This window comes from Sphingomonas yabuuchiae, from assembly GCF_014199595.1.
Lineage (GTDB): Bacteria > Pseudomonadota > Alphaproteobacteria > Sphingomonadales > Sphingomonadaceae > Sphingomonas > Sphingomonas yabuuchiae.
This window is the reverse complement of sequence record NZ_JACHNX010000002.1, coordinates 226,121-455,306: the sequence shown is the minus strand read 5'-3', so window position 1 is coordinate 455,306 and position 229,186 is coordinate 226,121. Positions and strand designations below refer to the sequence as shown.

The following is a 229,186-nucleotide window of genomic DNA, read 5'->3' as shown; positions in this document are numbered from 1 at the left end:
TGCGATCGGTCGCGGCGCTGGGTGCGACGCTCAACATGCCGGTGCTGGCCGAGGGGGTGGAGGAACCCGCCCAGCTGGCCATCGTGACCCGGGAGGGTTGCGCCGCTGTCCAAGGCTATCTGATCGGCAGGCCGTCGCGCATGCTGGCCGATCCCGACCATGTGCGACGGGTAGCGAGCCTGCGGCCCCGGATCGTGGAGGCCGAAGCCGTCGCGTGATTATCCAACGCCTGCCAGACGGGAGCCATGGCCTGCTCGCGATTAACAGATGCCGTTAGGTTCAGTGTAATGTTTGACGTCGCTAGCGTCAGCGAGCCAGAAATGAACCAATTGTGACATGCATTTCATCGTCTAAAGACAATATAATTATCGTATATCGGGTGTGCCCTTATCCATTGTTGCATAGGAGCTGGTCGACTGTGTTCTTGCGGTTACATTCGGCCAAATAGATCAAGATGACACTTCCGTAAATTTACAGCGTTTCTCTGTGTCGATTTTATGACGCCACGCTTCCGGGCCTCGTGATGGGGCAGGGGGCGGCAATTTTGGCTGGAGGATCGGATGGCCCGGATCCTCGGCAGAATGAGGACGCGTCATGATCAAGAATTCCACGCTTGCCCGTCGCCGGTTGCAGATCGGGACCGCCCTTCAGAGCCTGACGCTGGTTGGCCTGGGTCTCGGCATGGCGAGTTTTGCGACGGAGGCGTCGGCTCAGGCCGTGCAGGGTGCGGCGACGGACACCACTACAGCGACCACCACCCCGGCGCCGACCGGCGATATCGTCGTCACCGGATCGCGCATCCAGCGACCCGACCTCCAGAGCAGCAGCCCCGTCGCCACGATCAGCGCGGGCGAGCTGAAGGCGACCAACACGGTCACCGCCGAGTCCTATCTCTCATCCTCGCCGCAGTTCGTGCCCGCCGCGAGCAGCACGACGAACAACGGCAATGGCGGCACTGCGACGGTCGATCTGCGCGGCCTGGGATCGCAGCGGACGCTGGTGCTCGTGAACGGCCGCCGCATGGTGCCGTCGGACATTGGCGGCGCGGTCGACATCAACGCGATCCCGACCGTCCTGATCAAGCGCGTCGACGTGCTGACCGGCGGCGCCTCGGCGGTCTACGGCGCCGATGCCATTTCGGGCGTGGTCAACTTCGTGCTCGACGACAAGCTGGAGGGCGTGCGCGCCGATGCCAGCTCGCAGGTCACCGGGCATGGTGACGCCGCCCAGTATAATGCGGGCCTGGCGGCGGGCATAAAGTTCGGCAACGACGATGCCGGGCATATCGTCATCGCGGGTCAGTACACGAAGCGGGACGGCGTCTATCAGTCGGCGCGGGCCTATTCGGCGCAGAATCTCGACGCCAATCTGAAGCCCAGCGGGTCGAGCAACGCGACGCCGACGGTCATCGACATCAACTCCGGCCGATACCAGATCAACGACGGCAGCCAAGCGGGCGGCACGGACAATTTCGTGCCTTATTACAAGCCGTACAACTTCAATCCCGCCAATTATCTGCAAGTGCCGCTGGAGCGGTACAATGCGACGGCGCTGGCCAGCTACAAATTCTCTGACGCGGCCGAACTCTATGCACGCGGCAGCTATACGCGCAGCGACGTGACCGCGATTCTGGCACCGACGGCGACCGCCGGATTCAACTTCACCATCTCGCCCAACAACCCGTTCCTCAACGCGGCCAATTCCGCATTGATCTTTGGCGATCCGAAGAACCTGAATGCCGACGGCACCGCCAATGTCGGCATCCGTCGCCGCGTGACCGAGACGGGCGGCCGCATCCAGGAATTCACCAACGATACCTATTTCGGCATTGTGGGCCTGCGTGGCGATTTCGCCGACAGCTTCCATTACGATGTGTTCGCGCAATATGGCCTGGCCAAGCGGCATCAGGCGCTGCTGAACGACCTCGACTATAACAAGACCGCTCAGGCCATCAATGCGACGGTCGGCGCGAACGGCACCCCCGTCTGCGCCAATTCCGCCAATGGCTGCGTCCCCGTTAACCTGTTCACGTCTCAGCCGATTTCGGCGGCGGCGCTGTCGTTCATCACCGCCAACGGCGCGCAGGACAATCGCTATACCCAGTTCGTCACCGGCGGCAGCCTGTCGGGCGACCTGAACTTCTTGCAAAGCCCGCTGGCCGACAAGCCCGCGGCGGTTGCGCTGGGCGCGGAGTATCGCCGGGAGACGGGCAGCCAGTCGGTCGACGCCAATTACGGCTCGGGCAATTTGATCTATTACGGCCAGGGCACGGCGGTTCCGAATGCGTCCTTCGACGTCAAGGAAATTTACGGCGAGTTGCAGATGCCGCTGGTCACCGACCGGCCCTTCGTCCGCGCGCTGAACTTCGAAGGGGGCGTCCGCTATTCCTCCTACACCAACAACACGGTGGCGGGTCGCAATAAGCTGGACGCCGTGACCTACAAGCTGGGCGGCGACTGGAGTCCGGTCGAGGGCGTGCGCTTCCGGGCGATCTTCAACCGGGCGACCCGCGATCCCAACATTGCCGAGTTGAACAGCCCGATCACCCAGGCGGGCACCGATGTCCTGGCCACCGACCCCTGCGCCAATGGTCTTCCTCAGGGCAATGCGACGCTGGCCGCCAAATGTATCGCCCAGGGGGCTCCCGCCACGCTGGTCAACTCGGGCGTCATTCAGGACGTGACCGCGAACCAGACCAACATCAACGCGGGCGGCAACCCCGCGCTGCGCCCGGAAACCGCCAACACGCTGACGGCGGGCGCGGTGTTCTCGCCGCGCTTCCTGCCCGGCCTGAACGTCACCGTCGACTATTACCGGATGAAGGTGAACAACTATATCGCGTCCGATGGTTCGCAGGACATCGTGAACCAGTGTTTCAACAACAATATCTCGGCCTATTGCTCGCTGATCGTACGGAACAATATCTCCGGCCAGCTGTCGGGCTCGCCCAATGCGAATGGCCAGTTCCCGGGCGTGACGGAGCAGTTGATCAACGTCGCCACGCTCAAGACCAGCGGCATTGACGTCTCGGCGGATTATCGCTTCACCCTGCCGGGTGACGGCAACAGCCTGACGCTGAACATGGCGGGCACCTATGTCGACAGCTACACCTTCAATCTGGGCGCGCAGGCGACCCCGATCAACTGCGCGGGCAAGTTCGGCAACAGCTGCGCGGCGGTCTCGATCAACCCGATCCCGCGCTGGAAGCATCAGGCCTCGGCCGTACTCGACCTGAACGGGATCGCGATCCAGGGGCGGTGGCGTTATGTCGGGCCGGTCAGCGCGGATGCGGGCACGCCGATCCTGGCCAGCCGCATTCCGTCCTATTCCTATATCGACACGAACATCAGTTTCGACGTGAACAAGCAGTACACGTTCCGCGTCGGTGTCAGCAACCTGTTCAACATCAATCCGCCGATCGTCGGCGGCTCGGCGGGCAGCAGCGGGGCCAATTCGGGCAATACCTTCCCGAACGTCTATGACGCACTCGGCCGGACCTTCTTCGCGGGTATCAGCCTGAAGCTTTGATAGCCGAACCGGGAAGGGGTGGATTTCGACAGGCCGAAATCCACCCCTTTCCATCTTAGAACTTGGCGCGCAGGCCGATCCGGTAGGAGCGACCCAGCGTGTCGTACAGCGCCGGATTGACGTCCAGGCCGGTATTGGTCTGCGGCGACGGCTCGGGATCGCGGTTCAGAAGATTGTCGACTTTGAAGAACATGCTGACCGCTGGCGTGACGTTCAGCGAACCGCCGATATCGACATAGAAGGCACCCTTCATGAAGTTGCGGTCGATCGTCGGGTTGTTGCCGGTCGAAACCGGGCAGCTGGTCGAGCAGACGACATATTGGTTGCCGAACACGCCATCGCTGAACCAGCGTTCCTGAACCAGCAGGCTGAATCTGTCGGTGTCGTAGCTCTGGATCGCCAGCCACTTCCAGCTCGGGGTCGCACCCGAATTGGCCCCTGCGCTGTCGATCGGGATCGTGCCGGGCAGGCCGGGGTCGGTCACGAACTTGATGACATGGGTGGCGAGCGCGCGCAGCGTCAGATTGCCGTTCAGCCCCATCGGGTTGCGCCATTGATAGCTGCCCTCGATATCGAAGCCGCTGGTCTTGATCGAGGCGAGGTTGAACGCCTGGACGTTGACGAAATTCGGCCCGGCCGTGTTCTGAAGGTTGAAGGCGCCGCACGTCTCGGTATTGCCCTGGAAGCACAGGTTGACGATCTGCGCGGCCGACAGGCTGGAGACGACGTCGTTCACCTTGATCGTGTAATAGTCGAAGGACAGGCTGAGCCCCGGTGCCCAGCTCGGCCGCGATAGGACCACCCCCGCCTCGGTGCTGCGCGCGATTTCGGGGCGCAGGTTGGGATTGCCCAGCGAGTTCTGGATGATCAGCACCTGGGTATTGCGGAACGGATCGGTGAAGTTGGGCACCGTCGTCGTCGTGGGGGCGGCGAATAGCTCGGACAGGTTGGGTGCCCGCACGTCGCGTGAGGTGACGGCGCGAAGGCGGAAGCCGTCGAGCGGCGTGTCCCATGTGCCGCCCAGCTTCCAGGCATAGACCGCGCCGGAGGTCGAATAATGGGTGGCACGACCCGCCGCGCTCAGATTGGCACGGCCCAGGCTCTCCGAATTGATCAGCGGCAGGTTGAGCTCCAGGAAGCTCTCATACACGTCATATTTGCCCGAGCCGTTCTTGTAATTGCCCGCATACCAATTGCTGCCGGTCGCCGAATTCAGGAACGGGTCGGCGGGATAGGCCGCCGAATTGGGGCTGATCGCCGAGACGCCCGCGCCATAAGGATCCGCGTTCACCCGATACGCCTCTCGCCGATACTCGACGCCGGTCGCGATCGACAGCGGCCCGGCCCACAGGTCGATCAAATTGCCCGAGATGCTGCCCGCCGCGGCATCCTGGGTCTGGCGGGTATGCTGGAACGGACCGTTGACGGGCACGATATAGGCCAATGCGGCGGCCGAGGGCGTCGCGCCGCCGAAGATGTTGATCGGCTGGCACCCGCTGGCCCGTGCGGCGGCATCGGCGCAGACGATCTGGCCGTTCAGCGTCGTCGCGTTGATCGCCTGGTTATAGCGTCCGGTCAGGCTGATATTGTCGACATCGATGTCGGTGACGTTGATGCCATGCTCGTAATAGACGTCATAGGTCCAGCTGCCGCCGAACACCTCCGCCTTGCCCTTCAGGCCGCCGACGAAGCGATACTGGCGGCGGTCGGTGTTGACCTTGATGTTCGGCAGGATCGCGTTGCTCAGGCCATAGCTGAACTGGGTGATGCCGTTGGCGGCGCATTGCTGCTGAATGGATTGCGGCAGATAGGGGTTGGAACACTGGATGGTCAGCCCCGTCTTGGAGGCACCGGGATTGGGCTGGTTGCTGGTCTTCACCTGCGCGATATTGGCGGTGACATACAGTTCCATGTCGGGTGCGAGGTCATAGCCGATGCGGGTATAGCCGTTGATCCGCTCCAGCGCGGATTGCAGCGAGGTGCCCGAGCCGACATGGCCCGACTGGTCGCCGCCGACGCAGAAACCGACATAGCATCCGATGACGTTGCCCGCGGCGTTCTTGGCGGGAATGCCGTTCGATCCATATTGAAAGGGGAAGGGATTGCCGTTGGCGTCGAACGCCGTGCCCTGGAGTGGTCCGGCGCTGATCAGGCCGTATTTGGTGTATTGATAGGCCTGGCCATGGTCGCGGTAGAGGAATTGCGGCGTGCTGCCGTTGCGGATGCCGGTATCGACCAGCGTCGACGCGCGGTACCAGTCGCGGCTGCCAGCCAGATCCTCGCCGAAATTGCCCGGCCCGACGCCCTGATCCTTGGCATATTCGCCGCTGACGATCAGGTGAAGTCGGTCACCCGCCAGCGCCTTGCCGAACGCCGCCTGGGCCAGCACCTGGCCGTTATCGCCATAGGTGGTGACCCCGGTCTGGAGATTGCCCTTGAACCCGGTGAAGCGCGTATCGGTGATGAAGTTGATGACACCGCCGACCGCGTCCGATCCCCAGGAGGCCGAGGCACCGCCGGTCACGACATCGACCCGCTTGATCAGCAATTGCGGGAACTGGCTGATATCGGGAACGCCGGTGACGTTCGCGCCGACCACCCGCTGCCCGTCGAGCAGCGTCAGGGTGCGGATGGTACCGAGGCCGCGCAGCGAAAAGGAGCTGAGGCCCTGCTGCCCGCTTGACGTGCTGAAGGTGCCCGTCGTCGCGCCGGTTGATCCCTGCAAGGACGGCAACTGGGCCACGGTGTTGAAGATATTCGGCTGGGCGTTGGCCTGGATCTGTTCCTCGCCGATGACCGTGGTCGGCGTGGGGGCGTTATAGCCATTGGCGGTGATGCGGGTGCCGGTGACGACGATATCGCGCTCGCTGGCCGCTTGTTCCTGAGCGCCCGTCGCAACGTCGGGAGCTTGGGTTTGCTGTGCCGGTGCAGCCATTGCGGGGCTGGCGATCAGCGCCAATGCCAGGGCCCCAACGCTGGTAGCGTTACCGGATTTCCACGAGGCGCGGCTGCGCCGGTTGCCGATGCTCATCACTCCATCCCCTCACTCGAATCGCAGAGCGTGGCCGGTGATCTTTGGCCCCTCCGTCTCCCGCCCGCTTTACCGCAGGGACGAAGGGGCGGCATCTACGACCATAGTCGGTATCGTGGCGGCTCAGGGCTCTGCCGCGTACAATCCATGATGGGTCAGGATGAACAGCGTCCGTCCGTCGGTGCCGCCGAACACCAGCTGCAAGGGACGCTCGGGCACGTCGATCCGGCCGAGTTCGGTCCCTGCTGCGTCATAGACGAAGACCTGTCCGTTCGCGACATAGACCCGCCCGTCCGTGCCCGTGACGACGCTCTCGCCGCCGCGATGGGCGAAGGGTTTCAGCTCGGTCACGGCGCCGCCCGCACCGACCAGCCCGGTATAGGTCCGGTCCTCCGACCCGTTGGCGATGGCGATCCGGGTGCCGGGGCGCGCCGCCATCAGGCCATAGGTGTCGAGCGTGTCCGAAAAGCGCCAGCCGCGATGATCGGTTGGCCCCTGCTGCCACACGCGGAAGGCGGGCAGGGCGATGCTGCCATCGGGTGCGACATAGGATAGCGGCTTGGGCTGGCCGATGTCGCGAGCGAACATCTCGGCCAGGGTGGTGAACCGGTCGGTGGCGGGGTCGTACTGATCGCGAAACTCGCCATTGACCCAGAGGCTGCCGGGCAGGGCGATCCGGGCGCCCGGCGGTGTCGCGGCGCTCGGCGTCAGGAGCGTCACGGCGGCGGGGGTCTTGGGATCGATGCTATAGACCGTCGCGGCAGGCCCCGCGGACGACAGGACCAGCAGCTTGCCCGAGCCATCCACCGCCAGGTTCACCGGGTCGAGCGGCGCGTCGGACACGACCGACAGGCCTTCCGCCTCGCTCCAGCCATGGATGCGCTGGAAATAGCGATCGACGAAATAGAGCTTGCCGCTGGCATCGGCCGCCCCGCCGCCGAGCGAATAGAAACCGTCCGCCAGCCGCCGGACGGGCGTCAGGCTGGGCGAGGGCGCGGGCAGGGTGGCGGGGGTGACGTCCAGCGTCGCGAACTCGCGCTCGCGCACCTCCGCCCCGCGCGTCATGTCGCGGATCGCATTTTCGTAAGGATATTTGCTGGCCCGCAAATAGGTGCCGCAGCCATCCGCCTGACAGGTTGCAAAGCCGCTTTCGGCATTCACATGGACGTTGCGGAAGCGGATGTCGTTCCGGCCGTACAGCGCGATCGCCGCCTTGGCGGGCTGAAGCGAACGGGTGACGCGGTAAGCGTGGAGATTGGCGAACAGCACATCGCGCACGTTGCGTAGCTCAAAGGCGACGGCATCGCGGCTTTCGCCCGCTTCCTCCTCGGTCTGGGGCGCAAGGAACTCCCAATGCGCCACCCGGTCGAGCACGATCTCGGCGCGGCGATGATGCTCGGCGGACATCTGATAGACATGGCCAGGCGTCTCGGTGTTCGACACCAGCATTCCGGCAGAGGCATAGGTGTCGGGAGTCCATAGCCCGTTAAACGTACCGCCACCGCCGTCCATCACCCAAAGGCTGGGATAATGGCCGTCCCAGCGCTGCTTCGGGTCGGGATCGCCGGTGTGGTCGGCATTATAGGGATCGAAGCGGCTGCCATCGGCGCGGAAGGTGCCGTGCCCGCCCTGGAACTTGACGTCATCGACCAGAGAACCTTCGCCCGCGCGCCAGAGCAACGCCGCGGCCCGCGGATTACGCCCGCCCGCCGCGAGACCAAGGCCGGAGATGATGGCGTCGCCCCCCTGGGCGCTCTCGATCAGTCCCTTCGCGCTGCCGACGCCCCGAAAGGCCGGGCTGTCATCGGTCAGGACGATCTGGGTCAGGCTGGGGTGGAGGCCGATCAGCACGCTGTCGGTGCGCAGGCGTAGCGTGTCGCTGACCCGGTAGAAACCGGCGGGGAAATAGAGGATGCGGTGCGTGTCGATCGCCCGTTGCAGCGCGGCGGTGTCGTCGGTCGTGTCGTCACCCTTGGCGCCGAGGTCGCGGACATTGGTCCAGCGTTCGACCGGCGGAAGGGCGCGGATCGCGGGAGCCTCGCGGGATACCGACGCGGACAGCGGCACCGCATCCGCCTTGGTCGCATAGCGCCCCGTCTGGCCAAGCGACGGCACCGCCAGACCATACGAAAAGTCGCGCATCCGGTAGCGTCGGGCGGGGCCGGTAATCGTCCGCCCACTGTCGCGGAACTGCGCGAAGACCGGCATGTCGCTCGCGGTCGCGTCCTGGAAGCCGATTTGCGTATAGGCATTGTCCTCGTTGCTGATGACGATGCCTGCGCGCGCCACCCGCTCGAACCGGACCTTCTTGCCCCAGAACCAATCGCCATAGCCCCGGTCGATCTCGATCCCGACGGGCACGTTGCGGATCACCGTGTTGACCAGGGTCAGCCCCGCCTCATGCTCGCGGATCGCCGCGTCGCGCTGTCCGTCGAAGCTGGAGTCGATCAGCGTGTAGGACCAGGCGGGAGACGGCTTCTCGGTCAGGATGCCGTAGCGCCCGCCATGGAAGTGCAAATCCTGTCCCAGATTGCCGACCTGATAGATGCCAGCCAGCGCATCGCCCAACCGAAAGTCGATATGCGCCAGATAGCTGTGCTGCGCCGTGTGGAAACGGACGGCGGTCGCGGCGGGGTTGCCCGCCCCGATCTCGAAATCGACATTGGCCATGGCCGAATAGAAGGTGCCCGAATTGGCGTCGGCGATGCTCTTGTCGAAGGGGACGCTGGTCGGCGGCGGCACGGGGACCGGCGCTGCGTCCTTGCCCGTTTCGGGGGGCAGCGTGCCGGTGAAGAAGACCATGGTCCCGATGCCCTGCTGGAACCCGGGGGTGGCGGGGGCTAGGACGAAGACGGGGCGCGTCTTGCCCACGCCGAACAGGCGCACGCCTGGCCGCATGTAGAGCGTACGGGTCAGCCGATACCGGCCGGAGGGCAGGAAGACGATCCCGCCGCCGCCCTGACCCGCCACTTGGTCGATCGCCTGCTGGATCGCCGCGCCATCGTCGCTCCGACCGTTACCGCTCGCCTGCACCGTCACCGCGCGGGGATCGGCGGGCGCGCGGGTGAAGACGGAGGCAGGGCGACCGGCCCAGACCGGCGACGCAGCGGTTCCGGCGAGCAGCGCCAGAACGGCAAGGGAAAGCGGGCGCGGCATGGCGGTCATCCTTATCGGGCGGAACGGATCGGGGGCAGGGCAATTGGGATAGGCAAGGCGACGCTGCGGCACGACTGCGACAAAGGTCGTAATGGCCTTTGTCGTCCAAGGCGCGATAGCGAGGGTCGAACGGGCATGGCCGACAGTGCCGATGCTAACGACAAGGGGTGCGGGTGAAGGCGAAAGACGGCAACGGCACAGGCGCACGCGCCCATGGTATCGTGGTGATGGGCGTCAGCGGCACGGGCAAGACCACCCTGTCCGAGCGGCTGGGCGCGCAGCTCGATTGCCCGGTGCTGGAAGGCGATGCGTTTCACTCGGCCGAGAATGTCGCGAAGATGCGCACCGGCCATGCCCTGACCGACGCGGATCGTTGGCCCTGGCTGGATCGTCTCGGCGCGGCGATCGGTAAGACTGCGAGGAACGGCGGGACGGCCATAGCCGCCTGTTCCGCGCTCCGCCGGGTGTATCGCGAGCGTCTGCGGGCAGCGGCGGGCGTGCCGCTGTACTTCGTCTTTCTCGACACGGATGCCCAGGAGATCGCCAGGCGGATGAACGGGCGCAAGGACCATTATATGCCGCCCAGCCTGCTCGACAGCCAGCTGGCGACGCTGGAGCGGCCGACGGCGGACGAATGCGCGTTGACGCTGGATGCCGGACTGCCGCCCGAAACGCTGGCCGCCCAGGCGCTCGGGTGGGTGAAGGGCGCCTGAGACGCTCACGGCATCAGCCGCTTGCGCCCCTGCGACAGATGCCAGCGCATCGCCAGGGCCGCACCGTCGGGATCGCGGCCCCGGATGGCCTCGACGATGGCGTCATGCTCATCCATCATCGCGCCGATCACCTCGGGCGGGCGCGAGCGTGAGATGTCGACCCCGGCGCGCAGGATGTGCATCACCTCGTCCTTAAGATGGTCGAAGACGGGGATGAAGGCCGAATTGCCCGTCGCCTCGACGATGGTGCGGTGTAGCACCCAGTCCTCGTCATGCGCGGGCGCCTCGGACAGGAGCGCGGCGCGTAGCGCGGCCAGCGCCTGCTCGATCGCCTCCATCTGTTCGCTCGACCGGCGCAGTGCCGCCAGCCGTGCGGTCTCCGCCTCCAGAACGAACCGCACCTCATAGGTGCCCAGCGTCTTGGCCAGCTCGTCCATCGGCATATGGGTGCCCAGCCGCTCGGACGGGCGGCGCTTGACATAGGAGCCCGCGCCGCGCCGCGCCTCGGTGATCCCGTCCGATGCCAGTCGGGCCAGCGCCTCGCGCACGATGGTGCGCGACATGCCGAACGTCTCGGCCAGCCTCGCCTCGGAGGGCAGGCGGTCGCCGATGGCCAGCCCCTCGTCATTGATGATGCGGACGATCGCCGTATAGGCCCGGTCCGCCAGCCGCCCTTCGTTCATCGTCGCCCTCGCTTCAGACGATATGGCTCAAGATCATCACCAGCGCGAGGCCGACGACGGAGATGACCGTCTCCAGCATCGACCAGGTCCTGAACGTGTCGGCGGTGCTGGTGCCGACATAGCTTTTGACCAGCCAGAAGCCCGGATCGTTGACATGGCTGAAGAACACCGAGCCTGCGCCGATCGCGAGGACCACGAGTTCGGGGGAGACGCCCGACCCGGCGACCACGCCCGGCATGATGCCGACCGCCGTGATGGTCGCAACCGTCGCCGACCCCGCCGCCAGCCGGATACCGACCGCGACCAGCCAGCCGAGCAACAGCGGCGAGATGGCGTACATGGTGACCAGCCGGGCCAGCAGATCCGACAGGCCTGCGCTGACCAGCACCTGCTTCAGCGCGCCGCCCGCGCCGATCGCCAGCAGGATCGCCCCCGCCGCGCCCATCGTCTCATGCCACACCGCGTCCTGGATCGTCGCCTCGCGCAGCCGCCGTCCGAACAACAGGGGCAGGGCGAGCAGATTGGTGACGAGCAGCGCGATCACCGGATTGCTCGCCGCGACCAGCCAGGCGGCGCCCTTCAAGCCTGTGGCAAGCTGTCCCAACTCGCCCGTTGCGATCAGCAGCACGGGCAGCAGCACGATGAACAACGCGGCCCCGCGCCCTGGTACCGCGATGTCCAGCCGGTGGTCGCCCAGGACGGGCGGCGCCAGGCGGACGCCCGGCGTGACGATCCGCGCCAGTACCGGCCCCGCGATGATTGCGGTCGGAATGGCGACTAGAATGCCGTAGAGCATCGTCCGCCCCAAATTGGCCCCCAGTGCCTCGACTGCCAGCAGCGGGCCGGGATGCGGGGGCACCAGCGCATGGACGACGCCCAGTCCGGCGAGCGCGGGCATGATGAGGCGCAGCTTGGCGGCATCGCGCGCCTCGCTATCGGGCGTGTTCATCGCCTCCGCCGCCGCCACGACGATCGGGAGCAACAGGACAAGGCCCGTCTCGAAGAACAGTGGCAGGCCGATCAGGATCGCGATGCCCAAAGTGGCCCAGGGCGCCGCCTTAGCGCCCGTCAGCCGCAATGCGCTCTGCGCCAGAGCCGCTGCCGCGCCCGACAGGTGCAGCATCGCCCCCAGCGACAGGCCGAGCGCCACGACCAGGCCGGTCCCGCCGACGATGTCGCCCACACCCTTCTGCACCGCCTTGGCGATATCGGCGAGCGGAAGCCCGGCGAGCAGTCCGACCGCGAACGCGCCGCACAGCAGGCCGATGAACGGATGCAGCCGCCCCTTCACGATCATCAGGACGGCGAGCAGGATGCCCGCCAGCGCGGACGCGATCAGGCGGATATCCTCGCCGGTCACGGGCGGGCTCCGCACGTCATCTGGTTCAAGCGCGTGATGTGGTTCAAGCTCTGCGGATCGCGCATCGACACCCCTCCTTGGTCCATGGCGGCGTCTTCGCCTGCCGGACTTTACCACTAATCTGTAGGACAGGTTTTTGGGTCCGGGCAATAGAAAAGGGCTTGATCCGGGGCAATTGGCGGGAGCATGATGAAAACCTGTCCAACCGAATCCACATAGATTGGGTCGCAACGGACGCGGGATCATGTCGGCGCACACGACCGACAGCCTTTGGCCCAGCCGGGCCGCATAGTGGAGGATGACGATGGAAGGGACACGTCCGACGGCCTGCCAACCCCTGAGCACGAGCGCCGAAGCGCCCTCGCTCGCACGGCTGACCCCAACCCAGATGAAGGTGCTGCGCGGCGTCCATTCGGGGATGCTCAACAAGCAGATCGCGTTCGATCTGGGCATCGCCGAGGCGACGGTGAAGGCGCACATGACCGCGCTGATGCGCAAGCTGAACGTGCGCAACCGGACGCAGGTGGCGATCGCGGCGCAGGCGCTCAGCCTCCACGCCTGATCCAGGTTGGCGACGCCGGTCGCCGTGCCGCTACGCTGAGGCCCACCGATACAAGGAGAGGGCAATGAAGACGAACTGGCTGCTGAGCGCGGCGGTGGTGATGGCCGCTGCACCCCTGATGGCGGTCCCTGCTGCCGCCCGGTCCTCGACCTCCATCTATCGCACCGCCCCCGCCGATCCGCGCGCGATCACCATTCGCGGCGTCGGCGACGGGCGCGCCGATGACAGCGCCGCGATCCAGCAGGGCATCGACGAAGCGGCCAAGGGCGGCCATGGCGGCATCGTCTTCCTGCCCTCGGGCCGCTATCGGATCAGCCGCACGATCGTCGTGCGCTCGGGCGTTCGCCTGTTCGGGGTCGGTCCGACCCGGCCCGAGATCCTGTTGGCCGATGCGACGCCGGGCTTCGGCTCGGGCATCGCCGCGATGATGACCTTTGCAGGCGACGACCAGTATCGATCGGGCAAGCCGCCGGTGCCTGTCCCGACGACGGTGCCGTTCGATCCGACGCTGTACGACGCCACCTCCTCGACCTTCTATTCCGCGCTCGCCAATGTCGATTTCCGCATCGGAGAGGGCAATGCGGGGGCGGTCGGGGTGCGGTTTCGCGTCGCCCAGCATGGCTATATCCGTCATGTCGACTTCCATATCGGATCGGGCTTTGCCGGTGTCTATCAGGCAGGCAATGCCGCACAGAATCTGCGCTTTTTCGGCGGCCGATATGGTATCGTTACCGAGAAGACCTCGCCCGCCTGGCAGTTCACGCTGATCGACAGCGACTTCACCGGCCAGCGCGAGGCGGCGATCCGGGAGCATGAGGTCGACCTGACGCTGGTCAACGTCGCCATCCGCGACACGCCGGTCGGGATCGAGATCGACCGGGGCTATTCGGACTCGCTTTGGGGCAAGCAGGTGCGGTTCGAGAATGTCCGCGATGCGGGCGTCGTCATCTCCTCGGAAAAGAGCGTCTTTACCCAGATCGGTTTCGACGATGCGATCGGCATCGCCACGCCCGTCTTCGCGAAGTTTCGCGACAGCGGGCGGGTGGTGGCGGGCGCGGGGCCGCGCTACCGCGTCGCCGATTTCGGCTATGGGCTGAAAGTGCCCGAGCTTGGGCAGATGGGCGAATTCGCGACCGATGTGAAGATCAGCCCGCTGGGCCGGACGCCGGCGAGAGCCAAGCCCGCCATCCCCGCGCTGCCGCCGGTCGCGGCCTGGGCGAATGTCCGCGATCTGGGGGTAAAGGGCGACGACACCACCGACGACACCGCTGCCCTGCAACGCGCGATCGACACGCACCGCGTCCTCTATCTGCCGATGGGCCGCTACCGGGTCAGCGACACGCTGCGGCTGCGCCCCGACACGGTGCTTATCGCGCTGCACCCCAGCCTGACCCATATCTATCTGGCGGACGATGCCCCGGGCTATCGCGGGGTCGGATCGGCCAAGGCGCTGATCGAAAGTGCGAAGGGCGGCGTAGGGATCGTCTCGGGCATGGGACTGTGGACCGGCGGGGTCAATCCGCGCGCCACCGCCTTGCTGTGGAAGGCGGGCGAGGCATCGCTGGTCGATGACGTGAAGATCCAGGGCGGCGGCGGTACGGTGCTGACGCCAGGCAGCCCGATCGGCTTTGGCGACCAGCGGGCGCGGTTCGACGGGCAACATCCCAGCATCTGGGTGACGGACGGCGGCGGCGGCACGTTCAATGCGCTCTGGTCGCCCAATACGCTGGCCTCGGCGGGGTTCTACGTCTCGAACACAACGACGCCGGGGCATGTCTATCAACTGTCGGCCGAGCATCATTACCGGGCCGAGATCGTGCTCGATCATGTCGCCAATTGGGAATTCCTGGCCCCGCAGACCGAGCAGGAGGTGCGTGACGGCGTCAACGCCGTGTCGACCGAATTCCGGCACAGCCGCAACATCCTGTTCGCCAACTACCACGGCTATCGCGTCACCCGCACCGCCAAGCCGATGGATGCGGCCTTCAAGCTGTACGACTCAGGCGATATCCGTTTCCGCAACGTCCATGTGAATGCCGAGAGCGGCTTTGCCAGCTGCGACGCCAAGGGCTGCGGCACCTTTCTCCGCGCGAGCAAATATCCGTTCGAGAATGCGATCAAGGATATGACGCGCCAAACGGAGGTGCGCGAGCGGGAGTTTGCCCGCCTCGACGTGCCGCCCGCTCCCGCCAGCGCGGCGACGGCATCGGCGGTCCCGGTGTCGCCGGGTGTCAGCAAGCTGGCGGACGGTTTCTATTCGATCGCCGGGGCGGCGGTCGATGCGACGGGGACGCTGTACTTCATCGATCGCTTCTTCCAGCGTATCCATAGCTGGTCGGAGGCGAAGGGGCTGAATATCGTCGCCGACGCTCCGCTGGATGCGGTCAATCTGGCGGTCGATCGGTCCGGCCATCTGCTGGTCCAGTCCTCGGCCGGACGCGACGGCAGTGTGTACAGCATCGACCCGTCTGCTCCGGCGGCGGTGACCGTGATCCCGTCGACCCCCGTCCGGGCGCATTCGGGCGCACAGACGCTGCTGCCGGTCAATGTCTGGGAAAATGGCGAATTTGCCGACCGGATCGATCCCAAAAGCTACAGCTATCCGACCATGGCCGAGATGTTCGCCGCCAAGATGGGCGCGGCCAAGGTGCAGGAATATGTCTCGCCCGACGGATCGCTGGTGCTGCCCGCCTTTCGTGTGTGGAACCAGGGGCCGGACGATCATCAGGGCTGGCGCTGGTCCGACACGCTCGACGCCTATGGCTTCGCGCCCGCGCCGGTCGGGGGCGAGGTGGTGCTGACCAACGGCTCGGAGAACCGGACCTATGCCGGAAGGGTCGGCGAGGGCGGGCGCGTCACCGATTTGCGGGTGCTGGCCGAGCGTGGGGGTGAGAGTGCGGTCCGAGATGCGGCGGGCAGGCTCTATGTCGCGAACGGGCAGGTCTTCGTCTACAATCCTGACGGCTCGCTGCTAAGGCGGATCGACGTGCCCGAAAGGCCGCTGCAACTGGTGCTGGGCAAGGAAGAGGTGGAAGGAAAGCCGGGGCGGCTGTTCATCCTGACGCATCACGCGCTCTATTCCGCCACGCTATAGGGAGGCATGGTCGATCCGTCCGTCGCGGAGCCGGAGGCGTTGCACCACGTTATCGTGCCATGACGAAGCCCAAGCCAGATCCCGTCGGCCCCGGTCAGGAAAGCGTCTGGACCTATCCGCGCCCCGCCATCGCCGAGCCGAGCGCGCGCCATGTCCGGATCGCGCATCGCGGTATCGTGATCGCCGATACCCGCGCGGCCGTCCGGACGCTGGAGACCAGCCACCCGCCTAGCTGGTATCTGCCGCCCGCCGATATCGACCAGCGCGTGCTGCGTCGATCGGATCGGCGGTCCTTCTGCGAATGGAAGGGCGAGGCGATCTACTGGCATGTCGATCTGGGCGGCACGCTGCTCCGCGACGTCGCGTGGAGCTATCCGAACCCGACGCCGGGCTTTGCGATCCTGCGCGATCATCTCGCCTTCTACGCCGCGCCGTTCGACCATTGCACGATTGACGGCGAGCAGGTCCGGCCGCAGCCGGGCGGCTTCTATGGCGGCTGGATCACGGCCGATCTGGCGGGGCCGTTCAAGGGCGGACCGGGCAGCATGGGCTGGTAGGCCTCAAAGCGCCCGGAGCGCCGCCGACGGCCTTGCCCGCAGCACCGGCAGGGTTCCGGCCACGCCGATGGCCACCGTTACTACCGCGCCGGTCGTCAGTGTGGCGAGGATGACGCTCCAGTCGGGCAGCCACTCGAACTCGAAGATGCGGGTGACGACGAACCACCCGCCGCCCGCGCCCAGCACCAGCGCCACCAGCCCGACAATGGCCGCGAGCAGCGCATATTCGATCGCCTGCATCGCCAGCACCTGTGCCCGTGTCGCGCCCAGTACCTTCAGCATGACCGCATCATAGGTCCTCGCCGCCCGCGCCGCCGCGATCGCGCCGAGCAGCACGGCGATCCCCGCCAGCACCGCGATCCCGGCCGCGACGGTGATGGCGGTCGCCATCTGCCCGACGACGTCCTGGATCTGCTTCAGCACTCCGCCGACCTCGACGACCGAGGTGGACGGAAAACGGGGCAGCAAGGCACGCGTGACGGCCGAGCCCTGCGTGGCGGGCATGTCGATCGTCGCCGCCAGATTGTGCGGCACGTCCTGTAGCGCGCCGGGCGAAAAGACCATCACGAAGTTGAAGCCCAGCGTGTCCCAGGCGATCCGCCGGAACGATGCGATCCGCGCCGTGCGCTCCAGACCCAGTACCGAAACGGTCAATGGGTCACCGATCCGCAGGTTCAGCGCTTTGGCCAGCCGTTCGTCGATCGACACCAGGCTTTGGCGTTGCTCCACTCCGTCCCACCACCGCCCGGCGGTCAGCGTGCTGCCGGGGGGCAGGGTCGCGGCGAAGGTCAGCCCACGCTCGCCCCGCAGCGCCCATGCGCCGTCGGGGATCGACTTGAGGTCGGCGACCCGCGTCGTGCCATAGGCGGTGATCGTGCCGCGCATCAATGGGACGGTGGCGATGCGGGCCGTGGGGGCAACCGACCTGACCGTGTTGCGGAATGCGGCCTCACGCTCGGGCGGCACGTCGAGCGCGAACAAGGCGGGTGCCCGGGCCGGGACCGAACGGCGGATATTGCCATCGATGCTGGTGCGGATGCTGGCGAGCAGCACGAACAGGGTCAGGCCGAGGCCGAGGGCGACGACCAGCGATACGGTCCGCGAACCGGGGCGATAGAGCGCGGTGAGCGCCAGCCGCGGCAAGGGGCGGCGCGGGCGGGGGAGCCGACGCGCGACGGCGCGAACCGCCACGCCGATCGCAACCAGCACGGCCAGCGTCCCGGCGGTCGCGCCCAGAAAGGCGGCGGCAAAGCCCGGACGTTCGGTGGTCGACAGGGCGAGTGCCACAACGGGAAGGCCCGCTGCCATACCCCAGAGGCTACCCCGCCATCCCCCACCGGACCGCGAGTCCAGAACGCCGCGCAACAGGGCAGCGGCCGGAACCTTGCCCGCTGCGACCAGCGGCCGCGCGCAAAAGGCCAGCGCGATCAGCAGGCCATAGGCGGCGGCCAGCGCCAGCGGCCTCGGCGCGATGGTCAGCCCCGGCGCCACCGGCAACACGGCTCCGACGGCGATCCCGACCAACGGCACCGCGACGATCCCCGCCATCAGGCCGAGCAGGATGCCGACCCCGGCGACAGCCAGCAGTTGCAGCAGATAGACTTTCGCCACCAACCCCGATGTCGCGCCAAGCACCTTCAGCATCGCAATCGTCGAGCGTCGCGCCTCCAGGTACGAACTGACGCCATTGCCGACCCCGATCCCCGCGATAACCAGCGCGGCCAGCCCGACCAAAGTCAGGAACTCGGCCATTCGCGCGACGAAGCGGCTGGCGCCCGGCGAGGCCCGGTCGCGGGTCCGCGTTTCCCATCCGGCCGTCGCAAAGCGCCGCTCGAACGCCTTGGCGGTCCGCGAGGAATCATGGGTCGTGGCAAGCCGATATTTGCTCTCGTACAGGCTGCCGGGCTGGATCAGCCCGGTGCGGTCCAGCCCGCCGCGCGACACGATGGCCACCGGCCCCAGCGTAAAGCCCTCACCGAGCCGATCGGGCTCGTCCGCGATGATCCCGCCGACGCGGAACGGGGCCGTCCCGAAGCGAAGCACGTCGCCCTTCTTGATCGCCAGACGCTCTGCCAGTCCGCGACCGATCCACACGGTTTTGGCGTTCGGTGCTCGTACAACCTGCCCATCGGTCAGGGTCAATTGGCCGTAGAGGGGGTAGGCCGCGTCGACCGCCTTCAACTGGACGGGCGCGGTCGTCCCCTTCGCCGTGACCGCCATCGACTGCATTCGCTGGGTTTCCGAGACGCGCCCGGCTGCCTGCATCGCCGCCAGCTCGGGCGGATCGGCCCGGCGTTGCGACACCGCAAATTCCAGATCTCCGCCCAGCAGCACTCGCCCGCGCGCCGCCAGTTCGCCGCCGATCGCATCGCCCAGGCTGCCGATCGCGGCCAGCGCGCCGACGCCCAGGAACAGGCAAAGCAACAACAGCCGCAGTCCCCGGAAGCGAACCGACAGCTCGCGCCGGGCGAGCTTCCAGGCCAGCGCCCAACCGCTCACGCGACGATCCGACCATCGGCGAGTTCGACCACCCGGTCGCAGCGTCGCGCGAGCGCAGGGTCATGGGTGATGACGACCAGGGTCGCGCCGGTCGCGGCGCGGCGATCGAACAACAGGTCCATCACGCGCACGCCCGTGGCGCCGTCAAGATTGCCGGTCGGTTCGTCGGCGAAGACGATCCGGGGACGCGGGCCAAGCGCACGGGCGATGGCGACCCTCTGCTGCTCGCCGCCCGATAGCTGGGCGGGATAATGGTCGAGCCGATGCGCCAGCCCGACCGCCGCCAGTTCGTCTTCTGCACGGGCGAAGGCGTCGGTTTCCCCGGCCAACTCCATCGGCACCGCGACATTCTCGCGCGCGGTCATCGTAGGCAGAAGGTGGAAGGCCTGAAGGACGATGCCGATCCGGCCGCGCCGTGCGATGGCCAGACCGTCCTCGTCCAGCGCCCCGAAATCGGTGCCCGCGACTTCGACACGTCCCGAGGTCGCGCGCTCCAGCCCGGACAGCACCGCCATCAGCGAGGATTTGCCCGATCCCGAGGCGCCCAGCAGCGCCAGGCTTTCGCCATCCGCCACCTCCAGGTCGATGCCCTTCAGGATTTCAACCGGCGCGGCCCCGCCCAGCGTCAGCCTTACATCCGTGGCCCGGATGACCATATTGCCTGCGACCATAGTTGCGGGGATTCCACGCCAGAGATGATGAAGATGCCATATGTGGCCGGGGCCGCGCTTCTCCAAGCCGCCGCACTCCTGTCGGCCTGCAACAGCCGGAGCGATGAGCCATTGTCCGCGACCAATACGGCCACGCCCGCGCCCTCTACCGCGACGTCGCCCAGCGTGCCGGTGTCGGGGCCGAAGCGCGTCGTGCTCGCTTTCGGTGACAGCCTTTATGCGGGTTACGGTCTCCAGCGCGGGCAAAGCCTGCCGGATGCGATCCAGGCGCGGCTGCGCGGCCAGGGTATCGATGCGACGGTGGTGAATGCCGGTGTGTCGGGCGATACCAGTGCCGACGGACGACGGCGGCTGGCCTATACGCTCGACAGGATGAAGACCAAGCCCGACCTGGTGATGCTGGGTCTTGGCGGCAATGACGTGCTGCGGCAGGTCGATCCGGCCGAGACGCGCGCGAACATGGCGGCGATGCTGGACGAGCTCGACCGTCGCGGCATCCCGGTGATCCTGACCGGCATGATGGCGCCGCCCAATCTGGGGCCGGATTTCGTCAACAGGTTCAACGCGATATGGCCCGATCTTGCAAGGCAGCATAAGGCCGCGCTCGACCCCTTCATCCTTCAGGGTGTGCTGGGGCAGCGGCAGTTGATGCTGGGCGACGGGGTCCATCCCAATGCGACCGGTGTCTCGCATATCGCCGATCGCGTGGCGCCGCTGGTGGCGAAGCAGCTTGCCGATTAATCCGTCCCCTTGGCGGCCAGCGCGTCCATCAGGATGCGACTATAGATACGGTGGGTCGCGTTCAGCCGATGAACCCCGGCGGCTGAGGGGGCGATGCCCAGCGAGGCGGCGGGGGTGAAGGTCAGTTCGCCGAAATAGATGCCGTCGTCGCCGTCGTACAGGTCGACGCGGACGAACGGGAAGGGCGCCGACAGCGCCTCGGCCATGGCGATCATCCTGTCGAGCCGCTCGCGATCGGCAGGGAAAAAACTGGCCGGAGCATTCAGGCCATCGCGCTCGTCCATCGGTGCAAAGTCGGGTACGTGGAAAAGGCGGCTCCATGACGCCCCGAAGCGGCCATGGTCGATTTGACAGAGCAGCGGCTGGCCGTGGACACAGTGGAATTTGTAATCGTCGGGCGGCCCCGGCACATGGGTCGGGATCATCGCCTCGACGATGATCTTCCGGTCCAGCCCGGCATATTGCATCTCCCGCAACAGCGTCGAATAGTCGCGCAGGGACAGGTCGTAGAGGGCGTTCAGGTCCGTGGGCTGTCTCAGGTCACGCAGGAACGTCACGGCGCCGCTGGCGTGGGTTGGCTTCGCGACGGCATCAGTCCCTATAAAGGGCTCGAGCAGGTGAAACAGATGCTCGACCGACTCCACCGCCGAGATGGGGATGACCAGAAGCGTTTCCGGGGCGGCGATGCCGGGGCAAAGGCGCCTGGCCTCGATCTTGGCCGTTTCCTTGTCGATAAAGGCGCGGTGCAGCGGCGACCAGTCCGGGTCGATCATGCGAGCGAAGATGACGTCGTTGATAAGAGCGTCCGGCGCATCTGCCGGTAGCGGCCAGCGACCGAAACGCCGGGCAAAATGCTCGCCCGCGATCAGGTGGTTGAAGGCGCGCGTCATCGGCAAAGCCATGTCGCGGAAGAAACCAGGATTTTCGTTTCTGAACAGTGGTATAGGACGTAGCTGTGACAAGGGTTCAGAGACCCTCGGCGTGACGGGTGATCGCCTCGCACAGTCGATGCGTCGCCAGGATCGCATCGGCGTCAGTCGGGCGGCGCTCCCTGACGGCGGACAGAAATTCGGCGCACATCGCCTCGAACCCGCGCTGCTTGCCGACCGTGGTCCAGTCGCCCCGGCGCCGATGCCATTCGCCGCCGTCCATGCGCCGTTCCTCGGCCATGTTGAGGACGGAATGGCGAAGGCCGTCGCCGATGACGTCGAGCCGCTCTTCGTTCAGCCCGCTATTGCGGTGCATGGTCCCGATCGCGGTAAAGCCGTCGCCTGACAGCATCAGCGTGACCGAAATCAGCTCGCCCTGCTCGACATGCGTCTCGATCGTCCGGCGCAGGACCAGGCCGGGCGCCAAGAACAGCAGCGTGTCGACGACATGGATGAAGTCGTCGAAGATCACCCGCCGCGGCGCATCGGGCTGTCGATGGCGATGCTTTTCCATGACGATCAGGTCGCCCTGCAAGGCCTTCAACGCGACATGGCCGGGGGCAAAACGGCGGTTGAAGCCGATGGTCAGCAGCGTCTCCTGCCGCTGCGCCAGTGCCACCAGCCGCTCGACCTCGTCCAGTGTGTCGGCGAGCGGCTTGTCGACCAGGGTCGGAATGCGCCGGTCGAGCAGGGGCTGCACCAACGCCGGATGCGCATCGGTCGCGGCGTGAACGAAGGCGGCATCGAAGCTCTCGGTTCGAAGCGCTTCATCCAGGCTGGAATGAAGTCCGGCAACGCGAAAGCTGCGCCCGGCGTGCTGAAGCACCTGCGCGTTGCGGGTGGCAAGGTGCAACTGGAGGTCGGGCATGGCCGACAGGACCGGCAGATAGGCCTTGTGCGCAATGTCGCCCAATCCTGTGACCAATATTCGCATGTCGCCTCCAAGTCCCTCAAACTACGCCTATCGCATGTCGGTGCGCTTGTCCTCCCTCGGCGGAGCGGTGGATGCGCGGATGGCGAGTTGGGCGGGGGTGATGACCGGCACGCTCGGTACGTCCTGACCGGCCTGCTCGGCGATGATGAGTTCGACCGCGCGGGCGGTGACGGCGGCAATCGGCTGGACCACGGCGGTCAGCGGGGGATGGACGAAGCGGACGATCGGGGTGTCGTCGAAACTGACCAGCGACAGGTCGCGCGGTACGCTAAACCCCCGTTCGCGTGCCAGTTCCAGCGTGGCCAGCGCCATCTGGTCGTTGCTGGCGATGATCGCCGTTGGGGCAACATCGCCGTCAAAAAGTGCCGAGGCAGCGGCGCGCGCCGAGGCGAAGCTGAAATCGCCCTGCGCCAACAGACTCTCGCAAGCCAGCTCCGCCGCCGCCATGCTGGCACGCCAGCCCGCAACCCGCCAACCGCTGAGTTCATACTCGTCAGGCCCGGCGATGAAGCCGATCCGCCGATGGCCCAGCGCGATCAGATGATCGGTCGCCTGTCGCGCCGCGCCCTCATCGTCCAGCGACAGGGCAAAGCCGGGGCCGGGCTTGAGCGAACCGATCCGCGCAAAGCTGATCCCCTGCGCCTCCAGCAAGCCGTTGATCAACGGGTTCTCGGAATGCGGCGGGGTCAGGATCACGCCATCGGGTTGCAGTGCGGCGATCGCGGCCAGCAACTCGCGCTCGATATGGTCGCTATGCGTATCGACCAGCTCGACGATCAGGCGATAGCCATGCTCGGCGCAGGTCAGCATACCCCCCAGCATCATCTGGTCGACCCAGTCGGTGCCCTGCCGGTTGCGCCAGTCGGCGATGGTGCGTTCCCGGTCGTTGAGCGCGACGATCAGATAGGAACGCGATCCCCCCATGCGCTGCGCCGCGATCGAGGGGACATAGCCCAGCCTGGCGATCGACGCCTGGACCCGCTCCATCATCTCGGGGCGGACATTGGGTTCCTTGTTGATGACCCGGCTGACGGTCTGGAGCGAGACGCCCGCATCGGCGGCGACATGACGGATGGTGACGGACTGGCGGCGGCGCGGCGGCATAGGCGCGGTCAGGCCGCCGTGCCGCAGTGGTGCGCGACATAGTCCGCATGGGGCGGCAGGCTGCGCACCGTCGTCGCGATATTCTGGCGCAGCGTGGTCAGCAGCCGGTCCAACTCCTCGTCGGACAGCCGCGCGGTGATCGGATGATGGCTCTCCGGCTTGATGCCCTGGCCCATCATCACCTGCACCCAGCTGTTCTCGGCGAACAGCTCGTCATTGCGGCGGAAGACGCGGCCCGTCTCGCGGAACAGCGCTATCCTGTGCGCCAGGCTGTCGGGTACCTCCATGTCGGCGCATTGCCGCCAGAAGGCGGAGTCGCGCCGTTCATGGATCTTGTAGTGCAGGATCAGGAAGTCGCGGATCTGCAGCATGTCGGTCATCTGCTGATCGTTGAACTCGGCGACATCATGTGGGCTGATCGGGCCGCCGGGGAGCAGGCGGATCAGCCGCAGGATCGCGCGTTGGATCAGGTGGATGCTCGTCGACTCCAGTGGCTCCAGGAACCCGCCCGACAGGCCGACCGCGATGCAGTTGCGATGCCATTGCTTGCGCCTTGCGCCGGTCTGGAACCGCAGCATGTTGGGCTCGGTCAGCACCTGGCCCTCGACGGTGGATAACAGCCTTTCGCGTGCCGCGTCGTGATCCATGTAGCGGCTGCAATAGACGATGCCGTTGCCCGCCCGGTGTTGCAGTGGGATGCGCCATTGCCACCCGGCCTCATGCGCGATGGCGCGGGTATAGGGGACGGGCGGGCGCACGCTTTCGGTCTGCACCGCGACGGCGGCGTCGCAGGGCAGGTAATGGCTCCAGTCGTCGAACCCGACATGCAACGCGCGGTCGATCAGCAGCGCGCGAAAACCGGTGCAGTCGAGGAACAGGTCGCCCTCGATCCGCCGCCCGTCGTCCAGCACCAGCGCGGCGATGTCGCCGCTATCGGGGTTCAGCGCGACCTCGGCAATCCGCCCCTCGATCCGCGTCACGCCGTCGCCCTCCGCCATGCGGCGCAGGAAGCGCCCGTAGAGCGTCGAGTCGAGCTGATAGGCATAGTTCATCCGCTCGTCGGGGAGATGCGCGAACCGGCCCTCGCGCGCGGCGATCAGTTCCAGGCAGTAATCGTCATAGGGCGCGTCATGCCCTCGACGGAGGCCGTCCAGCCAGAAATGCTGGAACCCCGCTGCCCAGTGATCCTTGCCGGTCAGGCCGAAGGAATGGAAATAGCGGTCCTCCGGCCCTTTCCACCCGTCGAACTGGATGCCCAGCTTGAAGGTCGCCTGGGTCGCGGCCATGAACTCGGCCTCGTTGATCCCGAGCAGTCGGTTGAAGGTGATGATCGGCGGAATGGTCGACTCGCCGACGCCGATCGTGCCGATCGCGTCCGACTCCACCAGCGTGACGGTGACCGCACGGCCCAGCGTCCGAGCCATGGCGGCGGCGGCCATCCAACCGGCGGTGCCGCCCCCGGCGATCACGATCCGGCGCGGCGTGCTCATCGGCTGAGCGCCCGCAGCAGGAAGGCACGGATGCGACCCGCCAGGTCGGGCGTCATCGGATCCAATATGCCGCGCCCGCCCTTGGGGATATGGGCGACCACGCTATCGTCATTGGCGAAGACATAATGGTCGAACATGGCGCGCCAATGCGCCTTTTGGTCGGCGGGCAGGTCGCGGATCGTCATCATCGCGTGGTTCAGCGCCTCTTGCGGCTGGCCCAGCCAGCGGGGCGCGTCGCGCCACCAGTAATTGACCAGCACGTTGAAATCCTCGGTCCCCTCGACATGGTGCCACCAGAGGGCGGGGATGAACACCGCGTCGCCCGCCGCCAGGTCGGCGACCTGCGCAGTTTCCAGCGCGTCGGCGAAGCGGGGATGGCGCTCGAAATCGGGGGCGTGGAAATCGACCATGCTGACCGCGCGGCCCGCTGGTGTATTGTCGACGGGGCCGAGATAGAGGTTGCAGAACTGCTCGCGCGGAAAGAGCGTAAAGCGGCGGCGGCCGACCGCGCAGACGGCCAGATTGTGCGGCACGTCATTATGCGCGGCGATCCGGGTGCGGGTGCCGATCCAGATGCTGGCCAGCAGCTCGCGCTCGCCCAGATCGATATGGTTGGCCTCGTGCAGTCCGTCGAAAAACTGGTGCATGTCGATCGAGGCGAGATAGATGGAGGGAGCGTCGGGCCGGCCCGCAAATTCCGCGATGCGGGCGAAGATCTCGGGCAGGCGCGCCTCCATCATGCGGAAGTTCATCGCCATGGCGTCGTCGTAGAACAGCCGCCCGCCGCTGCCCGGCACGCCGACCGAGACGGTGAAGGGCCGGTCGCGATGACGGTCGAGCAGATACGCCCGCGCCGCCTCCGCCGAACGCCGCCCGGCCTGGACCAGCGGCCAGTCGGTGGCGAGCCCACGCACGACGAAGGGGCGGTCGGCGGCGCACAGCACCCGGTCGAGTTCGGCCGCATCGGCGACCGTCACCTCGGGCACCGGGGGAAGGGCGGTCAGCCGCCCCGGATCGGCGTCAGCCACGCGCAGCCCGCCGGTTGCGCCGCGCGATCAGGGCGCTGAACTGGCTGAGCGAAGCCATCGCCATATAGATAGGCTCCAGATGGCCCGCCGCCTGAAGCTCGGCCAAGGCCGTACCGCTCAGCGAGTTTAGTCGTGCCTCGTCGATGATGTGATAGCCGACCAGCCGGTTGTCCGACCGATCCTCCAGCGTCACCTCCAGGGTGAAGGGCTCGAGCAGCTCGTGACGCTGGAGCGCGGCGAAGAAATCGCCTGACTCGCGAAAGCCATGGTCGAGTTCGCCGATTTGTTCGATCACCCGTTCCAGATAGGGCGTGGGGCGGCCATGCTTGTCGAAAACGCGCACGCCTTCGTCGCCGGTCGCGATGCGGGGGGAGTCGACATCGACATGGATCTGCTTGGGGCCATCCTCATCGGGACGGCCGCCGATCAGGAACGGCTGGATATCGATCGCCAGGGGGCGGTAGCGCGCGTCCCAGCGGCCATCCGCCAGATAGAGATTCTCGCCATTCTCGAACCCGAACATGGCCAGCGCGCTGAACCGGTCGCGGGTTTCGTTCAGGCGGAACAGGATGGGGTATTCGGCCTGGAGCGCGCGGAACTCGGCGGGCACGACAATGCAGACCATGCGGGCATCACCCAGCGCAGCGTCGCGGCGCTCCTGGATGCGCAGGTCGCGGTGGTCGTCGGGGTTGAGGGCTTCGTGGCGGGACATCAGGCGCGTTTCTCGGAAAGGGGGGCCTGTTCGGCGCGCAGGGCGTCGAGATAGGCGCGGTTGGTCGGCAGGCTCGCCGCCAGCGCACGGCCGCGCTGGTCGATCTGGCGAAGCTGGCTTGGCAGGTCGGGCCGATGCGGGCGCGGCACGGGTGAGGGCAGGGGGGCGGGAAAACCCATACCGCGAAGGATGTAGCGATAGCTGGCCGCCGGAAACAGTTCATCCTGCATAGGCAGGTCGAGCGCGGACGGGCTGCGATAGCGCCACAGTGCCAGCATCTCGGCCAGTCGGTCGGGTATCGTGGCGGGATCGCGATGCGCCCGCCAATAGGGCTCATCGCGTCGGCTGAGGACATAGTGCAGCTTCAGGAAGTCGACGATCCTTTCCCAGCGATAGGTCGCCAGCGCATTGAAACGCCGCGCCTGGATCGTCATCAGACCGGTGTCGACGGCAAAATCGTCCAGCAGTGCATCCAGCGCCAACTCGATCATCACGATGGCCGAAGCTTCCAGCGGCTCCATGAACCCCGCCGACTGGCCGATGGCGAGGCAATTGGCCGTCCAGGGCCTGGACCGATAGGCAGAGCGGAAGGTCAGCCGACGCGGGGCGGGGCTATCGCCCGAAATCCGGCGGCAATATTCGGCCAACACGCCTTCCGCCTCGTCGTCGCTCATGAAAGCGGAGGCATAGACACAGCCGATCCCGCGTCGGGTCGGCAGGCCGATGTCCCAGATCCAGCCCGCGCCATGGGCGGTCGCCACGGTCTGCGACGCGACGGGGCTGCCCGGCGCGACGGGCAGTTGCACCGCGAGCGCCTGGTCGTTGAACAGGATGGAGGAGGCATCGACCGTCTCCACCCCCAGCGCATCGCCGATCAGCAGCGCGGCATGGCCGGTGCAGTCGAGGAACAGGTCGCCCGCGACGCTCCCCGATCCGCGGATATGGACCGCCGCGATGCCGCCGTCCCCGCCGCGTTCGACCCCGGTGACGTGATCGCGGATATGCCGCACGCCCAGACGGATGGTCGCGTGCCGGGTCAGCAGCGCGGCGAGCTTCGTCGCATCCAGATGATAGGCATAGTTCAGCGCGCCTGCATAATCGGGCATCCCACGCTGGCGCGGGGCAAGGTCCTCGGCACAGACCAGCGGCTGGGCGCAGGTGGCGAGGGCATAGGGGATATCGCCGGGCAGATCGGCGGGGTCGGCATCGATCGGTGGCACGAAGGGATGGTAGTAGCGATCATCGCTCGCGCCGGTCGCCCATCGGTCGAAGCGAGTCCCCTGTTTGAACGACCCGTCGCAGGCGAGCAGCAGCTCGGTCTCGGTGATGCCGATCCGCTCCAGCGTACCGCGAATGGTCGGCCAGGTGCCTTCGCCAACCCCGAGCGTCGGCACGTCGGGGGATTCGATCAGCGTGACCGTCACCGATCCGGCGGTGGCGGCGGCGATGCGGGCGGCGGCCAGCCATCCGGCGGTGCCGCCGCCGACGATCACGATCCGGGTGATAGCCTTGTCCACCGCAGTCCCGATCCCCGGCCCGTCTTCCAAGCCCGCAAATTGCCCATATGGTCCGCGAAAAGCCAGCCATTCCTCGGCGGAAAAGCTGGCTTCCCATCGTCAGAAGGTGAAGCGCACGCCCGCCGAGTAGCGCGCATCCTGCTTCGTCACGAAGTTGACGTTACGATCCGAGCGGAGGTGGCCGCTGCGGTTCTCGCCTAGCAGGTTGATGCCCTCGGCAAAGATCGCGACGCTCTTGGTCAGCGCATAGCTGGCGCTGGCATCCAACTGGCCATAGGTGTTGACATAGACCGGGTTGATGCCCGCCCCGGCCAGATAGCCCCGGCGCCAGTTATAGGCCGCGCGTGCCTGGATACCGAACTTGTCGTAGAACAGGACCGCGTTGGCGCTGTCCGACAGGCCGGTGATCGCGAATTGCGACACGCTGGCGGGTTGCCGGTTGTCATAGTTCCGGTTCCCGTTGACGATCGTATAGTTCAGGATCGTGCCGAAGCCGGTGTCCCAGAAGCTGTGCTGGATCGCGAACTCGAAGCCGTCGACCTTGGCGGTCTGATCGCTGTTGAACGGCGTCGTGACGACGAAATTGACCAGCGGATCATTGGGCTGCGCGACGATCGTACCGTTGACCACGCCGCCGGGAAAGTTGGCACCAATATAGTCGCGGATCTGCGCGAAGGTGGCATTGGCCCCCAGCGCGTTGATCGCCGCCTGATAGCGCGGGCCATTCTGGGTCACACCGTTGAAGCTCGTGGTGGGCGAGGTCAGGCCGGGCACCGTCAGGTTGACCTGCGTATTGCCGATATAGTTCGACACGACCTTGTGGAAGAAGCCGACCGAGATGTAGCTGTCCGGCTTGTAATACCACTCCGCCGACAGATCGATATTCTTCGACTTGTACGGGATCAGGTTGGGGTTGCCGACCCGACCCGTGCCGCCGCCGATGCGGAACAACTGATCCAGGTTGCGACCGCCCTGCAGGCTGCCATAATCGGCGCGGGTGATGGTGTGGCTGTACGATGCGCGCAGCTTGACGTTTTCCAGCGGCTGGAAGTCGAAGTCGACCGAAGGTAGCCAGTTCTGGTAGCGGCCCTTGAACGTCGTGAAGCCACTGCCCGAGAACAGGATGTTGAACTCGTTCTGCGAGTTCTGCCGCGCACCCACCGGGGTCGGCACCAGCGCGGAGGCCGAGACGTCGGTATTCTCGAACCGCAAGCCTGCGATCAGGTGCGCGGGGCGCGCAAACAGGTCCATCTTGCCATTGAACTGGAAGTATGGCGCGACGGTCTTCTCCCGGATGCGCGAGTCCGTCGTGTACGGGATCAGGCACTGGCCGTTGCCCCCGCAAATGCCATAGGCCTTGTCGAGCAGCGACACCATCGACGGCAGGTTAAAGCCATAGAAGGACTTCACGATCGCCGCATTGTTCGCGCCGCCGATGCCGGAAAATTTGTCGGGCACGCTGATCTGCTGGAACAGATCGTCGGGGATCAGGGCGGCGGCCGCCGCACGCTGAGCCGCGCTGTCGCCGCCGGTGCCGCCCCAGGTGTCGTTCTGAAGCACGCTATAGGCCGAGCGCACCTTGTTGTCGGTATAGTCGAAACCCCAGTCCAGGCTGTCGAGGAAGCCCTGTTCATGGTCGTAATGGCCACGGAACTGGACCTGATTGATCTCGTCGCGGAAATAGGAATTGCGGAAGGCACTGCCCGTGGGGACGATGTTCGCGGCGTTCAGCGGGTCGATGCCCGGCTGCATCGCGAAGGAGATGACCGGCAGCTTGTTGTCGAAATTGATCGTCTGGCTCTGCACGCCGAAGATCGCGGTGCCGACCGAGTTGCTGTTGCCGTAAGGGTTGTCCGGCTTGGACTCGGCGGTCGAGTGATGCGCGTCGATCGACAGGGTGACGCCGCCCGGCGTCTTCCAGGTCAGGTTGCCGCCCAGCGACTTGTTGATGCTGCGGCTCGAGGTCTGCGTCGCCGAATAGGCCAGGTCCTTGGCCTCGGCGGCGGTGAAGCGCTCGGTATAGAAGACCGGCTCGGCGATCGGGCCGTTGGTCCAGGCGCTCGACGTGTCGTTATGGTTGTACCAGATGCCGACATTGTTGTCCCGAATGTCGAAGGTGTTCTGCGAATAGGTATAGTCGACCGTTGCGGTCAGATCGTCGATCGGGCGGAATTGCAGGACGGCCTGGCCGTTGATGCGCTCGCGGCGGCCGTTGACGATGTTGTAGCTGGCGTTCTGCGGCACTTGATACACGTCATTGGCGCCGGGCCGGTTGGTGATGTTGGCGTAGCGCGGATCGCCTTGCTGCGCCAGCGAACCCCAATTGTTCTCCGAGCCGAGATAGCCGTCGCGCCAGCCGACATTGGCCTGGTTCTGGCTGAAATTGCGCCGCTGATAGGCGCCCGTGACCAGCACGCCGATCCGGTCGTCGGCAAAGGTGTCGGAGAAGATGCCCGACACTTCGGGCGTTATATCCTTGCCGCCGTTCTGCGAGGTGTCGATCACCCCGCGCGCCGAGATCGAGCCGCGCAGGCCCGACTTGTCGAGCGGACGGGGCGTGCGGATGTTGATGGCCGACCCAATGCCGCCCGACGCCACCGTCGCGCGGCCGGACTTGTAGACCTCCAGCGCGGCGACGCCTTCGGAGGCGAGGTTGGCGAAGTCGAACGAGCGCGAGCCGGGCGCGCTGTTGCCGTCGCCGATGGTCGAAGTCGGCATCTGCCGCCCGTTGAGCGTGACGAGATTATATTCGGCGCCGAAGCCGCGCACCGTCACGAACTGGCCTTCGCCGTTCGAGCGGTCGATCGACACGCCGGTGATACGCTGGAGCGACTCGGCCAGGTTGGTGTCGGGGAACTTGCCCATCTCCTCGGCGCTGATCGCGTCGACCACGCCCTGCGCATTGCGCTTGATGTCGATCGACTGGCGCAAGCTGGCGCGGATGCCGGTGACGACGATATCGCCGTCGCCCTGTGCGGGGTCGGTCGGGCCGCTGGTCGGCGCCTTGGGATCGGTCTGGGCCGGGCCGGGATTGCCCATCGTCGCGGCGGCATCCTGCGCCAGTGCGGCGGCCGGAAGGGTCAGGGCGACGGTGGAAACACCGATGGCGAAATTGGATAGCAGGCGAGCACGAACGCTACGCATGGAAAACCTCCCCTCGTGAACGGGCGCGGTTATCCGCGCTCTATGAGAACGTTCACTCTGCCAATGCCGGATGACTGTCAAGAGCGTCAGCCATTGATTTTACATGATTGTGAACGTTCTCTGGACAGGCGTGCAGCAATGCAACACAAGGCGGCAAACCGGATGATCGGGGGAGGATGATTGTGACGAAGGGCAAGATGGCAGGCGGTCTGGCGATGATCGCGCTGATCGCGGCGGGCACCGGGGCGTCGGCGCAGACGCAGATGCGGTCGCCGCAAAAGGCGGCGCGGACCTCCATCGCCGCCGCACGCGCGCGCGCTGACCGGATCGTCGCGAAGATGACGCGCGAGGAAAAGATCCTGCTCGTCCACGGCCTGTTCCCGACCATGGCGGCGGGCAAGTCGAAGGAGGAACTGATCCCCTCGGCCGGGCACATCGACGGCATTCCCCGGCTGGGCGTGCCCCTGGTCCGCGAGAGCGATGCCTCGCTGGGCGTGGCCAATCAGGTCGAGCAGCGGGTCGGCGACGTCGCCACCGCGTTGCCCTCCGGCTTGGCGACGGCGGCCAGCTTCGATCCCGCTATCGCCCGCGCGGGCGGCGCGATGATCGGCGCGGAGGCACGCGACAAGCGGTTCAACGTGCTGCTGGCGGGCGGCGTCAACCTGACCCGCGATCCGTGGAACGGTCGCAATTTCGAATATCTGGGCGAGGACCCGCTGCTGGCCGGAACGCTGGGCGGCGCGCATATCGCGGGCGTTCAGTCGAACCGCATCGTCTCGACGATCAAGCATTATGTGCTGAATGCCCAGGAAACCGGCCGCAACATCCTGGACGCCCGGATCGGTGAGGCGGCGCTACGGATGAGCGACCTGCTCGCGTTCCAGATCGCGATCGAGCAGGGGCGGCCCGGCTCGGTCATGTGCGCCTATAACAAGATCAACGGCGACTGGGCCTGCGAGAACCGTTATTTGCTGACCGACGTGCTGAAGCGCGACTGGGGCTATCATGGCTGGGTTATGAGCGACTGGGGCGCGGTGCATTCGACCGTGAAGGCCGCCAATGCCGGGCTGGACCAGGAGTCCGGGCAGGAACTGGACAAGGCCATTTATTTCGCCGAGCCGCTCGCCGAGGCCGTGGCCAAGGGGGAGGTGCCCGAGGCGCGGCTGAACGACATGGTCGCCCGCTATCTGACCGGGCTGATCGAAACCGGCGCCTATGATGCGCCGATGCCCACCCAGGCGGTGACGCCCGACTATGCCGCCCATGCCGAGGTGGCGCAGCGGGCAGCAGAGGCCGGGATCGTCCTTCTGAAGAACGACGGCAATCTCCTGCCCATCGCGCGCACCGCCAAGCGGATCGTGGTGATCGGCGGCAATGCCGATGTCGGCGTGCTGTCGGGCGGCGGATCGTCGCAGGTCCGCTCGGTCGGTGGTGCGCCGGTTGAAATCCCGCTGGCTTATGGCGGCTCGTCCTCGTTCGCGCGGATCACCTATCACGCCTCGTCGCCGCTCGCCGCGCTGCGCAAGGCACTGCCCGGCGTCGAGATCGAGTGGCAGGACGGGCGCAACCTGAACGCGACGGTCGCGGCGGCGAAGAAGGCGGACATGGCCATCTTCTTTGCCACCCAGTGGACGACCGAGGCGGACGACGTACCCGACCTGCGGCTGCCGAACCAGCAGGACGCCCTGATCGCCGCGATCGCCGCCGCACAGCCGCATACCGTGGCGGTGATGGAAACGGGCGGCCCGGTGCTGATGCCCTGGATCGCGAAGGTCCCCGCTGTCGTCCAGGCCTGGTATCCCGGACAGCGCGGCGGCGAGGCGCTGGCGGCGATCCTGACCGGCCAGGTCGATCCCTCGGGCCGCCTGCCGATCACCTTCCCCGCCGATGCGTCGCAACCGCCGCGCCCACGCCCGGTCGGGCTCGACAAGCTGAGCGAGGTCGAAGCGGCGGCCGCCGCCAATCCGGCGGCGACACCGGCCCCGACGCTTCAGAGCTTCCCGGTCGACTATGTCGAGGGCGCCGATGTCGGCTATCGGTGGTATGAGAAAAAGGGGCTGAAGCCGCTTTTCCCCTTCGGCCACGGGCTCAGCTATACGAGCTTCGCCTATCGCAATCCGATCGTCACCGGCGGCAAGACGGTCCGCGTGACCGTCGATATCGTCAACACCGGCCAGCGCGCCGGGTCGGACGTGCCGCAAATCTATGTGGCGCGCGACGGCAGTGGCGATCCGATGCGGTTGGCGGCGTTCCAGCGCGTGACGCTGAAGCCCGGCGAGACGCGTCGCATCACCCTGATCGCCGAGCCGCGTCTGCTGGCGGATTACGACACCGCGCTCCCTGGCTGGCGAATTCAGGGCGGGGCCTATCGCGTCGCGGTGGCGCATGACGCGACCGACCGGGCGATGGTCAGCACCACCCGGATCGATGCGCAGACGATGAAGCCTTAAGGGAAGCCGTAACGCCCGTTGCCCTTGGCGTGCGATCGGGGGCAAGGGTGGGCGATGGTCCCGCCCTCCGATCGCACACATCCGCGCCAGCGCCCGCCCCTGGGGCTTTACGCGCTGGCCAATATCGGTGGCGTGGCGGCCTATCTGCCGCTGCTGACCCTACTGGTGCCGATGAAGGTCGAGGCGGTCAGCCCGGATGGCCGGATCGCCTTGCTCTCGCTGGTCGCGGTCCTGGGCGCGGCGACGGCGAGCCTGGCGAACATCCTGTTCGGCTGGCTGAGCGATCGGTCGCAGCGGGCGGGGCGTGGTCGGCGGGGCTGGATGGCGATCGGCCTGGCGGGGGTGGCGGCCAGCTATGCCGCGATCGGCATGGCCGCGACTCCCGTGATGCTGGTCGTGGCAATCCTGTTCTTCCAGTTCACGGTCAACGCGCTGCTCGCCCCGCTGATGGCGATCATGGCGGAGGAGATACCCGATGCGAAGCGCGGGCTGACGGGCGGCCTGATCGCGCTCGGCAACCCGGCGGCCTCCGCCCTGTCGACCTGGCTGGTGGGCGAGGCCGTGCTGGGGGAGCAGGGGCGGCTGGCGGTCGTGGTGATAGCGGTCATGCTCTGCGTTCTGCCGTTGCTGCTGGTCGGGGCGGGGGGCGCCATGCCGGACGAGCGCGTCGCGCCCGCGCCGTCTCGCCCGCCCAGGCAGGACTTTTTGATCGCGGGCATGGCGCGGCTGTGCATCCAGGTTGCGGCGGTCGTGACCCAGGTCTATCTGCTCTATTATTTCGAAACGATCGTACCGGCCGCCGACTATGCCGACCTGCCCCACTGGGTCGGGCAGGTCTTCACCTTGGCCTTCGTCCTGCCCTTGCCGGTCGCCTTGGTGCTGGGGCGGCTGGCGGATCGTATGGAGCGCCGCCGGTATATTCTAGCAATGGCGGCGCTGGTCGCGGCGTTGGGTTTGCTGGCCATGGCCGCGGCGGACAGCCGTCAGGCTGCGGCGGCGGCGTTCATCCTCTACACCGCCGGGTCTTCCGTCTTCGTCGCGCTGCATGCCGGGCTGACCTTCCAGCTTTTGCCCGATCCCCGGCATCGGGGGCGCGACCTGGGTCTGTTCAACCTGACCAATACCCTGCCGACCATCATCGGCGCGGGCCTGACCTGGACCTTCGCCACGCCGCACGACTTCGACGCGGTGCTAGTCGTGCTCGCCCTGGTCACCATGGCGGGCGGCCTGGCGATCCTGGGCGTCAAGGCGTGGCGATAGGATTATTGTCAGAGCAATACCCGCTCAGAGCCGGCGGAGCGGCCCATTGGCGACCGGCTCGCCGAAATCGGGCGAGCCGTCGGGGCGGTAACGGAAGTACTGCATCCGCGTATCCCGATTGGGATCGAACAGCGGATCGCCCTTGATCTCCAGATAATCGCGCGCGTGATAGACCAGCACGTCGCGCCCGCGCTCGTCCACCGTGAAGCTGTTATGCCCGGGTCCGAAGACCTTGTGCGTGGTGGAGGTCTTGAAGACCGGCACCGGCGACTTGGACCAATTGGCCGCATTCATCAGGTCGGCATCGACATTGCAGGTCAGCATCCCCATGCAATAGCGTGCATCGGTGGCGCTGGCCGAATAGGTCATGAACAGCTTGCCGTTGCGGGTGAGCAGGGCGGGCGCCTCATTGACCTTGAAGCCCTGGATCTCCCAGTCCAGCGTCGGCACCGACAGCCGCACCGGCTTGGAGGCCAGGGTCAGCGCGGTCTTGAGTGGGGCGAGATAGAGGTTGGAGTTGGTCGCGATGCCCGGCTCGCTCTGCGCCCATGCCAGATAACGCTGGCCCTTGTGGACGAAGCTGGTCGAGTCGAGGGTGAAGCTGTCCCATTCGGTCTGCAACTGGCCCAGCACCGACCAGTTGCCGGTCATCGGATCGGGGCCGTCGCACACGACCGCGAAGGTGCGGATGCGGAACACATCCTCGCCGCCGCCGCTCGGCCCCGCAGCGAAATACATGGTCCAGTGGCCATCGATCAGATGCATCTCGGGTGCCCAGATGAAGCCCGACATCGGCCCGCTCGGCAGATGCCGCCACAGTATCTTTTCGGTCGCGGTGGTTAGACCCGCGAGCGTCTTCGAACGGCGCAGGACCAGCCGGTCATATTCGGGCACCGACCCGGTCATGTAATACCAGCCATCGGTGTGGCGGAAGACCTGCGCATCGGCGCGCTGACGGACCACCGGGTTGACGATGGTCGGTGCGCTCGCCGCCCGGACGATCGAGGGCAGGGCCATGGCGGTGGTCGCACCAGCCATGAAGGAACGTCGGGTCAGCATGGTCCATCCTCCGCCTGTCGGCCGCGCCGTCCCGGACGGGATCGTAGCGGTCCTTGTTGTTCGAATCGCCACGAGGCTCATCGAAGTCATTGCCCTAGCCCAAAACTCCGACATTACAAATGCGCGGATAGGGAAGGGCCGGGCATCCATTGGCGCGGGGCGACGTTGACGTGCCATGTCTTCATCCGATCCGGGTCGCTATCCCTTTCGCCCTATCATCGACCGCCCCGCCTATGATTGGCCCGAGGGGCGCAGGGTCGCCATCTATCTGGGCGTCAATCATGAGGTCTTCGACTTTGGCGGCGGCCTGGGAGCCGAGCTGGCGCCGTCGCAGAACCAGCCGGACGTGATGAACTATGCCTGGCGCGACTATGGCAATCGGGTGGGCGCGTGGCGGCTGTTCGAGTTGTTCGACCGGCTGGAGCTGAAGACCACGGCGTTGTTGAACGCGGATGTTCTGGATCGCTGTCCGGGATTGGCCGAGGCCTGTCGCGACCGTGGCGACGAGATCGCCGCGCATGGTGGCAGCAATGCGAAGGCGCAGGGCAAGCTGGGGCAGGAGGAGGAACGCCGCCTGATCGCCGATGTGACCGACAGACTGGCCGCGCTCGGCACGCGCCCCACCGGCTGGCTCGGCCCCTGGATTTCGGAGAGCGAGGTGACGCCCGACCTGCTGAAGGCGTCAGGCTATCGCTACGTGCTCGACTGGGCGCATGACGATCAGCCAACCCGGATGGCGACCGAACATGGCGAGCTTCTGTCGATACCCTATTCCCAGGAGATCAACGACTTGCCCGCCGTGATCCAGCGCAAGCAGGAGGCGGATGTTTTTGCAGGCATGATCCGGGATGCCGTCGCGCAATTGCTGTCCGAGGCCGATCGCCGTCCCTCGGTCCTCGGGATCGCGCTGCACCCCTATATCATGGGGCAGGCGCACCGCGTCCCGCCGCTTGCCCGCGTGTTGACGGCGCTGCGCGAGGCCGACGATCCCCGGATATGGTGGACGACCGCCGGAGCGATCGCCGACCATGTCGAGGCGAACGGGCTCGCCGCCTAGCGTCCCGACGCCAGGAAGCGATCCGCCGTACGCAGCGACAGCGCCATGATCGTCAGCGCAGGGTTCGCGGCCAGTGCACTTGGGAAGACCGAGTTGTCGCAAATCCACAGATTGGCGATGTCGAAGCTACGCCCGTCCGCATCGACCACGGCCTCGTCGCCATTGTCGCCCATGCGGCAGGTGCCGATGGTATGTGCCGAGCGATCGACGGCGAAGATGTCTTGCGCGCCTGCCGCTTCCCAGATGGCGGTCATGACGCGGCGGGAATGCTGGTCGATGGCGCGTTCATTGGCATGATAGCTGAAGTCGATCCGCGCCTTGCGATGGCCGAACGCGTCGGTTTCGTCCGACAGGGTCAGGCGGTTGTCGGGATGCGGCAGGCAATCGCCATTGATGCCGATCCCCGCCATGCGGTTGTAATTTCGCAGGATCGACTGAAGCCGCGTGCCCCACATGCCCGCCCCGCGCGCCAGTCCGGTGGCGAGGTTGACCGGCAGCACGCCCAGGCTCTGCATCAGATAGCCCCCGACGCAATCGGCATCGGCGGGGCGCATCATGTCTTCGCTGATCAGCGAGGAGGGATAGCCCCGGTTCATCCGCATCTCGTCATCGAAGCGTCCCCAGACCTGGGTCGCGACATGCGCCATGAAATTGCGGCCGACCTGTCCGCTGGAATTGGCGAGGCCCAGGTTCAGCAGGAGGCGCGGGCTCTCGACCCCGCCTGCGCACAGGAAGACGGCGCGGCAGCGCTGACGATGCTCCTGACCGCCCTGATGATAGACGACCCCGTCGATCCGCCCATGCTGGTCGAACTCGAAGGACATCACGCGCGCCTGGGAGCGTATCTCGGCCCCATGCGCGGCGGCCATGGGGAGATAGCTGGTGTCCATGCTGGTCTTGGCGGCGTTGCGGCAGCCTTGGTGACAGGTGCCGCAATTGACGCAGGCCTGGCGCTGTCCCCAATGCGGCTGTTCGCGGTCGCGCGAGACGAGCGCAGCCGGAGCGTCCGCCACCGTGATGCCCAGCGCCTCGCACCCCCGTGCCATCGCCTCGGCGGAGGCATTGCGGGGGACCGGCGGATAGGCATAGCGGCGGCTGTCGTCCCAAGGGTAACGGGCCGGGCCGGAGACGCCGGTAAATGCCTCCACTTCTTTCACATAGGCGATCAGCTCGGCATGGGGGACGGGCCAGTCCGCGCCTTGCCCGGTCATGGTCTTCAGTTGCAGGTCGCGGGGATCGGGGCGTGGGCAGAAGGCGCCCCAGTGGAGTGTCGAGCCGCCGACCCCCATGCCCGAATTGTTGGAGCCGAAGGCGGTCGGGTCGTTGCCGCCGCTCAGTCGCTCTTCCATCCAGTAGATATCGGCGGCGAGTTCGTCAGCGACATGTTCGTTTGGTTTGAAGGACCGTCCCGCCTCCAGTGCGACGACCGACAGCCCGGCCTCGGCCAATCGCGCGGTCAGCGGCGCACCACCTGCGCCGGTCCCGATGACGACGGCATCGACCATCTCGGTCGTGGCATAGGGGGCACGGCTCATGCGATCTTCTCCCGTACCGTCTGCCAGGCTTCGACATCGTTCGCGCCGGTTCGGCGATAGCCTTGCTTGCGGGGGCCATCGCCGCCGACCGCAAAGCCGTCATAGCCAATCGCCGCCATCGTCGACGGCAGGGCGGCCCATTGGCGAACGACTTCCGCGCGGACGTCCTGAAACCAGAGGGCCATCTGCTCGGGCGAGAACGGACCCGCATTGGCGGTGGCCTCGTCATTCCCAGCGGCGATCCGGTCCAGCCAGTCGGCCTGCGTGCCATGGTCCAGCGCGGCAAAGCGGCCGGTGAGCGCGTCCAGGGTCAGCAACCCTTGCCGCCAGGCCTCCGGATCGGGCGGCAGATCGGCGAAGCGCCAGCCGTCCCCCGACCCCTGCGTGATGGCCACCTCGACCCGCTGTGCAAGATCAGGCGCGGAGACGTCTTCCGGCAGAATGTGGGCAATCAGGTCCTGGACGGTTGCCCGCTCAGCGTCTGACCATGGAAGTCCGGCGTCGGACACCGGACGGGTCCGCTCCAGCATGGCGGCACGGGTGCGGCGGCTGACCCGGTCGGAGCTTAGAACGTGGACGAACCCGCTCGGCAGGATCGAAGGGGCCAGCGATGCGGCATAGTTTTCGAGAGCCCGAGTGAGCGCTTCGGGCTGTTCATAGGGGATCATGTGGGCGGCGCCGTCGACGACGCGAATATCGGCATGACGGTAATGCGGCGCATTGAGCCTGCGCTGCGCATCCTCGTTCAGGTCACCGTCCTCCGATCCTGCAACGATCAGTGCCGGGATCGAGATCTGGCCGACCTGACCGCTCCAATCCTCCAGGCTCCCCCGTTCTAGCCAGCCGAGCCACGCCTCGCGGCTCGAACGCCGCACGTCCGCCACCGCCCGATCATGCAGTTCAGGCGGCAGAGGCGACGCGGTATTGGCCTCGACGAAGGTCTCCGCATCGTCCTGCCCAATCGATCCGCCCGCGACCCAGCCGATCATCTGCGCGCGCCGCTCCTCGTCCATCGGTTCGGGCGAGGGGGGCGAGGCGGCGACGAGCGCAACGCCCAGAACCCCGGCCAACCCGATCTCACCCGCCGCCGCGCGAGCTGCGACGATGGTGGCGATCTTGCCGCCCATGCTGTGCCCGACCAGGATACAGGCCGTCAGCCCGTTGCGGCGGATCGTATCGGCCAGATCGTCGGCCATCGCGGTGACATCGGCATAGCCTTCATCAACCCGGTCGCCAAAACCCGGCAGGTCGAGTGCCATGCAAGGCGCGCTGCCGAGATGCCGGCACACCAGCTCCCATTCCCGTTTGCTGGAACCCAGGGCGTGGAGAAAGACGAAGGTCGGTTGGATCATGCGGCCGGGTTCCTTGAAAGCCCATGCTGGACGCCGCACGGGACGGTCCGTTCCTGACAAATGCCTCCCAATAAAAATTAATTTGGATCATAGGCGATAATCCTCGCCAGTCGGACGATGCCGGAAAATTCATGGAACCGTGCGCGGGGGCAAGCGCTTGGCCACGGTCCCTATCCATGATCGGAGTAAAGTCGTGGCCGATACCGACCAGGCGCAGCCGCAGTACAAGATCGAATATCGCGAGATCCAGCCCTTCGGCACGTTGAAGGACTTGCCGCTGGGTCTGTCCGACAATGCCCGCAAGCAAAGCGTGTCGATCCTGAACCAAGTGCTGGCCGACACCATGATGCTGCGTGACCTCTACAAGAAGCATCATTGGCAGATGTCGGGTGCGACCTTCTATCAACTGCATCTGCTGCTCGACACCCATTATGAAAAACAGGCCGAACTGGTCGACATGGTGGCTGAGCGTATCCAGGCGCTGGGCGGCATCAGCATCGCGACGCCGCATGACGTGGCCGAGATGACCCGTATCCCGCGTCCGCCGCGCGGTCGCGAGGATGTGCCGACGATGCTTGCCCGCCTGCTGGAGGCGCATCGTATCGTACTGGAACAGGCACATGAGGGCGCCAAGACTGCCGACGAGTCGGGCGATGACGGCACCAACGACCTGCTGGTCAGCGACATCATTCGCTCCAACGAGCCGCAGGTCTGGTTCGTCGGCGAGCATCTCGCCGCGACGGCGCTTCAGCGCGCCGACTGACCCCCCGATAAAGCAGGAAAGGCAAGAGGCGATGGCGGATCGTGATCTGGCGAAGGGCATCGCCTCTAGCGAAGTGCAGGAAGGGCATATCGTCGCCGGTGTGCTGGACGGGCAGGATGTCGTGCTCGTCCGGCACAAGGGGCGGGTCTGCGCGCTGGCGGGCCAATGCACGCATCTGAAGGCACCCTTGTCCGAGGGGATCGTCGCGGACGGCACGCTTCGCTGCCCCTGGCATCATGCCCGTTTCGATATCGAGACAGGCGAGGCCGTGGGCGCACCCGCCTTCGCGCCGCTGGAGCGGTTTGAGGTGGTCGAGGACGACGGCCAGTTGCGGATCACGGTTCCCGCCGAACCGGGTCCTGCACCCGAGGCCGCCGAGGCCGCGGAGTTGGAACGCATCGTCATCATCGGCGCTGGCGCCGCGGGTCATGCCTGTGCCGAAATGCTGGCCCGTCACGGTGCGGGCGCGTCGGTGATCGTGATCGATGAAGAGAGCGATGCGCCCTATGATCGCACCTTCTGCTCGAAACAGTATCTGGCGGGTAAGGCGAAACGAGGCGAGACCGCCTTGCCCGGACTTGAGGGCGTGGACGTTCGGTCCGGCATCGCTGTGTCTCGGATCGACCGCGAGGCCAAGACCATCGTCCTAAAGAACGACGATACCATATCCTATGACCGGCTGGTGCTTGCAACCGGCGCGGCGGTGGTATCGCCCGATTTTTACGGTTCGGATCGAAAGGACGTGTTCGCCTTGCGGACGCTGACCGATGCCGACCAACTGATCGCTGCGGCGGGGCAGGCGAAGCGCGCCATCGTGGTCGGGTCGAGCTATATCGGCCTTGAGGTCGCCGCCTCGCTGATCGCACGGGGGCTGGAAGTCGCGGTCATATCCGACGACGAATGGCCGTTGGAGAAGACGGCCGGGCTCGAGGTCGGCGCGATGATCCGCAACCTGCACGAGTCCAAGGGCGTCACCTTCCACTTGAATCGCCGTATCGCACGCTGGGACGGCCATGTCGCCATGCTCGATGACGGTTCCGAAGTGAAGGGCGACTTCGTCGTCGCCGGGATCGGCGTACGGCCACGGGTGGAACTGGCGGAAGCGGCCGGCCTCGATCTTTCCGACAAGTCCAATGGGGGCGGCGTGAAGGTCGATCCTCAATTGCGAACGTCCGATCCCGCCATCCACGCGATCGGCGATATCGCCAATGCACCGGACCCTCGCCTCGGTCATCCCATTCGGGTCGAGCATTGGGTCGTGGCGCAGCGCATGGGGCAATGGCTTGCCCGGCATTTCATGGGACAGGTGAGCGGCGATTATCGTGAAGTGCCGTTCTTCTGGTCGGGCCATTACGACCTGAGCCTGCGCTATGTGGGCCATGTCGCCTCGCCCGAGCATCGGACGATCTATGGCGATGTCCCGGCCAAGGACTTCGTGGTGTCGTTTGCCGAAGAGGGCCGCGAACAGGCTGTTCTGACGGCGGGGCGCGACGAACTGGCGCTGCAAAAGGAATATGAGTGGGAGCAGGAAGGCCGTTCACAGGCTGGAGACAAGATGCCGTCGGGGTGAATAATCGGTCATCCAAGGCTTCCGATCTTGATCTGAGGGCGGGCTCGACGATCTTTCGGGGCGTAAGATTGGAGTGCCCCGATGAACGCCGAAGAACGCACGTTGCTTACCCGCTTTCTCGATGAATTGTCCGCCGCGCGTACGGGTGGGAAGGACCCCGAGGCCGATGCGATGATCGCCCGCGCTTTGTCCTCCAATCCGGACGCGGCCTATCTGTTGGTCCAGCACGCCATCGTTGCCGACCAGTCGCTGCATGCGGCACAGCAGCGCATCGCTGAGCTGGAGCGCCAGCAACAGGCGCCCCCGGCACCGGCAAGCAGCGGCTTCCTGCCGCAGGGCGCTGGCGGCCCCTGGGGTGCGCGCCCGCAGGACAGCTATTCGCCACCCCCGCCCGAGGCCCGGCCGGGCGTCTTCTCCGGCGGCGGCGGACTGGGCAGCTTCCTGCGCAGCGCGGGCACCACGGCGGCGGGCGTCGTCGGCGGCGAGATGCTGTTTTCGGGCCTGTCCGACATGTTCGGCCATCGCGGCGGCGGTGGTGGTGGCCTGTTCGGTGGCGGCAGTCAGGGCTTCATGGGCCAACCGGAGAATGTCACCATCAACAACTTCGACGATGACGATGGCGGCCGTTTCGACGACGGCAATTCCGACTTCGACAATTCCGACGATTATTAAGCAATGATCGGCTGGGCGGCATCCCCTTCTTCGGGGGCCGCCCGGCTTCCCGCGGTTGATGCCCCGATGGCGGCCAGACTCGCCGCCAGTTCCTCGCTGCGGAATGGCTTGGTCAGTCGCGCGACCTCGACATCCAGCCCCTCCGCCTCGGCATAGCCCGATACGATGAGGGAGCGAAGTCCGGCCAGCCTGTCCTGCAACTCGCGGGCGAGCTGCGCGCCGCTCATACCCGGCATGAGGTGATCGGTGACGAGCAGGTCGGGGCGCAACCCCGCCTGCACCAGTTCCAGCGCCTGTTCGCCGGACGATGCCTCGACCACGCCGTACCCCAGATCGGCCAGCATGTCGGCGGTGCTCATCCGCACCAGATCCTCGTCATCCACCAGCAGGACCGTGCCGATGCCATCGGCCCTTGCCGGGGCAGGGACCACGGGTGCTGCCGTCGCCGTCCCGACATCGCTGAGAGGCAGCCAGAGCGTGATCGCCGTTCCGTGCCCCAGTGCACTCGAAATCGTCAGGCCGCCGCCAAGCTGTGCGGCCAGACCATGCACCATGGACAGGCCCAGGCCCGTCCCCTTGCCGACGCCCTTGGTCGAGAAGAAGGGCTCGATCGCGCGCAGGCGGGTTTCCTCGTCCATGCCCATGCCGGTATCGCCGACGCTCAGGCAGATATAATCACCTGCCGGAACGTCGGTCGTCTGCTGGCCGTCGACCTCGCAGCGGTGGACTTTGACCGACAGCGTGCCTCCGCTCGGCATCGCATCACGTGCGTTGACCGCCAGATTGAGCAGCGCCATTTCAAGCTGGTTGGCATCGGCCCGGGCGGGGGGAAGGGTGTCGGCGACCTCCACCTCCAGCGTGATGGTCGGGCCGACTGTGGATTCGATCAGGTCGGCCATGCTGTCGACCAGCTGGCCCAGATCGACGGCGGTCGGCTGGAGCGGCTGGCGGCGGGCGAAGGCGAGCAGGCGCTGGACGAGGGTCTTGGCCCGTTCGGCCGATTGCAGCGCCCCGTCGATCAGCCGCTGTTCGCGCGCCGTGCCGGAGCCCCTGCGCATCAGCATGTCGAGCGAGCCGATGATCGGCGTCAGCAGGTTGTTGAAATCGTGCGCGACGCCGCCGGTCAGGCTGCCCATGGCTTCGACCTTCTGGCTTTGTCGCAGGGCCTCCTGCGCCGCCTCCAGTTCGGCAGCTGCCTTCAGGCGTTCGGAAATGTCGGTGGCCTGGTGAAAGGCCGCGATCACCCGACCCGCGCCGTCGCGAAGCGGGGTATAGGTGATTTCCCAGATCGGCTTGGCGAGATCCGGGCTGCCAAAGGCTTCGGTGACGGTGAAATGCTCCCCGGTCAGCGCCCGGGTCATCAGCGCCCGGATGGCATCGCGCTGGTCCGGCACGAACTGATCGGGAAACACGTCGCCGATCTTGGTGTCGAAACCGAAGACCCGCCGGAATTCCTGGTTATGCGCCTTGTTGAAGGCGATCAGGCGATAGTCGGTATCGAAGGCGCAGATGGGCGAAGCGATCGCCTCGACGATTTCGTGATAGCGGCGGATCTCGGCGGTGCGCTCGACGACCTGCTGTTCCAGCGTGTTCTTCAACTTGCGCAGGGCCATCTCGGCGCGCGCCCGCTCGACCGCGACCTTGACCCGTTCGCCGACATTCTGGATCAGCGCTTCTTCCTCAGGGCTCCAGATGCGCGGCGTGGCGCTTTGGACCGCGAGCAGGCCGACCCATTCGGTTTCCTCGAACAGAACGACATCGACGAATGCGCCGACCTCACGTGCCTGAAGACCGGAACGCGCGCCGTCGCTCAGACGGTCATCGGCATCCACATTGGTGACGACCACCGGCGCGCCGCCGCGATAGGCGGCCAGCAGATCCGGCCCGAAACTGACCAGCGAGTGGCGGCCGACGATCGAAGATACGCCGCGCGCATAGTCGCGCTCGACGGTCATCCAGCCCTTGCTCGTGATCTCGGCATAGAAGACGCGGCTGGCCGACAGTTCCTCACCCAACCGTTCCGCCGCCAGCGCCATGATTGCGGTGGGCGTCTCCAGCGCCCGCATATGATCGGCCAGGGTCAGCAGGAACGCCGCGCGACGCTCCGCCAGCACCCGCTGCGTCGTATCGGCCAGCAGGCACAGGACGCCGACCGGCTTGCCCTGCCCATCGACGATGGGCGACGTATCGAAATTGGCCCAGGCCTGCGTCTCCTGCCCATTACGGTAGAGGGTCGCGGGCAGGTCCGGGAAGTGCAGCGTTTTGCCACCGAAACCGGCGGTCATGATGACGTCGTTGAAGGCGGCATATTGAGGCCAGCCGTCATGGACCGTCTTGCCCAGCAATCCCGGATGGCCGTCCCCGACAAAATTGGCATAGGCGTCGTTGTACAGCATCACCCCGTCCTCGCCCCAGAACAGCAGGTACGGCACGGCCGAGCGCAGCACCAGGGCGAGCGTCGTCGTCAACGAGATCGGCCAGCTTCCGACCGGGCCGAGCGCCGTGGCGGACCAGTCCAGGCGAGCGATCCGATCGGCACAATCGCCACCGCCGATGAGAAAGGGTGGCATTTCCAAGCCGGTATTGATGGCGGCGACGCCCTCGCCATGCGGCGTACTGACTGATGGGGAGGGGACGGTCACTGGTGCACGATACTCGATAAAGCCGAAAGCGCGAAACAATCATTGATCGACGTTAGAGCCGGTTGGTCGTCCGCCGATGACGCCAGCACCACTCGCAAAAAAAGGCCCCGGTTTTCACCGGGGCCTCTGTCCGATCGCGAGGGGTAAACGATCGAAAGGTTAGAAGGTGCCGCGCAAGCCGATCAGGAACTGACGACCCGGCTTGTACTGGGTGAACGTCGCGTTCTCGAACTGGAAGTAGGAGCGCAGGGTCGCGTTGGTGAAGTTGGCGACGTTGACGGTCAGCTGCGGTGCACCGGCGATCCCGAAGATCTTGTCGAGGTCGAACGCCGACGAGAAGTCGTACGTCGTGAAGTCGGTGCCGAACAGCGCCGCGTTGGGGATACCGTTCTGCGCCGCGCCGCTATTCTGCGCGCCCTGACGCGAGGTCGTGGCGACACGCAGCATCACGCCGTTTTTCTCGTAATAGCCGGTGATGTTGTAGGTGAAGGGCGCCACGCCGAACGCAACGGCCGGGCCGTCGCTGCGCTGGTCGACGATGGTCGCGTTGGCGTTGAAGCCGAAGCCGGTGATGCCGATCGCGCGGGTCAGGAAGTCGAGCGGCTGAACCCACTGGAATTCCAGGCCGTTGATGGTCAGCTTGTTGGGCACGTTGACCTGCGACGTGACCTGCACCTGCGCCTGGCTGGGTCCGCCGCGCGCGTTGATCGCGATCTGCTGCGTCGGGTTCAGCGTGTCATAGGTAATGCCATACTGCGCCAGGTTCGAGAAGGGCACCGTGCTGATCGCGGTGGTGGTGAACCCTTCCAGCGACTTGCGGAACGCGTTGAAGCTGATCACGCCCTCACGGCCGGTATAATATTCGAAGCCCAGGTCGAGATTGGTCGACAGATAGGGGGCCAGCGCCGGGTTGCCGATCGAGGCCTGATCGGCCGAGGGCGCGCCGAAGTTGATGCCCGGCAGCTGCGCCGACGGGTCCGGACGGGTCATGGTGCGCGAACCCGCGACACGGACCACCGCATGGTCGCCAATGTCATAGGCGAAGGTCGCCGCGGGCAGCCATTCCGAATAGACGTTCCGAGTGTCGGCGATGTTCACGATGCTGGGATAGCGGCTGCCATCGGGCAGCGACGCGCCGGTCGCGGTCGTATTGCGGGGATCGGGGACCGAGACGCGGCCCGAGATCGTCTGGATCGTGTTGACATAGCGCAAGCCGACATTGAAGCGCAGCGTGTTGCCGCCCAGTTCCTGTGCACCGTTGACGGTCGCGAAGGCCGACTTCACGACCTCGCGGATGAAGCCCGCACTGGCGCCGGTGTTCGCACCGCCATTCTCGGGCGCATTGTCGTGGAAGAACTGGTAGTTGCTGGCCTTGGCGAAGGCGGGCCAGTTGACCGTCACGAAACCGGCCGGGCCGGGCGACAGATAGCTGGACGCCGCGCTGTTGGGGATCAGTGAACCGCCATAGCTGACCGGGCCGCTCATGCCCGAGCTGAAGCCGGTGCCATAACCCGGATAGGTCGGATAGCCCGCAGGCGCGGCGCCCGGCGCGTTCAGACCCTCGCAGGGCGGCTGCGAGTTGGGCGAGGGGACCGCGACGTTCGGATTGTTGCCGCAGACCGCGTTCTGCCAGAACTGGCTGTTGTCGAAGCCCCGGATGCGGCGCGACGTATCGTCATAGGCGCCGCCGACCTTCAGGTTCAGCGCGGTATCGCCCCAGGTCAGGTCGCCGCGCAGCCCCTTGTTGATGTTCAGGCGACGTTCGTCCTGCAGGTTGACGCGGCTGCCCGCATACCAGCCGAAATTCTTCGGGTCGTTCAGGTCGAGCGCGCTCTTGATCGTCGGAATGCCGCCGGTGTTCGAGAAGGTGACGGTGTTGCCGACGCCCAGCGGCGTCGTCATGCCGACGGTCGGGCTCTCGCGATGGAAGGTCGAGCGGGCGTAATTGCCCTGGAAGTTCAGCTTCAGCTTGTCGTTGATCTGCCACTCGGCACCCGGATTGACGCTCCAGAGGCGCGTCGTCTCGGTATAGGGGCGGAATTCGTTGAAGAACTGGGCGTTGGCGAAGGTGCCGCCGGTGACGGTACAGCCCGCGCTGCAATCGGACTTGTCGAAGGTCAGATTGGTCGGGATGATCGCGCCGTTGCGGACGATCCAGGCCATGTTCTCACGGATCAGCTCGTTCTTCTTGAAGCCGTACAGACCGTCGACATAGAAATGCAGCTCGTCGGTCGGGCGATATTCCGCACTCAGGATCGCGTTGATGCGGTCGCGCGGGCCGCGAATGCTGGTGACGCGGCCCAGGCGGGGCAGCAGGCCGTTGTCGATCTGCTGGATGGTCGCGCCGGGATTGTTGGCGAGCAGGAAGTTGCGGTCGATCACCGTGCCGGGGACGAGGCCCGCACCGGCACCGACCGGCACCGTCGCCGGGATCGTCCAGTTGCCGCCGCCGGTGCTGTTGCAGCCGCTGGTCGCGCCGCACTGCGCTGCGGTGAGCGCCGGGTTGGTATAGCCGATGGTCTCGAAACCGCGCGTATCGGTGAACAGGCGCTGCGCCGAAACGCCTGCCAGGACGCCGAACGTGTCGTTACGCCAGCTGCCGATCAGCGAGCCGCGCGCACCGATCCGGTCCTCGGGCGTCTGCTTCGATCCCTGGATATTATAGGCGAGGAAGGGGCCGCTGCGGTCGAACGGACGGGCCGAGCGCAGGTCGATATTGCCCGCCGCGCCACCTTCCAGCAGGTCGGCGGTATAGCTCTTGTTCACGGTCAGCTTGGTGAACAGGTCGGTCGGGAAGAAGCTGAGGTCGACCGAGCGGTCAGTGCCCTGCGCGTCGGTGGAACCCGATGAGGCGACCGCGATCGGCGCGCCGTTCAAGGTCACGTTGGTGAAATTGGATCCCAAGCCGCGAATGGCGACGTTGGTGCCTTCGCCGGTCACGTCACGGGTGATGGTGACGCCCGGAATGCGGTTGAAGGACTCGGCGATGTTGGTGTCGGGGAACTTGCCGATATCCTCGGCGAAGATCGAGTCGGTGAAGCCGGTCGACGCGCGCTTTGCGTTGGTCGACTTGGCCAGGCTTGAGCGATAGCCGGTGACGACGATGTCCTCGGACGGGGTGCCCTGGGTCTGATCGGTCTGCGGCGCGGGCGGCACGGAGGGGCCGTCATCCTGTCCGTCATTGAGGATCTGCCCTTGCGGGGCGGGAACCGCCTGCGCCCAGGCGGTCGATGCGCTCATCGCGCCGACGGCCGTGGCGCATAGCAGGGCGATGCGGCTGAGGCGGATGGTGGGCACGGATTTCATGTCAGGTCCTCTCTTGCGGCCCGCTGTCGTTCGTTGCGACATGCGGAATCATTTTGGGTGTATCGGTGGATTAGGGGCGATGGATCAGGCTGCCGATGGAGCGTGATGGTGGCCGGGGCGCAGCTCCACGCGGTCTGCCAATGCTTCGGCCATGATGATGCCGTTAACCATGCTATCCCCTCCGACCGTCTGATGCGGCGTGTGCTGATAGCGCTATCGTTCTGCGCTATTGGTCCACAAGTCAATGCAAATTGGTTAGGCCGCAGCGTGTTCGTGACGAACTATGGCTGTTCTGCCACAGCATAGCCGTTTCATGTTGAGACAGTTGGTTTTCTTCAGGCGAAGACTGATAGCGGATGGGCTAAACTGCAATCGATTTATAGTTGTGCAAGTATAGCCATATCGGACCGACCAAATTGCTGTACTCTGGTTTTGCCGATGTGGAGGGTAGGGGGTCGCGGCCCTGACGGACCGCGACCGTAGCTCCTCTTACAGGGTATGGCCGGGGGCATAGGGAAAGCGCTGCGCCTTGTACCAGGCCAGATCATGTTCCGGCGCGCGTACCCCGGCGGGCAGAGGGCGGTGATTGACCGACATCCAATAGGCCAGGCTCGCATCGCGCCACCAGCGGGCCTCGCGTTCCTGAACGGCCAGATAGGTCGCCGTTTTCTGCCACCGCTCGGCATCGATCTTCGGGCGCAGGCCGTCCCACTGCCCTTGCATCTGCGCGACATAGGCGACACCGCGATCATAATGGGCGACCAGATCCTCCCAGAGCGTACGACCGCTCGCCATCCGCCGGTCCCAGGGCAGATGATGGAACCAGAGCAGCATCGACTCCGGCGTCGTCTCCGGCTTGGCAAAGGCCTTGGCGACCGGCCCCGCATATTGGCCGACCGCGTTGCTGCCCGGGGCGGTGCGATCGAAGCCGATGCCGTTCGCATCGGCGCGATGATAATAGGTCGGGTTCCATTCGGGGCGCGCCAGTTCGGACACCCATGGCCCCGGGCCATAATGATGACCCGTCGCCATCAGGTGCGCGAGGCCCAGCGCGCCGGTATAGTCGACCACGGCCTCCCGGCTTCCCATCATCATGGCAGTGACGGTATCGACGACCTGCCGGTCGGTGCCGAAGGTCTGCGCGGCCCAGGCGCGCGCGATATCCTCCGCCGAGAGATCGGGGTCCCAGGCCAGACGGCCAAAGGCGTACCAGTTCGCCTGGTTGAAGGTCGATCCGCTCCAGTCGCGATCGCGCCCGATATTGGCGACGCCCGCCATGCCGGAGAGTTTGTGATGCTCGGCTTGGCCGTCGACCACATCCGCTACCGCCTCGCCCGGCTTCTGTCCGGTCTTGGCGTCCAGCACCTCGGTGAACAGCGGACCAAGATAGGCGAGGTGGGTCGCAAACCCCAGATATTCCTTGGTGATCTGGAACTCGATCATCAGGGGCGTGCGCGGCATAGCGCCGAACAGCGGGTGAAAGGGTTCGCGCGGCTGGAAGTCGATCGCGCCGTTCTTCACCTGCACCAACACATTGTCGGCGAACTTGCCGTCGAGTGGCTTGAACTCGGTATAGGCCTGTTTCGCGCGATCCTCGGGATCGGTTTCGGCATAAACAAAGGCGCGCCACATCACGATGCCGCCATGGGGTTTCACCGCCGCGGCCAGCATGTTGGCGCCATCGGCATGGGATGCGCCATAGTCGCGCGGGCCGGGCTGGCCCTCGCTATTGGCCTTGACCAGGAAGCCGCCGAAATCGGGGATGGTGCGATAGATTTCGTCGGCCTTCGCCTTCCACCACGCCGCCACCGCCGGATCGCGCGGATCGGCGGTCTTCAGCCCGCCCAGCTCGATCGGTGCGGAGAAGCGGACCGACAGATAGACCTTGATGCCCCAGGGCCGGAGCACATCCGCCAGCGCCGCCGCCTTGGCGATATAGGGCGCGGTCAGGCTGTCGGCCTTGGCATTGACGTTGTTCAGGACGGTGCCGTTGATCCCGATCGAGGCGTTGGCGCGGGCATAATCGGTATAGCGGGGATCGCGGAAGTCGGGCAGCGTCCACCAGTCCCAGAGCGACTGGCCCGCATAGCCGCGCTCGACCGACTCATCGAGATTGTCCCAATGGTTGAGCACGCGCAGCTTGACCTTGGGCGCCGAGCGGAGCGCGACGCCATCCGCCGTACCGCCGGTCGCGAGATGGCGGATCAGCGCGAAAGCACCATAGAGCGCACCGCGATCGCTGTTACCTGCAACCAGAACAACCTTCTGGCCACCCAGCGTGACCGCGCGGACCAGATACCCTTCCTCGCCCAGTCCCTCGAACGGCAGGCGCAATGGGCGAAGGGCGGGGTCCGATGCGGTCGCCACCAACACGGGCGGCGTACCAGCGGGCAGCGCGCGGCGCAGTTCTGCGCCTGCCAGATCCAGCGTCGGCGACGCCCCTGACACCCTGACATTCACCTGTCCGACCGATGGTGCGACACTGCGCAGCCACAACGCATAGCCATCCTCCGCTGCCGCCGGAAATGGCAATGCGGCCAAAGACAGGGACAGCGCGGTGGTCCATGCGCGAATCCGTTTCATCCATACTCTCCCAATGTGTCGGCGATTGACAAGCCGACGCTTGGCCCGCACGTTACCGCTATCAGACCAATTGGCAAGTCGGGTTGGACCGGCTGCCTGACAGGAGGGGCCTGAATGACCCGGTGGCAACCCATGACCCGCCCCATGACCGGCCATGCCGCTTCGTGCGGCCGTCCCTTCGTCGCGCTCCTGTTCGCCTGAAGGACGTACCCATGCCCAAGATCGTTTCCGCCCGCCTGATCGTCACGTCGCCGGGGCGCAATTTCGTCACGCTGAAGATCCAGTGCGACGACGGCACCACCGGCCTGGGCGATGCGACGCTCAACGGGCGCGAGATGGCGGTCGCCAGCTATTTGCAGGACCATGTCATCCCCTGCCTGATCGGGCGGGAGGCGCACCGGATCGAGGATATCTGGCAGTATCTCTACAAGGGCGCCTATTGGCGGCGTGGGCCGGTGACGATGACCGCGATCGCGGCGGTCGACATGGCATTGTGGGATATCAAGGGCAAGGTCGCTGGGCTGCCCGTCTATCAGCTGCTGGGCGGCGCGGCGCGTGAAGGCTGCATGGTCTATTGCCACGCCAACGGTACGTCGATTGAGGACACCATCGCCACGGCCATCCGCCACCGCGACGAGGGGTATCGTGCGATCCGCCTGCAATGTGGTGTGCCGGGCCTCGCCTCCACTTACGGCGTCGCCAAGGCGGGGCAGCGCTATGAGCCTGCCGATGCGGACCTGCCTAGCGAAAGCGTCTGGTCGACCGAGAAATATTTACGCGTGGTGCCCGAACTCTTCGCCGCCGCGCGCGAGGCGTTGGGCTGGGACGTGCACCTGCTCCATGACGTTCACCACCGGCTGACCCCGATCGAGGCGGCGCGGCTGGGCAAGGATCTGGAGCCCTATCGCCCCTTCTGGATCGAGGATGCGACCCCCGCCGAGGATCAGGAGGCGTTCCGCCTGATCCGCCAGCATACGACGACGCCGTTGGCGGTGGGCGAGATCTTCAACTCGATCTGGGATGCCAAGCATCTGATCGAGAACCGGCTGATCGACTATATCCGCGCCACCGTCGTCCATGCGGGCGGCCTGACTCATTTGCGGCAGATCGCCTCGCTGGCGGACCTCTATCAGGTGCGAACCGGCTGTCACGGCGCGACTGACCTGTCGCCTGTCACCATGGCCGCGGCGCTGCATTTCGGGCTGTCGATCCCCAATTTCGGCATTCAGGAACATATGCCGCATACCGACGAGACGGACGCCGTCTTCCCGCATCATTATCGCTTCGAGGACGGCATGATGCACCCCGGCGACGCACCCGGCCTGGGTGTCGAGATCGACGAGGCGCTGGCGGAAACCTATCCGTACAAGCGGGCCTATCTGCCGGTGAACCGTCTGGAGGACGGGACCTTGTGGAGCTGGTGAGATGAGCGACTTGACCCAGGCCGCCGTCGCCGCGCCTGATACCGTCGCCCAGACCGTACCGCCGCCGCGCGGGCGCGTGCGCTGGGTCATTTGCGGCCTGCTCTTCGCCGCCGTCGTGCTGAGTTATATCGACCGGCTGGTGCTGGGCGTGCTCAAGCCGCAGCTGACCGCGCTTTATGGCTGGACCAATAGCGGTTACGGCGACATCACCGGCTATTTCCAGGTGGCTTATGGCCTGGGTTTCCTGCTCTTCGGTTGGCTGATCGACCGGATCGGGCCCCGCACAGGCTATCTGCTGGCGATGGGCGCATGGACGGTCGGCCATTTTGCGCAGACGCTCGTCACTTCGACCACCGGCTTCGCGCTCGCCCGCATTCCGCTGGCGCTGGGGGAGGCGGGGACTTTCCCCTCGGCACTGGCGGCCGCCTCGCAATGGTTCCCCAAGAAGGAACGGGCGATGGCGATCGGCATCTTCAATGCCGGGGCCAATGTCGGTGCGGTGGTGACGCCGTTGCTGGTCGGCTTCCTGATCGCCGATCTGGTGCTCGACTGGCGCTGGGCGTTCGTCATCACCGGACTGTTCAACCTCGTCTGGCTGACCGCCTGGTGGCGGCTCTATCACCCGCCGCACAGCCATCCGCGTATCACGCCCGAGGAACGCGCCTGGATCGAGGCCGAGCCGGTCGAGACGACAGGCCGTGCGGGCTTCCTGACCGTGCTGCGCCACCGCGAGTCCTGGTCCTATATGACCGGGCGCTTCCTGATCGATCCGGTCTGGTGGACCTTCCTGTTCTGGCTGCCGGACTTCTTCCACAGCCGCTATGGTTATGACCTGAAGAATTTTGGGCCGCCGCTGGTCGCCATCTATATCATGGCCGATGTCGGGGCGATCGTCGGCGGCTGGTATTCATCACGGCTTCTCAAGCGCGGCGTCGAGACGGGCCGGGCGCGCAAACAGGCGATGTTCGCCTGTGCGCTGTTCGCGCTGCCCGTGATGTTTGCCGCGCAGGCGAGCAGCATCTGGATCGCGGTGGCGATGATCGGCCTCGCCTGTGCCGCGCATCAGGGCTTTTCGACCAACCTCTTCGCGCTGCCCGGCGACCAGTTCCCGCGTTATGCGCAAGGAACGCTGATCGGTCTGGGCGGCTTTGCCGGGGCGACCGGCGGGTTCATCGCGTCCAAGGCGCTGGGCGCGTTGCTCGACCGGGTGGGGAGCTATCAACCCTTCTTCCTCGCATGCGGCGTCGCCTATCTGGTCGCGCTGCTGATCTTCCATATCCTCAATCCGCGCTATCGGGACGTAAGGATCTGCTCCATGTAACATTTCATGTCCTGATCGCAGCGCCGGATATATGGCCGGATCGGGTGGTTTCTCGCTCACACAGCCGGGAGCCAATATGAACAGGATCGCCTTCGCCCATCTTCTTCTCGCTTCGACGATGGTCGCAGGCGGGGCCTCTGCCCAGTCGGCGTCGCAAGTTGTCGGACTGCCGCCCCAGCCCGAGCCCTATGCAACGGAGTCGGTGGTCAACCATCCCAAGACCATTGGCTGGCCGGAAGGGCGCAAGCCCGTCGCACCACGTGGCTATGAGGTGGTGAAGTTCGCAGGCGGGCTCGATTACCCACGTCAGGCACTGTTGCTGCCCAATGGCGATGTGATCGTCGCGGAGGCGCGGACCAAGCCCAAGCTCGACGCCGATCCCGAGGTTCAGCGCGGGCAGGCGCTGTCCAAGACCACCGGCTTCAGCGCCAATCGCCTGACGCTGCTCCGCGATGCAGACCGGGACGGCGTGGCGGAGCAACGCTTCGTGTTGCGCGAAGGGCTGAACCAGCCGTTCGGAATGCAATATGTCGGCGGGCGGCTTTATGTCGCGAACACCGACGGCGTGGTGAGCTTCCCCTACCAGCCCGGCCAGACGACGATCACCGCCGCACCCAAGCCGCTGATTGCACTGCCCGCCGGGGGTTATAACAACCACTGGACGCGCAACCTGCTGCTCAGCCCGGATGGTCGGACGCTCTATGTCTCGGTCGGTTCGGCTTCGAATGTCGGCGAGTTCGGCATGGACGAGGAAAAGCGCCGCGCCGCCATCCTCGCGGTCGATCTGGCAAGCGGGCGCGAGCGTCTTTACGCCTCGGGCTTGCGCAACCCTGTCGGCATGGCCTGGGCACCCGGCGGGGTGTTGTGGACGGCAGTCAATGAACGGGATGAGATCGGCGACGATATCTCGCCCGATTATCTGGTCGGCGTGAAGGAAGGCGGCTTTTATGGCTGGCCGTATAGCTATTACGGAAAGCAGGATCCCCGCCATGCCAATGAACGTCGTGATCTGCTCGCGACGACGCTGATGCCCGACGTTGCAGTCGGCGCCCATGCCGCCGCGCTCGGCGTGGCGTTCGACAAAGGGAATGCGGGGCAAACCGCCTATGTCGCACGGCACGGTTCGTGGAACCGGTCCAGCTTCAGCGGCTATGACGTGCTGGCCGTGCCCTTTGCGAGCGGACGCCCGACCGCCGCGCCGCAGCCCTTCCTGACCGGCTTCGTGGCCGATGCCAAGAAGGGTGAGGTCTATGGCCGTCCGGTCAGCATCCAGACCCGCGAGGACGGTGCGATCTTCGTGCTGGATGATGCGGGCGATACGGTCTGGCTGGTCCGTCGGAGTTCGTGAAACGCGGACGTGGTGCGGCGATGGCGGCTATCTTGTTCGCCATCGTCGCTGTCGCAGGCCCTGCCCGGGGACAATCCATCCCGTTCGCCGATACCGAGGATGCCACGCTTTCCGAAATCGATGTGAAGGACGAGGGCAGGAATTGGCATCCGGTCGTGACGCTCGACATTCGCAACGGGGATTATGCCCGGGGTGCACTGGATGACGACGATGCCGCGCTCGACCGGGTGCCGGTGCATGTCGCCTTCGGCGGTGCCTTGGTGCTTCGGCGCGGACGGGACGGAAGCGGCGACCTGTTCGTCATCGGGCAAAGCTCGAACGGCCTTCACGCGCCGCGAGCGGACGAGCGCGCCGCTCCGCGCGCCTGGTATGAGAGCAACAATCTGCTCGGACTGACCTGGCGTCCGGCGGACGGGCTGACGACCGCCGCGACCTATACGATCAAGACCAGCCCCAATGGGGTCGCCTCGACCACGCATGAAGCGAGCCTGAGCATCCTCTATACGGCGGATCGAGGCCTCGGCCGATTGAAGCCGCGCGCGGCGATCACCCGCCGGACGCAGGGGGAGGGCGGTCTCTATACGATCGCCGGGATCAGTCCGTCCTTTACGCTTTCGGGGCGCGAGGAAGGGCCGTCGCTCAGCGTGCCGGTACTGGTCGGCGTCGGCTGGAACGGCTTCTATGCGGAGGGTAGCGGCACGCGCGTTTACGGCAGTGGGGGGCTGTCCATCGCCTATCCTATCAAGCTCGGCGGCAGTGCCGCGACCTTGCAGGCCGATATCCTCGCCCTGGTCCGGGATGACCGGCTGCGCCGACTTGACGCGCCGGGCGGTACGACGGCGGCGGTGGTCCCGCACGCCACCATCTCGCTGATGCTGGCGTGGTAAGCCATTCCAAACGAAGCGGGAGCCGACTTCATTTCGGTGCGTTTACGATCCATAACGAGGGAGCGACGAACGGATATGCGGACGGGATCGGTATTGGCGCTGGGACTGCTGCTGTCGGCATGCGGCGGTCAGGTCGCGACGGATCAGAATGCAACGTCTCCGACGAACGAGCAGGCCAGTCCCGCCCAATGGAGCGACCGCACACGTGGACAGCTGCGTCAGGCGATCGATGGACGGGCGACGCATGGCCTGGACCATATGACGTTCGACGTGTCGGGCAGCGATGAGGCAACGACCACCGAACAGGCTCTCCGCTTCGCCACGGCCCTGGCGCGGGGTGCGACCGATCCCATCAAGCTCTACGACGTCTATACCGTGCCGCGCCCGTCGCCCGACCTGAAGGCCGGACTGGCGGCGGCGCTGCGCAGCGGCGACCTGACCAAATGGCTCAACAGCCTCGCGCCGCAGGACGGCAACTACAAGCGACTGTCCGACGCCTATCTGAAGCTGCGCCAGCAGCCCCAGGACGCCGACGTCAAGATCGCGGGCACCGGCGAGCCGATCAAGCCGGGGGCGACCGACCCGCGCCTGCCGGTGATCATGCACGAGCTGGTCGTCCTCGACTATCTCGCGCCCGATGCTGCGCAGGGGACCAGCTATGGCCCGACCGCCGTCGATGCGGTGCGACGGATGCAGGCCGATTACGGCATGAAGCCCGACGGCATCATCGGCAGCGAGGCGCTGGCGATCCTTAACATGTCCAACGCCGACCGGGCGCGGGCCATCGCGGTGGCGATGGAACGGCTGCGCTGGCTGGAGCGGACGCCACCCGCCACGCGGATCGACGTGAACATCGCCGCCGCGCGCCTGACCTATTGGCGGGACGGCAAGATCGTCGACAGCCGCAAGGTCGTGGTCGGCGAGCCGGATACCGAGACGCCACAGCTGGGGTCGCCCATCTATCGCCTCGTCGCCAACCCGACCTGGACCGTGCCGCGCTCGATCCAGCAGAAGGAACTTGCGAAGAAAGGCTCCGGTTATCTGAAGGCCAACAACATGGTCTGGAAAGACGGCTGGATCGTCCAGCAGCCGGGGCCGAAAAATTCGCTCGGGCTGGTCAAGTTCGACATGCTGAACGACCATGCCATCTATCTGCACGATACGCCTGCCAAGGCGCTGTTCGGCATGGTCCAGCGCCAGCGGAGCCATGGTTGCGTCCGCGTGGACGACGCGCTGGGCTTCGCCGAGATGCTCGCCAGGGACGAGGGCGTGCTGGACGAGTGGCACAAGGCACGCGAGACGGGCGAGGAGAACTTCGTCAAGCTGCCGCGCCAGATCCCCGTCCGGCTGCTCTACCAGACGGTGCTGTTCGACGATGGTGGCGAGCCGATCGTGCGCAACGATCCCTATGGCTGGGATGACCGGGTCGGTGCGGCCCTGGGATTCAAGGCGGGCAAGGCACTCCGGGTGGTGACGGGCGCGGCGGATGTCGGGCCCTAACGGCCCGGCGGCCTAGCCTCTCAGCTTCCTGAGTTGGGAGAGGAAATTGGCGATTTCGCGACGGCGCAACCGTTCCTCCGCAAACTCTCCATCCACCCCCAGCCGCCAGCGAAGCGCCCGGTCGTCGGGCGCTTCGTGAAGGGCGTCGAGATCGCTGCTCCACGCTTCGACATCGCCTTCGGTATTCGCCAGCCCCGCCTCGACAAGGTCGCCGGCCTGTGCGGCGATGGCCAAGGCAATCTCGCGCAGCGCCAGTTCGGGGTGATATTGCACACCCCAGAAGACGCCCCCGTCGAAACGAATTTCCGCCGCCTGCACCCGTGTCACGGCATTGCTGGCGAGCAACGTCGCGCCGGGCGGTAGCTCCTCCACTTCGTCACCATGGATGGCGGGTGCATCCCAGCTCAGCGGTCGACCCGCGAGCAGCGGATGGTCGCGCCCCGCCTCGGTCGGGGTGATGCGGCGGGCAATGCCTGCCTCCATCCGTTCGGGCATCTTGCGCACCCGTCCGCCCGCCGCCGCGACCGCGATCTGCAAACCGGCGCAGGAGCCGAAGGATGGCAGGCCCGCCGCGAACACGCAGCGCATAAAGTCGAGCTGACGCCGGACTTCGGGGCTGTCGTCATAGACGTGCATCGGCGAGCCCGTCAGGAACACCGCGTCGAACGCGGCCAAGCGGTCGGTGGAAAAGCCGGAGGCCGCGTCGTCGGCCGGGGAGACGATCGTCGTGGCGATGCCCGGCTGCATCTGTTCCAGCGTCGCGGCATAGGTCTCGCCCGAGCTTTTGCCGGCACGGCGGCGGCGGGCTTCGCGTTCCTCGGGCAATTCGCTTTGCGCGATCAGATAATGCGGCACAGAAAACTTTCGATCATGAGCCGCACCAACGCGTGCCCGCCCTGGATGGTCCGTCTCTAAGCCGCGAATAATTGGCTGGAAATGCTCCTGGCTGGTGCGGGAAAGAGGGGCCTGTGTGGGGCGACGAACAGGGTTGCCGCCATCCAGCTAATGCGACCGATTTGCAATCCAGTATTCTTTTGCCTAAGAGCCGCCCACCACAAAGGGGGTGGCGAATATGAATATCGGTTGGCGGCTTCTGGCGATGACCTCGGTCGCACTCTATCCGGCGATCGGTTACGCGCAGGATATGGCGCAAGTGGAGGAAGCGGGCGATGCGCCGACGCAGGATATCGTCGTTAGCGCGGCGCGCTCGATCCTGCCGCCCAACGCCTTGCCGCTGACCATCGATATCATCGACAAGCAGGCGCTGGATCAGCAGATCGCCATCTCCGGATCGGTGGTCGATGCGGTGGCGACGCTGACCCCGTCCTTCTCACCGACGCGCCAGAAGCTGTCGGGCGCGGGCGAGACCCTGCGCGGACGCTCGCCGCTTTATGCGATCAACGGCATTCCGCAGACGACGCCGCTGCGCGACGGCAGCCGGGACGGCTATACGATCGACGGCTTCTTCATCGACCGGGTCGAGCTGATCTACGGATCGAACGCGCTGCAGGGCGTCGGTGGAACCGGCGGTATCGTCAACCAGGTCACGGTCGGTGCGCCGCGTCGCGAGGGTCTGAGCGGCCGCGCACTGGTTCAGGGCACCGCCGATACCGATTTTCACGGCGAAGGACTGGGCGGCAAGGTCGGCGGGCTGCTTCAATACAAGTCGGGCCGCTTCGATATCAGTGCGGGCGCGGTCTATGAAAAGCGCGGTGTCTTCTATGACGGTGAGGGGCGCAGGGTCGGCCTGAACCTGACCCAGGGCGAGACGCAGGATTCGCGGACGACCTCTCTGTTCGCGCGAGCGGGCTATGCGGTAACCGACACGATGCGGCTCGACCTGATCGCCAGCCGGTTCGAGCTGAAGGGCGATGGTGATTATGTCGCGGTGGCGGGCAACCGCCTGACGGGCCTGCCGACCAGCGCCCGGCGCGGCAATCCGCCGGGTCGCAGTGCCGCCAGCCGGACGGAGAGCGTTGCGTTGTCACTCACCGATCCCGACCTGGCCCAGGGCAACCTCGTCACCCAGATCTTCTGGAACCGCACCCGCGACACCTTCGGGGCGGAGATCAACCCGATCGCGACCTTCCAGGATCCGCTGATCGCGCCGGTGGGCACGCTGATCGACCAGTCGCAGAACCGCAGCCGCAAGATCGGCGGCAAGATCAGCTATGAGCGCGCGATCCCCGGTTTCGAGGCGCTGACCGCGATCGTCGGTTTCGACGCCCTGTGGGACAGGACCGAGCAGCGGCTGATCCTGACGAACCGCGTCTGGGTGCCGCCCAGCGACTTCCGCAGCCTGGCGCCGTTCGGCCAGCTGAACCTCGCGCTGTTCGACAAGGCCGTGCGGCTGGCGGGTGGCGTGCGGTGGGAGAATGTCCGCATCCGCATCGACGACTATACCACCCTTGCCACCTCCAACCGCGTCGCGGTGAAGGGCGGCACGCCGACCTTCCAGGACGCCCTGTTCAACGGTGGCGTCATCGTCGAGCCGATCCGCGGCATCCGCGCCTATGCCAGCTATGCCGAGGGTTTCACGGTGCCTGATATCGGCCGCATCACCCGCGCCGTGAACCGGCCGGGCGTTTCGATCGACGCCTTCCTCGACATCGCGCCTATCGTCTCGAACAATCGTGAGATCGGCGTCGAGGTGAAACGCGGGCCGTTTGATGCCAGCACCGCCTATTTCTGGTCGTCCAGCGACAAGGGGCAATTGCTGATCGCCAATCCGGGCGGCATCTTCGACGTGCAGCGGCTGCGGACCGAGATACAGGGGCTGGAGATCAATCTGGGCATGCGCCTGCCCCTGCCGGGGACGCGCCTGTCGGTCGGCTATGCGCATCTGTCGGGCCGCTATGACAGCAAAACGCCGCCCGACGGGATCGTCGATACCGATCTGGACGGCGCCAATATCTCGCCCGACCGGCTCAACCTGGCGGCCAGCTATGATCGCGGGCCGTGGTCGGCGCGGCTGCAAAGCCAGTTCTTCCTGTCCCGCACCTTCAAGGGCCGCCTGCGTGACCCGCGCAACGACTTTGGCGGCTATACCGTCGTCGACGGGACCATCGCCTATAATATGGGCAAGGGGACCATCTACCTCGCGGCGCAGAACCTGCTCGATCGCTTCTATATCGACTATTCCAGCGACACCCGGTTGCCGACCGACAATTTCAGCTATTTCGCCGGGCGCGGCCGCACCGTTACGCTGGGATGGGATGTAAGGTTCTGACGATGAAGTGGCTGGATCTGCTCCATCGCTGGACCGGCGGCGTCATTGGTCTGGTGCTGGGGCTGCTGGGGCTGACCGGATGCCTGCTCGTCTGGAAGACCGCGTTGATCATGGTGCCGGGCAAGGCGATGCCGCTGATCCATGATCCGGCCTCCGTCGCGGCGGCGGTCCAGCGCCTGCTCCCCCAGCCCAAGGGCGGCGAGAGCGTGGTGTTCGCCGATAACGGCTTTGCTCTGCACCAGCTTCGCCTTGCCCATGGCGCAGGGGCCTATGCCGATCAGGGTGGGCGGATCGTCGATCGCTGGAGCAGCCAGTGGGAACGGCCCGAGCTGTGGCTGTTCGATTTCCACCACCATCTGTTCGCCAGCGATATCGGCGAGACGGTGATCGGCATTGCCGGGCTGTGTGGACTGTTCTTCGTGGTGTCGGGCGCGATCCTGTGGTGGAGGACCCGCCGGACGTTCAAATGGCGACTGTTGCCAAAGCGGATGAGCCGTCCGGCGATCCTCATGCATCACCGCGATCTGGGGATCATCGTTGCGCCGCTGCTGCTGCTGTCGAGCATTACCGGCGCGGCGATGGTGTTTCGGCCGGTGGCGATGATCGTCGTCGCACCCTTCGGCTCTCCCGCCAAGGCGCTGGCGGCGCTGCGGCCGGGCAAGGTGCATGGCGGACCGCTGGCGGCCAGCCCGCCCTGGCAAGCGATGCTGACGACGGCGAGCCGGCGTTTCCCCGATGCGGTTCCCCGTATCCTGACCATGCCGCGTAAGCCGGGGGACCCGATCACGCTGCGGATGCGCCGGGCGGACGAATGGTTGCCCAATGGGCGAACCACTTTGGTCTTCGACGCCGCCACCGGCCGTCTGTTGTCGAGCAACGACGCGATGGCGATGCCGCGAGCCGCCCGCGTCTATAACATGCTCTATCCGCTTCATGCCGGGCGTGTCGGCGGACTGGCCTGGAAGCTGCTGATGACCGTCAGCGGCCTGGCGCTGACCCTGCTGGGGTCGTTGGCAGTATGGACCTTCTGGTTCCGGCGACCACGCCGCCGCCTATAGCAGGTTACTCGGGCTTTCGCAGGGCAGAGGCGAGGGCGATACCGGCCGCCAGTTGCAACAGGCCATAGGCTCGGCGGCGCTGGGGATGGTCGGCGAAGGGGCGGACGAGCAGATCGACCGCCGGAACGTCCGACTGCCAGAGTTCGACATGCCGTTTCGGCTGCAGCAGGCCGAGCAGTCCATCGCCGATCATGAAGACGGCGGCCATTTCGCCGCTGCGACGCAGGCCGATCTGAAGGTTGGTCCTGTCGCTCATCGCCGCTCTCCCAAAACACCCCAACGCGAAAGCGGGGTTATGGTCGCATGGCGGCGGGGCCGCGACGCGGCTCAGGCGGCGGCGCGTTCTTCTTCGATGATGGCCCGTGCCAGGACCGCGCACTGGCCGCATTTGGGCTGGCGACCGAGCGCCTGATACATTTGACAGGGGGTCATGGAACCGGCGCGAGCGGCGTCGCGGACCTGGGACTCCCGGATGGCATTGCAGACGCAGACGACCAAGGCGCTCTCCATCGATTACCCCTCCCGTCTAGCGCTAATGAGAGTGGATCGCAAGCATATTGCGAGGCGTTTGCAGAAAATTATCCCGCTCTGCCAACCGCTCCCCGACTTGCCAGTCGCCATAGGCGCTCGAGCGGTCCATGCCCGAAACGGGCGAGCCATGGCTGCGACCAAAGCATCATCAACCCCCACATCAGGGGTGCCAGGATATAGAGTTCGGCCCGGTTCCATCGGGCGAACTGCCCCAAGCCATGACCGTAGAAGACCGCCGTCATCAGGAGGCTGGTTGCGATATAGTTGGTGAAGGCCATCCGCCCCGCCGCTGCGATCCGGACCGTCCACCAGCCGCCCGGCCGCATCAGCAGCAGGATCAGCGCGGCATAGCCGATCGTCCCGATCAAGCGGAAAGGCACGTTCAGGAGCAGCTCGACCAGAGTGACCGCGCGAACGTCGTATCCGCTGGCCATGATACCCAAAGCCATTGCGGCATAGACGGGGATGGTCAGTCCAAGGCCCATTGCCGCCCAGCGGCGATAGGCGGCGCGCGGCCAGTCGCCTGTCAGGAAGCCCGACTTGAACGCGGCTATGCCCAGCAGCATGGCACTGAGCGTGTCGGGACCGATCTGGATGAGGTCGATCAGCGGATTGCCGTTATTCTCCAGCCGAAAGGCGGTCGCCATGGCCCAGGGCCCGCGCATCGCGGCGATTTCCGGGGCGAGGCTGGCGGCCGGAGGGGTGCCGAAGGCCAGTTGATAGCTATCCCACAGGCTCGCCATTTGCGGGGTGTTGCGCGCGGCGGCGACGAACAGCCCCAGACAATCCAGCGCACCGAATGCCATGGACAGTGCGGCAAAGCCCATGGCGGTCCAGCACAAGGCCCGTGGCGTCAGGCCGACAAAGGCGAGGGCGACGATCCCAACCAGCGCATAATGGGCCAGGATATCGCCGGTCCAGATGAAGGTCAGGTGGACCAGACCCAAGACAAACAGCACCGCCATCCGCCGCAGATGGAAGGACGCTCCGTTCCACCCCGCCGCATCCGCCCGCTGGATGACCAGCAGCGTCGATGCCCCGAACAGCAGCGAGAATAGTCCCCGCATCCGCCCGTTGACGAAGCTTTCCGTCAGGAACCACATGGCGATGTCAATCGGCCGCCGCCCGCCCCAGGCGATCGGGTTGGAATAGGCCGGGTCGGGCAAGGCGAAACCGGGCAGGTTGGCGAGCAGGATCGCCATCACCGCCACCCCGCGCAGCACGTCCAGCGACAACAGCCGCTCACCGGGGGCGGCCGACGTCAGGGTGGGGGCAGGGGCAGGGGCAGGACCATCGGCCAAGGAATAGCTCCGTCTAACTTGCCGGGGCTTAGCCTCCGTTGCCGGGGATGCAACTACCGTGCTGGCGAGGCATTGGAATCCCATGGGATTATCGCCTCGCCTGACCGGCCGCGCCACCGCGCGTGCGCATCACTCGCCCGCCGCGTCGGCGTTCCTGCATAAGATAGAGCCGCTTTTCGCAGGACGGGAGGTCACGGGCGGGCCGTTGCTGCTCGCGACGATCCTGGCGCTGGCGATGACAAACAGCCCCTGGGCGGGCGGCTTCGAGCGCTTCTGGGATACGCCCGTCACCATCGGGTTCGGAACGGGCAAGGTATCGCACCGGCTGGCCGAGTGGATCGACCACGCGCTTCTCCCGCTGTTCTTCGTGATCGTGGGGGCGGACGTGAAGCGGGAAATGGCGATAGGGCCATTGGCGCACTGGCGCAGCGCGGCGTTTCCCCTGTCGGGCGCGTTGGGCGGGATGCTGGTGCCGGTGGGGCTCTATCTGGCGGTCGCCGGGGGCACGCCTGCGCAACCCGGCTGGGGGGCGGTCATCACCACCGATACGGCTTTCGGTCTCGCGTTGATCGCGGTGTTTGCGAACCGGCTGCCTGCGGGCTTGCGCGCGACGATGCTGGCCTTTGCGGCGGTCGACGATGTCGGCGGACTGCTGGTCATCGCCTTCGCCTATAGCGGCGCGATCGATCCATGGGGGCTGGTTGTCGCGGCGGCTGGGCTGGCGGGCATCATGGGACTACGCCGGATCGGCTGGGTGTCGTCGGTGCCCTATGTGCTGCTCGCATTGCTCGTGTGGGGCGGCGTTCTGGAGTCCGGCATCCATGCGACGATCGCCGGCGTCCTGATCGGCCTGACCGTCCCGGTCGAGCCCCGGCTGCAACAGCATGCCTTTGCGCAGCGGGTCCAGCGGCGGGTCGACGAATTCCGCGACGCGCATGATGCGGCCGAGGATGCCCATGACGACGAGGAAGAGCATCGGCATCGCGAGCGGGCTGAGGAACGGCTGGGCTATCTGCACGAAATGGCGTCCGCGACCCGTGAGGCGAGCAGCCGGTTGATCGAGGTGCTGACCCCCTGGGTCAATTACGTCGTGCTGCCGCTGTTTGCGCTGTCGAACGTGCGCATCCACATTTCGGGGGATTTGCTGTCGATGATCGGCGGGCCGCTGGTGATGGGCGTCGTGTTGGGCCTCGTGATCGGCAAGCCGCTGGGCTTCCTGACCTTCACATGGGCGGCGAGCGCGCTGGGTCTGGCGCGGCGGCCCGATCAGGTGACATGGCCGATGGTGGCGGGCGTCGGCGCTTTGGCCGGGATCGGCTTTACGATCTCGCTGTTCATCGCAGGGCTGGCCTTCGGCGACGGCGAAATGCGCGAGGCGGCGTCGCTGGGCGTGCTGTTGGCCTCGGTGCTGGCGGCGGCGATCGGCTATGCGATCCTTCGCCACTGTGCGGAGCCCCGGCACACTGCCGAGGCTCCGCCAAAGGGTTAGGGGCAGAGGGTTAGGCGAGGGCGGCGTCCGCGCCCATCAGCGCGGGGAAGAAGCCTTCATGCGCGCGACGCAGATCGTCCAGCGCCACGACGAAATCGCCGTCCTCGCGCTCGAAGATCAGGCGCGTGCCCGCCGTGCGGCCGATCCGCTCGACCTCGACGCCCGCCTGATGCGCGTTCGCCAGGAAGTCCATCAACGCGGTGTCCTCGACCGTGGCGAGGTACAGGCCCTGATCCTCGGCGAAGAGCTGGCGGCAGGCCTCGCCCTGTTCCGGGAACTGGATCAGCGCGCCGATATTGCCCGCCAGCGCCATCTCGGCGACCGTCACCGCGATGCCGCCGTCCGAGACGTCGTGCACGGCGGTCAGGTGGCCAGCGGTGATCGCCTCGCGGACCAGATCGCCGGTACGACGTTCCGCATCCAGGTCGATCGACGGGGGCGGGCCGGCCTCGCGGCCTTCGATCCCGTGCACTTCGCGCAGCCAAAGCGACTGGCCGATTTCGCCCTTGGGGGTGCCGATCAGGACGATGACGTCGCCCGTGCCCTTGAAGGCCACCGTTGCCGACTTGGACCAGTCGGCCATCAGGCCGACGCCGCCGATCGCCGGGGTCGGCAGGATCGCCGAGCCCCCGCCGGTCGCCTTCGACTCGTTGTAGAGCGAGACGTTGCCCGACACGATCGGATAGTCGAGCGCACGGCACGCCTGGCTCATGCCCTCAAGGCAACCGACGATCTGGCCCATGATCTCGGGGCGCTGCGGGTTGGCGAAGTTGAGGCAGTTGGTGATGGCGAGTGGCTTGGCGCCAACCGCCGTGATGTTCCGCCACGTCTCGACCACGGCCTGCATGCCGCCGGTCACCGGATCGGCGTAGCAATAGCGCGGCGTGCAATCGGTGCTCATCGCGAGCCCCTTTTGCGTGCCATGGACGCGGACCACGGCGGCATCGCCACCGGGACGCTGCACCGTATCGCCGCCGACCATATGGTCATACTGCTCCCAGATCCACCGGCGCGAGGCGATGTCGGGCGAGCCCATCAGCTTCAGCAGATCGGCGGCCGGGTCCTGGCAACCGGGCGACGTGATCGCGGCGGGCACCTCGGTCGGCACATGCGGACGATCATAAAGCGGGGCGTCGTCGGCCAGCGGGGCGAGCGGGATGTCGCACACCACCTCGCCCTTGTGGCGCAGGACCATGCGGCCGGTCTCGGTAACATGGCCGATGACCGCGAAGTCCAGTTCCCATTTGCGGAAGATCGCCTCGGCGAAATCCTCGCGGCCGGGCTTCAGCACCATGAGCATGCGCTCCTGGCTCTCCGACAGCATCATCTCATAGGCCGTCATGCCCTCTTCGCGCTGGGGCACGTCGTCCATGATCAGCTCGATTCCGACGCCGCCCTTGGACGCCATCTCGACCGACGAGGAGGTCAAACCCGCCGCGCCCATGTCCTGGATCGCGACGATCGCGTCCGACGCCATGAGTTCGAGGCAAGCCTCGATCAGCAGCTTCTCGGTAAAGGGGTCGCCGACCTGCACGGTCGGGCGCTTGGCCTCCGCATCCTCGCCGAAATCGGCCGACGCCATGGTTGCGCCGTGGATACCGTCGCGGCCGGTCTTGGAGCCGACATAGACGATCGGATTGCCGACGCCGCTGGCGGCCGAATAGAAGATCTTGTCCTGATCCGCGACGCCGACGGTCATCGCGTTGACCAGGATGTTGCCGTCATAGGCCGGGTGGAAGTTTACCTCGCCACCCACGGTCGGCACGCCGACGCAGTTGCCGTAACCGCCGATGCCATGGACGACGCCGGAGATCAGGTGGCGCATCTTGGGGTGATCGGGACGGCCGAAGCGCAGCGCGTTCAGGTTCGCGACCGGACGCGCGCCCATGGTGAATACGTCGCGCAGGATGCCGCCGACGCCCGTCGCCGCACCCTGATAGGGCTCGATGTACGAGGGATGGTTGTGGCTCTCCATCTTGAAGATGGCGGCCTGGCCGTCGCCGATGTCGATGACGCCCGCATTTTCACCGGGACCGCAAATGACCTGGGGCCCCTCGGTGGGCAGCTTCTTCAGGTGGATGCGGCTCGACTTGTAGCTGCAATGCTCAGACCACATGACCGAGAAGATGCCAAGCTCCACGAGGTTCGGCTCGCGGCCCAGCGCGGTCAGGACGCGCTGATATTCTTCTTCGGACAGGCCGTGGTCGGCGACGATCTGGGGCGTGATCTCGGTCATGGCCCGCGCCTTTAACGTGGTGTCGCGGGTTCGTCACTATCGGTCTTGCGCAGGACGCGTCATGATCTCCATCGGGCAACAGGCGAGGGGGTGGCGCGATGATCCTGGCGTTGATGATGGGTGCAGCTCTGGTGGGGGGTGAACTGCCGCCCGAGCGGGAGCGGGCGATGCTGGCAGAGGTACAGCATATCTATCAGGGTGCTGGAAACCGTCTTTGGCCGGACTTTGACAAAGTGCCCCTGGACTTGGTGCTGATCGGACCGGCGCGCGAGACCCTGTTTTGTCACCGGGCGATCAAGGGCTTTACGTCAGCTGGGCGTGATACGTTGACAAAATGTTCGTTGCAGACCCGACCTCGTGAACTGGATATCGACCTTTCCGCCGCTGCCGATTTCTTTGCGGGCGGCGAGACAATCGCGATCGGTTATCCCGAGGCCTTGCAAATGAGCGCCGCCTATTGGAAGGCCTCGGTGCTCCACGAGGCATTCCATCTCTATCAGTCGCATATGCCCAACTATGCCCGAACAGTGGAAGCATTGGGCTTAAGTACTGGATCGAGCGATGGCAGTTGGATGCTCAATTATCCATTCCCCTATGCCGACCCTGAAGTAGGGGCGGCCTTTTTGACTATGGGGAATGCGGCCTTGGCCTTTCTGGACGCCAAGTCACCACAGGAGCGTCGTTCTGCGACCAATGCCTATGTGACGGCGCGTGAGGCGGCGCTGGCGAAGGTCAGTCCAGTGGATCAGCGCTATTATGAATTTCAGGTCGGTCAGGAGGGCGTTGCGCGCTGGACCGAACTGACCCTGGCCCGGCAAGGCGATGCCGCCATGCGCAACGACTCGGCGGGACGCTGGAGCGGACTTGCAACGAGCTTACGCGCGGTTCGCGACCAAGGCTTGAAGGTCTGGAAACGAAACGCATTATACGTCTATGGCGCGATCGAAGCAGAGATGCTGGAGCAAGCCGGCGTGAATTGGCGCGAGGAGTATCGCCGCCATCCCTTCGGTCTTGGTGATCAATTGAAGCGGCTGAACTAACCCAGCCGCATCGCCACCGCGATGGCGACGCCGGAAAAGGCCAGTGCGGCCGCGATCCAGCCTGCGCCGGTGCGGATCGCCGCTTCGATGTCATTGGTGGAAAGGCCCGACTGCTCGCTCTCCAGCTTGCGAGTGGTCGCGCGGATCAGGCGGGGGAGGTCGTCGCCCAGCCGGTCGAGCTCCAGCACCAGCGCTGCGGCCCGCCTGGTCCAGCGTTCGGGGGCGAGACGCGCCTCGACGATTCGTGCGCTGGCCCGGCGCAGCGCGGCCGACAGGTCGAAGTCGGGCTGGATGCCGCTCAGCACGCCATCGATGGTGATGAGCGCCTTGAACAGCAGCAGCATGTCGGGCTGCAGGACGATGCGTTCTTCGCGCAGTACCGGGAATATGTCGCCGAGGATCGCCGCCAGACGCAACGCGCCGCCACCATGCCGGGCCACCAGCCGGTCGGCGACCGCCTGAAAGCGTTCGGGTACAATATCATCGGTTTGCGACCATTGCTTCAGCGTCTCTGCCAGCAAGGCCGGGTCGCTGTTCGCGATCGATTGGGTAAAGGCGATTACCTCTTCGCGCCGACGCGGGGAAACATGGCCGATCAGGCCTAGGTCGAGCATGGCGATCCGGTTGCCGGGCAGACAGAGCAGGTTGCCCGGATGCGGGTCGCCATGGAAGCGCCCGTTGATGAGCGTCATGTCGAGCACGATGTCCGCCCCCGCCGAGGCGATGGCCGACGGATCGATCCCGGCCTGTTGCAGGATCGCGGCGTTGCGCGGCGGCACGCCTTCGATGAAGTCCATCACCAGCAGCGTTTCGGACGTCTGCGCCCAGTGGATCGTCGGGACGACCACCCGCGTGTCGCCTGCGAAATCCTCACGCATGCGGTCGGCGTTACGGCCTTCGTTGGTGAAGTCGAGTTCTTCCAGGATGTCGCGGCCGAGCTCGCGCACCATTCGTACCGCGCCATAGCGCCGGGCTTCGGCATTGGTTGCCTCGACCATCACGGCGAATTGGGTCAGCAGGCGCAGGTCGGCTTCCATCACGGGGCGGATGCCGGGGCGGCGGATCTTGAGAACGACCTCCGTGCCATCCGCCAGCGCGGCACGATGGACTTGCGCGATCGAAGCGGCGGCCAGCGGCTCGGGATCGAACCGGGCAAAGGCGGTCTCGGGCGGCTCGCCCAGCGCGGCTTCCACCTGTTCGCGCAAATCGGCGAAGGGCAGGCGCGGAGCGGCGCTATGGAGTTGTTCGAGCTCGGCAATCCATTCGGGCGGCAGCAGGTCGGCGCGGGTGGCCAGGATTTGGCCGAGCTTGACCCAGACCGGGCCGAGGGCTTCCATCGCCTGTCGGGTGCGGGCGGGAAGGTCGAAGGGCAGGGCGTCCGGATCCCGCCGCGCCGGATCGAGCCCGAGCCGCGCCAACAGCACGTCCAACCCGAAGCGCGAGGTGGTGGCGATCACCTCGGCCAGTCGGGTGCGGTCGCGTGCCGCAACCCGGATCGCACCCAGCATCATGGCCTTAGATATAAGGCGGCTGGCTATAGCCCGCCGGGCTGAGCGTAAAGATTTCGCAGCCCTCTTCGGTGATGCCGATCGAATGCTCGAATTGTGCCGACAGCGAGCGGTCGCGTGTTACCGCCGTCCAGCCGTCATCGAGCAGCTTCACGTCGGGGCGGCCGATATTGATCATCGGTTCGATGGTGAAGATCATGCCGGGCTTCAGCTCGGGGCCGGTGCCGGGGCGGCCGACATGGACGACTTCGGGCGCGTCGTGGAACAACAGGCCCAGACCATGGCCGCAAAAATCGCGGACCACGCCGTAACGATGCTTCTCGGCATGCTGCTGAATGGCATGGGCGACATCGCCCATATGATTGCCGGGCCTGGCCTGCTCGATGCCGAGCATCAGGCACTCATAGGTCACCTCGACCAGCTTGCGCGCCTTGAGCGGCACGTCGCCGATCAGGTACATGCGGCTCGTATCGCCATGCCAGCCATCGACGATCGGGGTGACGTCGACATTGACAATATCGCCCGACTTCAACGTCTTTTCGGACGGAATGCCGTGGCAGACGACATGGTTGATCGAGATGCAGGTCGAATGGGTGTAACCGCGATAGCCCAGGGTCGCGGGCACGCCGCCGCGCTCGAGGATGAACTGGTGGATCAGGCGGTTGATCTCGGCGGTGCTGACCCCCGGCACCATGTGCGGGACCAGCATGTCCAGCGTCTCGGCGGCCAGACGGCCCGCCTTGTGCATCCCGTCGAACGCCTCGCGGCCCCAGAGCTTGATCGCGCCGGTCCGCCCCTGGGGCGCGTCGGCGGAAACGGTCACATAATCGGTCATGACGGCGATATAGCGTGGCGCGACCGTTTTTGCGAGGCTATGTCGGGCGCATGGAAACCGCGACCCCATCCGAGCGTATCTGGACCGCCGCGCTGATCGTCATCGGCGACGAAATCCTCTCGGGCCGGACGCAGGATCGCAACATCGCGCAGCTCGCCGCTTGGTTGAACGTGCAGGGTATAAGGCTGGCCGAGGTGCGGGTCGTCGCCGACCGGCCGGACGCGATCGGCGAAGCGGTCAACACGCTGCGTGTGCGCAACGACTATCTGTTCACCACCGGCGGCATCGGGCCGACGCACGACGACATTACGGTGGACGCGATCGCGGCGGCGCTGGGCGTGCCGGTCATCGAGCATCCCGAAGCCCGCGCGATCCTGGAGGATTATTATACGACACGCGGCGGGGTGACTGTCGCCCGCGCCCGGATGGCGCGGACGCCGGAAGGCGCCTCGCTGATCCCCAATCGCGTGTCGGGCGCGCCGGGCATCCGCATCGGCAACATCTTCATCATGGCCGGCGTGCCACACATCACCGCTGGCATGCTCGACGCGTTGACCGGCACGCTGGAGGGCGGCCGCCCGGTCGTGTCGGGAACCATCGGCTGCTGGGTCGGCGAGAGCGAGGTCGCTGAGCTGCTCCGTCAGACCGAAAAGACGCATGAGGGCGTGGCGATCGGCAGCTATCCTTTTTTCCGCGAGGGCCGGACGGGGGCGAATTTCGTCGTGCGAAGCCCCGATGCGGCGCAGGTCGATGCCTGTCTGCGGGATCTGACCCTCGCGCTGGAAGCCGATGGTCGCGACGTCATCGCGGGCGGCATCTGAGCCGACGATCCTTTTGAATTGTTCGTACTTTTTCAAGACTGGCGCCCTAAAGGCGGGTCATGGGGCAGCGTGTGCCTGTCCCGAATGGTCGATGATATGGAGTGGTTCCGGATGCGGATTGCGGTGACTGGAACAGGGCGGATCGTTCGCCCCGATGCGGTTCTGGGACTCTAGACGAATGTCCGCCCCCATCCTCGTCACTGGTGTAGCGGGCTTTATCGGTCATGCCACCGCCCATCGCCTGCTCGCACGCGGTGAAACGGTCATCGGGATCGATAATCTCAACGACTATTACGAACCGGCATTGAAGCAGGCGCGGCTTGCCAGTTTGCTGGGCGTTCCCGGATTTTCCTTCCATGCGATGGATGTGGCGGATGCCGAAGCCGTCGCCGCGCTGTTGCGAGAGTATGGCGCCGACCGCGTCGTCCATCTCGCGGCGCAGGCGGGCGTGCGCCACAGCATCGACCATCCCTTCGCCTATGAACGCTCCAATATCGGCGGGCAACTCGCGGTGCTGGAGGCCTGTCGCCACCAGCCGGGCTTCGTTCACCTCGTCTATGCCTCGTCCAGTTCGGTCTATGGCGACAAGCCGATGGGCGGGCAGGGGTTCAGCGAGGACGAGCCGTCCGTCGCGCCCGTATCGCTCTATGCCGCCACCAAGCGGGCGTGCGAATTGATGAGCCAGTCCTACGCGACGCTCTATGGCTTTCCGCAGACGGGGCTGCGCTTCTTCACCGTCTATGGCCCATGGGGTCGGCCGGACATGGCCTATTTCTCGTTCACCCGGAAAATCCTGAACGGCGAGCCGATCGAGATTTTCGGCGAGGGCCGGATGGCGCGCGACTTCACCTATATCGCAGACATTGTCGACGGCATCGTGGGTGCGCTGGACCACCCGCCCGAGCGCGGTAGTCACCGCATCCTGAACATCGGCGACAGCCAGCCGGTCGGATTAATGGACATGATCTCCACGCTCGAGCGGACGCTGGGTCGCGACGCGATCAAGATCATGAAGCCGATGCAGCCGGGCGACGTGACCGCCACCTATGCCGATGTGTCGAAGCTCAACGCGCTGACCGGCTATGCGCCCAAGGTCGCGCTGGCCGAAGGGTTGGAGCATTTTGTCGCCTGGTATCGGGATTATTACCGGGTCTAGGATGACCCGGCCGCCATCGAAGCGATGGAGCGGGTGAAGGGAATCGACAACAAACCGCCATGGTTGAAGGCGAGGAATTGAGCATCATAAACAATGGCTTATCAACTTCAGGCCCGACTCGGTCAGTCGGCAGATTGGCGTTGATGCCTTCAGGTCGCTCGATTGCGCGCGCCAAGCCATAGACTATGGTGCTGGAATGGCCAACGAAGAGATGCTCACCGACATCGGGGCTGGGATGCTCGCCGAGGCCTTTCCTATAGAGCATTGTCCCGCTGCGTTGAAGGCCGCCAAAATCGTGGCTCGGGGGCTTGCTGATCGGCAATGGACCGAGCGCTTTTCCGTCTGCACGATGGGACAAACCGTATCGATCCCGGCGCGTCTGTATTTCATGTCTGGAAAACTGCCGGTCAGCCATGACGACGATGCATGGCCGTTCGTGCGCGCTTTGCAGACCCGCAGCAACGATGGGTATGAGCGACAACGCGCTGCTCGCGACCTGCTGGCCGATCTACAACCATGGGGCGCACCGTTCATCGTCGCGCTCTTGGGGGAGTACATCGTCGAGATATTGGACGACGTATCCGAGGCACTCACGCCAGAAGTCCAGCAAATTCTGGCGGCGTTCATCATCGACAATCAAGCATTCTGGGCCACGACCAAGCGTCGGGTGACAAGCTATTGGAATGCGTATTATCGATCACGTTATGCCAGCGAATTGCGACGAGCCTATCGCCGCGACGAATATGTCGGCTTCCATTTAACGAACCGACTGGAAGCTGCCGCTTTCGGCGCATCTATGGCACCTTGCGGCCCTCGCCCTTGCCGCTAACCATGGTCTCATGCGTGAGCCGGATTTCGAAATCGACGGATGGTGCCTTGAAGATGGCGAAGCAAGACATGCGGAAGCGCCCGGCACGTTCTGGATTCCAGATCGACATAGGCGGGAAAGCCTGGAGGTCGGCGACCTCGCCAAGCTGATCTTTTGCATCAGTGTGGACGACCCGGACGAGGATGTCTCGGTCGAGCGCATGTGGGTCCTGGTTCGAGAACGGACACCGGATGGATATCTCGGAATCCTCGATAACGAACCCTACGCTATCACCGAGAATGACGAGTTCTGGCTTGGCACCGAGCTTCCTTTTTCCGCCAAGCACGTGATTGGTATCGACGAGCGGAATGCCGACACGATCGCAACGGCTCGCAAGGAGCCACGCAGACGCTGGACGGGCTAACGGCCGTGCAGGCGGAAGCTACACCGCCGGCAGAAAGCCCTTACCCAATCTCCGTCATCGCCGCCTGCACTACCGCTTCCATCGCGCGGACCTCGTCGTCGGTCAGTTCTGCGAACTGACCCCGCTTCGCCGCCGACAGTTGTCCCCCATTCTGGAGCATCAGGCGGATCAGCAACGCCGCGCGCCGGTCGGGCATGTCGACGATCGTCCGCACCCCTTCCATCGCCTGATCGAACACGGTCAGGAAGCCGAGTTGTTCGTGCAGGTCTGTGCGGACGGTGTCGACCACCCGGTCGTAGAGATATTCGACGAACGGCGTCGCGTCGAAATAGCGGTAGAGCGATGCGGTGTCGTTGCGGACGCTGATCTCCCGCTCGTTGGTCCACGCCCAGTCGATTGCGGCGAATAGCGGTTGCGAGAAGCGCTCCAGCACCGCGTCATAGCTGCGCTGGTCGCGCACGATCGCGGCCGAGACCGGGAAGATCAGATCATCCGGGCTGAAGCCCGTCCGGCTCAGCACATGGTGAACGATGAAGCGGTGGATGCGGCCGTTGCCGTCCTCGAACGGGTGGATGAAGACGAAGGCGAAGGCGGCGACCGCCGCCGCGACGACGGGCTCGACTGCGTCTTCCAGCATTCGCGCGGTCAGTGCCATCCATCCCGCCATCAGCGACGGCACGTCCTCTGGCCGGGGGCAGATGAAGTGCACCTCCTCACGGAAATCGACCGTCGTCTCGCCGACGAAATTCTGGAACGTTCGCCAGCCAGTGGCCGCATAGCGCGGATCGACGATCATGTTCTGCAGGCGAACGATGGCCGCCTCGTCCCCGACGTCGAAGCGCGAGGCCGATCGCAGCGCGGCGACGAACCGTTCGGTGCGGTCCGGGGTCGGCGTTTCGCCCTCGATCGCGAAGGACGAACGGGTTTCCTTGGTGAACAGGTAGCGGACCGCCCGCGCCAGCACCGCCGGATCGTACCGCTCGATGATCGCCCGCGCCTCGGCATCGATATGGACATCGATCTGTGCCGCAAGGCGCGGCGTCCGGCGGACGGTAGGGCACAGCCCAGGTACGCCGAGCAGATTGTCGATCACGCGGTGGCGCGCAGAATTGCGACGGGCGGCGGTGATGTGCTTGGCGGGGTCAAGCACCTCGACATAATTGCCCGCCGTGGCATCGGGCACAGCAAGGACGTCGCCTGTTAGATACTCGTACAGAAACCACGCCCGTCGCGCATAGCTCCCGCTTGGTTCCCGGCGAACCCAGTCCGCTATGGTATCGGCAGAAATGGCCGCGAACGCGGCGGACAGCGTGCCCAGATCCAGCGGCTCATATCGCAACGCGAACCGTAGATTGGCGACGACGTCATCGCCGGTGGCATAGGCGCGCGGATAAAGCTCGACCATGTTCGACCCGTTGGTTTCGGTCCGGCGTGCCCCAGCGATGACATAGCTTTCCACATGGGGCGCGGGGGCGCGGAGCCCGAAATGGGCCCGCAGCCACATGTGGCCGAGCGGTGCTGGACCGTCATGTGCGCCAACCTTCATGTCAAAGCTCTTAATCGCATGGCAAAACGATTGCCAGAACGGGCTACTGTCTCAAATCGCTTATAGCTACCTATAGCACCTGCAATTCTAGCTACTAAGCTCTGGATCAGTTCGCTGGCATCGTGCCTGCGGATGCCGCGATGACCGAGGCACCAGATCTATCTTTGTGTGGAGCGTAAGCGTGTAGTGGAAGCTGATCCGCAGCGTTATGCCGACCACCATTTTCACAAGCTGGGCATGCTGCTCGGCACCCCGCACGCCAGCAACTACTCGATGTTTAGCGGCACTGGCCGGCGATTTATGCGTCCGCTACGAGGTCATTGACAGCCAGCGACCCTCGTCGCCTGCGGTCAAGCCCGAGACCCTGCCCCCCACCATTTTGACAGGGTAAGCCGCGCGTCACCCTCCGCCGCCAAGACCCTGTCAAAACAGTCCCCCGAACCCTCACAATCGCCATTTAGGGGCATGTCAAAACAGGCTTTTTGACATGGCAAAAAAGTTGGGCGCAATACCGTAAACGTGGGGGACCCACGTTTACTGCGAAAATTAGGGGCAGCGAAGTCCCGGTCGCCTGATTCTGCCTTGGTCCGGACCATCGTCATCGCTATGCCGATTGTTCCCTTGTCATGTCGCGGCAGTCTCGCTCTTGCATGACCAGCTACTGTGTAGGCCCGGCGGTGCGGGCGGTGTGGCGCGGTGCCGCGCCAGGTCCTCCACCGCCCTGAGCGGCTCCGGAAGGCGCAGCGGCAAGCGCCGCTGATAGAGCAACAAGAGCGGAAACGACCGCAGCCAGCGAAGCTGTCGGCCGTGATGAAAGGACGGGCAGCCTGATCCGACCCGACCGGGCGGTGATCCTGCTTCCGCGAGTATTAGAATGAATTTGCCTCCCGGCCAAACTGGGTCGGATCCATCGGTTTGGGCGTTGGCCGACCTTGCCGGACGGATCATGCTGACCCATCGTCTGGTGCCCGAACATCTGATGGCGGTGATCGACCTGACCCACGAGCAGGCGGTCGCCCTTATCGCCGAGGGGCGGCTGTCGGTGCAACTCGATTGCGAACAGCAGCAACGGTTGCGGCTGTTCGTCAACATCCTGCACCGTCTCGAATGGCGGCTCAATCATGACAGCGACGCCATCCGCCACGCCCTCGATCTGCCGCTCGCCGTACTGGACAACAAAGCGCCCGCACAGCTGTTTTGCGGATCGATCGACGATCTGCGAGCCGTTCGCCTGTCGATCGACAGCGTCGAAGCACCGAAAGTGAAATGGTACCGCACCGGGCATTGATCGTGGTGCCATCATCCGCCCGATGGCTTCAGGCGTACATGTCGAACGCATGCACCCCCGGATAGGTTGGTGAAGACGACCGGGCCGGCCGGGGATAGGTTTGGAAGGTGCCTGCGGCTGTGCCGTAGAGGCGAAATGATGGTGCGGGGCCGGCGAGCAGCCCGCCGCTCCCGCGCAAAATCAAGGTCTTACATGTACATCGTAAATCGCGAGCGCGAGCTCGCACAGGCGCGCGCCCAGTCTGGCGCGCTGGCCATCGCTGAGCGCGCCGGTTGGCGGATCGACCGATCGGTGCCTATCCTGCCCATGCCTTTCCGCAATTTTCTTCACATCGCCGCCGCCGAGTTGCTGCTGGTGCCGTCGATCGAGCCGTCACGCGGGGATCTCGACACCGTCGAGCGCGGCACCCGCATCGCCCGGTGCGATGCGCTGGTGGTGAAAGCGTCGAGCGCCGAACATCGAACCGTTTATTGTGCGGTCGGCGAGTGGCAGCGCCACGGTACCGTCTGGCATCATGCCCGCCGGCTGTGGCTTTCACGCAGCAACGAGGCGTGGCTGGTGCCCGATCCTGCAGAACCGGACGAGAGCGACGCGGTTTTCCGCCTTTCCCCTGGTCGTCTGCGGCCGATGAGGCCGGCCCGGCTGTCCGCCGCTGACGGAGGCTGCGATCTGAAACCCGGGCTGGAACGTGCCGATGCCTTCCTTGCCGCCGTCTGGGGGGATCGCTGATGAGCAAGCCGCTGCCCTGGATCAGCCCGTCGGATGCCGACGACATGGTGTACGACGATCCGCTCGGCTCGACGCCGGATTTCAGCTACGCCCTGCTGCGCAAGAGTGCGAAGGGAAAGCAGAACAGCGTCGCCGATCTGGCTCGCGCCAAGCTGCAACCTAGCAAGCCTGCTGACCGTGACTGGCTAGCGGATGGACTGTGGCCGATCACCTGCGCATCACACCGCATCTTCACGGCGCCCGGTGTCGCGGTCGAACCCGGCGTGTTGGAAGGCATCTTCCACGACTACGACGCCAAAGCCAAAGCGCATCAGAAATTGCTGGCGGTCGTGCTGACGTACCGCTTCCCGCACAGCTGGCAACCCGCCGACATACTGTCGCTGGTTGGCATGTACGTGGTGGAACACTTGGCACTGAAGCGCCGACTGACCAGCATGACCGTGGTGCATATGCCTGGCGACGAGCTGTCAGCTCGTCGTCCGCACGCCCATGTCGTGTGTCTGTCGCGCGTCCATCGCTCTTCTGGCTGGGGCGAGGTGCATCCTGATCTTGTCGCCAAAACCGCGCAGGCGCGATTCCAGCAGGAATGGGAGACTTTTTACGACGTTTGGTTGCCGCACTTCCGCGACGGCTAAGCATGACGGGCGGGATCCGCAGCGGTCCCGCCCGCCTGCCGGGGGCAAGAGACGAAGGGAGAAGGATGGTCCCCGATCCGGGGATGAAAATGGAGAAGACGACAATGACGACCGACAAGACCGCGATCATCCGCCGCCACGCCGAGGCAGTCGCCCAGATGCTGGTCGGCAGCCGCGCGATGAAGCCCGGCGCGGCGATCCTCGCCGGCGAAATGGGCGGAGCCGAAGGGCGACTGCGTATCGGCGCCATCGCGCACAGCAGCGGCAACGATCTGGTTTACCTGGATTTTGCCGATGGCGAGGCCGGGTATCAGCTGACCGGCATCACGCTTTGCGCGGTACGTGACGGCATCTGCCACCTGCAGACCGATTGCCGCCTGTATCTGAGCCGCAATGGATCACGGGCGATCATTCTGCCGCAGTCCGGCATCCGTAAGGCGTACCGGCTGGCGCCTGGCGAGCTGATCCAGCTGGTCCACCAGCCGGCCGACCGTAACGAGGGCATCGCCCGCGCCGAGGCTCGAATCGCCAAGCTGGTCGCTCGCGGCGCTACCTTTGCCGATGGTGCCGCCGTCCGGACCCGGCCGCTGGCGGCCTAATTCGAACGGGCCCACCATCTATTTTAGCGACTGCGGGATATCTCTTCCCTGATGGATAATCCCGCAGTTTAATTGCTGACAGCCAGGAGGGTTAGGTTGGTGGCAGGCTGCCCGACGTCTTTCGGGGCGGATGGTTCGGTAACCGGCCCGCCGTTCACAAGCGCAAAAGTCGGTTCGCGACCAACTTAAGACCTCAAGCTCATTACGTAAGCGTCAGCTTTTGTCGGAACCTGCCGTTCAGGTTTCGTAAACCGACCGGTCGCTCAATTCTCGGCTGTTAGGCTTATCGAGAGTTCATCCCAGAAGCTGTCGTTCGGTTATGCGGCTTGCAGGCGAGCCATAAATCAAGAGCACGGCCTATTGGCTTGCGGGCAGCGCGCGGCGAAAAGCGGTCGTCTATTCCGCCGCGCGCTCGGCCACTATGCCGTCCCGACGAAAGCAGACCGGCGCAGAATAATCGAAACTTCGCGTTCGATCATTCGCAAGTACCTCCGTTTGTCCGATCACCGACACGGACGAAGAACCACGTCGCGTCTTCCTTCCAGCTACGGGCAAGACCACGATGAACCAAACGATTCGCGGCGCGATTAACGTCCCACACGATTTCATCGATCGCGTCTGCTATGGCTGCAGCGGTGAGAGGCGTAGATACGTCCATTGCCGATAGAATTGATTCTTCGATCGAGGGATCATATCGCGGTTCGCTGTTCCCGACGGTGAAGCGGTCGCACCAGATCAGGAAACCGCGCCACACGATGAAGTGACTTTCGCACCCGCCGTCACGCCAGACGGACGGATACAAGGTTAGGCCTTCGCCACGGGTGTCGATGCGCCATGCTTTGCCAGCGCGGGGATCGATGTTGACCACGAGGGTCTCGCCGCAGCCGTCGGGGCAGGCCATGACCACCGAGCGTGTGCGTCCTCGGACCACCAATACGGCATCGCCAGGCTTGGCCAGTTGAGCTTCCGCCTCGTCACGGTATTCGGCCTCGCCGACAAGGTTTAGCCATCTTGCGGGCGCTCTCATGTCTCGTCTCCTTTCGCAGACGCCTTACGAACGGGCAGTGGCCACGCGGCCCCCTTCGCGCTTGCTCCGGAATCCGAACAGACGATGCATTCAGGGTGGCTAGCCGCAGCCATTTCGCTCACCCGCCCGCGCAGCCCATCATACGTGAGGTGGCGCGGACGTGTCGGCACGGGCGTGACGGCTCCCAGCAGCATGGTGAGCGCCAGCGAGGTGACGGTCGAGTTGATCGAGATGACGGCGGGCTGGGGTTCGCGGACACCCTGCACGTACGGATCGGCGGCGCGCTGCTCTGGCGTCTGGAGCTCGCGAAGGATGGCCTTGCCGTCTAGCGCGCCGGTGCAGGTGAGGCAGGGCAGGCCCGGCGCAATCATCTGAACGCGTCCGGTGACGTGCGTGATGACACTGTCGGCGGCCGTGATGCTGACCCCCATGTCGATCACCGGCACCAGATACTGGTGCGCGGCCTGGTTCACGACGGCCCTGCTGGCGTGCGAATCCGTGCAGAGAAGCACGAAGTCGAAGGTGGGAAGGAGGTCGGCGACATGCGCGTCGACGATGTCTGCTTGGAGCGCACTGACGCGGGCCTCGGGGTTGACGGCCCGGATCATCCTGGCCGCGACATTGACCTTGGGCGTGCCGACATCGCCGGGGCTCGAACCCACCAATCGGTTGAGGTTGGTGATCTCAACGTCGTCCGGGTCGATGACGGTGACGTCCATCGCGCCGAGGTGGGCGAGCTGCTGGCAGGCCAGCGAACCCGTGCCCCCGGCACCGATGACGCCATAGCGAAGGCTTTTCAGACGTCGCTGGCCGGGTTCGCCGAACGCGCGCACCTGTCGGTCCTCGCGCTGAAGTTCTGCGCCGTCCGTCCCGGGAGAATGGAGGGCGAGGCGTTGGCCGACCTCCCACACCTTGATCTCGTCATTCGATCCGAGGCGGCGGGCGCGGCAGCCATTTGCTCCGATGACGAGCGCGACGTGGGGAACGGGGGCGCCCCGTCGTACTAGGTAGGGGGCGAGCTGGGCCTCGCCGTCGTCGTCGGTCGCTGAGAATGTGGGATGCGTTGAGCAGTCGGGGTGGGTGTGGATGAATATCACCGCCATACCGGTGACCCGGCTGCGATTGGCGACTTCGAGGAGATACTCGGCCTTCAGCACCGCGGAGATGCGGTCGCGGCGATCATAGGCGTTGTCCGGCACAGGCGAGGCGTCGGCGACGATCCACGCGTCTGCACCGGGGACGTAGTGGGCATAGGCGATGGCGCAGCTTTCGACGCCGTGGGCGTCTAGAAGCGTTGCGGTGAGCTGGCCGTAGATCGGCGACGGGAATCGAATGCCGCTCATCGTACTTCCTTCATGCGGTTGATCACCACGTTCATCCACGTGGTGAGGGTGTCGCGGTTAGGGTTCCAGGGCGCGGTCAGGTGCCAGGAGAACCAGAGCAACGGCTCGGTGACGCCGGGGATCGGGTTCAGCCCGGTGTTCTGGGGCTGGCCGCCGCCCTGCAGGGTGAGGTCGGCATCGGTCCAGAAGCAGTCGAGAAGCGCGTAGGGATACCCCGACGGAATGATGAAGCGGATGGCGGTCGAGGGTTTCGACCACCCCTCCGGCAGTCGGACGTTCGGCACGGTGACGAGCATCACGTCGCTCGTCACCCGCCGGACGTCCGCACCGCCGAACCGCTCCCGCAGCTGCTCCAGCTGCATGGTGACGGGCCCGGACATCAGCCGAAGTTCGCCTTGGGCACTGACGAGAAGCGGCGCACGCCGTGCTTTGGATCGAGGCTGATGCTCTCGTCGTCGCCGATCGTGCGGTCGGGTTCGTCACCGTGCCCTTCCAGCGCGAGGTCGTGGGTCTCGTCCCAGCCGGGCACCATCGCCTTGATCTGCGCACCGGTGAGCTTCTTCTTCTCGGTTTCGTAGCGCTGGCCGTTGACGAAGAAGAAGTACGAGGTCTTGGCCTTGGCCGTGATGAACCTTTCCACGCCCTCCGCGGTGAGATCGACCTGGGTGCCCACCTCGATCAGCTTGTCGGTGCCGCCGCGGACTTCGAGGAAGACCGCCTTGTCGTCGCCGATTCGGGCGAGCGAGCGCAGGACGGTCTCGGGGATGCTTGGCTGGCCCCAGACGATGCGGCTGTCATCGAGCTTGAGGCGGTAGAGCGGGTCCGTGCTGAACGCGATGAACCGGTGAGCGAGGCGATCGCGCAGATCGACCTCCTCATCGGCGCGGACGTCCTCGAAGTCGCTTTCTTGGGTGATGACGAACAGCGAGTGCCCATCGATATCCTTGATCCCTGCAGCCTTCAGGATTTGGCGGCCGAGAGGGACGGGATCGTCGAGGATGATGGGGCTGTAGTCGACCCGGTCGAGGGCGAAGGAGACGCGGTAGCGGCCGGGGCGCAGCGGGCGATCCTGCTGCACGGCGAGTTCGACATCGTCGATGTCGTGGCTCTCGGTGATGGACATTGTGTATTGTGTTCCCGTGGACCGAGGCGTGATTGCGTCGGTCTCACAGGGTCAATCCCGGCAGCGCGGCCTGACCGGTAATTCCGGTCAGGTATTTTTTTGCAGGCTGCCGTCCACGATCGGGCCGCAGGTGAAGAAGGCCGGGCAGAAGGGGCATGTGCGGTCGGAGCGGTCGGCCTCGAACCGGCCTTCGCCGATGGCGGTGAAGGCCTTCGAGAGCTTTTCCGTCTGCTTGCCCAATCCCTTGTGATCGAACGTGACCCGGGTGGTGGGATCGTCGTCACCGAGATGGATGATCTCGGCGGTGCAGCCCGGAAGGGATGCGGCGGCTGCGATCTGGAAGGCGGCGTCCGCCACATCCTCCCCGGTCTTCGAGGACCGATGCCCGGTTCTCACCATCCTGGCGATGCACTGACCGGAGGAGTTGGTTATGAGATCGTCGGGGATCGCGATGAGGGTGTCGTCCCCGATGCGCGTCTCCAGTGTTACGGGGGCCGCCAAGGTGCCTCCGGCGCGCAGGTCGACGAAACGCTGAACGAGCAAGCCAGCGATCTCGCGGTGGATGGCGTATTCGTGGCCAGAGAGCGGCCCTTCCGACCAAAGCCGATCCAGCAGGGTGACGGCTTCGGATGCGGATTCGGCGGTGGGCTGCCGTCCGGCCATGTCCTCGATCACGGAGCGCACGATGTCGTGCATGCTGGTGATGGTCGTGGATGTCCGCTTTCCTCCCACGCCCAGAACATGGGTGTAGAGGTAGCGCCGCCGACAGCGTGAATAGAGGTGGAGCTGGGAGGTAGTGATCCGGATCGGCGGGCCGATGCGGACGGGCAGCGGCTTGTCTTCGGGATCGGCGGTTCGTTCGGTGCGGGGCGTCGCGGCACGCGTGGCGCTCACGCCGAGACGTGCGATGAAGGGCGACGGGTCGCGTCTGCGGGGCGACCCCGTCCCGGATGACGCGGTGCGTGTCGCCGAATAGAGGAGCAAGCTGTCCCTCGCCCGTGAGGCGGCGACGTAGAACAGGCATTCCTGCTCCAGGTCGTGGTCGATCGCGGCGAGCGTCATGGTGCTGCTCTCGTTCCCTTCGCCCCCGGTGATCATGCCGTCTGGAACGGGACAGGTAGGTCGGCGGGTGGCGGACGATGTGGGCAGGCTGTTCTTGTTGAGCCCCATGACGTGCACCACGGGGAACTCAAGTCCCTTGCTGCCGTGGATGGTCATCAGGCGGACGGCGTCGATGCCCTGTGCCGCCTGGGGCAACTGCCTAAGGTCGCGCTCGTCGGCGAGCTGCACGAGAAGGCGGATGCCATCGAGCATGCGCTGGACCGGCAGGCCGGGACCTGCGCGTTCCGCGCGGAGGAAGCCCATGAACTGCCAGATCGCCACCCCCATCGCTCGGCTGGCGACATCGTCCGCGGTGGCGATCGAGGCGGCAGTGCGCGTGCGGTCGAGGAGAATGCGCGCCAGAACAGGCCACGGACGCGACGAGATCCCGAAGCCATCGAGCATGGCGATCATAGCCCGAAACGATGTGGCATCCGTGGGCGATAGCTCGGGCGGCGCCCACGTCCTCTGGGTCCAGGCGAGCGGTTCCGCATCGGTCTTGCCAAGGTGCTGGACGACAGCCGTGGCGCCGGAGAGGGTCATCCCGGTCGCCAGCCCGGGGAGCGTCGGCTTGCGGACCAGCCCCATCGCGCGGCGGTCGACCAGCAGCGAAAGCAGGGAGAGCAGGTCTTTTATCTCGGGCCGCTCGAACAGGTTGCCGAGGTAGAGCACCGGGATGCCGCGCCGTTCGAGCTCGCGTCCCATGCGGGTCAGCCGGTCGTTGCCCGAGCAGAGTACGGCATGGTCCCGGAACGCGGTGTTCGCCGACCGGCGCTCGATCTCGTCCGCCAGCGCGTCCGCCTCGTCGTCGTTGTCGCCGAACGTCACGTGCTCTGGGCTGTGTCCGCCTGCGGGACGGTCGGCGCCGAGAGATGCATCGTTCGATCCGGCGCGCATGCCCTGCCCGAAGGCCGAGAAGGCATCGACGATTTCCGGCGTCGACCGGTAGTTAAGCCGGAGCCTGCCGCCGGTGGCGCCCGGGAAGTCGTCGGTCGCGAACAGCGACATGTTGTAGGACGACGCGCCGCGGAACCTGTAGATCGCCTGCCGGGCGTCACCGACGGTCCAGAGGTTCCTGCCCCCGTCGGTCAGTCGCTGAAGGAGCCTGACGCTGCTGCGGTTCACGTCCTGGTATTCGTCGACGAGGACATGGGTGTACTTGCCGCGAAGCACCGCCACGGCCTCGGGATCGGTGTCGAGCAGCTTGACGGGGAGCGACACCAGGTCGCCGAAGTCGACCGCGCCGGCCGCCTGCTTCAGCTCCTCGTACCGGCGGTACACTAGGCCGACCTCGATGCACCGCTGCGCCGCCGTGCGCGCGTCGGGATCCACGGCGCGGTCGAGCATCGCTTGGGCGAGTTCGGTAAAGCGCTCGTGCTCGGCGACCTCGTCCTTGGCCCGCGAGATCGCGCCGAGCATCTCCCTCAGGGGCTTGGCCGGATTCATGATCTCGCGATGGTGCGTCAGTGAGAGTGCGAGGTATTCCCTCTCCATGATCGCGATCGCCTCGCTGCGATCCATCATGCGGGGTTCGGCGGCGAAGCCCAGCTGCTTGTGGTAGCGGCGGACGATGTCGAGGCCGAAGGCGTGAAAGGTGCCTATCCACATCGCCGACGCCGCCTCAGGATGGATGGCGGCGATCCGCTCGGAAAGCTCGCCCGCGGCCTTGTTCGAGAAGGTGAGCACCAGGATGCCCGTTGGATCTACGCCTTCCTCGACAAGCCCGGCGACCCGGCCGACCAGCGTCTGGGTCTTGCCGGTGCCGGGGCCGGCTTCGAGGAGATAGGGCGCGCCGCGATGCCGCGCCGCATCGGCCTGCTCCGGATTCAGGGGCTTCGGCGGCTTCTTGGCCGAGTCCGGAGCGGGAGGCTGGATCTCGGGCAGCAGCAAGGCGTCGAGCAACTGCATGGCGACGACCTCGAACGGCGCGCCTAGCCTATCGGCGATCTCCGTCGCGGTCATCCCGTCGAGGTGGCAGGATTTGGCGCGGACGCGCGGGAGGATGAGCTCGCGTCCGAAGAGGTCCATTTGGATCTCGCGTCGCTGCCGGCGGCTGTAGTCGACGACACGATCCTCGCCGACGGGCGCGGCCTCGGACGACCGCGTCGGATCCACGTCCTTTGCGACGTGCTCGATGCGGTCATCGCCCTGGGTTGCGTGTCCAAGTTCGTGTCCTATGAGGAACGCCTTGTCGAAGTCCGAGCCTGCGTCCTCGTAGCGGATCGCCCGGCCCTTCGGATCGAACTGCGCCCGCCCGCCAGCCAGGATCTCGCTGCCCGGCTCGACGGCCTCGTTGTCGAGGCCGCACATCGAGGCGACCGCATTGACGATTGCCATCGGCGACCATGGGTCGGCACCCTCGGACACGGCTCGGGCATGGAGCGCGGCGGCCTGCTGACGTGCGAGTTCGACCGCGTCCACCGATTCAGTCCCGGTCTTCCAGGAGCTCGCGACGCTTGTCGTCCTTCACCCGGCACTGGACGAGCAGCGCCTCGAAGGTGATCTTGGCGGCGGCTGCAGCGGGGGCTTCATCCGACTTGTAGCTCAGACCTGTCGCCAGTCGGGGCTCGGCGGTCATGAACGCCCGCAGATCGCCGACGCTGGTCCTGACGCCTCTCGCGACGGCATCGACGATCCACGCCGGCACCGTCGCGATGTCCACCAACCTCGTGCTGAACCCTTGGATGACGCCACTGGGCACGCCCAGTGTCCGACGAAGCGCGACGAGATCCTCGCTCGATGCAGTCTCGAAAGGATCGACGACGGCTGCACCGGCATTGGTGGACATTGTTGCCTGGAACGCCGCCCAGGATTCCTCGACCCAGACCTCGTCGACGGGTGTGCTGGCGCCTTCGCCCGCCCGCCGGAGCCGCATGTCGAGCGACAGGTCGATCAGATCGTCGGCCAGATGCGGATGGGATTTCAGGTAACGTTCGAGGGTCGCGCGGTCGTGCTCCGGCTCCACCGCGAACGCCAGCAGGACGTCTTCGTCGTCCAAATGGTTGCGTTCACTCATCGCCTGTTCCGATCCCGAGCGCTTTGCGTATCGAGGCGTATGCGGCATCACGCCGGTTACGGACGGTCTTCTCGGAGGAAACCCCGATCACCTTGCGGATGGTCATCAAACTCTCGTCTGAAGAGTCGATCGGCATTTCCTGGAGGGTCATCTCAATCACTCTGCGTTGCTTGTCTGGTAAGGTCTGTATCGCCGCGATCACGCGGGACCGGTAAATCGGATCGTCGGAAAGCAGTTCCTGCTTCAGGTCTAGACTTCCCACGGCCCGCTCCACGGCGAGCGACGGCTCGCTGCTGTCGTCGTCCGCCTCGATGCGTTCGCTCCGGGCCGCCGAGCGCGTGGCGCGCCTCATGGCTGTCTTCCGGAGCGCGGCTATGGCATCGGCGAACATGACCTCGAAGTAGTCGAGACCGGCACCCGCCTCCGCACGATCAACGCTCAACTTCTCGTTGAAGAGGTCGCGGACGCGATCCCGGGCGTCGGCGGCGTGCACGTTCTCGGCGGTGTCCGCGCGCTCCCCTTCGACCCGCGGCAGCACGGCCGTGATCCTTCGCATCAGTTCGCGATAGAGCTCGCCGAAGTAATATTGGTTGTTGTCGGTTCGGGTAGCGCGCATCAGATGCACAATGCACTCCGATTGCACATAGAGCGCGGACCGTGCATCGCGGATTTTCAGGGCGGCGATGACATCGGATCGCCGCAGCCCCACGAGCCGCTCGAGCGCATCTTCGACATCGTCCCGGCGCGTGTAAGTCGTCCCATCCGGCTTCTGCTTCGTCAATGGCGGTACAGTGATTCCCAATGCGGATTCCTCAAGCGGCATGCCGTTGCGGTAATGCTAAAGCGCTCATCTTTGTCCGTCGATAGAAAGTATAGTCCGATCGCAAATTGTTCGTGCTTTACTCCTTTGCGGTTTTAGGATGATGCGCTCAGTTGACCAAGCGCCCACGTCGCCTGCAGAATGAAGGGGCCTGCCCGACCTTCGGTTGGTCGAGCCCGCAAGTCGGAATCCGAAAGCTTGCGCCGTGGCGAAGTGGGCTGGCGGAAATCACGTTGGCGCTTTGCGCCGCCGTGATGGCATTGCCTTTGGCGTCGGCCGGACTGAGATAGTCGATGGAGTAGGAATGGCGATGCCTGACGTGATTGATTTCGAGGAGGCCCTGAACCGCACGGACGGCGAAGATCGGGCGCTGCTCATCGGCAACGGCTTTTCTGCCGAGTACTTCAGCTACAGCAACCTGCTGGACAAGTCGGGGCTCGTCGCCGGTTCGCCGATCCGTACCCTGTTCGACGCACTGCGCACGGTCGACTTCGAAGCGGTCGTTCGAGCCCTCGAAGGCGCCGTCCTGGTGGAGCGCGCATACGGACACGCTGCCCACGCCGATGAGATCGAGGCGGATGCGCAGAAGGTGCGGGAGGCGCTCGTTCAGGCCGTGAACTCGACGCATCCCGCGCATCGCGAGGATCTTGGCCTCAAATACGCCAGCAGCTCCGCCTTCCTGTCGAACTTCCAGACGGTCTTCTCGCTAAACTACGATCTGCTTCTCTATTGGGTAAACTTGGAGAAATCGGTTTTGAAGGACGGCTTCGGCTTGGGGAAAACTAATGGCGCGTTCCACGGGCCGTTCCGGGAGGACGGCACTGTCACATCTACAATCTGCACGGCGGGCTGCACTTGTTCGAGGACTCCATCGGCGAAATCCACAAGGCGGTCCATGGCGGATCAGGAGTTATAGCGACGATCACTGGCGCCATCGCCACCGGACGACGCTTCCCGGTCTATGTAACGGAAGGTTCAAGCATGCAGAAGATGCGTAAGATCAACTCCGTGCCGTATCTGCGTTACTGCTACGACATGCTCATCGACAACCCGGCTACCATGTTCGTGTATGGACATAGTGCCGATGAGAATGACGCGCATATCTATCGTGCCATTTTCAGTTCTTCGGTCGAGCACCTCTACTTTGGGATCTACAAGCCTGATGACGCGAAGCTGAAGGCGATGGACGGACTCCTTGCCAAGCATCAGCGGACGGTGGGTTCGGAAGCGAAATACACGTTCTTTGACAGCGAGAGCGCCAAGGTTTGGGCTTAGATGCAGATCACCTAAGTTACCGTGTGCGGAGTAGTGGGTTCACAAACGTTGGGTCGTATCCTCAAGGCTGTGGAAGTCAGCCGAATCGACTTGCGCAGCCGGCCCAACCCTCGGTCGCTTTGTGGTCCCGTTCGGGTAGAAGCCCAATGTCCGCTCCTGACAAGGCCTGCCGTGCCACGAACCGCGGGGAATGGCAGGAATGTCCCAGTCCCGGTCGTTCACGAAGGCTCGCTGAGCTCATCGGAGCATTCGATCCACCAGACATGAATTAGTAGCAAGTTTCAAGCCGTCATAGGGCGGCGCCAAGAGACCGGGATGGGGTCATAAGTGGTGCTGCCGATATCTACCCGTCAATCATTCCTTCCAAATTGATGGCGGATTTACGCGATACCGCCATCAATGCGTTGGCAACTGCGCTACTGAGCGACCACACCCTTCGGGTCATCAAAGGGTAAGGCCATCTGGCCATCAATGCCGACAGCACCTTCAATTGGCAGCGTTCCGCCATCACCTCCGCGAACGACGCTGGTGTCGTCAGAGCCATGCGGAGCCGGTTTGCCTCGCCGCGGTTGCATGTCGCTGCTGAGGACCGCGGGCACCTTCTCGGAGAGTTGCAGGGTTCCTTCTGCAACGCCCGGGTGCGCCCTATCGTCAGGCGAGGCTGACGCTGGGACGCCAACATCGCGAGCCACGACCTCGCGCATCCCATTGCCGGTTGGCACGGTTTCGACGCGACAGAGATCCGCCTTCAGGGGACCGACCAGAGGTGGCAGGCCAAGGAGGAACGGTTCGGCAACCTCCCGCCCGGCGTCGGGTGTGGCCGACTGAAGAGAAAGGCAGTCCGGATCCCGCAAGACCGGACCGGTGACGGCGTTTTCCGCGCCGTTGCCAAGCGAAGCTTCAATCCGACGGCGGCGAGCAACAGCGATCGGACCGTTGGAAGATAGGTAACGCTTGACCGTAGAAAGGCTGATGCCGAAGTGTTTCGCAGTATCCAGCAGGCTAGCGTCGTTTTCCTTGCGCCACGCGCGTACCTCGTCGGGGTCGCGTGCCGGTGGACGCCCGAGGCTTTTGGCTCCGTTCTGCGTCATTCCGTCGGTATCCAGCAGTTTGCGTGCCAGTTCGCGCCCTGCCGTGGTTCGCTCCCGAATGACGGCACGTTCCATTCCGGCGATCTGCGCAAGGACGGCGACGATCAGATCGCCGACGTTTCCTGAGATGACGCCCAAACCTCTGACGTCGAGCGCCACTCCCTTCTCGCGCAACAGGCGCACCGTCTGCTGGATGTCGATGGCGTCGCGACCGAGGCGGTCAATGGCGTAGACATACAGCGTGTCCGCCTCCCGGACATACGCCATCATTTCGGCGAAGCCGTTCCGATCCCGGGCGAGCACGTGACCGCCAACTCCCTCGTCTTTGAATTCCTTGTCGAACGGACCGGCCATCGCGCTGCGCTGAGCTTCGATCGACTGCGTGCTTGTCGAAACACGGTAATATGCAATTCTCGCCACTCTTTTCCTCCAGGGTCAAATCCTACCCTGATCGTTTCGAGCTTGGCTCAAATCCTCTTTCCCTAACTTCCGGACCTTGCTCAAGCGTCCTGGAAAAACTGTCCAAAAGGTGGACCTTTTGGACGGTGCGTTTCAGATTGCCGTGCTTCAGCGGCCGCCAATTGTAACCATTGGCTCGTTCCCAATTCTCGCGCGGCGCTCCGCCTCGTGCTTTCTCATCATGGTTTCGAACTCGAATGTTCCGACGCGTTCGGCCGAGATGCCGAATGCGCGTGCGGTCCGGGCGCGGCTGGCCTTGTTATCATCGATCCAACGGCAGACGGCCTCTCGGAGCGCGTCGTTGACGTACTGGCGGGCCTGACGAAGATCGGCATCGACCTGCTTTGCATTCAGTCTCATTTTTCCTCCAAAGGTTAGTTCCTCTTTGGAAGATTCGAGCTTTCCCACACGCATCGCGCCTTCTGCGCTTTCCGTCGTCGAAGCAGTGCTGCCGGATTGAGATGCTTGCCTGCGCGGACTTCGCCGCACTCAGCATCCTGGATGCTGCCGTCCAGTGCGAGAATTCCGGGATGGCGGGCATAAGGCCAATGTCCGCATGATCGAGACCGCCGCAGACGGAACATGTTCGCGAAGGGTTTTTGCCCAGTACGGTCGGTGGGGGTGGCGTCGTTGTGCAGTCCGAACTGCTCACCGCCTCCACCCTCACCTCCCTTTACATGGGAATGAAAACTTAAGAATTCGTTAACGTGCGGACCGATTTGCGACGAGCTGTTAAAGGGGCGCTGGCTGGTGAAGGACGCGTCATCCGCTTTTTAACCGAAGGAGAATAGTCCCGCCTGGGAAAGCGGGAGAATGAGAATATGACCGATGAGAGCTGGACGATCCGTGCGCGGGAGGGGCATTATCGCGCCGTTGACGCCGCTTCGTATGACCATTCGATGGACTATGCCATCAACGGCCTGATGCCGGCCACCGGAGCAACCATTTGGTTCGGTGCCGGATCGACCGGTAAGACCCAGCTACTTCTCTGGATGGCCGCGCATATGGCCGCTGTCGGCAATGCTGTCCCAGACCAATGGCTGGGGGCAGACATATGCGTTCGCGGAAACATCCTCGTGCTGACGGCCGAGGACCTCCGCGAGCACCTCCTTCAGCGGATCAGCGCGATTTCCCGGCAAATGGTGAAGGAACTGGGCGGCACCCACGCGGACGCGGCGGCTATCTGCGGCCGCATCCACGTGATGGCGTTCCTCAGCATGACGGACATCGAGTTCCCCGAACCGAACGCCTGTCTGTTCGAGCGCGGTCCAGGCGGTCGCTGGCAACCCAGTCCGGTCCTCAAGGGGGTCGAAGGCTTTCTCGAGGACTGGAACGCTCGCGTCGAGGAGGAAGGCCGACCGCATGACCGGATCGTCGGCGTCATCCTCGATTCTGCCGTATCCATGGCGGGCTTCGAACTGGCGAATTCGGAAGCGACGACGAACTTCCTCTTCTATCTGAACCGCCTGTCTCGGCGGCAGAAAATGTTCTGGGCGGTGATCGGTCACACGCCCAAGGACGCCGCGAAGCGGGCAGATGACGCCGCGATCGAGCGACTACGCGGATCCGCCATGTGGTCAACCACACCGAGGACGGTCGTTGAAGTCCGCCTCGCCGGTGACGCAGAGGACATGAGCAGTGTCCGCGCCGCGATCCCCGATCTTGGGGACCGGGACATCGTCATCGTGCAGGTCGCGAAAGCCAATTCCGAGGGTGCGGACCTTACGCCTCGTGCTTTGCTGCGTCGCAAAGACGGGGCCTACGACAACATCACGTCGACCTATCCCGAGATGTTCGGCAAGTCGCCGACCCGCCGCGGCGCGAAGGCTCATACGCCGGAGCTTCGGAAGGCGATGGTAGCCCTGCTGGAAGGGCTTACGGCCGGTACACCCGGTAAGCCGCTGTCCCGAGACGACGTAAGGACGGCGTTTATGGCAGCGCAGGCCGATAATCCCATCCTCGGCACGATCGGCGATGTCGCTGACTCCCAGTCCGCGAAGTCGGCAGGCACGCTCCCCTACGAACTGTCCGCAATGAAGAAGGACGGGCTGATCGATATCAGCGCAGGCAAGATCAAGATGATCCGGGGAGTGATACCTCTGACATAGGTAGCTGCCTGATCATCCGATGCCGGCCAGGCCGTAAAGCCTGTGTACGGCGGGAACCGCCGTCGGTTGTCGTCGGAGGGCAAAATCGTCTGCTCGCCTTCCGGATGAAGTTTCAGCCTTCGCCAGCTTGTGCATGCGCAAGCTGGCTATTTTTTTGCTCGGTACAGGAATGACGGTCGAGCGTCGTCATGCCCGTACCGAGTAAGATGCACAGATTGGAAGGTCAGGATTGCCGTGGGTGCAATTTCACCCCGGAGGAAAATTTGGAATATCACGATCTTTCCGATCGTATCGAAGTGGCGACCTTTCAACGACAGTCCATGAGCGCGGCGTTGAGTGCTGTCGCAGTCGAAGAACAGGATGCATCGCGATCCGCTACAACAGGGCCAGAACCCGAACTCGAGACCTTCGTCCGAGCTTGGGCACGCCTGGCCGCCGTACGCGACCTGCGGGCGATCGGCCGGAGCCGGTCGGAATGAGGACGGTCATCTACGCCCGCTTCTCCAGCCATTTGCAGAACAGCCGGTCGATAGAAGACCAGATCGCCATCTGCCGGGAGCGTGCCGATCACGAAGGCTGGAGCGTCGTCGAGGTCTTCACCGACTATGCGATCAGCGGCGCGGCAGGGATCACCGAGGAGCAGCGACCGGGCGTCGCCGCCATGCTGGCACGGGTAAGGCTAGGCGACATCGACCAAGTGCTCACCGAATCCACCGACCGACTCGCGCGACACCAGGGTGACAGCCACCACATCCGAGAGCAGCTCGAATATCACAACACCCGCCTGTTCACCCTGACGGACGGGGTCATCACCGAAATCAACGGCGCCATCAAGGGCCTGATGGACTCGCAGTTCCGCAAGGAACTCGGTGCCAAGATCAAGCGCGGCCAGCGTGGTACCGTGTCCAGCGGTCGCTCGCCGGCCGGCCTCGCCTATGGCTACCGGACAGCCAACCAGATGGATGCCCGCGGCCGTCCGATCCGGGGCCTGCGCGAGATCGACGAGGAGCAGGCGGAGGTCGTCCGCCGCATCTTCCGCGAGTTCGCCCGCGGTCTAGCCGCACGGACGATCGCCGCCGGGCTCAATGCGGACGGCATCAAGGGGCCTCGTGGATCGCACTGGCGAGCTTCAACGATCAACGGTGACGGTCGACGTGGCAACGGTATCCTGCGCAACGAACTCTATGTCGGCCGGCTGGTCCACAACCGTACCAGCAAGGTGCCCGAGCCGGTTTCCCGGACGGTCCGCATCCGCGTCAACGTCGTTGAGGACCGGGTCGTCCATTCAGTCCCCCACCTCCGCATCATCGATGACGAGACCTGGGAGGCGGTTCAGGCGCGGCGACGGTCCTATCACGGCGTCAAGCTGCACCGGACCGTCCGTCCGCGTCGGATGCTGTCGGGTCTCGGCGTCTGCGGTCTGTGCGGCGAGGGCTGGATCGTCATCGGGACCGAGCGGTGGGGCTGCACCAAGCACAAGTCGGACGGCAGTTGCACCAACAACCGGCAAATCACGACCGAACATTACGAGCGTCGGGTGCTGGCTGCCTTACGCCAGCGGATGCTCGACCCGGCGTTGGTCGAGGTCTTCGTGCGCGAGTACCACGCTGAATATGCACGCCGCGCCGCCGACAGCCGCCGGGACGAAGCGCGTCTCCGGAAGCGCCTGACGGCCGCACAGGGGCAGGTGAAGCGCTTGGTCGCCGCCATCGCCGCCGGCGGTCAGGAGTTCGCCGACATTCGCGAAGCGCTCGCCGAAGCTCGGGCCGAGCAGGACGCCGCGGAACGTGCCCTCGCCGAGCTCGAGGCGATGCCCGTCGTCGCGCTGCATCCTACGGTCGCCGCCGACTATCGCGCGCAGGTCGAACGGCTGAACGAAGCGCTCGCCGATCCCGAGGCCCGGCTGGAGGCAATCCCGGCGCTGCGCGAACTGATCGACCGCATCGTCCTCACGCCCAATCCGGACGGGCGCGGTGTGCGGATGGAGGTCGAGGGACGGTTAGCCGCGATCATCGATCTTGCCAGCGGCAAGTCGGCTCTGGAGGAACGACTGTTTGTTATGGAGCGGGTGAAGGGAATCGAACCCTCGTATTCAGCTTGGGAAGCTGCTGCTCTACCATTGAGCTACACCCGCGTCGTGGTGCTGCCTATTCAAGCCATGGGAATTTGGCAAGCGGGTGGGGCCAAATTTCTTCAAGGTTGTCAGCCCAGGATCGACTGGCCCAGCGCCATGGTCTTTCCGTTGGTTACGATCACCCGGTCGCCCAGTTTCGCCGCAGCGAACAGCTTTTTGGCAAAGCCGGTGGGTACGCCGATACAGCCATGGGTGGCGTTGCCGTAGCGCACATCGCTGGCGTGGATGGCGACGCCGTCATTGGTCAGCCGCAGCATATAAGGCATGGGCGCGTCGTACAGATTGGAGACGTGGTCCGCGTCCTTTTGCAGGATGGGAAACACGCCGAGCGGCGTCGGCATATTGTCCGCGCCATAGATGATCGCAGCCGTCCCGATCTCATAGCCGTCGCGGAAAATCGAGACGACCTGCGCGGCCAGATCCACCGTGATGACGATGGGGCCGCCGGGTGCGTCGCTTTCGTCCCATACAAAGTCGCCGTGCTTCAGTGGCCCCTTCAGGTCCAGGATACGGCGGACGACGAAGGGCGCGGACGTCGGAGTAGGCGAGGGGGCCGCGATCGGTGGCCTGGAAAGGATGCGGGGCGCTGTCGTCTTGGCGGGCCGGGGCGCGTCATCGCGAGCGGCATGGCGGGCCAGCATCACGCCGCCACCCGCTACGCCCAGAAGTATGGCTCCAGCCAGAATTTGCAGCGCTCTCATCCTGCGCCTTCTACCACCCCTTCTTCAATAAGGGGTTAGCGGATTTCGACCGTGACATGGCCTAGTGCGGCCATCCCCTCCAGCCGCCGATGGATCGTCGCGCTGGTCAGCGCCGTGTCGATGCCCTCGACCGAGAGGACCACGGCATGGGCGGTGGGTCCGATCCGCCAGATGTGGAAGTCGTGGATGCGCAGGTCGCCGGGTGCCTCCACCCGGTCGCGGACCTGGCCGGCGAGCTGGGGATCGGCCGCGTCGAGCAATACGGTCGAGGCCTGGCGCATCAGTCCGACCGACCAGTTGGCGATGACCGCCGCCCCGAGCAGCCCGACCGCCGGATCGAGCCAGACCCAGCCCAGATAGCGCCCCGCCACCAAAGCCAGGATGGCCATGACCGAGGTCAGCGCATCCGCCAGGACATGGATATAGGCCGCGCGCATGTTGGTGTCGCCGCCATAGCGGTCATGCGAATGCCCCTGATCATGGTCATGATCGTGATGATCGTGCGAATGACCATGGCCATGGGAGTGGCCGTGGCTATGCCCGTGGCCATGGCCGAGCAGCCAGGCGCTGGCGATGTTGACCAGCAGGCCCAGTACCGCGACGAAGATCGCATCCCCGAACGCAACCGCATGCGGATCGGCCAACCGCATGACCGACTCATAGGCGATGCCCAGCGACACCAGCCCCAGCACCATCGCCGATCCGAAGCCCGCCAGTTCGCCGACCTTGCCGGTGCCCCAGCTATAGCGCGGATTGGCGACATGGCGCTTGGCATAGGAATAGGCGATCGCCGCGATCCCCAGCGCCCCGACATGGGTCGCCATGTGGAAGCCGTCGGCGAGCAGCGCCATCGATCCGGTCAGATAGCCCGCGACGATCTCGCCGACCATCATCCCCGTCGAGAGCCATACCACCAGGCGGGTGCGGCGCGCATTCTCGTCATGGGCATGGCCCAGATAGTCATGGCTATGCGTATTCATGGGGGCGTTCACGGGGCTGTTCACGGCAAGACGATCCTCGATCGGCAATCAGCGGAAATGACGGCGGAGCAACTTGGCCAGCTCGGTGGCGGCGGCCTTGCGTTCCTCGTCGGACAGGTCGGGGGCTGCGACATGGGCGTGGAGGTGGTCCTCGACCAGTTCGTCCATCAATCCCGCCACCGCGCCGCGAACGGCCGCGACGAGATGCAGCGTCTCGGCGCAATCGGCATCGGCCGTCACCGACCGCTCGATCGCCGCAACCTGTCCCGCGATCCGCCGGACGCGCGCGATGATCTTTTCCTTGCTGGTAGTGACATGCGCCATAATGGATAGGGGTATAGGGTATATGGCAGTTTCGATCAACTGGCGGGTTGCATATCCGCTGCGGCATCCGTCAGAAGGGCTGCCATGAAGAGCAAAGGTACGGGCATGATGGGAAAAATTCGGCGTGGGGGTTTGATAGCGGTGGCATTGACCGCATCCGCCCCAGCGGCGGCGGAGTCGATCCTGTTCGTCGGCAACAGCTTCACCTTCGGCGCGCATTCGCCGGTCATGCGCTATCGCCCCGATCTGGTCCGCGACTTGAACCGGGAAGGCATTGGCGGCGTGCCCGCGCTGTTCAAAACCTTCGCGAAGGAAGCGGGCCAAGACTGGCAGGTCAGCCTGGAAACCGCCCCCGGTCGCGACCTCGCCTATCATTACGAGCAGAAGCGCAAGGAGATCGACCGGCGCTGGGATGTCGTCGTGCTACAGGGCTATAGCACCCTCGATGCGCAGCGGCCGGGCGATCCGACGCGTCATGCCGAGGCCGCGGGGCTGCTGACCGCCATGCTGCGCCGGGCCAATCCACGCGTTCGGGTGGAACTGGTATCCACGTGGAGCCGCGCGGACCTGACTTATCGTACCGCCAGTCCCTGGCGTGGCAAGCCGATCACGGCGATGGCGGACGATCTGGCGGTCGGAAATGCCTTTGCCGTGCGACGCTATCCTGAAATCTCGGGCACGATCCCGGTGGGACAGGCATGGAACAGGGCCTGGGCGGAGCGGGTCGCCGATCCGAACCCTTATGACGGCATCGCCTTCGGACAGGTCGATCTGTGGAGTTGGGACCAGTATCACGCCAGTGCGGCGGGCTATTATCTGGAGGCGCTGGTCGTCTTCGGAAAGATCACCGGGTTCGACGTCCGGCGGCTGGGCGAACAGGAGCGGGCGGGCATCGATCTCGGGCTGGAGCCGCGTCTCATCGGCCGGTTGCAAGCGATCGCCCATGCCGAGGTCACGGCCGTCACGCTGTAACGATTGCTCCATTGCGCACCGTGACCGGCCAGGGCGTCAGACGCTGTCCCGCGCAGGGGCCGCCCAGACATTGGCCGTCCGCCATATCAAAGATCGCACCGTGCCAGGAACAGACGATCCGCTCCCCATTCGGGGTCAGATAGGCGTCCAGTTCCTGCGCCAGCGGCAGGCCCATATGCGGGCAGCGGTCGACATAGCCTTGGACCGCTTCGCCGCGCCGCACGACGAAGCCGTGAAAACGGCCCGCCCGCATCTGGAGCACGAAATTGCGCGCCGCCCCGTCGGCGATGGTATCAAGCGCGCCGAGCGTGATCCCGGCGGGCGTGGCGGTCAGGCGTTCGTCGCTCATGCCGCGTCGCCCTGAACCTCGGGTGATGCCTCGGGCACCCGTTCGCGCAGGCGCTGGGCCGCCGCGACGAGCAGGGGAAAGGGCGACAGGTCGACCGCGAACCGCTGGGCATTATAGACTTGCGGGAGGATATGGCAGTCGGCCAGCGTCGGCATATCGCCATAGGCATAGCCCGCGCCGTGCCGCTCGATCTGCGTCTCCAGTGCGGCGAAACCCTCCGTCACCCAATGGCCGATCCAGCGGGTTGTGGCGGCTTCGTCGGCACCCATATCCTGCCGCAGCATCGTCAGGACGCGCAGGTTGTTGATCGGGTGGATATCGCATGCCACGATCGCCGCCATCGCCCGCACCACCGCCCGCCCGGCACTGTCGCCGGGAAGGAGTGGCGGATCGGGATAGCGTTCCTCCACCCATTCTAGAATGGCGGGGCTCTGAATCAACGGGCCGTCTGGCCCCTCCAGCACCGGCACCAGGCCCTGCGGCTGGAGCGCGCGATAATCGGCGGCACGCTGCGCCCCCGTACGCAGATCATGCGCGACGCTGGTATGGGACAAGCCTTTCAGTGCCAGTGCCAGCCGTACCCGATAGGCGGCACTCGACCGCCAATAGCCGTGGAGCGTCAGGCTCATAGGGGCAGCTTGGCCTTGGGAAAGTCCTTCCATACCGCGTCGTAATCGAGTTGCGCATGCGACAGCGCATGGGTCGTCGGGCGATAGGGCCAACAGCTTTCGACCATGAAGGCCATGGTGCCCTCGATCCGATGCGGCTTCAGCTCCGCGTTGCTCGCTCCCTGCCAGCTGGCGAGGTCGGGACCATGACCCGCCATCAGATTGTGCAGCGACAGGCCGCCAGGTTGGAAACCCTCCGCCTTGGCGTCATAGGCGCCGGTGATCAGGCCCATCGCCTCCGACATGACGTTGCGATGGAACCAGGGCGGACGGAACGTGTCCTCCGCGACCATCCAGCGCGGCGGGAACAGGACCAAATCGGCATTGGCGCGGCCGGGCACGTCGCTGGGTGAGGTCAGCAGGGTGAAGATCGACGGATCGGGATGGTCGAAGCTGACCGTGTTGATCGTGTTGAAATGCGACAGGTCGTAGCGCCAGGGCGCGAGATTGCCGTGCCACGCCACCACGTCGAGCGGGCTGTGGTCGAGCGTCATCGTCCAGAGCGAGCCGAGGAATTTCTGGACCACCTGGGTCGGCTCGTCGCGATCCTCGAACCAGGCGACCGGTGTCTCGAAATCGCGCGGATTGCCCAGCCCGTTCGCGCCAATGGGGCCCAGATCGGGCAGGCGGAACAGGCTGCCATGGTTTTCCGCGACATAGCCCGCCGCCTCGCCATCGGGCAGTTCGACACGGAAGCGGACGCCGCGCGGGACCAGCGCGATCTGGCCGGGAGCGATGTCGATCCGGCCCAGCTCGGTCAGGATGGCCAAGCGGCCCAATTGCGGCAGGAAGACGAGCTCGCCGTCTGCATCGACGAAGACGCGATCCATGCTGCGGTTGCAGGCATAGACATGGACGGCGACGCCCTCCAGGTCAGCCGGATCGCGGTTGGCGAGCATCGTCGTCATCCCGTCGATCCAGTCGGTGCCCGGCGGCGTCATCGGTGCCGGATCCCAGCGCAGGCGATTGGGGGGCAGGGGGCTGTCGCTGGTGCCGGGCGCGAAACCCGGCGCGCCGTCATAGGGCTCGTAGGGTGGATGCTCGGCGGTCGGGCGAAGGCGATAGAGCCAGGAGCGACGATTTTCGTGACGCGGCGCGGTGAAGGCGGTGCCGGACAGTTGCTCGGCATAGAGGCCGTAAGCCGGGCGCTGCGGCGAATTGCGACCGATGGGGAGGGCGCCGGGAACCGCCTCGGTCGCGACGTGGTTGCCAAAGCCGGGGATGTAGGATGTCGTCATCTCTTTTCCTCTCCACAACACGCCAGCGCGTCAGACGCGGCCGAGCCGCGCCTTATGCGCTGGCTCGGCCGCGCTCGCGCACCTTCGTGCGCGCATCGGCGGATGCTTATGCATCCACCGTGATGACGCCGCGCCGGATCTGGTCCAACTCGATGCTTTCGAACAAGGCCTGGAAATTGCCGTTGCCGAAGCCTTCATTGCCCTTGCGCTGGATGATCTCGAAGAAGATCGGCCCGACCATGTTCTCGGTGAAGATCTGGAGCAGGATGCCCTCTTCACCGACATTGCCGTCGATCAGGATACGGTTCTTGCGTAGCCTCTCCAGGTCCTCGCCATGGTTGGGCACGCGCTTGTCGACCAGTTCGTAATAGGTCTCGATCGTGTCCTGCAACCGGACGCCGCGCGCCCGCAGCTTTTCCACGGTTTCGTAGATATTGTCGGTCGTCAGCGCGAGGTGCTGGATGCCTTCGCCATTATATTCGCGGATGAACTCCTCGATCTGGCTCTTCTCGTCCTGGCTCTCGTTCAGCGGGATGCGGATCGCCTTGTCGGGGGCAATCATCGCTTGGCTGAACAGGCCGGTCGCCTTGCCCTTGATGTCGAAATACTTCTGTTCCTCAAAGCCGAACAGCTTGGAGTAAAAACCCGACCAGGTGCGCATCTCGCCGCGCCGGACATTGTGGGTCAGGTGGTCGAGCAGGTCGAGCCCGACATTGTTCTCCGCCTCAGCCTGCTGCCAGCCTTCGATCTCGGTCCAGTCAGCGAACAGGTCGCTGCCTGCCTTGACCAGGTAAAGATAGCTGCCGCCGATCCCTTCGATCGCCTTGGCATCCGGGGTCAGGCACCCGCGCGTCGCGTCGACCGGGGTGGCGCCGCCCTTGACCGCATGGTCGAACGTCTCGGCCGGATCGGCGACATAGAAGCCCATGCCACTGGCCGAGGGGCCGTGCTCAGCGCGGAAGTCTGCCGCTTGGCCCTGCTCCTCAGCGTTGAGCAACAGGGTGATGCGGCCCTGCTTGTACCGGGTAATGGCCTTTTGGGGATGACGGTGCGTCGGCACGAAGCCCATCGCGTCGAACTGGCGCGCCAGCGTATCGGGCTCGGGCGTCGTGAATTCGCAGAATGCGAAGCCGTCCAGGCCCAGCGGATTGTTCGGGGTGGTTGCCATGACGTCCAACTCCTGATCCAGTATCTTCCGTTACCAGATCGCAGAATGGGGAATTGGTGTCAAATGTTACGATCTCGCGAATTGCGGCTGGATGGCTTCCTTCCCTATCGCCTGTCGATCACGTCCAATCTGGTCAGCGACCATATCGCCAGCGCCTATCAGCAGCTGTTCGGGCTCACGATTCCCGAATGGCGGCTGATCGCGATCGTCGCGGAGGAGGGCGCGGTCGCCCAGTCGGCGGTGTGCGAGCGCAGCCGGATGGACAAGGTGACGGTCTCGCGCGCGGCCATCGCCATGGTCGGGCGCGGTCTTCTGGCCCGCAACGCGCATGACGGCGACCGCCGGTCGCACCTGCTGGTCCTGACCGAAGCGGGGCGAGAGCTTTACGCCGATGTCGCGCCCAAGGCGCTGGAGCTGGAGGCGCAGCTATTTGCCGGGTTTACGCCGGACGAACTGGAGGCGTTCGTGACCATGCTCCACCGGATCGATGCCGTCGCGTTGGCGCAGCGCGCTCAGCCCAGGATCGAGCGGTAAAGCTGAAGATAGCGATCGGCCATGCGGTCGACCGAGAAGCGGTCGGCCGCCACCTTTCGGCAGGTCGCCCGGTCGATCTCGCCGATCCGGCCGACCGCTTCAATCGCCTGTTCGACGTTCTCAACGAGGAAGCCGTTCACCCCGTCCTCGATCAGTTCCGGCATCGATCCGCGCCGGATCGCGATGATCGGCGTGCCGCAGGCCATCGCCTCGACGACGGACAGGCCGAACGGCTCGTCGAAGTTGATGAGGTGGAGCAGTGCCTTGGCGCGTCCGAGGGTGGCAGTGCGATCCGCGCCACCGACCGGACCGCGATAGACGATGCGGTCGTCATCGACATGGGGGCGGACTTCGCGCTCCCAATAGCCCTCATCCTGCACGATGCCCGCCATAATCAGGCGGCGGCCGGTGGCCTGGGCGACGGCAATCGCTTCGGCGACCCCCTTGTCCGGGTGGATGCGACCGAAGAAGAGAAGGTCGTCACTACCTATTGAATTGAATTGAAAATCCTCCATTGGAATGCCGTGATGGATGGTGTCGGCATAGTGCAGGCGGGGGTGGCGATCCGCGTCCGAGATCGCGACATAGTGCACGCGTTCCTGATACGGCTCGTACATCGGCATGATGCGCTCCGACGAGAAGCCATGGATGGTCGTCACCATCGGGGTGTCGACCAGTCCGGCAAAGGCATGCGCCGGAAAATCGGCCTGATTGTGGACCAGGTCGAATTCGCCCGCTCGCTCGAACACGGCGGCGAGATGGCGCATCTCCCACACCTTGGCATCGACGCTCGGGTCTTCGGAATAGGGGGCGGGGACGGGGCCAGCCAGCGTGGCGGCGGTGATGCTGTCTTGCGTCGCAAACAGCGTGACGTCGACGCCGCGCGCGACCAGTGCTTCGGTCAGCAGGCTCGTCACCAGTTCCCAGGGGCCATAGGCGCGCGGCGGGGTGCGCCACGCGATCGGGGCAATCATCGCGATCTTCATGCGGGCGTGTCGACTTTCAGGATCAGGCCCTCATCGGGGCGCAAATGGGAAGGCGTATCGCTCGGCAGATTGCCGAGCGTCGAGAGAATGGGGCGGCCGGTCAGGCTTAGACGCGCCGGCTCCGTACCGAGGTTGAGCGCGACGACGAAGCGTTCACCATCCTGTTCGCGCTCATAGGCGAGCACAGAACCCTCCGCCTCGATCAACCGGATCGCTCCGATGGCCAGCGCCGGGCTGCTCCGCCGGAGCGCCAGCAAGGCGCGGTGAAGGGCCAGCATAGAGTCGGAACCGGCCAGTTCGTTGGCGACGTTGCGCGCTTGCCAACCGGCTCCCAATGGAAGCCATGGCTCACCGGCCGTGAAGCCGCCCTGCGGGCTGTCATCCCATGGCATGGGCGTGCGGACGGGATCGCGACCGAGTCCCAGGCCCGGCTCGCGCAACTCGCGCGGATCGCGGACACGGTCGGGCGGAATGACGCCATTCTCCATGCCCAACTCGTCGCCATAATATAGCGTCGGCGTTCCGCGCAGCGTCAGCAGCAGCATCGCCGCCACCCGCGCCTGGGCCGCCCCGCGCTTTGTCGCGCTGCGCGGGCGGTCATGGTTGCCGAGCACCCAATTGGGCCAGCCTCCGGGGGGGAGGGCGGCTTCATATTCCGCGATCATCCGCGCCAGATGGCGGGCATCCCAGGGTGCGTCGATCAACTGGAAGTTGAAGGGTAGGTGCACGCCCTCGCCATGTTGTCCATAATAGCGCATCAGCCGCTCGACCGGCAGATAGATTTCACCGATCAGCACGCGCTCGTCACCTTCGCGGCCGAATGCATCGGCGATAGCACGCATGTCGGCGGCGATGTCGTGGACCTCGGGCTGGTCGGTCGAATGGAGCTGGAACACCCGGTGCATCTCGCCCGTCGCCGGGTCCCAGTCCGGATTGAGTGGATTGTCCGGGAAGCCCGCATGTTTGACGATGTGCCACAACACGTCGATCCGAAACCCGTCGACCCCGCGCGCGAACCAGAAGCGCAGCACGTCGAGCATCGCCGCGCGAACCTCCGGGTTGCGCCAGTTGAGGTCGGGCTGTTCCTTCAGAAAGGCGTGGTAATAATATTGACCGGTCGCCTCGTCCCAGGTCCAGGCGGGGCCGCCGAAGTCGCTGATCCAGTTGTTGGGCGGGCCGCCGTCCGGGACTGCCTCGCGCCAGATATACCAGTCGCGCTTGGGATTTTCGCGGCTCGACCGGCTTTCAAGAAACCAGGGATGCTGGTCCGAGCTGTGATTGGGCACGAAGTCGAGCAGCAGCTTCAGCCCGCGCGCATGGGCCGAGGCCAGTAGCGAGTCGAAATCGGCCAGTGTTCCGAACCGGCTGTCGACACCGCGATATTCCGCCACATCATAACCGAAGTCGGCCATAGGTGACGGAAAGATCGGGGAAAGCCAGATCGCATCAATGCCCAGATCGACGAGATAATCGAGGCGCTGCTCGATCCCACGGAGGTCGCCGATGCCGTCCCCATCGCTGTCCTGAAACGACCAGGGATAGATTTGATAAAGGACCGCCGACTGCCACCAGGGCCGCGCATTCATGCGAACAGGCCCTTCGGCAGGCGGGTCATGCGGCAGGCCAGATCGGCCTCGCCGCTCGCCACCAGATAATGGTCGCCCATATCGACGATGCCGGTGGAAAAGACGACCGGCGTCGGCAGATACATCTGATGCGCGATCGACGCGGTCAGTTCGGGCGCGGCCTCCATGATCGGCTGATCGTCGGCGAGGCGCAGGATGCGGGTGGGTTCGTCCTTGTCGAGCAATGCCCAGAAGCTGCGATAGATGCCGACCGACTCGCGCCGCTCGACACCGTGATAGAGGGTCAGCCAGCCATGCTCGGTCAGGATCGGCGGCGTGCCTCCGCCGACCTTCATCGCCGATACCGAGTCCTTCATCGCCGATACCGAGTCCTTGCGCGCCCGGATGCCGGGTGCCTCCAGCGGCTTCCAGTGCAGCGCATCGGGCGAGGTCGCGAAATTGATCGACGGTCCGCCGACAAAGGGGCTGTCGTCGGGATAGGCGAAATACACTTCACCCAGCGGCCGGGTCAGTGCCATGAACCGGCCGTCGACCAACCCCTCGAAAAACAGCATGTCCTTGTTCTGATGGTCGAGGATGATGCCCGCCAACCGGTAATCCAGGCCGTTGTCCGAGATATGAAGCGTCGTCGAATGCCGCTCGGCCGACACCGAGCAGGTCGTCATATACCAGCGGTCACCGACCCGGCTGATCCGGGCATCTTCTACGCCATAATCCTGCCAGGTCGCGGCCGGTTCGATCGCCTTATCATAGTGGACGGCGACGATCGTCGAGCCGTCCGCCGATAGCTCGACCGGCAACAGCCATGACAGAGAGGTCAGGGCGAGAATGCGGTGCGCGCTGCCGCGAATGGCGAACTGGCGGGGGTCAGTCATGTCGACCGCCGAGAGCGGGTAGCGGTCGAGGACATAACCAGTGGTCGTCCAGCGGATTGCACGGACATGATCACCATCGACCGGCTGGCTCAACGCCTCGGCCACGCGAACCATCAGCAGGATGTTGCCATTGGCCAGCCGGGTCATGCCCGGATTAAACGCCCCCAGTACATAGGTCGGCTCGGCTATGCCCCGCCGAAGCGGCGAGCGGGACAAATCGACGTCATCGGGGCGGAAGATCAGCAGGTCGTCGGACATGGCGCGCCAACGCCTGCTATACCCTCGCGTTCCCAATGAAGATCGCGCCCCGTCGCTCAACCCGCCGTCGCGACCTTCAGGAACACGGACCAGCGATGCTCGAAAAAGGCGTCCGGCGTCATGCCGTTGAAGGGGTCGGGGAGATCGAACTGCATCCGGCGGCTTGGTCCGTCGAGAATGTCGGCCAGCAAACTGAACAGCGCCAGCGCGCTGTCGTCACGCCGCAACAGCCCGGCATCCTGCGACGCCTGGATGCAGGCGATGATCGGATCGGCCAGCACGCGATCCCAGGTCGCGAATCGCTGACGCAATTCTTCGGAGAAAATCGCCTCCGATGTCAGAAAAGCCATGAACCGGACCGAGTCCGGCTGGACACAGAAAAAGAAGAAGCGGCGGGCGGAATTCTTCAACCGCTCCAACGGATTGGCCCCGCTGCTGTCGTCCAGCATGGTCTGGTTCAGCCGGTCGAGGTCGCGCGTCACCACCGCGTCGAGCAGTGCCATCTTGCCTGCGTAGCGGCGATAGATGGTATGCTTGCTAACCCCCACGGATAAGGCAATTTCTTCCATCGAGGTGCCCTCGATTCCGCGGCTGCAGAACGCCTCTCGCGCGCCGGAAAGAATGATATCGTCAATATGCTGCGCCTGCTCGCGGGTCGGGCGTCCGGCGGTCCGTTTCGTGACTGTCATATTCCCCTCTTGCGTCCTCCCACGGCATTGGTCAAATTTAATTGCACCTGGTCGTTGCTTTTTCGCAGGTGCGAAGTACAGGGGAACTTAATGACCGAAACGTCATGTGCTTCAGGGAGTTTCACGGGATGTCCAAATTTACCGTCCTGGGGTCGTCGCTCGCGATGGCATTGGCGCTGGTGGCGTGCGGGCAGGAAGCGTCGCAGCAGCAACAGGCTGCTCCGCCACCGCCCCTCGTCACCGCAATCACCGTTCAGTCTGCTGCCGTTCCCAACATCATCGAGCTGCCCGGCCGGATCGAGGCGATCCGCACCGCCGAGGTCCGGGCCCGGACCGACGGTATCGTCGAGGCGCGGCTGTACCGCGAAGGCACCGACGTAGCCGAGGGTCAGCCTCTGTTCCGCATCGACCAGCGCGATTATCGCGCGCAGGTGCAACAGGCCCAGGCTGCGCTGGCACGGGCCGAGGCGGCACGGGTGAACGCCGCATCTATCGTCCGCCGTTACCAGCCGCTGGTGTCGGAACGCGCGGTCAGCGCGCAGGAGTTCGACGCGGCCCAGTCGACGCTGCGCCAGGCGGATGCCAGCGTCGCCGATGCTCGCGCCGCCTTGTCGCGTGCGCAGTTGCAGCTGAGCTACACCATCGTCCGCGCGCCCATCGCCGGTCGCGTCGGTCGCGCGCAGGTGACCGAGGGCGCACTGGTCAGCGCGACCCAGGCGACGCCGCTGACCCAGGTCGACCAGCTCTCGCCGATCTACGCCGTCTTCACCCAGTCGAGCGCGGCGCTGAGCGAGTTGATCCAGCAGGCGCGTTCAGGTGGTCTGGCGCTACCCGACCTGTCGCACATCACCGTGCGCCTGACGCTGGAGGACGGATCAGAATATGGTCCGACCGGCCAGCTCGACTTTGCCGGGCAGACGGTGGATCCGACGACCGGTAGCCAGCAACTGCGTGCACGCTTCCCCAACCCGACCCGCGCCCTGCTGCCCGGACAGTTCGTCCGCGCGCATGTGAATGCAGGCACGATCCGCAACGGCATCTCGGTGCCGCAGCGCGCAGTCCAGCTAAGCAACCAGGCAGCCTCGGTCATGGTGGTCGATGCTTCAGGTACGGTCCAGTCGCGCCCGGTCACGCTGGGCGGTCAGGTCGGCAGCAACTGGGTGATCCTGTCCGGTCTGAACCCGGGCGAGAAGGTCATCACCGAGGGCTGGCAGAAGGTACAGCCGGGCCAGAAGGTCCGCATCGGGCAACCGGGGCAGCCCGGCGGCGCGCAGGCACAGGGGCAGGCGGGCGGTCAGCCTGCCACAGGCCGCTGATCGCCGGAGTAGAGCATCATGAACCGCTTTTTCGTCTATCACCCGGTATTCGCCTGGGTGATCGCGCTCTTCATCGCGCTGTTCGGTGTGATTTCGCTGCGGCTGCTGCCGATCGAAAGCTATCCCTCGGTCGCGCCGCCCGCGCTCAATCTGGCCGTCAGCTATAACGGTGCCGATGCCGAGGTGATGGACCGTTCGGTGACCGCAGTCATCGAAAAGGAACTGAACGGCGTCGACAATTTCCTCTACATGGCGTCGACCAGCCGTTCCAACGGCACCGCGCAGATCACGGTCACCTTCAAGCCGGGCACCGACCTGGACGTGGCGCGCACGCAGATCCAGGACCGCCTGAGCCGCGCCGAACCGCGCCTGCCGCAGGAGGTTCGCGCGCTTGGCATCCAGGTGACTGAGGGCTCGGCGGGCTTCCTCGAAGTCATCACGCTCAGTTCCAAGTCGGGCAAGACCAGCCCGGTCGAGATGGGCAACTTCGCCGAGAATAATATCCGCAATGAGCTTCGCCGTATCGACGGCGTGGGTGACGTGCAGTTGTTCGGCTCGCCCTATGCGATGCGTATCTGGCTCGATCCGCAGAAGCTGGCGGGCTATAGCCTGTCGGCGTCGGAAGCGCTGGCCGCCGTGCAGGAACAGAATAGCCAGACGGCGGGCGGATCGATCGGTGCGCAGCCGCTGAACCGTACCGCCGAGTTCACCGCGCAGATCATCACTCAGAACCGCTTCGCCACCCCGGAGCAGTTCCGCCAGATCATCATCCGCGCGAACCCCGACGGTTCGGCCATACGCCTGGGTGATGTGGCGCGCGTCGAGCTGGGCAAGGACAATTACGGTTTCCGTCTGACCCTGAACGGCAAGGAGACCGTGGGTCTGGCCGTCCAGCTGGCCAGCGGTGCGAATGCGCTGGCGACGGCGGACGCGGTTACGGCCAGGATGAAGCAGCTTCAGACAAGCTTCCCGGCCGATGTGACGTGGAGCGTGCCCTTCACCACGACGCCGTTCATCACCGCCTCGGTCGACAGCGTGATCCATACGCTGGTCGAGGCGATGATCCTCGTCTTCCTGGTGATGTTCCTGTTCCTCCAGAACTGGCGCGCGACGCTGATCCCCGCGATCGTCGTGCCGATCGCTTTGGGCGGGGCCTGTATCGGCCTGCTGGCCTTCGGCTTCTCGATCAACACCCTGTCGCTTTTCGGCATGGTGGTGGCGATCGGCATCCTGGTCGACGACGCGATCGTGGTCGTCGAGAATGTCGAGCGTATCATGTCGGAGGAGGGGCTGAGCCCCCGCCGCGCGACCGTGAAGGCCATGGGCCAGATCACGGGTGCGATCATCGGCATCACGCTGGTGCTGGTGGCGGTGTTCATCCCGATGGCGTTCTTCCCGGGCTCGACCGGCGGTATCTATCGCCAGTTCTCGGTGACGCTGGCCGTGTCGATCTTCTTCTCGGCCGTGCTCGCGCTGACGCTGACGCCTGCGCTGTGCGCCACCCTGTTGAAGCATGAGGATGCGCATCAGGAGGACCGACGCGAACCCAAGCCGGGCGTGCGCGGCCTGCCGCAGCGTTTTTTCAATTGGTTCAACGACAAGTTTGGCCGAGGTACGGAGAAATATACGGGCGGCGTGAAGCGGATGATGTCGCGGCCGGTCCGCTGGCTGGCGGTGTTCGCCGTCGTCGTCGTGATCACCGGCCTGATGTTCACCCGCATCCCCGGCGGCTTCCTGCCGACCGAGGACCAGGGCTATATCTTCGTATCCTATGACGCGGCACCCGGCGCGACGCTGGAGCGGACGGGCGAGGCGATCACCAAGGTCGAGAAGTTCCTGCACGACCAGTCGCAGGTGTCGGACATCGTGTCGGTCGCGGGCTTCAACTTCTTCGGTCAGGGCCAGGCGGCGGGTATCTCGTTCGTCAACCTGAAGCCCTGGCACGACCGCAAGGGGACCGAGAACAACTCGACCACGCTGGTCGGCAAGACGATGGGCTTTGTCCAGTCGATCCCGGAGGCGACCATCTTCGCGCTCGACCCGCCGCCGATCCAGGCGCTGGGCAATGCGACGGGCTTCTCGATGAAGATCGAGGATCGCTCGGGTCTGGGCGCCGCGGCGTTGCAGCAGGCCCAGGGCGCGATCCTGGCCAAGGCGTCGCAGAACAAGGCGCTGATGGGCGTTCGTCCCGAAGGTCTGGGCCCCGCACCGCAGCTCTACGTCGATATCGACCGTATCCAGGCGCGCGCGCTGGGGCTTCAGATTGCGGATGTGAACCAGACACTGTCGATCGCCTTCGGCTCGGCCTACGCCAACGATTTCGTTCGCGAAGGCAATGTGTTGCGCGTCTATCTTCAGGCCGATGCACCGCAGCGAATGTCGCCCGAGGACGTGCTGGCGCTCCGCGTCCGCAATGCGCAGGGCAATATGGTGCCCTTCTCGGCCTTCACGAAGGTGCGGTGGCAGAACGGGCCGCAGCAGCTGGAACGCTATAACGGCTATCCGTCGCTGACCGTCTCGGGCATGGCCGCGCCGGGCCAGTCGACCGGCACCGCGTTGAAGCAGATGGAACAGATCGCGCGCGAGGTGATGCCGGCCGGCATGAGCTTCGAATGGACCGGCACGGCCTATGAAGAGCAACAGGCGGGTGGCCAGATCGGCCTTTTGCTGGGCCTGTCGCTGGTCGTGGTCTTCCTCCTGCTCGCAGCGCTCTACGAAAGCTGGGCGATCCCGCTGGCCGTGTTGCTGGTGGTGCCGTTCGGCGTGCTGGGCGCGGTGTTGATGACCATCTTCCGGGGCTTCTCGGCGGACGTGTATTTTAATGTGGGTCTCATCACGATCATCGGTCTGGCCGCCAAGAACGCGATCCTGATCGTCGAATTCGCAATCGAGGACGAAGAGGGCGGCCGTTCACCCTTCGAGGCGACGCTGGAGGCGGCGCGCCAGCGTCTGCGTCCCATTCTGATGACCAGCCTTGCCTTCATCCTGGGCATGGTGCCGCTGTTCATCGCGACGGGGGCGGGCGCGGCCAGCCGTCGGGCGGTTGGCACCGGCGTCATGGGCGGCATGATCGCGGCGACGGCATTCGGCATCTTCTTCACGCCGGCCTTCTACATCGCGGCCAAGAAATGGCTGGCGCGCGAGCATGACCATGAGGCGGCGGATGCCGAGGAGGAAGCGCGCGAGCGTGAGGCACGAACCGGCGAAGAGGAGGGCCCGGCCCATGCGTAAAGGGATTTCCCGTGCCGCCGCCATGTTGGCGCTGACCAGCGCGCTGGCGGGCTGCAACCTGGCGCCGCAATATCGCCAGCCGATCGCGCCCGTCTCCGCCACCTATCCCGAGGCGGTGAGCGGTACGCGGACGGCGGCCGAGATCGGCTGGCGCGAGTTCTTCGCCGACGAACAACTCAAGGCTTATATCGCCGCCGCCCTCGCCAACAACCGCGACCTCGCTCAGGCGGTGGCGCGGGTGGCGCAGGCGCGGGCGCAGTACCGCATCCAGGATGCGCAGCGCCTGCCCGCGCTGGACGCCACGGCGGGGGCAGCGCGGACGCGGGTGCCGCTCAACTCGCTGGGCTTCGGCAATGCGATCCCCGGCGCGGGGGATGCGCAGAACCCGACCTCGATCACCTATAATCAGTTCTCGCTGGGCGCGCGGGTGTCGAGTTTCGAGCTGGATTTCTGGGGCCGGGTTCGCAACTTGGCCGAGGCGCAGCGGCGGCAATATCTGGCGACCGTCGAGGCCGAACGTGCCTTCCGCCTGTCGCTGGTCGGACAGGTCGCCGCGACCTACCTCCAGATACGCGCTGCCGAAGAACAGATCGCACTCGCAGAGCAGACCGTCACCAGCCGCCGTGAGGGGCTGGGCATCGCCAAGCGACGGATGGATGCGGGCGTGACGTCCAGTGTCGATTACGACCAGGCGGCAGCCCTGCTGACCCAGGCCGAGACGCAGTTGGCCGAGCTTCGCCGTACCGTGGCGCAGTCGCAGAATTTGTTGACCGTGCTCGTCGGCGGCCCGATCACCGCGCCGCTGCCCGCCGGACGGCGGCTGGGTGACCAGAACCAGTTCGCCGCGATCGAGCCGGGCCTGCCCTCCGCACTGCTGGTCAACCGGCCTGACGTTCTTCAGGCCGAGCAGCAACTGCTCGCCGCCAACGCCAATATCGGCGCGGCCCGCGCGGCGTTCCTGCCCAGCATTTCGCTGACCGGACTGGCGGGCTTCGTCTCGCCTGCGCTCAGCAGCCTGATCGACGGCAATTCGACGCAATATCAGGTGCAGGGTGCGGCCCTGTTACCGATCTTCGATTGGGGCCGCCGCAACGCGCAGTTGAAGCTCAGCCGGGCGCAGGCGGACGAGCTGACCGCCGCCTATCAGCGCACGGTGCAGGGTGCGTTCCGCGAGGTGGCGGACGCACTGGTCGCCCGCCGCCGCTATGCGGAGCAGATCGAGGCGCAGACCCGCGCCGTCGACGCGCAGCGGCGGCTCGCCCGGACGGCGCGGCTTCGCTACACCAACGGCATCGCCATTTATCTCGAAGTGCTGGATGCCGAGCGCAACCTGTTCTCCGCCGAGCAGCAATTGCTGACCCTGCGCAGCGCGGCGCTCCAAAACGACGTCACCCTCTATGTCGCGCTGGGCGGTGGCCTGCGCGAAGGCGGAGTGGCGACCACGGTTCCCGCGTCCGGCTAAATCCCCGAACCCCCGGCCGGTGCGGTCGAGCGAGGGGCGTACGGGTCCTCTCCCCGTGCGCCCCTTTGCTTTGTCTGACGGAGCGCCTAACCGGCGCAGGATGCGACGGGAGAGCACTATGACGGGTTGGACGATCGGGATCATCGGCGGCTCCGGCCTCTACGCGATCGATGCGCTGGAGGATGTCGAGACACTGGTGCTCGACACGCCCTGGGGCGCACCGTCCGACACGCTGGTGCGCGGGCGCATCGGGGGCGTGCGTTTCGTCTTCCTGCCGCGCCATGGCCGGGGGCATCGCCTGTCGCCGACCGAGGTCAATGCGCGCGCCAATATTCATGCACTGAAGCTGGCGGGGTGCACCGACGTGCTCGCCATCTCGGCCATCGGCTCGCTGCGAGAGGAATTGCCGCCCGGCCATTTCGTCGCGGTCGACCAGTTCATCGACCGGACCGTCCACCGCGATACCAGTTTCTTTGGCGAAGGGCTGGTCGCGCATGTCTCGATGGCCGATCCGGTCTGTCCGCGCCTGTCGACCCTGGCGGCGCAGGCGGGCGAGCGGGCCGGGGCCAGCATGGTCCATGGCGGCACCTATCTCGCGATGGAGGGGCCGCAATTCTCGACCCGTGCGGAAAGCCATCTGTATCGCCAATGGGGCGCGGACGTGATCGGCATGACCGCCATGCCCGAGGCAAAACTGGCTCGCGAGGCGGAGCTTCCCTATGCGCTGATAGGCATGGTCACCGACTATGACTGCTGGCGCGAGGACGAGGCGCATGTTGAGGTTGATGCGATCCTGGCACAGCTCAGCCGAAACGCGGCGACCGCGCGGGCGCTGGTTGAGGAACTGGCCCCCATGTTGCCCGAAGAGCGGACCGCCTCGCCGATCGATACCGTGCTCGATCAGGCGCTGATCACCCCTAGCTCGCATGTGGATCGGGCCAAGGCGGATAGCCTCGGCCCGATCGTGTCGCGTGTCCTCGCCACACGAGGCGGTTAAGAATCAGTCCTCGACGATCTGGCTGTTCTTGCGGGTGTCGCGCATCCGCAAGTAAACGATCAGCGAGATGCCGATCATCGCAGTGACATACCAGTAGAAGCCCTGTTCGAAGCCCGCCTTCTTGAACAGCAGCGCAACCGATTCCGCCGTGCCGCCGAAAATGGTATTGGCTAGCGCATAGGGCAGGGCGACGCCGAGGGCCCGGATATGCGCCGGGAACAGCTCGGCCTTCACCACGGCGTTGATCGAGGTATAGCCGGTGACGATAATCAGCGCGCCCATGACCAGCGCCCCCGCGACGATCGGATCGCGCGTCGTCTCCAGCGTCGAGAAGATCGGATAGGTCAGCAGCACGCCCGCGATGCCGAATGCGACCATCAATGGCTTGCGTCCGATCCGGTCCGACAGGCCGCCCGCCACCGGCTGGAGCAGCATGAAGACGAACAGGGTCACGGCGTTGATCTGGCTGGCGACCTCACGGCTGAAGCCGCTGGTGTTGACCAGGAACTTCTGCATGTAGATCGAATAGGCATAGAAGGCGAGGGTGCCGCCCGCGGTCAGCAGCATGACCGTCAGCGTTTCCTTGGGATGCTTGGTGAACAGCTGAACCAAACCCGACTTGGGCGCGCCATCCTTCTTGGCGTTCTTAAAGCTGTCGGTCTCGGCCAGGCCACGCCGGATATAGAAGACGACGACCGCCAGTACCGCGCCCACGGCGAACGGGATGCGCCAGCCCCATTCGTCCAGCGCCGCCTCAGACATGGTCGATTGTAGGATCAACAGCACACAGATGGCGAGCAGCTGGCCCGAGATCAGCGTGACATATTGGAAGGACGAGAAGAATCCGCGCCGATCCTTGCCCGCCATTTCGGACAGATAGGTGGCACTGGCGCCATATTCGCCGCCGACCGACAGGCCCTGCATCAGGCGCGCCAGCACCAGCAGCGCCGGGGCGGCCAGGCCGATCGTCTGGTAGCCCGGCGTGACCGCAATGATCAGCGAACCCGCACACATCAGCGTGACCGACAGGCTGAGCCCCGCCTTACGGCCCCGGCTATCGGCGTAGATGCCCATGACCCATGCCCCGATCGGCCGCATGATGAAGCCGACCGCGAACACGGCCGCCGCGCTCAGCAATTGCGCCGTGCGATCCTCCGACGGGAAGAAATGCGGGGCGAAATACAGAGTGAAGGCGGAGTAGACATACCAGTCGAACCATTCGACGAGATTGCCGGTCGAGCCACCTATGATGGCCTTCAACCGCTCGCGCCCGGGATCGGCGGTGATACTGGTCATGTCATACTCCCCTTTTACAGTTTTCGGCTTTTTCGCCTTGTTAGAAGCGGAAGCTCAACCATCCTGCCCAGAAATCCGAGCTTTTCAGGTTGGCGCGTTGCAGCACCGTGTCCGCCTTGAAATGTTCGTAACGGCCAACGAACGAAAGACGCGGCGTTATGGTCCATGTCGCCTGAAGACGGGCGACCTCGGCCACCTTCTTGCCGCGGACATTCTGCGTGCCCGGCAGCGCCGAGCCGTTGGCGCGGTACACCGCGTCGAACTCGTCGGGCCGCCAGGCAAAGCCATATTCGGTCGCCAGACGCACGCCCTTGATCGGCGAGAAGGTGAAGTTCGGTGCGGTGTACAACAGGTTGGTCGGCGTCAGGAACAACCCATAGCTATAATAGATGTTGTTGCCGAACAGGCCGTTGGTCGTGTTCAGCTCGCCCGTCCGCTGATAGGCACCGCCGCCCTAGCCATAGTCGAAATGCACGCCGACCCGCGGCGCGTCCGGCTTGTTACCCAGGCGATAGGTCTGGGCGATGAACGCCTGCCACGCCTCGATCGAACGGTTGTTGAAGGTGCCGCGCTGGTTGTTGACGGTCCAGTCGATATTGACCGGCCCGGCATCGCCATAAGCGTGGAGGCCGAGAAAATAGCGTTCCTCCAGCCCGGTCGTCGGACCCCAGACCGCCCGGCGGTTGCGGAGGCGCCAGATGAACGGATCGAGGTACAGCTTGGACCCGCCGAACAGCTTGGGCGACAGGCGGAAGCCGAAGGTCGCGCCCGAGAAGCGCACGTCCGGGTTGGTCTTGTCGTCGCTTATGCCCTGAAAGCCATAGGTGACGTAGTTCAGGTCGAAAATGTCGACGCGGGCATCCTTGCCGCGCGCATAGGCGCGAACGCCATCCAGCACAAAGAACAGCGTGTTATTGTCACGACCGACCGTCAGCAGCTGCGGCCCGTCGAAGAATTCCTGGCGACCGGCGCGCACGCCGACGTCCAGGCCCAGCGCCTTGCCCTTCACCTCGGCGAAGAGCTGCTGCACCGCCAGCTGGTTGCGCAGATTGCCGCCCGGTGCGCCAAGGTTGATGCCCTGGAGTTCGGCGCGGCCGAGTTCCCCGAAGACACGGAAGTGATCGCCGAGGTGGAAATCCGCGCCGCCGACAATGCGGGCAATATCCTGACGCTGCTGCTGCACTTCGCGGAGGTTGGGATTGGTGGTGATATTGACGCGGGTGCGAAGCTCGCCCGAGAAGGTGACATAGGACTTGCCGTCCTCGGTCAGCTTCACGCATTTCAGGGCGTCGATAAAGTCGTCGCGCTTGGACGGATCGCAATATTTGCGCCAGTCCTCGGCCCAGCGGGACTGATTATAACCCGCCACGGTGTTGCCATCGCCCGCCGCACTGGTGGGATAGGCGGTGCTGGCAGGGCTGGCGGGTTCGGCAGCGGCCTTCGGGGTGACGGTCTGTGCCATAGCCGGGGAAACGGCAACCCCCATCGCCGACACCATGGCGGTGCCGACAAGCCATAGAAACTTCATGGAAAATCCCCCTCAATCAAACCAATATGTCGTCGCGTCGGTTGCCTTATAGCATCCCGGTAAACAAATGACCCGGCCGATGCGGTCGGCCGGGTCGTGCCGGGATAGGGATCAGGCGATGGCCGGCTGGACAGTGGCAGGGGTGGAGAGCATCGGCTTGCCGCTGAGCGCGGCGTCGAGAGCGTCCTTGTCGAGGGCGCCTTCCCAACGGGCGACCACGACGGTGGCCACCGCGTTGCCGATGAAGTTGGTCAGGCTGCGGCATTCCGACATGAAGCGGTCGACACCCAGGATCAGCGCCATGCCAGCGACCGGCACGTCCGGCACGATCGACAGAGTGGCCGCCAGGGTGATGAAGCCCGCGCCGGTGACGCCCGCCGCACCCTTGGACGACAGCATCGCGACAAGGAGCAGGGCCAGCTGCTGGCCGAGCGACAGGTCGACGCCGCAGGCCTGGGCGATAAACAGCGCGGCCAGCGTCATGTAGATGTTGGTGCCGTCGAGGTTGAAGGAATAGCCGGTCGGGACGACCAGACCGACGACCGACTTTTCACAACCGGCCTTTTCCATCTTCACGAGAAGATTGGGCAGGGCGGCTTCGGACGACGAGGTGCCGAGGACGAGCAGCAGTTCGGCCTTCAGGTAGCGGATCAGCTTCAGGACCGAGAAGCCGTTGGCGCGGGCGATGGTGCCCAGCACGACGACGACGAACAGGATCGAGGTGAGATAGAAGGTCGCGACCAGCGCGCCGAGATTGACCAGGCTGCCGACACCATATTTGCCGATGGTGAAGGCGATGGCGCCGAAGGCACCGATCGGGGCGGCCCGCATCAGGATGCCGACCATGCGGAAGATGACGACGCTGATCCGCTCCAGGCTGTTCAGCAGCGGGCGGGCGGGCTCGCCGACCAGCGCCATCGAGATGCCGAACAGGATGGCGACCATCAGCACCTGCAGGATGTTGCCCTGCGTGAACGCGCTGATCAACGTATCGGGAATGATGCCCAGCAGGAAGCCGGTGACCGTCGTGTCATGCGCCTTGGCGGTATATTCGGCGATCGACCCGACCTTCAGCGTGCTGGGATCGATGTTCATGCCCGCGCCCGGCTGAACGACATTGGCGACGACCAGACCGACGATCAGCGCGAAGGTCGAGACGGTGATGAAGTAGAAGAACGCCTTGCCGGCGACGCGGCCGACCGAACCCAGTTCGCGCATGCCGGCGATACCGGTGACGACGGTCAGAAAGATGACGGGGGCGATGATCATCTTCACCAGCTTGATGAAGGCGTCGCCGATCGGCTTCAGGGATTCGCCGAAGCTCGGCCAGAAATGACCGATGATCGCGCCCAGCGCGATCGCGAACAGAACCTGTACATACAGGTGAGACCAGATACGCGCCCGACGGGGCGCCTCTGCCACGGCATAATCTTGGGCGATCATGACTTTTCAGCATCCTCTACAAAAAGTGGGCCGGACGCGGTAGGCCGCGCTTCCGAATTGCCGTCAGTGTGCGGAATGCCGCCGGGGAATTCAATTTTATCGAAAATGCCGCTAAGCATCTGAAATAACATGATAGATGACGTGGCGTTGCGTTATGTCGCGCGAAAATCCGCATGGCGCTCGGGCACGGGTTGCGATATTTCGCACATATGTCGTTGCCGTCCTATCCCGGCCGAGCCCTAGTTCGGCGCCATGCCCTGCCGCTGTTGGCGGTAGTGCTGTTGACGGTCGTCGCAGGTTCGCTGCTGCGTCTCTACGCCCATAGGCAGGCGCTGTCCGATCTCCGGGGCGAGACCCTGCGCATCGCCCGGCAGGAAGAAAGGCTGCTGAGCAGCGAGTTGCAGCGCTTCCGGCTGCTGCCCATCGTGCTGGTCGAATATCCCGATGTCGGTGACGCCCTGCGCAACGGGTCGGTAGAGGCCGCCGCGCGGCTGAACGATAAGCTGCGCGGGTTGGCGGAGCGCACCGGCGCGCCGGTCATCTACGCCATCGACAGGCGCGGGCGTACGGTCGCTGCCTCCAATGCCGGGCGTGCGGACAGCTTTGTCGGGCGCGATTACGGGTTTCGCCCCTATTTCCGTCAGGCGATGCGAACCGGCACGTCCGAATATTTCGCCTTGGGCAATACGAGCCACCGGCCCGGCCTGTTTCTTGCCCGACGGATCGGCCCTGCGACTGCCCCGGACGGTGTGGTCGTGGTGAAGGTCGAATTCGCGCATATGGTACAGGCCTGGGCAAGCGATGCGGGGCAGACGCTGCTGCTCGACGATCACGGCGTGGTCGTGGTCACGACCGATCCCGCCGCGGAGTTCACGCTGACCCGTCCGCTGAACCCTTCGGCGAAGATGGCGATCCGCGAAAGCCAGCAATTCGGCACGATCGCCCTTCGCCCCGGCCCCTACAGGATCGCGGGCGGCGATGCGACCGACCGGGAGGGGACACGCTACATCGTCGGCGTCACGCCCGCGCCGCTGCCCCGGTGGCAACTGGTTCATGTCCTTCCCTCCAAGCCCGCGCTGAAGGAGGCGGACGGCTGGGTCCGTTCGGTCACGGCGCTGATCGCGGTCGGGTTGATCGGGCTGACACTGCTGGCGATCTGGCGACGGACACGCGCCGAACGCGCGGCGATGGCGCGCGAGGCGTTGGAGGAGGAGGTCGCCCGGCGCACGGCGGAACTGCGCGCAACCAACGACCAGCTGACCGTCGAGATTTCCGAGCGTATCCGTGCCGACCAGCGGTTCCGCGCGGCGCGCGAGGAATTGGCACAGGCCAATCGGCTGGGCTCGCTGGGCTCGATCACGGCAGGCGTGGCGCATGAAATCAATCAGCCGGTGGCGGCGATCCGCACGCTGGCGGACAATGCCCGCACCTTCCTGTCGCGAGACAAGCCGGACAAGGCCGCGGGCAATCTGGCCACGATCGTCGAGCTGACCGAGCGCATTGGTTCGATCGTTCAGGAGATGCGGCGCTTCGTTCGGCGCGGTACGCATGGGCTGGGCCCGGTGTCGCTGGAGGCGGTGCTGGACGGCACGATGCTGTTGATCGGCGACCGGTTCCGCACCGCCGGGGTCGCGCTGGAGCGGCCGAGGGGCGGGGCCCTGCCCCGGGTTGTGGCGGGGCGCGTGCGGCTGGAGCAGGTGCTGGTCAATCTCCTCCAGAACGCACTGGACGCCGTGGCGGAGACTCCTTCGCCGCGCGTGCGACTGACGGTCGTCGAGCATCCCGATGGGGTCGAACTGACCGTAGAGGATAATGGCCCCGGTCTGGACCCGGCCATCGCGACCGAGATTTTCACTCCCTTCGTGACCGGCAAGCCCGATGGGCTGGGCCTGGGGCTGGGGATTGCGCGGGATATCATGACGGAGTTTGGCGGCGTGTTGGAAACCATCTCCTCAAGTCTGGGCGGTGCAGGCTTTCGTCTGAGGATGCGCCGCGCATGAGCGATACGTTGCGGGTCCTTCTGGTCGATGACGACACGGTGCTGCGTCAGGCACTGGCCCAGTCGTTCGAGTTGGCCGGGATCGATGTCGAGGCGCATGGCGATCCGCTGGCGGCGCTGGCGACGATCACCGCCGATTTTCCCGGCATGGTCGTGTCCGACATACGGATGCCCGGCCTGGACGGCATCGAACTGTCGAAGCGGGTGGCCGCGATCGACGCCGAAATCCCGGTGATCCTGATGACCGGGCACGGTGATGTACCGATGGCCGTCGCCGCGCTGAAGCAGGGCGTCTATGACTTCGTCGCCAAGCCCTTTGCCGCCGATCACCTGATCTCCAGCGCCGAACGCGCGTTGGAGATGCGGCGGCTGGTCCTGGACAACCGGCGGTTGCGACAGGCGGCGGAGGAAGCACAGGGTGCCTATCCGCTGATCGGGGAGACCCCGGTCATGATGCGGCTTCGCGATACGGTGCGACAGGTGGCGCAGGCCGATGTCGACGTGCTGGTCGAGGGAGAGACGGGGACGGGCAAGGAACTGGTCGCGCTGCTGCTCCACCGGTGGAGCGCCAGGCGTACGCGGCCCTTCATCGCGGTCGACTGCGCCGCCTTGCCCGAGGCCATTGCCGAGGACGAGCTGTTCGGCCAGGCTCATGGCCGGACGCCGGGACGGATCGCGGCGGCACATCGCGGCACGCTGTTTCTCGACGAGGTGGACAGCATGGCCCCGGCGCTCCAGGGCCGGATGCTCCGCGTGGTCGAGGAGCGGGAGGTCCGCGCGATCGGGGCGGAGGATCCGCAACTGCTCGACCTGCGCATCGTGGCCGCCGCCAAATCCGATCTGGCCCGCGCGGTGGAGGAGGGGCGTTTCCGCGCCGACCTACTCTACCGGCTCGACGCGGTGCGGCTACGCGTGCCGCCGTTGCGCGAGCGGCGGGCCGACGTGCCGTTGCTCTTTGCTCATTTCCTGCGCGAGGCGGCGGAGCGCTTCGGGCGGCCAGTGCCGATGATCGACGGCAGTATCCAGGCGCGGCTGCTGTCGCACGACTGGCCGGGCAATGTGCGCGAGGTGCGCAACTATGCGAACCGCGTCGCGCTGGGCCTTTTCGGCGAAGCGCGCGAGGCGGGGGATCCGCTACCCCTGCCCGAACGGGTCGAGCAATTCGAGGGCGCGACGATCCGCGCCGTGCTCGAGGAAGTGGCGGGCGACGTCCGCGCGGCGCTCGCAGTGCTGGGCATCCCGCGCAAGACCTTTTACGACAAGGTCGCACGGCACGGCATCGACCTGAACGCCTATCGCCCCAATCGCGCTTGACGTTACGGCGGGGGCGGGGGAGCATGGCGGCCACGACACCGATGTACGGTGCGGGGGTTAGGAGATTGCCATGGAGGATGCCGCAGCCCGTCTGGCCAGCGATCCGCGCTACATCGCGCTGGTTCGCAAGCGAGGGCGTTTCACGACTGTCCTGACGGTCATCATGCTGATCGTCTATTTCGGGTTCGTCCTGACCATCGCCTTCGACAAGGCGTTGCTCGCCCATTCGGTCAGCGGGCGCGCGACGAGCTGGGGCATACCGATCGGACTGGGGGTGATCGCCCTCGCGATCGTGCTGACCGGCCTGTACGTATGGCGGGCCAATCGCGATTTCGATCCGGTCATCGACGCGCTTCGGGCGGAGTATGGTGCATGACGCGCGGGGGGATCACGCTCGCCGTCGCCCTGACGCTGTTGCCCGTCTCGGCAGCCGAGGCTCATGCCATCGGCCCTGCCGTCCAGCAGGCGACGAACTGGACCGCGATCGGCATGTTCGCGGCCTTTGTCGCGCTGACGCTGGCCATCACCCGCTGGGCCGCGCGGCGAACCCGGACGGCCTCCGATTTCTATACGGCCGGGGGCGGGATTACCGGCTTCCAGAACGGCCTGGCGATCGCGGGCGACTTCATGTCCGCCGCATCCTTCCTGGGCATTTCGGCGCAGATCTATGCCGATGGCTATGACGGGCTGATCTATTCGATCGGCTTTCTCGTCGGCTGGCCGATCCTGTTGTTCCTGATGGCCGAGCGGCTGCGCAATCTCGGGCGGTTCACCTTCGCCGATGTCGCGTCCTTCCGCTTCGCCCAGACGCCGGTGCGGATGGTAGCGGCCTGTTCGACATTGCTTGTCGTCCTGTTCTATTTGATCGCGCAGATGGTCGGGGCGGGGCAGTTGATCCGCCTGCTGTTCGGCTTGCCCTATGGCTATGCGGTGATCATCGTCGGCGTGCTGATGACGATGTACGTCCTGTTCGGCGGCATGACCGCGACGACCTGGGTTCAGATCGTCAAGGCTATGATGCTGCTCGGTGCTGCCAGCTTCATGGCGATCGCCGTGCTGGCGCGGTTCGGGTTCAGCCCCGAGGCGCTGTTCGCCCGCGCGGTCGAAGTGAAGACGGCGCTGGCCGCCCTGGCGGGCGCAGGATCGGACGAAGCGGTGACGAAGGGCCGGGCGATCATGGGGCCGGGCGGGTTCATCAAGGATCCGATCTCCGCTATCTCGATCGGCGCCGCGCTGATGTTCGGCACGGCAGGCCTGCCGCATATCCTGATGCGCTTCTTCACGGTGCCCAATGCCAAGGCGGCGCGCAGCTCGGTGCTGTGGGCGACGGGCTGGATCGGTTATTTCTACATCCTGACCTTCGTCATCGGCTTCGGTGCGATCGTGCTGGTCGCGACCGACCCTGGCTTCCTCGATGCAGAGGGCGCGCTGCGTGGCGGCAGCAACATGGCGGCGATCCATCTGGCGCAGGCGGTCGGCGGCAACCTGTTCCTGGGCTTCATCTCGGCGGTGGCGTTCGCAACCATCCTGGCGGTGGTGGCGGGTCTGACCCTGTCGGGAGCCTCGGCGGTCAGTCATGACCTCTATGCGACCGTCATCAAGAAGGGCAAAGCCGACTCCGCTTCCGAGCTCCGGGTATCGCGGATCACCGTGCTGGTGCTGGCCGTCATCGCGATCCTGCTGGGCATTCTGTTCGAGAAGCAGAATGTCGCCTTCATGGTCAGCCTGGCCTTCGCGCTGGCGGCGTCGGCCAACTTTCCGGTGCTGTTCCTGTCCCTGCTATGGTCGGGCTGCACGACGCGCGGCGTGGTGGCGGGCGGCCTGGTCGGCCTGCTGACCGCGCTCGTGTTGACCATCCTGTCGCCTGCCATCTGGGTGAACGTCCTGGGCCATGCCGCGCCCATCTTCCCCTATGGCTCGCCGACCATCTTCTCGATGCCGCTGGCGTTCCTGACCATCTGGCTGGTGTCGATCACCGACAGCAGCGGTCGTGCGGCGGTCGACAAGGCGGGCTATCCGGCGCAGCGCATCCGCTCGGAGACGGGCATCGGGGCGTCTGGCGCACACGACCACTGAGTCTCGATCCCCGCTGTCTCGATACGGGGCAGCGGGGACAGACGGTCCAATATCGGGCCGCTGCCGAAACGGTAAACGAGACGTTAACAGGGGGCTATGAGACGCCGCCTAGTCCTGAACAACGAAGCCGCCCGCCACCCCTTTCGGCGCACGCTGCCGCCCCCCGTCAAAGCGCGGAGGCGACAGGACGACGATCAGGATATCCGGCTGTTCGTCCTCAGCTTCACGGCCTTCTTCATCAGTATCTACACGTTTCTGTTTTAAGCCGGTTCGACGGAAACCTCGTCGCAGGCGCGGTGCAGCAGCAGTGCGAGCCAGGCGGATACGAGGCACATGCCCGCGACCACGAACAGCATGTCGGCCGATGAGACGCCCGCCGCACTGATCGCGAAGGCCAGGACCGAGCCGATCGTCATGGCGAAGCAGTTGACGATATTGTTCGCCGCCACCGTCCGCGCGGTCTGATCCTTTTCGACCGTGGTGGTCAGAAAGGCATAGAGCGGCACGACGAACATGCCCCCGGTCGTGGCGATCGCCAGAAGCGTGGCGAGGATACCGATGGCCCGCGGCTCGGCCAGGAACGCCTGCCAGCTATACAGGCCGCCGCCGACCGCCGGGGTCCAGTTGCGGCAAAGGAACGAGAACAGCACGACGAAGGCGCCCATGGCGATGACCGACATCGGCGAATAGCGCGCCGAAATCTCGCCCTTCAGCATCGTGTTGATGACCACCGATCCGATGGCGACCCCGATCGAGAAGATGGCGATAGCCAGGCTGGCGACTTCCTTGTCCGCCGTCAGGACATTCTTCACCAGCGGCGGGAAGATGATGATGAGAACCGCGCCGATCGTCCAGAAGAAGCTGATCGCGATGATCGCCAGGAACAGGCGGCGGATATGCAGCGTCGCCGAGATCAGCCGCCACGAGGCGGTAAAGGGGTTGTAGTTGAGCTTCAGCGGCGGCCCTTCGCGCGGGGCCGGGGGCACCTGACGCCCCAGGAACCAGCCGATCACCGCGACCACCAGCACGCCGATGGCGGCCGCCTCGATCGGGATCCACCCCGCCGCGACCGTGCCGAGCAGGATCGCGAGATAGGTCCCCGCCTCGACCAGGCCGGTGCCGCCCAATATGTCTTCGGCCTCCAGATGCTGGGGTAGGATGGCGTATTTGATCGGCCCAAAAAAGGTCGAATGGACGCCCAGCGCCAGCACCGTGCCCAGCATCAGCGCCAGTCCGGCGGTCGTGTACCCCGCCTTGGCGATCAGCAGGCCACCCGCACCGACCAGCATGATGCCGATCTCGACCGTCTTCACGATGCGGATGATCTTGGCCTTGTCGTGGCTGTCGGCCAATTGCCCGGACAGTGCCGACAGGAAGACGAAGGGCAGGATGGCGGCGCCGGTCGCGGCGCAATTGAAATAGAATTCGGAATGGGGGTCGGTGAAGATCGCATAGGTGGCGAACAACACCATCGACGTCTTGAACAGGTTGTCGTTGAACGCGCCGAGAAACTGGGTGGCAAACAGCGGCAGGAAGCGACGCTGTTTGAGAAGCCCGAGGGCATTGAGCATAACGAAAAATGGCCCGATCGTGGCAACAGGATGACAGCAACATAGCCATGCGTACCCGTATCGCCAACCGCTTAAAGCGGTTTGTCATGCGCGAACGAGCGGTTAGAAGGCGGCATGCTGACGCTGCCCAACCTGTTGACGCTCTCGCGAATCCTGGCCGTGCCGCTGCTCGCGGGGCTGTTGTGGCAACCCGATTGGGCGCTGGGGTATGGCATCGCTTTCGCCCTCTACTGCCTGATGGGCATCACCGATTATTTCGACGGCTATCTCGCGCGTGCGCAGGGGGCGGTGTCGAAGCTGGGCGTCTTTCTCGATCCGATCGCCGACAAGATCATGGTCGCCTCGGTCATCCTGGTGCTGGTCGCGGTACAGGTGCTGAGCGGGGTGAGCGTGGTCGCGGGCCTCGTCATCCTGTTGCGCGAGATCGCGGTGTCGGGACTGCGCGAGTTTCTGGCGCAGTTGCAGGTGTCGGTGCCCGTGTCGCGACTGGCCAAGTGGAAGACGACCCTGCAACTGATCGCGCTCGGTGGTCTGATCCTGGGCGGCGCGCTGCCCGGTTGGCCGTGGATGCATGTGGCGGCCCTGGCGGCGCTCTGGGCCGCGGCGGTGCTGACGCTCGTCACCGGCTGGGATTATCTCCGCGTCGGCCTCAAGCATATGGATAGCTGATGACGCTGACGATCCTGTATTTCGCCTGGGTCCGGGAACGGATCGGACAGGCCGAAGAGACGGTGACGCTGCCCGAGCACGTCGTGACGGTCGGCGATCTGGTCGCATGGCTGGCGACGCGGGGTGGCGGCTATGCCGAGGCGATGGCCGAACCGGAGCGCCTGCGCGCCGCGGTCGACCAGACTTTCGTTGGCCTTGACGCCGCCATCGGCAATGCCCGTGAGGTCGCGATCTTTCCACCGGTGACGGGCGGATGATCCGTATCCTGGTATCGGTCGCCCAGATCGATCTCGCCGAGGAAATGGCGCGGATCGAGGGGCAGGATGTCGGCGCGGTGGCGAGCTTTTGCGGGCTGGTCCGCGCCGATGACGGGGTCGACTGCCTCGAACTCGAACATTATCCCGGCGCGACCGAGGCTGCGTTGGAGCGGATTGCACAGGAGGCGGCGGAACGCTGGTCGCTCCAAGCTGCAACGATCGTCCACCGCGTCGGCCCGATGCGGCCGGGCGAGCGGATCGTGCTCGTCCTGGCGGCGGCCCCGCATCGCCGCGACGCGCTCGACGCCTGCGCCTATCTGATCGACCGGCTGAAGACCGACGCGCCCTTCTGGAAGCGCGAGACGCGGGGACAAGACGCTCGCTGGGTCGAGGCGCGTGATAGCGACACGGCGGCGGCCGAACGCTGGACTTCATAAAAAGGCGAGGCCGAAGCCCCGCCTTTTCCTGTTTCGACGATCCGCCGACTTAGCCGATCTTCGGCACGTTGATGCCGTTGGTCAGATGGACGACGCCGTTGGTCGCCTGCACATCGGCCTTGTCGACATAGGCCTTCTGGCCGTTCACGTCCGTCAGCATGATATTGCCGTTGGGGCCGAGCTGTGCCGTCAGCGGCTGACCGGCGAGCGTCGTCAGCGTGGCGGTGCCGTTGCCCGCCGCGATCTGCGCCTTCAGCTGGTCGGCGGTTACCTTGCCCGACACTACATGGTATTTGAGGATCGTCGCCAGCGTGGCCTTGTTCTCTGGCTTGCTCAGCGTGTCGAGCGCGCCCGGGGGCATACGGCTGAACGCCTCGTTGCTCGGCGCGAAGACGGTGAACGGGCCAGGGCCGGACAGATCGGCAGTCAGGCCCGCCGTCGTGACGAGGCCCGCCAGCGTGCTGCGATCCGGCGTCGCGGCCAGGATCTGGACGATGGTACCGGTGGTGGCGGGCGTCGCGCTGGTCGGGGCTGCTGGAGCAGTCTGGGCAGGCGCGGGCTGCATCGGTGCGGTCTGGGGCGCCGTCTGGGCCATGGCGGCACCCGCGCCGGTCAGGGCCGTGGCGGACACGAGAATGGCAAAGGTCTTCAACATGAATAGCATACTCCCGTTCTTCTGGCGGCGGAGCGGGGTCGCATCGCGCCGCATGGTGAAGGGCAGGCCAGCCGTTCCTCGAGCGAAACGGCCGTCCTGCTGGGGGTAACGCACTTAATCCAGTTTTGGCACCAAAACGCCGTTGACGATGTGGATGACCCCGTTTGCCTGGGTCATGTCACCCGCCTCGATATAGCTCTTGTTGCCGCCGCTGTCGGTCAGGGTGATGACCGACTGGGTCATGCTGACGGTCAGCCATTCGCCCTGGACGGTCATCAGCTTGGCGGTCCCGCCACCGGCCGCGATCTGCTGTTGCAGGTCGGCGATACCGACGACGCCGGGCACCATATGAAAGCGGATCAGCTTGACCAGCGAGTCCCGGTTGGCCGGCTGCAACAACTGCTCCTGCACACCCGGCGCCAGTCGGGCAAAAGCCTCGTTCGACGGTGCGAACAGGGTATAGGGGCCGGGGCCTGCGAGCGTCGTCGCGAGCCCGGAGGCGCGGATCGCGGCGACCAGCGACGATAGCGAAGGCGTGGCCGTCGCATTGTCGAGGATGGTGCGGGTCGGCACCATCGGCTGGTCCGGCTGCGGAGCCGCCGGGGTCGCGACGACCGGCGCGCTGGACGGGGCCGCAGGGGCCTCCCGCTGATCCCGCCCGCGTCCGCAGCCGCCCAGTCCGATCATGGCGATGAGCGGCAGAACGGCCACCAGCCGCCGTGCATTATGGGTCATGGGCGAAATCTCCTGTAGATGGGATGATATCGAAGGGGACGCGCAAGGCGCCGCCCTGGTTGCGCTTCACGCTGCTTCAGCGAGCACCTGTGCCAACAGACGAAAGTCCTTCTCGCGCGGGCTGGCGCGACGCCAGACCAGCGCGATCTTGCGCACCGCATTCTCGGCGTCCAGCGGCCGGGCGGTGATCTGGGTATTGTCCAGAATGCCCGAGCGCAGCGCCATTTCCGGCAGCATCGTCATGCCCAGGCCGTTGTCGACCATCTGGACGATGGTATGAAGCGACGTGCCGAGCATCGTCGCCTCGGCGCGCAGTTCGGGGCGGTTGCAGGCGGCCAGCGCATGGTCCTTCAGGCAATGCCCGTCTTCCAGCAGCAACAGCCGCGCCTCGTCGATCGCAGAGGCCGGGAAGGCGGCAGGCGGCGTCACATCCTCGTCGGTCGGGAAGGCGACGAACAGCCGGTCGTCGAACAAGGGCTCGGCCGTCACCTCGCCACAGGCATAGGGGAGGGCGAGCAGCACGCAATCCGTGCGACCGTTGTGCAGACGCTCGCAGGCCGGGCCGCTCGGTTCCTCGCGCAGAAACAGCTTCAGGTCGGGAAAGTCGCGCCGCAGCCGGGGAAGGATGCGCGGCAGCATGAAGGGCGCGATGGTCGGGATCACCGACATGCGCATCTCGCCCGACAAAGGCCGTCCGGCGGCGCGGGCCATGTCGCCCAGTTCGTCCGCCTCGCGCAGGACGCGGCGCGCCTTGTCGGCGATCCGCTCGCCCAGCGGCGTGAAGCGCACCACACGTCGCGTCCGCTCGACCAGCGTCACGCCGATCAGCGTTTCCAGTTCGCGCAGGCCCGCCGACAGGGTGGATTGCGTGACGAAACACGCATCCGCCGCCCGGCCGAAATGGCCATGGTCCTGCAGGGCCACGAGATATTGTAACTGTTTCAGGGTCGGTAGATAGGTCGCGGCCATTGATCGTCTCAGTCGATTGCGATGTGACAAATAGCTTGTTGGATCAAAGGCGCCAGTCCCCATATCTGTCACGGCAACGAATACAGGCGGGCCAACCGCCGATCGTACGAGAGGATGGCTGAAGCCGAATTTTGTTGAAGAATGGAGGCTATTGCCATGTTGACCGTTGGAGACAAGCTCCCCGCATTCACCGTTCCCGTCCAGCAGGGCACCAACGCGCTGCCCGCCGGCGAGACGATCAGCGACACCTCCTATGAGGGCAAGTGGAAGGTCCTGTTCTACTGGCCGAAGGACTTCACCTTCGTCTGCCCGACCGAGATCGTGGGCTATTCCGAGCTGAAGGGCGATTTCGAGGATCGCGACGCCGTGCTGATCGGCGCGTCGACCGACACCGCGCACGTCCACCTGGCATGGCGCAAGTCGGACCCGGATCTGGCCGCGGCTGACTTCCCCTGGATCGCGGACAATGGCCGCGTCCTGGCCGATGCGCTGGGCATCGTCGACAAGAATGAGCATGTCGCCTACCGCGCGACCTTCATCATCGACCCCGACAATGTCATTCAGCACGTGACCATCAACGGCCTGAACGTCGGCCGCAACCCGGCCGAGACGCTGCGTGTCCTCGACGCGCTGCAGACCGACGAGCTGTGCCCGTGCAACTGGAACAAGGGCGACGACGTCCTCCAGCTCGCCGCCGAGTAATCCTGTCGTCCGGGGGCGGTGACGTCCCCGGACCCAACATTTCCGACGCCCCGGCGAGGGTCGCTGGTCCATCGCGGATCGGCGGCTCGGACTGGGGCGTCGCTTATCCGGAGCAATCCCTTTCATGTCGCTCAAGGAATTTGCCGGGCAGTTGCCCGACTTCGCCAAGGACATCCGTCTGAACGTCGGCTCGCTGCTCAACGAGCCGGTGCTGAACGATCAGCGCAAGTACGGCCTGCTGCTCGCCTGCGCGCACGGCACCGGCCACAAGCCACTGGTCGAGGCCGCCGAGGCGGAATGCGCCCCCAAGCTCTCGCCCGAAGCCGCCAATGCGGCGCGCGCGGCGGCAGCGGTGATGGCGATGAACAACGTCTATTACCGCTTCACCCACCTGGCCGGGAACCAGGAATATCGCAACATGCCCGCCAAGCTGCGCATGAACGTGATCGGCGCACCGGGCATCGACAAGATCGATTTCGAGCTGTTCAGCCTGGCGGTGTCGGCGATCAACGGCTGCGGCATGTGCATCGACGCGCATGAGGCGGTGCTCAAGAAGGCCGGTGCGTCGGCCGAGGTCATCCAGACCGCCGTCCGCATCGCGGCGGTGATGCAGGCCGTGGCCACCGTCCACTCGGCGATCGCGTAAAAATATCCCCCCCGGCACGGGGAGGGGGACCATGCGTAGCATGGTGGAGGGGGCTCTCCGCCAAGGACGGACTCTGCGGAAGCCCCCCTCCGTCAGGCCTTTGGCCTGCCACCTCCCCGTGCCGGGGAGGATTTATCCTTTAACCGCCTGATACAGCCCCCAAAGGCTGGTCAGTGTCAGGATCACCCCGACCAGCGTCAATAGGGTGCGCGCCGGGACCCGCTTGGCCAGCATCGCCCCGAACGGCGCCGCGCAGATGCCGCCGATCAGCAGCCCGACCGTCGCCATGGTGAAGGCGCCCCAGCCGAGCTGCGTGATGAACGTCGCCGAAATGGTCGCCGTCAGAAAGAATTCGGCGGTGTTGACCGTGCCGATGGTGGTGCGCGGCGCGGCGCCCTGGGCCAGCAGGTTCGACGTCACCACCGGCCCCCAGCCGCCGCCACCCGCCGCGTCCAGAAAGCCGCCGAGGAACCCCAGGGGTTCGACGATCCTGGGCTCGCGCGTCGCCGCCTTGTGCCGCCAGGCGCGGATCAGCAGATAGATGCCGATACCGGTCAGATAGGCCAGGATGAAGGGCTTCACCACGGCCGCATCGATGTTGGACAGCACATAGGCGCCCATCGCACCGCCGATCACGCCGGGGATCATCAGCCGCAGGAACAGCCGCCAGTTGACGTTGCGATGGACCGCATGGCTGATCCCCGAGACGGCGGTAGTGAAGGTCTCGACACTGTGCACGCCCGCCGAGGCGGCGGCAGGCGGAACGCCCAGGCTGATGAGCAGCGTGTTGGAGATCACCCCGAAGGCCATGCCCAGCGCACCGTCGACCACCTGCGCGGCAAACCCCACGGCCACGAACGGCAGGATGTGGATCAGTTCGGTGCTCGTCGGGTCCATCATGTCTCCTGTGCTTTATGACCGGCGGCCATGCCGTGTCCCGGCCAACGCTGCAACCGCGATAGAGTTTGCCCGATACCAAGCGAGAATGGGTCGATCTGGATTTTGGCCGGGCCTATGCCTAAATGCGCATATCGCATCTGGGGACATGCTCATGCCGAGCCGATTGGCCGCCTATCTCGATTCGATCCGGGCTCGCGATCCCGCTCCGCATTCGCGTGCGGAGATTTTGCTTTACCCCGGCGTCTGGGCGCTGGCCGGGCATCGGGTCGCGCATCGGCTTTACAAGTCGCGGGCGTTTTTCCTCGCGCGGCTGGTCAATCACTTCACCCGCTTCCTGACCGCGATCGACATTCACCCCGGCGCCAAGATCGGACGCAACTTCTTCATCGACCATGGCTTCGTCGTGATCGGCGAGACGGCGGAAATCGGCGACGACGTCACCATCTATCAGTGCGTGACCCTGGGCGGCACCAGCCCGGACAATGGCGTGGCGGGCAAGCGGCATCCGACCCTGATGGACGGTGCGATCGTCGGATCCGGCGCGCAGGTGCTGGGTCCGATCATCGTCGGTCCGCGCGCGCGGGTCGGCGCGAACGCGGTCGTCACGCGCGACGTGCCCGAGGGGGCGGTGATGGTCGGCATTCCGGCTCGCCCGACGATCGTCGAAGGCGGGGCTGCGCCCGAGAAGCGCTTCGTTCCTTACGGCACGCCCTGTTCCGAAATGTTCGACCCCCAGACCCAGAAGATCGAAATGCTCCGTTGCGAGCTGGAGACGATGCGGCGGCGGCTGGACGCGGTGCTGGCCGAGCAGGGCGAAGAGCGCGACCGGGCCTGATGGGGGTCGTACCCTTTCCCAAAGCGGCGGGGCAGGTGGGGTTCGACCGCGCGGAGCTGACGCGTATCCTCGACCTCTATGGCCGGATGGTCGCGGCCGGGCACTGGCGCGACTATGCGATGGACATGGGCCGCGATGCGGCGATCTTCTCCGCCTTTCGCCGCGCGGCCGAACGTCCTGAATTCCGGATCGAGAAGCGCCCGGCGCTGCGCAACCGACAGGGCATGTGGGCGCTGATCGGCGAGGGCGGGGCGGTGCTGAAGCGTGGGCATGAACTGGGGCCGGTTCTGGCCCCGGTCGAGCGGCGCCTCATGAAGCTGGTCGAGGAATAACCCGTCCCCATGAAAAAGCGCCGGTCCCCGTGTCGGGGAACCGGCGCCGTTCTTACAGCCGGGTGAGAGGCCGATTACTTGCCGCCACGCTGACGGCACTGGTCATACTGACCCTTTTTGCAGATCGGATAGCTTTTGAGCGGCGCCGGGGCCGGATAGGCCTGGGACGGGCTGGGCGCCTGCTGGAACACGACCGGCGCGCCGGGCGCGGGCTGCGACGCCATGGGCGGCTGGGCGGGCTGATAGCCACCGGCGGTCATCGTGCCGGCGGTCGCGGCGGCATTGGCCTGCATCGAACCCTGAGCCGACGCGTCGGTCTGGGTCTGAGTCGTGGTCGTATCGGTCTGCGTCGAGGCGCCAGCCTGCATCCCCGCTTGGGCGGTGGTGTCAGTCTGGGTCTGCTGGGCGAGAGCGGGCGCCGCCATCAGAGCGGTGGCGGCCAGAAAAACGAGCTTCATGCGAATCTCCTGTTCAGAAGCGCAAGTGCGTTAGCGCGTCGGGCAGAACGCCCCATGCCGCACTTGGCTCCCTCGTTTCGCTTGCGACCCGATCCTGACAGGCTTTTAATCAACCACCGGCGTCGAGCGAATAGCCCGCCGAGCGCACCGTACGGATGATGTCGGGGCGGTCGCCTATGTTGATGGCCTTGCGCAGGCGGCGGATATGCACGTCGACGGTCCGGCTCTCGATATCCGAGTCATGCCCCCATACCGCGTCGAGCAGCCGCTCGCGCGAGAAGACCCAGCCTGGATGCTCGAGGAAATGCTTGAGCAGGCGGAATTCGGTCGGCCCGAGCGAGACGACTTCGCCAGCCCGGCGGACCTTGTGGCCGACCGTATCCATCTCGATATCGGCATAGGTCAGCGCCTCGCCCGCCAGCGCCGGACGCACGCGGCGCAGCACCGCGCCGACGCGCGCGACAAGTTCGCGCGGGGAAAAGGGCTTGGTGACATAGTCGTCCGCGCCCGTCTCCAGCCCGCGCACCCGGTCCTCTTCCTCGCCGCGTGCGGTCAGCATGATGATCGGCACGTTCGCCGTCTCGGCCGAGCGACGCAGGCGGCGGCAGACCTCGATCCCCGAAATCCCCTCGACCATCCAGTCGAGCAGGACGATGTCGGGCGTGCTCTCCCGCGCCAGCAGCAGCGCCTCTTCGCCGTCGACCGTATGGGTGACGTCGAAATCCTCGCGCTTGAAATGGAAGACGAGCAGTTCCGCCAGCGCGGCGTCGTCTTCGACCAGCAACATCTTTACCCGTGCCATCGTGCCTGTTCCCTCAAGAAGGCAATGTGCCGCCGCGGTCCCGCTCACCCATCTGGGTGCCGGTGGCGGCGAAATAGACCATCTCCGCGACGTTCGTCGCATGGTCACCGATCCGTTCGAGATTCTTGGCGATGAACAGCAGGTGCGCGACCTGTCCGATCGTCTTGGGATTCTCGACCATATGGGTGACGAGCGTGCGGAAGATGGAATCGTAGAAATCGTCGAGCGCGTTGTCGCTGTCGCGGACCCGGATCGCCGCCTCGGCATCGCGCGCGGCAAAGGCGTCGAGCACGTCATGCACCATCGCGGAGGCGATCTTGGCCATGGCGGGCAGGATCGAGACGGGTTCGATCCTATCCTCGCTTTCGATCATCGGCACCCGCTTGGCGATGTTCTTGGCATAGTCGCCGATGCGCTCGACGACGCTGGCGATCTTGAGCGCCGCGACCACCTCGCGCAGGTCGTTGGCCATCGGCGCCCGGAGTGCGATGGTCCGCACCGCCAGCCGCTCGACCTCCGCCTCGATCAGGTCGATCGCCTTGTCGTCCTCGCGGACCTTGCGCGCCAGTTCCAGGTCGGAGCGTTGCAGCGCCTTGATGGCGTTAGCGATCGCCTCCTCGGCCAATCCGCCCATCTGGCTGATCAGCCCGCGCAGGCGGCCGATATCATTGTCGAAGGCTTTTACGGTGTGGTCCATGATCCTCGTCCTCAGCCGTAACGGCCGGTAATATAGTCCTTCGTCCGCTCTTCCTTCGGGTTGGTGAAGATGTCGGACGTCTTGCCGTACTCGACCAAGGTGCCGAGGTGGAAAAAGGCGGTGCGTTGCGAGACGCGGGCGGCCTGCTGCATATTGTGGGTGACGATCGCAATGGCGTAGCGGCCGCGCAGGTCGTGGATCAGTTCCTCGATGCGCGCCGTGGCGATCGGGTCCAGCGCGCTGCACGGCTCGTCCATCAGGATGACTTCGGGGTCGACGGCGATGGCGCGGGCGATGCACAGCCGCTGCTGCTGGCCGCCCGACAGCGCGGTGCCGCTTTCCGACAGTCGATCCTTGACCTCGTTCCACAGGCCCGCACGGGTCAGCGAGCGCTCGACGATGGCATCCATCTCGCTCCGCGAGGTCGCCAGGCCATGGATGCGGGGGCCGTAAGCGACATTTTCGTAGATCGATTTGGGGAAGGGGTTGGGTTTCTGGAACACCATACCGACGCGCGCGCGCAGCTGCACCACGTCCATCTCGGGCGCATAGATGTCCTGCCCGTCCAGCCGCACGTCACCCGACACCCGTGCCGAGGGGATGGTGTCGTTCATGCGGTTCAGCGTGCGCAGGAAGGTCGACTTGCCGCAGCCCGACGGGCCGATGAACGCGATGACGTGATCCATGTCGACATCGATCGAGATGTCATGGATCGCCTGCTTGTCGGCATAGGACACGCTGACGTTGCGCGCGGTTATCTTCGGGGTATTCACCAGCGTGTCTCGAACCGATTGCGGAGATAGATGGCCAGCCCGTTCATCGCGAGCAGGAAGACGAGCAGGACGATGATCGCAGCCGAGGTCTTTTCGATGAAGCCGCGGTCGACCTGATCCGACCAGAGGAAGATCTGGACCGGCAGCACGGTCGCCGGATCGGTCAGCCCACGCGGCGGCGCGGCGATGAAGGCGCGCATGCCGATCATCAGCAGGGGGGCCGTCTCTCCCAGGGCGCGGGCCATGCCGATGATCGTGCCCGTCAATATGCCGGGCAGGGCCAGCGGCAGGACATGGTGAAAGATGACCTGCACCCGCGAAGCGCCGACCGCCAGTGCGGCATCGCGGATCGAGGGCGGCACCGCCTTGATCGCATTGCGCCCCGCAATGACGATGACCGGCATGGTCATCAGCGCCAGCGTCAGGCCGCCGACCAGCGGGGCCGAGCGCGGCAGGCCGAAGCTGCCCAGGAAGACTGCCAGCCCCAAAAGCCCGAAGATGATCGAGGGGACCGCCGCCAGATTGTTGATCGACACCTCGATCATGTCGGTCCAGCGGTTTTTCGGCGCATATTCTTCGAGATAGAGGGCGGCCAGCACACCGATGGGAAAGGCCAGCGCCAGCGTGACGAGCATCGTCAGCAGCGAGCCCTTCGCCGCGCCCCAGATACCGACACGCGTCGGGTCGGTGGCATCGGCATCGCGCAGGAAGCCCATGTCCCATCCCGTCGACAGGACCCCGCGCGCCTGCAACTGCGCAACGACGCGCTCGGCCTCGGGCGTACCGACACCCTTGGCGGCGACGTCATAGCGGCTGGCGATCGGCAATTCGAAGCAGTCGGTGCGACGGAGCAGCCCGGGGTCGGCCTTTATCGCGTCGCGCACGACGATCCAGGCGCCGGGCGACAGCAGATCGGTTCCCATCGGGCCGAAGGCGGTCGTCGCGGCGCTCTCCACCGCATCCTCCAGGCCGGCCCCGGCCAGCGCCAGATCGGCCCCGCGCCCCTTCAGGCGGGCGGGCTCGATCGGCAGTTCGGCGGCCGCAAGGTTGACCGGCATGGCCACCCGCGTCTCGGTAAAGCCGCGAAGCCCCTGCGCCAGCATGGTGATCAGCAGGAAGGCGAGGAACGCCGCTGACAAGGCGACGGCCGCCGCGCCCAGCCGCCGGAAGCGACGCTCCGCGGCATAGCGCCGACGCAGGCGACGGGCCATGGCGGGGCTGTTCCAACCCATGGCCGGAGGCTGGGAGGGCGGCTTATTCATAGGTTTCCCGATACCGCTTCACCACATTCAGCGCGACGATGTTGAGCAGCAGCGTGATGAGGAACAGCGTCAGGCCCAGCGCAAAGGCGGCCAGCGTCTTGGGGCTGTCGAACTCGGCTTCGCCGGTCAGCAGGTCGACGATCTGGCGTGTGACCGTGGTCGTGCTGGCAAAAGGGTTGGCGGTCAGCGTGGCGACGCCGCTGGCGGCCATGACGACGATCATCGTCTCGCCGATCGCGCGGCTGACGGCCAGCAGCACGCCGCCGACCACGCCGGGCAGGGCGGCGGGCAACATGACGCGGGTGATCGTCTCGGACGGGGTGGCCCCCATTGCCAGGCTGCCATCCCGCATCGAGTTGGGCACGGCGGCCAGGCTGTCATCGGCCATGGACGAGACGAAGGGGATGATCATCACCCCCATGACCAGCCCGGCGGCCAAGGCGCTTTCCGACGAAGCCCACTCGATGCCGATCGCAACCGCGAACTGCCGGACGGCGGGGGCCACGGTCAGCGCGGCGAAATAGCCATATACGACGGTCGGGATGCCCGCGAGCACCTCCAGCACCGGCTTCATGATCCGGCGCGCACGGGGGGCTGCATATTGGGTCAGATAGATGGCGCTCATCAGCCCGAACGGGATGGCGACCGCCATGGCGATGACCGCCCCGATGAAGAAAGTGCCCCAGAACAGCGGTACCGCGCCCAGCGACGCGCCGGGATTGCGCGGATCGATCGACTGGGGGCTCCAATGCGTGCCGAACAGGAAATCGGTGACCGGCACGACCGAGAAGAAGCGCCCGGCCTCGTAGAGCAGCGAGGCGACGATCCCGGCGGTGGTCAGGATCGCGATCAGCGATGCCCCAAGCAGCAGTCCGAGCACCACCCGTTCGATCCGGGTGCGCGCCGAAAACTCCGGTCGGACGTGCAGATAGGCATAGGCGCCGCCCGCCAGCGCCAGCAGCAGGACGATGGCGGTGGCGATCCAGTCGATCCGCGTCTGTGCGGCGTCATAGGCGGGCGCGAGCGTTCGTGAAAGCGCATGGAAGGCACCATGCGCCTGCCCCGCCGCCAGCGCGCGCGCTTCGGACAGGATCGCCGCGCGCTCGAATCCGGGCGGGGGAAGCTGCACGGCGGCAGGGGCCTGGAGCACCATGTCGGTGACGAGCGCGGGGGAGGTCGCGGCCCAGATGGCAAGGAAGATCAGTGGCGGGACGGCCGTCCACAGCGCGACATACCAGCCATAATGATGCGGCAGCGAACTGGTGCGCGATCCCGACCGACGACGGAAACCGAGCGCATGCATCCGCGTCGAGGCCCAGGCGATGATGCCCAGCCCGACCGTCAGGATCAGAAGGACGACGCCGTTCATGACGGCAGGTTCGCCGGATCGAGCGTGATTTCGCGCGCAATGATGGCGCGCGAACGAGCCTGGATCGCCTCCGGCGAGGCGATCAGACCCCGGCGGACCAGCGGCCCGTCCTTGCCCCAGTTTTCGGCATAAAGCCGCAAGAAGGCGCGCAACCCCGGAATGGCGTCGAGATGCGCCTTCTTGGCATAGACATAGAGGGGGCGCGATCCCGGATAACGGTCGGCGGCGATCGCGTCATAGGTCGGCTTGACGCCATTGATCGTCACCCCGTCGACCGTCTGGCGATTTTCCTCAAGATAGGAATAGCCGAAGACGCCGAGCGCGTCGGGATTGGCCTGGAGCTTCTGGACGATCAGATTGTCGTTCTCGCCCGCATCGATATAGGCGCCGTCTTCGCGGACGCGCGTGCAGAACAGGCGGTGCGCTTCGGGATCACGGGCGGCCAGCGCGGGTGCGCCCGGTTCGACTGCATCGCACCCTTTGGCCAGGATCAGCTCGGCCAGCGCGTCGCGCGTACCGCTGGTCGCGGGCGGCCCATAGACCTGAATCGGAATGGCGGGGAGCGCTGGATTGACGTCAGCCCAGGTACGCGCGGCATTGGGCTTGCCGCCGGGATGCGCCGACAGCGCGCGGTAGATATCGACCGAGGTCAGCGCCATGTGCGGCCCGCGCTTGGATTCGGCAAAGGCGATGCCGTCGATGCCGATCTGAATCTCCAGCAATTCGCCCGCACCGTGCGCCGCGCAGTCGCGATATTCGCTGGCTTTCATGCGGCGGGACGCGTCTTCCAGATCGGGATGACCCGCCCCGATCCCGGCGCAGAACAGCTTCATGCCCGCACCCGTACCCGTCGACTCGATCACCGGCGCCTTGGCATCGGGATCGGCCGCGACAAAACGCTCGGCAATGATCGTGGTGAAGGGATAGACGGTCGACGAACCGACAGCCGTGATCTGCTCCCGCACGCCCGCGCCGCCGCCATTGGCCTGATCATGGCAGGCCGCCAGCGCGAACATCGCGGCGAGAAGGCAGGGCAGACGCATCGAGATCCTTGGAAACACCGGAACGGGTGCGAACCGGCGCTGCCACGCTCGCCATACTCCCGTGTGACATTTTTATTGTGATTTTGTGACAGAGCTCTCGGAAGCGTTCTTTTCCGGCGTCTTCAGCGCAGGCAGGCGGACGGTCACGGTCGTCCCCACGCCCACCTCGCTGGCGATTTCCAGCTTTCCACGATGCCGCTCGACGATGTGCTTCACGATGGCGAGGCCTAGGCCCGTACCGCCGATGCTGCGGCTCCGGCCCGAGTCGACGCGGTAGAAACGTTCGGTCAGGCGCGGCAAATGGCTGGCGGCGATGCCTTCGCCCCGGTCGGCGACGCTCAGGCGCAGCATGGGCCCGTCGCGATCCAGCCTGACACGCACCGGCGTCTCGGCCTTCCCGTATTTCATCGCATTGCCGATCAGATTGTGCAGCATCTGCGACAATTGCGCGCGGTCACCTGCAATCGGCGGCAGGTCTTCCGCCAGTTCGCAGCCAATGTCGTCGGCGCGTGGCGAGCCGGAGTCGAGGAACTCCTCCCAGACATGGTCGACCAGTTCGGCCATATCGACGGGCTGGGCGGGCTGGCGATACTTGTCCGCCTCGATCCGGCTGAGCGAGATCAGGTCCTCGACCAGCCGCTGCATCCGCCGTGCCTCGTCGAACATAACCTTCAGGAAGCGCGCGCGGATTTCCGCGTCCTCGCCCGCTTCGTCGCCCAAGGTCTCGATGAACCCCAGGATCGAGGCGAGGGGGGTGCGCAATTCGTGGCTGGCATTGGCCACGAAGTCGACGCGCATCCGCTCGGCGGCGTCGTGTGCGGTCTGGTCGATCAGGTGGACGATGCGCTGGCCGCTCGTGGTATCGGCGACGCGCATTTCCCAGCGCTGTTCGAGAGACCCTAGCCCGACGAGAGAGATCGGATGGTCGGGATCGGTCACGCCTTCCTTGGCCAGCAGACGTTCGGCGGCCGCGGGGTGCCGGATGGCGATGCGGGCATCCTCGCCGACGATATGCTTGCCGAGCAGCCCGCGTGCCGAGCGATTGGCCAGGATCACGCGTCCACCCTCGATCAGCAGCACCGGCTCGACGATCGCGTCCAGCGCTTCTTCGAGCAGCGGAAAGAGGCCGGTATGGCCCTCCTCGGCAGCGGGATCCTCCTCGGCTTCGTTCGGCACGCCCTCACTGGCGACCAACGCGGCGGCGATCCCGCCGACCAGCGCAATGATGGCAGGCGCCGGTCCTGCCGTCAGGAACACGACGGCGGCGGCCACCACGACGACGACGATGGCCCATAAGGTGCGAATGCCGAATCCCATGACGTGCCGATGTAGCGGCGGAGGCGCGCCCTGTCTCCACCGCTGAATGGCGGACCGGCACGGACCGGCTTCCAGTTTTGGGAAGCGGCTGGGCTTGCACAGGTTCTTGTGGCGGGCCAACGAATATGGGAGATCGCTTTGTCATGGACGACACGCCCTCCGAACCCGGCCCCGCATCGGGCTTCGCGCCCGAAGCGCAGGCCGATGCGCCTGCCTCCAGCGTGACCAGCCGCCGGATGCTGATGCTGGGCGCGGTCGGGGCGAGCACGGTGATTGCCGTCCGCCCGGCGCTGGCCCAGACGACGGCATCGGTGCTGAACTGTCAGATCCCCGTGCCCGGTCCGGGCGATGCCGGAAAATATATCGACAGGAATGGTAATGTCGTGAACCCCGGCCCGCTGGGACCGTTGGGCGCGCTGTTCGGCGGGCCCTATCCGCCACCGTCGCGGCCCTTCACCGGCGAGGAAGTGCGCAATGCACTGTACAACGGCATGTCGCTGCCCGGCACCACTTACTATTCCAACGATGCCTATCTCAAATATATCAAGAAGCTGAGTGGCGGCCAGAGCGGCTATACCTGTTTCCTGTCCATTCAGAATCCCAGGACCTGATCCGATGGCCGGTCCGCGCTACCGCGCGGCGGCGGCGGCGCTCTTGATCGTCGAGCCGCTGGATATGTTCACGGCCGTTTTCCATCGCCCCTCCGGCGTGACCCATTTGCTGAACGAACCGGCGCCACAGATATTGGAGGCGCTGGCGGACGAACCCTTGGATAGGGATGCGCTGCTCGCTCGGCTCGCGCAAAATTTCGACTTGGGTGACGCAGACGGTACGGCGGTGTTGCAGGCTCGTCTGGCTGAACTGGAGGCGGCCGGATTGGTCGACCGGGTGTGAGGCATCAAATTACCTTGCGGGTCGGGCCGGTCGGTTTCCGGATCGGATCGGACTGGCATGCGCCGATTGCGGCGCTGGATGCGCTGTATCGCGACTATCCACGACCCGAATTCGCCGATTACAGCGTCCGATTGGAGGCCGTATCGCCCTGGCGCCGCCGGGTGCGGCCATCTGTTCGGGTGGCGGGGGATTACTGGTTGCCTGATGCATCGCCATTGCCGTTGGCGCAAGGCGTGCTGGCGGCCGAGATGGGCATGAACCTGCAGGTTGCGCTCGGGCATCGCCGTCACCTGCTGCTTCACGCCGCCGTGGTCGCGCGCGGCGATCGGGCGATCCTGATGAGCGGCGTGTCGGGGGCGGGCAAGTCGACTCTGGCGTTGATGCTGTCGCAGCGGGGCTGGCGCTTCCTGGGCGATGAGTTCGCCATGATCGATCCGGACACCGGCCTGGCCCATCCCTTTCCCCGTCCGGTCAGCCTGAAGAACGAGAGCCTTTCGCTCATTCCTAAAGGCTATCGCACAGGTCCGTTGCTGACGGGAACGCCCAAGGGCGATGTGCGCAACGTCGCGCCGCCCGCCGCTGCGATCGCTGCGATGGACGAGCCTGCACGGCCTGCGCTGTTGATCTTTCCGCGCTTCGGTTTTCCCTCCGCCTTGAGCGGCCTCGCGCCGACCGAGACCTTCATGCGGCTGACCCAGGCGTCGACCAACTATGTCGCGATGGGGGAGGCCGGGTTCCGGGCGCTGACCCGTCTCCGTGCGCAGGTCCCGGCGGTGGCGCTGGATTATCCCGATGGCGAAGCGGGTGTCGCCGCCGTCGAAGCCCTTTGGGAGGCGCTGTGAGCGCGGTCCGGACGTTGGTCGCGCTGCTGCGTGATCCCGAGCGGGCTGGGGCGATCGATCCGGCGCACTGGACCGAGGTGCTGGCGGTTGCGCGTGCCGAGACGCTGGCCGGAACCTTGGCGTATCGGTTGGCGGGGCTTGCGTTACCCGGTGGGGTCGTCGGGGCACTCGCGGAGGCCCGGATCGACGCCGCAGAGGCCAGGCGGACGGCGCTGTGGGAGGCGAACCGCGTGGCGCTTGCGCTTCGGCCCCTGGAGCACCCGGTCATTCTGTTGAAAGGCACCGCCTTCGTCGCGGCCGGGCTGGCGGCGGGCCAGGGGCGCGGGATCGGCGACTGCGATATCCTGCTTCCCCGACCGCTGCTCGACCATGCCGAGAAGCTGCTGGTCGATGCCGGATGGGAATGGATGAAATCCGATCCCTATGATGACCTCTATTATCGCCAATGGATGCACGAGCTTCCCCCGCTGGTCCATGGCGAACGGGGGCGGATGGTCGATGTGCACCACACCATCCTGCCGCTGACGGCGAGGCCGACACCGGATGCGCAGGCGCTGATCGACGATGCCGAAGTGCTGGACGGCGGCTTGGCGGTGCTGTGCCATACGGACATGATCGTCCATGCGGCGGCGCATCTGTTGGCCGATGGCGAACTGGCCGGTGGCCTCCGCAATTTGTGGGATATCCATGCGCTCATCGAGGAAAAGGGCATGGTGGGGCTGGAGGCACGGGCGGCGCATCACGGCCTTTCGTCCGCCGTCGATCGTGCGCTGCGGTTGACGCATGCGCTTTACGGCACGACCGTTCCTGCCCGGTGGCAAAGGCTGACCATGATCGATCGCCTTTACCGATGCCGCATGATGGCGCGCGACGGATGGGGGCGGGAACGGTACAAGGCGTTACGGACCGTCTCTTATATCCGCTCGCACCTCATCCGAATGCCGCTGCCGATGCTCATCCGACATTTGTGGATCAAATGGCGGAAGGCGAAAGCCGCGTCAGGGTCGGGATAAGCTCGGCATAGCTGTCGATGATCGCATCGCCCCCCAGGGCCTCGACCGGCTGGCTGAGGAATCCGAAGGAGCAGGCGATGACCGGCAGTCCCGCCGCACGGGCCGCCTGGACGTCGAAGATCGAATCGCCGACGAACGCGGCTTTCCCCCCGCCGCACTGCTCGACCAGGGCCTGGATCGGTCTGGGGGACGGCTTTGCGACGCCCAGCGTATCACCGCCGATGATCGAGGCGAAGCGATCGGTCAGGTCCAGCGCCCCCAGGATCGCCCGGGCGAAGCGCTCCAGCTTGTTGGTCATGATGCCCAGTGTTACGCCGCGCGCCGCCAGTTCATCCAGCGCCTCGATTGCGCCGGGAAAGGGTGCGGTATGCACCGCCAGATGGGCCTCGTAATATTCGAGCAGCAGGTGGTGCAGCCGATCCAGCGTCTCGGCATCATGGCCGCCGGTCGCGTCCAGCCCATGCCGCAACATCGCGCGGGCGCCGCCGCCGATCATCGGCTTGACCGCCTCGACGCTCAGGGGCGCACGTCCGATCGAGCCCAGCGCGTGGTTGACTGCGGCGGCCAGGTCGCCGCTGGTATCCAGCAGCGTGCCGTCCAGGTCGAAGCCGACGATGGCGAAGGGAAAACCATGCGATGAATTGACGTCCATGTTCGGCCTCGGTGCAGTCACGGACTGGCGTTGACCGGAAATCCATGGCAGGCGCAACCGTCATGACGAGACCGATCGCCGCCATCATCCTCGCCGCAGGTAAGGGCACCCGCATGAAGTCGGACCTGCACAAGGTCCTCCACCCCATTGCAGGGCGGCCGATGCTGCTCCACCTGATCGACAGCGTGAAGGCCTTGTCGCCCGAACGCATGGTCGTGGTGACGGGTGCCGGGCGCGAGCAGGTCGAGGCGGCTGTTGCTCCGCTGGGTGTCGCCACCGCGCTTCAGGCCGAACAGCTGGGCACCGGCCATGCCGTCGCGCAGGCGCGCGAGGCATTGGCAGGGTTCGATGGCGATGTGCTGATCCTCTACGGCGACGTTCCGCTGGTAGAGGCACGGACGATGCGTGCGATGATCGACCGGCTGGGCGAAGCCGATGCGCCAGCGGCGGTGGTGTTGGGCTTCCGTCCCGATGACCCTGCCGCTTATGGCCGGGTCATTGCCGATCGGAGCGGGCGTATCGATCGGATGGTCGAGTTCAAGGATGCCAATCCTGAAGAGCGTGCCGTAACCCTCTGCAATTCCGGCCTGATGGCCGTGCGCTCAAGCGATTTGTTCGGGCTGCTCGACCGGGTCGGCAACGACAATGCAGCGGGGGAATATTATCTGCCCGATATCGTCATGCTGGCCGCCGCAGACGGTCGCCATTCGGCCGTTATCGAGACAGGCGCGGGCGAGGTCGCAGGCGTCAACAGCCGGGCCGAACTGGCGGTGGTCGAGGGGGACTGGCAGGTCCGTCGTCGTGCGCGTGCGATGGCCGACGGCGCGACGCTCATCGCACCCGAGACGGTCTGGTTCTCGCACGATACCCGTCTTGGCCGCGACGTCGTGATCGAGCCGCATGTCGTGTTCGGCCCCGGCGTCCATGTCGCCGACGGCGTGACCATCCACGCCTTCAGCCATCTGGAGGGCGCGACCGTCGCCACCGGTGCGGATATCGGCCCCTATGCCCGGCTCCGCCCCGGTGCGGACGTGCGCGAGGGCGCACGAGTCGGCAATTTCGTCGAGATGAAAAAGGCCGTCCTCGGCCCCGGCGCCAAGGCCAATCATCTGACCTATCTGGGCGATGCCGAAGTAGGCGCGGGCGCCAATATCGGCGCGGGCACCATCACCTGCAATTATGACGGCTTCCTGAAGTACAAGACCACGATCGGCGAGGGGGCTTTTGTCGGCTCGAACTCGGCCCTGGTCGCGCCCGTCACAATCGGAGCGGGTGCGATCGTGGGTGCGGGTTCCGTCGTGACGAGCGATGTGGAGGCCAATGCCCTCGCACTCGTCCGCGCCGAGCGGCAGACCAAGGCCGGTTGGGCCAAGCGTTTCAGAGACATGATGAAGGCCAAAAAGGCCGCAAAAAAGGCCGGGGAGTAAGTAGCTTATGTGCGGTATCGTAGGAATTCTGGGCGGTAATGACGTGGCCGAGCGGCTGCTCGACGGGCTGCGTCGCCTGGAATATCGGGGCTATGACTCGGCTGGCATCGCAACGATCGACCATGGCGAGATCGAACGTCGCCGGGCCTCGGGCAAGCTGGTCAATCTGGCCAAGGAACTCGCGGCGCATCCGCTGCCCGGCTCCATCGGTATCGCGCATACCCGCTGGGCGACGCATGGTGGCCCCACGACCAACAATGCCCACCCGCACGCGACCGATCACGTCGCGGTCGTGCACAACGGCATCATCGAGAACTTCAAGGCCTTGCGCGACGAACTGATCGGGCGTGGCCGGGTCTTCACCAGCGAAACCGACACCGAAGTCGTGGCGCATCTGGTCAGCGAGAAGGTCGAGCAGGGCCTCGACCCCGTTGCCGCCGTCCGTGAGGTGCTGCCGCGCCTGCACGGTGCGTTCGCGCTCGCCATCCTGTTCCGCGATCAGCCCGACATGCTGATCGGCGCGCGGCTGGGCTCGCCGCTGGTGGTCGGTTACGGTGACGACGAGACCTATCTGGGGTCCGACGCGCTGGCGCTGGCGCCGCTGACCCAGCGTATCGCCTATCTGGACGAAGGCGACTGGGTCGTCTGCACCCGCGAGGGCGCGCAGGTCTATGATCGTGACAACACCCCCGTCGACCGGCCCGTCACCCTGTCGGGCGTCACCGGCGCGCTGATCGACAAGGGCAATCACCGCCACTTCATGCAGAAGGAAATCTACGAGCAGCCGATCGTCGTCGCCCAGACGCTGCGCTCGTATCTCCAGCGGCTGGAGGGCAAGGTCGCGCTGCCCATTCCGGACTTCGACCTCTCGGGTATCAAGCGGGTCACCATCGTCGCCTGCGGGACCAGCTTCTACGCGGGCATGGTCGCCAAATACTGGTTCGAGCAGTTTGCGCGCGTGCCCGTCGACCTCGATGTCGCGTCCGAGTTCCGCTACCGCGCGCCTGTCATGGAGCCAGGCGGGCTGATGATCGTCATCAGCCAGTCGGGCGAGACCGCCGACACGCTGGCCGCCCTTCGCCATGCCAAGAATGAGGGGCAGACGATCGCGGCGGTGGTCAACGTGCCGACCAGCTCGATGGCGCGAGAGGCCGACCTGCTGCTGCCGACCCATGCCGGGCCGGAAATCGGCGTCGCCTCGACCAAGGCCTTCACCTGCCAGCTGAGCGTGCTGGCCGCGCTTGCCGCCAATCTGGCCAAGGCCAAGGGGCGCCTGTCGGCTGACGAGGAGAAGCAGATCGTCCGTCACCTGGCCGAAGCACCCGCCGCCATCAACGGCGCGCTGGCCTATGACGAAGCGATCGAGGGCATGGCGGGTGCCGTCGCGGGCGCGCGCGATGTGCTTTATCTGGGGCGCGGCACCGACTATCCGCTGGCGCTGGAAGGCGCGTTGAAGCTGAAGGAAATCAGCTACATACACGCCGAAGGTTATGCGGCGGGCGAGATGAAGCACGGCCCGATCGCGCTGATCGACGAGCATGTCCCCGTCATCGTCATCGCGCCCTCCGGCCCGCTGTTCGAAAAGACCGTCTCGAACATGCAGGAGGTTCAGGCACGCGGCGGCAAGGTGATCCTGATCTCCGACTATGACGGGATCGAAGCGGCGGGCGACGGATGTATCGCCACCATCACCATGCCCAAGGTTCACCCGCTGATCGCCCCGATCGTCTATGCGGTGCCGGTACAGCTGCTCGCCTATCATGTCGCCGTCGCCAAGGGCACCGATGTCGACCAGCCGCGCAATTTGGCCAAGAGCGTTACGGTCGAATAACTGACCATTTACGTCACTTTAAGCCTCTCTGGTTACCATCTATCTTCGTGTTGAGTAATGAAGACGGATGGTAGCCGGATGCGTATTCTGATCGTCGACGACGAACCGGCGGTTCACGAGAGCTACGAACTGTGCTTCTCGGGACGGAACGTCACGCTGGACGCTATGGCGACCGAGCTGTTCGGTGAGGGGGCCGACGGGGGGGACGGCGACCTGGTCCTCGACCGGCATCATTGCCATCAGGGTCTGGAGGCGGTCGCCGCAGTGGAGCGAGCCCAGGCGGAAGGATCGCCTTTCGCGGTGGCGTTCATCGACATACGGATGCCTCCGGGTATCGACGGTCGCGAAACCGCGCGGCGCATCCGGGCGCTCGATCCCGATATCCATATCGTCATCGTCACCGGCTATTCCGATTTCTCCCCCGCCGAGATCGGCAAGGTGGCGGGGCCGGCCGACAAGATCTTCTACATCGCCAAGCCGTTCGAGGTGATCGAAGTCCAGCAGATGGCGCATGCTCTGTGCCGCCGCTGGGACAATGATCGCGAACTGGCCGCCGCTCGGGCGTTGCTGGCGACGCAAGTCGCGACGCTGGAGGAAAAGACCGCCGAGCTGGAAGCGAACGAAAGCCGGGCGATGCATATCGCCATGCACGACGCCCTGACCGATGCCCCCAACCGCGTCGCCTTTCTGCGCGGCCTGACCGAGCGAGGGCGTCAGGACGGTCCGTTCGTTACCGCGATGCTCGATCTCGACCGGTTCAAGCTCGTCAACGACACGCTCGGTCATCTTGCCGGGGATGAATTGATCCGTATGGTGTGCGCGACCATCCAGGCCAATATGCCCGAGGGCGCGATGCTGGCCCGGCTTGGCGGTGACGAGTTCGGCATCTTCTTCGAGGCCGAGGACATTGGCCTGGCCGTCGCGACCTGTGACCGGATCGTCACCGCCTGTGCCTCGACCTTCAACGTGCTGGGCCATGCGGTGCGGTGCGGCGCATCCTGCGGCTTGGTGATGTGCCAGCCGGGCGGGGAGCGCGATCCGACCGATCTCGTCAGACAGGCCGACATGGCGCTGAACGAAGCCAAGCGTTCGGGGCGCGGCACCGTTCGGGTTTTCGATGCCAGCATGGACGAAGGCATTCGCGTTCGACGCGAGATCGAGGCGGGCTTGAGCCAAGCCATCGCCCGCGATGAGCTGAGCCTGGCCTATCAGCCGATTGTCGCCCGGGGCAGCCTGGACATTGTCGGGTTCGAGGCGCTCGTCCGCTGGAGCACGCCCGAACGCGGTGCGATCAGCCCGGCGATCTTCATCCCGCTGGCCGAGGAAAGCACCCTGATCCATGATCTGGGTGACTGGATTCTCGACCATGCTCTGGCCGAGCTCCAGCATTGGCCGGGCCAATATGTTTCGGTGAATTTCAGCCCGATCCAGTTCCGCCGTTCGCATTTCGTCGGGCATGTGATGGAGAGCGTGCGAAGGGCGGGCGTCGAGCCCCAGCGCGTCCAGATCGAGATTACCGAAACCGCCATTTTCGACGATGCCGAACATGCCGCGCAGACCCTTTGCGAACTGCGCAAGCTGGGCTTCCGTATCGCGCTCGACGACTTCGGTACGGGCTATTCCAGCCTTTACAATATCCGCAAATTCGCGCTGGACTGCCTGAAGATCGACCGCAGCTTCATCGACGGGATGGGACGCGAGCGCGAGTCCGCGGCGATCGTCCATTCCATCATCCATCTCGGTCGGGCATTGGGCCTGGGCGTGATCGCAGAGGGCGTCGAGACGGAATCCCAGGCGCAGGCGCTGCGCGTCGCAGGTGCCAGTCATCTCCAGGGCTATCTCTTCTCGAAGCCCGTTCCGGCGACCGAGGCGCGCAAACTGGCCGAACTGAAATTCCTGACGCTGCCCGGCGAGGCGCAAGGCGCTCCCATCATGGCAGGCGCGGGGCGCTGACGAAGCGAAGCATCATGCGCCGGTGGCATGAACGGCGGCGGCGGCCACGATCGCTTCGTGAGACGATGGTGTCGCTGCTGACCCTGACCGGGATCGGCGGGGCATTGGCGCTGGCCGTCCTGCTGACGCTGGTCATCTCGCCGGGTTTTGCCGAGCTGGAAGAGCGGGCGACGGAAGGCTATCGCGGTCGGGCGCAGACGGTGTTGTCGGACTTCGCGGCGATCAGCGAGGTTGCCGCACGCGAACAGGCCAGTGCCGTTACCTCCGACGGCATCGCGCCGACCGTGCCAGACCAAAGCATCGTGTATCGGCGTGCGGTCGGTGAGGGCGGCAGCGTTCAGCGGCCTTTGACCGAAGAGACGCGTCAGGTCGAAGCGGCACTGGATCGCCTGGATTTCGAACGTCTGGTGGACGCAGGCCGCTCGCCACGTTTCTATCTGGCCGTTGGGGAAGATGTGCTGGCCGTGGGCGTGGCGGACAGCCCGCGCGGCGATATCCATGTCGCCGTGGCGCGGCGTCTGACAGGGCAGACTCTGTCTCGCCTGCTTGGGCGACCAGTGGCCCTTTCTACCGGGACTTCGGCCAGCAATGCTGGGCCCCGCCGCGGCGCGCAATTCATCGATATCGCCGTGCCGATCGATGGACCTGATGGGCGGCCGGTCGCCTCGGCCCGGTTCCGGGTTTCACGCGAGGTCGTGCTGCTCGGCCGCCGCGTTCTCCTGTTGGCGGCGGCAGCATCGATCCTCCTGTTGGTGCTGCTCCTGCTCATGCTGCGGCGCGCGCTGGGGCGGTTCGTCCTCGTTCCGCTCGACCGGGTCCAGCGGCATATGCAGCGAGTCCAGGCATCGGGCGCGCTGCTGCCGTTCGAGGACGATCAAGGCCAATGCGAGGAGTTCGGATCGCTCGGCCGCAACTTCAACGCCATGCTCAGCCAGCTCAAGGATTTGCGCGAACGCAACGAAATACAGAGCTTCGCGCTCGGTCGTTCGGAAAGCGCCGTCGCGGTCCTGCACAATGTCCGCAATGCGCTGGCGCCCCTGGCGACCATCCTCAGCCACGGCGTGGGACAGCATAACGGCGCCCGACGCGACCTGATCGACCGCGCGCTGGCCGAACTGGCGGGTGGAGAGGTCGAGCCCGAAAGACGCGCCAAGCTCGTCGCCTTCCTGTCGACCGCTTTCGATGCGGAGGCACTGGCCCGCACCGAGGTCCGGCGGCAATTGGAAGTCGGGCGCGATGCCATGCGCCAGACGCTGGAGATCATCGGCGCGCAACAGGCCCGGGCTCACGAGCGGCCCGCCCGCGAACGTTGCAACATCAGTGACATCGTGGCGCGCAATGCGACGATCGCACGTTACGCCCATGCCGTATCGATCAGCTTCACCTTCCCGGCCCACCCGGCCTATGTGGTGGCGAACCGGGTGATCCTGAGCCAGGTGATCGGCAACCTCTTCTCCAACGCGGTCGAAGCGATCGTCGCGACGGGGCGCGATCATGGCGCGATCACCGTCGACATTCCGCCGCCCAGCGAAGGGCGGCTGTCGGTTCGGATCATCGATGACGGCGAGGGGTTCGAGCCCGCCCAGGCGACGCGGCTGTTCCAGCCCGGCTATTCGACCCGGACCGAGAAGTCCGGCGGGCTTGGCCTGCATTGGTGTGCCAATTCCATGGCGGGGATGGGCGGGACGCTCGAATTGCGCAGTGCAGGCCGGGGCACCGGTGCAGTGGCGATCGTGACGCTCGACGCGGATGGCGAAGGGGAGCGCCAAGTCGAACTGGCTGCCTGATCGCCGATCATAGCGGCAGTTCCGCCTGGGTCGGGGCGGACCGAGCGCCGTCATCATCGCTGGAAAGGCCGGATAGCGTCAGCCCCAGCAGACGAACCCCGAGCGTCACGGGCAGTTGCTGATCCAACAGATCGAGCCCGACCGCCAGAAATTCGGCACGGTCACGGATCGGGTGATGGGCCGAGCGGGCCCGTGTGATGGTCCGAAAGTCGCTGTGCCGTAATTTCAAGGTCACCGTCCGGCCCGCAACCCCGCTTCGTTCGATCCGGGTCCAGGCGGCGTCGACCACCCGCTCCAGCGCACTCCGCAGCCCCTGGCGATCGGACAGGTCGGACTCGAAAGTCCGCTCGGCTCCGACCGACTTGGCGATGCGATGGGCACGAACCGGTCGGTGATCGATCCCGCGCGCGGCCCCGTAGAGATAATCGGCATAGCTGCCGAAATGGCGTTGCAGGAAATCCAACGGTCGGTCGCGCAAATCCTGTCCGGTCAGGATGCCCAGCGTCTCCATCTTGCGTGCCGTGACCGGTCCGACACCATGGAACCGCTTAACCGGCAATCCCGCGACAAAGGTCGCGCCGTGCGCCGGTGGAATGATGCATATGCCGTCGGGCTTGTTCTGATCCGAAGCGAGCTTGGCGATGAATTTGTTGTAGCTGACCCCGGCCGAGGCGGTCAGCCCCGTCTCCGCGCGGATCGCCTCGCGAATGGCATTGGCGATGGCGGTGGCCGACCCCAGGGCAGCCCGGTCTTCGGTGACGTCGAGATAGGCTTCGTCGAGCGATAGCGGCTCGATCAGGTCGGTATAACGGGCGAAGATGGCGCGGATCTGTTGCGAAACCTCGCGATAGACGTCGAACCGGGGCGGCACGAACACCAGGTCCGGACATTTGCGCAATGCCGTCACCGAAGGCATGGCCGAGCGAACGCCGAAGGTCCGCGCTTCGTAGCTCGCCGCCGCCACGACACCCCTTGCGCGTGATCCACCCACGGCGAGCGGACGCCCGCGCAACGCCGGATCGTCGCGTTGCTCTACCGAAGCGTAGAAGGCGTCCATGTCGACATGGATGATCTTCCGCCCGTCAAGCCGCCCCGTTTCGTCGAAAGGTGATAATGGCGCTGGCACGCAATAGCCCGGAATGATCCTTGCGCCCGCACCCTACGGGCTTGAAAACGAAACAGGAACAGCGCCCAAACGTCAAGCCCAGGGTCGTCGGGACGGCAATCAGAGCGTTGATCAAAATTAATATCCTTTTATGGAACCTTTTCTAAAAGGGGCGCGGGATAATGATTTGATGCGCTTCCGATCCTTCGGTGCCGCTGCCCTTTTATTGCTCCTGTGTCTGCCCGCCATGGTCCGGGGAGAAGCACGCGGCGATCCATGGGCGGCATGGCAATGGGCCAGCTTCACGCGGCTCGGCGACGCAGTGCGCCTGCCCCATATCACCGCGACGGCGGTTGTCCGCGCCAGCGACGGGACCATGTGGATCGGTACGCGAGGCGGTCTGATCCGCTATGACGGGCAGCGTGTCCGTAGCTTCAAGGCCTTGTCGAGCGATCCGTTTTCGCTGCCGGATAATTATGTCCGCTCGCTTTTGGCGCTGCCCGATGGCGGGCTGTTGATCGGCACCAATGTCGGCGGCCTGGCGCGTTACGAACCGGCGAGTGGCCGGTTCATCCGGTTGAAGGCCCGTAATGGACCGACGGGCAGCCGTGTTTTCAGCTTTACCCCGGATGGATCGGGAGGGGCCTATATCGCATCGGATGGTGGCGTTCATCATTACATCGCCCATGCCGATCAACTCGACTCCATGGCAGGTTCGGCGATCCGGTCGGCCGACGGGCGCCGTCAGGGAGCATTTGCGGTCTACCGCGATGCGGATGGCACGCTCTGGGCGGGGTGTGAAGGTGGACTGTGGGTACGCCCTGCCAAGTCCAGGCGGTTCCATCCGACGTCGCTCGTGGATGCCGCGAATAGCCGTGACATCTGGTCGATCCTGCGTGATCGGCACGGGCGGCTATGGGCAGGCACAGGTTCGGACGGCGTCTATTTGTCGAATGACCGGGGCATCCGCCCGCGTTTTTCGCAAATGCCCGCATTGCGTGGCGCCGCCCCCCTGATCGGGCATCGGACGATCAGGGCGATCATCGAAGACGAACGGGGAAGGCTATGGGTCGGTACCGATGGCATGGGGATCGTGCTGATCGATCCCCGCCACGGCTTTTCGGCGACCGCGATCCGCCATCTCGGCGCGAACCCGATGTCGCTGGCGGGCGACACGGTGCGCGCGCTGGCGCTGGACGGGTCGGGGGGCGTCTGGGCCGCAACCGAAATGGGCGCGGCGCGGACGCAGGGACTGGGCGGCGGGACGTTGCGTATCGGATCGGCGATGCCGGATCCGCGCATGTCGCTGTCGGACGACAATGTTCGTGGGATCATGGTCGACCGGCATGATCAGGTCTGGCTGGGCCTGAGTAACGGGACTGTCGATGCGCTCGACCGAAAGGCAGGGCGGGTTCGTCGACTGACCCTGAACGGCCAGCATGGCGGTCAGGATATCAAGGCGCTGCTGGAATCGTCGGACGGCACCATCCTGGTCGGTGCGCGCGGCGTCGTCGCGATCGATCCGCGCACCCTGTCGCAGCATGCGTTGACCGTGAATGGGCTCGGCGACCTTCCGGTCATCTCATTGGCCGAGACGCCCGATGCGCTGCTGATCGGCACCTATAAGGGCCTGTTCGTTCGACGGCGCAGCGACGGACGGGTGCGGGTGTTCGAACATGATGCCGCCGACCCGCACAGCCTGCCCAACAACGAAGTCATCAACATCGTGACGCAGTCTGACGGCAGCGTGCTGGTCGCCACGCCGGGCGGCATCGGCCATCTCGATGTGCCAGCGGGAAAGTTCACCAATTTTTCCAGTCGGTCGCCAGGGCCGGGTAGCTTGCCGCAGGACTATGCCGGTTCGATCATTCCGGCCGGGCGCAGGATATGGGTGGGAACCTATGGCGGCGTCGCCCTGGGCCGGGCGGTCGCAGGCGGCTGGCGCTTCCGTGCGATCACGGAAGCACAGGGACTGGCAGGGGACAATGTTGCCTCCCTTGTCCTGGATGCCCAGCAACGTCCCTGGGTCGCCAGTGCCGGCGGCATCTCGGTCATCGACCCGGCAAGCCGCCATGTGCGGGTCATGAGCCAGCGCGATGGACTGAGCGCCAGCGCCTTCAACCAGCGGGCGGCGGCGCGAATGGCGGACGGCTCGCTGCTGTTCGGCGCACCCGACGGGCTGATCGTCCTGCAACCCGATGTCCTGCTCGGGCGGCTGAGCCGCGCCCGTCCGGGACCGTTGATCGTCAGCTCGGCGGATATCGACGGTCACGCATTGGCCGTGGACTCGGCCGTCAAATCGCTCTCGCTGCGCTGGGGTGCGGACGGGCGCACCCTGCGCATCGGTTTTGCCCTGGCCGATTATGACGCGCCGGAGACGATCCGCTATAGCTATCGCCTGGACGGATTCGACCGGACATGGATGACGGTGCCAGCGGGGACGCCCGCCAGCGCGACCTATACGAACCTTCCGGCGGGCACCTACAACCTGGAACTCCGGGCCTATGTTCCGGGGCTGGGCGCGCGGATGGTCGAGCGTCGCGTCGAGATCACCGTCGATCCGCAATGGTATGAAAGCTGGCTCGGACGGATCGGCTTGGCCATGCTGTTCCTCTTGCTGCTGGGTGCGACCTTCTGGCTCGTTACGGCCGTCGTTCGCCGTCGCGCGCGAATGCTCGAAACCATGGTCGAGGAGCGGACCAGCGCACTGCGCGCCGCGAATGAGCAACTCGACCGCCTGGCCAGCACCGATCCGCTGACCGGGCTGGCCAATCGCAGGACCCTGATGGCGGCGCTGCAGGATGCGCGCGACCGGGCAATTGCGGAGGACGGCTACTTTACCTTCGCGCTCCTGGATATCGATCATTTCAAGCGGATCAACGACGGCTATGGCCATGGCGCTGGCGACGAAGTGCTGGTGCGTATGGCAGCCCGTCTGCTGAAGGGCGTAAGGTCGAACGACGTCGTGGCGCGCTATGGCGGCGAAGAGATCGCGATCCTCTTTCCCGCCGCGACGCTCGATAGCGCGACGGGCATCGTCGAACGCTTGCGGCAGGAGATCGCCAGTACCCCGCTGCTGGTCGGCAACCAGGCGATCACCGTCACCTTTAGCGCGGGCGTGACGGAGTGGCGTCCGTGCGAAGACGTGGCGGCCATGATCCGCCGTGCCGACGACGCACTCTACGAAGCGAAGCGCAGCGGAAGGGACCGGGTCGCGCGGGCGGCCTGATCCGGAACCCGTGCACGCCCGTCAGCATTGAATGGACATGACGATGAACGACAGCGCCGATACCGCCCCATCGCTCGTTCGGAGCGGTCGTCTGGTTCGCCGGGGCGGTGCCTTCGTCCTGGAAGGCGATGACGGCAGGCATCTGGAACTGCGTCTGATGCGGGTTCCCGTCGATCATGTCGGCAAATCGGTCGCGGTGACCGGCCACCTGCTGACCCCCGATGTGATGGAGGTCGACGGCGTCAGGGCCGCCTGAACGGGATCAATGCGCCTTCTTGCTGGGGATCAGGTGCAGCACGCCCACGATGGCCGCACCGATGATAAGGCCGACAATGGCCGAGCCGATCGCGCCGACCAGCCACTCCGCCACCGCACCGCCGACGGGCAGCGCCTCACCCGCGTGATGCGCGGTGCCGTGGATCAGATGGGGCAGGGTGGTCAGCCCGAATTCCTCCATGCCGTGGACGATGATCCCGCCCCCGACCCAGACCATCGCGGCGGTGCCGACGATCGCCAGCACGCGCAGCACGACCGGCATCGCCTTAACCAGGCCACGCCCGATCGCTTGCGCGGTCGCATTGTCGCGCCCGGCCAGATGCAGACCGATATCGTCCATCTTCACGATGGCGGCGACCACGCCGTACACGCCCACGGTGATCGCGATGCCGACCAGCGCCAGGGCAATGGCCTGGGTGCCGATCGACAGGTCGGGCAGTTCCGACAGGGCAATGGCCATGATCTCCGCCGACAGGATCAGGTCGGTGCGGATCGCGCCGGACACCTGGCGTTCCTCCAACTGCTTGGCGTCGACCGGCGCGGCATCCTCCGCCTCGGCATGATGGCCGGTCAGCGTTTCGAGGATCTTCTCGCTCGCCTCGAAACACAGGAACGCGCCGCCCGCCATCAGGATCGGCGTGATCGCCCAGGGCGCGAAGGCGCTGAGCAGCAGGGCGGCAGGCAGCAGGAAGATCAGCTTGTTGCGCAGCGAGCCCAGCGCGATCTTGCCGATGATGGGCAGTTCGCGCTGCGGCGCCAGCCCGACGACATAGCGCGGGGTGACGGCCGTGTCGTCGATGACCACGCCCGCCGCCTTCGCACCGGCCCGTGCCGAAGCACCCGCGACATCGTCCAGCGACGCCGCCGCCAGCTTGGCGATCGCCGCCACGTCGTCCAGCAATGCGACCAGACCACCTGCCATCGACCCGTATCTCCCTAAACCCTGTTACCCCGTGCCTAGAGGCTCCGTGGGGGCGATGCACGGAAAAATGACGGGCGCGTCATGTCATCCATGTTGCGTCGCGCCAGACCTCGCGCAGATGGTCGAGCAAGGCGGGTACTGCCATGGGCGCTCCCGCCGCCGCATGGACTGCCCAGATGCCGACCGCCGCCGAGCCTTCATGGGCGGGTAGGACGCGGACCAGCCGGCCATCCGCCAAGGCATCGCCGACATCCCATAATGAGCGAAGCGCAATCCCCGCGCCGCCCAGGACCAGTTCGCGCACCACCTCGCTGGACGGGGTTTCGACCCGGCTCTCGCCGTTCACCGTGGCCCCCGTCAGCCGCCAGGGGAACTGGCCTTGTGCGGCGAGCAGCGCATGGTCGGCCAGATCGGCGATGCTTTGGGGCGTCCCGGCTCGAGCGAGATAAGCGGGGCTCGCGCACAGAACCCGCCGATTGTCGGCCAGTCGATGGGCTTCCAGACCGGAAGGCGGCGTCGCAGTGATCCGGATCGCGAGGTCGATGCCGCCGTCGATCACGTCGATGAAATCGTCGGTCAGATCGAGCCGAAGCCGGATCGCCGGATAGCGGTCGAGAAAGGGGGTGAGATACGGCGCGATCCATATCCGCCCGAACGAGGTCGGCGCACTCACACGAAGTGGTCCCGCGGGACCGCCGCCATTCTGCGTCACCCGAGCCTCCGCCGCGCGAAGCCCGGCGATCAGCGGGGCTACTTCCGTATGGAAGGCGGCCCCGGCCGTGGTCGGGGCCAGACGACGGGTCGTACGGTGGAGCAGCCGCAAACCCAAACGGCTCTCCAGCCGGGCGATCCGCTTCGACACCATGGCGGGCGACAGACGCCAGAGACGTGCCGCGCCCGCCAGACTGCCCTCACGAACGACATCGACGAACAGCGCGATATCGGGGTCCATTCGTTCCTCCAGCGATCGACAGCCATTCGATTATGCCGACTACCGGCGCAAATAGCGATGCTCTATCATCCCGACCACAGGGCAAGAGGAGAGTTTCGATGCTTGAGGAGCGCCGCATGATCGACCGCCACGGCCTGTCCGTTGCTCCCGCGCTCGTCCGCTTTCTGGAGGAGCATGCACTGCCTGGCAGTGGCATCGATCCGGATCGTTTCTGGGCCGGGATGGCCGATATCGTCACCTGCTTCGCCCCTGAGAACGACGCGCTGCTGCGTCGCCGCGATGCGCTGCAGGCGCAGATCGATGACTGGTATCGACAGGGCAGCGCGCGTGACGGAGCGGCACAGCGGGCGTTCCTGACCGAGATCGGCTATCTGGTTCCCGAGCCCGCGCCCTTCACCATCGCGCCGAACGATGTGGATGAGGAGGTCGCGTCGCGTGCCGGCCCGCAGCTGGTCGTCCCGATGCTCAATGCCCGCTTCCTGCTCAATGCCGCCAATGCCCGTTGGGGTAGCCTGTATGACGCACTCTACGGCACCGACGCCATCGCGCCGGTTTCGGCGACGACGGACTATGACCCGGAGCGCGGCGCGGCGGTGATCCGTTGGGCGCGTGGCTTTCTGGACGAGGCCCTACCTATTGCTGGGGGCTGGGACGCGGTGCCCGACCTTGCCACCGCCGTCGAGCGGCTTGGGGATCCGTCGCTGTTCCGGGGGCGGAGCGAAAAGGGCTGGCTGTTCCGCCATCATGGCCTGCATATCGAAATCATGGTCGATGCCGACCACCCGATCGGCCGTACCGACCGGGCCGGGATCGCGGACGTCGTGTTGGAGTCGGCACTCACCACCATCTGCGACCTGGAGGACTCGGTTGCGGCGGTGGATGCCGAGGACAAGGTTGCGGGCTATGCCAACTGGCTCGGCCTGATCGACGGCACGTTGTCCGCACGGATCGAGAAGGGCGGCTGCTCCATCACGCGAACGCTTGCCGCCGATCGCGAGTATCGCGCACCCGATGGTACCGCCTTTGCGCTCCCCGGACGCAGCCTGTTGTTCGTCCGCAATGTCGGCCATCTGATGACCACGCCCGCGCTCCGGATGCCGGACGGTGGCGAAGCGCCCGAAGGTATCCTTGACGCGATCGTCACCAGCCTGATCGCGATGCGGCGCGGCGGTGCGATCTATATCGTCAAACCCAAGATGCACGGGCCGGAGGAAGCCGCTTTCGCCGACCGCCTGTTCGACGCGGTCGAGGATATGCTTGGCCTGGCGCGCCATCGCATCAAGATCGGCGTGATGGACGAGGAGCGGCGTACGTCAGCCAATCTGGCCGCCTGTATCCATGCGGTAAGAGACCGGATCGTGTTCATCAATACGGGTTTCCTCGACCGTACCGGCGACGAGATCCATACCGCGATGCTGGGCGGCCCGGTGGTGCGCAAGGCGGCGATGAAGGAATGCGACTGGATTGCGGCCTATGAGGATCGCAACGTCCAGATCGGGCTGGCTTGCGGCTTTGCGGGGCGGGCACAGATCGGCAAGGGCATGTGGGCGGCGCCCGATCGGATGGCCGATATGCTCGCTCAAAAGGGTGCGCATCCGCTGTCGGGCGCGTCGACGGCCTGGGTGCCGTCGCCGACCGCAGCCACGCTGCACGCCACCCATTATCACCGGGTCGACGTCGCCGCCCGTCAGGCCGAGCGTGCCGCAGAGCCTGTCGCGTCACTCGAACGGCTGCTCACCCCGCCGATCGCCGAGGCGCCAGACTGGTCGCCCGAGGAGGTCGCGGCGGAACTCGACAACAATGCGCAAGGGCTGCTCGGCTATGTCGTGCGGTGGATCGATCAGGGCGTGGGATGTTCCAAGGTCCCCGACCTCCACGATATCGGCCTGATGGAGGACCGGGCGACGCTGCGCATCTCGTCGCAGCATATCGCCAACTGGCTGCATCACGGCATCGTCTCGGCCGATCAGGTCGAGGAGGCGCTCGCGCGGATGGCGGCCAAGGTCGATGCGCAGAACGCGGGCGATCCCCTCTACCGGCCTATGGCGAAGGACGGCCTGGCGATGCAGGCGGCGCGTGCGCTGATCTTCGAGGGGCTGGCGCAACCCAATGGCTATACCGAGCCGCTGCTCCATCGCTATCGTGCGAAGGCCAAGTCGAAGGAGATGGCCTGATGCCGCTGTACGCGCTGGAGGAACGCCAGCCGGTCGTTCATGACACCGCCTGGATTGCCCCCTCGGCGGATGTGATCGGCGAGGTGCTACTGGGCGAGCAGGTCAGCCTGTGGTTCGGGGCGGTGGTCCGGGCCGATAACGGCCCGGTGCATATCGGCGCGCGGACGAACATCCAGGACGGCGCGGTCCTTCATTCCGATCCCGGCAGCCCGCTGACCATCGGCGCGGACTGCACCGTCGGGCACCGCGCGATCCTGCATGGCTGCACGGTGGAGGACGGATGCCTGATCGGCATGGGGGCGACCGTGTTGAACGATGCGGTGATCGGGGCCGGGTCGCTGGTCGGTGCAGGCGCGCTGGTCACGGAGGGAAAGGTCTTTCCGCCCGGCAGCCTGATCGTCGGTTCGCCAGCCCGCGCCGTCCGGATACTGGAGCCCGACCAGATCACGCGGCTGCGCGCCTCCGCCACAGGCTATGCCGGGCGGGCCGTGCGATATGCCGAAGGGCTGACGCGGCTGGACGCGGGCCTGCCGGGCGAAAACGTTGACGCGCGGACGGGACCTGCCTAGCCAAAGGGGGTGACGCCGCCCACCATCCTGATCGTCGAGGACGATCCCGCCCTTCGTACCCTGACCGCGCGCGCGCTTCAGGAGAACGGTTTCGCCGTGAAGCTGGCCAATGCCGCCCCCGAAATGTGGCAGGCGCTGGAGGTCGGGCAGATCGATCTGATCCTGCTCGACATCATGCTGCCGGGGACCAGCGGCATCGATCTCTGCCGCCAGGTTCGCCAGAAAAGCGCGGTTCCCATTATCTTCATCAGCGCCAAGGGCAGCGAGGTCGACCGGGTGGTCGGGCTGGAACTGGGCGCGGACGATTACCTCGCCAAGCCGTTCGGTACCCGAGAGCTGGTCGCGCGCATCCGCGCCGTCCTGCGTCGTGGCGGGCTGGAGAACACGCCGGGCGAGCGTGAGGCCGGGATATTGGGCTTTGACGGCTGGACCGCCAATCTGCCTCGCCGCGAGCTCATGTCGCCCTCGGGCGCACAGGTCGAGCTGACGGGCGCCGAATTCGACCTGCTCGTCGCCTTTCTCGACAATGCGCAGCGTGTCGTCGCGCGCGAGCGGTTGATCGAATTGTCGCGAGCGCGGATCGGGGACAGCTCGGACCGCAGCATCGACGTGCTGGTCAGCCGCCTCCGCCGCAAGCTGTCGGGGGCGGGCGGGGCCGCGCCGATCGTCACGGTGCGCGGCGTCGGCTATATGCTGAACGTGCCGGTGGAACGGCGGTGATCCGCCCCTCGGTCGGCCTGCTCGGCCGGATCGTCGCGATCCTGCTGCTGGCGGTTACGATCGAGTTCGCGATTTCCACCTATCTCTACGAACGCGCCAGCCATGTCTCGGTGCGTGACGACGAAGCCCGGCGGCTGGCCGAGCATCTGATCGTCGCCCGCCGTGTGCTCAACGAACGGCCCGCTGGCGAACGACCGGAAGTGGCGGACGAACTGACCACCGATCGCTATATCGTCAGCTGGTCACCCGTCGCGCCGCCGCGACCGAAGATCGCCCCGGCGATGGACAGCATGCGTCGTCAGATCGTCGACTGGGAACCTTCGCTGGCGGCGACCGACATCCATTTGCGGCTGACCTCGCCGGGGCGGACCTCGGTCGTGTCGGGTGATCTGCGGCTGGATGACGGATCGCTGCTGAGTTTCCGGATGCGCGAGGGCGTTCGTACGCTCGATCTTGCATTGGGCCGGGTGCTGCTCGCACTGATCCCGGCGATCGCGCTGATGCTCCTGAGCGGTGCTTTGATCGGGCGTATCCTGCACCCCTTGCGGATGCTGGCGCGCGCTGCCGACAAGCTGGGCCGGGGGCAGGGCGGGCAGGGGGCCGCGCTGATCGTGCCCGAGCGCGGGCCGGGCGAAGTGCGACATGTCACCCGTGCGTTCAACCGGATGCAGGCGCGGATCGGGCGACTGATCGACGAGCGCACCCGCGCACTGGCGGCGGTCGGGCATGACCTTCGCACTCCGCTGGCCCGTCTGCGGTTGCGCGCGGACTCGATCCGCGACGACGAGGTGCGCGAGGCGATCGGTACCGATATCGAGGAGATGGAGGCGATGGTCTCCTCGCTCCTTGCCTTTCTGGGCGGCGACGGCGATGTCGAGCAACCCGAGCTGACTGACCTGGCGATCCTGTGCGCCAATCTGGCCGATGACGCTGCCGATCATTGCCGCGACGTGCGTTATGTCGGGCCGGACCATTTCGATTGCCGCCTGCGCCGCTTCGGCATGAAGCGCGCCCTGACCAATCTGGTCGAGAACGCACTCCATTATGGCGAGCATGCGATCATCACCCTGCGTGCCGATCCGGGGGATGATGTGCGTATCCGGGTCGAGGATGACGGACCCGGCATTCCCGACGAATCGCTCGAACTCGTGCTGGAGCCCTTTGTGCGCCTGGATACCGCGCGTCGCCGCGACACGGTGGGATTTGGTCTGGGATTGTCGATCGTCGCCCGCGTGGTCGCGGCGGAGGGCGGCGAACTGACCCTTGCCAACCGCCCCGAAGGGGGGCTTTGCGCCGAAATCCGTCTTCCGCATTGTCGGACATGATTTGTCACGCACTCGCTGCACGGCAGCAAAAAAGGGTGCGTATATCCTGAACCCAGAGGAAGAGACGGCCTCCGCAAAACGGGGCGGCCCCTTCTCTGACGAGTTTAGACAAGTTCAGTCGGGAGAATGACCGATGACGATGGAGTTCGATTTGACCGCACTGGAATTGCAGGGTGCCCTGCTCGTGCTCGCGGTGATCATCACCTTCGCCGCGATCGAGGGCTGGAAGGCCCGCTAACCCGCTTTACTGGTTTCGCAAGGGCTCCTCTGCTGTCCCCTCCGGCATGGGCCTGACCGGAATGGAGCAGGCGGCTCGGCTCAGCGCCGGGTCGCCTGCTCTACGATTTCCAACCGACCGCGGATCGCATTGATCAACTGAGCCGCCGAATAGGGCTTGGTCAGCAGCGCCGCATCCATGTTCGCCGCCTCGGCCGCCATGCCGCCATCCCCCGTCGCGAAGATGATCGACAGGGTCGGCCGCAACTGCCGCGCCCGCCGCGCCAGCTCCACGCCCGACTCACCCGGCAGGTTCAGGTCGGTCACCAGAACGTCGATCTGTGCCGTCTGAAGCGCGGTCATCGCTTCCTCCGCCGTGACGGCGTGAACCACCACGAAGCCCGCATCCTGAAGCGTCTCGGCGGTGTTGGCACGGATCAGGTCATCGTCTTCGACCAGCAGGATCGTGCGGCCGTCGTGCAGGGGCTGCGCAGCAGGCTCGCTTGCCTGCATGTCCCGCGACGGACCGGAACCCTCGGCCTTCGGCATCTGGCGCTGACGCTGATTGGCGAGAACATGCCGGAACTTCCGGGCCAGCGCCTCGCGGGTATAGGGCTTGGACAGCAGCTCGACACCCTTGTCCAGCCGACCGCCATGGACGATCGAATTCTCGGTATAGCCCGAGGTGAAGAGAACAGCGATGTCGGGAAGCCGTTCGCGGGCCTTGCGGGCCAGCTCCGGGCTCTTCAGCGTACCGGGCATCACCACGTCGGTGAACAGGATATCGATCGGGATACCGCTCTCGACGACGCTCAGCGCGCTTTGGGCATCGACCGCCTTCAGAACCCGGTATCCCAGGTCGGACAGCAGCTCGACGACGGTGGCGCGAACTTCGGCATCATCCTCGACGACCAGCACGGTTTCGGTACCGCCGGTGATCGGGCCGGTATCGACCGCAACCTCGACATCCTCAGCCTCCATGGCACGGGGCAGATAGAGCTTGATCGTGGTGCCGTGACCGACCTCGGAATAGATCTTCACATGGCCGCCCGACTGTTTGACGAAGCCATAGACCATCGACAGGCCCAGGCCCGATCCCTTGCCCTCGCTCTTGGTCGAGAAGAAGGGTTCGAAGACCTTGTGGATGATGTCGTCGGACATGCCGCTGCCGGTGTCGGACACGGCCAGCATGACATATTGGCCCGGCGTCACCTCGTCATGGGTCCGGGCATAATCATCGTCGAGATGGGCGTTGCCGAGTTCGATGGTCAGCTTGCCCTGGCCGTCCATCGCATCGCGTGCGTTGATCGCGAGGTTCAGCAGCGCATTCTCGATCTGCGCCGGATCGATGAAGGTGTTCCAGAGACCGCCACCGACGATCGTCTCGATCTCCACGCCCTCGCCGATGGCGCGGCGGAGCATGTCGTCCATGCCCTGCACGAAGCGGGTAACGTTGACGACCTTGGGCTCCAGCGCCTGACGCCGCCCGAAGGCAAGCAGCTGCGAGGCCAGCTTCGATCCGCGCGACACGCCCGCCATAGCATTGGCGACGCGCTGTTCGGCGCGCTGGTTGCCCGCAACGTCCTTGCCCAGCAGCTGGAGATTGCCCGACACGACCTGAAGCAGGTTGTTGAAATCATGCGCGACGCCGCCGGTCAGCTTGCCGATCGTCTCCATCTTCTGCGCCTGGGCGAGCTTCATCTCGGCCTGACGCCGTTCGGCGATCTCCTCGATGACGCGGCTTTCCAGCGTTTCGTTGAGCTGGCGAAGCTGCGCTTCGGCGCGTTCACGGTGATGGACCTGACGGGCGAGCAGCGTGGCCTGATCGCGCAGGGCCTGTTCAGCGGCTCGCTGCTCGGTGATGTCGGTATGGACGCCGACCCATTCGATGAGCTCGCCATCGGCCGCGATGATCGGCAGGCCACGGATCGCAAACGTCCGCCATTCCCCGTCATGGCGACGGACGCGATGTTCGTGGATGAACATCCCCTTGGCGGCGACCGCCTCGTTCCATGCCACGACCGAGGCGGCGGCGTCGTCCGGGTGGACGGCGTTCGACCAGCCGAAGCCCTGATACTCGTCGAATGTCTGCCCGGTGATCGCCGCCCAGCCAGGCTGCTCGCCAACCATCCGGCCGTCGGCGCTGTTGGTCCAGAGCACACCGTGCACCGCATCCATTGCGGCCCGGAAACGCCGGTTGCTCCGCTCGATCGCCTCGGCATGGCGGGTCCGTTCGTCGACGTCGAAGACCAGGATATGGAAGCCGATCACCTCGCCATCATCGTTACGGCGCGGGATATAACGGGTCTCTGCCCGACGTCGGCTGCCGTCGCGGTGATGCAGGTGCACGTCGGCGACGATGGCTTCCCCGGCCAGTGCACGCTCGATCAGCGGGCGACGCTCGGCATAATCCTCTGCCGTCAGCACGTCGCTGAGCCGCTGGCCCAGCATTCCCTCGGGATCGGTGCCCAGAAACTCGCGGTAATAATCATTGGCGAAGCGATAGCGTTCTTCGCGATCCACAAAGGCAACGAGCACGGGCAGCGAGTCCGTGATGATCCGCAGTTCCGCCTCGCTCTCGGCCAACCGCCGTTCGGCGGCGACGCGGCCGGTATTCTCGACGACGGTGCACATCACGCCGCCGACCTTGCCGCATTCGAGATAGACGGGGGTATAATAGAGGTCGAACACGACCTCCTCTTCTGTACCTGCACGCGTGACGATCAGCGCCTGGTCGCGATAGGCGATGTCCTCTCCGCGGAAGCCACGGTCCAGGATGTCACGGTTCCAGTCCCAGATTTCGGGCCAGACGTCCGGAACCAGCCCGCCGAACGCCTCCGGGTGGCGCGGCCCGGCGATGCTGCGATAGGCATCGTTATAGATCATGACATGAGCCGGGCCCCACATCAGCACCTTCGCGATCGGCGAATGGACGATGTTGGCAACGGTCGTGCGCAACACGCTAGGCCAGCCGCCGATCGAGCCCAGTGGGCTTGCCGACCAGTCGATGTCCCGCACCCGCTGGCCGCACTCACCCCCGCCGATCAGCCAGGTGTCGACGTCCGACACCGGCCCATCGGTCCGCATCCGCTCGATCGCGGCGAGCAGCAGCGCCTGTTCGTCGGGAAAGTCGCCCGCATCCACGGCTTCGGCAACATATCGTTCGAGCTGCGGCGGGAGCGACAGCATTCGCGACAGGGGAGTCATCATGGGTTGACGCATGGGTAAGCTGTACCGTCAAGTCAATCGGCGACGGCACCGATCGCGTTGATTTGTATCACTTTGCCTATCATGGCGGTCATGACCGCCCGGTTAATGGCTGGGGGTGGTGCGGCTCTAGGATCAGGGTCGAGCCCTCGACCCGCCAGCTTTTCAGGCGCGACAGGAAGTTCATGCCCAGCACGTCGGTTTCGCCGAACGCGGGCGAGACGACCACCGGCACCTTGTCGGCACGAATGGTGCCGATGCGCAGCGAGTCGACACGCGCCGTTTCCGCCCGGATCATACCATTGGCGGTGTTGAGCACGACCGGAAAGGCGGGCATGCTGGGCTTCAGGCCAGCCGCCTGTGCCGTTGCGCTGGACAGGGCGGTCAGCGTCGCGCCGCTGTCGACCAGCATCCGCCGGTTGACGCCGTTGACGGTGACGCGCGCCCAGAAATGGCCGTCCGGCGCCATGCGGATGCGCACCGTGTCGCCGACGACGCTCTGGTCCTGCAAATTCAGAATCTGCATCGCGCGCTGGATATAGGGATCGAATTGCTGGCGTTGCTGTAGCAGGACGAACAACAATCCGCCGAGCAAAAGCCAGGACAGCAGGCTGATCGCCACCCGCAAGATCGGCACGCGGCGAGCGATGATGCCCGCCAGCACGACGGCAAGGACGACGGCCAGCAGGGGTAGGGGGACGCCCAGATCGGCAAACATTGTGGTTCCATTCCTTCGACCTCCCATATGGGAAGGGCGAAGGGCGGGAGATAGGGGCGTCCGTCTTTACCGTTGCTGACCGTGCGGGATCAGCCCTGTTCGGTCATCCCGACTTCGGATGCGCTGAATCGACGGCCGCCATACCAGCGGCGAAAACTTCCATCCGGTTGGCGGAAATAACGCGAGCCTTCATGAAGAACTGGTGCGCCCAGTGACCGATAGGCCGCCCAGATTCCATAGACCATGGCAACCAGCGCCAGGACCTTGATCCACTCCATCGACTCGCCCTTTATCTATTATGAGTCGAGGCTCGCCGTTGTTGTGGTCAATATCAAGTAAATACGTCGCTGCATCGCAGTAGTTTTATGCTGCAATGCCGTATTCAATCGCCCATGGGCCGACTGAGCCACGGAGAATTCTTCCAACCAAAGCGGCGTGGCCGTTCCGCCGCCCGTGTGATGCCGATACGCGGCCCGACGACGACCGGCGCAGCCCCTGGCGTTCCCGTCAGCGCAAAAGGTGACTCCAAAAGCGACGCGCCGTTCAGGCTCAGGTCGATGCCAAGGGCGCTGCACAATTTGCCGGGTCCCGAACAAAATTGTCTTATCGGAAGCCCGGAACCACGCCGTTCCTGCATGACATCCAGACCATGCAGGGGCTCCAAAGCCCGGATCAAGACAGCGCTGCCCGAAGTACCGCATACGACATTCAGGCAGTGATGAAGGCCATAGATGCGATACACATACGCGTGGCCGACCGGTCCGAACATCGCCGCGTTCCGCGCCGTTCGCCCCGCAAAACTGTGCGAGGCGGGGTCGGCCGCGTCATAGGCTTCCGTTTCTACGATCACCCCGCCTATGCCCTCGACGGTCAGCGTGACGCCGATGAGCGCGCGCGCCACATCTTCCACATCGCCTTGGTAGAAGCCGAGGGGGAGCGGTGTCATTTCTCTCCCGCGCGTAGATCGTACCAGACCGGTCGCTCCGCCAGAAGGTCGCCGAGACGCAGCATTACGTCATCACGGAGGACGGCCGTATCGCGCCAGTCAATGGTGCCGCGCTCATCCATCAAGGGCTCCAGCCGCAAACCGAAGACACAGGTCAGGACGGCCTCATCGTGCCGCCGCTCAAAGGCGATGACCCGGTCGCGACCATGGCCCGTGACGGCAAGCGGATGATAGGTGCCGTGCGTGAACAGGTCGGGATGCTGGCGACGCAGGCCCAGCAAATCTGCCATGAGCTTCTGCTTGGGCGCAGACCCGTCACCCAAGGCCGCCTCCCGCGCAGGATAGTCGACGGGGCGGCGATTGTCGGGATCGACCAGGCTTAGGTCGGCAAACTCCGTCCCCTGATAGCAGTCCGGCACACCCGGCACCGTATAGCGCAGCGCGACCTGAACGAGCGAATTCGCATCGGCGGCCGGACGGATGCGGTGGAGCAGTGCGGCCATGCCCTCCCGGAAATCCGTCCCTTCGCCGCTATCGATCAACGTCTTCGCGAGATGGTTGCAACGCGCCTCATAGTCGGTGTCGGGGTCTTCCCACGACGAACGAAGCTTGGCCTCCCGCAGCGCCTTTTCCTGCCAAGCGGCAATCCGTTCGGCGAAGTCGTCCAAATTGCCGGGTTCGGGCCAGGTCCCGACCAAGGTCTGGATCAGCATATACCAGTCGCCCGGATCGACCCCTTCGGCAAGGTCCAGCGTCTGCGTCCGCCACGCCTCGACCTGGCGTCGCCAATCCTCCGGCATCGCGCTCAGGACCGCCAGCCGGGCGCGGACATCCTCTCCACGCTTGTGATCATGGGTCGCGGTGGTCAGCATCGCCAGCGGAAAGCGATCCGTACGGCCCTTCATCCGGTCATGAAAGGCTGCGATCGACAGGCTGAGCCGCGATGCGTCGAACCCGACATCGTTGCGAGACAGCAAGGTCGCGTGACGATAAAAGGCGGTGTCCTCGACCGCCTTGGCCGCGATGGGGGCCGAAAGCTGCTGAAAACGCCTGACCGCTTCTCCAAGCAGTTCGCGATTGCCGGGCCCGGAGCCTGCCAGCCATTCCAGCATCTGGTCGACGACAAAAGCCTCTCCGGGGGGCAAGAGCGACTCCACCCGTTCGCGCGCCATTCGGCGGATGGCTGCATCGGACGAAGGTGCGTCGGGGCCATAGGTTCGATAGACCGGAAAGACCCAGAGCAGACGCTCGATCGCCCGGCGCAGCATCGGGGTGGTGATCGCCCCCTCCAGTTCCGGGGCGGAAGCGGTCAGCGCTGCGAAGGCCGAGACGCACTGGTCCAGCTGTCCGGCGAACTGCCACGCGAGCAGGTCCTGTCGCGCCTGGAGTTCCTCCGGCGCGAACTGATCCGAGCGGCCGCTCAATTGTGCCCAGAGTTCGGCGAGCGGCCTGGTGCCCTCGGGCGCGTGGAGCAGGGCCAATACCTCCTCCATGAAGTCATAGCCGCTGGTGCCGTCGACGCCCCAATCATTGCCCATGGGCTCGTCGGCCGCGAGAATCTTTTCGACGACGATATAAGCGCGGTTGCCATCGTCCCGCGTGATGGCGTCGAAGCGCGCGCGCAGCTTGCGGCAATAGCCGATCGGGTCGGTCAGTCCGTCGACATGGTCGATCCGGACGCCGTCGATCAACCCTTGCTCATATAGCCGGAAATAAAGGGCGTGGGTTTCCTCGAAGACCTGATCGTCTTCGGCTCGCAGCCCCGCCAAATCGTTGATCGTGAAGAAACGCCGCCAGTTGAGTTCGTCGTTCGATACCCGCCACGATGCCAGGCGATAATGCTGGCGGTCGAGCAAGGCCGCAAGCTCATGCGTCTCGGCCCCGTCCTGATCCTCATCCCGGATCGGCAGGCGATGCTCGCCATAGGCGACGACCTCGGCACGGCCGTCGCGGCGCTCGACGACGATCTGACCGTCTGCCAATACCTTGTTCAGCGGATCGCCGAGGATCGGCAGGACGAGCTTGCGGGACCAGTCGATGTCGAAAAAGCGTGCGAAGCGGCTTGCCTGACCTTTGGCCAGCACGTCGTTCCACCAGCCATTGCCGCCGCCCGCCACGCCCATATGATTGGGCACGATGTCGATGATCACACCCATGCCGCGTGCCCTGGCGGCCTCGGCGAGAGACCGGAAGGCTTCTTCGCCGCCCAATTCCGGATTGATCCGCGTTGGGTCGATGACGTCGTATCCGTGCATCGATCCAGCCGCCGCCGTGGTGATCGGCGAGGCATAGACATGGCTTATTCCCAGCGTGTCGAGATAGGGCAGCAGGGCTTCCGCTCGGGCGAAGGGGAAGTCCTTGTGGAACTGAAAGCGATAGGTGGCGCGCGGCGTCATGGGCGACGTCCTTCGATAAAGCGAGTCAGCGGGCGTTGAGTATGGCGATGCGCGTCGCGACCTCGGGCGTGGCGAGCGATCGCGCGAGCGTATCGGGCAGGCGACGACGCCAGTTCGGATGCTCATCGATGGTGCCGGGGAGATTGGGCTGCTCGTCCAGCCCCAGCAGATCTTCGACCGGCACGATGGCCAGCGGACACGGCGTTTCCGCGACGGCGGCGATGGCGGCATCGACCGCAGGGGCGGGTTCGTCGGGCTCCGGGGCGCCATTGCCGATTGTTTGCCATAGGGCGGTGCGTTCCCGGGCACGGTCCGCGCCGTCCTCTGGCGAGACGGGCCGCCCGGCGATCCGCGCGCGCCATTCCAGATCGCGGCCCTTCCACCATCCGGCAACGGTCGCGATGTCGTGGGTGGCCGTCATCGCGATCGCCTGCTCGCTCCACGTCTCGGGCGGAAGGAACGCGCCGTCCGCATCCCGCTCGAACGGCAGGACGCGCATGCCGAGCATTCCGGCCTTGGCCATGATGTCGCGAAAGCCGGGCGGCACGGTGCCCAAGTCCTCACCGATCACGATCGCTCCGCGCCCCTGATTGGCCCGATGCGCCTCGATCCGCAGGATGCGCAGCATGTCGGCAAAGGGCATCGCCAGATAGGCACCCTGATCGGCCGGAGCGCCGTCCGGCACGACCCAGAGTCGACATAGCCCCAACGCATGGTCGATGCGGATGCCGCCAGCATGCGCGAAGACCGCACGCAGCGTACCGATGAACGGTGCAAAGCCCTGCCGCCGCAGCGCGAAGGGCGACAGCGCGGTGATCCCCCAATTCTGGCCATCGGGACCGAGCGGATCGGGCGGGGCACCGATCGACAGGCCGCTCAGCAACTCGCCGCGTCGGCTCCAGCCGTCCGCGCCGTTCGTGGCAACACCGATGGCGAGGTCGGCAATCAGTCCGATCGCCATGCCATTGCCCCGCGCCGTGTCCGCCGCGTCGCGAAGCGCCCGGTCGGCCCACCATTGGGCAAAGGCGTAGAAGCGAATGGCGTCGACATGCTCGGCGGCAAAACGCGCGACCGCTTCGCTGGCGGGATCGCGATACTCTTCCGGCCAGTCAGGCCAGCCGCCCGCCCGGTCGCGGCCAAAGAAATAGGCGTGGAGCGCATCGAACTGCGCCTGCGATTCCAGCCGTTCGCCGCCCTCCGCCCGCCAGCGTTCGAAGGCTCGGCTTTGCACCGCGTCGAGCTGATCGTAAACGATGCGCAGGTCCCGCATCCGATCCGGCGCGGCGCTTTGCCAGTCGATCAGGGCAGGGGTGTCAGCCACCGGCTCGCCACCCGGGGCCAGCCACACGTTGCGGAACAACCGGCTGGACGGGGCATAGGGGCTGAAGCGCGCGGCGTCGGCGGGAAACAGCGCATGGACGGGGCTGACCGCCAGAGCGGCGGCACCGGCTCGGCCCAGCGACTTGGCGGCGCTGGCCAGACCGGCGAAGTCGCCAAAGGCACCGCCGCCTTCGCGCAAGGATGGTATCTGGACGGCGCTGCCCCAATGCCTGCCCGACGGTGGGGCCGGACAGCGGGGCGGGGCGATGGCGACCGTCCATTGCCGATCGCCCTGTTCCAGCCGGTGATAGCCGGGCTCGAGAATGGCCGGCAGCATTTGGCCCTGGACCGAAAGCGACACCGTTTCACCACCCTCCAGCGTCAGCAGCGCTGTCCCATCACGGTAGATGTCGGGAAGGGGGATTTGCTCGCCGAGTTCACCCGAGACGAACACAGGCTCACCGACATCGGTATCGAGCCGATCAAGGATCGCCGCCAGCGCCTCGTCGGAGACGGTCTGGTCCTGTCCCTTGGCGTCCTGCCAGTGACGTGACAGCCCGGCGGCTTCGGCGCGGGTGTGGAGGTCGCTCATTCGGCGATCCATGCGGCGAAGCGATCGCCTTCCTGGTAGATCAACTGGCCTTCATCCACGGCGATCGCCTCGGGCGCTTCGCCCAGATCGATCAGGATGGTCAGCGTCGCGCCATCGGCCATGCGCCAGCGCGCCTTGACCCGGGCGGGCCCGATCACGTCCGCCGCCAGACCCACCGCACCCTTCAAGCGCGGCATGATATGCACCTGCCGGAGCGCCAGCAGTTCGCGGTATAACGCACGCCACTCCCCGGCCTGGGGACCGGGCTCGGGGATCGAGCTGTCGAAAGTGCTGCGGGCATTGGGGTCTGGAATGCGTTGACGCGCTTCCTCGTCGGCAAATGCGTCGAACTTGGCGAACTCGCGTCGGCGCCCTTCGCGCACCGCATCGGCCAGTTCGTCATGGAAGTCGGTGAAAAACAGGAACGGGCTTTCGCTTCCCTCATCCTCGCCCATGAACAGCAGCGGGATTTGCGGACCGAGCAGCAGCAACGCGGTCGCCGCGCGCAGCCGCTCGCGATCGGTCAGGCGGATCAGCCGGTCGCCCATCGCCCGGTTGCCGACCTGATCATGGTTCTGAAGAAAAGCGACAAAGGCCGTGCTGGGCAGATCGCCCGACGGTTTGCCACGAGGCTTGCCGTCATGATTGGGCGATCCTTCACCCTGATAGATGAAGCCCTCTTTCAGGCAGCGCGCCAACCGCTCGGCCGCATGATCGGCGAAGTCGCCATAATAGGCGCTGGTCTCGCCGGTCAGCAGGACGTGCAGGACGTTGTGGAAATCGTCGTTCCACTGGGCGTCATAACAACCGGCGCGCAGGCGATCGGCGTCGTTCTTCTCATTCTCCAGTACCAGATGGACGTGCCGTTCGGGCAGGGCAGCGCGGATCTCGCTCGCCATCCGGTCGAGGAAGCCGTCATTCTCGATGGTGTGAACCGCATCGAAGCGTAAGCCGTCGATGCGATAATCGCGCAGCCACATCAGGGCATTGTCGACAAAGAAACGGTGTACCGGATCGGCATCCACCGCCACCGCGCCGCCCCAGGGCGTGTCGACCTCTTTGTGGAAGAAGGCGCTGGCATAGGCGTTCAGATAATTTCCGTCCGGCCCGAAGTGGTTATACACCACGTCCAGGAAGACCGAAATGCCCAGGCCATGCGCCGTGTCGATCAGTGTCTTCAGCTCGGCGGGTGAGCCATAGGGCTCGGCCACGGCATAGGGCAGGACGCCGTCATAGCCCCAATTGCGGGTGCCGCCGAATGCGTTGACCGGCATCAGCTCGATCGCGGTGATCCCAGAGGCCGCGATGGCGGGCAGCTTCTGTCGAATGCCCTCAAAGCCACCCAGCGTCCCGACATGGACTTCGAGCAACACCGTTTCCTCCCATGGCCGCCCACGCCATTCCGTGGCGCTCCAGGCGAAGGCCGGGTCGACCACCACGCTCCAGCCATGGACACCGCCCGCCTGAAGCCGGGAGGCGGGGTCGGGCACCGCCAACTCCTTGTCCAGGCGGAAGCGATAGCGGCTTCCCGCGGCGGCTGGGGCGGTGGCGGAAAACCATCCCTCTTCGTCGCGATCCATCGATACCGAGGGCGCGCCATCGATCTCCAGCGTCACCGCGTCACGATCCGGCGCCCAGAGCCGGAACAGCGTATCCGCGCCCTCGCGCAGTTCAGGCCCCCAGTTCGTCATGCCTCGACCGTGTCCCGCCAGGTGATGAGCACCGCGCTCTGCGGTCCGACCTCATAGCTGTCGCCGATCTCGACCTCGCCCTGTTCGGGCTTGGCACTGTCGATCAGGACGGTGCGCGCGGCATGGGGCGGGGGCAGGGTGAAGGTGATCGGATCGGGCGAGGCATTGAGCAGCAGCGAAACCGCCTCGACGCCGCCATCCTCGGTCGCGGACGCGCGCCGCATCATCAGGGCACGACCCTCGGGGTTGTCCCAATCCTCGGGGCTCAGCTGCTCGCCGCGCTCGTCCCACCATTCGATGTCGTTGATGCCATGGCCTGGCGTGTCCTGCCCATAGAGGAAGCTGGGCGAGCGAAGGACGGGATAGCGGCGGCGCAATTCGGCCAGTCGCGCGGTGAAGGCGATCATCCCCTCACCCTCGTCCGATGCCGCAGCCTTCCAGTCGAGCCAGCTGATCTCGTTATCCTGGCAATAGGCGTTGTTGTTGCCATGTTGCGTGCGGCCGAACTCGTCGCCCGCCACGATCATCGGCGTGCCCAGCGAGGCAAGCAGGGTCGTCATCATCGAGCGCATCACACGACCACGCGCCGCCTTGATATTCTCGTCCTCGGTCGGCCCCTCGGCACCCCAGTTGCACGAGTAATTTTCCGAATGGCCGTCGCGATTGTCTTCCTTGTTCGCTTCGTTGTGACGCTGTTCGTACATGACGGTATCGGCGAGGGTGAACCCGTCATGGGCGGCGAGCATATTCAGGCTGGCCCAGGGACGCCGCGCGCGACGGTCGAACAGGTCTCCCGAGCCGGACAGCCGTGCCGCCAGATCGCCGCGCTGGCCGGAATCGCCGCGCCAGAATTTGCGCACCGTGTCGCGATACTTGTCGTTCCATTCCGAAAAGCCCGGCGGAAAATTGCCGAGCTGATAGCCGCCCGGCCCGACATCCCATGGCTCCGTCAGCAGCTTTAGCCGCCCGAGCACCGGGTCCTGCCGCAGCACGTCGAAGAACGCTGCACCCGGATCGAAACCCGTCGCCTCGCGCCCCAAGGTCAGGCCGAGGTCGAAGCGGAAGCCGTCGATCCCGAAGCTCGTCGCCCAATAGCGCAGCGAGTCCGTCACCATCTGGATCACCCGCGCCTTGGACAGGTTCAGCGTATTGCCGGTGCCGGTATCGTTGATCGTATAGCGCGGCTGATCCTGGACCAACCGGTAATAGCTGGCATTGTCCAGCCCGCGCCACGACAGCGTCGGTCCCTTCTCCGACCCCTCGCAGGTGTGGTTGTAGACGACGTCGAGAATGACCTCGATCCCCGCCTTGTGCAGCTTGTGGACCGCGCGACGCAGCTCGTCCTGAGTATCGGTCGCGAAATAGGCCTGCTCGGGCGCGAAGAAGCCGAGGGTGTTGTAACCCCAATAATTGCGCAGGCCCTTTTCCTGAAGAAAACGGTCCTGGGTAAAGCTGTGGATCGGCAGAAGTTCGATCGCAGTCACGCCGATGCGCTTCAGGTGCTTGATGACCGCCGGATGGCCGAGCCCTGCATAGGTGCCCCGCTCGCGCGGGGGAACCAGTTCCATCAGCTTGGTCAGGCCCTTCACATGGGCTTCATAGATGACCGTTTCGGACCAGGGCGTGTTCGGCTTCACGTCGCGGGACCAGTCGAAATGATCGTCGACCACCACGGCCTTGGGCATGGCTGCGGCGCTGTCGCGCTTGTCGAAGCTCAGATCCTCTTTCTTCGACCGGATCTGATAGCCGTGCAGAGCGTCGGTCCACTTGATCTCGCCGTACAGCTTGCGGGCATAGGGGTCGAGAAGCAGCTTGTTCGGGTTAAACCGATGCCCGGCCTCCGGCTCATAACGACCATGCGCGCGATAGCCATAGAGCAGACCCGGCCCGACATCGGGCAGATAGCCGTGCCATACCTCGTCGGTGCACTCGGGCAGCGTGTAGCGCTTCAGCTCGCGCTTCCCCTGTGGGTCGAAAATACACAGTTCGATCCGGTCGGCATTGGCGGAAAAGACGGCAAAATTCACCCCTTCGCCGTCGAAGCTGGCGCCCAGCGGATAGGCGGAGCCGGGCAGTATCTGTTCGGGCAAATCGGTCAAAGGGGCTCTCCGGCAAAAGTCGAACGACTATGCGTGTGGCAGTTTTGATAGGAAGCGGGGTGCTATGGCCCGGTGGCATCCCGCGAAAGGAAGCCACCGAGCATAGGTCATGCGGTCTTGGCGCGGGGCTTTCGGGGCGCCTTGGGCTTCGGCTCCGCCGCGATGGTCTGCGGCGCAGCGTCGGCCTTTTTCCGCCGTGTGGCCGGTTTGGCCGGGGCGGCAGGTTCGTCCGGGACCACTTCGGTCAACTCTCGTTCGGCCTGCTCCCAATGGTCGCGGTCACGACCATGCGGTTCGCCTTCCGACTGCCAGATGCCATATGCGCGTTGCCGAAGCTGTTCTTCCCGGTCTTCCATCGTCACCTCCCTATCGTGACTCGCAAACTGTTATCGCGAGCGTAACGATTGGATCGGCCATAACGCTCCCCGAAAAACGCGTTGATGCGGATCAGTCGCCCGTCGGGGATTTCGCCTTCACCTGTTCGGGCGGGGTGACGGCCGACAGGGTCTGGAGCTGAGTGGCCGGGTCGATCCGGCGTGTGCGGGTGAAGGGCGGCAATTCGACGCGTCCGCCAGTCTTCATCGCGGTCACGATCCCTTCGATGACGCGCAGGTCGGACAGGCCTTCCTCGGCGTCAGGCTCGGGATCGCGGTCGTTCAGGATGCAATCCGAGAAATAGCGCATTTCGCCGCCGAAATGGTCGGTATGCTTGAACTTCTCGTGGCTCTGCTTGTCGCCGATGGTCAGGTTCTGCTCGATCGCCGACTGGAAACCATAGGCCGGGCTCATATGGATCGAACCCTTCATGCCCGCGACGATCAGGCTGTCGATATTGTTCATCGCATAGCTGACCGTGAAGCTGGCCAATTTGTCGCCCGGCATCCGCAGTACGACTGCGAAGGTATCGTCCAGATCGCCCAGGCCTGCGCTCGGCTGGCGCGTGGCGACTGCGCTCTCGACGGCGACCGGCTCGGCCCCGAACAGATAGCGGATGGCGTTGATGGGGTAGGGGGCCATGTCGAACAGCGGCCCGGCCTCCAGCCCGTGCTTGGCCCGATGATTATCGGGATCGAGCTTCTGACCGAAACAGGAGGTGAAGCCGACCAACTCGCCCAGTTCGCCATTGCGGATCTTCTCGATCGCATCGAGCGTGCCCGGCTCGAAGTGCAGGCGATAGGCCGTCATCAGCTTGGCCTTGGAACGCCGCTCGGCATCCTGGATCGCACGCGCCTTCTCGCTCGAAATCTCCAGCGGCTTTTCGCACAGGACATGGATACCGGCGTCGAGCGCGGGGATGGCGAACTCCGCATGGCGCCAGTTCGGCGTGCCAAGATAGATCGCATCGCAGACCCCGGCGGTCAGCAGCTTGTCGAACTCGTTATAGGAATAGACATGCTCGACACCGTATTTCTCGGCAAGGAGCCTGCCTTTTTCCGCATCGCCCGTGACGATCGCGGTCAGCTCCGAATTGCCGGTGTGCTTGATACCAGGCAGCATTGCCGATTGCGTGATGTCGCCCGCGCCAACGACCGCATAGCGAACCTTCTTCGTGCCGAAACCGAATGCCGATGCCAGGCTCATGGCCGTTCTCCCAAATATAAGACGCCAAATCTCGTAACGATTGCTGCAACGCGCCAATCCGGGGAAGGTCCCACGGAGATATTATGGTTTTGGCGAGTTTCCATCGCCTAACCTGCATCAACGGAGACGCGCCCTCGTGACTTTACCCGATCAGCATCCCGAGCCGCTTCGTGACGCCGACGGGTTTCTGGACCTCGAAAACTATGCCGCGCTGGGCGACGGGCGCAGTGTCGCTTTGAGCGGTGCGGATGGAGCCATCGACTGGTGGTGCGTACCCAATATGGACTCCGCACCCCTATTCGACCAACTGCTCGACGGGGAACGGGGCGGCACGTTTTCCATCACGCCGGTCGAACCGTTTACCGTCGAGCGACGCTATCGGCCCGACAGCAATGTGCTGGAGACGATCTTCATCACGGCAAGCGGCCGAGCCAAGCTGGTGGAATCGCTGAATAGCGGCCCGGCGGGGCGGCTGCCCTGGGCGGAGCTGGCGCGGCGCGTAGAGGGGCTGGACGGCTTTGTCCGCTTCGCCATCACCCTGCGCTTCAGCCGCCGGGCCGATACGGTCAGCCCCTATTTCGCGCCTGCGGGTGGCCACAACGTCTTTCACGTCGACCGGGTGCTGGGCGTGTTCCGCCATTGCGGGGGCGTGACGATCGATACGGTCGAGGACGGCCTGGTCACCGGCACGGCAGCGGTCAGGCCGGGGGATCGCGCCCGGATCGCCATCATCGCAGGCGAGGACGAGCCGCTGGTCTGCCAGGATATCGAGCAGATCGACGCGCGGATTGACCTGTCGGATTTCGAATGGCGGCAATGGACCCAGGGGCTGAAGGTGCCGGAGATGTACCGTGACCGCATCCTGCGCAGCGCGCTGGCGCTCAAGCTGCTGCTCTATTCACCGACAGGCGCGATCACGGCGGCGGCGACCACCTCGTTGCCAGAGGGGATCGGCGGCAAGAAGAATTACGACTATCGCTACGCCTGGGTCCGCGACGCAGGCTATACGATCAAGGCGTTCCTGCGCATCGGCGCGCATGGCGAGGCGAAGGCCGCCTTTACCTGGTTGCTCAAGCGGCTTGGCGAGGGGGATCCACAGGTCTGCTACACGCTGGACGGCTGTCCTGTCCCGGCAGAGCGTGAAATCGCCGTCAGTGGCTATCGACATTCCAAGCCGGTGCGCGTCGGCAATCTGGCGGGCGGCCAGCACCAGCACGGCATCTACGGCGACATTTTCGAGACTGCGAGCCGCTTTGTCGCGTGCGGCAATTTCCTCGACACCTCCAGCGCCGAGACGCTGTCGCATCTGGCCGATGCCTGCGCCGATCACTGGCGGCTTCCCGATGCGGGCATCTGGGAACTGCCTGAGGAACAGCATTACACCATGTCCAAGATCAGCTGCTGGCAGGCACTGGCTCGCGCGGTCGAGCTGGCGGACGAAGGACAGATCCCGACCACCTGCCGCGACCGCTGGGCCCGCGAGCGCGACCGGATCGAGGCATGGATCGGCGAGCATTGCTGGTCGGAAAAGCGCGGTGCCTATCTGATGCATCCCGACAGCGACGCGCTGGATGCCAGCCTGGCTTTGGCCGTACGCTTCCGTTTTGATGGGCAGGATCGTCTGGCGCGGACACTGGACGCGCTGGACAAAGAGCTTGCGTCGGGCGCTTTCCATTATCGCTATACCGGCGTCGAGAAGGAAGAGGGCTGTTTCCTCGCCTGCACCTTCTGGATGATCGAGGCCCGCGCGATCCTAGGCCAGCACGAGGTCGCTCAAGCTGCGTTCGACGCCGCGACCGAGGCGTTGGATAGCCATGGGGCGGGGCTCTATGCCGAGATGATCGACCCCAAGACGGGGCATTATCTGGGAAACATGCCGCAGGGGCTTACCCATCTTGCGGTCATCCAGGCCGCAGCAACCTTGGCTGGCGAGGAACTGTAGTCTGTAGTGGTGGCGCCTAATCCGTGTCACAGCCCTGCTGCGCAAATCCTGTACCTTGTCGGGATTTGCGCAGCGGGATGGTCAGCGGTTCGGCCGACTGGTCTACTCAGTCGAGATCGTTCTCACTGACGACGACTAGCGATTGTTGCATGTCACGGCCGAGCGCAGTCAGCGCCGCTTCGAGAATGTCGTTGGAATAGCGCTCGAATAGCTCGACCGCGTCGCCTTCAGGCACGTCCCCACTCAGCGCTTCCAGCATGTCATACTGGACCGCAAACTGATATTCCTCACCGTCGAGTTCCCCAACGAACTCGACCTGCCGGTCCGAGACATTGTCCTCGACCGTGCCGCTTACGATCGTCAGCGCTTCTTCCGCCATGGCATTCCTTCCCAAAAGTGGCTGCGTCGGGGACGCCGCAAACGGCGTCGGGTTCCCTGAACTCCGGCTTATTTGACCCGGCGCCAGCGCTGTTCGCGGCAACCCAGGCTGCCCAACAGGCATCCCTCGCCGACGAGCGTGCGGGCGTCGATCTGGGTGATCGTGCCCTGAACCTCCCGGCCGATATCGGGAACATAGACCGTACCCGACCAGCGGCCCGGCTCTTCCTCCTCGAAATCGCTGAACAGCTGCGTGCCGACCAGTCGTGGCGAGCCGCCCCGCGCGGCGTCCGCCTTGGCCTGCTCACTCGCCCAGACGACCGTCCCGCACATCAGTTCGGCATCGGGCCCGCGTCCGCAAGGCGCAAAGCGGACCTGCACCGTGTTCGACGGATTGGCCCAGGTCCCGGCCGGAACCCGCGCATCGGCGGCACTCGCCGTCAACCCGATACCCATGACGGCCGCCAGCATACCCGTCGCGCGTAAAACACCCATGCTCATTGCCAGTCCTATCCCGATGCAAGTCCTTGTCAGGAGAGGAATATGGGAAGCCGCCTGTATGAAAGCAAAACGGCCGACGGGTCGCCCCGCCGGCCGCTTCGATCGAACCAGAGCGGGTCGTATTACGACGCGCGCTTGGCAAGCTCCTTGTTGATGCCCAGCGCCGCCAGCGTGCCGATCGCACCCGACAGCAGATAGGCGCCAACCGCCACCAGCCCGAAATGGCTCGACAGCAACAATGCGGCGAGCGGCGCGAAGCCTGCACCGATCAGCCAAGCGAGATCCGACGTGATCGCCGCACCCGTATAGCGACGCAGCGGTGAGAAGCCCGAATTGATCGCACCCGAGGACTGGCCAAAGCCCAGGCCGAGCAGCAGGAAGCCCAGCACGATATAGATCGTCTCGCCGGTACCGCCCTGATCCAGCAGCGACGGCGCGAAGCCCGCAAAGGCGGCGATCGCGGCGGCCGACAGGCCCAGGAGCGTACGGCGACCGACCCGGTCGGCGATTTTGCCCGACGCCAGGATGGCGAACACGCCGACGATGCTGCCGATGATCTCGATCATCATGAAGTCCTGCGGGCGTTCCTTGTTGAACAGCACGACCCAGGACAGCGGGAACACGGTGACGATGTGGAACATCGCGAAGCTGGCCAGCGGCGCGAACGCACCCAGGAACACCGTACGACCCTCGGTGCTCAGCGTCTCGCCGACCGGCGCGGGCTGAAGCTCGCGGGTTTCGAACAGGCGCTGGAACTCGGGGGTCGCGACGATACGCAGGCGGGCAAAGAGCGCCACCACGTTGATCGCGAACGCCACGAAGAACGGGTAGCGCCAGCCCCAGTCGAGGAAGTCGGCGGTGCTGAGCGTCGTCAGGAAGAAGGCGAACAGGCCATTGGCAACCAGCAGGCCGAGCGGTGCGCCCAGCTGCGGGATCATCGCATACCAGCCGCGACGACGCTCCGGCGCGTTCAGCGACAGAAGCGAGGGCAGGCCGTCCCAGGCCCCACCCAGCGCGAGCCCCTGCATGATGCGGAAGATGCCGAGCAGCACGGCGGCCGAGGTGCCGATCTGCGCATAGCCGGGCAGGAAGGCGATTGCCATGGTCGAGCCACCGAGCAGGAACAGCGCGATGGTCAGCTTGACGCCACGACCCAGATTGCGGTCGACCGCCATGAAGATGAAGGTGCCGATCGGACGCGCGATGAACGCCAGCGAGAACAGCGCGAACGAATAGATCGTGCCGGTCAGCGCATCGACATACGGGAAGATCAGCGACGGGAACACCAGCACCGATGCGATGGCGTACACGAAGAAGTCGAAGAACTCCGACGTGCGCCCGATGATGACGCCGATGGCGATATCGCCCGGCGCGACGTGGTGCGGATCGCGGGCATTGACCAGCCGCGCGTCCCGCTCAAGGGGCGTCGAGGTCGATGCGGTTAACTCTGCGCTCATCAGCTGCCAGTCCTGACTTCTTCCAAGTTATTGAAGCGGATCAGTTGCAGTGCAAAAAGACCACGCATGACCGCCATTGTGCTGCGCCTATGCGCCTTTCCGGGCGATGGGGGGATTGGACAAACTGTCCAATGTGCGCAGGTGCAGCAAAGGCGTAGCGGCCCCTGTCATATGTCTCATTCGTCGAGCCTTGCGCGCCTGCGCCCTCTTCGCTGGGCCGCCTTGCCCCTCCTGGCCATGCTGGGGGGATGCGACGCGGTCGTGCTCAACCCTGCCGGTGACGTCGCCGTGCAGCAACGCGATCTGGTGCTGATCGCGACGGCCCTGATGCTGCTCATCATCATTCCGGTGATGGCGCTGACGGTGTTGTTCGCGTGGCGCTATCGCAAGAGCAATACCGAAGCCGAATATGATCCGGAATTCGACCACTCCACCATGCTGGAGCTGGTGATCTGGTCGGCACCGCTGCTTATCATCATCTGCCTGGGCGCGGTGACGTGGACCAGCACCCATCTGCTTGATCCCTATCGTCCGATCGAGCGCACCGCGCCGGGTCAGCCGGTTGCGGCGGGCGTCAAGCCGCTGGAGGTCCAGGTCGTCGCGCTCGACTGGAAGTGGCTGTTCATCTATCCGGAGCAGGGCATCGCGACGGTCAACGAGCTGGCGTTGCCGGTCGACCGGCCCGTCGAGTTCCGCCTGACCGGTACCTCGGTGATGAACGCCTTCTACGTCCCCGCGATGGCGGGCATGATCTACACCATGCCCGGCATGGAGACGAAGCTGCACGCGGTCATGAACCGCGAGGGCACGTTCAAGGGGCTGTCGTCGCACTATAGCGGCGCGGGCTTCTCGGGCATGAACTTCCCTGTCTTCGCGCTTCAGTCGAGCGGCTTCGACCAGTGGGTCGAGAAGGTGCGCACGTCGCAGGCCGGGCAGGGCAAGGGCCAGGGTCAGCTGACCCGCGCCGCCTTCCTGACCGTCGAGAAGCCGAGCGAGTATGTTCCTGCGATGTACTATAGCGGCGTTCAGGGCGGCCTGTTCGACCGCGTCGTCAACCGCTGCGTCGCGGACAATACCCCCTGCATGTCGGACGTGATGATGCACGACCGCATGACCGGTGGCGGCGATCCGCACAAGATGAACGTCGGCGAGGGCAATCCGCCCGTCAACAATACCGGCCCGATGCACGGTGAGCGGACAAAGGGTGCGCTCGAAAAGTCGCCCGAGGAAATCCAGACCTCGCCCCACCAGAGCAAGGAGCCGCTGCCGTCGAACGGCGTGCAGCAGCCGGGTGACATGAAGAACCGTCGCATGTCCTTCCTTTCCATCCCGCAGACCCCCGGCCCGCAGACCTTTGGTCATGCCGGTGCGGGTCGCGGCTGAGGCACGCCATCATGGAACACATCATAAAGACCATCTTCGGACGGCTATCGATCGAGTCGCTGCCGATCCACGAGCCCATCGTCGTCGGCACCTTCCTGGGCGTCGCGGTCGGCGGGATCGCGGTGCTGGCGCTCATCACCAAGTTCAAGCTGTGGGGCTATCTCTGGAAGGAGTGGTTCACCACGGTCGATCACAAGCGGATCGGGATCATGTACATGATCCTGGGCATCGTGATGCTGCTGCGCGGCTTTGCCGACGCGCTGATGATGCGCGGGCAGCAGGCGATCGCGTTCGGCGACAACCAGGGCTTCCTGAACTCGCACCACTATGATCAGGTGTTCACCGCCCACGGCGTCATCATGATCTTCTTCGTGGCGATGCCGATCATCACCGGCCTGATGAACTATGTCGTGCCGCTCCAGATCGGCGCACGCGACGTGTCCTTCCCGTATCTCAACAATCTGAGCTTCTGGATGACGGCGGGCGGCGTGGTGCTGGTGATGGCCTCGCTATTCATCGGCGAGTTCGCACGCACCGGCTGGTTGGCTTTCCCGCCCTTGTCGGAGCTTGATTTCAGTCCCGATGTCGGTGTCGACTATTATATCTGGGCGTTGCAGGTGGCGGGTGTCGGCACGACCCTGTCGGGCATCAACCTGATCGCGACCATCATCAAGATGCGCGCGCCGGGCATGACCATGATGAAGCTGCCGGTGTTCTGCTGGACCTCGCTGTGTGCGAACGTCCTGATCGTCGCCAGCTTCCCCGTGCTGACCGCCACGCTCGTCCTGCTGTCGCTCGACCGTTATGTCGGCACCAACTTCTTCACGAACAACCTCGGCGGCAACCCGATGATGTACGTGAACCTGATCTGGATCTGGGGTCACCCGGAGGTGTACATCCTGATCCTGCCGCTGTTCGGCGTGTTCTCGGAAGTCACCTCGACCTTCTCGGGCAAGCGTCTGTTCGGCTACACCTCGATGGTCTACGCCACGATCGTCATCACGATCCTGTCGTACCTGGTCTGGCTGCACCACTTCTTCACCATGGGTTCGGGTGCCAGCGTCAACTCGTTCTTCGGCATCACCACCATGGTGATCTCGATCCCGACGGGTGCGAAGATCTTCAACTGGCTGTTCACCATGTACAAGGGGCGCATCCGGTTCGAGCTGCCGATGATGTGGACCATCGCGTTCATGCTGACCTTCTCGATCGGTGGCATGACCGGCGTTCTGCTGGCCGTTCCGCCTGCCGACTTCGTGCTGCACAACTCGCTGTTCCTGATCGCGCACTTCCACAACGTGATCATCGGCGGCGTGCTGTTCGGCGCCTTCGCCGCGATCAACTACTGGTGGCCCAAGGCCTTCGGGTTCAAGCTCAACCAGTTCTGGGGCAAGGTGTCGTTCTGGCTGTGGGTCGTCGGCTTCTGGGTCGCCTTCACGCCGCTCTACATCATGGGTCTGATGGGCGTGACGCGTCGTCTGCACCATTTCGAGGACCCGTCGCTCCAGATCTACTTCATCGTCGCCCTGCTGGGTGCGCTGATGATCGCGGGTGGCATCGGCGCCTTCCTGGTCCAGATCGGCGTGTCGATCTGGAAGAAGGAAGAGCTGCGCGACGTGACGGGCGATCCCTGGGACGGCCGCACCCTGGAATGGGCGACCTCGTCGCCGCCGCCGGACTATAACTTCGCGTTCACGCCCGTCATCCATGAGCTGGATGCCTGGTACGACATGAAGGACAAGAAGGCGGAGGCGCCGGTGGACGGCTATCGTCCGATCCACATGCCGAAGAATACGGGCACCGGCGTCATCATCGCCGCCCTGTCGACGGCCGCCGGGTTCGGCATGATCTGGTACATGTGGTGGCTCGCTGCCCTGGGCCTGATCGGTGTCGTCGTCGTCGCCATCTGGCACACGTTCAACTATGACCGCGACTATTACATTCCCGTCGAGGAAGTCGTGGCTACGGAAAGCGAGCGGCGTCGTCTGCTCGGGCAGGGGGCCTGATCCATGTCGACCGACGTTCTGAGCGCCGATCCGGCCAAGAACCCGACCTATTATCTGGTCGAGGACGAGGATCATCATCACGAATCCGGTGGCTCGACGGCCATCGGCTTCTGGATGTACCTGATGAGCGACTGCCTCATCTTCGCCATCCTGTTCGCCACCTACGGCGTGCTGGGCACCAGCTATGCGGGCGGTCCGACCCCGCGGGAGATTTTCGAGCTCCCGCTGGTCGCGCTCAACACCTCGATGCTGCTGCTGTCGTCGATCACCTATGGCTTCGCCATGATCGCGATGGAGAAGAACCAGAAGTCGAACACGCTGATCTGGCTGGGCATCACCGGCCTGTTCGGTCTCGCCTTTCTGTCGATCGAACTCTACGAATTCGCCAACCTCATCCATGAGGGGGCGGGTCCGCAGCGTTCGGCCTTCCTGTCGTCCTTCTTTACGCTGGTCGGGACGCACGGTCTGCACGTCACCTTCGGTTCGATCTGGCTGGTCACGCTGATGGTGCAGGTCGGTCGCTTCGGCCTGATCGAGGCGAACAAACGCCGCCTGATGTGCCTGTCGATGTTCTGGCACTTCCTGGACGTCGTCTGGATCGGCGTCTTCACCTTTGTCTATTTGCTCGGAGTTCTCCGGTGAGCGCGCACAAGCCCCACGATCACGGCGATCACGCCAATCTGGACCATGATCTCCACTCGCATGGCGACACGCACGGTCATGGCTCGATGAAGGGCTATATGATCGGGTTCGTGCTGTCGGTGATCCTGACCGCTATCCCGTTCTGGGCGGTCATGACCGGCGCGCTGGGCGATACCCAGACGACCGCACTGGTCATCATGGGTCTGGCCTTCGTCCAGATCGTCGTCCACATGATCTACTTCCTCCACATGAACACCAAGTCGGAGGGTGGCTGGACGATGATGGCGCTGGTCTTTACGGCGGTGCTTGTCGTCATCACGCTCAGCGGATCGATCTGGGTCATGTATCACATGAACACCAACATGATGCCGGACATGGCCGCCCAGCTGGGCGGCGGCATGTAATGGCCGATGCTGGCGTGAGCGGCGAGCGGCGTGTCCGTTGGCCACTGACGCTGGCGATCCTGACCGCGATCGGCGTGGCGCTGATCGCGGTTTTCCTTTCGCTCGGGCTGTGGCAGTTGCAGCGCCGGGTTTGGAAGCTGAACCTTATCGCGACGGTGGAGGCGAGGCTCCAGGCCCCTCCCGTCGCGGCTCCCCCCACGGCTCAGGCCTCCGACGCCTATACCCGCGTGACGGCTGAGGGGCGTTTTCGCAACGACCGCGAAACCTATGTCCAGGCCGTGACCGAGCGCGGGCCGGGTTTCTGGGTACTGACGCCATTGGTCGGCCCCCGCTTCACCGTACTCGTCAATCGCGGCTTCGTGCCCGCCGAGAAGCGGGCCGATCATAGCCGCCCTGACGGCCCCGTTCGTGTCACCGGGCTGTTGCGCGTTACGGAGCCGGGTGGTGCCTTCCTCCGGTCGAACGATCCCGCTGCCGATCGCTGGTACTCGCGCGATGTCGCCGCGATTGCCGAGGCCAAGCGGCTTGGCCCGGTTGCTCCCTATTTCATCGACGCCGACAAAACGGCCAATCCCGGCGGGTATCCCGTCGGCGGGCTGACGGTCGTGGCGTTCCGGAACAGCCATCTTTCCTATGCCCTGACCTGGTTCGCGCTGGCGATCCTGACGGTGGTCGGCATCGTCATCCTCTGGCGGCGAGGTCGCGAGTGACCTCGGGCGATCCGCCCTTCCTGCCCTTTACCGTTCGCCCACGCGAGCCCGACGCGGCTGCGGGCACGGCCAATATGCGTCAGCTTATTCATCTGCGCTGGATGGCGGTGGCGGGGCAGCTGGTGACGATCCTGTTCGTCAACCGCGTCATGGGCGTCCAGCTCCCCATTCCGGCTATGATGGGCGTGCTGGTGATGGCGGCCGCGATCAATCTGCTCAGCCATTTCCGGCTGCGCTTCCACCGGATCACCAACACCGAACTCCTGTTCGCCCTGATGTTCGACGTCGGAACGCTGACGCTGCAGCTGTTTCTGGCGGGCGGTGCGACCAATCCGTTCATTTCGCTCTATCTGATCCAGGTGGTTCTGGGCGCGGTGCTGCTGGAGACATGGTCGGCCTGGGCGCTGGCGGGGATTACCGGGCTCTGCTTCGGACTGCTGTCGCTCCATCACCGGCCGCTCGCCTTTCCGCCATGGTTGTTCGGCGACATTGCCGGACTGCATACGCTGGGCAACTGGCTGGGCTTTGCGCTGGTCACCGGGTTGCTGATCCTGTTCGTTACCCGGATCAGCCACAATATGCGCCTCAGCGCCGCCCGGTTAGCGGACCTGCGTCAGCAGGCGTCGGAGGAGGAGCATATCGTCCGCATGGGCCTGCTCGCCTCGGGCGCGGCGCATGAGCTGGGCACCCCCTTGGCCAGTCTGTCGGTGATCCTCAGCGATTGGCGGCGCGTCCCCAAGCTGCGCGACGATGCCGAACTGATGGGCGAGATCGCCGAGATGCAGGCCGAGGTGCAACGCTGCAAGGCGATCGTGACCCGCATCCTGCAATCGGCAGGCGAACCGCGCGGCGAGGCGGCCGAACTGTCGGAGGTCGGACGCTTCATCGACACCATCGTCGACGAATGGCGACAGAGCCATGCCCAGGTCGCGCTCGACTACCAGCGGAGCGACGACGATGCCGCGATCGTCTCCGACCCCGCGATCAAGCAGGCGGTATGGAACGTCCTCGACAATGCGGCCGAAGCCTCGCCGCATTGGGTCGGCCTGACCGTCGCGCGCGAGGGCGGGGCGGTGGCGGTCCGCGTTACCGATCGCGGGCCGGGCTTTACCCCGGCAACATTGTCGCAGGTCGGACGACCGCAACAATCTACCAAGGGCGAGGGGCACGGCGTCGGGCTTTTCCTCGTGTCCAGTGTCGTCCGCAAGCTGGGCGGCCGGGTCGAGGCGGCGAACCGGGTCGAGGGTGGCGCGATCGTCACGCTCACCCTACCTTTGAGTATGATCGGCGTATCGGATCGGGAGTAGAGATGGACGAAGACCGTTCATTGGTGATCGTCGAGGATGACGAGACCTTCGCACGGACCCTGCAGCGTTCATTCGAGCGTCGCGGCTACCGCGTGTGGGTGGCCGCCAGTCCGGATGCGCTGCGCGAGGTGTTGAGCACGACCACGCCGCGTTATGCGGTGGTCGACCTGAAGCTGGGGCAGGCGTCGGGCCTGGCCTGTGTGCAGACGCTGCACGCACATGATCCCGAGATGCTGATCGTCGTGCTGACCGGCTTTGCCAGCATCGCGACGGCGGTGGAGGCGATCAAGCTGGGCGCGTGCCACTATCTCGCCAAGCCGTCCAATACCGACGATATCGAGGCTGCGTTCCACAAGGCAAGCGGGGACGCGACGACGGCGATCACCGACCGTCCCAGCTCGATCAAGACGCTGGAATGGGAGCGGATCAACGAGACGCTGGCCGAGACGAACTTCAATATTTCGGAAACCGCAAGACGGCTGGGGATGCACCGTCGCACCCTCGCGCGGAAACTGGAGAAGCGCCACGTCCCCTGACGTGGCGCTTTCCCCGATCAGCGGCGCTTTTCGGCCGCGATCCAATCCGCGATCTTCTTTTCCAGCACCGGCATCGGCAGCGCGCCGGTATCGAGCACCTCGGCATGGAAGCGGCGAGGGTCGAACTTCGCACCCAGCTCGGCCTTGGCCTGCGCCTTCAACCGGCTGATCGTCAGCTGACCGATCTTATAGGCCAAGGCCTGGCCCGGAATGGCGATGTAACGCTCGACCTCGGCGGTCGCGTCGGTGCGCGCCATGGGCGAGTTGGCGAGCATATAGTCGATCGCATGATCGCGGGTCCAACCCTTGGCGTGGATGCCGGTATCGACGACCAGCCGCATCGCGCGCAGCATCTCGTCGTTCAGGCCGCCCATCCGCTGATAGGGATCGGTTTCCATGCCCAGTTCGGGCCACAGCGTCTCGGCATAGAGGGCCCAGCCCTCGGCATAGGCGGTGTTGCCGCCGAAGCGCATGAAGGCGGGAAGCGCCGCATTTTCCTGCGCCAGGCTGATCTGGAAATGATGGCCCGGCACCGCTTCGTGGAGATAGAGCGTCTCCATCTCCCACATATAGCGCGAGGGGAGGTCATAGGTGTTGTAGTAGAAGACGCCCGGCCGCATCCCGTCCGGGGTGCCGCCCTGATAGGAGCCACCGGCATCTGTCTTTTCCTTGAAGGCCGGGACCGGACGGATTTCGAGCGGTGTCTTGGGGATCAGCGAGAACTGCTCGCGGATGCGCGCATCGACGCGGCGGCCGATCGCCTCATAGCCTTCGCGAAGCTGTGCCGCGCTCTTGGGCGCGAAACGCGGGTCGGTGCGCAGGAAGGTGAAGAACTCCGCCAAACTGCCCTTGAAGCCGACGGCTTGCTTCTGGACCTCCATCGCCTTCAGGATACGCGCGACCTCGGACAGGCCGAGCTGATGCACGTCCTCGGCCTTGAGGGGCAGGGTGGTGTTCTGTTCGATCAGATAGGCATAGAGCTTGTCGCCGCCCGGCATCCCCGACAGGCCGACCGTATCGCGCGCCACAGGCAGATAGGTGTCGGCCAGGAAGGTCCGCATCCGCCGCTCCGCCGGTACGATGACGTCGCGGATCTGCGCGGCATAGGCGGCCTTCAGTCGTGCTTGCTCGGCTGCCGGGACGGTGGCGGGGAAATTCATGACCGGACCGTAGAAGGTCGACTTCTCGACCGGCACGGCAAGCAGATTGTCGAATTGGGCGATCATGTTGCGCACGACCAGCTTGGGCTGGACGATGCCGCTTGCCATGCCCTGCCGAAAGCGGGTGATCGCTTCGTCCAGCAGGCGGGCATATTCGACGTTGCGCTTCAGGTTGTTTTCGTAATCGGCCACCGTGTTGAACGGCGCGGCGCCCTGGCCCGAGGCGAATTCGGGGTAGAAGGTCTGGATGCCGTAGAAGTGATCCATGGGTCGTACGATCGTCAGCGCGACGATGGCGGGATCAAAGCCCCTCAGCGTCGTCTCGCCCTGCTGCTTGAAGACGTCATAGGCGACCTGGTTGGTCGGAGTCAGCCTGGCCCGATCGATCTGGCCCAGGGCCTTCAGGTCCTTCTCGGTCGCCGCGCGCTCGGCCGCGATATAGGCGTCGGAAAAGAAATCGCCGATCCGGTCGGCCCGGCGCATGTCGCCTCGGAAGATGCCGCTGATCGGGTTGCGCGCCAGGCTCGCTTCGTCGCTGTCATGGAAAAGCTGCTTGAGCCGGGCGTCCTCCTTGCCCTCACCGGGTTGAGGCGCCGCGATGGGGGTGGCCTGCGCCTGGACGATGGCGGGGGCGCTCAGCGAGAGGGCGGAAAGGACGATGGCGAGGGAGGAAGAGCGCAAGCGGATATCCCGGTGAGAGCGTTGGAGCAATCTTGGTAGAAAGCCCCGTTCGCACCCGCAAGCCGTTGCGGCATAACCCCAAAAAAGAAGCGCCCCGCGATCGCCATCGGATCGCGGGGCACCGTCTGCTCGCCATGGGGGGCGAGCTTAGACCGAGGTCTTGTTCGTCGCCGCCTTGGCCGCGGCCGACCCGGCATTGCTGGCAGCCTTGACCACATCGTCGAACAGCGACTTGGCGCGGTCCTTGGCGGCGTCCTTGGTCAGACCGGCTTCCTCCAATTCGCGAAGACCCGTCTCGCGCGCGGCCTGGGTCGCCTGGCGGATCGTCTCGCCCAGCTTCTTGCCGAGCGGGGTGAGCAATTCCTTTTCGCGCGCAGAACGCGGAATCAGCGCACCCGCGATCACGCCGACGACCAAACCGCCGACGAGGATGCCGAGCGGATTGGATTCGATCGAACGGGCCGTCTTGTGCGCCAGCTCGCCTGCCTTGTCCTTGGACGTGTGGAGCGCGGTTGCGGCCTTGTCCTTCGCGTCGTGATAGGCCTGCGACGCGGTTTCGCGCGTATGGTCGATCTTTTCGCGGAGGGCAGTCTGCTGATCGTGGGTTTCGGTGGTCATTGCGAACATCCTTCTGGGCCGTGTCGCGAGGGCGCGCCCCCCGCGAACCAAATCAGCGTTTACGCTTGAACAGGCGGGCGATCCGCCGACGATTGAGGAAGAGGCCGAGCACGGCCACGCCGCCAGCGACGGCGGCAGGGTTGCTCTTGGCGGACTCGAGGCCGCACTTCGCGGCCGTGACGCTCGCCTCGCGTGCCTGCGCAGCCAGTGCCTGCGGCTCCAGCTTCGCCTGGATGCGCGATGCGGTGGCGTTCAGCCGTTCGCGTGCCTCGGCCGCGCGGGTTTCCGCTTCTGCGACGGTCATGCGCCACCTCCCGACAGACGGGATTTGCCCATCATCGCTAAGATGCCGGCAATGATGACGACCACGCCAACGACGATCAGCGTCGCCGCGAAAGGCCCGGTCGCCGGCGCCAGCGCGAAGATCAGGCCGACGAGCAACGCGATCAGCGCCGACAGGCCCAGAACCGCTGCGACCCCGAAGAAGATCGCCGCGCTGCGATAGCGTCCGATCTTATCAGTCGCGCGGGCCTTCGCCAGATCGATCTCGGCGGTGATGAACGTCCGCCCATCATCGACGAGCTGCGACACCAGCGAAGTCAGCGTCTCCGGCTCGGGCGATACCGCCGTCCGCAGGGTTTCGACGACGCGGGTCACGCGGAGGCGTCGACCGACTGGCGGGTTTCGACACCCGACTGGACGACGCGCGCCAGTGCGAAGCCGAGGGCGGCTGCAATGCCGATCGCGACCGCCGGGCTCTTGGCGACGAAGGCGCGGGCGTCGTCGAGTAGTTCCTCGACGTCCTTGTCCTTGATCGCACCCGACAGCGAGGTCACGGTGTCGGCCGCCGAGCGGGCATATTGGCCATATTGATTGCCCAGCTTTTCGTCGACTTGCCCGGCCGCGTCGTTCAGCAGCTGCGCAACCTGATCGAGCGCCGACCCGGCCTTGGCCTTGCCGTCACCGGCCAGCGCCTGGATCTTGTCGACCGCCTGCTGCTGGAACTTGCTGGCGCCGTCCTTCACCTGCTGCTTGGCGTCGGCCAGACCGGCCTTCGCCGTCGAAGCGTCGGTGTCCGATACCAGCGGGGCGTTCGGGGCGGCCACTTCCGGCGCGACCGCGATGTTGGCGCCGAAACCGGGCGTCGCGGTATTAGCGGCGGGGAAGGTGCTGTCGGTGTCAGCCATCGAAAAACCCTTTCGTTACGGCCCGGGCGAACGGGCGGTTTACGTCTTAACCCCGGCAATCGAAGCACGGTTCCATAATTTTACCGCAATTGCCCTTCGCACAGTCACACGGTAGAGCCGCGCCGAGACCACTAGGCTGATGTAGGAGCATCGTTACGTGACCGCAATCATCGACATCCACGCGCGTCAAATCCTGGACAGCCGGGGCAATCCCACCGTCGAAGTCGACGTGCTGCTCGAAGACGGCAGCTTCGGCCGCGCCGCCGTTCCCTCGGGCGCATCGACCGGCGCGCATGAAGCCGTCGAGAAGCGCGACGGCGACAAGAGCCGCTGGATGGGCAAGGGCGTCGAAGCCGCAGTCGAAGCGGTCAACGACGAGATCACCGACGCGATCCTGGGCATGGATGCCGAGGACCAGGCCGATCTCGACCGCGCCATGATCGAGCTGGACGGCACCGAGAACAAGGGCCGCCTGGGCGCGAACGCCATCCTGGGCGTCAGCCTGGCGGCGGCCAAGGCCGCATCCGAAGCGCGGGGCCTGCCGCTTTACAAATATGTCGGTGGCGTCTCGGCGCATCTGCTGCCGGTGCCGATGATGAACATCATCAATGGCGGCGAGCATGCGGACAATCCGATCGATTTCCAGGAATTCATGATCATGCCGGTCGGTGCGGCGAACATCATGGAAGCGGTCCGCTGCGGCTCGGAAATCTTCCACACGCTGAAGAAGGCGCTGCACGAAAAGGGTCTGGCGACCGGCGTGGGCGATGAGGGCGGCTTTGCCCCCAACATCGCCTCGACCACCGAAGCGCTCGACTTCATCATGGCGTCCGTCGAGAAGGCCGGGTACAAGCCGGGCGACGACGTGATGATCGCGCTCGACTGCGCCGCGACCGAGTTCTTCAAGGACGGCAAGTACAATATCTCGGGCGAGGGCAAGATCCTGTCGAGCCATGAGATGGCCGAGTATCTCGCCGACCTGACCCGCCGGTACCCGATCCTGTCGATCGAGGACGGCATGGCCGAGGACGACTGGGAAGGCTGGAAGGCTCTGACCGACCTGATCGGCGACAAGGTGCAGTTGGTCGGCGACGATCTGTTCGTCACCAACCCGAAGCGCCTGAAGAAGGGCATCGAGGGCGGCTATGCCAACTCGCTGCTGGTGAAGGTTAACCAGATCGGCACGCTGACCGAGACGCTGGAGGCTGTGTCGCTGGCGCAGCGTTCGCGCTATACCGCCGTTATGTCGCACCGTTCGGGCGAGACCGAGGACGCGACCATCGCCGATCTGGCGGTCGCCACCAACTGCGGTCAGATCAAGACGGGCTCGCTGGCGCGTTCGGACCGGCTCGCCAAGTACAACCAGCTGATCCGCATCGAGGAAGAGCTGGGTGACTCGGCGCGCTATGCCGGTCGCGATATTCTCATCCGCGCTTGAAATCGGAAGGCGACGGGACGATTATGGTTGCCGTGACCAAGAAACCGTCGCCTTTCATCCGGACCATGCGGCGTGCCGCGCTGCCCGCCCTTGGTCTGACGATCGTTGCCTTTTTCGGTGCCTATGCGGTGCTGGGGCGCAACGGCCTGCTCGCTTATGGCGAGTATCAGCGCCAGCTGGTCAAGCGCGAGCATGACTATGCCGCGCTCGACAAGCGACGGACGGTGTTGAAGAACAGGGTGGCGCTGCTCGATCCTGACCATGCCAATCCGGACATGGTCGACGAGATGGTCCGCAAGGAACTGAACGTCGCGCATCCGGACGAGGTCATCGTTCCCCTGAAGTGAAAAAGGGCGGCCCCGCAAGGCCGCCCTTTTCCGTATCACCGACCCAGGAAGGTCAGCAGGTCGCTGGTGAGGCGGTCGCTGTGCGTGACGTTCAGCCCGTGCGGCGCGCCGTCATATTCGACGAGTTGCGAATGCGCGATGCCCGCCGCTGCGGCGCGGCCCGCCGCATCGATCGGCACCGTTTGATCGCCGGTCCCATGCACGATCAGCGTCGGCACGCGGAACGCGGACAGGTCGGGACGGAAATCCGTCTGGCTGAACGACTCGGCGCAGGCCAGCGTCGGCTTGAGCCCCGCCTGCATCGCCACGCTCGTCGCCCAGTCGAGCACATCGTCGCTGACCGGGCTGCTGATGAAGCCCACACCGAAGAACTGCTTGAAGAAGGTGTGGCGCAGGAAGTTGGCGCGGTCGTCGCGCAGGCCCTGGCCGATCTGGTCGAAGACCGACTGGTCGGTCCCGTGGGGATTGTCGTCGGTCTTGAGCATATAGGGCACAACCGAGGCGATGAGCCCGGCCGCGACCACGCCCTTGCCGTCATGGCGGCTCATGTAGCGGGCGACTTCACCGCCCCCCATCGAGAAGCCGATGATCGCCGCATCCTGCGCGCCGGTCGCCTCCAGCACATCGGCCAGATCGTCGGACAGCGTGTCATAGTCGTACCCCGACCACGGCTGGCCCGAGCGTCCGAAGCCACGCCGGTCATAGGCGATGGCGCGGAACCCGGCCTCGGCCAGCGCCATCATCTGGGCGTCCCACATGTCCGCCGATAGCGGCCAGCCATGGAGCAGCACGACGGGGCGACCTTCACCCCAGTCCTTGACGTAGATGTCGGTTCCGTCGCGGGTCTTCACATAAGGCATCGTCTGCTCCTGCGCATATGGCTATAAGGCGGGAGGTGAACGGGCCGGTCGTGCGGCCGTTCCGTATCCCCGGCGATTGCAGAGCGTCACGGAGTCCAACGATCCCATCGACTTGGATGGGGCCGATCAGGAGGGTAATAAAGCGGCGGTCGCGCATTGCCTTGGTTACGTGATGAAGTCACATTCCCATCATTCGCGATTGATACGGAGCGTGACGGAATGCGGGGATGGCGTGGACTGCTGGCGGGCACGATGCTGGCCGGGCAGCTTGTGGCGGGGCCTGCGATGGCGCAGACCAGCCCGATGACCGAGAATGATCCCTATATCTGGCTGGAGGACAAGGACGGCGCGAAGGCGCTGGCCTGGGTCGAGGCGGAGAATGCAAAGACCCTGCCGCGTCTCCAGAACGATCCGCGCTATCAGACCTTTTACTCCGAAGCGCTCGCCATCGCCTCGGCCAAGGATCGCATTCCGATGCCGGGCCAGATCTATGGCCGCATCGTCAATTTCTGGCGCGATGCCGATCATCCGCAAGGGCTATGGCGCTGGACGACCGAAGCCGATTACGCCTCCGCCGCGCCGAAATGGACGACGCTGCTCGACCTCGACGCGCTCGGCAAGGCGGAGGGCAAGAAATGGGTCTGGAAGGGCCTTTCCTGCCTCAGTCCGGAGGATCGCCTGTGCCTGATCGCCCTGTCCGAGGGTGGCGAGGACGCGATCGAATATCGCGAGTTCGATCTGGAGACCGGCCAGTTCGTCCCGAACGGTTTTCGTCTCTCCACCTCCAAACAGGGCGCGGCTTGGCTCGACAAGGATACGCTGCTGGTCAGTCGTGACTGGGGGCAGGGGACACTTACCAAGTCGAGCTATCCCTTCGTCGTGAAGATGGTGAAGCGCGGAGCACCGCTCGAACAGGCGACCGAGATTTTCCGTGGCGCGCCGACCGACGAACTGGGCACCTATGCCAGTGTCCTGACCGATGCGAAGGGCAATCGGGCGGTCGTGATCGAGCGGCGCCAGACGTTCTTCGGCGGCAGCAAGCTGTTCTGGACGCCAGGCGGCGGGGCCAAGCCGATCGCGATGCCCGCCCGCGCCTTTCCGGCCGGGATGGTCGACGGCAAGGTGATCTTCCAGACCAGCGACGCCTGGGGGCAACATCCGGCGGGTTCGGTCGTCTGGGCGCCGCTGTCCGAGCTGGAAGCGGGGCAGATCACCCCACGCGCGCTGTTCACACCGACCGACCGACAGGCGGTGGAGGGGGTTTTGACCACCAGGGACCGCGTCGTCGTCACCTATATCGACAATGTCCGGGGCCGGGCCAGCATCTTTGCCCCGACGGGCAACGGCTGGGCGGCTACGGCGGTGCAGGTGCCGGACAACATGGCGGTCGATGTGGTCAGCACCAGCGACCGCTCGAATACCGTCTATCTGTCGACCTCGGGCTTCACGACGCCGACCGTGTTGTCGCGCTTCGACGCCGGCCGTCCGGCCGCGCCGCAAGTGCTGAAGACGCTGCCAGCCCGTTTCGATGCCGCAGGCACGACGGTCCATCAATATGAAGCCGTCTCGACCGACGGAACCAAGATCCCCTATTTCGTCGTCCTGCCCAAGGGCGCGAAGCTGGACGGAACGACGCCGACGCTGATGACGGCCTATGGCGGGTTCGAGATTGCCCGCCTGCCCAATTATCTTGGTTCGACCGGCAAGATCTGGACCGAACGGGGCGGCGCGTTCGTCCTCGCCAACATCCGGGGTGGTGGCGAGTTCGGGCCGAAATGGCATGACGCGGGCCGCAAGACCAAGCGTCAGATCATCTATGACGATTTCGCGAGCGTGGCGAAGGACCTCTTCACGCGGCGGATTACCAATCCGCAGAAGCTGGGCATCTATGGCGGGTCCAACGGCGGCCTGTTGATGGGTGTCGAACTGACCCAGCATCCCGAGCTGTGGAAGGCGGTGACGATCCAGGTGCCGCTGCTCGACATGGTGCGGTATCAGAAGATCGCGGCGGGCGATTCGTGGAAGGACGAATATGGCTCGATCGACGTGCCGGAGGAGGCTGCGTTCCTGCGCAAGATTTCGCCCTATGCCAATATCCGCAAGGGCGTCGCTTACCCCGAGCCCTATATCTGGACCACGACCAAGGATGACCGCGTCGGCCCGCAGCATGCGCGCAAATTCACGGCGCGCCTGTCGGAATATGGCATACCCTATCTTTTTTACGAAGATACGGCAGGTGGGCACTCGGGCGATGCCGACATTGCGCAAGGTGCGCGGTTGAGCGCGCAGCAGATGGTATATTTCGCCCAGAAGCTGATGGACGCGCCGAAGCGATAGCCGGAGGGGCCGGGCGTCTCGCACGTCCGGCCTTTCCAATGCCCCATGCGGCAATTATGCTCTTGCTGCACCGCGACAGGATCGGCAAATGCAGGGGATGACCGATATGACGACGACCGAGCGCCGTCCGGCTGAACCGGCGGCAGGCGCTCCCGCCATCATCTTCGAAGCGATCGTCAAGATGCAGGCGGTGTCCGCCATGTATAATCGCGGCGAAGTGGTGCTGGCGCCCCATGTGATCTTCACTCGACACGACGAACTGTATGTCGACGCGACGACGATCGAGCGGGACGGAAAGCCGCCGCGCGAGGAAAAGATGGGCACCTTCAAGCTTGCCGGACTTGGCGCGCTGCGCCTGACGCCCCGGCGGTTCACGGCAAGCGCCCTGTTCGAGCGGGATGCCGAGAAATATCAGGGTGCGGCCCTGATGATGGTCGAGCCGGGCTGATCCTGGAAAAGCCAGGTACCGCGCTTCCGGTGAAACGCGGTACCTGCGAGCCTTAGCGGCAGCGGACCTGGTTCTGCTCGATCGAGCGACCGGCCAAGGCGCCGCCTGCCGCCCCGAGCAGCGTCGCGATCGTGCTGCTCCGCCCGCCGACCAGATTGCCCAGCACGCCACCGGCTGCGCCGCCGATGATCAGGCCGGTCGTGCCGTCCGGGCGACGGCAATAATAGCGACCATCGGTCCCCGCATAGACCCGGTCCTGCGGTTGCAGCACGCGCTCGCGATATTGCGAACCGTCGCGATAGTCGCCGACCGGATCGTAATAAGGTTCGGCATTGCGGTCATAGCCATCGGCCGGGACCGGCGGTGCGACCCGATATCCACCGGGACCAGCCTGTGGCGGGGCGGGGCGATAGTCGCCATCGTCATAGCCGCCCTGGCGCCGCTCGGACTGGTACAGGTCCACTTCCTGACGATAGATCTGATATTCCCGATCGAAGCGCGCCTGCGCCGCCCGGAACCGCGCATCCTGGGCGGCGGTCTGTGCCGTCGCGGGAATGGCCGTTGCGGTGACGGCGGTGGTGATCGCCAAGATGGTCAGACGACGAAAGCCCATCGTTCCTATCCCTCCATACCCCGACAATCGGGGGAGCCGAGCGATACGGTCACGAAAGGATATGGTTCCTGAACGACATCAACCATTCCTCCCCTGCAAGGGGAGGGGGACCATGCGCAGCATGGTGGAGGGGTGTAACCGGTCGTAAGTTTGCCCGATCTCTTCAACGGTGACACCCTTCCGTCAGGGCTTCGCCCTGCCACCTCCCCTTGCAGGGGAGGAATGTGAAGGCTTTTCACCCCTTGGTGACGAAGCTGTCCATCACCCGCTTGCGCCCGGCCTGCTCGAAATCAATCTCCAGCTTGTTGCCCTCGATCGCCGCGATCTCGCCATAGCCGAACTTCTGGTGGAACACGCGCTCGCCGACACGCAGATCGTCGCGCCCCTTCTGCCCCAATCCGACGGAGGGCGAACGCGACTCGACGATCCGAGCGGGACGGGCAGGGGCCGCATTCTGTCCCGTCGCAGCCCGCTGCCAGCCCGGACCGCGCCCGGTGCCGCGCCCGACATTGGCGAAGGGGTCGGCATGTTCGGACCAGTTGGCCCGCCACAGGCTTTCGCCGCCGGTCATGCTCGTCTCGCTCTCGATATGCTCGGGCGGCAATTCGCCGACGAAGCGGCTCGGCAGGCTCGACGTCCATTGGCCATAGATACGGCGATTGGCCGCGTGGAGGATCACCGCCTTGCGCCGGGCGCGGGTGATCGCGACATAAGCGAGCCGCCGCTCCTCCTCCAGGCTGCGCGTGCCGCCTTCGTCGATCGCACGCTGCGACGGAAACAGACCTTCCTCCCAGCCCGCCAGGAACACCGTGTCGAACTCCAGCCCCTTGGCGGCATGGATCGTCATGATCGTCACCTCGGGCTCGCGCTGGTCGCCGTCGCGGTCCATGACCAGCGAGACATGCTCCAGGAACGCGCCGAGCGACTCGTAATCCTCCATCGCGCGGACGAGTTCGGACAGGTTCTCCAGCCGCCCGGCCGCCTCCGCCGACTTTTCGTTCTGGTACATGGCGGTATAGCCGCTCTCGTCGAGCAACTGCCGCGCCAGCTCCGGATGCGCGAGGTCGCGCGCCATGTCGCGCCAGCGGGCGATGTCACCGATCAGATTGCCTAGACTCCGCCGCGCCTGCGGGGTCAGCTCGTCGGTGTCGAGGATGCGCGCCGAGGCGATGGTCAGCGGCAGTCCTTCGGCCCGCGCCAGTTGGTGAATTTTCGCCAGCGCCTTGTCGCCCAAGCCGCGCTTGGGAACGTTGACGATCCGCTCGAACGCCAGATCGTCCGACGGCTGGTTGACGATGCGCAGATACGCAAGCGCATCGCGGATTTCGGCGCGCTCGTAAAAGCGGAAGCCGCCGACGATCCGATAGGGCAGACCGATCGCGATGAAGCGATCCTCGAACTCGCGGGTCTGGTGCGAGGCGCGAACGAGAATGGCGATATTGTCGTAGGAGGTACCCGACCGCCGCGCCGATTCGATCTCCTCGCCGACCCGCCGTGCTTCTTCGGGACCGTCCCAGACGCCCAGCACCTGAACCTTTTCGCCGACGTCCAACTCGGTCCAAAGCGTCTTGCCGAGCCGACCGCCATTATTGGCGATCACCCCCGAGGCGGCGCCCAGGATGTGCGGCGTCGAACGGTAATTCTGTTCCAGCCGGATGACCTTGGCACCCGGAAAGTCCCGCTCGAAGCGCAGGATATTCTCCACCTGCGCGCCACGCCACGAATAGATGGACTGATCGTCATCGCCGACGCAGGCAATGTTCTTGCGCGCCTGGGCAAGCAGTCGCAGCCAGAGATACTGGACGCTGTTGGTGTCCTGATACTCGTCCACCATGATATAGCGGAAGCGCTGCTGATAATGCTCCAGCACGTCGCGATGCGTCTTCAGGATGGTCAGCATGTGGAGCAGCAGATCACCGAAGTCGCAAGCGTTCACGCTGCGCAGCCGGTCCTGATATTGGCGATAGAGTTCGGCCCCCTGGCCGTTGGCGTAACGCTCGGCTTCGCCTGCATCGATATCGCCGGGGACCAGCCCCTTGTTCTTCCATTCGTCGATCAGGCCGCCCAAAGCGCGCGCCGGAAAGCGCTTTTCGTCGATGTCCGCCGCCACGATCAACTGCTTGAGCAATCGCAGCTGATCATCGGTGTCGAGGATGGTGAAATTGGATTGCAGCCCGACCAGTTCGGCATGACGGCGCAGCATCTTGGCCCCGATCGCATGGAAGGTGCCCAGCCATGGCATTCCCTCCACCGCGTCGCCGACCAGCCGCCCGACGCGCTCGCGCATTTCGCGTGCGGCCTTGTTGGTGAAGGTGACCGACAGAATCTCCGACGGCCAGGCCTTGCGCGTATAGAGAAGGTGCGCGAGCCGTGCGGTCAGTGCCGCCGTCTTGCCCGTGCCCGCGCCCGCCAGCACCAGTACCGGCCCGTCCGTGGTCAACACCGCCTCGCGCTGCGCGGGGTTCAACGTCCGAAGATAGGGATAATCGGCCAGCGAAGCGGCGGGATCGGAAGAAAGCACGGTCATCGCGAACAGTTAGGGAACGTTTGCGGCGGGGGCAACCACCCGTAATCTCGGCCCGGCCTTGTTTCATAGCGGGACGCGTCATCATAGCGTCTTTTGTGCGACGCGAAAGCGACATGTCCGCCGCCTAGAGGCACCGCGTGCCGACGAGCGGCGGGGTGACCTCATCACTCACGCCGCCGTGACGGGCACGATCCGATGCAGGAGCACCACAAGATGAAGAAGTTTACGGCAGCCGCCATTGCGGCTTCTCTGTTTGCGTCCGCAGCGGCTCAGGCCGAAATGCGCGAGCCCGTCACCGTCACCGTTCGTCACGCCGATCTCGATCTGCACCGTGCCGCTGATCGCGCCCAGTTCGACGCGCGTATCCGCCGTGCCGCGACCATGGCGTGCGGCCATGTAACGGCCGATCTGCGCCGCAACGCCGACGTCACGCGCTGCCGCCGAGAGATGATGGCGGACGCCGCGATCAAGGTCGCGGCATTGTCGACCGCCGCGCCGGTCGCGCTGGCCAGCAACAACTGAGATCATGAACGGCACTCGACCGGGCGGTCCGATGCACCGCCCGGTCGCGTTCCGATGTGAGACGGCGTGGACCGGAAGGCACCGGGCAGCCGTCATGAAAATGTCACCAGAAAGGCGCAACGCGATTGGTCATGACATCCTATGCGCTCGCCGGTGGCCAATCCGAATCGCACGTTCGCGGGCCGCGTCTCGATGCCGGGCTCCATCCGATGGGCCGTTGGGTGTTCACCGCCCTGTTGATCGGCGGCCTCGCCTATGCCGGCTATAGCATTGCGGTCGACACCGCCCGCGTCGGTGAGCCGATGGCGATGGGCGTGTTCGCTTTTCTGGGGCTGGCGCTGCTGATCGCGCTGGGCTTCGAATTCGTGAACGGGTTTCACGATACCGCCAATGCGGTCGCCACCGTCATCTATACCCATTCGATGCCCGCCCCGCTGGCGGTCGTCTGGTCCGGTTTTTTCAATTTCCTGGGCGTTCTGACCTCGACCGGAGCCGTCGCCTATTCGATCATCACGCTGTTGCCCATCGACCTGATGCTGCATGTCGGCTCGGCTGGCGGGTTCGCGATGATCTTTGCGCTGCTGCTGGCAGCGGTTCTTTGGAACCTGGCGACCTGGGCGGCCGGGCTGCCCAATTCGTCGAGCCATGCGCTGATCGGCTCGATCCTGGGCGTCGGGCTTGCCAACCAGTTGCTGTCGAGCATTCCCGGCACCTCCGGGGTCGATATGGCGCAGGTGTGGAAGGTCCTGTCCGCACTGCTGTTCAGCCCGCTGATCGGTTTTGCCGGTGCCCTGATGCTGCTGCTCGTCATGAAGCGTTTCCTGCGCGACAAGCGGCTCTATCGCGAGCCGGAGGGCGATACGCCGCCGCCGCGCGGCATCCGTGCGCTCCTGATCTTCACCTGCACGGCGGTCAGCTTCGCGCATGGCGGCAATGACGGGCAGAAGGGCATGGGGCTGATCATGCTGATCCTGATCGGCTGCGCGCCGACCGCCTATGCGCTGAACCGCACGCTGCCCGAGAGTGCCATGCCCGCCTTCGTGCGCAGCGCGCAGGTAGCGGCGACCGCCTATGCCGCACATGGTGAACAAGGCACCCCCTCAGTCGATCAGGCGCGCGCGGACGTGGTCGACGCCGTCCGCAAAAAGGCGATCGATACGCCCAAGGTCTATGCGGGCCTGTCCGCGCTGTCGCGCGACATCGGCGAGCGGATCGGCAATTACGGCGCGCTCAGCCGTATCCCCGCCGCCGCCGTGCCCAACCTGCGCAACGACATGTATCTGGTCCTCGACACCACCCGCATGGTGACCAAGAGCGAGACGGCCAAGCAGCGCTTCACCGCCGCCGAGATCGAGTCGCTCAACGGCTATGCCGGGTCGCTAGAGCGGGGCACCCGCTATATCCCGCTCTGGGTGAAGGTCACGGTCGCCCTGGCGCTGGGCCTGGGTACCATGGTCGGCTGGCGGCGGATCGTGGTGACGGTCGGTGAGCGGATCGGCAAGACGCATCTGACCTATGGCATGGGGGCCGCAGCCGAACTGATGACGGCAGCGACGATCTTCGGTGCGGAATATATTGGCCGTCCGGTGTCGACCACGCATATCCTGACCTCCGGCGTCGCCGGGGCGTCTGTCGCCAATGGCGCAGGTCTTCAGTTCCGGACGATCCGCAACATGCTGCTGGCCTGGGTCCTGACGCTGCCCGCCGCGATGCTGCTGTCGGGCACCCTCTATTGGCTGCTGCTGCAACTGGCCCGCGTGTTGGAGGGGTAAGCGGATAGGGCTTTACGCCGGGCGTCCGCTTCTGCACGAGCGAGGCATGACCCATGCCTCGCCTCCGTCGCACCGCCATATCCTGCTGGCCAGCCTGACCGGTACGGCGGTCGAATTCTACGACTTCTATATCTATGCGACCGCAGCGGCGCTGGTATTCGGGCCGCTGTTCTTTCCGGCATCTTCGGCGACGGCGCAATTATTGCTATCCTATGCCAGCTTCGGTCTCGCCTTTGTGGCCCGACCGGTGGGAGCCATCGCCTTCGGCCATTTCGGCGACCGGGTCGGGCGCAAATCGACCCTGGTGGTCAGCCTGATGCTGATGGGCGGATCGACCGTCGCCATCGCTTTCCTGCCGACCTATGCGCAAGCGGGATGGATCGCGCCGCTGCTGCTGTGCATCGCGCGGCTGGGGCAGGGTCTGGGGCTGGGCGGCGAATGGGGCGGGGCCGCCTTGCTCGCGGTGGAGAACGCCCCGCCGGGCAAGCGCAACACTTGGGGCATGTTCCCGCCGCTCGGCGCGCCGGTGGGCTTCATACTGGCCAATGGCTTCTTCCTGATCCTGGGGCTGATCCTGACCGACGAGGAGTTCCGCGCCTGGGGCTGGCGCCTACCGTTCCTGGCGAGCGCGGTACTGGTGCTGTTGGGCCTGTGGGTCCGCCTGCGCCTGACCGAGACGCCCGATTTTGCCGAGGCGAAGAAGGCCGAGACGTTGCCTCGCGTGCCGATCGCGACGCTGCTCCAGGGGCATGGCCGCGCGCTGCTGGCGGGAACGGGCGGGGTGGTCGCCTGTTTCGCAATCTTCTACCTCGCGACCGCCTTTGCGCTCGGGCATGGGACGACCGTGCTCGGCTATCCGCGCGAGGCGTTTCTGGGCATTCAGCTGGTCGCGATCCTGTTCCTGGCGCTCGGCGTCGTCGTCTCGAGCGTGATGGCCGACCGGCATGGCGCGCCCTTCATGCTGCGGCTGGGCTTTGCGGGTTGCGTGCTGATCGGGATCGCGATGGGACCGATGCTGGGATCGGGGTCACTCGCCATCGTGTTCGTCTGGCTGGCGGCAGCGCTGTTCGTGATGGGCTTTGCCTATGGCCCGTTGGGCGGCTGGTTGCCCGCGCTATTTCCGGCGGGCGTGCGGTATACCGGCGTGTCGATGACGTTCAATCTGGGCGGTATCATTGGCGGCGCCCTCGCCCCCATCGCCGCACAGGCGCTGACCGAGCGCGGCGGGCTGAACTTCGTCGGCGGCTATCTGGTCGCCGCCGGTTTGCTCAGCCTCGCCGGGCTCGCCCTGATGCGCGGGCGCGGGCGCGGTGCCTATCAGGCCTGACGAAGCAGGGTCAGCCGCGCCTTTCCGTGGACGCGGGAAGCATCGACGGTGAAGCCCGCAAGCTCGATCTCTTCTTGCTTGGCTGTCTCGATGCTGACCCAGGTTCCCGCACCAACCCAGCCGAGCCGGGCCAGCTTGTCGAGCGCGACGCTGCCCGCGCTTGTCCCATAAGGCGGGTCCATCAGGATCAGGTCGAGCGGCGCCCGCGCAGGCCCCAGCGCCATCACCGAAGACGCCCGGACATCGCCCTTGGCCTCCAGCTTGGCGAGATTGGCCCTCAGCGCATCGAGGGCGGCGCGGTCCTGCTCGACGAACAGGCAGGACGCCGCCCCGCGCGACAGCGACTCGATCCCGAGCGCGCCCGAACCGGCGAAGAAGTCGCCGACGGCCAGCCCCTCGAAATCGCCCAGCCGGGCCGTGAGCATCGAAAACAAGGCCTCGCGCGTTCGGTCGGCGGTCGGGCGGGTCACGTCACCCTTGGGCGCGACGAGCGGGCGTCCGCGCCATTGTCCGGCGATCACACGCATTAGCGATGCCCTCCCGGACGACCGGGACGCGAGCCGCCACCGTTAGGACGTCCGCCGCCGCGTGAGTCCGGCCTCGACGGTCCGCCGGAGCGTCCGGGCGAACCCTGGGGGCCACGCGACGGACGGGCGGGGCGGTCACCGCGATCGTCGAAACGCGGCTGGCGTGGACCGCTCGCGGGCTTGGCAAAGGGCTTGGTATCACCACGCGAACGGTCGGAGCGCGCCCCGTCCCGTGCCGGGCGTTCGCCCCGATCTTCCGAGCGCGACGCCCGCTGTCCTCCAGAGCCATAACGCTCGCCGGTGGCAGCGCTGCCGAAAGGCTTGGCATCCCGACGCGACCGATCGGAACGACCGCCCTCGCGAGCAGGGCGCTCGGCCCGGTCATCGAAACGCGATGGCCGCTGGCCGCCGGAACCCGACCGTTCGCCCGTCGGGGATTTGGCAAAGGGCTTGGCCCCCGGCCGCGCCCGATCGGACCGGACACCGTCACGCGCAGGGCGTTCGGTACGATCCTCGAAGCGGGATGGGCGTTGTCCGCCAAAGCCGGACCGCTCGTTGGTCGGTGGCCTGCCATAGGGCTTTGCGCCCTCACGCGGTCGGTCGGATCGAACGCCTTCGCGGGCCGGTCGGTCGTTTCGGGCATAGGCCGACGACGGACGCGCGTCGTCACGGCGGCTCCGGTCGCCAGAGCCCATCCGCTCCTGCGACCGTGGACGGTCACTTGCTCCACCGCGGGCGTCGCCTGCACCAGCGCGTGCCGGGCGCTCACCCGCAGCGCGCGTTGGCGGCGTGCGGAAGCCGGGCTTGATCTTCGCAGGCTTGACCGCGTCGGCGGGGATGCCGCCCTCCAGCGACCGCCGGAACTCGACGATATCGGCACCCCGGACCTCGCCGATGTCACCGACCGGCAGCTCGTCCAGTACGAAGGGACCGTAGCGCAGCCGGATCAACCGGCTGACCTGAAGCCCCAGATGTTCGAGGACGCGGCGCACTTCGCGGTTCTTGCCCTCGCGCAGCGTCATCTCGATCCAGACGTTCGCGCCGGTCCGCCGCTCGAGATTGGCATCGATCTGGCCGTAGCGGATGCCGTCGATCTCGATCCCGTGGATCAGCTCTTCCAGCTGCGCTTGGGTGATGTCGCCATAAGCGCGGGCGCGATAGGTGCGTTCGACGCCGGTGGCGGGCAATTCCAGCTGACGCTTGAAGCCGCCATCGGTGGTCAGCAGCAGCAACCCCTCGGTATTCAGGTCGAGCCGTCCGACCGGCACCAGACGCGGCAACCCTTCGGGCAGGCGATCATAGATGGTCGGCCGCCCGGCGGGATCATGCTCGGTGACGAGCAGGCCGGTGGGCTTGTGATAGAGGAACAGGCGTGTCGGCTCGGGCGCGGCGACGGGATCACCATCCACGGTCACGCCGTCGAGAGATGAAAGAAGCGTCGCGGGGGTGTCGATGGTCACGCCATTCAGGGCGATCCGGCCCTCGGCGATCATCCGCTCGATCTCTCGGCGCGACGCGACTCCTGCCCGCGCGAGCAGCTTTGCTATACGTTGATCTGGTGTCATGATCCACGCTGATACAGAGGGTGTCGACCAAAGGAAATTAATTGCGTCGTTTCTCGTAGACAAAGCGTTACGCGAGCGAGCGGGACAGCAGGACAGGCCGATAGAGGGATGAGATTCTTCGGGCGAAAGAAACGACAGCTGGTCAAGCTGCTCGTCGTTGAGGATGAGCCGCTGGTCGCGTTCGACACAGAACACGTCCTGACCGATGCCGATTTTGAGGTGGTCGCCACGGTGGACCGCGTCAGCAAGGCCGTCACCCTGATCGACGGGGGTGCCGGGATCGATCTGGTTCTGGCGGATGTGCGACTGGCGGACGGCAGTGGCGTCGATGTGGCGCGGGCTGCCCATGCCCGCGACATCCCCGTCCTGTTCATCACCGGCACGCCGCCCGATGGCGTCGAGCAACTTGCCGAGGGGCTGCTGATGAAGCCCTATGGCTCGCGCGAACTGCTGGGCGCGATCGATGCGATCGAGGAGCGCCGCGCGGGAAAAGCGCCGGGTCGCCTGCCATCGGGCTTTCGTCTTTTCGCCCGAGCAGCATCATCCGGCCCCGTTGCCCCTGATGGCCAAGCCTTATAGGGTCCCCGCTTTCCGATAGGGTGAGCGGTTCTATGGCGAGTGCGCGTTGGTTGGATGGAGTGCGGCCCTATGTCGAGCCCGCACCGCTGGCCTCGCTCGCGCTCGGCATATCGTCGGCCTTTCCGCTGACCATGATCAACGCGACGCTGGCCAGCCGGCTGGCGGAAGCGGGGATCGAGAAGAAGAGCGTCACCGCCTTCGCGCTCGTCATCCTGGCCTATAATCTGAAATGGCTATGGGCCTGGATCGTCGAGGGGGTAAAGATTCCCGTCCTGCACTGCTTGGGCCAGCGCGTCTCGTGGCTGCTGGTCGTGGCGGCGCTGGTCTGCGCAGCGGCGATTGGCCTGGGCCTGGCAGACCCGCGCGTGTCATTGGCGCAGACGGCGATGGCCGCCCTGGCGCTGGGCATCGCGGGGGCGACTTTCGACATCGTGATCGATGCCTATCGCATCGAACTGCTCGAGCCGCGCCAGCTGGGCGTGGGGGCGGGCATGGGCCAATATGGCTGGCGGATCGGCTCGGCACTCGTCGCCTCGCTCTCGCTGGTCATCGCGACGCGCGCGGGATGGAGCGTGGCCTATATGGTCAGTTGCGCCTTCGCACTGCCCGCCGTGCTGACCGCGCTGTTCATGGGTGAGCCGAAGCGGCATAGCGAGATCACCGCCAAACGCCCTACCGAGGGGATCGTCCGCGCGGTCGTCGGCCCCTTTGCCGAATTTTTCCGCCGTCAGGGCGCGCTCGTCATCCTGGCCTTCATCCTGGTCCACAAGATCGGCGACACGCTCGCCAACCTAACCTTCCGTCTGTTGTTCAACGACCTGGGGTTCAGCAAGAACGAGATCGCGCTGTACGATGTCGGTGTCGGCTTCTGGGCACTGCTGATCGGCGTGTTCGTCGGCGGCGTCCTCTATGCGCGGCTGGGGATGAAGCGATCCGTGTTAATCAGCCTGGTGCTGATGGCGGTGTCCAACCTGTCATTTGCGGGGCTGGCGGCGTTGGGTCATTCCAACTGGGGCATGGCGGGCGCGATCGGGTTCGAGAATTTTTCGAGCGGGATCGGCGGCGTCACCGTCGTCGCCTATTTTTCGGCACTGACCGACCTGCGCTTTACTGCGGCACAATATGCGCTGATTTCGGCGGCGGCGAGCGTGGTCGGGCGTATCCTGAGCGGCACGACGGCGGGGGCGCTGGTCGAGCAGTTCGGTTATGTCGACTTCTATCTGCTGACCACGGTCGTCGCCGTGCCGGGCGTCCTGCTGTTCTGGTGGATGGCGCGGTCGGGCCTGGTCGACCGTTCGATCGGCAGTGCAGGCGTCGCCGGAGAGGGCGACGCCCGTCGCGAGGCACCGGTCAGTAACTGATCGGCCGCCCTTCGTCCGCAAAGGCCGCCGAGACGGCGGCGGCGCTCGCCAGGACGCTATCGACCCGCCGCACGCCGAGCAGATCGGTCATCAGGAAATGCGCCTTTTGCGGCGCCGCTTCCATCTGGGAGAGGATGGTCATCAGCGCCGCCTCCGCCGCCGTCATCCGCGCACAGCAGCAAGGCGCAATGGCGATCTGGCCCGAGGCGTGGGCGGCCAGATCGGCCATCAGCGTCCGCATCAGGATCAGCGGACGTCGGAAATCCTGTCCGAACATGGTGAACAGCGTGTGCGACGCACGGGCATCCGCCAGCCCGTGCGCGCCCATCCGACGTATCGCGAACAGGGCAATCCGGGCGTGGGGGCAGGCCGGCAGCATGTGCGGCAAAGCTGCGGCGAGGGTGGTGGTTTCGGCCATCGGCGGGGGACTCCGTGATTACGGTCCCCATGCTAGACGGTCGCTATTGATAGTCAATCGCAAATAAAGCGGTTGGTGGGATCGTCTCGTCGCATCATTGCGGCGCCTCGTCATTCTGGGCAAGGACCTGTCCGGCCAGGTAAAGTGATCCCGCGATCAGGACATGGGACGGGGCTTCGAGCCGCTCGGCAACCAAGGCGAGCGCATGCGAAGGGTCCCCGGCCGAGATCGCCTTGAGGCCCAAGGCATGGGCCTGTTGCGCAAGGCTTTCGGGCGCGTGGCAGGCGTGATCGGGCACGGGCACGGTAACGATCAGGTCGACCATCCCGCCCAGCTTTTCCAGAACCGGCCCGGCCTCCTTGTTCGCCAGCATCCCCAGAATAAGCGCGGTCGGCCCTTCGGATCGCCAGCCCGCCATGGTCCGCGCCACCGGCGTCGCAGCGGAAGGGTTGTGCGCGCCGTCCAGCCAGCATTGCGTTCCGGCGGGCAGGGCCTGGGTCAGCGGCCCATGCCTCAGACGCTGCATCCGTGCAGGCCACTGCGCGCCGGTCGCCGCCTGCCTCAGAGCCTCATCCGAAACGGTCACGGCTTGCTGATGTCGCAGCATCGCCACCGCCAGCGCCAAATTGCGTGACTGGTGCCCGCCTGTCAGGTTCGGCCGGGGCAAGGTGATTTGACCCCGCTTGTCCTCATAGGACACGCCGCTGCGTGTGGACGCGCTCGACCAAGCCTGTCCCCGTGCGAAGACGGGAGCCCCGGCGGCGGCGGCCACCTCGGCGATCGCGTCTCGCAGCGGGCGGGCATAGTCCATGGTGACCAGCGGCGTGCCCGGCTTGGCAATCCCCGCCTTCTCGCGCGCAATGCCGGTCAGCTTGCGGCCCAGAAACGCCTCGTGATCGATGCCTAGCGCGGCGATGCCACAGACCGCGGGCGGCGGCAGGATGTTGGTCGCGTCGAGGCGGCCGCCCAGACCGACCTCAATGATCGTAGCGGCGGCCGGATTGCGTGCGAAGGACAGAAACGCGGCCGCCGTCGTCACTTCGAAGAAGCTGGCACCGATCCCCTCGGCATGACCCAGCACTTCGTCGAGCACCGCCGCCAACGCATCGTCCGTGATCAAGCGGCCGTTCAGTCGGATTCGTTCGTTGAACCGGACGAGGTGCGGACTGGAATAGACATGCACGCTCTGACCCGACGCGTCGATCGCGGAGCGCAGAAAGGCGCAGGTCGAGCCCTTGCCGTTGGTGCCCGCGACATGGAAAACCGGCGGCAGATGATGCTGCGGATCGCCTAGCCGCCCGAGCAGGGTCGTGATCCGCTCCAGACCCAGGACATCCGCACCGGGCGACAGGCTCCACAGCCGGTCGAGTTGCGCCTGGACGGCCGGATGGTCGGAACGGGCATGGTCGGGCATCGGCCGGTCTCTTGGAAAGCGGATATGAAAAGAGGCGGACCTCTCGGCCCGCCCCTCTAATGCGATCGATGAGAAAAGGCGACGGTTCAGGCGGCCTGACGCGATCCGGTCAGATAGCCGATCACGGTCGCCAGACGCTCGCGCAAATCGCGGCGATGAACGACCATGTCGAGCATCCCATGGTCCAGATAATATTCCGAGGTCTGAAAATCGTCGGGCAGCTTCTCACGGATCGTGTTCTCGATCACGCGGCGGCCGGTAAAGGCGAGCGTCGCCTTCGGCTCGGCGATCTGGACGTCCCCCAGCATCGCATAGGCCGCCATCACGCCACCCGAGGTCGGGTCGGTCAGCACGACGATATAGGGCAGGCCCGCATCGTGCAGCATCTGGATCGCCACGGTGGTACGCGGCATCTGCATCAGGCTGAGAATACCTTCCTGCATGCGCGCGCCGCCCGATGCGGTGAAGATGACATAGGGGCAGTTGTCCGCAATGGCCGCCTCGACCCCGCGCACGAACGCCTCACCGACCGCCAGGCCCATCGATCCGCCCATGAAGGCGAAGTCCTGGACGCCGACCACGACCTTGTGGCCCAGGATGGTGCCGCGTGCATTTACCAGCGCGTCGGTCTCGGCAGCGCTGGTCCGTGCCGCCTTCAGGCGATCGGCATAGCGCTTGGAGTCCCGGAACTTCAACGGATCCTCGGGCACCTTGGGCGCGGGCAGCTCGTTGCAGCTGCCTTCGTCCAGCAGATGGCGGAACCGCGCCTTCGGCCCGATGCGGTCGTGATGATCGCATTTCGGGCAGACGTTCAGATTGTCTTCCAGCTCCTTGGTGAAGACCATCTGCCCGCACCCCTTGCACTTGTGCCAGAGATGATCGGGCGTCTCCTTCTTGACGACGAAGGGGATGACGTTGCGGACGCTGTTGAGCCAGCTCATGCGAGTTCCTTGCGTGCATCGGCCAGTGCCGACGACAGGGTTTGAATATAGGCGCGGACCGGGGCGGGGGCGTTCGCCCCATGCTCGCCCACCAGGTCGACGATCGCCGAGCCGACGACGACACCGTCCGCCACGCGACCGATTGCCGCCGCCTGTTCCGGGGTACGGACGCCGAAGCCGACCGCGACCGGCAAATGGGTCGCGGCCTTCAGACGGGCGACCGCATCTTCGATCGAGGATTGCGCCGCCTGCTGCTGCCCGGTAATACCCGCGACGGAGACATAATAGAGGAAACCGTCGGCACCCGTCAAAATCGTCGGCAGGCGTACGGCGTCGCTGGTCGGGGTCGCCAGTCGGATCGAGGCGATCCCCTTGCCGCGCAGCGCGACGCCCAGCGCATCGTCTTCCTCGGCGGGCACGTCGACGCAGATCACGCCGTCGACGCCCGCTTGCGCCGCCGCCTCGGCGAACCATTCGGGGCCGCGCACCGTCATCGGGTTGGCATAGCCCATCAGGACCAGCGGCACGTGCGGATGACGGACGCGAAAGGCCGTGGCGATCGCCAGCACGTCGGCGGTGCGGGTGCCCGCGCCCAGGCTGCGGATATTGGCCTTCTGGATCGCCGGGCCATCGGCCATCGGATCGGTGAAGGGCATTCCCAGCTCGACCACGTCCGCACCGCCCTCGACCAGCGCGTCGAGGATGGCGGCGGTGTCGCCCGGCGTCGGATCGCCGGCGGTCACGAAAGTGACGAGGGCGGCACGGCCCGCATCGGCGCAGGCCGCAAAGCTATCGGCGATCCGGCTCACATCTTGGCTCCCAGCGCGTCGGCGACGGTGAAGATGTCCTTGTCGCCACGACCCGAAATATTGACCAGCACGATCTGGTCCCGGTCCATCAGCGGCGCGCGACGGATCAGCCCGACCAGCGCATGGCTGCATTCCAGCGCGGGGATGATCCCCTCGACCTTGCAGCACAGCTGGAAGGCGTCGAGCGCCTCGGTATCGGTCACGCCTTCATAGACGACGCGGCCCGTATCGTTCAGCCAGCTATGCTCGGGCCCGATCCCCGGATAGTCGAGCCCGGCCGAGATCGAATGCGCCTCGGCGATCTGCCCGTCCTCGTCCTGCAACAGATAGGTCTTGTTGCCATGAAGGATGCCGGGCTTGCCGCCGGTCAGGCTGGCCGCATGCTGAGTGGTGTTCAGGCCGTGCCCGGCCGCCTCGATGCCCAGCATCGCGACTTCGGGATCGTCCAGAAAGGGGTGGAACAGGCCGATGGCGTTCGACCCGCCACCGACCGATGCGATCAGCAGGTCGGGCAGGCGGCCCTCGGCCTCCAGGATCTGCGCCTTCGACTCGGTGCCGATCACCGACTGGAAGTCGCGGACCATCTCCGGATAGGGGTGGGGACCGGCTGCCGTGCCGATGATGTAGAAGGTGTCGTGGACATTGGCGACCCAGTCGCGCAGCGCCTCGTTCATCGCGTCCTTCAGCGTCTGTGCGCCAGACGTGACCGGGCGCACTTCCGCACCCAGCAGCTTCATGCGGAACACGTTCGGCGCCTGACGCTCGATATCGCGCGCGCCCATGAAGATGGTGCAGGGCAGGCCGAAGCGTGCCGCGACGGTGGCGGTCGCCACGCCATGTTGGCCCGCGCCCGTCTCGGCGATGATCCGCGTCTTGCCCATCCGCTTGGCTAGCAGGATCTGGCCGATGCAGTTGTTGATCTTGTGCGCGCCGGTGTGGTTCAGCTCCTCGCGCTTGAAATAGACCTTCGGCCCCTTGCCCTCGGGCGCGCTCGCACGAAGCGTGTCGGTCATGCGCTCGGCATAATACATCGGGCTGGGACGACCCACATAATGGGTCATGAGATCGTCGAACTCGGCCTTGAAAGCCGGATCGACCTGCGCGGCGCGATATTCGCGCTCCAGGTCGAGGATCAACGGCATCAGCGTCTCGGCGACGTAGCGCCCGCCGAAATCACCGAAATGGCCGCGCTCGTCGGGCTGGGCACGGAAGGAATTGGGGGCGTTCATCTCGTTTCCCTTGGGCATTTGCGGGGGCGACCCCTGCAAACGATCCTGTCACTGATTTGTCGCAACGGCTTTAAGGAACGTCGCGATCTTGTCCATATCCTTGACGCCCGGCGCGCTCTCGACGCCAGAGGACACATCGACCAAGGGCGCGCCCGTCCGCCGGATCGCCTCGGCGACGTTGCCGCCATCCAGCCCGCCGGACAAGGCCCAGCGCAGCGGATGGCGAACCCCGTCGAGCAGGCTCCAGTCGAAGCGCAGGCCCATGCCGCCGGGCAGCGACGCGTCGTCCGGGGTCTTGGCATCGTACAGAATCAGGCTGGCCGCCCCCGCATAGTCGCGGGCCTTCTCGACATCGCCGCGCAGCTTGATGGCGACGGCCGCCCAGACCTCGCGGTCGAACTTCGATCGGATCGCGGCCACGCGCGCCGGTGCCGTGCGATGAAGCTGGATCGCATCAAGCATCCCGGCACGCACCGCCGCCTCGAGCAACTGGTCATCGGGGTCGACGAAGACGCCGACACGCTGGACATGATCGGGCACCCGTCCCGCCAGTCCCGCCGCGACGTCGAAGGTCAGGTGCCGGGGCGAGGCGGGGAAGAAGACGAAGCCGACATGGCTCGCCCCGCCGCCCAGCGCGGCGTCGAGCGTGGCGGGCGACGTCAATCCGCAGATCTTGGCAGTGGTCGGCATGGTCGTTTCCCGAATGGGAGGGTCCGAAAAACGTATTCAGAGCGTGGCCGCGATCGCACGTGCCGCAGCGTCGGGGTCTTCGGCCTGGGTGATCGGACGGCCGATGACCAGGATCGAGGCGCCCGCATCGACCGCCGCGCGCGGGGTGACGACGCGCTTCTGGTCGCCGATCACACCATCGGCCGGACGCACGCCGGGGACGACGAAAAAGCCCTTGGGCCACGCCTTCTTGACGGCGGCGACCTCTTCGCCCGAGCAGACGATGCCGTCCACGCCCGCCTCGGCCGCCAGGTCGGCCAGACGGCGGACATGATCCGCCGGAGAACCGATCACACCGGTATCGCTCAGATCACTGGCGTCCAGGCTGGTCAACATGGTGACGGCGACGACCTTCGTGCCGGCCGGCGCGGCCGCCTTGGCATCCTCCAGCATGGCACGGCCGCCGCTGGCATGCACGGTCAGGATGGCGGGGGCGAGCGGGCCGAGCGACTGGACGGCCTTGGCCACCGTGTTCGGTATGTCGTGCAGCTTCAGGTCGAGGAAGATGGGCAGGCCGATATGCGCCATCTCGCGCACGCCGGTCGCACCATGCGCACAGAAGAATTCCAGGCCCAGCTTCAGCCCGCCGACATGATGGCGGACCTTCTGCGCCAGCGCCTGTGCGCGAGCGAGATCGGGGGTGTCGATGGCGACGTAGATGCGATTGCTCATGAAGGGATCAGACCGTCGGCTGGATATTGGTGGTAACAGGGGCTGTCGGAGCGACATAGGCGCTGGTCTCGGCTGACACGGCGGCCAGCGAACGCTCGGCGGCGCTTAACCGCTGACGCAGCCTCCAGCGCGCGGCATGCTGCCAGATCAGCGTCGGCACCAGCCCGAGCAAGAAGGTCAGGAACAGCAGCAGCGGCAGGTTCACGTCCGCGACCAGTCCGCCGACCAGCCGGATCGGAACGGTCGTCCAGTTCCCCAGCGTGAAGGCCGCGGCCAGAAAGGCCAGCAGGCACCAGAAGAGCATTTTCAGGAACTGCATGGGTTTCTCCGCATCACCGGGTTCGGCGATGCGGTCTAGCGGCGTTGACCGGGCATGACCAGCCTTCAGCCGATCTCCCGGCGAAGCGAGGCGATCAGGGGCGCGATGGCCGTCAATCGCGCCTCTTCCTCGTCGACTATGGCCAGGAAAGCGCGCCGCTTGAACGCGGCCACCGCGCCGGGCTTTAGGCGGATGGTCGGGGGCAGGGTGGAGACGGCGATGTCGATCATCCGTTCCGCGCCGTGCAGCCGCCCCCAAAGATAGTCGTTCTCGCGGTAACTGCGACTGAAGAATGCGCCGAAGGTCAGGAACTGGATGCCCTTCAGCGTCGCTTCGGCACCGCCTGCCCGAATGGCGGTGGCATCGTCGGGGGAGATGCGGTCGACCTTGATCGGGTCGAACTCATCCAGCCCTTCGCCCTGCAGCAATGGCAGCGTCGCCACGTCGAAATACGGGAAACCCAGATAGGTGAGCAGTAACGTGCGCCGGGCGGCACGCGGCAGCCCCGAAAAGGCAGCCGCCAACCGGGCGTCGGTCTCTCCGTCCAGCCGGATCAGGTCGAGCCGGGCCTCCAGTCGATCAAGCATCGGACCACCATCGTCGCGAACCGCGCGGATATCCTCCGCCCATTCGGTCAGACCGATACCGCTCTGGCGTTCCAGAAACTCGGCCAGCGATTCGTAGATGGCGTCGCGGACAGGCGCGAGTTCCGCCTCGCTATGATCCGCCTCGAGTTCGGTAAGCCGCCGGGCGAGCAACCGCAGACGACGGATGCGATAGCCGAGGTCGAAGGCGCGCTGGAAGGTCCGCGCGCCGTTGCTCGATCCGCCAGTGAAGCCGATCGCGTCGCCACCGACATGGCGGTCCGCGACGGTCCGCTCAATTACTGCGCGAAGGCGGTGGCGGCTCGGCTGGCCATCGTCGCCCATGGCCTCCGTCAGGATCGTCGTCATGCCGTCGATGACATTGGCGAGCTTCAGATGACCATAGGCGGCATAGCTGAACCCCGCCTTCGCGGCAGCGGCAGCCTGCGCGCGAACCCGCCACGACGCCAGTCGCGCGGCGGTCGGGCGGTCGAGGAAGAAGGTGCCGCCGAACAGCTGCTCGATCTCCTGCTCCACCTCCTCGCGGATGGCGGCGAGGATGGCCTGCATCCGGTCGATCCGGCCGGACCGGGCGGCGATCGCCTCCAGATTGTCGCGGATCGGCTGCTGGCGGGGCAGTTCGCTGATCGCCCCGATGATCGTCTGGAAAAAGCCCGGATGACCGCCGCCGCCGGGCAAGCGGAAATGCATGCCCGGAAACGGGTCGATATAGACGAAGCGACGGTCGACCTGACGCCGGGCGGGGCGGCGTCCGAGCGCGTCGATGGCGGGGCGGAAGGGCGCGTTGACCAGCACCGATCCGTCGATCAGCACCGCCTTGTCTGCCGCACCCGCCGCATGATGGCGGGGAAGCACGCGGCGCAGAAAGTCATCGCGCTCGGGCCAGTCCTGTTCGCGCGCCGCCAGCACCCGGTCCAACTCGGCGACGGTGAAGGGCGGGAAGGCACCGGGGAAGCTCGACGTCGCCCTGGCCGCAAAGACCAGTTCGGGGATCGCCGCCAGCTTGCCGCCGCCGGTGTCCGTGAAGTCGACGACCATGCGGTGTTCGGTCTCGACCACCTCGCCCGGCGAATGGAGCCGCAACCGCTGCGGCTGGCCGGTAAAGTCGGTGACGGTGACGAACAGATCCAGTGGCTGCCCCGGCGGGATCAGTCTTTTGCCGACCGGACCGTCCGCCATTCGGTCGAAGGCTTCGAGCAATCGTCCGGTAAAGGCGTCGGCGGCGAAGGGCGGCTCGAACCAGCGCGAGCGGATCAGGTGACCGAGCTTGGAGCGCACCTCCTCGCGCGTATCCTCGTCGAGCGTCGCGACCTTCTCGCCGCTGCGCCCCGCCGCCATCCAGGCGATGGGCAGCGCCCACATCTTGGAAAAGCGCGAGGTCAGCGCGGCTTCGGGGGCGATCAGCGATTCGATATCGGCCGCTTCCAGCCAGAGGTCGGTCAGCGGATCGAGCGACTGGCCGGTCGACATGGCATGACCCAGGAATATACCGTTGATCCCGCCCGCGCTGGCACCCGCGATGATGTCGGCCAGGATGCGCACGCGAACGCCGCCGCGCTCAGCCATTTCGTCGAGCAGATCATGATAGACCGCATCGACCGCCGAGGCGGGAGGATCGCCCTCGTGCGAGGCCCGGCTGGCGCGCACGACCCGCCAGATTTCCTTCGTGATGCCGTGCATGTAGACCGCCAAGCTAATGCCGCCATAGCAGACCAGCGCCAGCCGCAGCTCCTTTTCGCGCATCAGCGAGGCCCGATCGTGGCCCAGATGGGCAAATGGTCGGAGGCGCGGCGCGACATCGGGGTCGCATGAACGCCGCAGGCACCGATCTTCAAGTCCGGCGACACCATGATCCGGTCGAGCCGTCCGATCGGCCGCATCGCGTGGAAGCTCGGCCCCGTCTCCGCCACGGTGAAATCGCGGGTAAAGTCCTTTAGGCACCCGGCGGCGCGGGTCCATTCGTTCAGGTCGCCCATCATGACCGTCGGTTGCCGGTGCGCGCAACTCGTCAGATGCGCCAGGATCGCCGCCGCCTGCCGCCGCCGCCACAGGCCCGACAGGTCGAGGTGCATGCCCACCACCCGGATCACCCCGGCCTTGGTCCGCAGATCCGCCATCACCGCACCGCGCGGCTCCAGCGAGGGCAGGTGGATCGCCTCGAAATCCACGACCTGTATGCTTTTGCGCACCAGGATCGTGTTGCCATGCCAGCCCATAGAGCGAGCCTTCATCCCATAGACGATGGGTTTCCAGTCGCTATGGTCGTCAAGCAGATGGAGCGGAATCACGCCTTCGCGTTCGCCGAAGCGACGATCCGCCTCCTGAAGGGCGATCACATCGGCATCGACCTCGCGCAGTACGTCCAGGATGCGATCGGGATTGCGCCGCCGATCGGCGCCGACCCCTTTCCGAATGTTGTAGCTGGCGACCTTAATCATTCCGCCACTGTAACGCAGCGACGGGCTTTTGGTGCCAATTCCAGAGCAGGATGGAAATGGTGCCGGATGAGGGGATCGAACCCCCGACCTTCGGTTTACAAAACCGCTGCACTACCGCTGTGCTAATCCGGCGTTGCGATCCCCCTAGCGTCAAGACACGCCGAAGGTCCAGCCCTCCGTTTGCGCAACCTGATGGGTGAGGCCTACCGGATGCCAGAGGTCGTCGCGCGTCGCCATGGTGCGGAGCCAGGCGGCAGTCAGGATCGCGTCGGTGCTGTGATCGTCATAGCGATGGAGCGGATCGTGCGGTTCGCTGCCCAAGGCCACCAGCGCCGCATCCAGCGCCTCGGCACTGCGCATCTTGCTCCGTCCGCGCGGGCGGCCGGCGTCACGGGCGGCGATGGAGGTATAGATTTCGACGACCAGTGCGCCGGAGGGCGGCACCGGGTCGAACGGCCAGATCGCCATGTGCCCGTCCAGACGCCGGAGCAGCCGCATTCCGGCAAAACTTGCCTTCGCTACCTGCGACGCGCCGATCACGTCATAAACGGTCGAAGGCTTGCGCGCGCCATCGGTTGCGATCTCGCAGGTTCGCCAATGGAGGAAGTCCGCCTTGCGCCCGTCCGCCGCCCCGAAATAGAAATGCCGCCCGCGCCGCGCCTCCAGGAAACTGCGCGCGCCCAGATCGGGGTCGTCGCAACTGTCATCGACATAGGCCCAGAGCGCCCGCGCGTCCGCGGTCGGTCTATCCCCCGGCAGATGTGCCCCGCGCGTGACGAACGGGGCCGAAAAGCTGAAGTCGAAGCCGATCAGCAGCGGTTCGTCCGCCCGTGCCAGCAGCCACTCGGCGACGCCTTCGCGCGACCAGGCCCGGCCCGGCGGCGCGATGATGACGGGAGCGGAGTTTCCCGAACGGCAAAGGGCGACCTGGATACCCGGGTGCGCAACACCATGCGCACCGGACCAGTCGATCGCGACGAAGCCGCCGAAACGGTCAGCCGTGACGGTCATTGCCGCCATCCTGCAAGGCACGGCGGCGCTCGTCCCACCAGGCCATACGCTCGGCGATGCGTTTCTCCAGACCGCGCCCCGACGGTTCGTAGAAGCTCTGCGGCGGCAACTCGTCCGGCCAGTAATTCGCGCCTGAAAAACCGTCATCGGCGTCGTGGTCGTATTGGTAGCCTGCACCATAGCCGATCTGCTTCATCAGCTTGGTCGGCGCGTTCAGGATATTGGCGGGCGGCATCAGCGACCCGGTGTCCTTGGCGGTTCGCCATGCCTGCTTCTGCGCCTTGTACGCCGCATTCGATTTGGGTGCGGTGGCGAGATACAAGCACGCCTGCACGATCGCCAGTTCCCCCTCGGGAGAGCCCAGAAATTCATAGGCATCCTTGGCCGCAAGACACTGAGTCAGCGCCTGCGGATCGGCCAGCCCGATATCCTCGATCGCCGTCCGGGTCAGGCGACGCAGCAGATAGAGCGGTTCCTTGCCCGCCGTCAGCATCCGCGCAAGATAGTAGAGGGCCGCCTGCGGGTCCGATCCCCGGATCGACTTATGCAACGCCGAGATCAGGTTGTAATGCCCCTCCCGGTCCTTGTCATAGACCGCGACCCGGCGCTGCAGGAAGGCCGACAGCCCGGCGGCGTCGAGCGGTTCGGGCAGGTCGACCGCAAACAATGTCTCGGCCTGGTTGAGCAGGAACCTGCCGTCTCCGTCCGCGCTGGCGAGCAGCGCATCGCGGGCGGGCGGTTGCAGGGGCAGGGGGCGCTCCATCAACGCCTCTGCCCGCTCCAGCAACTGTTCCAGCGCCGGCTGTCCGAGCCGGTGGAGGATCAATACCTGCGCCCGGCTCAGAAGGGCGGCGTTGAGTTCGAAGGAGGGATTCTCCGTCGTCGCGCCGACCAGCGTGACCGTGCCATCCTCGACAAAGGGCAGGAAGCCGTCCTGCTGCGCACGGTTGAAGCGGTGGATCTCGTCCACGAACAACAGTGTCCGCTGGCCGAGCCGGGCATGGTCCCGCGCCTCGGCAAAGACCTTTTTGAGGTCCGCGACGCCGGAAAAGACCGCTGAGATCGCAGCATAGCGCAAGCCTACTTCGGCGGCGAGCAGCCGGGCGATGGTCGTCTTGCCCGTGCCCGGCGGTCCCCAGAGGATCATCGAGGATAACCGCCCGGCTGCAACCATCCGCCCGATGGCACCCTCCGGGCCGGTCAGGTGATCCTGCCCGACGACCTCGATCAGCTTCATCGGGCGCAAACGATCGGCCAGCGGCGCATCGGCCGAGAGAGAGGGCTGGGCGGGGGCGGGGTCCATACCCGCGAACAGATCGGCCATGGCCGTCATGTAGGGGCGCCGAAGCCCCCCGTCACCTTCCCTATTAAAGATATATCGTGAGTCATCTTGACGAATGTCTACTGCGATATATCTTGAGCGTATCAAAACCCAATTTGGAGTATCAGAATGCGACATTTTCACGGGAAAGGACATGGCCAGGATCATCACCAACGGCGCGGCCGGTGGAGTTTCGGGCCGCTGGAAGTGCAATGGGATTTCGAAGACCCACGCGGCGGACGGAGAGGGCCGGGCGGTGGCCGTCGGGGACGGATGTTCGACGGCAGCGAGCTGCGGCTCGTCCTGTTGAAGCTGATCGCCGACGAACCGCGCCACGGCTACGACCTGATCCGCGAGGTCGAGGCGATGACCGGCGGCGCCTATGCCCCCAGCCCGGGTGTCATCTATCCGACGATCACCCTGCTCGACGAAATGGGCTTTATCGAGGAACAGCGTTCCGAGGGAGCCAAGAAGCGCTTCGCTGCGACCGAAACCGGCCGCACGCACCTGATTGAGAATGCCGAACAGGTCGAAGCGCTGCTGGCTCGGCTGCGGGCCCTGGGCGAACATCGCCAGCGGGTCGATGCGGCACCGATCCGGCGTGCCATGGGCGGCCTGAAGATGGCGGTGATGGAGCGCTTCGGCGACGGCGATGCGCCGCAGGAAATGGTGCATGAGGTCGCCGCGATGATCGACGAACTCGCACAGAAAGTGGAACGCCTGAAATGAGCCTGTCCATCGCCCGTGTGCCGACCCCGTCGGCCAGCCGCTATCTCCAGCAGCTCGCCAAGCACTGGAGCCACAAAATGGAGGTGTCCTTCACCGCCGAAGAGGGCACGATCCTGTTTCCCAACGGATCGAAACTCGAGATGCGCGCCGCCAGCGAGACGCTGGATATCGTACTGACGGTGCCCGAGGACGGCGACGTGGCGCAGATGCGGCAGGTGGTCGCCAGCCATCTCGATCGCTTCGCCTTTCGCGAAGCGCCGCTGACCTTCGACTGGCGCGAAGGTTAAGCGAACAGGGCGCGATAGGCGTCGAGCACCGCGTCGTTGACCTTGTCCCATCGGTAATCGGCGACGCGGGCCTGTCCCGCCTCGCTGAACCGGTGGCGCAGGGCCTGATCAGTGGCGATCCGCTCCAGCGCGTCGGCATAGCCGCTGATATCGCGCGCGCCGACCAGATAGCCGGTCTCACCATCCGCCACGAGGTCCATCGCGCCGGTCGCGTTGGCGGCCACGACGGGCACGCCCGCCGCCATCGCCTCGGTCGTGACGTTGCCGAAGGTTTCGGTCACGCTGGGGTTGAAGAAGATGTCCATCGACGCGACCGCACGGCCCAGATCGTCGCCGGTCTGATAGCCTGCGAAGATGGCATCGGGTGTAGCCTTGGCGAACCACTCCTGCGCGGGTCCCTTACCGACCACCAGCACCTTATGGGCCACGCCGCGCCGCCGAAGCTCCGCCAGCGCCTCGGCAAAGACGTCGAGGCCCTTTTCCTTGACCAGACGCCCCAGGAACCCGATCGCCACCTCATGGTCGGCGATGCCCAGCGAACGCCGCCATTCCAGGCTGCGGCGGGAGGGGCGGAAACGGTCGTGATCGATCCCGCGCGACCAGATGCCCATGGGCGGCGTCACCCCCCATCCCCGCAGCAGCGCGATCATGCTGGGGCTGGGAGCCACGATCCGGTCGAACTTGTTGTAAAAGCGGGTCAGCAGCTTGATGATCGCCGGTTCCAGGAAACCCAGATGGTAATAGGCCGGATAGGTCTCGAACCGGGTATGGACCGAGGCGATCGACGGCACGCCGTTCTCCCGTGCCCAGCGCACGGCGGCGTGACCCAGAAATTCGGGCGCGGAGACATGGACGACGTTGGGCGCAAACGCCTCCAGATCGGCCCGCACCTTGGCCGGAAGCCCGCGCGCCAGTTTGTAATCGGCGCGGAACGGCATCAGGATGGCGGGGACATCGACCAGATCCCCGACCGGCGGAAAGGCGGGGGTGGAGGAGGTCGGCGAATAGACCCGCACGGCGACACCCCGCGCCAGCAGATGGCCGACCAGCAGGTTCAGGCTCTGGTTCGCGCCGTCGCGCGTATAATTATAGTTGCCGCTGAACAGCGCGACACGAAATTGTTCTGGGATCATGGAGTTCGGCCCATAGCCGTGTGGGCCGCCAAAGACCACTCCCGCCGCCCGATCAAATCCGTTCCATTTTCGTTCCGCTCCGGCTAGAGCATCGGCATGGCCAAGATCCAGAAGCGCTATGTCTGCCAATCCTGCGGTTCGGTGTCCTCCCGCTGGCAGGGGCAATGCCCCGATTGCTCCGAATGGAACACGATGCTGGAGGAAGCGCCGGTCCAGCTGACGCCCTTTGCCGCCAAGCATAACCTGCAAGGCGGCGGCAGGGCGATCCAGTTGGTCGGGTTGGACGCCGATATTCCGCTGCCCGACCGGATGGCGACCGGCATCGCCGAACTCGACCGCGCGCTGGGCGGCGGCTTCGTCGAGGGTTCGGCTACGCTGATCGGCGGTGATCCGGGGATCGGCAAGTCGACCCTGCTGCTCCAGGCGGCGGCGAAACTGGCGATGGCGGGCAAGCCGGTCGCCTATGTCTCGGGCGAAGAAGCCGCCGATCAGGTCCGACTGCGCGCACGGCGACTGGGGCTGGGGCAGGCCCCCGTACGGCTGGCGGCGGCGACCTCGGTTCGCGACATCCTGACTACCCTGTCGATCGGAACGCCGCCCGCGCTGCTCATCATCGACTCGATCCAGACCATGCACTCCGACCTGATCGAGGGTGCGCCGGGCACCGTCAGCCAGGTGCGCGCGTCGGGACAAGAGCTGATCCGCTTCGCCAAGGAACGTGGCACCGCCGTCGTGCTGGTCGGCCATGTCACCAAGGACGGCTCGATCGCGGGCCCGCGCGTGCTGGAACATATGGTCGACACCGTCCTCGCTTTCGAGGGCGAGCGCAGCCACCAGTATCGCATCCTGCGCGCGATCAAGAACCGCTTCGGCGGCACCGATGAGATCGGCGTCTTCGCCATGCAGACCGAGGGGCTGACCGAAGTCGGCAATCCCTCGTCGCTGTTCCTGACCAATCGCGAGGAAGGGATCACGGGCGCCACCGTCTTTCCCGCGCTGGAGGGCACGCGTCCGGTGCTGGTCGAGATCCAGGCGCTGACCGTAAGGCTGGCTTCGGGTGCCACGCCACGGCGTGCAGTCGTCGGCTGGGATACCGGACGCCTGGCCATGATCCTGGCGGTGCTGGAGGCGCGGTGCGGGCTGAGTTTCTCGTCGGCCGAGGTCTATCTCAACATCGCGGGCGGCTACCGCGTGCAGGACCCCGCCGCCGATCTGGCGGTGGCGGCGGCGCTGATCTCGGCCCTGTCCGAACGGCCGGTGCCGACCGACGCCATCGTCTTCGGCGAAATCGCGCTGTCAGGTGAAATCCGCTCCGTTGCGCATGGCCCGTTGCGATTGAAGGAGGCGGGCAAGCTCGGTTTCGAAAAGGCGATCGTGCCGCGCGCCATGGCCAATGACGAAGGCGGCCTGCGCATGACCGGCTTTCGCACCCTGGCCGAGTTCGTTGACCATATGCTGGGGCGCGGGTAGCGAAGGGGCCTGATGGCGCCAGGCCCCGATGATCGTGGCTCATGGGCTCGTTGAGATATGGGATAACAGGCGTTGACGGCCCTAGATATTCTTGTCCTGATCGCGGTGTTCGGTGCGGCGATACAGGGATTCATGCGGGGCTTCGTCACCGAAGTGCTCGCGCTGTTCGCCTGGGTCGCGATCGTCGCCGCGCTGAAGATGTTCCATATCGCATTGGCGCAGGCGCTGACCGGCGTGGTCGGCACCGTATCGGGCGCGGCCGTGCTGGCCTTCGTGCTGATCGTCGGCGTGACCTATCTGGGCGGGCGCATGATCGCGCGGGCCATCGGTTCGCGGACACGTACCTCCATCCTGGGTCCGGTCGATCGTGCCCTGGGCTTCGGCTTCGGCGCGCTCAAGGGCCTGATCCTCGCCAGCCTCGTCTTCCTGGTCGTCGCCCTGATGGTCGATACGGTCAGCGGCGGCCCCGCCCGGCGGCCCGAATGGATGGTCAAGAGCCGCACCTACAAGCTGCTGAATGCAACCAGCGCCGGGATCGCCGATTTTGTCGATCGCCGTCGCCGGGGCCTGCCCGTCTTCGGCGCGCCCACGCCCGCCACCGCCTCCGGGCCGACCAATAGCAGCGAGACCCCGTGATGAATGCGCCCCTCTACAATGCGGAGATTTTGCGCCTGACCACGGCGATCCCGCACGACCAGCGCCTGACCGATCCGATGGCCAGCGTCGAGCGTCGCTCGCCCATTTGCGGCAGCCGGGTGACGGTGGACGTCAATCTCGATGAAGCGGGCCGGGTGGCCGAGGTCGGAATGCTGGTCCGCGCATGTGCCCTGGGGCAGGCCTCGGCAGCGCTGCTGTCGGCGCATGTCGTAGGTCGCAGCGTGACCGAACTGGCCGCCGCGCGCGACGAACTCACCGCCTGGCTGGCGTCGGGGCAGGGGAATGCCCCCGCCTGGCCGGGTCTCGACATCTTCACCCCGGCGCTGTCCTACACCGCCCGCCACCCCTCGATCCGGCTGGCGTTCGAGGCGGCGGCGCAGGCGGCCGAGGATGCGGCGGCCGGAGCCAGGAACTGATGCACGGCGAGGTATCGCTGCTGCGCGACGGGGCGATCCTGTTCGGCTTCGGACTGGCCTTCGTCCTGATATTCCGGCGTCTGGGACTGGGTGCGACGCTGGGATATCTCGTCGCGGGTGCGGTCGTCGGCCCGCACGTCCTGGGGCTGGTCGGGGACGCCGAGTCCAAGCTGGGCATCGCCGAGATCGGCATTACGCTCCTCCTGTTCATCGTCGGGCTGGAACTGAACCCCGCCCGGCTGTGGCGGATGAAGCATGAGATTTTCGGCCTGGGGCTTCTCCAGGTCGCGATTTGCGGGCTGGCGATCACCGGCATCGTCATCCTCGCGCATTTCTCGCCAGAAGCGGCTCTGGCGCTCGGCCTGCCGCTCGCACTGTCCTCGACCGCGCAGGTGCTGCCGATGCTGCAGTCGTCAGGGCGGATGCGCACGCCCTTCGGCGAGCGGGCCTTTTCGATCCTGCTGTTCCAGGACCTGTCGATCGTCCCGCTCATCACCATCGTCGCGGCCATGTCGCGCAACCCGGCCGATCATACCGGGCCGCCGGGCTGGATCCTGGCGCTGGAGACGATCGGTGCGATCATCGGCCTGATCCTGGCGGGGCGCTTCCTGCTGCGGCCCCTGTTCCGCCTGATCGGCAATATGGGCGAGCGGGAGATGTTCGTCTTTGCCGGGCTGTTCACCGTGGTCGCCAGCGCGGCGGTGATGGAGTTGCTCGGCCTGTCGACCGCGCTGGGGGCCTTCATCGCGGGCGTCATGCTGGCCGACAGTCCGTATCGGCATGAGCTGGAAGCGGATGTCGAGCCTTTCCGCTCGATCCTGCTGGGCCTGTTCTTCCTGGCGGTCGGCATGATGCTCGACCTGCCCGCTATCGCCGAGCGGCCGGTCTTCGTCGCGATCATGGCGATGGCGCTGATCGCCACCAAGACTTTGGTCATCACGCTGATCGGGCTGGCGTTCAAGATGAACTGGCGCTCCGCCCTCGCGCTCGGCCTGCTCATGAGCCAGGGCGGCGAGTTCGGCTTCGTGCTGTTCGCCCAGGCCCAGCAAGGCTATCTGATCGCGCCGGAGGCGGCGAGCCTGTTCGGGGCGATCATCACCCTGTCGATGGCGACGACCCCGTTCCTGATGGGCGCAACCCGCCGTATCCGCGAAGAGCCGGTCATCACCCGCGGCGGCCAGCGTGAGGGTCCGGTGACCGACGGGGCCAATGCCCTGATCGTCGGCTATGGTCGCTTCGGCCAGACCGTCGCGCAGATGCTGATCGCCAGCGACATACCCGTGACCCTGATCGACCGCGATATCGAGATGATCGACATCGCCGCATCCTTCGGAGCCAAGGTCTATTATGGCGACGGCACCCGGCTGGACCTGCTGCGCCAGGCCGGCGCGGCGGAAGCGGAACTGATCCTCTTTTGTCTGGATGACGACCAGATTACGTTGGAGCTGCTGGAAAGCGTCCATGCGGCCTTCCCCAACGCCTCGATCTTCGTCCGCGCCTATGATCGACGCGCGGTCCTTCGTCTCAAGGGCGGCCCCGCATCCTATGTGGTGCGCGAAGTGCTGGAATCGGCGGTCAAGATGGCCCGCCTGGCACTGGGCAGCCTGAAGATCGACCATGCCGAGATCGACCGGGTGGAAACCATGTATCGTGCCCGCGACAAGGAACGGCTGGCGGCGCAGGCGGCTGCGGGCGACCTGCGGGCGGCGAGCGACCGGATCATCACGCAGGACGAAAGGAACGGCTGACCCATGGGACTGGTGGCAATCCTGGCGGCGCTCTCGGGAGCGATCGCGATCGCAGCCGGAGCCTTCGGCGCACACCGGGCCGAAGGCGTGGCCGTCGAGTGGCTGCGCACCGGTGGACAATATCAGCTGATCCATGCCGTCGCCGCGCTTGTCGCATTGCGTATGGAGGCGAGGGGGGTCGCATGGACCTTCGTCATCGGCGCGGCGATCTTTGCCGGGACGCTCTACGCCATGGCCTTTGGCGCCCCGCGCTGGTTCGGAGCGATCACCCCGATCGGCGGTACGCTCCTGATCGGCGGCTGGCTGTGGCTCGCCTGGTCGCTGCGCTGAGGCTACACGCCGGGCTTCACCTGCGCCTGGGGATGTTCTAGGGACCGGCCATGGCCGATCCATTCTATATCACCACCGCCATCCACTATCCCAATGGCCGCCCGCATATCGGCCATGCCTATGAGATGGTGGCGGCCGACGTCATCGCCCGGTTCCAGCGTCAGGCGGGCCGCGATGTCCTGTTCCAGACCGGCACCGACGAGCATGGCCTGAAAATGGCCCAGGCGGCGCGTGCGCGCGGCATTTCGACGCGCGAGTTCGCGGATGAAATGTCCAGCCATTTCCATGTGATGGCCGACCGTCTTGATATCTCCTACGACCGTTTTATCCGTACCGTCGATACCGATCACTATGCCGCCAGCCAGGCGATCTGGAAGGCGATGCAGGACAAGGGCGACCTGTATCTCGACCGGTATGAGGGCTGGTATTCGGTCCGCGACGAGGCGTTCTACGACGAAAGCGAACTGACGGTCGGCGAGGACGGTACCAAGCTGTCGCCGCAGGGCACGCCGGTCGAGTGGACCGCCGAGGAAACCTGGTTCTTCCGCCTGTCCAAATATCAGCAGCCCTTGCTCGACCTGTACCGCGACAATCCCGATTTCATCCGCCCGGAAAGCCGCCGCAACGAGGTGATGCGCTTCGTCGAAGGCGGCCTGTCCGACCTGTCGGTGTCGCGGACCAGCTTCGACTGGGGCGTGCCCGTGCCCGACAGCCCGGGCCATGTCATGTATGTCTGGGTCGATGCGCTGACCAATTATCTGACCGGCACCGGCTATCCGAACAAGGACAGCGATTTGGCGCGCTTTTGGCCCGCCAATCTGCACCTGATCGGCAAGGACATCGTGCGGTTCCACACCGTCTACTGGCCCGCCTTCCTGATGTCCGCCGACCTGCCGCTGCCGCAGTCGGTGTTCGGTCATGGCTTCCTGCTCCACCGGGGCGAGAAGATGTCCAAGTCGGTCGGCAACGTCGTCGATCCGATGGGGCTGGCCGATGCCTTCGGCGTGGACGCGCTGCGTTATTTCTTCCTGCGCGAGGTCAGTTTCGGGCAGGACGGCTCCTATTCGGCCGAAGCCATCGTTACCCGCGTCAATGCCGAACTGGCCAACAGCTTCGGCAACCTGGCCCAGCGGACCTTGTCGTTCATTGCCAAGAATCTGGGCGGCGAACTGCCCGAAGCCGGACGCAGCGATCCGGCCGATGCGGTGCTGTTCGAGGAAGTGGTCGTCGCCTGTGCTGCGCTGAAGACCGCCTTTGACGATCTCGCGCTCAGCCAGGGGATCGAGGCGTGGATGCGCGGTGTCTATGCCTGCAACCAGTATATCGACGTGCAGGCGCCTTGGTCCTTGCGTAAGACCGATCCGGAGCGGATGCACGCTGTGCTCGGCACGCTGGTTCGCGCGATCCGTATGCTGGCGATCGCGATCCTGCCGGTGACGCCACGTGGTGCCGCGCTGGTGCTCGACACGCTGGGGGCGGAGGAACGCGATCACGCCGCGATCGACGATGACGGCTGGTATGCTCGCCGGGCCGGCAACGGCATACCGCTGGCCGCCCCGACTCCGGCATTCCCGCGTCTGGAAATCCCGGCCGAGGCCGACGCCTGATGCTGGCCGACAGCCATTGCCACCTGAACTATAAGGGGCTGGTCGAGGAGCAGGCGGCGATCCTGACCCGCGCGCGGGATCGGGGCGTCACCGCGATGCTCAACATCTCGACGCGGGAAAGCGAATGGGATGCGGTGATCGCCACCGCCGAGCGTGAGCCAGATGTCTGGGCGACGGTCGGCATCCACCCGCATGAGGCCGATGCGCACCCGCATATCGACACCGCCAAACTGATCGAGCGGGCGCGTCATCCGCGTGTCGTCGGCATCGGCGAGAGCGGCCTGGACTATTACTATGACCATAGCGATCGCGCGCGGCAGCAGGCGAGCTTCCGCGCACATATCGCCGCCTGCCGTGAAACCGGTCTGCCGCTCGTCGTGCACACCCGCGACGCCGAGGAGGATACCGCCGCCATTCTGGCCGAGGAGATGGGGAAGGGGGCCTATCCCGGCGTCATCCACTGCTTCACGGCCAGTGGAGATTTCGCCGATAAAGCATTGGCGTTAGGCTTTTATATATCCATATCGGGTATTGTGACGTTCAAGAGCGCTAAGGATCTGCAGGAAACCGCTGCGCGCCTGCCGCTGGATCGGTTGCTGGTCGAGACCGACGCGCCGTTCTTGGCGCCGGTACCCCATCGGGGCAAGACGGGGGAGCCGGCCTTCGTCGCCGACACCGCCAGGTTCCTCGCCGATTTGCGCGGCGAAACGGTCGAACAACTGACCCAGGCGACCGCCGAGAATTTCCATCGGCTGTTCGCGAAGACCCGCGCGTGAAAATCCGCATTCTCGGTTGCGGCACGTCTTCGGGCGTGCCCCGGATCGGCAACGACTGGGGGGCGTGCGATCCGACCGAGCCTCGCAACCGACGAATGCGCTGTTCGGCGCTGATCGAGCATGACGGCACCCGCATCCTGATCGACACTGGCCCCGACATGCGCCAGCAGTTGCTGGCGGCCGATATCGGTACGGTCGATGCGGTCATCTGGACCCATGATCATGCCGATCACTGCCATGGTATCGATGACCTGCGGCAGATCTTCCACGCCTTGGGCGAGCCGGTGGCGGGCTATGCGCGGCCCGCCACTGCGGCGTCGCTCGAAGCGCGGTTCGGCTATGTGTTCCGGGGAAAGACCGGATACCCGCCGACCGCGACTATGAAGCCGATCGACGGTGAATTGATGATCGGCCCGATCCGCATACGCACGATTGACCAGCCGCATGGGCGTATCCTGTCGGCAGGCCTGCGCTTCGAATGTGACGGCAAGAGCATCGGCTATGCCACTGACTTCCATGAGCTGACGCCTGACATGGCCGAACTTTATAGCGACCTCGACCTCTGGGTAGTCGATGCGCTCCGCCGCCATCCGCATCCGGCGCATGCCGACCTGCCATCGGTTCTGCATTGGATCGCAGATCTTAAGCCACGCCGTAGCGCATTGATCCATATGGACCAGTCGATGGACTATGCGACCCTGTGCCGCGAATTGCCCATAGGCGTCGAGCCTGCCTATGACGGCATGGAATTGATCCCGTGAGTGGCGATCGGGCCATGGACATCGTCTATTATGGCCTGATCCTTTTGCTACCGCTGAGCGCACTCGCGGCCCGGCGCATTCCCATCGGTCAGACGGTCCGAATGGCGCTGATCTGGATCGGGATATTCGGCGTCGCTTTCCTGGTCGTTGCACAACGGGACCGCCTGACAGGCCTTTGGTCACGTGAGGCTATGCCGGACGGGATTGTCCGCATTCCGGTAGCGGCTGACGGGCATTTCTACGCCACCGTCCGCATCAACGGAGTCGAGCGTCGGATGCTTGTCGACAGTGGCGCGACCACGACCGCCTTGTCCGAGGCAACCGCCCAGGCGGCCGGGCTCGATCTCGACGAAAGTCCGTTCGGCAGCCTGATCGAAACCGCCAATGGTCGCGTCACGGCATCGCATGTCACCATCGCCGAACTGTCCATCGGACCGATCCAAATGAGGAATGTCGGCGCCGA

198 protein-coding genes, 2 tRNA genes and 3 pseudogenes (2 of these 203 cut by a window edge) are annotated in these 229,186 nt (G+C 65.5%); 95 read left to right on the top strand and 108 right to left on the bottom strand.

The window, feature by feature from the left end:
• Nucleotides 1–218 carry the 3' end of an EAL domain-containing protein gene (locus GGQ89_RS05230; RefSeq protein ID WP_184104621.1) on the top strand. 1,834 nt of this gene lie to the left of the window's left edge, so 218 of the gene's 2,052 nt are visible here — the last part of the coding sequence; its start codon lies off the left edge, out of view; it ends in the stop codon at nt 216–218.
• A gap of 376 nt (nt 219–594) precedes the next feature.
• Nucleotides 595–3,528, top strand: a complete 2,934-nt coding sequence (locus tag GGQ89_RS05225) for a TonB-dependent receptor domain-containing protein (protein WP_184104619.1) — start codon at nt 595–597, stop codon at nt 3,526–3,528.
• Nucleotides 3,529–3,583: 55 nt separating this feature from the next.
• Here GGQ89_RS05225 and GGQ89_RS05220 read toward each other — a convergent pair whose 3' ends face one another.
• Nucleotides 3,584–6,559 carry a TonB-dependent receptor plug domain-containing protein gene (locus GGQ89_RS05220; protein ID WP_184104617.1) on the bottom strand — a complete coding sequence of 992 codons (2,976 nt, stop codon included), beginning with the start codon at nt 6,557–6,559 and terminating at the stop codon, nt 3,584–3,586.
• Between the two features lie 123 nt (nt 6,560–6,682).
• Nucleotides 6,683–9,724, bottom strand: coding sequence for a glycosyl hydrolase family 28-related protein (locus GGQ89_RS05215; RefSeq protein WP_184104737.1), 3,042 nt, complete (start codon nt 9,722–9,724; stop codon nt 6,683–6,685).
• A 164-nt stretch (nt 9,725–9,888) separates the two neighbouring features.
• Between GGQ89_RS05215 and GGQ89_RS05210 the strand changes: the two genes are divergently transcribed.
• Entirely contained in the window at nt 9,889–10,428 is a 540-nt protein-coding gene (locus GGQ89_RS05210) for a gluconokinase (RefSeq protein ID WP_338112338.1), read from the top strand.
• A 5-nt stretch (nt 10,429–10,433) separates the two neighbouring features.
• Here the strand turns inward: GGQ89_RS05210 and GGQ89_RS05205 are convergent, their stop codons facing one another.
• Complete coding sequence (locus GGQ89_RS05205) at nt 10,434–11,111, bottom strand: FadR/GntR family transcriptional regulator (protein ID WP_184104615.1); 678 nt, start codon at nt 11,109–11,111, stop codon at nt 10,434–10,436.
• Between the two features lie 13 nt (nt 11,112–11,124).
• Nucleotides 11,125–12,471: a GntT/GntP/DsdX family permease gene (locus GGQ89_RS05200; protein ID WP_184104613.1), complete on the bottom strand. Its 1,347-nt coding sequence runs from the start codon at nt 12,469–12,471 to the stop codon at nt 11,125–11,127.
• A 304-nt stretch (nt 12,472–12,775) separates the two neighbouring features.
• On the opposite strand from GGQ89_RS05200, the gene GGQ89_RS05195 reads away from it, so the two are divergent.
• From GGQ89_RS05195 to GGQ89_RS05185, 3 genes are all read left to right on the top strand, one after another.
• Entirely contained in the window at nt 12,776–13,033 is a 258-nt protein-coding gene (locus GGQ89_RS05195; protein WP_206362765.1) for a helix-turn-helix domain-containing protein, read from the top strand.
• A gap of 64 nt (nt 13,034–13,097) precedes the next feature.
• On the top strand, nt 13,098–16,127 hold the full coding sequence (locus tag GGQ89_RS05190; RefSeq protein WP_184104611.1) for a glycosyl hydrolase family 28-related protein: 3,030 nt from the start codon (nt 13,098–13,100) through the stop codon (nt 16,125–16,127).
• A 59-nt stretch (nt 16,128–16,186) separates the two neighbouring features.
• Nucleotides 16,187–16,684, top strand: a complete 498-nt coding sequence (locus GGQ89_RS05185) for a DUF427 domain-containing protein (protein ID WP_184104609.1) — start codon at nt 16,187–16,189, stop codon at nt 16,682–16,684.
• 3 nt (nt 16,685–16,687) lie between these two features.
• Here GGQ89_RS05185 and GGQ89_RS05180 read toward each other — a convergent pair whose 3' ends face one another.
• Both GGQ89_RS05180 and GGQ89_RS05175 read right to left on the bottom strand, forming a co-directional pair.
• Nucleotides 16,688–19,183 carry an FtsX-like permease family protein gene (locus tag GGQ89_RS05180; protein WP_184104607.1) on the bottom strand — a complete coding sequence of 832 codons (2,496 nt, stop codon included), beginning with the start codon at nt 19,181–19,183 and terminating at the stop codon, nt 16,688–16,690.
• On the bottom strand, nt 19,180–19,839 hold the full coding sequence (locus GGQ89_RS05175) for an ABC transporter ATP-binding protein (RefSeq protein ID WP_240456502.1): 660 nt from the start codon (nt 19,837–19,839) through the stop codon (nt 19,180–19,182). The genes GGQ89_RS05180 and GGQ89_RS05175 overlap by 4 nt, the downstream gene beginning before the upstream one ends.
• Before the next feature lie 39 nt (nt 19,840–19,878).
• On the opposite strand from GGQ89_RS05175, the gene GGQ89_RS05170 reads away from it, so the two are divergent.
• Entirely contained in the window at nt 19,879–20,595 is a 717-nt protein-coding gene (locus GGQ89_RS05170; RefSeq protein ID WP_184104603.1) for an arylesterase, read from the top strand.
• Here the strand turns inward: GGQ89_RS05170 and GGQ89_RS05165 are convergent.
• The 8 genes from GGQ89_RS05165 to GGQ89_RS05130 all read right to left on the bottom strand — a co-directional run bounded on the left by GGQ89_RS05165 (nt 20,592) and on the right by GGQ89_RS05130 (nt 31,453).
• Complete coding sequence (locus GGQ89_RS05165) at nt 20,592–21,497, bottom strand: ATP-grasp fold amidoligase family protein (RefSeq protein WP_184104601.1); 906 nt, start codon at nt 21,495–21,497, stop codon at nt 20,592–20,594. The two genes, GGQ89_RS05170 and GGQ89_RS05165, sit on opposite strands and share 4 nt — an antisense overlap.
• A 64-nt stretch (nt 21,498–21,561) precedes the next feature.
• Nucleotides 21,562–22,458 carry a Gfo/Idh/MocA family protein gene (locus GGQ89_RS05160; RefSeq protein ID WP_184104600.1) on the bottom strand — a complete coding sequence of 299 codons (897 nt, stop codon included), beginning with the start codon at nt 22,456–22,458 and terminating at the stop codon, nt 21,562–21,564.
• Between the two features lie 27 nt (nt 22,459–22,485).
• Nucleotides 22,486–23,562, bottom strand: coding sequence for a LacI family DNA-binding transcriptional regulator (locus GGQ89_RS05155; protein WP_184104598.1), 1,077 nt, complete (start codon nt 23,560–23,562; stop codon nt 22,486–22,488).
• 8 nt (nt 23,563–23,570) lie between these two features.
• Complete coding sequence (locus GGQ89_RS05150) at nt 23,571–25,052, bottom strand: tryptophan halogenase family protein (protein WP_184104596.1); 1,482 nt, start codon at nt 25,050–25,052, stop codon at nt 23,571–23,573.
• Entirely contained in the window at nt 25,049–26,080 is a 1,032-nt protein-coding gene (locus tag GGQ89_RS05145) for a cupin-like domain-containing protein (protein ID WP_184104594.1), read from the bottom strand. The genes GGQ89_RS05150 and GGQ89_RS05145 overlap by 4 nt, the downstream gene beginning before the upstream one ends.
• Entirely contained in the window at nt 26,073–26,792 is a 720-nt protein-coding gene (locus tag GGQ89_RS05140; protein WP_184104592.1) for a SapC family protein, read from the bottom strand. The genes GGQ89_RS05145 and GGQ89_RS05140 overlap by 8 nt, the downstream gene beginning before the upstream one ends.
• Nucleotides 26,792–28,309, bottom strand: coding sequence for a tryptophan 7-halogenase (locus GGQ89_RS05135; RefSeq protein ID WP_184104590.1), 1,518 nt, complete (start codon nt 28,307–28,309; stop codon nt 26,792–26,794). Before GGQ89_RS05135 ends, GGQ89_RS05140 begins: the two co-directional genes overlap by 1 nt.
• Nucleotides 28,310–28,408: 99 nt before the next feature.
• Entirely contained in the window at nt 28,409–31,453 is a 3,045-nt protein-coding gene (locus GGQ89_RS05130; protein ID WP_184104588.1) for a TonB-dependent receptor, read from the bottom strand.
• 176 nt (nt 31,454–31,629) lie between these two features.
• Between GGQ89_RS05130 and GGQ89_RS05125 the strand changes: the two genes are divergently transcribed.
• Nucleotides 31,630–33,903, top strand: coding sequence for a beta-glucosidase (locus GGQ89_RS05125; RefSeq protein WP_380773298.1), 2,274 nt, complete (start codon nt 31,630–31,632; stop codon nt 33,901–33,903).
• A gap of 54 nt (nt 33,904–33,957) precedes the next feature.
• On the top strand, nt 33,958–35,163 hold the full coding sequence (locus tag GGQ89_RS05120) for an MFS transporter (RefSeq protein ID WP_184104586.1): 1,206 nt from the start codon (nt 33,958–33,960) through the stop codon (nt 35,161–35,163).
• 36 nt (nt 35,164–35,199) lie between these two features.
• Here the strand turns inward: GGQ89_RS05120 and GGQ89_RS05115 are convergent.
• A pseudogene (locus tag GGQ89_RS05115) lies at nt 35,200–36,222 on the bottom strand (glycoside hydrolase family 43 protein); the annotation flags it as partial.
• 175 nt (nt 36,223–36,397) lie between these two features.
• On the opposite strand from GGQ89_RS05115, the gene GGQ89_RS05110 reads away from it, so the two are divergent.
• Entirely contained in the window at nt 36,398–37,279 is an 882-nt protein-coding gene (locus GGQ89_RS05110) for a polysaccharide deacetylase family protein (RefSeq protein ID WP_184104582.1), read from the top strand.
• On the opposite strand, the gene GGQ89_RS05105 is transcribed toward GGQ89_RS05110, so the two are convergent.
• Together GGQ89_RS05105 and GGQ89_RS05100 are read right to left on the bottom strand one after the other, a co-directional pair.
• Nucleotides 37,276–38,814 (bottom strand): GMC family oxidoreductase, encoded by a 1,539-nt coding sequence (locus GGQ89_RS05105; RefSeq protein WP_184104580.1) that lies wholly within the window; start codon nt 38,812–38,814, stop codon nt 37,276–37,278. The two genes, GGQ89_RS05110 and GGQ89_RS05105, sit on opposite strands and share 4 nt — an antisense overlap.
• Nucleotides 38,811–40,166 (bottom strand): alpha/beta hydrolase, encoded by a 1,356-nt coding sequence (locus GGQ89_RS05100; RefSeq protein ID WP_184104578.1) that lies wholly within the window; start codon nt 40,164–40,166, stop codon nt 38,811–38,813. Before GGQ89_RS05100 ends, GGQ89_RS05105 begins: the two co-directional genes overlap by 4 nt.
• Nucleotides 40,167–40,359: 193 nt before the next feature.
• Between GGQ89_RS05100 and GGQ89_RS05095 the strand changes: the two genes are divergently transcribed.
• The 3 genes from GGQ89_RS05095 to GGQ89_RS05085 all read left to right on the top strand — a co-directional run bounded on the left by GGQ89_RS05095 (nt 40,360) and on the right by GGQ89_RS05085 (nt 43,171).
• A complete protein-coding gene (locus GGQ89_RS05095) occupies nt 40,360–40,929 on the top strand; it encodes a Dps family protein (RefSeq protein WP_172839659.1) in 570 nt (189 codons plus the stop codon).
• Nucleotides 40,930–40,960: 31 nt separating this feature from the next.
• Nucleotides 40,961–42,499 carry an FAD-dependent oxidoreductase gene (locus GGQ89_RS05090; RefSeq protein ID WP_240456500.1) on the top strand — a complete coding sequence of 513 codons (1,539 nt, stop codon included), beginning with the start codon at nt 40,961–40,963 and terminating at the stop codon, nt 42,497–42,499.
• Between the two features lie 81 nt (nt 42,500–42,580).
• Entirely contained in the window at nt 42,581–43,171 is a 591-nt protein-coding gene (locus GGQ89_RS05085; protein WP_184104574.1) for a DUF2076 domain-containing protein, read from the top strand.
• On the opposite strand, the gene GGQ89_RS05080 is transcribed toward GGQ89_RS05085, so the two are convergent.
• From GGQ89_RS05080 to GGQ89_RS05070, 3 genes are all read right to left on the bottom strand, one after another.
• Entirely contained in the window at nt 43,168–45,741 is a 2,574-nt protein-coding gene (locus GGQ89_RS05080; protein WP_184104572.1) for a PAS domain-containing protein, read from the bottom strand. The two genes, GGQ89_RS05085 and GGQ89_RS05080, sit on opposite strands and share 4 nt — an antisense overlap.
• Before the next feature lie 231 nt (nt 45,742–45,972).
• A complete protein-coding gene (locus GGQ89_RS05075) occupies nt 45,973–49,119 on the bottom strand; it encodes a TonB-dependent receptor (RefSeq protein ID WP_184104570.1) in 3,147 nt (1,048 codons plus the stop codon).
• Between the two features lie 489 nt (nt 49,120–49,608).
• Nucleotides 49,609–51,702, bottom strand: a complete 2,094-nt coding sequence (locus tag GGQ89_RS05070) for an alpha-glucuronidase family glycosyl hydrolase (protein ID WP_184104568.1) — start codon at nt 51,700–51,702, stop codon at nt 49,609–49,611.
• A 212-nt stretch (nt 51,703–51,914) separates the two neighbouring features.
• Between GGQ89_RS05070 and manD the strand changes: the two genes are divergently transcribed.
• The 5 genes from manD (at nt 51,915) to GGQ89_RS05045 (ending at nt 58,182) form a co-directional block, all read left to right on the top strand.
• Nucleotides 51,915–53,126, top strand: a complete 1,212-nt coding sequence (gene manD, locus GGQ89_RS05065; RefSeq protein ID WP_184104566.1) for a D-mannonate dehydratase ManD — start codon at nt 51,915–51,917, stop codon at nt 53,124–53,126.
• A 1-nt stretch (nt 53,127) separates the two neighbouring features.
• Nucleotides 53,128–54,447, top strand: coding sequence for an MFS transporter (locus tag GGQ89_RS05060; RefSeq protein WP_184104564.1), 1,320 nt, complete (start codon nt 53,128–53,130; stop codon nt 54,445–54,447).
• Nucleotides 54,448–54,523: 76 nt separating this feature from the next.
• The gene (locus GGQ89_RS05055) at nt 54,524–55,795 is read left to right on the top strand and encodes a PQQ-dependent sugar dehydrogenase (protein ID WP_184104562.1); all 1,272 of its coding nucleotides are present in this window, start codon (nt 54,524–54,526) and stop codon (nt 55,793–55,795) included.
• 20 nt (nt 55,796–55,815) lie between these two features.
• Entirely contained in the window at nt 55,816–56,682 is an 867-nt protein-coding gene (locus GGQ89_RS05050; protein WP_184104560.1) for a hypothetical protein, read from the top strand.
• Between the two features lie 75 nt (nt 56,683–56,757).
• A complete protein-coding gene (locus tag GGQ89_RS05045; RefSeq protein WP_184104558.1) occupies nt 56,758–58,182 on the top strand; it encodes a L,D-transpeptidase family protein in 1,425 nt (474 codons plus the stop codon).
• A 12-nt stretch (nt 58,183–58,194) separates the two neighbouring features.
• Here GGQ89_RS05045 and GGQ89_RS05040 read toward each other — a convergent pair whose 3' ends face one another.
• A complete protein-coding gene (locus GGQ89_RS05040) occupies nt 58,195–59,037 on the bottom strand; it encodes a glutamine amidotransferase-related protein (RefSeq protein WP_184104556.1) in 843 nt (280 codons plus the stop codon).
• A 217-nt stretch (nt 59,038–59,254) separates the two neighbouring features.
• On the opposite strand from GGQ89_RS05040, the gene GGQ89_RS05035 reads away from it, so the two are divergent.
• A complete protein-coding gene (locus GGQ89_RS05035) occupies nt 59,255–61,411 on the top strand; it encodes a TonB-dependent receptor (RefSeq protein WP_184104554.1) in 2,157 nt (718 codons plus the stop codon).
• Nucleotides 61,412–61,413: 2 nt separating this feature from the next.
• Complete coding sequence (locus tag GGQ89_RS05030) at nt 61,414–62,469, top strand: PepSY-associated TM helix domain-containing protein (RefSeq protein WP_184104552.1); 1,056 nt, start codon at nt 61,414–61,416, stop codon at nt 62,467–62,469.
• Between the two features lie 4 nt (nt 62,470–62,473).
• Here the strand turns inward: GGQ89_RS05030 and GGQ89_RS05025 are convergent, their stop codons facing one another.
• From GGQ89_RS05025 to GGQ89_RS05015, 3 genes are all read right to left on the bottom strand, one after another.
• Nucleotides 62,474–62,725: a hypothetical protein gene (locus GGQ89_RS05025; protein WP_184104550.1), complete on the bottom strand. Its 252-nt coding sequence runs from the start codon at nt 62,723–62,725 to the stop codon at nt 62,474–62,476.
• 71 nt (nt 62,726–62,796) lie between these two features.
• Entirely contained in the window at nt 62,797–62,967 is a 171-nt protein-coding gene (locus GGQ89_RS05020) for a (2Fe-2S)-binding protein (RefSeq protein WP_042489390.1), read from the bottom strand.
• Nucleotides 62,968–63,047: 80 nt separating this feature from the next.
• The gene (locus GGQ89_RS05015) at nt 63,048–64,301 is read right to left on the bottom strand and encodes a DUF418 domain-containing protein (RefSeq protein WP_240456499.1); all 1,254 of its coding nucleotides are present in this window, start codon (nt 64,299–64,301) and stop codon (nt 63,048–63,050) included.
• 82 nt (nt 64,302–64,383) lie between these two features.
• Here GGQ89_RS05015 and nhaA point away from each other — a divergent pair, with 82 nt between their 5' ends.
• A complete protein-coding gene (gene nhaA, locus GGQ89_RS05010) occupies nt 64,384–65,790 on the top strand; it encodes a Na+/H+ antiporter NhaA (protein ID WP_184104548.1) in 1,407 nt (468 codons plus the stop codon).
• 10 nt (nt 65,791–65,800) lie between these two features.
• On the opposite strand, the gene purL is transcribed toward nhaA, so the two are convergent.
• Nucleotides 65,801–68,026, bottom strand: a complete 2,226-nt coding sequence (purL, locus tag GGQ89_RS05005; protein WP_184104546.1) for a phosphoribosylformylglycinamidine synthase subunit PurL — start codon at nt 68,024–68,026, stop codon at nt 65,801–65,803.
• Between the two features lie 98 nt (nt 68,027–68,124).
• Between purL and GGQ89_RS05000 the strand changes: the two genes are divergently transcribed.
• Nucleotides 68,125–69,066 carry a hypothetical protein gene (locus GGQ89_RS05000; RefSeq protein ID WP_184104545.1) on the top strand — a complete coding sequence of 314 codons (942 nt, stop codon included), beginning with the start codon at nt 68,125–68,127 and terminating at the stop codon, nt 69,064–69,066.
• Here the strand turns inward: GGQ89_RS05000 and GGQ89_RS04995 are convergent.
• Both GGQ89_RS04995 and map read right to left on the bottom strand, forming a co-directional pair.
• Entirely contained in the window at nt 69,063–70,574 is a 1,512-nt protein-coding gene (locus tag GGQ89_RS04995; protein WP_184104727.1) for an ABC1 kinase family protein, read from the bottom strand. The genes GGQ89_RS05000 and GGQ89_RS04995 overlap by 4 nt on opposite strands.
• 7 nt (nt 70,575–70,581) lie before the next feature.
• On the bottom strand, nt 70,582–71,409 hold the full coding sequence (gene map / locus GGQ89_RS04990) for a type I methionyl aminopeptidase (RefSeq protein WP_184104543.1): 828 nt from the start codon (nt 71,407–71,409) through the stop codon (nt 70,582–70,584).
• 50 nt (nt 71,410–71,459) lie between these two features.
• Here map and GGQ89_RS04985 point away from each other — a divergent pair, with 50 nt between their 5' ends.
• The 4 genes from GGQ89_RS04985 to GGQ89_RS04970 all read left to right on the top strand — a co-directional run bounded on the left by GGQ89_RS04985 (nt 71,460) and on the right by GGQ89_RS04970 (nt 74,618).
• A complete protein-coding gene (locus GGQ89_RS04985; protein WP_184104541.1) occupies nt 71,460–72,230 on the top strand; it encodes a competence/damage-inducible protein A in 771 nt (256 codons plus the stop codon).
• Nucleotides 72,231–72,408: 178 nt separating this feature from the next.
• Nucleotides 72,409–73,386, top strand: a complete 978-nt coding sequence (locus GGQ89_RS04980) for an NAD-dependent epimerase/dehydratase family protein (protein ID WP_184104539.1) — start codon at nt 72,409–72,411, stop codon at nt 73,384–73,386.
• Between the two features lie 196 nt (nt 73,387–73,582).
• Nucleotides 73,583–74,215 carry a hypothetical protein gene (locus GGQ89_RS04975; protein ID WP_184104537.1) on the top strand — a complete coding sequence of 211 codons (633 nt, stop codon included), beginning with the start codon at nt 73,583–73,585 and terminating at the stop codon, nt 74,213–74,215.
• Nucleotides 74,216–74,225: 10 nt separating this feature from the next.
• On the top strand, nt 74,226–74,618 hold the full coding sequence (locus GGQ89_RS04970) for a hypothetical protein (protein ID WP_184104535.1): 393 nt from the start codon (nt 74,226–74,228) through the stop codon (nt 74,616–74,618).
• Nucleotides 74,619–74,658: 40 nt separating this feature from the next.
• Here GGQ89_RS04970 and GGQ89_RS04965 read toward each other — a convergent pair whose 3' ends face one another.
• Complete coding sequence (locus GGQ89_RS04965; RefSeq protein ID WP_244955758.1) at nt 74,659–76,122, bottom strand: Fic family protein; 1,464 nt, start codon at nt 76,120–76,122, stop codon at nt 74,659–74,661.
• Nucleotides 76,123–77,110: 988 nt separating this feature from the next.
• On the opposite strand from GGQ89_RS04965, the gene GGQ89_RS04960 reads away from it, so the two are divergent.
• The 4 genes from GGQ89_RS04960 to GGQ89_RS04945 all read left to right on the top strand — a co-directional run bounded on the left by GGQ89_RS04960 (nt 77,111) and on the right by GGQ89_RS04945 (nt 79,415).
• Nucleotides 77,111–77,452, top strand: a complete 342-nt coding sequence (locus GGQ89_RS04960; protein ID WP_184104531.1) for a hypothetical protein — start codon at nt 77,111–77,113, stop codon at nt 77,450–77,452.
• Between the two features lie 192 nt (nt 77,453–77,644).
• Nucleotides 77,645–78,181, top strand: coding sequence for a hypothetical protein (locus GGQ89_RS04955; RefSeq protein WP_184104528.1), 537 nt, complete (start codon nt 77,645–77,647; stop codon nt 78,179–78,181).
• Nucleotides 78,181–78,816, top strand: a complete 636-nt coding sequence (locus GGQ89_RS04950; protein ID WP_184104526.1) for a hypothetical protein — start codon at nt 78,181–78,183, stop codon at nt 78,814–78,816. The genes GGQ89_RS04955 and GGQ89_RS04950 overlap by 1 nt, the downstream gene beginning before the upstream one ends.
• 104 nt (nt 78,817–78,920) lie before the next feature.
• Complete coding sequence (locus GGQ89_RS04945) at nt 78,921–79,415, top strand: hypothetical protein (RefSeq protein WP_184104525.1); 495 nt, start codon at nt 78,921–78,923, stop codon at nt 79,413–79,415.
• A gap of 475 nt (nt 79,416–79,890) precedes the next feature.
• On the opposite strand, the gene GGQ89_RS04940 is transcribed toward GGQ89_RS04945, so the two are convergent.
• The 7 genes from GGQ89_RS04940 to GGQ89_RS04910 all read right to left on the bottom strand — a co-directional run bounded on the left by GGQ89_RS04940 (nt 79,891) and on the right by GGQ89_RS04910 (nt 87,848).
• Complete coding sequence (locus tag GGQ89_RS04940; RefSeq protein ID WP_184104523.1) at nt 79,891–80,442, bottom strand: ubiquitination-like system serine protease family protein; 552 nt, start codon at nt 80,440–80,442, stop codon at nt 79,891–79,893.
• On the bottom strand, nt 80,439–81,785 hold the full coding sequence (locus tag GGQ89_RS04935; protein ID WP_184104521.1) for a ThiF family adenylyltransferase: 1,347 nt from the start codon (nt 81,783–81,785) through the stop codon (nt 80,439–80,441). The genes GGQ89_RS04940 and GGQ89_RS04935 overlap by 4 nt, the downstream gene beginning before the upstream one ends.
• Complete coding sequence (locus GGQ89_RS04930) at nt 81,782–82,165, bottom strand: E2/UBC family protein (protein ID WP_184104519.1); 384 nt, start codon at nt 82,163–82,165, stop codon at nt 81,782–81,784. Before GGQ89_RS04930 ends, GGQ89_RS04935 begins: the two co-directional genes overlap by 4 nt.
• Nucleotides 82,165–82,908: a multiubiquitin domain-containing protein gene (locus GGQ89_RS04925; protein ID WP_184104517.1), complete on the bottom strand. Its 744-nt coding sequence runs from the start codon at nt 82,906–82,908 to the stop codon at nt 82,165–82,167. The genes GGQ89_RS04930 and GGQ89_RS04925 overlap by 1 nt, the downstream gene beginning before the upstream one ends.
• 87 nt (nt 82,909–82,995) lie before the next feature.
• Complete coding sequence (locus tag GGQ89_RS04920) at nt 82,996–86,430, bottom strand: UvrD-helicase domain-containing protein (RefSeq protein WP_184104515.1); 3,435 nt, start codon at nt 86,428–86,430, stop codon at nt 82,996–82,998.
• Nucleotides 86,431–86,434: 4 nt separating this feature from the next.
• The gene (locus tag GGQ89_RS04915; RefSeq protein ID WP_184104513.1) at nt 86,435–87,025 is read right to left on the bottom strand and encodes a hypothetical protein; all 591 of its coding nucleotides are present in this window, start codon (nt 87,023–87,025) and stop codon (nt 86,435–86,437) included.
• Nucleotides 87,018–87,848, bottom strand: coding sequence for a DNA-binding response regulator (locus tag GGQ89_RS04910; RefSeq protein ID WP_184104511.1), 831 nt, complete (start codon nt 87,846–87,848; stop codon nt 87,018–87,020). The genes GGQ89_RS04915 and GGQ89_RS04910 overlap by 8 nt, the downstream gene beginning before the upstream one ends.
• A 301-nt stretch (nt 87,849–88,149) precedes the next feature.
• Here GGQ89_RS04910 and GGQ89_RS20240 point away from each other — a divergent pair, with 301 nt between their 5' ends.
• Entirely contained in the window at nt 88,150–88,761 is a 612-nt protein-coding gene (locus GGQ89_RS20240) for a DUF4917 family protein (protein ID WP_184104509.1), read from the top strand.
• The gene (locus GGQ89_RS20235) at nt 88,701–89,120 is read left to right on the top strand and encodes a DUF4917 family protein (RefSeq protein WP_184104507.1); all 420 of its coding nucleotides are present in this window, start codon (nt 88,701–88,703) and stop codon (nt 89,118–89,120) included. Before GGQ89_RS20240 ends, GGQ89_RS20235 begins: the two co-directional genes overlap by 61 nt.
• Nucleotides 89,121–89,536: 416 nt before the next feature.
• Here GGQ89_RS20235 and GGQ89_RS04895 read toward each other — a convergent pair whose 3' ends face one another.
• Together GGQ89_RS04895 and GGQ89_RS04890 are read right to left on the bottom strand one after the other, a co-directional pair.
• Nucleotides 89,537–90,631, bottom strand: a complete 1,095-nt coding sequence (locus GGQ89_RS04895; RefSeq protein ID WP_184104505.1) for a recombinase family protein — start codon at nt 90,629–90,631, stop codon at nt 89,537–89,539.
• Nucleotides 90,632–90,778: 147 nt separating this feature from the next.
• A complete protein-coding gene (locus GGQ89_RS04890) occupies nt 90,779–91,078 on the bottom strand; it encodes a hypothetical protein (protein ID WP_206362763.1) in 300 nt (99 codons plus the stop codon).
• A gap of 413 nt (nt 91,079–91,491) precedes the next feature.
• Here GGQ89_RS04890 and GGQ89_RS04885 point away from each other — a divergent pair, with 413 nt between their 5' ends.
• From GGQ89_RS04885 to GGQ89_RS04875, 3 genes and pseudogenes are all read left to right on the top strand, one after another.
• Nucleotides 91,492–92,778 carry an AAA family ATPase gene (locus tag GGQ89_RS04885; RefSeq protein ID WP_184104501.1) on the top strand — a complete coding sequence of 429 codons (1,287 nt, stop codon included), beginning with the start codon at nt 91,492–91,494 and terminating at the stop codon, nt 92,776–92,778.
• Nucleotides 92,779–92,984: 206 nt separating this feature from the next.
• Nucleotides 92,985–93,257 carry a hypothetical protein gene (locus GGQ89_RS04880; protein ID WP_184104499.1) on the top strand — a complete coding sequence of 91 codons (273 nt, stop codon included), beginning with the start codon at nt 92,985–92,987 and terminating at the stop codon, nt 93,255–93,257.
• Nucleotides 93,254–94,273, top strand: a pseudogene (locus GGQ89_RS04875) (recombinase family protein); the annotation flags it as partial. The gene GGQ89_RS04880 and the pseudogene GGQ89_RS04875, both read left to right, overlap by 4 nt.
• Nucleotides 94,274–94,327: 54 nt before the next feature.
• On the opposite strand, the gene GGQ89_RS19960 reads toward GGQ89_RS04875, so the two are convergent.
• The 5 genes from GGQ89_RS19960 to GGQ89_RS04855 form a co-directional block, all read right to left on the bottom strand.
• Nucleotides 94,328–94,609: a hypothetical protein gene (locus tag GGQ89_RS19960; protein ID WP_240456498.1), complete on the bottom strand. Its 282-nt coding sequence runs from the start codon at nt 94,607–94,609 to the stop codon at nt 94,328–94,330.
• Between the two features lie 229 nt (nt 94,610–94,838).
• Nucleotides 94,839–94,912: transfer RNA gene (locus GGQ89_RS04870), tRNA-Gly, on the bottom strand.
• Nucleotides 94,913–94,980: 68 nt separating this feature from the next.
• Nucleotides 94,981–95,613, bottom strand: coding sequence for a L,D-transpeptidase family protein (locus tag GGQ89_RS04865; protein ID WP_240456497.1), 633 nt, complete (start codon nt 95,611–95,613; stop codon nt 94,981–94,983).
• A 35-nt stretch (nt 95,614–95,648) separates the two neighbouring features.
• Nucleotides 95,649–96,593 carry a CDF family Co(II)/Ni(II) efflux transporter DmeF gene (dmeF, locus tag GGQ89_RS04860; RefSeq protein WP_184104497.1) on the bottom strand — a complete coding sequence of 315 codons (945 nt, stop codon included), beginning with the start codon at nt 96,591–96,593 and terminating at the stop codon, nt 95,649–95,651.
• Nucleotides 96,594–96,641: 48 nt separating this feature from the next.
• A complete protein-coding gene (locus GGQ89_RS04855) occupies nt 96,642–96,917 on the bottom strand; it encodes a metal/formaldehyde-sensitive transcriptional repressor (RefSeq protein ID WP_056435008.1) in 276 nt (91 codons plus the stop codon).
• Between the two features lie 141 nt (nt 96,918–97,058).
• Between GGQ89_RS04855 and GGQ89_RS04850 the strand changes: the two genes are divergently transcribed.
• Nucleotides 97,059–97,889: a PEP-CTERM sorting domain-containing protein gene (locus GGQ89_RS04850; protein WP_338112336.1), complete on the top strand. Its 831-nt coding sequence runs from the start codon at nt 97,059–97,061 to the stop codon at nt 97,887–97,889.
• Here the strand turns inward: GGQ89_RS04850 and GGQ89_RS04845 are convergent.
• From GGQ89_RS04845 to hppD, 4 genes are all read right to left on the bottom strand, one after another.
• Complete coding sequence (locus GGQ89_RS04845; RefSeq protein WP_184104495.1) at nt 97,879–98,238, bottom strand: Rieske (2Fe-2S) protein; 360 nt, start codon at nt 98,236–98,238, stop codon at nt 97,879–97,881. The two genes, GGQ89_RS04850 and GGQ89_RS04845, sit on opposite strands and share 11 nt — an antisense overlap.
• A complete protein-coding gene (gene maiA, locus GGQ89_RS04840) occupies nt 98,235–98,867 on the bottom strand; it encodes a maleylacetoacetate isomerase (RefSeq protein ID WP_184104494.1) in 633 nt (210 codons plus the stop codon). The genes GGQ89_RS04845 and maiA overlap by 4 nt, the downstream gene beginning before the upstream one ends.
• Nucleotides 98,864–100,144, bottom strand: a complete 1,281-nt coding sequence (gene hmgA / locus GGQ89_RS04835; protein ID WP_184104492.1) for a homogentisate 1,2-dioxygenase — start codon at nt 100,142–100,144, stop codon at nt 98,864–98,866. Before hmgA ends, maiA begins: the two co-directional genes overlap by 4 nt.
• A gap of 106 nt (nt 100,145–100,250) precedes the next feature.
• Nucleotides 100,251–101,312, bottom strand: a complete 1,062-nt coding sequence (gene hppD, locus GGQ89_RS04830; protein ID WP_184104490.1) for a 4-hydroxyphenylpyruvate dioxygenase — start codon at nt 101,310–101,312, stop codon at nt 100,251–100,253.
• A gap of 63 nt (nt 101,313–101,375) precedes the next feature.
• Here hppD and GGQ89_RS04825 point away from each other — a divergent pair, with 63 nt between their 5' ends.
• Nucleotides 101,376–101,846: a MarR family winged helix-turn-helix transcriptional regulator gene (locus GGQ89_RS04825; RefSeq protein WP_184104488.1), complete on the top strand. Its 471-nt coding sequence runs from the start codon at nt 101,376–101,378 to the stop codon at nt 101,844–101,846.
• Here GGQ89_RS04825 and GGQ89_RS04820 read toward each other — a convergent pair.
• The 4 genes from GGQ89_RS04820 to GGQ89_RS04805 are packed head-to-tail and all read right to left on the bottom strand — an operon-like array spanning nt 101,825 to nt 106,240.
• Nucleotides 101,825–102,832, bottom strand: a complete 1,008-nt coding sequence (locus GGQ89_RS04820; protein ID WP_184104486.1) for a glycosyltransferase family 4 protein — start codon at nt 102,830–102,832, stop codon at nt 101,825–101,827. The genes GGQ89_RS04825 and GGQ89_RS04820 overlap by 22 nt on opposite strands.
• Nucleotides 102,829–104,418, bottom strand: coding sequence for an alpha-amylase family glycosyl hydrolase (locus tag GGQ89_RS04815; RefSeq protein ID WP_184104484.1), 1,590 nt, complete (start codon nt 104,416–104,418; stop codon nt 102,829–102,831). Before GGQ89_RS04815 ends, GGQ89_RS04820 begins: the two co-directional genes overlap by 4 nt.
• Nucleotides 104,415–105,551: a glycoside hydrolase family 130 protein gene (locus GGQ89_RS04810; RefSeq protein WP_184104482.1), complete on the bottom strand. Its 1,137-nt coding sequence runs from the start codon at nt 105,549–105,551 to the stop codon at nt 104,415–104,417. Before GGQ89_RS04810 ends, GGQ89_RS04815 begins: the two co-directional genes overlap by 4 nt.
• A gap of 56 nt (nt 105,552–105,607) precedes the next feature.
• A complete protein-coding gene (locus tag GGQ89_RS04805) occupies nt 105,608–106,240 on the bottom strand; it encodes a TetR/AcrR family transcriptional regulator (RefSeq protein ID WP_056434992.1) in 633 nt (210 codons plus the stop codon).
• 128 nt (nt 106,241–106,368) lie between these two features.
• Between GGQ89_RS04805 and GGQ89_RS04800 the strand changes: the two genes are divergently transcribed.
• The 4 genes from GGQ89_RS04800 to mtnP all read left to right on the top strand — a co-directional run bounded on the left by GGQ89_RS04800 (nt 106,369) and on the right by mtnP (nt 113,246).
• The gene (locus GGQ89_RS04800; protein WP_184104480.1) at nt 106,369–107,556 is read left to right on the top strand and encodes an efflux RND transporter periplasmic adaptor subunit; all 1,188 of its coding nucleotides are present in this window, start codon (nt 106,369–106,371) and stop codon (nt 107,554–107,556) included.
• 18 nt (nt 107,557–107,574) lie between these two features.
• Entirely contained in the window at nt 107,575–110,787 is a 3,213-nt protein-coding gene (locus tag GGQ89_RS04795; protein ID WP_184104478.1) for a multidrug efflux RND transporter permease subunit, read from the top strand.
• Nucleotides 110,780–112,249: an efflux transporter outer membrane subunit gene (locus GGQ89_RS04790; protein ID WP_184104476.1), complete on the top strand. Its 1,470-nt coding sequence runs from the start codon at nt 110,780–110,782 to the stop codon at nt 112,247–112,249. The genes GGQ89_RS04795 and GGQ89_RS04790 overlap by 8 nt, the downstream gene beginning before the upstream one ends.
• A gap of 118 nt (nt 112,250–112,367) precedes the next feature.
• Nucleotides 112,368–113,246 (top strand): S-methyl-5'-thioadenosine phosphorylase, encoded by an 879-nt coding sequence (gene mtnP / locus GGQ89_RS04785; protein WP_184104474.1) that lies wholly within the window; start codon nt 112,368–112,370, stop codon nt 113,244–113,246.
• Between the two features lie 3 nt (nt 113,247–113,249).
• Here the strand turns inward: mtnP and GGQ89_RS04780 are convergent, their stop codons facing one another.
• The 4 genes and pseudogenes from GGQ89_RS04780 to GGQ89_RS20230 form a co-directional block, all read right to left on the bottom strand.
• On the bottom strand, nt 113,250–114,542 hold the full coding sequence (locus GGQ89_RS04780; RefSeq protein ID WP_184104472.1) for an MFS transporter: 1,293 nt from the start codon (nt 114,540–114,542) through the stop codon (nt 113,250–113,252).
• A gap of 40 nt (nt 114,543–114,582) precedes the next feature.
• Nucleotides 114,583–116,004 (bottom strand): annotated as a pseudogene (locus tag GGQ89_RS04775) (alginate export family protein).
• A 177-nt stretch (nt 116,005–116,181) separates the two neighbouring features.
• Nucleotides 116,182–117,513 carry a dicarboxylate/amino acid:cation symporter gene (locus tag GGQ89_RS04770; RefSeq protein WP_056434979.1) on the bottom strand — a complete coding sequence of 444 codons (1,332 nt, stop codon included), beginning with the start codon at nt 117,511–117,513 and terminating at the stop codon, nt 116,182–116,184.
• Entirely contained in the window at nt 117,510–117,644 is a 135-nt protein-coding gene (locus GGQ89_RS20230; protein WP_276208919.1) for a hypothetical protein, read from the bottom strand. The genes GGQ89_RS04770 and GGQ89_RS20230 overlap by 4 nt, the downstream gene beginning before the upstream one ends.
• Before the next feature lie 78 nt (nt 117,645–117,722).
• Between GGQ89_RS20230 and GGQ89_RS04765 the strand changes: the two genes are divergently transcribed.
• From GGQ89_RS04765 to GGQ89_RS04745, 5 genes are all read left to right on the top strand, one after another.
• A complete protein-coding gene (locus GGQ89_RS04765) occupies nt 117,723–119,513 on the top strand; it encodes a sensor histidine kinase (protein ID WP_240456495.1) in 1,791 nt (596 codons plus the stop codon).
• Nucleotides 119,510–120,826 (top strand): sigma-54-dependent transcriptional regulator, encoded by a 1,317-nt coding sequence (locus GGQ89_RS04760; RefSeq protein WP_056434977.1) that lies wholly within the window; start codon nt 119,510–119,512, stop codon nt 120,824–120,826. Before GGQ89_RS04765 ends, GGQ89_RS04760 begins: the two co-directional genes overlap by 4 nt.
• A gap of 70 nt (nt 120,827–120,896) precedes the next feature.
• Nucleotides 120,897–121,202: a DUF485 domain-containing protein gene (locus GGQ89_RS04755; protein WP_184104468.1), complete on the top strand. Its 306-nt coding sequence runs from the start codon at nt 120,897–120,899 to the stop codon at nt 121,200–121,202.
• Nucleotides 121,199–122,902, top strand: coding sequence for a cation acetate symporter (locus GGQ89_RS04750; protein ID WP_184104466.1), 1,704 nt, complete (start codon nt 121,199–121,201; stop codon nt 122,900–122,902). The genes GGQ89_RS04755 and GGQ89_RS04750 overlap by 4 nt, the downstream gene beginning before the upstream one ends.
• A gap of 96 nt (nt 122,903–122,998) precedes the next feature.
• Nucleotides 122,999–123,166, top strand: coding sequence for a hypothetical protein (locus GGQ89_RS04745; protein WP_184104464.1), 168 nt, complete (start codon nt 122,999–123,001; stop codon nt 123,164–123,166).
• Here GGQ89_RS04745 and GGQ89_RS04740 read toward each other — a convergent pair.
• Entirely contained in the window at nt 123,163–124,473 is a 1,311-nt protein-coding gene (locus GGQ89_RS04740) for an MFS transporter (protein ID WP_184104463.1), read from the bottom strand. The genes GGQ89_RS04745 and GGQ89_RS04740 overlap by 4 nt on opposite strands.
• 114 nt (nt 124,474–124,587) lie before the next feature.
• On the opposite strand from GGQ89_RS04740, the gene pgsA reads away from it, so the two are divergent.
• The 3 genes from pgsA to GGQ89_RS04725 are packed head-to-tail and all read left to right on the top strand — an operon-like array spanning nt 124,588 to nt 125,836.
• Entirely contained in the window at nt 124,588–125,142 is a 555-nt protein-coding gene (gene pgsA, locus GGQ89_RS04735) for a CDP-diacylglycerol--glycerol-3-phosphate 3-phosphatidyltransferase (protein WP_076716178.1), read from the top strand.
• Complete coding sequence (gene moaD / locus GGQ89_RS04730; RefSeq protein ID WP_184104461.1) at nt 125,142–125,399, top strand: molybdopterin converting factor subunit 1; 258 nt, start codon at nt 125,142–125,144, stop codon at nt 125,397–125,399. The genes pgsA and moaD overlap by 1 nt, the downstream gene beginning before the upstream one ends.
• Nucleotides 125,396–125,836, top strand: coding sequence for a molybdenum cofactor biosynthesis protein MoaE (locus GGQ89_RS04725; protein ID WP_184104459.1), 441 nt, complete (start codon nt 125,396–125,398; stop codon nt 125,834–125,836). The genes moaD and GGQ89_RS04725 overlap by 4 nt, the downstream gene beginning before the upstream one ends.
• 49 nt (nt 125,837–125,885) lie before the next feature.
• Here GGQ89_RS04725 and GGQ89_RS04720 read toward each other — a convergent pair whose 3' ends face one another.
• From GGQ89_RS04720 to GGQ89_RS04710, 3 genes are all read right to left on the bottom strand, one after another.
• The gene (locus tag GGQ89_RS04720) at nt 125,886–126,491 is read right to left on the bottom strand and encodes a fasciclin domain-containing protein (RefSeq protein ID WP_184104457.1); all 606 of its coding nucleotides are present in this window, start codon (nt 126,489–126,491) and stop codon (nt 125,886–125,888) included.
• A 114-nt stretch (nt 126,492–126,605) separates the two neighbouring features.
• A complete protein-coding gene (locus GGQ89_RS04715; RefSeq protein ID WP_076716182.1) occupies nt 126,606–127,226 on the bottom strand; it encodes a fasciclin domain-containing protein in 621 nt (206 codons plus the stop codon).
• 66 nt (nt 127,227–127,292) lie between these two features.
• Nucleotides 127,293–128,195 (bottom strand): hydrogen peroxide-inducible genes activator, encoded by a 903-nt coding sequence (locus GGQ89_RS04710; RefSeq protein WP_056434969.1) that lies wholly within the window; start codon nt 128,193–128,195, stop codon nt 127,293–127,295.
• A 156-nt stretch (nt 128,196–128,351) separates the two neighbouring features.
• Here GGQ89_RS04710 and GGQ89_RS04705 point away from each other — a divergent pair, with 156 nt between their 5' ends.
• Nucleotides 128,352–128,897, top strand: a complete 546-nt coding sequence (locus GGQ89_RS04705) for a peroxiredoxin (RefSeq protein WP_042488670.1) — start codon at nt 128,352–128,354, stop codon at nt 128,895–128,897.
• 124 nt (nt 128,898–129,021) lie between these two features.
• Nucleotides 129,022–129,543 (top strand): alkylhydroperoxidase, AhpD family, encoded by a 522-nt coding sequence (ahpD, locus tag GGQ89_RS04700; RefSeq protein ID WP_056434968.1) that lies wholly within the window; start codon nt 129,022–129,024, stop codon nt 129,541–129,543.
• A gap of 132 nt (nt 129,544–129,675) precedes the next feature.
• Here the strand turns inward: ahpD and GGQ89_RS04695 are convergent, their stop codons facing one another.
• Nucleotides 129,676–130,440 carry a sulfite exporter TauE/SafE family protein gene (locus GGQ89_RS04695; protein WP_184104721.1) on the bottom strand — a complete coding sequence of 255 codons (765 nt, stop codon included), beginning with the start codon at nt 130,438–130,440 and terminating at the stop codon, nt 129,676–129,678.
• A gap of 154 nt (nt 130,441–130,594) precedes the next feature.
• Here GGQ89_RS04695 and epsC point away from each other — a divergent pair, with 154 nt between their 5' ends.
• Both epsC and GGQ89_RS04685 read left to right on the top strand, forming a co-directional pair.
• Nucleotides 130,595–131,278 (top strand): serine O-acetyltransferase EpsC, encoded by a 684-nt coding sequence (epsC, locus tag GGQ89_RS04690; RefSeq protein ID WP_058745292.1) that lies wholly within the window; start codon nt 130,595–130,597, stop codon nt 131,276–131,278.
• Nucleotides 131,278–131,610 carry a DUF2794 domain-containing protein gene (locus tag GGQ89_RS04685; RefSeq protein ID WP_056434966.1) on the top strand — a complete coding sequence of 111 codons (333 nt, stop codon included), beginning with the start codon at nt 131,278–131,280 and terminating at the stop codon, nt 131,608–131,610. Before epsC ends, GGQ89_RS04685 begins: the two co-directional genes overlap by 1 nt.
• 74 nt (nt 131,611–131,684) lie before the next feature.
• Here GGQ89_RS04685 and GGQ89_RS04680 read toward each other — a convergent pair whose 3' ends face one another.
• The 8 genes from GGQ89_RS04680 to GGQ89_RS04650 form a co-directional block, all read right to left on the bottom strand.
• Nucleotides 131,685–132,068, bottom strand: coding sequence for a hypothetical protein (locus GGQ89_RS04680; RefSeq protein WP_184104455.1), 384 nt, complete (start codon nt 132,066–132,068; stop codon nt 131,685–131,687).
• Between the two features lie 109 nt (nt 132,069–132,177).
• Nucleotides 132,178–132,870 carry a phosphate regulon transcriptional regulator PhoB gene (gene phoB / locus GGQ89_RS04675; protein WP_042488715.1) on the bottom strand — a complete coding sequence of 231 codons (693 nt, stop codon included), beginning with the start codon at nt 132,868–132,870 and terminating at the stop codon, nt 132,178–132,180.
• A 13-nt stretch (nt 132,871–132,883) separates the two neighbouring features.
• A complete protein-coding gene (gene phoU, locus GGQ89_RS04670; RefSeq protein ID WP_056435378.1) occupies nt 132,884–133,570 on the bottom strand; it encodes a phosphate signaling complex protein PhoU in 687 nt (228 codons plus the stop codon).
• An 8-nt stretch (nt 133,571–133,578) separates the two neighbouring features.
• The gene (gene pstB / locus GGQ89_RS04665; RefSeq protein WP_236697035.1) at nt 133,579–134,340 is read right to left on the bottom strand and encodes a phosphate ABC transporter ATP-binding protein PstB; all 762 of its coding nucleotides are present in this window, start codon (nt 134,338–134,340) and stop codon (nt 133,579–133,581) included.
• Nucleotides 134,337–135,551, bottom strand: a complete 1,215-nt coding sequence (gene pstA, locus GGQ89_RS19835) for a phosphate ABC transporter permease PstA (protein ID WP_221238844.1) — start codon at nt 135,549–135,551, stop codon at nt 134,337–134,339. The genes pstB and pstA overlap by 4 nt, the downstream gene beginning before the upstream one ends.
• A gap of 43 nt (nt 135,552–135,594) precedes the next feature.
• Nucleotides 135,595–136,971 carry a phosphate ABC transporter permease subunit PstC gene (gene pstC, locus GGQ89_RS04660; protein ID WP_184104453.1) on the bottom strand — a complete coding sequence of 459 codons (1,377 nt, stop codon included), beginning with the start codon at nt 136,969–136,971 and terminating at the stop codon, nt 135,595–135,597.
• Nucleotides 136,968–138,014, bottom strand: a complete 1,047-nt coding sequence (locus GGQ89_RS04655) for a substrate-binding domain-containing protein (RefSeq protein WP_184104451.1) — start codon at nt 138,012–138,014, stop codon at nt 136,968–136,970. Before GGQ89_RS04655 ends, pstC begins: the two co-directional genes overlap by 4 nt.
• Nucleotides 138,015–138,086: 72 nt before the next feature.
• On the bottom strand, nt 138,087–139,331 hold the full coding sequence (locus tag GGQ89_RS04650; RefSeq protein WP_184104449.1) for a sensor histidine kinase: 1,245 nt from the start codon (nt 139,329–139,331) through the stop codon (nt 138,087–138,089).
• 143 nt (nt 139,332–139,474) lie between these two features.
• On the opposite strand from GGQ89_RS04650, the gene GGQ89_RS04645 reads away from it, so the two are divergent.
• Genes GGQ89_RS04645 through GGQ89_RS04630 form a run of 4 tightly spaced genes read left to right on the top strand, consistent with a single transcriptional unit; the run spans nt 139,475 to nt 142,080 of the window.
• A complete protein-coding gene (locus tag GGQ89_RS04645; protein ID WP_056435375.1) occupies nt 139,475–139,942 on the top strand; it encodes a hypothetical protein in 468 nt (155 codons plus the stop codon).
• A 4-nt stretch (nt 139,943–139,946) separates the two neighbouring features.
• A complete protein-coding gene (locus GGQ89_RS04640; RefSeq protein WP_184104447.1) occupies nt 139,947–140,225 on the top strand; it encodes an HPr-rel-A system PqqD family peptide chaperone in 279 nt (92 codons plus the stop codon).
• Nucleotides 140,222–141,067, top strand: coding sequence for an HprK-related kinase A (locus GGQ89_RS04635; RefSeq protein ID WP_184104445.1), 846 nt, complete (start codon nt 140,222–140,224; stop codon nt 141,065–141,067). Before GGQ89_RS04640 ends, GGQ89_RS04635 begins: the two co-directional genes overlap by 4 nt.
• Nucleotides 141,064–142,080, top strand: coding sequence for a nucleotidyltransferase domain-containing protein (locus tag GGQ89_RS04630; protein ID WP_338112335.1), 1,017 nt, complete (start codon nt 141,064–141,066; stop codon nt 142,078–142,080). The genes GGQ89_RS04635 and GGQ89_RS04630 overlap by 4 nt, the downstream gene beginning before the upstream one ends.
• On the opposite strand, the gene GGQ89_RS04625 is transcribed toward GGQ89_RS04630, so the two are convergent.
• Nucleotides 142,040–142,732 (bottom strand): HAD-IA family hydrolase, encoded by a 693-nt coding sequence (locus GGQ89_RS04625; protein WP_184104443.1) that lies wholly within the window; start codon nt 142,730–142,732, stop codon nt 142,040–142,042. The genes GGQ89_RS04630 and GGQ89_RS04625 overlap by 41 nt on opposite strands.
• Nucleotides 142,733–142,794: 62 nt before the next feature.
• Between GGQ89_RS04625 and glmU the strand changes: the two genes are divergently transcribed.
• From glmU to GGQ89_RS04605, 4 genes are all read left to right on the top strand, one after another.
• The gene (gene glmU, locus GGQ89_RS04620; protein ID WP_184104441.1) at nt 142,795–144,159 is read left to right on the top strand and encodes a bifunctional UDP-N-acetylglucosamine diphosphorylase/glucosamine-1-phosphate N-acetyltransferase GlmU; all 1,365 of its coding nucleotides are present in this window, start codon (nt 142,795–142,797) and stop codon (nt 144,157–144,159) included.
• Nucleotides 144,160–144,166: 7 nt separating this feature from the next.
• On the top strand, nt 144,167–145,990 hold the full coding sequence (gene glmS / locus GGQ89_RS04615; protein ID WP_184104439.1) for a glutamine--fructose-6-phosphate transaminase (isomerizing): 1,824 nt from the start codon (nt 144,167–144,169) through the stop codon (nt 145,988–145,990).
• 78 nt (nt 145,991–146,068) lie between these two features.
• Nucleotides 146,069–147,943 carry a putative bifunctional diguanylate cyclase/phosphodiesterase gene (locus GGQ89_RS04610; RefSeq protein ID WP_184104437.1) on the top strand — a complete coding sequence of 625 codons (1,875 nt, stop codon included), beginning with the start codon at nt 146,069–146,071 and terminating at the stop codon, nt 147,941–147,943.
• 14 nt (nt 147,944–147,957) lie between these two features.
• Nucleotides 147,958–149,730, top strand: a complete 1,773-nt coding sequence (locus GGQ89_RS04605) for a sensor histidine kinase (RefSeq protein WP_240456494.1) — start codon at nt 147,958–147,960, stop codon at nt 149,728–149,730.
• A gap of 7 nt (nt 149,731–149,737) precedes the next feature.
• Here GGQ89_RS04605 and dinB read toward each other — a convergent pair whose 3' ends face one another.
• On the bottom strand, nt 149,738–150,856 hold the full coding sequence (gene dinB, locus GGQ89_RS04600; RefSeq protein ID WP_338112334.1) for a DNA polymerase IV: 1,119 nt from the start codon (nt 150,854–150,856) through the stop codon (nt 149,738–149,740).
• A gap of 226 nt (nt 150,857–151,082) precedes the next feature.
• On the opposite strand from dinB, the gene GGQ89_RS04595 reads away from it, so the two are divergent.
• Together GGQ89_RS04595 and GGQ89_RS04590 are read left to right on the top strand one after the other, a co-directional pair.
• Nucleotides 151,083–154,064: a ligand-binding sensor domain-containing diguanylate cyclase gene (locus tag GGQ89_RS04595; RefSeq protein WP_184104433.1), complete on the top strand. Its 2,982-nt coding sequence runs from the start codon at nt 151,083–151,085 to the stop codon at nt 154,062–154,064.
• A 43-nt stretch (nt 154,065–154,107) separates the two neighbouring features.
• Entirely contained in the window at nt 154,108–154,320 is a 213-nt protein-coding gene (locus GGQ89_RS04590; protein WP_076718163.1) for a DUF5818 domain-containing protein, read from the top strand.
• A gap of 6 nt (nt 154,321–154,326) precedes the next feature.
• On the opposite strand, the gene GGQ89_RS04585 is transcribed toward GGQ89_RS04590, so the two are convergent.
• Entirely contained in the window at nt 154,327–155,262 is a 936-nt protein-coding gene (locus GGQ89_RS04585; RefSeq protein ID WP_076716205.1) for a DUF808 domain-containing protein, read from the bottom strand.
• Nucleotides 155,263–155,341: 79 nt separating this feature from the next.
• Entirely contained in the window at nt 155,342–156,214 is an 873-nt protein-coding gene (locus GGQ89_RS04580) for a LysR family transcriptional regulator (protein ID WP_184104431.1), read from the bottom strand.
• A 116-nt stretch (nt 156,215–156,330) separates the two neighbouring features.
• Between GGQ89_RS04580 and GGQ89_RS04575 the strand changes: the two genes are divergently transcribed.
• From GGQ89_RS04575 to GGQ89_RS04560, 4 genes are read left to right on the top strand one after another with little or no spacing between them, the layout of a single operon-like run.
• On the top strand, nt 156,331–158,388 hold the full coding sequence (locus GGQ89_RS04575; protein WP_240456493.1) for a malate synthase G: 2,058 nt from the start codon (nt 156,331–156,333) through the stop codon (nt 158,386–158,388).
• Complete coding sequence (locus tag GGQ89_RS04570) at nt 158,388–158,957, top strand: gamma carbonic anhydrase family protein (RefSeq protein ID WP_184104426.1); 570 nt, start codon at nt 158,388–158,390, stop codon at nt 158,955–158,957. Before GGQ89_RS04575 ends, GGQ89_RS04570 begins: the two co-directional genes overlap by 1 nt.
• 9 nt (nt 158,958–158,966) lie before the next feature.
• Nucleotides 158,967–159,677, top strand: a complete 711-nt coding sequence (locus GGQ89_RS04565; protein ID WP_056434946.1) for a response regulator — start codon at nt 158,967–158,969, stop codon at nt 159,675–159,677.
• Nucleotides 159,674–161,002, top strand: a complete 1,329-nt coding sequence (locus GGQ89_RS04560; protein WP_184104424.1) for an ATP-binding protein — start codon at nt 159,674–159,676, stop codon at nt 161,000–161,002. The genes GGQ89_RS04565 and GGQ89_RS04560 overlap by 4 nt, the downstream gene beginning before the upstream one ends.
• 318 nt (nt 161,003–161,320) lie before the next feature.
• Here GGQ89_RS04560 and GGQ89_RS04555 read toward each other — a convergent pair whose 3' ends face one another.
• The 10 genes from GGQ89_RS04555 to GGQ89_RS04510 form a co-directional block, all read right to left on the bottom strand.
• Entirely contained in the window at nt 161,321–164,428 is a 3,108-nt protein-coding gene (locus GGQ89_RS04555) for a PAS domain-containing protein (RefSeq protein WP_240456492.1), read from the bottom strand.
• Nucleotides 164,429–164,516: 88 nt separating this feature from the next.
• Nucleotides 164,517–165,143, bottom strand: a complete 627-nt coding sequence (locus GGQ89_RS04550) for a retropepsin-like aspartic protease family protein (protein WP_184104422.1) — start codon at nt 165,141–165,143, stop codon at nt 164,517–164,519.
• Between the two features lie 89 nt (nt 165,144–165,232).
• Nucleotides 165,233–165,421, bottom strand: a complete 189-nt coding sequence (locus GGQ89_RS04545; RefSeq protein WP_056434944.1) for a hypothetical protein — start codon at nt 165,419–165,421, stop codon at nt 165,233–165,235.
• A gap of 104 nt (nt 165,422–165,525) precedes the next feature.
• Nucleotides 165,526–166,089, bottom strand: a complete 564-nt coding sequence (locus tag GGQ89_RS04540; RefSeq protein ID WP_184104420.1) for a DNA-3-methyladenine glycosylase — start codon at nt 166,087–166,089, stop codon at nt 165,526–165,528.
• Nucleotides 166,086–168,485 carry a malto-oligosyltrehalose synthase gene (gene treY, locus GGQ89_RS04535; protein WP_184104418.1) on the bottom strand — a complete coding sequence of 800 codons (2,400 nt, stop codon included), beginning with the start codon at nt 168,483–168,485 and terminating at the stop codon, nt 166,086–166,088. The genes GGQ89_RS04540 and treY overlap by 4 nt, the downstream gene beginning before the upstream one ends.
• Nucleotides 168,486–168,510: 25 nt before the next feature.
• Complete coding sequence (malQ, locus tag GGQ89_RS04530) at nt 168,511–170,397, bottom strand: 4-alpha-glucanotransferase (protein WP_184104416.1); 1,887 nt, start codon at nt 170,395–170,397, stop codon at nt 168,511–168,513.
• A complete protein-coding gene (gene treZ / locus GGQ89_RS04525) occupies nt 170,394–172,088 on the bottom strand; it encodes a malto-oligosyltrehalose trehalohydrolase (protein WP_184104414.1) in 1,695 nt (564 codons plus the stop codon). The genes malQ and treZ overlap by 4 nt, the downstream gene beginning before the upstream one ends.
• Nucleotides 172,085–174,187 (bottom strand): glycogen debranching protein GlgX, encoded by a 2,103-nt coding sequence (glgX, locus tag GGQ89_RS04520; protein ID WP_184104412.1) that lies wholly within the window; start codon nt 174,185–174,187, stop codon nt 172,085–172,087. Before glgX ends, treZ begins: the two co-directional genes overlap by 4 nt.
• A 107-nt stretch (nt 174,188–174,294) precedes the next feature.
• Nucleotides 174,295–174,543: a DUF2934 domain-containing protein gene (locus GGQ89_RS04515; protein ID WP_184104410.1), complete on the bottom strand. Its 249-nt coding sequence runs from the start codon at nt 174,541–174,543 to the stop codon at nt 174,295–174,297.
• Nucleotides 174,544–174,634: 91 nt separating this feature from the next.
• Nucleotides 174,635–175,768, bottom strand: coding sequence for a Gfo/Idh/MocA family protein (locus GGQ89_RS04510; protein ID WP_184104408.1), 1,134 nt, complete (start codon nt 175,766–175,768; stop codon nt 174,635–174,637).
• Nucleotides 175,769–175,904: 136 nt separating this feature from the next.
• Between GGQ89_RS04510 and GGQ89_RS04505 the strand changes: the two genes are divergently transcribed.
• Nucleotides 175,905–177,710 (top strand): glycoside hydrolase family 15 protein, encoded by a 1,806-nt coding sequence (locus GGQ89_RS04505; protein ID WP_184104406.1) that lies wholly within the window; start codon nt 175,905–175,907, stop codon nt 177,708–177,710.
• A gap of 106 nt (nt 177,711–177,816) precedes the next feature.
• On the opposite strand, the gene GGQ89_RS04500 is transcribed toward GGQ89_RS04505, so the two are convergent.
• From GGQ89_RS04500 to GGQ89_RS04490, 3 genes are all read right to left on the bottom strand, one after another.
• On the bottom strand, nt 177,817–178,089 hold the full coding sequence (locus GGQ89_RS04500; protein ID WP_184104404.1) for a DUF1488 family protein: 273 nt from the start codon (nt 178,087–178,089) through the stop codon (nt 177,817–177,819).
• 68 nt (nt 178,090–178,157) lie between these two features.
• The gene (locus tag GGQ89_RS04495; protein WP_237243356.1) at nt 178,158–178,589 is read right to left on the bottom strand and encodes a DUF2147 domain-containing protein; all 432 of its coding nucleotides are present in this window, start codon (nt 178,587–178,589) and stop codon (nt 178,158–178,160) included.
• Nucleotides 178,590–178,711: 122 nt separating this feature from the next.
• On the bottom strand, nt 178,712–180,046 hold the full coding sequence (locus tag GGQ89_RS04490) for an MFS transporter (protein ID WP_056434934.1): 1,335 nt from the start codon (nt 180,044–180,046) through the stop codon (nt 178,712–178,714).
• Nucleotides 180,047–180,217: 171 nt separating this feature from the next.
• Between GGQ89_RS04490 and cyoA the strand changes: the two genes are divergently transcribed.
• The 7 genes from cyoA to GGQ89_RS04455 are packed head-to-tail and all read left to right on the top strand — an operon-like array spanning nt 180,218 to nt 187,034.
• The gene (cyoA, locus tag GGQ89_RS04485) at nt 180,218–181,429 is read left to right on the top strand and encodes a ubiquinol oxidase subunit II (RefSeq protein ID WP_276208918.1); all 1,212 of its coding nucleotides are present in this window, start codon (nt 180,218–180,220) and stop codon (nt 181,427–181,429) included.
• 11 nt (nt 181,430–181,440) lie between these two features.
• Nucleotides 181,441–183,435, top strand: a complete 1,995-nt coding sequence (cyoB, locus tag GGQ89_RS04480) for a cytochrome o ubiquinol oxidase subunit I (RefSeq protein WP_076716229.1) — start codon at nt 181,441–181,443, stop codon at nt 183,433–183,435.
• Nucleotides 183,436–183,438: 3 nt separating this feature from the next.
• Complete coding sequence (gene cyoC, locus GGQ89_RS04475) at nt 183,439–184,077, top strand: cytochrome o ubiquinol oxidase subunit III (RefSeq protein WP_007403230.1); 639 nt, start codon at nt 183,439–183,441, stop codon at nt 184,075–184,077.
• Entirely contained in the window at nt 184,074–184,481 is a 408-nt protein-coding gene (gene cyoD / locus GGQ89_RS04470; protein ID WP_380773266.1) for a cytochrome o ubiquinol oxidase subunit IV, read from the top strand. Before cyoC ends, cyoD begins: the two co-directional genes overlap by 4 nt.
• Nucleotides 184,481–185,191 (top strand): SURF1 family protein, encoded by a 711-nt coding sequence (locus GGQ89_RS04465; RefSeq protein ID WP_184104400.1) that lies wholly within the window; start codon nt 184,481–184,483, stop codon nt 185,189–185,191. Before cyoD ends, GGQ89_RS04465 begins: the two co-directional genes overlap by 1 nt.
• On the top strand, nt 185,188–186,498 hold the full coding sequence (locus GGQ89_RS04460; protein ID WP_380773264.1) for an ATP-binding protein: 1,311 nt from the start codon (nt 185,188–185,190) through the stop codon (nt 186,496–186,498). The genes GGQ89_RS04465 and GGQ89_RS04460 overlap by 4 nt, the downstream gene beginning before the upstream one ends.
• Before the next feature lie 2 nt (nt 186,499–186,500).
• Complete coding sequence (locus tag GGQ89_RS04455; RefSeq protein ID WP_056434929.1) at nt 186,501–187,034, top strand: response regulator transcription factor; 534 nt, start codon at nt 186,501–186,503, stop codon at nt 187,032–187,034.
• Nucleotides 187,035–187,051: 17 nt separating this feature from the next.
• Here GGQ89_RS04455 and GGQ89_RS04450 read toward each other — a convergent pair whose 3' ends face one another.
• The 5 genes from GGQ89_RS04450 to GGQ89_RS04430 all read right to left on the bottom strand — a co-directional run bounded on the left by GGQ89_RS04450 (nt 187,052) and on the right by GGQ89_RS04430 (nt 190,680).
• Nucleotides 187,052–188,881, bottom strand: coding sequence for a DUF885 domain-containing protein (locus GGQ89_RS04450; protein WP_380773320.1), 1,830 nt, complete (start codon nt 188,879–188,881; stop codon nt 187,052–187,054).
• A gap of 141 nt (nt 188,882–189,022) precedes the next feature.
• Nucleotides 189,023–189,493, bottom strand: coding sequence for a hypothetical protein (locus GGQ89_RS04445; protein ID WP_240456491.1), 471 nt, complete (start codon nt 189,491–189,493; stop codon nt 189,023–189,025).
• Nucleotides 189,494–189,545: 52 nt separating this feature from the next.
• Nucleotides 189,546–189,797: a phosphatase gene (locus GGQ89_RS04440; protein WP_184104394.1), complete on the bottom strand. Its 252-nt coding sequence runs from the start codon at nt 189,795–189,797 to the stop codon at nt 189,546–189,548.
• Nucleotides 189,794–190,150: a phage holin family protein gene (locus GGQ89_RS04435; protein ID WP_056434925.1), complete on the bottom strand. Its 357-nt coding sequence runs from the start codon at nt 190,148–190,150 to the stop codon at nt 189,794–189,796. Before GGQ89_RS04435 ends, GGQ89_RS04440 begins: the two co-directional genes overlap by 4 nt.
• Complete coding sequence (locus GGQ89_RS04430) at nt 190,147–190,680, bottom strand: hypothetical protein (protein WP_184104392.1); 534 nt, start codon at nt 190,678–190,680, stop codon at nt 190,147–190,149. The genes GGQ89_RS04435 and GGQ89_RS04430 overlap by 4 nt, the downstream gene beginning before the upstream one ends.
• A 157-nt stretch (nt 190,681–190,837) precedes the next feature.
• Between GGQ89_RS04430 and eno the strand changes: the two genes are divergently transcribed.
• Together eno and GGQ89_RS04420 are read left to right on the top strand one after the other, a co-directional pair.
• On the top strand, nt 190,838–192,118 hold the full coding sequence (gene eno / locus GGQ89_RS04425; RefSeq protein WP_076716240.1) for a phosphopyruvate hydratase: 1,281 nt from the start codon (nt 190,838–190,840) through the stop codon (nt 192,116–192,118).
• 65 nt (nt 192,119–192,183) lie between these two features.
• Nucleotides 192,184–192,465 (top strand): FtsB family cell division protein, encoded by a 282-nt coding sequence (locus tag GGQ89_RS04420; RefSeq protein ID WP_089413591.1) that lies wholly within the window; start codon nt 192,184–192,186, stop codon nt 192,463–192,465.
• A 35-nt stretch (nt 192,466–192,500) separates the two neighbouring features.
• Here the strand turns inward: GGQ89_RS04420 and GGQ89_RS04415 are convergent, their stop codons facing one another.
• Nucleotides 192,501–193,325: an alpha/beta fold hydrolase gene (locus GGQ89_RS04415; RefSeq protein ID WP_076716242.1), complete on the bottom strand. Its 825-nt coding sequence runs from the start codon at nt 193,323–193,325 to the stop codon at nt 192,501–192,503.
• Nucleotides 193,326–193,544: 219 nt separating this feature from the next.
• Here GGQ89_RS04415 and GGQ89_RS04410 point away from each other — a divergent pair, with 219 nt between their 5' ends.
• Together GGQ89_RS04410 and GGQ89_RS04405 are read left to right on the top strand one after the other, a co-directional pair.
• Nucleotides 193,545–195,662 (top strand): prolyl oligopeptidase family serine peptidase, encoded by a 2,118-nt coding sequence (locus GGQ89_RS04410; RefSeq protein ID WP_184104390.1) that lies wholly within the window; start codon nt 193,545–193,547, stop codon nt 195,660–195,662.
• Between the two features lie 88 nt (nt 195,663–195,750).
• A complete protein-coding gene (locus GGQ89_RS04405; RefSeq protein WP_380773262.1) occupies nt 195,751–196,110 on the top strand; it encodes a hypothetical protein in 360 nt (119 codons plus the stop codon).
• Between the two features lie 52 nt (nt 196,111–196,162).
• On the opposite strand, the gene GGQ89_RS04400 is transcribed toward GGQ89_RS04405, so the two are convergent.
• Both GGQ89_RS04400 and GGQ89_RS04395 read right to left on the bottom strand, forming a co-directional pair.
• The gene (locus tag GGQ89_RS04400) at nt 196,163–196,723 is read right to left on the bottom strand and encodes a glycine zipper 2TM domain-containing protein (RefSeq protein ID WP_184104388.1); all 561 of its coding nucleotides are present in this window, start codon (nt 196,721–196,723) and stop codon (nt 196,163–196,165) included.
• 235 nt (nt 196,724–196,958) lie between these two features.
• A complete protein-coding gene (locus GGQ89_RS04395) occupies nt 196,959–199,250 on the bottom strand; it encodes an ATP-dependent helicase (protein ID WP_184104386.1) in 2,292 nt (763 codons plus the stop codon).
• 213 nt (nt 199,251–199,463) lie between these two features.
• Between GGQ89_RS04395 and GGQ89_RS04390 the strand changes: the two genes are divergently transcribed.
• The 3 genes from GGQ89_RS04390 (at nt 199,464) to GGQ89_RS04380 (ending at nt 202,871) form a co-directional block, all read left to right on the top strand.
• Nucleotides 199,464–199,772 (top strand): UrcA family protein, encoded by a 309-nt coding sequence (locus GGQ89_RS04390; protein WP_184104384.1) that lies wholly within the window; start codon nt 199,464–199,466, stop codon nt 199,770–199,772.
• Nucleotides 199,773–199,903: 131 nt separating this feature from the next.
• Nucleotides 199,904–201,544 (top strand): inorganic phosphate transporter, encoded by a 1,641-nt coding sequence (locus GGQ89_RS04385; protein WP_184104382.1) that lies wholly within the window; start codon nt 199,904–199,906, stop codon nt 201,542–201,544.
• Nucleotides 201,545–201,590: 46 nt separating this feature from the next.
• Entirely contained in the window at nt 201,591–202,871 is a 1,281-nt protein-coding gene (locus GGQ89_RS04380) for an MFS transporter (RefSeq protein ID WP_184104380.1), read from the top strand.
• Here the strand turns inward: GGQ89_RS04380 and rsmD are convergent.
• On the bottom strand, nt 202,862–203,398 hold the full coding sequence (gene rsmD / locus GGQ89_RS04375) for a 16S rRNA (guanine(966)-N(2))-methyltransferase RsmD (protein ID WP_184104378.1): 537 nt from the start codon (nt 203,396–203,398) through the stop codon (nt 202,862–202,864). The genes GGQ89_RS04380 and rsmD overlap by 10 nt on opposite strands.
• The gene (locus tag GGQ89_RS04370) at nt 203,398–204,963 is read right to left on the bottom strand and encodes a pseudouridine synthase (RefSeq protein WP_184104376.1); all 1,566 of its coding nucleotides are present in this window, start codon (nt 204,961–204,963) and stop codon (nt 203,398–203,400) included. Before GGQ89_RS04370 ends, rsmD begins: the two co-directional genes overlap by 1 nt.
• 108 nt (nt 204,964–205,071) lie before the next feature.
• On the opposite strand from GGQ89_RS04370, the gene GGQ89_RS04365 reads away from it, so the two are divergent.
• Together GGQ89_RS04365 and GGQ89_RS04360 are read left to right on the top strand one after the other, a co-directional pair.
• Nucleotides 205,072–205,542 carry a response regulator gene (locus GGQ89_RS04365; protein ID WP_056434915.1) on the top strand — a complete coding sequence of 157 codons (471 nt, stop codon included), beginning with the start codon at nt 205,072–205,074 and terminating at the stop codon, nt 205,540–205,542.
• A 32-nt stretch (nt 205,543–205,574) separates the two neighbouring features.
• The gene (locus tag GGQ89_RS04360; RefSeq protein WP_184104374.1) at nt 205,575–206,903 is read left to right on the top strand and encodes an AmpG family muropeptide MFS transporter; all 1,329 of its coding nucleotides are present in this window, start codon (nt 205,575–205,577) and stop codon (nt 206,901–206,903) included.
• On the opposite strand, the gene GGQ89_RS04355 is transcribed toward GGQ89_RS04360, so the two are convergent.
• From GGQ89_RS04355 to GGQ89_RS04295, 13 genes are all read right to left on the bottom strand, one after another.
• Nucleotides 206,893–207,321: a DUF6628 family protein gene (locus GGQ89_RS04355; protein ID WP_056434913.1), complete on the bottom strand. Its 429-nt coding sequence runs from the start codon at nt 207,319–207,321 to the stop codon at nt 206,893–206,895. The two genes, GGQ89_RS04360 and GGQ89_RS04355, sit on opposite strands and share 11 nt — an antisense overlap.
• 94 nt (nt 207,322–207,415) lie before the next feature.
• A complete protein-coding gene (locus GGQ89_RS04350) occupies nt 207,416–208,735 on the bottom strand; it encodes a bifunctional folylpolyglutamate synthase/dihydrofolate synthase (RefSeq protein ID WP_184104372.1) in 1,320 nt (439 codons plus the stop codon).
• A gap of 86 nt (nt 208,736–208,821) precedes the next feature.
• Entirely contained in the window at nt 208,822–209,676 is an 855-nt protein-coding gene (gene accD / locus GGQ89_RS04345) for an acetyl-CoA carboxylase, carboxyltransferase subunit beta (RefSeq protein WP_184104370.1), read from the bottom strand.
• Nucleotides 209,673–210,485, bottom strand: a complete 813-nt coding sequence (gene trpA / locus GGQ89_RS04340) for a tryptophan synthase subunit alpha (RefSeq protein WP_184104368.1) — start codon at nt 210,483–210,485, stop codon at nt 209,673–209,675. The genes accD and trpA overlap by 4 nt, the downstream gene beginning before the upstream one ends.
• Nucleotides 210,482–211,714 carry a tryptophan synthase subunit beta gene (gene trpB, locus GGQ89_RS04335; protein ID WP_184104366.1) on the bottom strand — a complete coding sequence of 411 codons (1,233 nt, stop codon included), beginning with the start codon at nt 211,712–211,714 and terminating at the stop codon, nt 210,482–210,484. Before trpB ends, trpA begins: the two co-directional genes overlap by 4 nt.
• Nucleotides 211,715–211,762: 48 nt before the next feature.
• A complete protein-coding gene (locus GGQ89_RS04330) occupies nt 211,763–212,404 on the bottom strand; it encodes a phosphoribosylanthranilate isomerase (protein WP_076716258.1) in 642 nt (213 codons plus the stop codon).
• 36 nt (nt 212,405–212,440) lie between these two features.
• Nucleotides 212,441–213,115 carry an orotidine-5'-phosphate decarboxylase gene (gene pyrF / locus GGQ89_RS04325; protein WP_184104365.1) on the bottom strand — a complete coding sequence of 225 codons (675 nt, stop codon included), beginning with the start codon at nt 213,113–213,115 and terminating at the stop codon, nt 212,441–212,443.
• Between the two features lie 7 nt (nt 213,116–213,122).
• Nucleotides 213,123–213,434, bottom strand: a complete 312-nt coding sequence (locus tag GGQ89_RS04320) for a lipopolysaccharide assembly protein LapA domain-containing protein (protein ID WP_184104363.1) — start codon at nt 213,432–213,434, stop codon at nt 213,123–213,125.
• A 65-nt stretch (nt 213,435–213,499) separates the two neighbouring features.
• Nucleotides 213,500–215,782, bottom strand: a complete 2,283-nt coding sequence (locus tag GGQ89_RS04315; protein ID WP_184104362.1) for a patatin-like protein — start codon at nt 215,780–215,782, stop codon at nt 213,500–213,502.
• Nucleotides 215,782–216,477 (bottom strand): endonuclease/exonuclease/phosphatase family protein, encoded by a 696-nt coding sequence (locus tag GGQ89_RS04310; protein WP_184104361.1) that lies wholly within the window; start codon nt 216,475–216,477, stop codon nt 215,782–215,784. Before GGQ89_RS04310 ends, GGQ89_RS04315 begins: the two co-directional genes overlap by 1 nt.
• Nucleotides 216,478–216,534: 57 nt before the next feature.
• Nucleotides 216,535–216,609: transfer RNA gene (locus tag GGQ89_RS04305), tRNA-Thr, on the bottom strand.
• 18 nt (nt 216,610–216,627) lie between these two features.
• Nucleotides 216,628–217,488, bottom strand: coding sequence for a hypothetical protein (locus tag GGQ89_RS04300; protein WP_184104360.1), 861 nt, complete (start codon nt 217,486–217,488; stop codon nt 216,628–216,630).
• The gene (locus tag GGQ89_RS04295; protein WP_184104359.1) at nt 217,472–218,812 is read right to left on the bottom strand and encodes a replication-associated recombination protein A; all 1,341 of its coding nucleotides are present in this window, start codon (nt 218,810–218,812) and stop codon (nt 217,472–217,474) included. The genes GGQ89_RS04300 and GGQ89_RS04295 overlap by 17 nt, the downstream gene beginning before the upstream one ends.
• A 126-nt stretch (nt 218,813–218,938) precedes the next feature.
• Here GGQ89_RS04295 and GGQ89_RS04290 point away from each other — a divergent pair, with 126 nt between their 5' ends.
• A complete protein-coding gene (locus GGQ89_RS04290; RefSeq protein ID WP_184104358.1) occupies nt 218,939–219,538 on the top strand; it encodes a PadR family transcriptional regulator in 600 nt (199 codons plus the stop codon).
• The gene (locus GGQ89_RS04285) at nt 219,535–219,825 is read left to right on the top strand and encodes a DUF2218 domain-containing protein (protein ID WP_184104357.1); all 291 of its coding nucleotides are present in this window, start codon (nt 219,535–219,537) and stop codon (nt 219,823–219,825) included. Before GGQ89_RS04290 ends, GGQ89_RS04285 begins: the two co-directional genes overlap by 4 nt.
• Here GGQ89_RS04285 and GGQ89_RS04280 read toward each other — a convergent pair.
• On the bottom strand, nt 219,822–220,958 hold the full coding sequence (locus tag GGQ89_RS04280; protein WP_184104355.1) for a glycosyltransferase family 4 protein: 1,137 nt from the start codon (nt 220,956–220,958) through the stop codon (nt 219,822–219,824). The genes GGQ89_RS04285 and GGQ89_RS04280 overlap by 4 nt on opposite strands.
• 96 nt (nt 220,959–221,054) lie before the next feature.
• On the opposite strand from GGQ89_RS04280, the gene radA reads away from it, so the two are divergent.
• The 9 genes from radA to GGQ89_RS04235 form a co-directional block, all read left to right on the top strand.
• Nucleotides 221,055–222,428, top strand: coding sequence for a DNA repair protein RadA (gene radA, locus GGQ89_RS04275; RefSeq protein ID WP_056434901.1), 1,374 nt, complete (start codon nt 221,055–221,057; stop codon nt 222,426–222,428).
• A 72-nt stretch (nt 222,429–222,500) separates the two neighbouring features.
• Nucleotides 222,501–223,064, top strand: coding sequence for a CvpA family protein (locus tag GGQ89_RS04270; protein WP_184104353.1), 564 nt, complete (start codon nt 222,501–222,503; stop codon nt 223,062–223,064).
• Entirely contained in the window at nt 223,064–223,501 is a 438-nt protein-coding gene (locus GGQ89_RS04265; RefSeq protein WP_076716347.1) for an iron-sulfur cluster assembly scaffold protein, read from the top strand. Before GGQ89_RS04270 ends, GGQ89_RS04265 begins: the two co-directional genes overlap by 1 nt.
• The gene (locus tag GGQ89_RS04260; protein ID WP_056434898.1) at nt 223,501–225,249 is read left to right on the top strand and encodes a cation:proton antiporter domain-containing protein; all 1,749 of its coding nucleotides are present in this window, start codon (nt 223,501–223,503) and stop codon (nt 225,247–225,249) included. Before GGQ89_RS04265 ends, GGQ89_RS04260 begins: the two co-directional genes overlap by 1 nt.
• A gap of 3 nt (nt 225,250–225,252) precedes the next feature.
• Nucleotides 225,253–225,579, top strand: a complete 327-nt coding sequence (locus tag GGQ89_RS04255; RefSeq protein WP_056434897.1) for a DUF423 domain-containing protein — start codon at nt 225,253–225,255, stop codon at nt 225,577–225,579.
• Between the two features lie 50 nt (nt 225,580–225,629).
• The gene (gene metG, locus GGQ89_RS04250; protein ID WP_184104352.1) at nt 225,630–227,186 is read left to right on the top strand and encodes a methionine--tRNA ligase; all 1,557 of its coding nucleotides are present in this window, start codon (nt 225,630–225,632) and stop codon (nt 227,184–227,186) included.
• Nucleotides 227,186–227,962, top strand: a complete 777-nt coding sequence (locus tag GGQ89_RS04245; protein WP_184104350.1) for a TatD family hydrolase — start codon at nt 227,186–227,188, stop codon at nt 227,960–227,962. Before metG ends, GGQ89_RS04245 begins: the two co-directional genes overlap by 1 nt.
• On the top strand, nt 227,959–228,723 hold the full coding sequence (locus GGQ89_RS04240; protein WP_184104348.1) for an MBL fold metallo-hydrolase: 765 nt from the start codon (nt 227,959–227,961) through the stop codon (nt 228,721–228,723). Before GGQ89_RS04245 ends, GGQ89_RS04240 begins: the two co-directional genes overlap by 4 nt.
• A gap of 14 nt (nt 228,724–228,737) precedes the next feature.
• Nucleotides 228,738–229,186: the 5' portion of a retropepsin-like aspartic protease family protein gene (locus GGQ89_RS04235; RefSeq protein ID WP_184104346.1), read on the top strand. The gene runs 109 nt beyond the window's last position; the window shows 449 of its 558 coding nt (coding positions 1–449); its start codon is at nt 228,738–228,740; its stop codon lies off the right edge, out of view.

What these genes read in the sequence shown, in the direction of transcription:
- GGQ89_RS05225 (WP_184104619.1), top strand. Translation starts at nt 595, where the DNA reads ATGATCAAGAATTCCACGCTTGCCCGTCGCCGGTTGCAGATCGGGACC.
- GGQ89_RS05220 (WP_184104617.1), bottom strand. Translation starts at nt 6,559, where the DNA reads ATGAGCATCGGCAACCGGCGCAGCCGCGCCTCGTGGAAATCCGGTAAC.
- GGQ89_RS05215 (WP_184104737.1), bottom strand. Translation starts at nt 9,724, where the DNA reads ATGACCGCCATGCCGCGCCCGCTTTCCCTTGCCGTTCTGGCGCTGCTC.
- GGQ89_RS05205 (WP_184104615.1), bottom strand. Translation starts at nt 11,111, where the DNA reads ATGAACGAAGGGCGGCTGGCGGACCGGGCCTATACGGCGATCGTCCGC.
- GGQ89_RS05195 (WP_206362765.1), top strand. Translation starts at nt 12,776, where the DNA reads ATGGAAGGGACACGTCCGACGGCCTGCCAACCCCTGAGCACGAGCGCC.
- GGQ89_RS05190 (WP_184104611.1), top strand. Translation starts at nt 13,098, where the DNA reads ATGAAGACGAACTGGCTGCTGAGCGCGGCGGTGGTGATGGCCGCTGCA.
- GGQ89_RS05185 (WP_184104609.1), top strand. Translation starts at nt 16,187, where the DNA reads ATGACGAAGCCCAAGCCAGATCCCGTCGGCCCCGGTCAGGAAAGCGTC.
- GGQ89_RS05175 (WP_240456502.1), bottom strand. Translation starts at nt 19,839, where the DNA reads ATGGTCATCCGGGCCACGGATGTAAGGCTGACGCTGGGCGGGGCCGCG.
- GGQ89_RS05170 (WP_184104603.1), top strand. Translation starts at nt 19,879, where the DNA reads ATGATGAAGATGCCATATGTGGCCGGGGCCGCGCTTCTCCAAGCCGCC.
- GGQ89_RS05165 (WP_184104601.1), bottom strand. Translation starts at nt 21,497, where the DNA reads ATGGCTTTGCCGATGACGCGCGCCTTCAACCACCTGATCGCGGGCGAG.
- GGQ89_RS05160 (WP_184104600.1), bottom strand. Translation starts at nt 22,458, where the DNA reads ATGCGAATATTGGTCACAGGATTGGGCGACATTGCGCACAAGGCCTAT.
- GGQ89_RS05155 (WP_184104598.1), bottom strand. Translation starts at nt 23,562, where the DNA reads ATGCCGCCGCGCCGCCGCCAGTCCGTCACCATCCGTCATGTCGCCGCC.
- GGQ89_RS05150 (WP_184104596.1), bottom strand. Translation starts at nt 25,052, where the DNA reads ATGAGCACGCCGCGCCGGATCGTGATCGCCGGGGGCGGCACCGCCGGT.
- GGQ89_RS05140 (WP_184104592.1), bottom strand. Translation starts at nt 26,792, where the DNA reads ATGTCCCGCCACGAAGCCCTCAACCCCGACGACCACCGCGACCTGCGC.
- GGQ89_RS05130 (WP_184104588.1), bottom strand. Translation starts at nt 31,453, where the DNA reads ATGCGTAGCGTTCGTGCTCGCCTGCTATCCAATTTCGCCATCGGTGTT.
- GGQ89_RS05125 (WP_380773298.1), top strand. Translation starts at nt 31,630, where the DNA reads ATGATTGTGACGAAGGGCAAGATGGCAGGCGGTCTGGCGATGATCGCG.
- GGQ89_RS05120 (WP_184104586.1), top strand. Translation starts at nt 33,958, where the DNA reads ATGGTCCCGCCCTCCGATCGCACACATCCGCGCCAGCGCCCGCCCCTG.
- GGQ89_RS05110 (WP_184104582.1), top strand. Translation starts at nt 36,398, where the DNA reads ATGTCTTCATCCGATCCGGGTCGCTATCCCTTTCGCCCTATCATCGAC.
- GGQ89_RS05105 (WP_184104580.1), bottom strand. Translation starts at nt 38,814, where the DNA reads ATGAGCCGTGCCCCCTATGCCACGACCGAGATGGTCGATGCCGTCGTC.
- GGQ89_RS05100 (WP_184104578.1), bottom strand. Translation starts at nt 40,166, where the DNA reads ATGATCCAACCGACCTTCGTCTTTCTCCACGCCCTGGGTTCCAGCAAA.
- GGQ89_RS05090 (WP_240456500.1), top strand. Translation starts at nt 40,961, where the DNA reads ATGGCGGATCGTGATCTGGCGAAGGGCATCGCCTCTAGCGAAGTGCAG.
- GGQ89_RS05085 (WP_184104574.1), top strand. Translation starts at nt 42,581, where the DNA reads ATGAACGCCGAAGAACGCACGTTGCTTACCCGCTTTCTCGATGAATTG.
- GGQ89_RS05080 (WP_184104572.1), bottom strand. Translation starts at nt 45,741, where the DNA reads ATGCCACCCTTTCTCATCGGCGGTGGCGATTGTGCCGATCGGATCGCT.
- GGQ89_RS05075 (WP_184104570.1), bottom strand. Translation starts at nt 49,119, where the DNA reads ATGAAATCCGTGCCCACCATCCGCCTCAGCCGCATCGCCCTGCTATGC.
- GGQ89_RS05070 (WP_184104568.1), bottom strand. Translation starts at nt 51,702, where the DNA reads ATGAAACGGATTCGCGCATGGACCACCGCGCTGTCCCTGTCTTTGGCC.
- manD (WP_184104566.1), top strand. Translation starts at nt 51,915, where the DNA reads ATGCCCAAGATCGTTTCCGCCCGCCTGATCGTCACGTCGCCGGGGCGC.
- GGQ89_RS05060 (WP_184104564.1), top strand. Translation starts at nt 53,128, where the DNA reads ATGAGCGACTTGACCCAGGCCGCCGTCGCCGCGCCTGATACCGTCGCC.
- GGQ89_RS05055 (WP_184104562.1), top strand. Translation starts at nt 54,524, where the DNA reads ATGAACAGGATCGCCTTCGCCCATCTTCTTCTCGCTTCGACGATGGTC.
- GGQ89_RS05050 (WP_184104560.1), top strand. Translation starts at nt 55,816, where the DNA reads ATGGCGGCTATCTTGTTCGCCATCGTCGCTGTCGCAGGCCCTGCCCGG.
- GGQ89_RS05045 (WP_184104558.1), top strand. Translation starts at nt 56,758, where the DNA reads ATGCGGACGGGATCGGTATTGGCGCTGGGACTGCTGCTGTCGGCATGC.
- GGQ89_RS05035 (WP_184104554.1), top strand. Translation starts at nt 59,255, where the DNA reads ATGAATATCGGTTGGCGGCTTCTGGCGATGACCTCGGTCGCACTCTAT.
- GGQ89_RS05030 (WP_184104552.1), top strand. Translation starts at nt 61,414, where the DNA reads ATGAAGTGGCTGGATCTGCTCCATCGCTGGACCGGCGGCGTCATTGGT.
- GGQ89_RS05025 (WP_184104550.1), bottom strand. Translation starts at nt 62,725, where the DNA reads ATGAGCGACAGGACCAACCTTCAGATCGGCCTGCGTCGCAGCGGCGAA.
- nhaA (WP_184104548.1), top strand. Translation starts at nt 64,384, where the DNA reads ATGGGATTATCGCCTCGCCTGACCGGCCGCGCCACCGCGCGTGCGCAT.
- purL (WP_184104546.1), bottom strand. Translation starts at nt 68,026, where the DNA reads ATGACCGAGATCACGCCCCAGATCGTCGCCGACCACGGCCTGTCCGAA.
- GGQ89_RS05000 (WP_184104545.1), top strand. Translation starts at nt 68,125, where the DNA reads ATGATCCTGGCGTTGATGATGGGTGCAGCTCTGGTGGGGGGTGAACTG.
- GGQ89_RS04995 (WP_184104727.1), bottom strand. Translation starts at nt 70,574, where the DNA reads ATGCTGGGTGCGATCCGGGTTGCGGCACGCGACCGCACCCGACTGGCC.
- map (WP_184104543.1), bottom strand. Translation starts at nt 71,409, where the DNA reads ATGACCGATTATGTGACCGTTTCCGCCGACGCGCCCCAGGGGCGGACC.
- GGQ89_RS04985 (WP_184104541.1), top strand. Translation starts at nt 71,460, where the DNA reads ATGGAAACCGCGACCCCATCCGAGCGTATCTGGACCGCCGCGCTGATC.
- GGQ89_RS04980 (WP_184104539.1), top strand. Translation starts at nt 72,409, where the DNA reads ATGTCCGCCCCCATCCTCGTCACTGGTGTAGCGGGCTTTATCGGTCAT.
- GGQ89_RS04975 (WP_184104537.1), top strand. Translation starts at nt 73,583, where the DNA reads ATGGCCAACGAAGAGATGCTCACCGACATCGGGGCTGGGATGCTCGCC.
- GGQ89_RS04970 (WP_184104535.1), top strand. Translation starts at nt 74,226, where the DNA reads ATGCGTGAGCCGGATTTCGAAATCGACGGATGGTGCCTTGAAGATGGC.
- GGQ89_RS04965 (WP_244955758.1), bottom strand. Translation starts at nt 76,122, where the DNA reads ATGTGGCTGCGGGCCCATTTCGGGCTCCGCGCCCCCGCGCCCCATGTG.
- GGQ89_RS04960 (WP_184104531.1), top strand. Translation starts at nt 77,111, where the DNA reads ATGCTGACCCATCGTCTGGTGCCCGAACATCTGATGGCGGTGATCGAC.
- GGQ89_RS04955 (WP_184104528.1), top strand. Translation starts at nt 77,645, where the DNA reads ATGTACATCGTAAATCGCGAGCGCGAGCTCGCACAGGCGCGCGCCCAG.
- GGQ89_RS04950 (WP_184104526.1), top strand. Translation starts at nt 78,181, where the DNA reads ATGAGCAAGCCGCTGCCCTGGATCAGCCCGTCGGATGCCGACGACATG.
- GGQ89_RS04945 (WP_184104525.1), top strand. Translation starts at nt 78,921, where the DNA reads ATGACGACCGACAAGACCGCGATCATCCGCCGCCACGCCGAGGCAGTC.
- GGQ89_RS04940 (WP_184104523.1), bottom strand. Translation starts at nt 80,442, where the DNA reads ATGAGAGCGCCCGCAAGATGGCTAAACCTTGTCGGCGAGGCCGAATAC.
- GGQ89_RS04935 (WP_184104521.1), bottom strand. Translation starts at nt 81,785, where the DNA reads ATGAGCGGCATTCGATTCCCGTCGCCGATCTACGGCCAGCTCACCGCA.
- GGQ89_RS04930 (WP_184104519.1), bottom strand. Translation starts at nt 82,165, where the DNA reads ATGTCCGGGCCCGTCACCATGCAGCTGGAGCAGCTGCGGGAGCGGTTC.
- GGQ89_RS04925 (WP_184104517.1), bottom strand. Translation starts at nt 82,908, where the DNA reads ATGTCCATCACCGAGAGCCACGACATCGACGATGTCGAACTCGCCGTG.
- GGQ89_RS04915 (WP_184104513.1), bottom strand. Translation starts at nt 87,025, where the DNA reads ATGAGTGAACGCAACCATTTGGACGACGAAGACGTCCTGCTGGCGTTC.
- GGQ89_RS04910 (WP_184104511.1), bottom strand. Translation starts at nt 87,848, where the DNA reads ATGCCGCTTGAGGAATCCGCATTGGGAATCACTGTACCGCCATTGACG.
- GGQ89_RS20240 (WP_184104509.1), top strand. Translation starts at nt 88,150, where the DNA reads ATGGCGATGCCTGACGTGATTGATTTCGAGGAGGCCCTGAACCGCACG.
- GGQ89_RS04885 (WP_184104501.1), top strand. Translation starts at nt 91,492, where the DNA reads ATGACCGATGAGAGCTGGACGATCCGTGCGCGGGAGGGGCATTATCGC.
- GGQ89_RS04880 (WP_184104499.1), top strand. Translation starts at nt 92,985, where the DNA reads ATGCACAGATTGGAAGGTCAGGATTGCCGTGGGTGCAATTTCACCCCG.
- GGQ89_RS19960 (WP_240456498.1), bottom strand. Translation starts at nt 94,609, where the DNA reads ATGCAGCGCGACGACGGGCATCGCCTCGAGCTCGGCGAGGGCACGTTC.
- GGQ89_RS04865 (WP_240456497.1), bottom strand. Translation starts at nt 95,613, where the DNA reads ATGAGAGCGCTGCAAATTCTGGCTGGAGCCATACTTCTGGGCGTAGCG.
- dmeF (WP_184104497.1), bottom strand. Translation starts at nt 96,593, where the DNA reads ATGAATACGCATAGCCATGACTATCTGGGCCATGCCCATGACGAGAAT.
- GGQ89_RS04855 (WP_056435008.1), bottom strand. Translation starts at nt 96,917, where the DNA reads ATGGCGCATGTCACTACCAGCAAGGAAAAGATCATCGCGCGCGTCCGG.
- GGQ89_RS04845 (WP_184104495.1), bottom strand. Translation starts at nt 98,238, where the DNA reads ATGAGCGACGAACGCCTGACCGCCACGCCCGCCGGGATCACGCTCGGC.
- maiA (WP_184104494.1), bottom strand. Translation starts at nt 98,867, where the DNA reads ATGAGCCTGACGCTCCACGGCTATTGGCGGTCGAGTGCCGCCTATCGG.
- hmgA (WP_184104492.1), bottom strand. Translation starts at nt 100,144, where the DNA reads ATGACGACATCCTACATCCCCGGCTTTGGCAACCACGTCGCGACCGAG.
- hppD (WP_184104490.1), bottom strand. Translation starts at nt 101,312, where the DNA reads ATGGCAACCACCCCGAACAATCCGCTGGGCCTGGACGGCTTCGCATTC.
- GGQ89_RS04825 (WP_184104488.1), top strand. Translation starts at nt 101,376, where the DNA reads ATGTTACGATCTCGCGAATTGCGGCTGGATGGCTTCCTTCCCTATCGC.
- GGQ89_RS04820 (WP_184104486.1), bottom strand. Translation starts at nt 102,832, where the DNA reads ATGAAGATCGCGATGATTGCCCCGATCGCGTGGCGCACCCCGCCGCGC.
- GGQ89_RS04815 (WP_184104484.1), bottom strand. Translation starts at nt 104,418, where the DNA reads ATGAATGCGCGGCCCTGGTGGCAGTCGGCGGTCCTTTATCAAATCTAT.
- GGQ89_RS04810 (WP_184104482.1), bottom strand. Translation starts at nt 105,551, where the DNA reads ATGTCCGACGACCTGCTGATCTTCCGCCCCGATGACGTCGATTTGTCC.
- GGQ89_RS04805 (WP_056434992.1), bottom strand. Translation starts at nt 106,240, where the DNA reads ATGACAGTCACGAAACGGACCGCCGGACGCCCGACCCGCGAGCAGGCG.
- GGQ89_RS04800 (WP_184104480.1), top strand. Translation starts at nt 106,369, where the DNA reads ATGTCCAAATTTACCGTCCTGGGGTCGTCGCTCGCGATGGCATTGGCG.
- GGQ89_RS04795 (WP_184104478.1), top strand. Translation starts at nt 107,575, where the DNA reads ATGAACCGCTTTTTCGTCTATCACCCGGTATTCGCCTGGGTGATCGCG.
- GGQ89_RS04790 (WP_184104476.1), top strand. Translation starts at nt 110,780, where the DNA reads ATGCGTAAAGGGATTTCCCGTGCCGCCGCCATGTTGGCGCTGACCAGC.
- mtnP (WP_184104474.1), top strand. Translation starts at nt 112,368, where the DNA reads ATGACGGGTTGGACGATCGGGATCATCGGCGGCTCCGGCCTCTACGCG.
- GGQ89_RS04780 (WP_184104472.1), bottom strand. Translation starts at nt 114,542, where the DNA reads ATGACCAGTATCACCGCCGATCCCGGGCGCGAGCGGTTGAAGGCCATC.
- GGQ89_RS04770 (WP_056434979.1), bottom strand. Translation starts at nt 117,513, where the DNA reads ATGATCGCCCAAGATTATGCCGTGGCAGAGGCGCCCCGTCGGGCGCGT.
- GGQ89_RS20230 (WP_276208919.1), bottom strand. Translation starts at nt 117,644, where the DNA reads ATGTTATTTCAGATGCTTAGCGGCATTTTCGATAAAATTGAATTCCCC.
- GGQ89_RS04765 (WP_240456495.1), top strand. Translation starts at nt 117,723, where the DNA reads ATGTCGTTGCCGTCCTATCCCGGCCGAGCCCTAGTTCGGCGCCATGCC.
- GGQ89_RS04760 (WP_056434977.1), top strand. Translation starts at nt 119,510, where the DNA reads ATGAGCGATACGTTGCGGGTCCTTCTGGTCGATGACGACACGGTGCTG.
- GGQ89_RS04755 (WP_184104468.1), top strand. Translation starts at nt 120,897, where the DNA reads ATGGAGGATGCCGCAGCCCGTCTGGCCAGCGATCCGCGCTACATCGCG.
- GGQ89_RS04750 (WP_184104466.1), top strand. Translation starts at nt 121,199, where the DNA reads ATGACGCGCGGGGGGATCACGCTCGCCGTCGCCCTGACGCTGTTGCCC.
- GGQ89_RS04745 (WP_184104464.1), top strand. Translation starts at nt 122,999, where the DNA reads ATGAGACGCCGCCTAGTCCTGAACAACGAAGCCGCCCGCCACCCCTTT.
- GGQ89_RS04740 (WP_184104463.1), bottom strand. Translation starts at nt 124,473, where the DNA reads ATGCTCAATGCCCTCGGGCTTCTCAAACAGCGTCGCTTCCTGCCGCTG.
- pgsA (WP_076716178.1), top strand. Translation starts at nt 124,588, where the DNA reads ATGCTGACGCTGCCCAACCTGTTGACGCTCTCGCGAATCCTGGCCGTG.
- moaD (WP_184104461.1), top strand. Translation starts at nt 125,142, where the DNA reads ATGACGCTGACGATCCTGTATTTCGCCTGGGTCCGGGAACGGATCGGA.
- GGQ89_RS04725 (WP_184104459.1), top strand. Translation starts at nt 125,396, where the DNA reads ATGATCCGTATCCTGGTATCGGTCGCCCAGATCGATCTCGCCGAGGAA.
- GGQ89_RS04720 (WP_184104457.1), bottom strand. Translation starts at nt 126,491, where the DNA reads ATGTTGAAGACCTTTGCCATTCTCGTGTCCGCCACGGCCCTGACCGGC.
- GGQ89_RS04715 (WP_076716182.1), bottom strand. Translation starts at nt 127,226, where the DNA reads ATGACCCATAATGCACGGCGGCTGGTGGCCGTTCTGCCGCTCATCGCC.
- GGQ89_RS04710 (WP_056434969.1), bottom strand. Translation starts at nt 128,195, where the DNA reads ATGGCCGCGACCTATCTACCGACCCTGAAACAGTTACAATATCTCGTG.
- GGQ89_RS04705 (WP_042488670.1), top strand. Translation starts at nt 128,352, where the DNA reads ATGTTGACCGTTGGAGACAAGCTCCCCGCATTCACCGTTCCCGTCCAG.
- ahpD (WP_056434968.1), top strand. Translation starts at nt 129,022, where the DNA reads ATGTCGCTCAAGGAATTTGCCGGGCAGTTGCCCGACTTCGCCAAGGAC.
- GGQ89_RS04695 (WP_184104721.1), bottom strand. Translation starts at nt 130,440, where the DNA reads ATGGACCCGACGAGCACCGAACTGATCCACATCCTGCCGTTCGTGGCC.
- epsC (WP_058745292.1), top strand. Translation starts at nt 130,595, where the DNA reads ATGCCGAGCCGATTGGCCGCCTATCTCGATTCGATCCGGGCTCGCGAT.
- GGQ89_RS04685 (WP_056434966.1), top strand. Translation starts at nt 131,278, where the DNA reads ATGGGGGTCGTACCCTTTCCCAAAGCGGCGGGGCAGGTGGGGTTCGAC.
- GGQ89_RS04680 (WP_184104455.1), bottom strand. Translation starts at nt 132,068, where the DNA reads ATGAAGCTCGTTTTTCTGGCCGCCACCGCTCTGATGGCGGCGCCCGCT.
- phoB (WP_042488715.1), bottom strand. Translation starts at nt 132,870, where the DNA reads ATGGCACGGGTAAAGATGTTGCTGGTCGAAGACGACGCCGCGCTGGCG.
- pstA (WP_221238844.1), bottom strand. Translation starts at nt 135,551, where the DNA reads ATGGCCCGTCGCCTGCGTCGGCGCTATGCCGCGGAGCGTCGCTTCCGG.
- pstC (WP_184104453.1), bottom strand. Translation starts at nt 136,971, where the DNA reads ATGAACGGCGTCGTCCTTCTGATCCTGACGGTCGGGCTGGGCATCATC.
- GGQ89_RS04655 (WP_184104451.1), bottom strand. Translation starts at nt 138,014, where the DNA reads ATGCGTCTGCCCTGCCTTCTCGCCGCGATGTTCGCGCTGGCGGCCTGC.
- GGQ89_RS04650 (WP_184104449.1), bottom strand. Translation starts at nt 139,331, where the DNA reads ATGGGATTCGGCATTCGCACCTTATGGGCCATCGTCGTCGTCGTGGTG.
- GGQ89_RS04645 (WP_056435375.1), top strand. Translation starts at nt 139,475, where the DNA reads ATGGACGACACGCCCTCCGAACCCGGCCCCGCATCGGGCTTCGCGCCC.
- GGQ89_RS04640 (WP_184104447.1), top strand. Translation starts at nt 139,947, where the DNA reads ATGGCCGGTCCGCGCTACCGCGCGGCGGCGGCGGCGCTCTTGATCGTC.
- GGQ89_RS04625 (WP_184104443.1), bottom strand. Translation starts at nt 142,732, where the DNA reads ATGGACGTCAATTCATCGCATGGTTTTCCCTTCGCCATCGTCGGCTTC.
- glmU (WP_184104441.1), top strand. Translation starts at nt 142,795, where the DNA reads ATGACGAGACCGATCGCCGCCATCATCCTCGCCGCAGGTAAGGGCACC.
- glmS (WP_184104439.1), top strand. Translation starts at nt 144,167, where the DNA reads ATGTGCGGTATCGTAGGAATTCTGGGCGGTAATGACGTGGCCGAGCGG.
- GGQ89_RS04610 (WP_184104437.1), top strand. Translation starts at nt 146,069, where the DNA reads ATGCGTATTCTGATCGTCGACGACGAACCGGCGGTTCACGAGAGCTAC.
- GGQ89_RS04605 (WP_240456494.1), top strand. Translation starts at nt 147,958, where the DNA reads ATGCGCCGGTGGCATGAACGGCGGCGGCGGCCACGATCGCTTCGTGAG.
- GGQ89_RS04595 (WP_184104433.1), top strand. Translation starts at nt 151,083, where the DNA reads ATGGTCCGGGGAGAAGCACGCGGCGATCCATGGGCGGCATGGCAATGG.
- GGQ89_RS04590 (WP_076718163.1), top strand. Translation starts at nt 154,108, where the DNA reads ATGAACGACAGCGCCGATACCGCCCCATCGCTCGTTCGGAGCGGTCGT.
- GGQ89_RS04585 (WP_076716205.1), bottom strand. Translation starts at nt 155,262, where the DNA reads ATGGCAGGTGGTCTGGTCGCATTGCTGGACGACGTGGCGGCGATCGCC.
- GGQ89_RS04580 (WP_184104431.1), bottom strand. Translation starts at nt 156,214, where the DNA reads ATGGACCCCGATATCGCGCTGTTCGTCGATGTCGTTCGTGAGGGCAGT.
- GGQ89_RS04575 (WP_240456493.1), top strand. Translation starts at nt 156,331, where the DNA reads ATGATCGACCGCCACGGCCTGTCCGTTGCTCCCGCGCTCGTCCGCTTT.
- GGQ89_RS04570 (WP_184104426.1), top strand. Translation starts at nt 158,388, where the DNA reads ATGCCGCTGTACGCGCTGGAGGAACGCCAGCCGGTCGTTCATGACACC.
- GGQ89_RS04555 (WP_240456492.1), bottom strand. Translation starts at nt 164,428, where the DNA reads ATGATGACTCCCCTGTCGCGAATGCTGTCGCTCCCGCCGCAGCTCGAA.
- GGQ89_RS04550 (WP_184104422.1), bottom strand. Translation starts at nt 165,143, where the DNA reads ATGTTTGCCGATCTGGGCGTCCCCCTACCCCTGCTGGCCGTCGTCCTT.
- GGQ89_RS04545 (WP_056434944.1), bottom strand. Translation starts at nt 165,421, where the DNA reads ATGGAGTGGATCAAGGTCCTGGCGCTGGTTGCCATGGTCTATGGAATC.
- GGQ89_RS04540 (WP_184104420.1), bottom strand. Translation starts at nt 166,089, where the DNA reads ATGACACCGCTCCCCCTCGGCTTCTACCAAGGCGATGTGGAAGATGTG.
- treY (WP_184104418.1), bottom strand. Translation starts at nt 168,485, where the DNA reads ATGACGCCGCGCGCCACCTATCGCTTTCAGTTCCACAAGGACTTCCCC.
- malQ (WP_184104416.1), bottom strand. Translation starts at nt 170,397, where the DNA reads ATGAGCGACCTCCACACCCGCGCCGAAGCCGCCGGGCTGTCACGTCAC.
- treZ (WP_184104414.1), bottom strand. Translation starts at nt 172,088, where the DNA reads ATGACGAACTGGGGGCCTGAACTGCGCGAGGGCGCGGATACGCTGTTC.
- GGQ89_RS04515 (WP_184104410.1), bottom strand. Translation starts at nt 174,543, where the DNA reads ATGGAAGACCGGGAAGAACAGCTTCGGCAACGCGCATATGGCATCTGG.
- GGQ89_RS04510 (WP_184104408.1), bottom strand. Translation starts at nt 175,768, where the DNA reads ATGAGCCTGGCATCGGCATTCGGTTTCGGCACGAAGAAGGTTCGCTAT.
- GGQ89_RS04500 (WP_184104404.1), bottom strand. Translation starts at nt 178,089, where the DNA reads ATGGCGGAAGAAGCGCTGACGATCGTAAGCGGCACGGTCGAGGACAAT.
- GGQ89_RS04495 (WP_237243356.1), bottom strand. Translation starts at nt 178,589, where the DNA reads ATGAGCATGGGTGTTTTACGCGCGACGGGTATGCTGGCGGCCGTCATG.
- GGQ89_RS04490 (WP_056434934.1), bottom strand. Translation starts at nt 180,046, where the DNA reads ATGAGCGCAGAGTTAACCGCATCGACCTCGACGCCCCTTGAGCGGGAC.
- cyoA (WP_276208918.1), top strand. Translation starts at nt 180,218, where the DNA reads ATGTCTCATTCGTCGAGCCTTGCGCGCCTGCGCCCTCTTCGCTGGGCC.
- cyoB (WP_076716229.1), top strand. Translation starts at nt 181,441, where the DNA reads ATGGAACACATCATAAAGACCATCTTCGGACGGCTATCGATCGAGTCG.
- cyoC (WP_007403230.1), top strand. Translation starts at nt 183,439, where the DNA reads ATGTCGACCGACGTTCTGAGCGCCGATCCGGCCAAGAACCCGACCTAT.
- GGQ89_RS04465 (WP_184104400.1), top strand. Translation starts at nt 184,481, where the DNA reads ATGGCCGATGCTGGCGTGAGCGGCGAGCGGCGTGTCCGTTGGCCACTG.
- GGQ89_RS04455 (WP_056434929.1), top strand. Translation starts at nt 186,501, where the DNA reads ATGGACGAAGACCGTTCATTGGTGATCGTCGAGGATGACGAGACCTTC.
- GGQ89_RS04445 (WP_240456491.1), bottom strand. Translation starts at nt 189,493, where the DNA reads ATGACCACCGAAACCCACGATCAGCAGACTGCCCTCCGCGAAAAGATC.
- GGQ89_RS04440 (WP_184104394.1), bottom strand. Translation starts at nt 189,797, where the DNA reads ATGACCGTCGCAGAAGCGGAAACCCGCGCGGCCGAGGCACGCGAACGG.
- GGQ89_RS04430 (WP_184104392.1), bottom strand. Translation starts at nt 190,680, where the DNA reads ATGGCTGACACCGACAGCACCTTCCCCGCCGCTAATACCGCGACGCCC.
- GGQ89_RS04420 (WP_089413591.1), top strand. Translation starts at nt 192,184, where the DNA reads ATGCGGCGTGCCGCGCTGCCCGCCCTTGGTCTGACGATCGTTGCCTTT.
- GGQ89_RS04415 (WP_076716242.1), bottom strand. Translation starts at nt 193,325, where the DNA reads ATGCCTTATGTGAAGACCCGCGACGGAACCGACATCTACGTCAAGGAC.
- GGQ89_RS04410 (WP_184104390.1), top strand. Translation starts at nt 193,545, where the DNA reads ATGCGGGGATGGCGTGGACTGCTGGCGGGCACGATGCTGGCCGGGCAG.
- GGQ89_RS04405 (WP_380773262.1), top strand. Translation starts at nt 195,751, where the DNA reads ATGCAGGGGATGACCGATATGACGACGACCGAGCGCCGTCCGGCTGAA.
- GGQ89_RS04400 (WP_184104388.1), bottom strand. Translation starts at nt 196,723, where the DNA reads ATGGGCTTTCGTCGTCTGACCATCTTGGCGATCACCACCGCCGTCACC.
- GGQ89_RS04395 (WP_184104386.1), bottom strand. Translation starts at nt 199,250, where the DNA reads ATGACCGTGCTTTCTTCCGATCCCGCCGCTTCGCTGGCCGATTATCCC.
- GGQ89_RS04390 (WP_184104384.1), top strand. Translation starts at nt 199,464, where the DNA reads ATGAAGAAGTTTACGGCAGCCGCCATTGCGGCTTCTCTGTTTGCGTCC.
- GGQ89_RS04385 (WP_184104382.1), top strand. Translation starts at nt 199,904, where the DNA reads ATGACATCCTATGCGCTCGCCGGTGGCCAATCCGAATCGCACGTTCGC.
- GGQ89_RS04380 (WP_184104380.1), top strand. Translation starts at nt 201,591, where the DNA reads ATGACCCATGCCTCGCCTCCGTCGCACCGCCATATCCTGCTGGCCAGC.
- rsmD (WP_184104378.1), bottom strand. Translation starts at nt 203,398, where the DNA reads ATGCGTGTGATCGCCGGACAATGGCGCGGACGCCCGCTCGTCGCGCCC.
- GGQ89_RS04370 (WP_184104376.1), bottom strand. Translation starts at nt 204,963, where the DNA reads ATGACACCAGATCAACGTATAGCAAAGCTGCTCGCGCGGGCAGGAGTC.
- GGQ89_RS04365 (WP_056434915.1), top strand. Translation starts at nt 205,072, where the DNA reads ATGAGATTCTTCGGGCGAAAGAAACGACAGCTGGTCAAGCTGCTCGTC.
- GGQ89_RS04360 (WP_184104374.1), top strand. Translation starts at nt 205,575, where the DNA reads ATGGCGAGTGCGCGTTGGTTGGATGGAGTGCGGCCCTATGTCGAGCCC.
- GGQ89_RS04355 (WP_056434913.1), bottom strand. Translation starts at nt 207,321, where the DNA reads ATGGCCGAAACCACCACCCTCGCCGCAGCTTTGCCGCACATGCTGCCG.
- GGQ89_RS04350 (WP_184104372.1), bottom strand. Translation starts at nt 208,735, where the DNA reads ATGCCCGACCATGCCCGTTCCGACCATCCGGCCGTCCAGGCGCAACTC.
- accD (WP_184104370.1), bottom strand. Translation starts at nt 209,676, where the DNA reads ATGAGCTGGCTCAACAGCGTCCGCAACGTCATCCCCTTCGTCGTCAAG.
- trpB (WP_184104366.1), bottom strand. Translation starts at nt 211,714, where the DNA reads ATGAACGCCCCCAATTCCTTCCGTGCCCAGCCCGACGAGCGCGGCCAT.
- GGQ89_RS04330 (WP_076716258.1), bottom strand. Translation starts at nt 212,404, where the DNA reads ATGCCGACCACTGCCAAGATCTGCGGATTGACGTCGCCCGCCACGCTC.
- pyrF (WP_184104365.1), bottom strand. Translation starts at nt 213,115, where the DNA reads ATGAGCAATCGCATCTACGTCGCCATCGACACCCCCGATCTCGCTCGC.
- GGQ89_RS04320 (WP_184104363.1), bottom strand. Translation starts at nt 213,434, where the DNA reads ATGCAGTTCCTGAAAATGCTCTTCTGGTGCCTGCTGGCCTTTCTGGCC.
- GGQ89_RS04315 (WP_184104362.1), bottom strand. Translation starts at nt 215,782, where the DNA reads ATGCGCGAAAAGGAGCTGCGGCTGGCGCTGGTCTGCTATGGCGGCATT.
- GGQ89_RS04310 (WP_184104361.1), bottom strand. Translation starts at nt 216,477, where the DNA reads ATGATTAAGGTCGCCAGCTACAACATTCGGAAAGGGGTCGGCGCCGAT.
- GGQ89_RS04300 (WP_184104360.1), bottom strand. Translation starts at nt 217,488, where the DNA reads ATGACCGTCACGGCTGACCGTTTCGGCGGCTTCGTCGCGATCGACTGG.
- GGQ89_RS04295 (WP_184104359.1), bottom strand. Translation starts at nt 218,812, where the DNA reads ATGGCCGATCTGTTCGCGGGTATGGACCCCGCCCCCGCCCAGCCCTCT.
- GGQ89_RS04290 (WP_184104358.1), top strand. Translation starts at nt 218,939, where the DNA reads ATGCGACATTTTCACGGGAAAGGACATGGCCAGGATCATCACCAACGG.
- GGQ89_RS04285 (WP_184104357.1), top strand. Translation starts at nt 219,535, where the DNA reads ATGAGCCTGTCCATCGCCCGTGTGCCGACCCCGTCGGCCAGCCGCTAT.
- GGQ89_RS04280 (WP_184104355.1), bottom strand. Translation starts at nt 220,958, where the DNA reads ATGATCCCAGAACAATTTCGTGTCGCGCTGTTCAGCGGCAACTATAAT.
- radA (WP_056434901.1), top strand. Translation starts at nt 221,055, where the DNA reads ATGGCCAAGATCCAGAAGCGCTATGTCTGCCAATCCTGCGGTTCGGTG.
- GGQ89_RS04265 (WP_076716347.1), top strand. Translation starts at nt 223,064, where the DNA reads ATGAATGCGCCCCTCTACAATGCGGAGATTTTGCGCCTGACCACGGCG.
- GGQ89_RS04260 (WP_056434898.1), top strand. Translation starts at nt 223,501, where the DNA reads ATGCACGGCGAGGTATCGCTGCTGCGCGACGGGGCGATCCTGTTCGGC.
- GGQ89_RS04255 (WP_056434897.1), top strand. Translation starts at nt 225,253, where the DNA reads ATGGGACTGGTGGCAATCCTGGCGGCGCTCTCGGGAGCGATCGCGATC.
- metG (WP_184104352.1), top strand. Translation starts at nt 225,630, where the DNA reads ATGGCCGATCCATTCTATATCACCACCGCCATCCACTATCCCAATGGC.
- GGQ89_RS04245 (WP_184104350.1), top strand. Translation starts at nt 227,186, where the DNA reads ATGCTGGCCGACAGCCATTGCCACCTGAACTATAAGGGGCTGGTCGAG.